The organism is Geodermatophilus sp. URMC 64 (assembly GCF_053502555.1).
Genome location: NZ_CP199955.1, coordinates 111,404 through 341,176 on the forward strand (window position 1 = coordinate 111,404; position 229,773 = coordinate 341,176).

The 229,773-nt window shown below is 74.0% G+C and carries 208 protein-coding genes, 3 tRNA genes and 2 pseudogenes (2 of these 213 only partly in view); 103 read left to right on the top strand and 110 right to left on the bottom strand.

Going from position 1 to position 229,773, the window contains the following annotated elements; all coding sequences use genetic code 11:
• Both ACWIYF_RS00545 and ACWIYF_RS00550 read left to right on the top strand, forming a co-directional pair.
• Positions 1-1,108: the 3' portion of a putative bifunctional diguanylate cyclase/phosphodiesterase gene (locus ACWIYF_RS00545; protein ID WP_448626164.1), read on the top strand. The gene continues 761 nt to the left of window position 1, outside the view; only the last 1,108 of its 1,869 coding nucleotides appear in the window; the start codon falls outside the window, past its left edge; the stop codon is at positions 1,106-1,108.
• 26 nt (positions 1,109-1,134) lie between these two features.
• Positions 1,135-1,581, top strand: a complete 447-nt coding sequence (locus ACWIYF_RS00550; RefSeq protein ID WP_448626165.1) for a YdeI/OmpD-associated family protein — start codon at positions 1,135-1,137, stop codon at positions 1,579-1,581.
• Positions 1,582-1,606: 25 nt separating this feature from the next.
• Here the strand turns inward: ACWIYF_RS00550 and ACWIYF_RS00555 are convergent, their stop codons facing one another.
• Positions 1,607-1,843: a hypothetical protein gene (locus ACWIYF_RS00555; RefSeq protein ID WP_448626166.1), complete on the bottom strand. Its 237-nt coding sequence runs from the start codon at positions 1,841-1,843 to the stop codon at positions 1,607-1,609.
• Between the two features lie 126 nt (positions 1,844-1,969).
• Between ACWIYF_RS00555 and ACWIYF_RS00560 the strand changes: the two genes are divergently transcribed.
• Positions 1,970-3,238 carry a diguanylate cyclase gene (locus ACWIYF_RS00560; protein WP_448626167.1) on the top strand — a complete coding sequence of 423 codons (1,269 nt, stop codon included), beginning with the start codon at positions 1,970-1,972 and terminating at the stop codon, positions 3,236-3,238.
• 10 nt (positions 3,239-3,248) lie between these two features.
• Here ACWIYF_RS00560 and ACWIYF_RS00565 read toward each other — a convergent pair whose 3' ends face one another.
• The 6 genes from ACWIYF_RS00565 to ACWIYF_RS00590 all read right to left on the bottom strand — a co-directional run bounded on the left by ACWIYF_RS00565 (position 3,249) and on the right by ACWIYF_RS00590 (position 12,849).
• Complete coding sequence (locus tag ACWIYF_RS00565; RefSeq protein ID WP_448626168.1) at positions 3,249-4,055, bottom strand: NYN domain-containing protein; 807 nt, start codon at positions 4,053-4,055, stop codon at positions 3,249-3,251.
• Complete coding sequence (locus ACWIYF_RS00570; RefSeq protein WP_448626169.1) at positions 4,052-6,145, bottom strand: putative bifunctional diguanylate cyclase/phosphodiesterase; 2,094 nt, start codon at positions 6,143-6,145, stop codon at positions 4,052-4,054. The genes ACWIYF_RS00565 and ACWIYF_RS00570 overlap by 4 nt, the downstream gene beginning before the upstream one ends.
• A 137-nt stretch (positions 6,146-6,282) precedes the next feature.
• Positions 6,283-7,902 (bottom strand): acyl-CoA dehydrogenase family protein, encoded by a 1,620-nt coding sequence (locus ACWIYF_RS00575; protein WP_448626170.1) that lies wholly within the window; start codon positions 7,900-7,902, stop codon positions 6,283-6,285.
• 387 nt (positions 7,903-8,289) lie between these two features.
• Entirely contained in the window at positions 8,290-9,606 is a 1,317-nt protein-coding gene (locus ACWIYF_RS00580; protein WP_448626171.1) for a hypothetical protein, read from the bottom strand.
• Positions 9,607-10,275: 669 nt separating this feature from the next.
• Positions 10,276-11,490 carry a DUF222 domain-containing protein gene (locus tag ACWIYF_RS00585; RefSeq protein WP_448626172.1) on the bottom strand — a complete coding sequence of 405 codons (1,215 nt, stop codon included), beginning with the start codon at positions 11,488-11,490 and terminating at the stop codon, positions 10,276-10,278.
• A gap of 81 nt (positions 11,491-11,571) precedes the next feature.
• On the bottom strand, positions 11,572-12,849 hold the full coding sequence (locus ACWIYF_RS00590; RefSeq protein ID WP_448628718.1) for a competence/damage-inducible protein A: 1,278 nt from the start codon (positions 12,847-12,849) through the stop codon (positions 11,572-11,574).
• 168 nt (positions 12,850-13,017) lie between these two features.
• Between ACWIYF_RS00590 and ACWIYF_RS00595 the strand changes: the two genes are divergently transcribed.
• Positions 13,018-13,545 (top strand): hypothetical protein, encoded by a 528-nt coding sequence (locus ACWIYF_RS00595; RefSeq protein ID WP_448626173.1) that lies wholly within the window; start codon positions 13,018-13,020, stop codon positions 13,543-13,545.
• 20 nt (positions 13,546-13,565) lie between these two features.
• Here the strand turns inward: ACWIYF_RS00595 and ACWIYF_RS00600 are convergent, their stop codons facing one another.
• From ACWIYF_RS00600 to efeU, 5 genes are all read right to left on the bottom strand, one after another.
• Entirely contained in the window at positions 13,566-15,035 is a 1,470-nt protein-coding gene (locus ACWIYF_RS00600; RefSeq protein WP_448626174.1) for a serine/threonine protein kinase, read from the bottom strand.
• An 89-nt stretch (positions 15,036-15,124) separates the two neighbouring features.
• Positions 15,125-16,747 (bottom strand): protein kinase domain-containing protein, encoded by a 1,623-nt coding sequence (locus ACWIYF_RS00605; protein WP_448626175.1) that lies wholly within the window; start codon positions 16,745-16,747, stop codon positions 15,125-15,127.
• Positions 16,748-16,941: 194 nt separating this feature from the next.
• Entirely contained in the window at positions 16,942-18,231 is a 1,290-nt protein-coding gene (gene efeB / locus ACWIYF_RS00610) for an iron uptake transporter deferrochelatase/peroxidase subunit (protein WP_448626176.1), read from the bottom strand.
• The gene (efeO, locus tag ACWIYF_RS00615; protein ID WP_448626177.1) at positions 18,228-19,370 is read right to left on the bottom strand and encodes an iron uptake system protein EfeO; all 1,143 of its coding nucleotides are present in this window, start codon (positions 19,368-19,370) and stop codon (positions 18,228-18,230) included. Before efeO ends, efeB begins: the two co-directional genes overlap by 4 nt.
• A complete protein-coding gene (gene efeU, locus ACWIYF_RS00620) occupies positions 19,357-20,250 on the bottom strand; it encodes an iron uptake transporter permease EfeU (protein ID WP_448626178.1) in 894 nt (297 codons plus the stop codon). Before efeU ends, efeO begins: the two co-directional genes overlap by 14 nt.
• Positions 20,251-20,446: 196 nt before the next feature.
• Between efeU and ACWIYF_RS00625 the strand changes: the two genes are divergently transcribed.
• From ACWIYF_RS00625 to ACWIYF_RS00635, 3 genes are all read left to right on the top strand, one after another.
• Positions 20,447-21,412: a cyclase family protein gene (locus tag ACWIYF_RS00625; protein ID WP_448626179.1), complete on the top strand. Its 966-nt coding sequence runs from the start codon at positions 20,447-20,449 to the stop codon at positions 21,410-21,412.
• A 111-nt stretch (positions 21,413-21,523) separates the two neighbouring features.
• Positions 21,524-22,300, top strand: a complete 777-nt coding sequence (locus ACWIYF_RS00630; protein WP_448626180.1) for an enoyl-CoA hydratase-related protein — start codon at positions 21,524-21,526, stop codon at positions 22,298-22,300.
• Between the two features lie 134 nt (positions 22,301-22,434).
• Positions 22,435-23,034, top strand: a complete 600-nt coding sequence (locus ACWIYF_RS00635; RefSeq protein ID WP_448626181.1) for a hypothetical protein — start codon at positions 22,435-22,437, stop codon at positions 23,032-23,034.
• On the opposite strand, the gene ACWIYF_RS00640 is transcribed toward ACWIYF_RS00635, so the two are convergent.
• From ACWIYF_RS00640 to ACWIYF_RS00650, 3 genes are all read right to left on the bottom strand, one after another.
• Complete coding sequence (locus tag ACWIYF_RS00640) at positions 23,008-24,510, bottom strand: dynamin family protein (RefSeq protein WP_448626182.1); 1,503 nt, start codon at positions 24,508-24,510, stop codon at positions 23,008-23,010. The genes ACWIYF_RS00635 and ACWIYF_RS00640 overlap by 27 nt on opposite strands.
• Positions 24,507-26,357 (bottom strand): dynamin family protein, encoded by a 1,851-nt coding sequence (locus ACWIYF_RS00645; protein ID WP_448626183.1) that lies wholly within the window; start codon positions 26,355-26,357, stop codon positions 24,507-24,509. The genes ACWIYF_RS00640 and ACWIYF_RS00645 overlap by 4 nt, the downstream gene beginning before the upstream one ends.
• Before the next feature lie 131 nt (positions 26,358-26,488).
• Positions 26,489-27,730: an IniB N-terminal domain-containing protein gene (locus ACWIYF_RS00650; protein ID WP_448626184.1), complete on the bottom strand. Its 1,242-nt coding sequence runs from the start codon at positions 27,728-27,730 to the stop codon at positions 26,489-26,491.
• 294 nt (positions 27,731-28,024) lie between these two features.
• Between ACWIYF_RS00650 and ACWIYF_RS00655 the strand changes: the two genes are divergently transcribed.
• Together ACWIYF_RS00655 and ACWIYF_RS00660 are read left to right on the top strand one after the other, a co-directional pair.
• Positions 28,025-29,836, top strand: a complete 1,812-nt coding sequence (locus ACWIYF_RS00655) for an Hsp70 family protein (RefSeq protein WP_448626185.1) — start codon at positions 28,025-28,027, stop codon at positions 29,834-29,836.
• Positions 29,833-32,421, top strand: a complete 2,589-nt coding sequence (locus ACWIYF_RS00660) for a LuxR C-terminal-related transcriptional regulator (RefSeq protein WP_448626186.1) — start codon at positions 29,833-29,835, stop codon at positions 32,419-32,421. The genes ACWIYF_RS00655 and ACWIYF_RS00660 overlap by 4 nt, the downstream gene beginning before the upstream one ends.
• A 129-nt stretch (positions 32,422-32,550) precedes the next feature.
• On the opposite strand, the gene ACWIYF_RS00665 is transcribed toward ACWIYF_RS00660, so the two are convergent.
• Positions 32,551-32,793: a hypothetical protein gene (locus ACWIYF_RS00665; protein ID WP_448626187.1), complete on the bottom strand. Its 243-nt coding sequence runs from the start codon at positions 32,791-32,793 to the stop codon at positions 32,551-32,553.
• Between the two features lie 117 nt (positions 32,794-32,910).
• Between ACWIYF_RS00665 and ACWIYF_RS00670 the strand changes: the two genes are divergently transcribed.
• Positions 32,911-33,549 carry an MBL fold metallo-hydrolase gene (locus ACWIYF_RS00670; RefSeq protein ID WP_448626188.1) on the top strand — a complete coding sequence of 213 codons (639 nt, stop codon included), beginning with the start codon at positions 32,911-32,913 and terminating at the stop codon, positions 33,547-33,549.
• Positions 33,550-33,571: 22 nt separating this feature from the next.
• On the opposite strand, the gene ACWIYF_RS00675 is transcribed toward ACWIYF_RS00670, so the two are convergent.
• From ACWIYF_RS00675 to ACWIYF_RS00690, 4 genes are all read right to left on the bottom strand, one after another.
• Positions 33,572-33,850: a GlsB/YeaQ/YmgE family stress response membrane protein gene (locus ACWIYF_RS00675; protein WP_448626189.1), complete on the bottom strand. Its 279-nt coding sequence runs from the start codon at positions 33,848-33,850 to the stop codon at positions 33,572-33,574.
• Between the two features lie 307 nt (positions 33,851-34,157).
• The gene (locus ACWIYF_RS00680) at positions 34,158-34,430 is read right to left on the bottom strand and encodes a GlsB/YeaQ/YmgE family stress response membrane protein (RefSeq protein ID WP_448626190.1); all 273 of its coding nucleotides are present in this window, start codon (positions 34,428-34,430) and stop codon (positions 34,158-34,160) included.
• A 120-nt stretch (positions 34,431-34,550) separates the two neighbouring features.
• The gene (locus ACWIYF_RS00685) at positions 34,551-35,018 is read right to left on the bottom strand and encodes an SRPBCC family protein (protein ID WP_448626191.1); all 468 of its coding nucleotides are present in this window, start codon (positions 35,016-35,018) and stop codon (positions 34,551-34,553) included.
• Positions 35,015-35,755: a GntR family transcriptional regulator gene (locus tag ACWIYF_RS00690; RefSeq protein ID WP_448626192.1), complete on the bottom strand. Its 741-nt coding sequence runs from the start codon at positions 35,753-35,755 to the stop codon at positions 35,015-35,017. The genes ACWIYF_RS00685 and ACWIYF_RS00690 overlap by 4 nt, the downstream gene beginning before the upstream one ends.
• A 161-nt stretch (positions 35,756-35,916) precedes the next feature.
• On the opposite strand from ACWIYF_RS00690, the gene ACWIYF_RS00695 reads away from it, so the two are divergent.
• Together ACWIYF_RS00695 and ACWIYF_RS00700 are read left to right on the top strand one after the other, a co-directional pair.
• The gene (locus tag ACWIYF_RS00695) at positions 35,917-36,945 is read left to right on the top strand and encodes an ATP-dependent 6-phosphofructokinase (protein ID WP_448626193.1); all 1,029 of its coding nucleotides are present in this window, start codon (positions 35,917-35,919) and stop codon (positions 36,943-36,945) included.
• A gap of 185 nt (positions 36,946-37,130) precedes the next feature.
• Complete coding sequence (locus tag ACWIYF_RS00700) at positions 37,131-37,712, top strand: TetR/AcrR family transcriptional regulator (RefSeq protein WP_448626194.1); 582 nt, start codon at positions 37,131-37,133, stop codon at positions 37,710-37,712.
• On the opposite strand, the gene ACWIYF_RS00705 is transcribed toward ACWIYF_RS00700, so the two are convergent.
• Positions 37,709-38,803 (bottom strand): metallophosphoesterase, encoded by a 1,095-nt coding sequence (locus ACWIYF_RS00705; protein ID WP_448626195.1) that lies wholly within the window; start codon positions 38,801-38,803, stop codon positions 37,709-37,711. The genes ACWIYF_RS00700 and ACWIYF_RS00705 overlap by 4 nt on opposite strands.
• Before the next feature lie 118 nt (positions 38,804-38,921).
• Complete coding sequence (locus ACWIYF_RS00710; protein WP_448626196.1) at positions 38,922-40,460, bottom strand: CYTH and CHAD domain-containing protein; 1,539 nt, start codon at positions 40,458-40,460, stop codon at positions 38,922-38,924.
• A gap of 154 nt (positions 40,461-40,614) precedes the next feature.
• Between ACWIYF_RS00710 and ACWIYF_RS00715 the strand changes: the two genes are divergently transcribed.
• Positions 40,615-41,475, top strand: a complete 861-nt coding sequence (locus tag ACWIYF_RS00715) for a DUF2382 domain-containing protein (protein ID WP_448626197.1) — start codon at positions 40,615-40,617, stop codon at positions 41,473-41,475.
• Positions 41,476-41,541: 66 nt separating this feature from the next.
• Complete coding sequence (locus ACWIYF_RS00720; RefSeq protein WP_448626198.1) at positions 41,542-42,759, top strand: acyl-CoA dehydrogenase family protein; 1,218 nt, start codon at positions 41,542-41,544, stop codon at positions 42,757-42,759.
• A 48-nt stretch (positions 42,760-42,807) separates the two neighbouring features.
• Here the strand turns inward: ACWIYF_RS00720 and ACWIYF_RS00725 are convergent, their stop codons facing one another.
• On the bottom strand, positions 42,808-43,527 hold the full coding sequence (locus ACWIYF_RS00725) for a M23 family metallopeptidase (RefSeq protein ID WP_448626199.1): 720 nt from the start codon (positions 43,525-43,527) through the stop codon (positions 42,808-42,810).
• 412 nt (positions 43,528-43,939) lie between these two features.
• Here ACWIYF_RS00725 and ACWIYF_RS00730 point away from each other — a divergent pair, with 412 nt between their 5' ends.
• Positions 43,940-44,305, top strand: a complete 366-nt coding sequence (locus ACWIYF_RS00730) for a peroxiredoxin (protein WP_448626200.1) — start codon at positions 43,940-43,942, stop codon at positions 44,303-44,305.
• A 67-nt stretch (positions 44,306-44,372) separates the two neighbouring features.
• On the opposite strand, the gene ACWIYF_RS00735 is transcribed toward ACWIYF_RS00730, so the two are convergent.
• The 13 genes from ACWIYF_RS00735 to ACWIYF_RS00795 form a co-directional block, all read right to left on the bottom strand.
• Positions 44,373-45,131, bottom strand: coding sequence for a carbon-nitrogen family hydrolase (locus ACWIYF_RS00735; protein ID WP_448626201.1), 759 nt, complete (start codon positions 45,129-45,131; stop codon positions 44,373-44,375).
• The gene (locus ACWIYF_RS00740; protein ID WP_448626202.1) at positions 45,128-46,315 is read right to left on the bottom strand and encodes a pyridoxal phosphate-dependent aminotransferase; all 1,188 of its coding nucleotides are present in this window, start codon (positions 46,313-46,315) and stop codon (positions 45,128-45,130) included. Before ACWIYF_RS00740 ends, ACWIYF_RS00735 begins: the two co-directional genes overlap by 4 nt.
• On the bottom strand, positions 46,312-47,757 hold the full coding sequence (locus ACWIYF_RS00745; protein WP_448626203.1) for an RNB domain-containing ribonuclease: 1,446 nt from the start codon (positions 47,755-47,757) through the stop codon (positions 46,312-46,314). Before ACWIYF_RS00745 ends, ACWIYF_RS00740 begins: the two co-directional genes overlap by 4 nt.
• 119 nt (positions 47,758-47,876) lie before the next feature.
• Positions 47,877-49,541, bottom strand: a complete 1,665-nt coding sequence (locus tag ACWIYF_RS00750) for a class I adenylate-forming enzyme family protein (protein WP_448626204.1) — start codon at positions 49,539-49,541, stop codon at positions 47,877-47,879.
• Positions 49,542-49,614: 73 nt separating this feature from the next.
• Positions 49,615-49,830: an RNA-binding S4 domain-containing protein gene (locus ACWIYF_RS00755; protein ID WP_448626205.1), complete on the bottom strand. Its 216-nt coding sequence runs from the start codon at positions 49,828-49,830 to the stop codon at positions 49,615-49,617.
• Between the two features lie 5 nt (positions 49,831-49,835).
• Positions 49,836-50,528 carry an MOSC domain-containing protein gene (locus ACWIYF_RS00760; RefSeq protein WP_448626206.1) on the bottom strand — a complete coding sequence of 231 codons (693 nt, stop codon included), beginning with the start codon at positions 50,526-50,528 and terminating at the stop codon, positions 49,836-49,838.
• A 7-nt stretch (positions 50,529-50,535) separates the two neighbouring features.
• On the bottom strand, positions 50,536-51,474 hold the full coding sequence (locus tag ACWIYF_RS00765) for an aldose 1-epimerase family protein (protein WP_448626207.1): 939 nt from the start codon (positions 51,472-51,474) through the stop codon (positions 50,536-50,538).
• Between the two features lie 22 nt (positions 51,475-51,496).
• Positions 51,497-51,892: a DUF3224 domain-containing protein gene (locus ACWIYF_RS00770; RefSeq protein ID WP_448626208.1), complete on the bottom strand. Its 396-nt coding sequence runs from the start codon at positions 51,890-51,892 to the stop codon at positions 51,497-51,499.
• A 54-nt stretch (positions 51,893-51,946) separates the two neighbouring features.
• Positions 51,947-52,528 (bottom strand): TMEM175 family protein, encoded by a 582-nt coding sequence (locus ACWIYF_RS00775; protein ID WP_448626209.1) that lies wholly within the window; start codon positions 52,526-52,528, stop codon positions 51,947-51,949.
• Between the two features lie 65 nt (positions 52,529-52,593).
• Positions 52,594-52,887 carry a hypothetical protein gene (locus ACWIYF_RS00780; RefSeq protein WP_448626210.1) on the bottom strand — a complete coding sequence of 98 codons (294 nt, stop codon included), beginning with the start codon at positions 52,885-52,887 and terminating at the stop codon, positions 52,594-52,596.
• Positions 52,884-53,297 (bottom strand): RNA polymerase sigma factor, encoded by a 414-nt coding sequence (locus ACWIYF_RS00785; protein ID WP_448626211.1) that lies wholly within the window; start codon positions 53,295-53,297, stop codon positions 52,884-52,886. Before ACWIYF_RS00785 ends, ACWIYF_RS00780 begins: the two co-directional genes overlap by 4 nt.
• Before the next feature lie 85 nt (positions 53,298-53,382).
• Positions 53,383-53,847, bottom strand: a complete 465-nt coding sequence (locus tag ACWIYF_RS00790; protein ID WP_448626212.1) for a GNAT family N-acetyltransferase — start codon at positions 53,845-53,847, stop codon at positions 53,383-53,385.
• Positions 53,844-54,440 carry a TetR/AcrR family transcriptional regulator gene (locus ACWIYF_RS00795; protein WP_448626213.1) on the bottom strand — a complete coding sequence of 199 codons (597 nt, stop codon included), beginning with the start codon at positions 54,438-54,440 and terminating at the stop codon, positions 53,844-53,846. The genes ACWIYF_RS00790 and ACWIYF_RS00795 overlap by 4 nt, the downstream gene beginning before the upstream one ends.
• 92 nt (positions 54,441-54,532) lie before the next feature.
• Between ACWIYF_RS00795 and ACWIYF_RS00800 the strand changes: the two genes are divergently transcribed.
• From ACWIYF_RS00800 to ACWIYF_RS00810, 3 genes and pseudogenes are all read left to right on the top strand, one after another.
• On the top strand, positions 54,533-55,696 hold the full coding sequence (locus ACWIYF_RS00800) for an acyl-CoA dehydrogenase family protein (RefSeq protein WP_448626214.1): 1,164 nt from the start codon (positions 54,533-54,535) through the stop codon (positions 55,694-55,696).
• A 112-nt stretch (positions 55,697-55,808) separates the two neighbouring features.
• A pseudogene (locus ACWIYF_RS00805) lies at positions 55,809-56,891 on the top strand (DUF222 domain-containing protein); the annotation flags it as partial.
• 277 nt (positions 56,892-57,168) lie between these two features.
• The gene (locus ACWIYF_RS00810; RefSeq protein ID WP_448626215.1) at positions 57,169-57,675 is read left to right on the top strand and encodes a DUF1707 SHOCT-like domain-containing protein; all 507 of its coding nucleotides are present in this window, start codon (positions 57,169-57,171) and stop codon (positions 57,673-57,675) included.
• Between the two features lie 58 nt (positions 57,676-57,733).
• Here ACWIYF_RS00810 and ACWIYF_RS00815 read toward each other — a convergent pair whose 3' ends face one another.
• Positions 57,734-58,048, bottom strand: coding sequence for a hypothetical protein (locus tag ACWIYF_RS00815; protein WP_448626216.1), 315 nt, complete (start codon positions 58,046-58,048; stop codon positions 57,734-57,736).
• 209 nt (positions 58,049-58,257) lie between these two features.
• Between ACWIYF_RS00815 and ACWIYF_RS00820 the strand changes: the two genes are divergently transcribed.
• Entirely contained in the window at positions 58,258-59,412 is a 1,155-nt protein-coding gene (locus ACWIYF_RS00820; RefSeq protein WP_448626217.1) for an IS481 family transposase, read from the top strand.
• 48 nt (positions 59,413-59,460) lie between these two features.
• Here the strand turns inward: ACWIYF_RS00820 and ACWIYF_RS00825 are convergent.
• Positions 59,461-59,543: transfer RNA gene (locus ACWIYF_RS00825), tRNA-Leu, on the bottom strand.
• A 167-nt stretch (positions 59,544-59,710) separates the two neighbouring features.
• On the opposite strand from ACWIYF_RS00825, the gene ACWIYF_RS00830 reads away from it, so the two are divergent.
• The 7 genes from ACWIYF_RS00830 (at position 59,711) to pknB (ending at position 68,963) form a co-directional block, all read left to right on the top strand.
• Entirely contained in the window at positions 59,711-60,532 is an 822-nt protein-coding gene (locus ACWIYF_RS00830) for an FhaA domain-containing protein (RefSeq protein WP_448626218.1), read from the top strand.
• A gap of 46 nt (positions 60,533-60,578) precedes the next feature.
• On the top strand, positions 60,579-61,040 hold the full coding sequence (locus tag ACWIYF_RS00835) for an FHA domain-containing protein FhaB/FipA (RefSeq protein ID WP_448626219.1): 462 nt from the start codon (positions 60,579-60,581) through the stop codon (positions 61,038-61,040).
• Entirely contained in the window at positions 61,037-62,362 is a 1,326-nt protein-coding gene (locus ACWIYF_RS00840; protein WP_448626220.1) for a PP2C family protein-serine/threonine phosphatase, read from the top strand. The genes ACWIYF_RS00835 and ACWIYF_RS00840 overlap by 4 nt, the downstream gene beginning before the upstream one ends.
• Complete coding sequence (locus ACWIYF_RS00845; protein ID WP_448626221.1) at positions 62,362-63,765, top strand: FtsW/RodA/SpoVE family cell cycle protein; 1,404 nt, start codon at positions 62,362-62,364, stop codon at positions 63,763-63,765. The genes ACWIYF_RS00840 and ACWIYF_RS00845 overlap by 1 nt, the downstream gene beginning before the upstream one ends.
• Entirely contained in the window at positions 63,762-65,222 is a 1,461-nt protein-coding gene (locus ACWIYF_RS00850) for a peptidoglycan D,D-transpeptidase FtsI family protein (protein WP_448626222.1), read from the top strand. The genes ACWIYF_RS00845 and ACWIYF_RS00850 overlap by 4 nt, the downstream gene beginning before the upstream one ends.
• The gene (locus ACWIYF_RS00855) at positions 65,222-66,922 is read left to right on the top strand and encodes a serine/threonine protein kinase (protein ID WP_448626223.1); all 1,701 of its coding nucleotides are present in this window, start codon (positions 65,222-65,224) and stop codon (positions 66,920-66,922) included. The genes ACWIYF_RS00850 and ACWIYF_RS00855 overlap by 1 nt, the downstream gene beginning before the upstream one ends.
• Positions 66,923-67,043: 121 nt before the next feature.
• On the top strand, positions 67,044-68,963 hold the full coding sequence (gene pknB, locus ACWIYF_RS00860; protein ID WP_448626224.1) for a Stk1 family PASTA domain-containing Ser/Thr kinase: 1,920 nt from the start codon (positions 67,044-67,046) through the stop codon (positions 68,961-68,963).
• 67 nt (positions 68,964-69,030) lie between these two features.
• Here the strand turns inward: pknB and ACWIYF_RS00865 are convergent, their stop codons facing one another.
• Positions 69,031-69,687 (bottom strand): aminodeoxychorismate/anthranilate synthase component II, encoded by a 657-nt coding sequence (locus tag ACWIYF_RS00865; RefSeq protein ID WP_448626225.1) that lies wholly within the window; start codon positions 69,685-69,687, stop codon positions 69,031-69,033.
• A 17-nt stretch (positions 69,688-69,704) separates the two neighbouring features.
• Positions 69,705-70,475, bottom strand: coding sequence for a DUF881 domain-containing protein (locus ACWIYF_RS00870; RefSeq protein ID WP_448626226.1), 771 nt, complete (start codon positions 70,473-70,475; stop codon positions 69,705-69,707).
• Between the two features lie 141 nt (positions 70,476-70,616).
• On the opposite strand from ACWIYF_RS00870, the gene crgA reads away from it, so the two are divergent.
• Positions 70,617-70,889, top strand: coding sequence for a cell division protein CrgA (gene crgA / locus ACWIYF_RS00875; protein WP_448626227.1), 273 nt, complete (start codon positions 70,617-70,619; stop codon positions 70,887-70,889).
• 388 nt (positions 70,890-71,277) lie between these two features.
• Positions 71,278-71,682, top strand: a complete 405-nt coding sequence (locus ACWIYF_RS00880) for a PH domain-containing protein (protein WP_448626228.1) — start codon at positions 71,278-71,280, stop codon at positions 71,680-71,682.
• Here ACWIYF_RS00880 and ACWIYF_RS00885 read toward each other — a convergent pair.
• The 5 genes and pseudogenes from ACWIYF_RS00885 to ACWIYF_RS00905 form a co-directional block, all read right to left on the bottom strand.
• Complete coding sequence (locus tag ACWIYF_RS00885) at positions 71,679-72,317, bottom strand: rhomboid family intramembrane serine protease (protein ID WP_448626229.1); 639 nt, start codon at positions 72,315-72,317, stop codon at positions 71,679-71,681. The two genes, ACWIYF_RS00880 and ACWIYF_RS00885, sit on opposite strands and share 4 nt — an antisense overlap.
• A gap of 218 nt (positions 72,318-72,535) precedes the next feature.
• Positions 72,536-73,072, bottom strand: coding sequence for a peptidylprolyl isomerase (locus ACWIYF_RS00890; RefSeq protein WP_448626230.1), 537 nt, complete (start codon positions 73,070-73,072; stop codon positions 72,536-72,538).
• Positions 73,069-73,791 (bottom strand): phosphatase PAP2 family protein, encoded by a 723-nt coding sequence (locus tag ACWIYF_RS00895; RefSeq protein WP_448626231.1) that lies wholly within the window; start codon positions 73,789-73,791, stop codon positions 73,069-73,071. Before ACWIYF_RS00895 ends, ACWIYF_RS00890 begins: the two co-directional genes overlap by 4 nt.
• Positions 73,792-74,022: 231 nt before the next feature.
• The gene (locus tag ACWIYF_RS00900; protein WP_448626232.1) at positions 74,023-74,535 is read right to left on the bottom strand and encodes a zinc-binding dehydrogenase; all 513 of its coding nucleotides are present in this window, start codon (positions 74,533-74,535) and stop codon (positions 74,023-74,025) included.
• Between the two features lie 173 nt (positions 74,536-74,708).
• Positions 74,709-75,323, bottom strand: a pseudogene (locus tag ACWIYF_RS00905) (alcohol dehydrogenase catalytic domain-containing protein); the annotation flags it as partial.
• Positions 75,324-75,470: 147 nt separating this feature from the next.
• Between ACWIYF_RS00905 and ACWIYF_RS00910 the strand changes: the two are divergent.
• Positions 75,471-76,523: a class I SAM-dependent methyltransferase gene (locus ACWIYF_RS00910; RefSeq protein WP_448626233.1), complete on the top strand. Its 1,053-nt coding sequence runs from the start codon at positions 75,471-75,473 to the stop codon at positions 76,521-76,523.
• Between the two features lie 932 nt (positions 76,524-77,455).
• Here ACWIYF_RS00910 and ACWIYF_RS00915 read toward each other — a convergent pair.
• The gene (locus ACWIYF_RS00915) at positions 77,456-78,100 is read right to left on the bottom strand and encodes a Crp/Fnr family transcriptional regulator (RefSeq protein WP_448626234.1); all 645 of its coding nucleotides are present in this window, start codon (positions 78,098-78,100) and stop codon (positions 77,456-77,458) included.
• 400 nt (positions 78,101-78,500) lie between these two features.
• Here ACWIYF_RS00915 and ACWIYF_RS00920 point away from each other — a divergent pair, with 400 nt between their 5' ends.
• Genes ACWIYF_RS00920 through ACWIYF_RS00930 form a run of 3 tightly spaced genes read left to right on the top strand, consistent with a single transcriptional unit; the run spans position 78,501 to position 80,430 of the window.
• The gene (locus tag ACWIYF_RS00920) at positions 78,501-79,259 is read left to right on the top strand and encodes an ANTAR domain-containing protein (RefSeq protein WP_448626235.1); all 759 of its coding nucleotides are present in this window, start codon (positions 78,501-78,503) and stop codon (positions 79,257-79,259) included.
• Positions 79,260-79,286: 27 nt separating this feature from the next.
• Complete coding sequence (locus ACWIYF_RS00925) at positions 79,287-80,063, top strand: GAF domain-containing protein (protein WP_448626236.1); 777 nt, start codon at positions 79,287-79,289, stop codon at positions 80,061-80,063.
• A 13-nt stretch (positions 80,064-80,076) separates the two neighbouring features.
• The gene (locus ACWIYF_RS00930; protein WP_448626237.1) at positions 80,077-80,430 is read left to right on the top strand and encodes a hypothetical protein; all 354 of its coding nucleotides are present in this window, start codon (positions 80,077-80,079) and stop codon (positions 80,428-80,430) included.
• Between the two features lie 225 nt (positions 80,431-80,655).
• On the opposite strand, the gene ACWIYF_RS00935 is transcribed toward ACWIYF_RS00930, so the two are convergent.
• From ACWIYF_RS00935 to ACWIYF_RS00965, 7 genes are all read right to left on the bottom strand, one after another.
• Positions 80,656-80,728, bottom strand: a tRNA-Ala gene (locus ACWIYF_RS00935).
• Positions 80,729-80,744: 16 nt separating this feature from the next.
• Complete coding sequence (locus tag ACWIYF_RS00940) at positions 80,745-80,888, bottom strand: DLW-39 family protein (RefSeq protein WP_448626238.1); 144 nt, start codon at positions 80,886-80,888, stop codon at positions 80,745-80,747.
• 80 nt (positions 80,889-80,968) lie between these two features.
• Positions 80,969-81,042 (bottom strand) — tRNA-Ile (locus ACWIYF_RS00945).
• Positions 81,043-81,121: 79 nt separating this feature from the next.
• Positions 81,122-81,769 (bottom strand): DUF3566 domain-containing protein, encoded by a 648-nt coding sequence (locus tag ACWIYF_RS00950; protein WP_448626239.1) that lies wholly within the window; start codon positions 81,767-81,769, stop codon positions 81,122-81,124.
• A 168-nt stretch (positions 81,770-81,937) separates the two neighbouring features.
• Positions 81,938-84,406 (bottom strand): DNA gyrase subunit A, encoded by a 2,469-nt coding sequence (gene gyrA / locus ACWIYF_RS00955; RefSeq protein ID WP_448626240.1) that lies wholly within the window; start codon positions 84,404-84,406, stop codon positions 81,938-81,940.
• Between the two features lie 109 nt (positions 84,407-84,515).
• A complete protein-coding gene (gene gyrB / locus ACWIYF_RS00960; protein WP_448626241.1) occupies positions 84,516-86,552 on the bottom strand; it encodes a DNA topoisomerase (ATP-hydrolyzing) subunit B in 2,037 nt (678 codons plus the stop codon).
• Positions 86,553-86,793: 241 nt separating this feature from the next.
• Positions 86,794-88,209 carry an APC family permease gene (locus tag ACWIYF_RS00965; protein WP_448626242.1) on the bottom strand — a complete coding sequence of 472 codons (1,416 nt, stop codon included), beginning with the start codon at positions 88,207-88,209 and terminating at the stop codon, positions 86,794-86,796.
• 99 nt (positions 88,210-88,308) lie between these two features.
• On the opposite strand from ACWIYF_RS00965, the gene ACWIYF_RS00970 reads away from it, so the two are divergent.
• Positions 88,309-89,799 carry an SDR family oxidoreductase gene (locus ACWIYF_RS00970; RefSeq protein WP_448626243.1) on the top strand — a complete coding sequence of 497 codons (1,491 nt, stop codon included), beginning with the start codon at positions 88,309-88,311 and terminating at the stop codon, positions 89,797-89,799.
• 91 nt (positions 89,800-89,890) lie between these two features.
• Here ACWIYF_RS00970 and ACWIYF_RS00975 read toward each other — a convergent pair whose 3' ends face one another.
• The 7 genes from ACWIYF_RS00975 to dnaA form a co-directional block, all read right to left on the bottom strand.
• Entirely contained in the window at positions 89,891-91,669 is a 1,779-nt protein-coding gene (locus ACWIYF_RS00975; RefSeq protein WP_448626244.1) for an ABC transporter ATP-binding protein, read from the bottom strand.
• Between the two features lie 17 nt (positions 91,670-91,686).
• Positions 91,687-92,526 (bottom strand): hypothetical protein, encoded by an 840-nt coding sequence (locus ACWIYF_RS00980; RefSeq protein ID WP_448626245.1) that lies wholly within the window; start codon positions 92,524-92,526, stop codon positions 91,687-91,689.
• Positions 92,527-92,571: 45 nt separating this feature from the next.
• Positions 92,572-93,072, bottom strand: coding sequence for a DciA family protein (locus ACWIYF_RS00985; protein ID WP_448626246.1), 501 nt, complete (start codon positions 93,070-93,072; stop codon positions 92,572-92,574).
• Positions 93,062-94,246, bottom strand: a complete 1,185-nt coding sequence (gene recF / locus ACWIYF_RS00990) for a DNA replication/repair protein RecF (RefSeq protein WP_448626247.1) — start codon at positions 94,244-94,246, stop codon at positions 93,062-93,064. The genes ACWIYF_RS00985 and recF overlap by 11 nt, the downstream gene beginning before the upstream one ends.
• Positions 94,247-94,335: 89 nt before the next feature.
• The gene (gnd, locus tag ACWIYF_RS00995; protein ID WP_448628719.1) at positions 94,336-95,352 is read right to left on the bottom strand and encodes a phosphogluconate dehydrogenase (NAD(+)-dependent, decarboxylating); all 1,017 of its coding nucleotides are present in this window, start codon (positions 95,350-95,352) and stop codon (positions 94,336-94,338) included.
• Complete coding sequence (dnaN, locus tag ACWIYF_RS01000; protein WP_448626248.1) at positions 95,349-96,527, bottom strand: DNA polymerase III subunit beta; 1,179 nt, start codon at positions 96,525-96,527, stop codon at positions 95,349-95,351. The genes gnd and dnaN overlap by 4 nt, the downstream gene beginning before the upstream one ends.
• Positions 96,528-97,331: 804 nt before the next feature.
• The gene (gene dnaA / locus ACWIYF_RS01005) at positions 97,332-99,116 is read right to left on the bottom strand and encodes a chromosomal replication initiator protein DnaA (protein WP_448626249.1); all 1,785 of its coding nucleotides are present in this window, start codon (positions 99,114-99,116) and stop codon (positions 97,332-97,334) included.
• A 697-nt stretch (positions 99,117-99,813) separates the two neighbouring features.
• Between dnaA and rpmH the strand changes: the two genes are divergently transcribed.
• From rpmH to ACWIYF_RS01045, 8 genes are all read left to right on the top strand, one after another.
• Positions 99,814-99,951, top strand: a complete 138-nt coding sequence (rpmH, locus tag ACWIYF_RS01010; RefSeq protein ID WP_089305879.1) for a 50S ribosomal protein L34 — start codon at positions 99,814-99,816, stop codon at positions 99,949-99,951.
• Between the two features lies 1 nt (position 99,952).
• On the top strand, positions 99,953-100,321 hold the full coding sequence (gene rnpA, locus ACWIYF_RS01015; protein WP_448626250.1) for a ribonuclease P protein component: 369 nt from the start codon (positions 99,953-99,955) through the stop codon (positions 100,319-100,321).
• A complete protein-coding gene (gene yidD, locus ACWIYF_RS01020; protein WP_448626251.1) occupies positions 100,318-100,659 on the top strand; it encodes a membrane protein insertion efficiency factor YidD in 342 nt (113 codons plus the stop codon). Before rnpA ends, yidD begins: the two co-directional genes overlap by 4 nt.
• On the top strand, positions 100,652-101,731 hold the full coding sequence (yidC, locus tag ACWIYF_RS01025; protein WP_448626252.1) for a membrane protein insertase YidC: 1,080 nt from the start codon (positions 100,652-100,654) through the stop codon (positions 101,729-101,731). The genes yidD and yidC overlap by 8 nt, the downstream gene beginning before the upstream one ends.
• Before the next feature lie 80 nt (positions 101,732-101,811).
• Positions 101,812-102,483, top strand: coding sequence for a Jag family protein (locus tag ACWIYF_RS01030; RefSeq protein WP_448626253.1), 672 nt, complete (start codon positions 101,812-101,814; stop codon positions 102,481-102,483).
• Complete coding sequence (gene rsmG / locus ACWIYF_RS01035) at positions 102,480-103,133, top strand: 16S rRNA (guanine(527)-N(7))-methyltransferase RsmG (protein WP_448626254.1); 654 nt, start codon at positions 102,480-102,482, stop codon at positions 103,131-103,133. Before ACWIYF_RS01030 ends, rsmG begins: the two co-directional genes overlap by 4 nt.
• 112 nt (positions 103,134-103,245) lie before the next feature.
• Entirely contained in the window at positions 103,246-104,274 is a 1,029-nt protein-coding gene (locus ACWIYF_RS01040) for a ParA family protein (protein ID WP_448626255.1), read from the top strand.
• Positions 104,271-105,311 (top strand): ParB/RepB/Spo0J family partition protein, encoded by a 1,041-nt coding sequence (locus ACWIYF_RS01045; protein WP_448626256.1) that lies wholly within the window; start codon positions 104,271-104,273, stop codon positions 105,309-105,311. Before ACWIYF_RS01040 ends, ACWIYF_RS01045 begins: the two co-directional genes overlap by 4 nt.
• 80 nt (positions 105,312-105,391) lie before the next feature.
• Here ACWIYF_RS01045 and ACWIYF_RS01050 read toward each other — a convergent pair whose 3' ends face one another.
• From ACWIYF_RS01050 to ACWIYF_RS01090, 9 genes are all read right to left on the bottom strand, one after another.
• Complete coding sequence (locus ACWIYF_RS01050) at positions 105,392-106,390, bottom strand: D-alanine--D-alanine ligase family protein (RefSeq protein ID WP_448626257.1); 999 nt, start codon at positions 106,388-106,390, stop codon at positions 105,392-105,394.
• Positions 106,387-107,787, bottom strand: coding sequence for an aminotransferase-like domain-containing protein (locus ACWIYF_RS01055; protein ID WP_448626258.1), 1,401 nt, complete (start codon positions 107,785-107,787; stop codon positions 106,387-106,389). Before ACWIYF_RS01055 ends, ACWIYF_RS01050 begins: the two co-directional genes overlap by 4 nt.
• 92 nt (positions 107,788-107,879) lie before the next feature.
• Complete coding sequence (locus tag ACWIYF_RS01060) at positions 107,880-109,037, bottom strand: N-acetylmuramoyl-L-alanine amidase (RefSeq protein WP_448626259.1); 1,158 nt, start codon at positions 109,035-109,037, stop codon at positions 107,880-107,882.
• 123 nt (positions 109,038-109,160) lie between these two features.
• Positions 109,161-109,490, bottom strand: a complete 330-nt coding sequence (gene trxA, locus ACWIYF_RS01065) for a thioredoxin (RefSeq protein WP_448626260.1) — start codon at positions 109,488-109,490, stop codon at positions 109,161-109,163.
• Positions 109,491-109,624: 134 nt separating this feature from the next.
• Positions 109,625-110,638, bottom strand: a complete 1,014-nt coding sequence (trxB, locus tag ACWIYF_RS01070) for a thioredoxin-disulfide reductase (protein WP_448626261.1) — start codon at positions 110,636-110,638, stop codon at positions 109,625-109,627.
• A gap of 56 nt (positions 110,639-110,694) precedes the next feature.
• Entirely contained in the window at positions 110,695-112,446 is a 1,752-nt protein-coding gene (locus ACWIYF_RS01075) for a protein kinase family protein (protein WP_448626262.1), read from the bottom strand.
• 74 nt (positions 112,447-112,520) lie between these two features.
• Positions 112,521-114,635 (bottom strand): murein biosynthesis integral membrane protein MurJ, encoded by a 2,115-nt coding sequence (gene murJ / locus ACWIYF_RS01080; RefSeq protein WP_448626263.1) that lies wholly within the window; start codon positions 114,633-114,635, stop codon positions 112,521-112,523.
• Positions 114,632-116,902 carry a DUF6049 family protein gene (locus tag ACWIYF_RS01085; RefSeq protein ID WP_448626264.1) on the bottom strand — a complete coding sequence of 757 codons (2,271 nt, stop codon included), beginning with the start codon at positions 116,900-116,902 and terminating at the stop codon, positions 114,632-114,634. The genes murJ and ACWIYF_RS01085 overlap by 4 nt, the downstream gene beginning before the upstream one ends.
• Positions 116,903-116,967: 65 nt before the next feature.
• Entirely contained in the window at positions 116,968-117,444 is a 477-nt protein-coding gene (locus ACWIYF_RS01090; RefSeq protein ID WP_448626265.1) for an NUDIX hydrolase, read from the bottom strand.
• A 42-nt stretch (positions 117,445-117,486) separates the two neighbouring features.
• On the opposite strand from ACWIYF_RS01090, the gene ACWIYF_RS01095 reads away from it, so the two are divergent.
• Entirely contained in the window at positions 117,487-118,998 is a 1,512-nt protein-coding gene (locus tag ACWIYF_RS01095) for a CCA tRNA nucleotidyltransferase (RefSeq protein WP_448626266.1), read from the top strand.
• A 79-nt stretch (positions 118,999-119,077) separates the two neighbouring features.
• Positions 119,078-120,013 (top strand): DUF559 domain-containing protein, encoded by a 936-nt coding sequence (locus ACWIYF_RS01100; RefSeq protein ID WP_448626267.1) that lies wholly within the window; start codon positions 119,078-119,080, stop codon positions 120,011-120,013.
• Positions 120,014-120,060: 47 nt separating this feature from the next.
• Here the strand turns inward: ACWIYF_RS01100 and ACWIYF_RS01105 are convergent, their stop codons facing one another.
• Complete coding sequence (locus tag ACWIYF_RS01105; RefSeq protein ID WP_448626268.1) at positions 120,061-121,338, bottom strand: MFS transporter; 1,278 nt, start codon at positions 121,336-121,338, stop codon at positions 120,061-120,063.
• Between the two features lie 156 nt (positions 121,339-121,494).
• Between ACWIYF_RS01105 and ACWIYF_RS01110 the strand changes: the two genes are divergently transcribed.
• Positions 121,495-122,163, top strand: coding sequence for a YqgE/AlgH family protein (locus ACWIYF_RS01110; protein ID WP_448626269.1), 669 nt, complete (start codon positions 121,495-121,497; stop codon positions 122,161-122,163).
• Positions 122,164-122,278: 115 nt separating this feature from the next.
• Here ACWIYF_RS01110 and ACWIYF_RS01115 read toward each other — a convergent pair whose 3' ends face one another.
• The 3 genes from ACWIYF_RS01115 to ACWIYF_RS01125 all read right to left on the bottom strand — a co-directional run bounded on the left by ACWIYF_RS01115 (position 122,279) and on the right by ACWIYF_RS01125 (position 124,989).
• On the bottom strand, positions 122,279-123,049 hold the full coding sequence (locus ACWIYF_RS01115; RefSeq protein WP_448626270.1) for a hypothetical protein: 771 nt from the start codon (positions 123,047-123,049) through the stop codon (positions 122,279-122,281).
• A 153-nt stretch (positions 123,050-123,202) separates the two neighbouring features.
• On the bottom strand, positions 123,203-124,282 hold the full coding sequence (locus ACWIYF_RS01120) for an inositol-3-phosphate synthase (RefSeq protein WP_448626271.1): 1,080 nt from the start codon (positions 124,280-124,282) through the stop codon (positions 123,203-123,205).
• Positions 124,283-124,362: 80 nt separating this feature from the next.
• A complete protein-coding gene (locus ACWIYF_RS01125) occupies positions 124,363-124,989 on the bottom strand; it encodes a PadR family transcriptional regulator (protein WP_448626272.1) in 627 nt (208 codons plus the stop codon).
• A gap of 143 nt (positions 124,990-125,132) precedes the next feature.
• Between ACWIYF_RS01125 and ACWIYF_RS01130 the strand changes: the two genes are divergently transcribed.
• The 3 genes from ACWIYF_RS01130 (at position 125,133) to ACWIYF_RS01140 (ending at position 129,736) form a co-directional block, all read left to right on the top strand.
• Positions 125,133-125,543 (top strand): DUF5318 family protein, encoded by a 411-nt coding sequence (locus ACWIYF_RS01130; RefSeq protein ID WP_448626273.1) that lies wholly within the window; start codon positions 125,133-125,135, stop codon positions 125,541-125,543.
• A gap of 171 nt (positions 125,544-125,714) precedes the next feature.
• Positions 125,715-128,174 (top strand): transglycosylase domain-containing protein, encoded by a 2,460-nt coding sequence (locus ACWIYF_RS01135; protein WP_448626274.1) that lies wholly within the window; start codon positions 125,715-125,717, stop codon positions 128,172-128,174.
• A 23-nt stretch (positions 128,175-128,197) separates the two neighbouring features.
• Positions 128,198-129,736, top strand: coding sequence for a glycosyltransferase family 87 protein (locus ACWIYF_RS01140; protein WP_448626275.1), 1,539 nt, complete (start codon positions 128,198-128,200; stop codon positions 129,734-129,736).
• 49 nt (positions 129,737-129,785) lie between these two features.
• On the opposite strand, the gene ACWIYF_RS01145 is transcribed toward ACWIYF_RS01140, so the two are convergent.
• The gene (locus ACWIYF_RS01145; RefSeq protein ID WP_448626276.1) at positions 129,786-130,598 is read right to left on the bottom strand and encodes a deoxyribonuclease IV; all 813 of its coding nucleotides are present in this window, start codon (positions 130,596-130,598) and stop codon (positions 129,786-129,788) included.
• 123 nt (positions 130,599-130,721) lie between these two features.
• Between ACWIYF_RS01145 and ACWIYF_RS01150 the strand changes: the two genes are divergently transcribed.
• The 5 genes from ACWIYF_RS01150 to rplI all read left to right on the top strand — a co-directional run bounded on the left by ACWIYF_RS01150 (position 130,722) and on the right by rplI (position 133,445).
• Positions 130,722-131,777 carry a hypothetical protein gene (locus ACWIYF_RS01150; RefSeq protein ID WP_448626277.1) on the top strand — a complete coding sequence of 352 codons (1,056 nt, stop codon included), beginning with the start codon at positions 130,722-130,724 and terminating at the stop codon, positions 131,775-131,777.
• A gap of 161 nt (positions 131,778-131,938) precedes the next feature.
• Positions 131,939-132,229, top strand: coding sequence for a 30S ribosomal protein S6 (gene rpsF / locus ACWIYF_RS01155; RefSeq protein WP_448626278.1), 291 nt, complete (start codon positions 131,939-131,941; stop codon positions 132,227-132,229).
• Positions 132,230-132,231: 2 nt separating this feature from the next.
• The gene (locus ACWIYF_RS01160; RefSeq protein ID WP_448626279.1) at positions 132,232-132,714 is read left to right on the top strand and encodes a single-stranded DNA-binding protein; all 483 of its coding nucleotides are present in this window, start codon (positions 132,232-132,234) and stop codon (positions 132,712-132,714) included.
• Positions 132,715-132,750: 36 nt separating this feature from the next.
• A complete protein-coding gene (gene rpsR, locus ACWIYF_RS01165) occupies positions 132,751-132,987 on the top strand; it encodes a 30S ribosomal protein S18 (protein ID WP_073422051.1) in 237 nt (78 codons plus the stop codon).
• A gap of 11 nt (positions 132,988-132,998) precedes the next feature.
• The gene (rplI, locus tag ACWIYF_RS01170) at positions 132,999-133,445 is read left to right on the top strand and encodes a 50S ribosomal protein L9 (protein WP_448626280.1); all 447 of its coding nucleotides are present in this window, start codon (positions 132,999-133,001) and stop codon (positions 133,443-133,445) included.
• Between the two features lie 80 nt (positions 133,446-133,525).
• Here rplI and ACWIYF_RS01175 read toward each other — a convergent pair whose 3' ends face one another.
• Positions 133,526-133,927, bottom strand: coding sequence for a RidA family protein (locus tag ACWIYF_RS01175; protein ID WP_448626281.1), 402 nt, complete (start codon positions 133,925-133,927; stop codon positions 133,526-133,528).
• A 579-nt stretch (positions 133,928-134,506) separates the two neighbouring features.
• Here ACWIYF_RS01175 and dnaB point away from each other — a divergent pair.
• The gene (dnaB, locus tag ACWIYF_RS01180; protein ID WP_448626282.1) at positions 134,507-137,137 is read left to right on the top strand and encodes a replicative DNA helicase; all 2,631 of its coding nucleotides are present in this window, start codon (positions 134,507-134,509) and stop codon (positions 137,135-137,137) included.
• Between the two features lie 55 nt (positions 137,138-137,192).
• Here dnaB and ACWIYF_RS01185 read toward each other — a convergent pair whose 3' ends face one another.
• Complete coding sequence (locus ACWIYF_RS01185) at positions 137,193-137,729, bottom strand: hypothetical protein (RefSeq protein WP_448626283.1); 537 nt, start codon at positions 137,727-137,729, stop codon at positions 137,193-137,195.
• Between the two features lie 121 nt (positions 137,730-137,850).
• On the opposite strand from ACWIYF_RS01185, the gene ACWIYF_RS01190 reads away from it, so the two are divergent.
• Together ACWIYF_RS01190 and ACWIYF_RS01195 are read left to right on the top strand one after the other, a co-directional pair.
• Entirely contained in the window at positions 137,851-138,246 is a 396-nt protein-coding gene (locus tag ACWIYF_RS01190; RefSeq protein WP_448626284.1) for a DUF7715 family protein, read from the top strand.
• A gap of 109 nt (positions 138,247-138,355) precedes the next feature.
• A complete protein-coding gene (locus ACWIYF_RS01195; protein WP_448626285.1) occupies positions 138,356-138,499 on the top strand; it encodes a hypothetical protein in 144 nt (47 codons plus the stop codon).
• 76 nt (positions 138,500-138,575) lie between these two features.
• Here ACWIYF_RS01195 and ACWIYF_RS01200 read toward each other — a convergent pair whose 3' ends face one another.
• Together ACWIYF_RS01200 and ACWIYF_RS01205 are read right to left on the bottom strand one after the other, a co-directional pair.
• Entirely contained in the window at positions 138,576-139,181 is a 606-nt protein-coding gene (locus tag ACWIYF_RS01200; RefSeq protein ID WP_448626286.1) for a class I SAM-dependent methyltransferase, read from the bottom strand.
• On the bottom strand, positions 139,178-140,539 hold the full coding sequence (locus ACWIYF_RS01205; protein ID WP_448626287.1) for a DNA polymerase IV: 1,362 nt from the start codon (positions 140,537-140,539) through the stop codon (positions 139,178-139,180). The genes ACWIYF_RS01200 and ACWIYF_RS01205 overlap by 4 nt, the downstream gene beginning before the upstream one ends.
• Before the next feature lie 119 nt (positions 140,540-140,658).
• On the opposite strand from ACWIYF_RS01205, the gene ACWIYF_RS01210 reads away from it, so the two are divergent.
• Together ACWIYF_RS01210 and ACWIYF_RS01215 are read left to right on the top strand one after the other, a co-directional pair.
• Positions 140,659-141,264, top strand: coding sequence for a hypothetical protein (locus ACWIYF_RS01210; protein ID WP_448626288.1), 606 nt, complete (start codon positions 140,659-140,661; stop codon positions 141,262-141,264).
• A complete protein-coding gene (locus ACWIYF_RS01215; protein WP_448626289.1) occupies positions 141,261-143,327 on the top strand; it encodes a LamG-like jellyroll fold domain-containing protein in 2,067 nt (688 codons plus the stop codon). The genes ACWIYF_RS01210 and ACWIYF_RS01215 overlap by 4 nt, the downstream gene beginning before the upstream one ends.
• Positions 143,328-143,336: 9 nt before the next feature.
• On the opposite strand, the gene ACWIYF_RS01220 is transcribed toward ACWIYF_RS01215, so the two are convergent.
• Positions 143,337-145,079: a helicase gene (locus ACWIYF_RS01220; protein ID WP_448626290.1), complete on the bottom strand. Its 1,743-nt coding sequence runs from the start codon at positions 145,077-145,079 to the stop codon at positions 143,337-143,339.
• 141 nt (positions 145,080-145,220) lie between these two features.
• On the opposite strand from ACWIYF_RS01220, the gene ACWIYF_RS01225 reads away from it, so the two are divergent.
• From ACWIYF_RS01225 to ACWIYF_RS01250, 6 genes are all read left to right on the top strand, one after another.
• Positions 145,221-145,445, top strand: a complete 225-nt coding sequence (locus tag ACWIYF_RS01225) for a FitA-like ribbon-helix-helix domain-containing protein (protein ID WP_448628720.1) — start codon at positions 145,221-145,223, stop codon at positions 145,443-145,445.
• Positions 145,442-145,834 (top strand): type II toxin-antitoxin system VapC family toxin, encoded by a 393-nt coding sequence (locus ACWIYF_RS01230; RefSeq protein WP_448626291.1) that lies wholly within the window; start codon positions 145,442-145,444, stop codon positions 145,832-145,834. Before ACWIYF_RS01225 ends, ACWIYF_RS01230 begins: the two co-directional genes overlap by 4 nt.
• A 41-nt stretch (positions 145,835-145,875) precedes the next feature.
• Positions 145,876-146,730, top strand: coding sequence for an alpha/beta fold hydrolase (locus ACWIYF_RS01235; protein WP_448626292.1), 855 nt, complete (start codon positions 145,876-145,878; stop codon positions 146,728-146,730).
• Positions 146,731-147,030: 300 nt separating this feature from the next.
• Positions 147,031-148,665, top strand: coding sequence for a phosphoglucomutase (alpha-D-glucose-1,6-bisphosphate-dependent) (gene pgm / locus ACWIYF_RS01240; protein WP_448626293.1), 1,635 nt, complete (start codon positions 147,031-147,033; stop codon positions 148,663-148,665).
• Complete coding sequence (locus ACWIYF_RS01245) at positions 148,662-149,750, top strand: M20 family metallopeptidase (RefSeq protein WP_448626294.1); 1,089 nt, start codon at positions 148,662-148,664, stop codon at positions 149,748-149,750. The genes pgm and ACWIYF_RS01245 overlap by 4 nt, the downstream gene beginning before the upstream one ends.
• Positions 149,751-149,841: 91 nt before the next feature.
• A complete protein-coding gene (locus ACWIYF_RS01250) occupies positions 149,842-150,741 on the top strand; it encodes a hypothetical protein (protein WP_448626295.1) in 900 nt (299 codons plus the stop codon).
• Position 150,742: 1 nt separating this feature from the next.
• On the opposite strand, the gene ACWIYF_RS01255 is transcribed toward ACWIYF_RS01250, so the two are convergent.
• A complete protein-coding gene (locus ACWIYF_RS01255) occupies positions 150,743-151,633 on the bottom strand; it encodes a diguanylate cyclase domain-containing protein (protein ID WP_448626296.1) in 891 nt (296 codons plus the stop codon).
• Between the two features lie 139 nt (positions 151,634-151,772).
• Here ACWIYF_RS01255 and ACWIYF_RS01260 point away from each other — a divergent pair, with 139 nt between their 5' ends.
• Together ACWIYF_RS01260 and ACWIYF_RS01265 are read left to right on the top strand one after the other, a co-directional pair.
• The gene (locus ACWIYF_RS01260) at positions 151,773-152,708 is read left to right on the top strand and encodes a hydroxymethylglutaryl-CoA lyase (RefSeq protein ID WP_448626297.1); all 936 of its coding nucleotides are present in this window, start codon (positions 151,773-151,775) and stop codon (positions 152,706-152,708) included.
• A 21-nt stretch (positions 152,709-152,729) separates the two neighbouring features.
• Entirely contained in the window at positions 152,730-153,245 is a 516-nt protein-coding gene (locus ACWIYF_RS01265; RefSeq protein WP_448626298.1) for a flavin reductase family protein, read from the top strand.
• 971 nt (positions 153,246-154,216) lie between these two features.
• Here ACWIYF_RS01265 and ACWIYF_RS01270 read toward each other — a convergent pair.
• The gene (locus ACWIYF_RS01270) at positions 154,217-156,514 is read right to left on the bottom strand and encodes a SpoIIE family protein phosphatase (RefSeq protein ID WP_448626299.1); all 2,298 of its coding nucleotides are present in this window, start codon (positions 156,512-156,514) and stop codon (positions 154,217-154,219) included.
• Positions 156,515-156,689: 175 nt separating this feature from the next.
• Between ACWIYF_RS01270 and ACWIYF_RS01275 the strand changes: the two genes are divergently transcribed.
• A complete protein-coding gene (locus ACWIYF_RS01275; RefSeq protein ID WP_448626300.1) occupies positions 156,690-157,370 on the top strand; it encodes a hypothetical protein in 681 nt (226 codons plus the stop codon).
• On the opposite strand, the gene ACWIYF_RS01280 is transcribed toward ACWIYF_RS01275, so the two are convergent.
• The 3 genes from ACWIYF_RS01280 to ACWIYF_RS01290 form a co-directional block, all read right to left on the bottom strand.
• On the bottom strand, positions 157,319-157,801 hold the full coding sequence (locus ACWIYF_RS01280) for a hypothetical protein (RefSeq protein WP_448626301.1): 483 nt from the start codon (positions 157,799-157,801) through the stop codon (positions 157,319-157,321). The genes ACWIYF_RS01275 and ACWIYF_RS01280 overlap by 52 nt on opposite strands.
• The gene (locus ACWIYF_RS01285; protein WP_448626302.1) at positions 157,794-158,159 is read right to left on the bottom strand and encodes a hypothetical protein; all 366 of its coding nucleotides are present in this window, start codon (positions 158,157-158,159) and stop codon (positions 157,794-157,796) included. The genes ACWIYF_RS01280 and ACWIYF_RS01285 overlap by 8 nt, the downstream gene beginning before the upstream one ends.
• Positions 158,160-158,225: 66 nt before the next feature.
• Complete coding sequence (locus ACWIYF_RS01290) at positions 158,226-159,218, bottom strand: aldo/keto reductase (protein ID WP_448626303.1); 993 nt, start codon at positions 159,216-159,218, stop codon at positions 158,226-158,228.
• A gap of 111 nt (positions 159,219-159,329) precedes the next feature.
• Between ACWIYF_RS01290 and ACWIYF_RS01295 the strand changes: the two genes are divergently transcribed.
• The 19 genes from ACWIYF_RS01295 (at position 159,330) to ACWIYF_RS01385 (ending at position 181,595) form a co-directional block, all read left to right on the top strand.
• Complete coding sequence (locus tag ACWIYF_RS01295; protein ID WP_448626304.1) at positions 159,330-160,805, top strand: S8 family serine peptidase; 1,476 nt, start codon at positions 159,330-159,332, stop codon at positions 160,803-160,805.
• Positions 160,806-160,939: 134 nt separating this feature from the next.
• Positions 160,940-162,724, top strand: a complete 1,785-nt coding sequence (locus ACWIYF_RS01300; protein WP_448626305.1) for an N-acetylglutaminylglutamine amidotransferase — start codon at positions 160,940-160,942, stop codon at positions 162,722-162,724.
• A gap of 4 nt (positions 162,725-162,728) precedes the next feature.
• Positions 162,729-164,474: an N-acetylglutaminylglutamine synthetase gene (ngg, locus tag ACWIYF_RS01305; protein ID WP_448626306.1), complete on the top strand. Its 1,746-nt coding sequence runs from the start codon at positions 162,729-162,731 to the stop codon at positions 164,472-164,474.
• A gap of 11 nt (positions 164,475-164,485) precedes the next feature.
• Positions 164,486-164,929 (top strand): fluoride efflux transporter FluC, encoded by a 444-nt coding sequence (locus ACWIYF_RS01310; RefSeq protein ID WP_448626307.1) that lies wholly within the window; start codon positions 164,486-164,488, stop codon positions 164,927-164,929.
• Positions 164,926-165,291, top strand: coding sequence for a fluoride efflux transporter CrcB (crcB, locus tag ACWIYF_RS01315; protein ID WP_448626308.1), 366 nt, complete (start codon positions 164,926-164,928; stop codon positions 165,289-165,291). Before ACWIYF_RS01310 ends, crcB begins: the two co-directional genes overlap by 4 nt.
• 68 nt (positions 165,292-165,359) lie before the next feature.
• Entirely contained in the window at positions 165,360-166,793 is a 1,434-nt protein-coding gene (locus tag ACWIYF_RS01320) for an alpha,alpha-trehalose-phosphate synthase (UDP-forming) (RefSeq protein WP_448626309.1), read from the top strand.
• On the top strand, positions 166,790-167,533 hold the full coding sequence (otsB, locus tag ACWIYF_RS01325) for a trehalose-phosphatase (RefSeq protein WP_448626310.1): 744 nt from the start codon (positions 166,790-166,792) through the stop codon (positions 167,531-167,533). Before ACWIYF_RS01320 ends, otsB begins: the two co-directional genes overlap by 4 nt.
• Positions 167,534-167,858: 325 nt before the next feature.
• On the top strand, positions 167,859-169,466 hold the full coding sequence (locus ACWIYF_RS01330) for a methyl-accepting chemotaxis protein (RefSeq protein WP_448626311.1): 1,608 nt from the start codon (positions 167,859-167,861) through the stop codon (positions 169,464-169,466).
• A 234-nt stretch (positions 169,467-169,700) separates the two neighbouring features.
• Positions 169,701-171,308 (top strand): methyl-accepting chemotaxis protein, encoded by a 1,608-nt coding sequence (locus tag ACWIYF_RS01335; protein WP_448626312.1) that lies wholly within the window; start codon positions 169,701-169,703, stop codon positions 171,306-171,308.
• Between the two features lie 380 nt (positions 171,309-171,688).
• Positions 171,689-173,335 carry a methyl-accepting chemotaxis protein gene (locus ACWIYF_RS01340; protein ID WP_448626313.1) on the top strand — a complete coding sequence of 549 codons (1,647 nt, stop codon included), beginning with the start codon at positions 171,689-171,691 and terminating at the stop codon, positions 173,333-173,335.
• A 147-nt stretch (positions 173,336-173,482) separates the two neighbouring features.
• Positions 173,483-175,945 carry a chemotaxis protein CheW gene (locus ACWIYF_RS01345; protein ID WP_448626314.1) on the top strand — a complete coding sequence of 821 codons (2,463 nt, stop codon included), beginning with the start codon at positions 173,483-173,485 and terminating at the stop codon, positions 175,943-175,945.
• Positions 175,946-175,948: 3 nt separating this feature from the next.
• Positions 175,949-176,401, top strand: a complete 453-nt coding sequence (locus ACWIYF_RS01350; RefSeq protein WP_448626315.1) for a chemotaxis protein CheW — start codon at positions 175,949-175,951, stop codon at positions 176,399-176,401.
• A gap of 155 nt (positions 176,402-176,556) precedes the next feature.
• Positions 176,557-177,450: a hypothetical protein gene (locus ACWIYF_RS01355; RefSeq protein ID WP_448626316.1), complete on the top strand. Its 894-nt coding sequence runs from the start codon at positions 176,557-176,559 to the stop codon at positions 177,448-177,450.
• Between the two features lie 349 nt (positions 177,451-177,799).
• Positions 177,800-178,921: a protein-glutamate methylesterase/protein-glutamine glutaminase gene (locus tag ACWIYF_RS01360; protein ID WP_448626317.1), complete on the top strand. Its 1,122-nt coding sequence runs from the start codon at positions 177,800-177,802 to the stop codon at positions 178,919-178,921.
• Entirely contained in the window at positions 178,918-179,742 is an 825-nt protein-coding gene (locus tag ACWIYF_RS01365) for a CheR family methyltransferase (protein WP_448626318.1), read from the top strand. Before ACWIYF_RS01360 ends, ACWIYF_RS01365 begins: the two co-directional genes overlap by 4 nt.
• 2 nt (positions 179,743-179,744) lie before the next feature.
• Positions 179,745-180,128: a response regulator gene (locus ACWIYF_RS01370; protein WP_448626319.1), complete on the top strand. Its 384-nt coding sequence runs from the start codon at positions 179,745-179,747 to the stop codon at positions 180,126-180,128.
• Entirely contained in the window at positions 180,125-180,643 is a 519-nt protein-coding gene (locus ACWIYF_RS01375) for a chemotaxis protein CheX (RefSeq protein ID WP_448626320.1), read from the top strand. Before ACWIYF_RS01370 ends, ACWIYF_RS01375 begins: the two co-directional genes overlap by 4 nt.
• A 27-nt stretch (positions 180,644-180,670) precedes the next feature.
• Positions 180,671-181,033: a response regulator gene (locus tag ACWIYF_RS01380; RefSeq protein WP_448626321.1), complete on the top strand. Its 363-nt coding sequence runs from the start codon at positions 180,671-180,673 to the stop codon at positions 181,031-181,033.
• 79 nt (positions 181,034-181,112) lie between these two features.
• The gene (locus tag ACWIYF_RS01385; RefSeq protein ID WP_448626322.1) at positions 181,113-181,595 is read left to right on the top strand and encodes a hypothetical protein; all 483 of its coding nucleotides are present in this window, start codon (positions 181,113-181,115) and stop codon (positions 181,593-181,595) included.
• A 124-nt stretch (positions 181,596-181,719) separates the two neighbouring features.
• Here ACWIYF_RS01385 and ACWIYF_RS01390 read toward each other — a convergent pair whose 3' ends face one another.
• The 5 genes from ACWIYF_RS01390 to ACWIYF_RS01410 form a co-directional block, all read right to left on the bottom strand.
• Complete coding sequence (locus tag ACWIYF_RS01390) at positions 181,720-182,178, bottom strand: ATP-binding protein (RefSeq protein ID WP_448626323.1); 459 nt, start codon at positions 182,176-182,178, stop codon at positions 181,720-181,722.
• Positions 182,179-182,278: 100 nt separating this feature from the next.
• On the bottom strand, positions 182,279-183,979 hold the full coding sequence (locus ACWIYF_RS01395) for a SpoIIE family protein phosphatase (protein WP_448626324.1): 1,701 nt from the start codon (positions 183,977-183,979) through the stop codon (positions 182,279-182,281).
• A gap of 180 nt (positions 183,980-184,159) precedes the next feature.
• Positions 184,160-185,053 (bottom strand): alpha/beta fold hydrolase, encoded by an 894-nt coding sequence (locus ACWIYF_RS01400; protein WP_448626325.1) that lies wholly within the window; start codon positions 185,051-185,053, stop codon positions 184,160-184,162.
• Positions 185,054-185,063: 10 nt separating this feature from the next.
• On the bottom strand, positions 185,064-185,828 hold the full coding sequence (locus tag ACWIYF_RS01405) for a ZIP family metal transporter (RefSeq protein WP_448626326.1): 765 nt from the start codon (positions 185,826-185,828) through the stop codon (positions 185,064-185,066).
• A 110-nt stretch (positions 185,829-185,938) separates the two neighbouring features.
• A complete protein-coding gene (locus ACWIYF_RS01410; RefSeq protein ID WP_448626327.1) occupies positions 185,939-187,135 on the bottom strand; it encodes an AAA family ATPase in 1,197 nt (398 codons plus the stop codon).
• A 164-nt stretch (positions 187,136-187,299) separates the two neighbouring features.
• Here ACWIYF_RS01410 and ACWIYF_RS01415 point away from each other — a divergent pair, with 164 nt between their 5' ends.
• The 4 genes from ACWIYF_RS01415 to ACWIYF_RS01430 all read left to right on the top strand — a co-directional run bounded on the left by ACWIYF_RS01415 (position 187,300) and on the right by ACWIYF_RS01430 (position 194,424).
• Positions 187,300-187,668: a phage holin family protein gene (locus ACWIYF_RS01415; RefSeq protein WP_448626328.1), complete on the top strand. Its 369-nt coding sequence runs from the start codon at positions 187,300-187,302 to the stop codon at positions 187,666-187,668.
• A gap of 65 nt (positions 187,669-187,733) precedes the next feature.
• Entirely contained in the window at positions 187,734-192,674 is a 4,941-nt protein-coding gene (locus ACWIYF_RS01420; RefSeq protein WP_448626329.1) for an NAD-glutamate dehydrogenase, read from the top strand.
• 81 nt (positions 192,675-192,755) lie between these two features.
• Positions 192,756-193,862, top strand: a complete 1,107-nt coding sequence (locus ACWIYF_RS01425; RefSeq protein WP_448626330.1) for an MFS transporter — start codon at positions 192,756-192,758, stop codon at positions 193,860-193,862.
• 301 nt (positions 193,863-194,163) lie between these two features.
• Positions 194,164-194,424 (top strand): hypothetical protein, encoded by a 261-nt coding sequence (locus ACWIYF_RS01430; RefSeq protein WP_448626331.1) that lies wholly within the window; start codon positions 194,164-194,166, stop codon positions 194,422-194,424.
• Between the two features lie 213 nt (positions 194,425-194,637).
• Here the strand turns inward: ACWIYF_RS01430 and ACWIYF_RS01435 are convergent, their stop codons facing one another.
• Complete coding sequence (locus tag ACWIYF_RS01435) at positions 194,638-196,062, bottom strand: amidase (RefSeq protein ID WP_448626332.1); 1,425 nt, start codon at positions 196,060-196,062, stop codon at positions 194,638-194,640.
• Complete coding sequence (gene yaaA, locus ACWIYF_RS01440) at positions 196,059-196,847, bottom strand: peroxide stress protein YaaA (RefSeq protein ID WP_448626333.1); 789 nt, start codon at positions 196,845-196,847, stop codon at positions 196,059-196,061. The genes ACWIYF_RS01435 and yaaA overlap by 4 nt, the downstream gene beginning before the upstream one ends.
• Before the next feature lie 189 nt (positions 196,848-197,036).
• Between yaaA and ACWIYF_RS01445 the strand changes: the two genes are divergently transcribed.
• The gene (locus ACWIYF_RS01445) at positions 197,037-197,351 is read left to right on the top strand and encodes a hypothetical protein (protein ID WP_448626334.1); all 315 of its coding nucleotides are present in this window, start codon (positions 197,037-197,039) and stop codon (positions 197,349-197,351) included.
• A gap of 19 nt (positions 197,352-197,370) precedes the next feature.
• Here ACWIYF_RS01445 and ACWIYF_RS01450 read toward each other — a convergent pair whose 3' ends face one another.
• Positions 197,371-198,162 carry an exodeoxyribonuclease III gene (locus ACWIYF_RS01450; RefSeq protein ID WP_448626335.1) on the bottom strand — a complete coding sequence of 264 codons (792 nt, stop codon included), beginning with the start codon at positions 198,160-198,162 and terminating at the stop codon, positions 197,371-197,373.
• A 55-nt stretch (positions 198,163-198,217) separates the two neighbouring features.
• On the opposite strand from ACWIYF_RS01450, the gene ACWIYF_RS01455 reads away from it, so the two are divergent.
• Positions 198,218-198,679 (top strand): RidA family protein, encoded by a 462-nt coding sequence (locus ACWIYF_RS01455; protein WP_448626336.1) that lies wholly within the window; start codon positions 198,218-198,220, stop codon positions 198,677-198,679.
• A gap of 9 nt (positions 198,680-198,688) precedes the next feature.
• Here the strand turns inward: ACWIYF_RS01455 and ACWIYF_RS01460 are convergent, their stop codons facing one another.
• Complete coding sequence (locus tag ACWIYF_RS01460; RefSeq protein WP_448626337.1) at positions 198,689-199,621, bottom strand: acyl-ACP desaturase; 933 nt, start codon at positions 199,619-199,621, stop codon at positions 198,689-198,691.
• A 198-nt stretch (positions 199,622-199,819) separates the two neighbouring features.
• On the opposite strand from ACWIYF_RS01460, the gene ACWIYF_RS01465 reads away from it, so the two are divergent.
• Positions 199,820-201,373 carry an LCP family glycopolymer transferase gene (locus ACWIYF_RS01465; RefSeq protein ID WP_448626338.1) on the top strand — a complete coding sequence of 518 codons (1,554 nt, stop codon included), beginning with the start codon at positions 199,820-199,822 and terminating at the stop codon, positions 201,371-201,373.
• A gap of 269 nt (positions 201,374-201,642) precedes the next feature.
• Here ACWIYF_RS01465 and ACWIYF_RS01470 read toward each other — a convergent pair whose 3' ends face one another.
• From ACWIYF_RS01470 to ACWIYF_RS01485, 4 genes are read right to left on the bottom strand one after another with little or no spacing between them, the layout of a single operon-like run.
• Entirely contained in the window at positions 201,643-202,269 is a 627-nt protein-coding gene (locus ACWIYF_RS01470) for a LutC/YkgG family protein (RefSeq protein ID WP_448626339.1), read from the bottom strand.
• Complete coding sequence (locus ACWIYF_RS01475; RefSeq protein WP_448626340.1) at positions 202,266-203,762, bottom strand: LutB/LldF family L-lactate oxidation iron-sulfur protein; 1,497 nt, start codon at positions 203,760-203,762, stop codon at positions 202,266-202,268. Before ACWIYF_RS01475 ends, ACWIYF_RS01470 begins: the two co-directional genes overlap by 4 nt.
• On the bottom strand, positions 203,759-204,532 hold the full coding sequence (locus ACWIYF_RS01480) for a (Fe-S)-binding protein (RefSeq protein ID WP_448626341.1): 774 nt from the start codon (positions 204,530-204,532) through the stop codon (positions 203,759-203,761). Before ACWIYF_RS01480 ends, ACWIYF_RS01475 begins: the two co-directional genes overlap by 4 nt.
• On the bottom strand, positions 204,529-205,554 hold the full coding sequence (locus ACWIYF_RS01485; protein WP_448626342.1) for a LacI family DNA-binding transcriptional regulator: 1,026 nt from the start codon (positions 205,552-205,554) through the stop codon (positions 204,529-204,531). Before ACWIYF_RS01485 ends, ACWIYF_RS01480 begins: the two co-directional genes overlap by 4 nt.
• 203 nt (positions 205,555-205,757) lie before the next feature.
• Between ACWIYF_RS01485 and ACWIYF_RS01490 the strand changes: the two genes are divergently transcribed.
• The 9 genes from ACWIYF_RS01490 to ACWIYF_RS01530 all read left to right on the top strand — a co-directional run bounded on the left by ACWIYF_RS01490 (position 205,758) and on the right by ACWIYF_RS01530 (position 216,885).
• Positions 205,758-207,296 carry a sugar ABC transporter ATP-binding protein gene (locus tag ACWIYF_RS01490; RefSeq protein ID WP_448626343.1) on the top strand — a complete coding sequence of 513 codons (1,539 nt, stop codon included), beginning with the start codon at positions 205,758-205,760 and terminating at the stop codon, positions 207,294-207,296.
• On the top strand, positions 207,293-208,360 hold the full coding sequence (locus tag ACWIYF_RS01495; RefSeq protein ID WP_448626344.1) for an ABC transporter permease: 1,068 nt from the start codon (positions 207,293-207,295) through the stop codon (positions 208,358-208,360). The genes ACWIYF_RS01490 and ACWIYF_RS01495 overlap by 4 nt, the downstream gene beginning before the upstream one ends.
• Positions 208,350-209,387 (top strand): ABC transporter permease, encoded by a 1,038-nt coding sequence (locus tag ACWIYF_RS01500; RefSeq protein WP_448626345.1) that lies wholly within the window; start codon positions 208,350-208,352, stop codon positions 209,385-209,387. The genes ACWIYF_RS01495 and ACWIYF_RS01500 overlap by 11 nt, the downstream gene beginning before the upstream one ends.
• Before the next feature lie 88 nt (positions 209,388-209,475).
• The gene (gene rhaS, locus ACWIYF_RS01505; protein WP_448626346.1) at positions 209,476-210,561 is read left to right on the top strand and encodes a rhamnose ABC transporter substrate-binding protein; all 1,086 of its coding nucleotides are present in this window, start codon (positions 209,476-209,478) and stop codon (positions 210,559-210,561) included.
• A gap of 76 nt (positions 210,562-210,637) precedes the next feature.
• Positions 210,638-211,015: an L-rhamnose mutarotase gene (locus ACWIYF_RS01510; RefSeq protein ID WP_448626347.1), complete on the top strand. Its 378-nt coding sequence runs from the start codon at positions 210,638-210,640 to the stop codon at positions 211,013-211,015.
• Positions 211,012-212,181 (top strand): L-rhamnose isomerase, encoded by a 1,170-nt coding sequence (gene rhaI / locus ACWIYF_RS01515; RefSeq protein WP_448626348.1) that lies wholly within the window; start codon positions 211,012-211,014, stop codon positions 212,179-212,181. The genes ACWIYF_RS01510 and rhaI overlap by 4 nt, the downstream gene beginning before the upstream one ends.
• A gap of 95 nt (positions 212,182-212,276) precedes the next feature.
• Entirely contained in the window at positions 212,277-214,313 is a 2,037-nt protein-coding gene (locus ACWIYF_RS01520; RefSeq protein WP_448626349.1) for a bifunctional aldolase/short-chain dehydrogenase, read from the top strand.
• Between the two features lie 42 nt (positions 214,314-214,355).
• Positions 214,356-215,852: a rhamnulokinase gene (locus ACWIYF_RS01525; protein ID WP_448626350.1), complete on the top strand. Its 1,497-nt coding sequence runs from the start codon at positions 214,356-214,358 to the stop codon at positions 215,850-215,852.
• A gap of 175 nt (positions 215,853-216,027) precedes the next feature.
• On the top strand, positions 216,028-216,885 hold the full coding sequence (locus ACWIYF_RS01530) for an aldo/keto reductase (protein ID WP_448626351.1): 858 nt from the start codon (positions 216,028-216,030) through the stop codon (positions 216,883-216,885).
• Between the two features lie 3 nt (positions 216,886-216,888).
• Here the strand turns inward: ACWIYF_RS01530 and ACWIYF_RS01535 are convergent, their stop codons facing one another.
• The 4 genes from ACWIYF_RS01535 to ACWIYF_RS01550 form a co-directional block, all read right to left on the bottom strand.
• A complete protein-coding gene (locus ACWIYF_RS01535; RefSeq protein WP_448626352.1) occupies positions 216,889-218,139 on the bottom strand; it encodes a multidrug effflux MFS transporter in 1,251 nt (416 codons plus the stop codon).
• 97 nt (positions 218,140-218,236) lie between these two features.
• Positions 218,237-218,620, bottom strand: a complete 384-nt coding sequence (locus tag ACWIYF_RS01540) for a VOC family protein (RefSeq protein WP_448626353.1) — start codon at positions 218,618-218,620, stop codon at positions 218,237-218,239.
• 12 nt (positions 218,621-218,632) lie between these two features.
• The gene (locus tag ACWIYF_RS01545; RefSeq protein WP_448626354.1) at positions 218,633-218,902 is read right to left on the bottom strand and encodes an ArsR/SmtB family transcription factor; all 270 of its coding nucleotides are present in this window, start codon (positions 218,900-218,902) and stop codon (positions 218,633-218,635) included.
• 21 nt (positions 218,903-218,923) lie between these two features.
• The gene (locus ACWIYF_RS01550) at positions 218,924-219,517 is read right to left on the bottom strand and encodes a hypothetical protein (RefSeq protein ID WP_448626355.1); all 594 of its coding nucleotides are present in this window, start codon (positions 219,515-219,517) and stop codon (positions 218,924-218,926) included.
• Between the two features lie 101 nt (positions 219,518-219,618).
• On the opposite strand from ACWIYF_RS01550, the gene ACWIYF_RS01555 reads away from it, so the two are divergent.
• A complete protein-coding gene (locus tag ACWIYF_RS01555) occupies positions 219,619-220,194 on the top strand; it encodes a hypothetical protein (protein ID WP_448626356.1) in 576 nt (191 codons plus the stop codon).
• Between the two features lie 106 nt (positions 220,195-220,300).
• On the opposite strand, the gene ACWIYF_RS01560 is transcribed toward ACWIYF_RS01555, so the two are convergent.
• On the bottom strand, positions 220,301-221,542 hold the full coding sequence (locus tag ACWIYF_RS01560; protein WP_448626357.1) for a hypothetical protein: 1,242 nt from the start codon (positions 221,540-221,542) through the stop codon (positions 220,301-220,303).
• A 195-nt stretch (positions 221,543-221,737) separates the two neighbouring features.
• Between ACWIYF_RS01560 and ACWIYF_RS01565 the strand changes: the two genes are divergently transcribed.
• Positions 221,738-221,938, top strand: coding sequence for a hypothetical protein (locus ACWIYF_RS01565; protein ID WP_448626358.1), 201 nt, complete (start codon positions 221,738-221,740; stop codon positions 221,936-221,938).
• A gap of 407 nt (positions 221,939-222,345) precedes the next feature.
• Here the strand turns inward: ACWIYF_RS01565 and ACWIYF_RS01570 are convergent, their stop codons facing one another.
• The 8 genes from ACWIYF_RS01570 to ACWIYF_RS01605 all read right to left on the bottom strand — a co-directional run.
• On the bottom strand, positions 222,346-223,557 hold the full coding sequence (locus ACWIYF_RS01570; RefSeq protein WP_448626359.1) for an acyl-CoA dehydrogenase family protein: 1,212 nt from the start codon (positions 223,555-223,557) through the stop codon (positions 222,346-222,348).
• Positions 223,558-223,612: 55 nt separating this feature from the next.
• Positions 223,613-224,038: a hypothetical protein gene (locus ACWIYF_RS01575; RefSeq protein ID WP_448626360.1), complete on the bottom strand. Its 426-nt coding sequence runs from the start codon at positions 224,036-224,038 to the stop codon at positions 223,613-223,615.
• A gap of 45 nt (positions 224,039-224,083) precedes the next feature.
• On the bottom strand, positions 224,084-224,527 hold the full coding sequence (locus ACWIYF_RS01580; protein ID WP_448626361.1) for a DUF4383 domain-containing protein: 444 nt from the start codon (positions 224,525-224,527) through the stop codon (positions 224,084-224,086).
• A 174-nt stretch (positions 224,528-224,701) separates the two neighbouring features.
• The gene (locus ACWIYF_RS01585; protein ID WP_448626362.1) at positions 224,702-225,145 is read right to left on the bottom strand and encodes a DUF4383 domain-containing protein; all 444 of its coding nucleotides are present in this window, start codon (positions 225,143-225,145) and stop codon (positions 224,702-224,704) included.
• Between the two features lie 211 nt (positions 225,146-225,356).
• The gene (locus ACWIYF_RS01590) at positions 225,357-227,000 is read right to left on the bottom strand and encodes a carbamoyltransferase family protein (RefSeq protein WP_448626363.1); all 1,644 of its coding nucleotides are present in this window, start codon (positions 226,998-227,000) and stop codon (positions 225,357-225,359) included.
• A 100-nt stretch (positions 227,001-227,100) separates the two neighbouring features.
• Entirely contained in the window at positions 227,101-228,816 is a 1,716-nt protein-coding gene (locus tag ACWIYF_RS01595; RefSeq protein WP_448626364.1) for a RecQ family ATP-dependent DNA helicase, read from the bottom strand.
• 76 nt (positions 228,817-228,892) lie between these two features.
• The gene (locus tag ACWIYF_RS01600; RefSeq protein WP_448626365.1) at positions 228,893-229,333 is read right to left on the bottom strand and encodes a flavodoxin family protein; all 441 of its coding nucleotides are present in this window, start codon (positions 229,331-229,333) and stop codon (positions 228,893-228,895) included.
• 54 nt (positions 229,334-229,387) lie between these two features.
• Positions 229,388-229,773, bottom strand: the 3' portion of a protein-coding gene (locus ACWIYF_RS01605; RefSeq protein WP_448626366.1) for a DUF2786 domain-containing protein. The gene runs 832 nt beyond the window's last position; the window shows 386 of its 1,218 coding nt (coding positions 833-1,218); its start codon lies beyond the right edge, outside the window; the stop codon is at positions 229,388-229,390.

Consider the following 229,773-nt stretch of genomic DNA (forward strand, 5'->3'; position numbering starts at 1 on the left):
GGAGGACCTGGTCGCCCGCCTCGGCGGCGACGAGTTCGCCGTCGTCATGGGCGCCGGGCCGCAGACCGCCCGCGCCGTCGCCGCCCGGATCCTGGCCGCCTTCGGCGACCCGGTGTCCCTCGACGGGCGCACCGTCGTCGTGCACGTGAGCATCGGTGTCGCCGACACCACCACCCCCGGCGAGCGCAGCGCCGAGGCGCTGCTGCGCAACGCCGACCTGGCGATGTACCTGGCGAAGGCGCAGGGCAAGCACCGCGTCGTCGTCTACGCCGACGGCATGGCGCAGGAGGCGCGGGGCAAGGCCGAGCTGGTCGAGAGCCTCGCGCGGGCGCTGCCCGAGGGCCAGCTCGCGGTGCACTACCAGCCGGTGGTCGGCCTTCCCGCCGGCGAGGTGACCAGCTACGAGGCGCTGGTGCGCTGGCAGCACCCGGAGCGCGGCCTGGTCTCCCCCGCGGACTTCATCCCGCTGGCCGAGGACACCGGCCTGATCGTGCCCATCGGCGCCTGGGTGCTCACCGAGGCCGCCCGCCAGGCCGTCACGTGGTCGCGCGAGGCCGGCCGGCCGATCGGGATGGCGGTGAACCTCTCGCCCCGCCAGCTCGCCGACGACGACGTCGTCGCGACCGTCGCGGCCGCGCTGGAGGAGACCGGCCTGCCCGCCGTCCAGCTGACGCTGGAGGTCACCGAGAGCGTGCTGGTGCAGGACATCGAGCGCGTGGTCGACCGGCTGCGGGCCCTGCGCACCCTCGGCGTCCGCATCGCGATCGACGACTTCGGCACCGGCTACTCGAGCCTGTCCTACCTCCGGCGGCTGCCGGCGGACACCATCAAGATCGACCGGAGTTTCGTCACCGACCTGGCCCAGGACGGCGCCTCGCGGACCCTCGTCTCGTCGATCATCGAGCTGGCCCGCAGCCTGCACCTCGACGTCGTCGCCGAGGGCGTGGAGGACGTCGCCCAGCGCAGCGTGCTGCAGTCGTTGCAGTGCTCGCACGCGCAGGGCTTCCTCTTCGCCCGGCCGCGGCCGGCCGCCCAGCAGCGGCCGGGACTGCTCGACGGCGCGATCCCCGCGCCTCGGGCCGCCGTGGACGCGCCCCTTCCGGCCTGACGCCACCGGCGGCACACTCCCCCGCCATGAGATTCCGGACGACGGTGGAGCTCGGCGGCCGCACGGCGACGGGCATGCGGGTGCCGCCCGAGGTCGTCGAGGCCCTCGGCGCGGGGAAGAAGCCGCCCGTCCGCGTGACCATCGGCGGGCACACCTACCGCAGCACCGTGGCCACGCGCGGCGGCGTGTACCTGCTGCCGATCAGCGCGGAGAACCGCGCCGGCGCCGGCGTCGCCGCCGGTGACGAGGTCGAGGTCGACGTCGAGCTGGACGACGCACCGCGCGAGGTGACCGTGCCGCCGGATCTGGCGGACGCACTGGCCGGCGACGCGGCGGCGCGGGCGGCCTTCGAGGCGCTGCCCTACAGCCACCGGCAGCGGCACGTGCTCGCGATCGACGGCGCCAAGGCGCCCGAGACCCGCGCCCGCCGCATCGACAAGGCGCTCGCCATGCTGCGCGAGGGCCGCCGCTGACCCTTCCGGCCGCTCAGGCCGCTGCTCAGGCTCGGTCGGCCACCCCGGCGCCGGCGTGCTCGTGCCGGGCGCAGTGGGCGCAGCAGTAGAACTGCCCGTCCACGACGACGCCGTGGCCGATCACCTTGCACCCGCAGTGCTCGCAGACCGGCGCCATCCGGTGGATCGCGCACTCGAAGCTGTCGAACGTGTGCCGCTCCCCGGCGGCGACCACCTCGAAGCTCATGTCGTAGTCGTTGCCGCAGACCTCGCAGACCGCCATCGCCCCTCCTCGCCGCTGTGGCCCGGTCCTTCCCCGCCACCGGTCCCGGGACACCCGGCAAGGGGGCCTCACCCGCGAGGGGTGGGCGGCGCTCAGGCTCGCGGGCCGGCCTGCCGATGGGGAGGTGTGCTTCCCTCCGTCGTCCACCGCGGCTCCGCGGTGCTGCGCCGGGGCGTCGCCGTCCACGCGGACCCGGCCGACGTCCCGGCGTCCGACGTGCCCGCGACGGGCCGGCGGGCCGACGAGGAGCTCTCCGAGCGCGCCTCCCTCCGGGAGCTCATCGCGGCCGCGCCCGAGCTGCGTGCGGAGCTGCACCAGCGCGGCCGCGCGTCGGCGCTGCTCATCGTCACCTTCGCCGCCCTCGTGCTGCCCGCCTGGACCGGCTTCGACGTCCTGCTCGAGCCGGAGCTCGTGGGCCCGTTCGCGCTGGTCCGCCTCCTCTGCGCCGCGCCGATGCTGGTCGCGCTGTGGCTGCTCTGGCGGCACCCGGTCGGCCGGCGGCACCCGCAGCGCATCACGGTGGCGGTCCTGACGCTGGTCCAGCTCGACATCGTCTGGATGGCCACCCAGGTGACGCACGCAGAGGCCTACGCCATGGGCCTCTCGCTGGCGCTGTACGGCAGCGGGTGCATCCTCTCCGGCCGGCCGCGCTGGACCGGCGCGCTGGTCGCCGTGACCGCCCTCGCCTTCGCCGGGGCGGCGCTGCTGGGGCCCGAGCCGATGTCGCCGCAGACCCTGGGGATCGTCGGCTACTACCTGGCGACGGCGTCCCTGATCTCCGTGGTGGCGCACGTGCTGCGGCAGCGGATCGCGGTGCGGGAACTGCGCGCCCGCGTCCGGCTGGAGCGGGAGCAGGAGCGCACCCGGGGCCTGCTGGCCCGGCTGGACCGGCTCAGCCACGAGGACCCGCTCACCGGGCTGGCCAACCGCCGCCGGTGGGACGCCGAGCTGTCCACCGGGTGCGCCGAGGCGCGCGAGCGCGGCACCGGGCTGGCCGTCGTCCTCCTGGACATCGACCACTTCAAGGACGTCAACGACCGCCACGGGCACGCCGGCGGGGACGAGGCGCTCCGGCAGGTCGCGGCGCTGCTGCGCCGGTCGGTGCGCGGCACCGACCTGGTGGCGCGGCTCGGCGGCGACGAGCTCGCCGTCCTCATGCCGGGCGCCGACCTGGCCCGCGCCGCCGAGCTGGCGGAGGCGGTGCGCGCCGCGGCCGCCGAGCTGCAGCCGACCGGCTTCGCGCCGGGCGAGGTGAGCCTGTCCCTGGGCGTCGGCGTGGCCGCCGGGTCGCGCGCCTACCCGCTGGAGCTGATGGCGTCCGCGGATGCCCAGCTGTACCGGGCCAAGATCACCCGCAACAGCGTCGGCGCGCCGACGGCCGAGCCCGCCCGCTGACCCGCCGCGCTCAGCCGTTGCGGCGGGCGGTGAAGCCGCTGACGAACTCGCGCAAACCTCGCGTCGGCCGCAGCCACGCGCCGTCCGGCGGCAGCGCGTCCAGCCGCACGCGGTCCAGCGGGGCGGCGAACGCGCCGGGCACGTCCTCGATGTCGATGAACTCGAGCAGGTCGGAGCTGATCGCGTAGCCGGCGACCTCGCTGAAGGCGACGACGACGACCTGGGTGCCCTCCCGCGCCAGCTCCTCCAGCGGCTCGGCGAAGTTGCGCCCGTCGCCGGAGAAGACCACCAGCCGGCGCAGCCGGTGGCTGTGCGACCGGACGGTGATGTGGTCGAGCATGTCCTGGTCGATGTCGTCGTCCGGCTGCAGCTTCGGCCGCGCGAAGACGGCGAAGCCGAAGCTCCGCAGCGCCTCCACCCACCGCTGCAGGCTGCCCACGACCGGCGGGATGTTGGCGAACACGCACGCCTCGACCTCGGACGCGTCCGGCCCGTCCGGATCCCCGGCGCCCTCCACGAACCAGGCGGCGATCGCGTCGAACCGCGGGCGGGTCTCCGCCGTGGGGCGCGCCCCGATCACCGTCGACAGGGTCATGTCGATGTTCGGGGCGTCCCAGATGAGCAGGTCCAGCGGCGGGCGGGGCCGGCCGTCGCCGGGCGCGGATGCCGGCCGGGCGGCCAGGTCGGGGCTGTCGAGCACCTCCGCAGTGTGCCCGCCGCCGGTCAGCACGGTGGCGGGCAGGTCGATCGCCGTCCGTGGGGGCCCGGCCGGCGCGCTGGCCCGGCGGACGCGGCGGCGTGCGGGCCGGTCGATCACCTGGCCGCGCCCTCCACGAGCGCGCACCGGTCGCCGCCGGCGGCCTGGACGGCGCGCACCCAGCCCGGGATCTCCGCCGCCGGCATGGGCTGTCCCAGCAGCCAGCCCTGCGCCAGGTCGCAGCCGGCCGCGCGCACCAGCCGCAGGTGCTCCGGGGTCTCCACCCCCTCGGCCACCGAGCGGATGCCCAGGGTGCGGGTGAGGGCCACGATCGCGGCGAGGACGTCGCCGGCGGCCGGGGTGGACACCCGCTGGGCCGCGGTGAGCAGCGACCGGTCGATCTTCAGCGTGCCGATGGGCAGCGCCAGCAGCTGCGCGAGGGACGACCAGCCGGTCCCGAAGTCGTCGATGGCCACCCGGACACCGAAGGAGCGCAGCACGGAGAGCTGGTCCTCCGCGCGGGCGGGGTCCTCGGCCAGGCTGGTCTCGGTCAGCTCGAGGGTCAGCTGCTCCGGGGGCAGCCCGGATTCCCGCAGCGCCGACCGCACGTCGCGGACCAGGGTCTCGGTGGCGAAGTGGCGGGCGCTGATGTTGACCGCGATGCGCAGCGGCAGGCCGTCGGCGGCCCACTGCGCGGCGTTGCGGCTGGTCTCCTGCAGCAGCCAGCGGGTCATCGGGATCAGCTGGCCGGTCTCCTCGGCCACCGAGAGGAAGGCGTCCGGCGGGAGCAGGCCGCGCTCGGGGTGCTGCCAGCGCACGAGGGCCTCGACGCCCTCGATCGCCCCGGAGTCCAGCCGCACCACCGGCTGGTAGTGGACGACGAGCTGGCTGATGGCGCCGTCGCGCAGCCGGGTGGCCACCTCCAGCCGCCAGCGCGCGGCCTCCCGCAGCCCGGGCGAGAACAGGTGCACCCGGTCGCGGCCGGAGGCCTTGGCGGCGTACATGGCCGAGTCGGCGTCGCCCAGCAGGCCGTGGGCGTCGGCGCCCCGCTCGGCCACCGCCACCCCGATGCTGGCCGACAGCGGCACGGCCAGCCCCTCGGCCGGGAAGGGCGCCGCAAAGGAGTTCTGCAGCCGGAACGCCAGGGCGGCCGCCTCGGAGCTGTCCACCGCGCGGGCCAGCACGAGGAACTGGTCGCCGGCCAGCCGGCCGACGGCGTCCCCGGGGCGCACCTGCTCGACGAGCCGGTAGGCGACCTGGCGCAGCAGCGCGTCGCCGACCTGGTGGCCGAGGGAGTCGTTGATCGTCTTGAACCCGTCGAGGTCCAAGTGCAGCAGCGCCGTCGTCCCGCCCTCGCGGTCCTCCAGCGCCTCGGCGATCAGCTGGAGCATCCGGGAGCGGTTCGGCAGACCGGTCAGCTCGTCGTGGTCGGCCTGCCAGGCCAGGGCCTGCTCGGTGCACACCTGCTCGGTGACATCGATGTGGCTGACCACCACGCGGCGGGAGGAGTCGACCCGTGCGGCCTGCAGGCGGTACCAGCTGAGCGTGGCACCCATCCGGTGCGAGTACTCGTGGTCGAAGGTCGGCGGGTCGTCGCGGTCGTCGGCCATGAGCCGACGCAGCCCGGCGGTGATCGCCGCGTGGTCCGCCGGCTCCAGGCCCCGGGCCATCACCTCGAGGTAGTCGTCCCCGACGCCGCCGGGAATGACACCGTTCTGCTTCAGCACCTCGCCGTCCGCGGTCCAGGCCCGGTTGACGGTGAGGATGCGACCGTCCTCGCCGACGAGGACGGTCGCCGCGGGCAGGGACTCGAGGATCGCGGTGAGCTGGCCCATCTCGGCCGTGCGCGCCTGGTCGACCCGGCGTCGCTCGTCGATGTCGCGGACGAACACCGTGACGCCGTCGGCATCGGTGTTGGCGCGGACCTCGTACCACCGCTGCGATGCCTCGTGCAGGTACTCGAAGGCCCGCGGCCGGCCGTCCTGGGCCACCGTGACCAGCTGGTCGGCCAGCAGCGTGCCGCGGATCTCCGGTCGGCAGCTCGCGATGGTGCTACCGACCAGCTCGTCGGCGGGGGTCCGGAGGAGTCGCTCACCGGCCGGGTTCACGTAGGTGAAGCGCCACCGGCGGTCCAGCCGGAACACCGCATCGGGGATGGACTGCAGGGGGTCATGACGGACCGGTGGCCGGTCGACGTCCCGAGACTCCACGCTGCCCGCTCTCTCGTTCCCCCTGCGGCGCGTCGGAACCTGCGCCGCGGAGAGCGCGGCACGCCCGACCTGAACGGCGCCGGCGACAGTCGAGTGCGACCGACGCACCCCCGAGAGTAATGCGACCCCACGCTGTCTCACACGGGTGTGATCCGCGCCCGCTCGACGATCGCCCGCGTCCCGGTCCCGGCCGGGAGGGTGCCGAGGACGGCGCCCCAGTCGCCGCCCAGGCGGGTGGCGCAGAACGCGTCGGCGACGGCGGACGGCGCGAACCGCAGCAGCAGCGAGCCCTGCAGGCACAGGGCCAGCAGGCCGGCGACTCGACGGGCACGCAGCGGCAGCTGGTCCGGTTCGCCCAGCTCGGCGGCGAGGCGCTTGACCGCCTCGTCGAAGCGGGGGTCGGCGCCGCGGGCGAGCTCGATCTCGGCGGTGACGGCGGCCAGCGAGTCCGCGTGCCGGCCCATGGCCCGCAGGACGTCGAGGGCGATGACGTTGCCCGAGCCCTCCCAGATGGAGTTCAGCGGCGCCTGCCGGTAGAGCCGCGGCAGCCCGGACTCCTCGACGTAGCCGTTGCCGCCGAGCACCTCGAGCGCCTCGGCCACGACGGCGGGCGTCCGCTTGCAGACCCAGAACTTCGCCGCGGCGCCGGCCAGGCGCAGGAAGTCGGCCTCGCCGCCGTCCAGGGCGGCGGCCAGCCGGATCGCCAGCGCCGTGGCCGCCTCGCTCTCGACGGCGAGGTCGGCGAGGACGTTCTGCATGAGGGGCTGGTCGGCGAGCAGGGCGCCGAACGCGCGGCGGTGGTCGGCGTGGTGGATCGCCTGGGTGAGCGCGGCCCGCACGGTGGCGGCCGAGCCGAGCACGCAGTCCAGCCGGGTGACGTTGACCATCTCGATGATCGTGGGGACGCCGCGTCCCGGGTCGCCGACCAGCCAGCCCGTCGTCCCCTCGAACTCGACCTCGCTGGAGGCGTTCGAGCGGTCGCCCAGCTTGTCCTTGAGACGTTGCACGTGGAACACGTTGCGGCTGCCGTCGGGCAGCACCCGGGGCACGAGGAAGCAGGAGACGCCCTCGTCGAGCTGGGCGAGGACCAGGAACAGGTCGCTCATCGGCGCCGAGGTGAACCACTTGTGCCCTGTCAGGGCGTAGGTGCCGTCGGGCTGCGGGACGGCGTGGGTGGTGTTGGCCCGGACGTCGGAGCCGCCCTGCTTCTCGGTCATGCCCATGCCGGCGACCAGTCCGGGCTTGCTCGTGGGCTCGGCCAGCCCGAAGGCGTACTTCTGCGCCGTCAGCCCCGGCTCGTAGCGGGCGGCCAGCTCGGGGGCGCGGCGCAGCGCCGGGACGGCGGCGTAGGTCATGGTGACCGGGCAGCCGTGGCCCATCTCGACCTGCGTCCAGCCGAGATAGCCGACGGCGCGCCGGACGTGGGCGTGCTGCTCCTCACTCGCCCAGGGCGCGCCGGCCAGGCCGTGCTCGATCGCCGTTCGCATGAGCTCGTGCCAGGCCGGGTGGAACTCGACCTCGTCGATCCGGTGACCGTAGCGGTCGTGGGTGCGCAGCTTCGGCGGGTTCTCGTTGGCCAGCCGGCCCCACTCCTGCGCCTGCTCGCCGCCGGCCAGCCGGCCGAGCGCGGCCAGCGACTCCAGGGCCGGCGCGTCGGCGTGCCGCAGGCAGGCCTCGGCGAGGGCGGCGTCACCGGCGATGGGGTCGTGGCCCACCAGGGGCGGGACCTGGTTGGTGACCTCGTGGGTGGCGCTCATGTGGCGCACGTTACCGGCCGGTAGGCGGGCCGGGTACCGCTCGCCGAGGCTGCTGCGAACCGGGCCGCTCGCTGCCGCCCGGCCCCGTGAAACCCGGGCGGATGCGAGTGGCGGGCGGGTCCGCTCGTGCCCGTCCGGCCCCGTGAAACCCGGGCGGACACGGTGCGGGCCGCTCCGGGGTGGCTGCTCGAGCTGCCCCGTGACAGTTCGGGCAGCCACCGCCGGTTTCCCGGGAGGAGGGGCGCGGCGACGAGCAGGCTCAGGTCAGCGTGCGGAGTCCCTCCCCCCGGGCCGTCCGTGCGCGAGCGCGAGCGGACGGCCGTGCGGGGATGCGGCCGGCCGCTGCGCGCGTGGGATCACGCGGGCAGGGACCGGCCCGAGGGACGGTCAGTCAGGCGAGAAGGACGGCTCGGGATCCGAGCCGCAGACGAGCGCGCGCACCGGTCCGGGAGAGACCTGGTGGCCGAGCTCAGGAGGCCGCGTCGCCGAGAACAGGGCCGCCAGCAGGGCCGGGGCGCTCCAGCCGGCCCCAGACGCAGACGGCGCCTGGGTCGACGACGGGACGCCGTCGGGCACGGTGGGTGCGACCGGGGTCGGGACGGCGGGTGCGCTCTGGCGGCTGCCGTCGTCCGGCGTGGCGGTCTTCGCAGCACTGTCGCGTGGGGTCGTCGGCACGACGGTGGCCGGCGCGAACAGGGTGGTCGAGAAGGCCGCGGCGCTGATCACGGCGGCTGGTGTCGTCACGACGGAGACCGGAGGAGTGACCGCCTCGACGGCCGGCACCGCGGCCTCGACGACCGGGGGCAGAGCATCGGCGACGGCCTCGAGAACCGGGGTGGCAGCCGGGGCGACGGGGGCGATCACCGCGACCAACGGCGGAACCATGAGGCTGAGGACCTCGCCGACAACCGGGACGACCGGGTCCAGCACCGGAGGCAGAGTCTCGAGCACCGGTGGCACGACACCGACCACCGGCGGGAGCGTCTCCAGCACCGGAGGCACCGTCTCCAACACCGGCGGCACCACACCCACGACCGGCGGGACGGTCTCCAACACCGGCGGCAGCGTCTCCAGCACCGGAGGCAGCGTCTCCAGCACCGGAGGGGCGGTGTCCAGCACCGGAGGCAGCGTCTCCAGCACCGGAGGGGCGGTGTCCAGCACCGGAGGCAGCGTCTCCAGCACCGGAGGGGCGGTGTCCAGCACCGGAGGCAGCGTCTCCAGCACCGGAGGGGCGGTGTCCAGCACCGGAGGGGCGGTGTCCAGGACCGGCGGCACCACACCCACCACCGGCGGGACGGTCTCCAACACCGGAGGCAGGCCCTCGAGCACAGGTGGCACGGCACCGACCACCGGCGGCACCCTCTCCAAGACCGGCGGGACGGTCTCCAACACCGGAGGCAGGCCCTCGAGCACAGGTGGCACGGCACCGACCACCGGCGGCACCCTCTCCAAGACCGGCGGCACCCTCTCCAAGACCGGCGGCACCCTCTCCAAGACCGGAGGGACGGTGCCCAGCACCGGCGGCACCACGCCGACTACCGGCGGGATGACCTCCGCGCCGGGCGGCACAACCGGGTCCCCCACATCGATGACCGGCTCGGCGGTCTCGATCACCGGCGCAACTGCGTTGACCACCGGATCGATGGCCTCATCGAGCGTTGGGCCAGCTGTCTCCACCACCGGCGTCACGACGGGCTCGACCACCGGGGCCACCCGGTCGATCACCGGAGGGACGCCCTCGTCAGGCTGAGCAGACGGCGTCTCCGCTGGCGGTGTCACCGTCTCAGCCGGAGGTGTCACGACCGCGTCGGCCACCGGCTCGAGCACGTCAGCCGCCGCTGGCGCCGCCGGCTCGGCGACCGGCGCCACGGCCTCATCGACGGCCGGCGGGACGGCGTCTGTGACCTGCCCGAAGGTGTCGGTCACAGCCGGGTCCGGCTCGGCAGGCGGAGGCGGCGCCTCCACCGGTGGCGCAGACGTGGCCTCCGACACCGAGTCCGTGACCGTCCGGGTCACCTCGGACGCGGGTGCTGGGGCGTCCGCAGCCTCGGCGGCTGCGGCGGCCGCCTCAGCTGGCGCGGGCGCGGGCTCAGGAGGTGGCGGGGCGGGGTCGGCGGAGGGTGCTGCGTCTGTCACGACGTCGACCGCGCCGGACACCCCGGGGAGTGGGTCGTCGGCAGCGCGGGCGGTACGGCCCGTCGCGAGCAGGAGCAGCAAACCGCCGGCCGAGAAGAACACGAGCAGAAGCACGCGTCGGGCCCAGGGCCAGCGGGACAGAGCCCGCCAGTCGCAGACGCCCGACGGCTTGGGCATGCCCCTTCAGTACTCAGGTCGGTGCGCGGGGAAACCCGCGAGGGCAGGTTCTTCGGCGTATCACCCGGCGCGCGAGAGCCCTGGGTCGTCGGCCGGTCGCCGGAGGGTGAGGATCTCGGTGCCGTCGGGGCGGTAGGTGTGCCACCGGCCGGCGGTATCTCGCTCGATCCGGAAGCCGTGGTGCACCTGGGTGTGGTGCCGCTCGCACAGCAGCCCGGAGTTCTCCAGGTCGGTCTCGCCGCCGAAGAGCCAATGAATGACGTGATGAACCTCGCACCAGTGGTGCGGGGCCCCGCAGCCGGCGAATACGCAGGTCTCGTCGCGGAGTTCGACGGCCCTGCGCAGGCCCGGGGTGACCAGCCGCTGAGCCCGGCCCAGGTCGAGCAGCTCACCCTCGGCGGTGCGCAGGTAGCGGCGCAGCTCGGCGTCGCAGGCCACCTGCCGGGCGCGGGCGGCGGAGACCACCCCGCCGAACATCGCCTCCGCGGCGCCCCGGCCCACGGCGGGATCGGCCAGGTCGGCGGAACCGATCTTGACCGCGACCTGCGGTTTGACGGTGCGCAGCAGCGGCAGGGTGCCGCAGCCGAGGTGGATGTCGGCCAGCTGCACCAGCGCGTCGGCGTTCCGCTGCGGCTGGGTCCGCGCATCCCCGGCGGGCCGGTGGGCCTGCAGCAGCGACTCGATCGCCGCCTGCAGCTTCTCCATGCCGAGGGCGTCGAGGTGGAAGCGGCCGGTGCCCGAGCCGTCGGCGTGCTTGGCAAAGGACAGGAACCGCTCCTCGGTCGGATCGGGCTCCGGGCCGTCCTCGTCGAGCCGCTCGAGCAGGGTGTGCACCAGCCGCACCAGCTCCTCGTGCTTGTGCCCGGCGGCGAAGCGGGCGAGCACGCCGGCGATGCCGGCCAGGTCGCCGTCCCGTTGCGCGATCAGCGCGGCCGCCCGCGGCCCGGTGATCCTGGCGATCACCGCCACCTGATCGGCGGTGAGCTCCCCGGCCGCGTGCGCCGCGGCCACCGCGGGCAGCTGCTCCAGCGCCCGCCCGTTGCGCACCACCTGCGACGCGGCGGCACCCGAGAGCCGGCAGTGCCCGCGCAGCCACGACTGCGCCGTGGCCATCCCGTCCCCGGCGAAGGCCTGCCGGTTGTCCGCGACGCGGACCGTGCGCGCCAGCTCGGCGTCGATCCGGTTCCGCTCGGCGACCAGTGCCCGTGTGCGGTCGAGCAGCTCCGGCGCGGTCAACCCGTGCAGGTCGCCGTCCTGCAAGTGACTCGAACACATGTGCGAAGAATATCGACGAAAGGGAACGCCCGCGCCGAATCCCCAGGTCAGACCGCTGCCACAGTTGTGGCGGAGGCCTTGTCAGGCGGGTGGTCCACCCAGTAGGAGGACCCGCAGCAGGTGCATCGCCATCACCACGGAACGGGCGCGGACCGCGGAGCGTGACCCGGGCAGCCGGAGCGACTTCACCTGCCGGCCGTCGGGGCCGACGGCGCACAGGTGCACCGTGCCGACCGGCTTGTCCGGCGTCCCCCCGCCGGGGCCGGCGATCCCCGTGATGCCGACGCCGATGTCCGCGCCGAAACGGGCACGGGCGCCCTCGGCCAGCGCGGCGGCGACCTCGGGGCTGACCGCCCCGTGCTCGGCGAGCAGGTCGGCCGGGACGTCGGCCAGCCGCTCCTTCGCCGAGTTGGCGTACGTGGTGAGGCCGCCGAGAACCCAGGCCGACGAGCCAGGCCGCTCGGTCAGCCGCGCGGCGAGCAGGCCCCCGGTGCACGACTCGGCGGTGGCGACGGTCAGCCCACGCTCGGCGAACCCCTGGGCGACCAGGTCGTCGAGCGACGGCCCGCGGGAGAACAGGGTGTCGCCGAAGTCCTCCTCGACCGCGGCGATCAGCCGCTCGTACGCCGCCTCCGCCTCCGGGGCGTAGCGCGTGACGATCTCCAGCTCGCCGTCCCGCAGGCATGTGGTGATCTCCAGGCCGCCGAGCTCGGCGTCGTGCGCCCGCAGGGTCGCGGCCAGCTGTGACTCCAGCGTCCCCCACAGCCGCAGCGTCTCCTGACGCAGCTCCTCGCGGCCGGCCAGCGCCCGCTGGGTCGGCTCGGCGGCCACCGCCGCCGCCCACATGCCCTGGAGCTCGGCCGGCGGACCCGGGAGCACGAGCACCGTCGGCCCGCTGCGCCCCTCGGCGGGCGGGACGACGAGGCCGGGCGCCGTCCCGACCGGCTCGAGCACGGTCGCACCCGCGGGCACCAGCGCCTGCTTGCGGACGCCGGCCGCCGTCGCCTCCGGATCGGCTCGCCACCCCCGGCGGGCCATCAGCCGCTCGACGATCCCGCCGATCCGCTGTTCGAGCGCCGGGTCGACCGCTGACGGCCGGCCCTGGTAGTCCCCGACCACCTGGGCGGTCAGGTCGTCCGCGGTCGGGCCGAGCCCGCCGGAGGTGATCACCAGCCCGACGCCGGTGCCGGCGAGGAACTCCAGGGCGGAGCGGACGTCGTCCGGCCTGTCCCCCACGACGATGACGTGACCGACGTCGACGCCGAGCTCGCGCAACCGCTCGGCCAGCCACGGCCCGTTCCGGTCGGTCACCCGCCCGGTCAGCACCTCGGTCCCGGTGACGACGACTCCGGCGCGCATGCCCACGCGGCGACCCTAACGGGGACGGTCGGTCCGTATGCGGACAGGAGCGACGCACCCGACGCGCGGCGGACGTTCCCCGGGACGACGACCGTGCCGTGGCTAGCGTCCGCACACGCAGCGGCCCCGAGGACGGGCCCGTCCAGCAAGAAGGCCAGGAGGACCCGCGTGTCCCTTTCCCCACCTCCCCCGCGCACGACGGCCCACCGCACGGTGCGGCTGACCCACAACAGCGTCCGGGACGACGCTCCGCCCCGCACGCCCGCCGACGTGCAGCCCACCGGCCCCGTCGACGGCCTGCCGCGCCCGCCCCGGCCGGCGCCCGGGGGCTTGCGGGTCCGGCCGCGGCGGGGCACCGCCACCGTCCGCGTCCTCGTCCTCACGTCGGCCGTGCTGCTGGAAATCGGGTTGCTGATGGGCGCCGGCCGGGAGGCGCGGCTCTGGACGGCGGCACCGCTCTGGGCCGCCTTCGCGACCGTCGCCGTCCTGCTGGGGGCGCTGGCCGCGGCCCGCTCGCGTCAGTTGCGCAACGACCGGGCGTGGAAGACCGCCGCCGCGGGGCTGACCGGTCTCGCCGTCTTCTGGGTGGTGGTGGTCCTCCCGGAGGTCACCGCGAACCGCGGCTTCCTGCTGACCGCGGCGCTGGCCTGCCTCGGCGTCGCGCTCTGGATCGCCCCGGGGGACCGCCAGGCCTGAGCGCGGCGCGGGTTCGGGCGTCAGCGGTTCCCGCGCCCGTTCCCGTTCCCCTTGCCGTTCCCTCCGGCGTTCCCCTTCCCGTTCCCGTTCCCGTTGCCGTTGCCGTTCCCGTTGCCGCGGACGGGTCGGTCGTCGCCGCGCGGGGCCGGCGGGGGCGCCGGCGCGGGGGCCGCCGCCTCCACGGGGGCAGCCTCCACCGGGGCAGCCTCCACCGGCGCGGCCGGATCCGACGCCGGCGGGACGGTGCTCGACGGCGCCGGAGCGGCAGGCGCGACGGCGTAGGAGACGGTGACCAGGTCACCGGGCTGCAGCGCCCCGACCGGGTCCAGCGCGAGGACCGTCCCCGCCGGCGCCGACGACGTCTCCACCGGCGCCCGGGCGACCCGGAGGCCGAGGGCGGCCAGGTCGGCCTCGACGTCGTCCACCGGCCGGCCGACGTGGTCCGCCGAGCGCAGCACGACCCCGGTCGCCGGCGCGGCCTCGGCGACCGCCGGGCCGACCGGCTGGGGTGCCGACTGCAGCGCGCCCACACCGATCCCCGCGCCCGCGAGCAGGGCGCCGGCGAGCAGCGCGCCCACGGGCGCCAGCACGCGCCGCCGGCGCCTGCCGCCGGGGCGCCCCCCGGTCGCGAACCGCCGGGTCGGCGGAGGCACCGGCCGCCCGGCCAGCACGTCGTCGACCGCGTCGCGGAACGCCGCGCCGTCGGGGAACCGCCCGGCCGGGTCCTTGCACAGCGCCCGGGCGACGAGCGCGCGCACCGGGCCGGGCACCTCGACCGGCAGCGGCGGGGGCTCCTCCCGGATCTGCCGCAGCGCGATCTGCACCGGCGTCCCGCCGTCGAAGGCACGGTGCCCGGACAGGCACTCGTAGCCGATCAGACCGAGCGCGTAGACGTCGCTGGCCGGACCGCCACGACCCCCCTCGGCCTGCTCCGGCGAGAGGTACTGCGCGGTGCCGACCACCTGCCCGGTCTGCGTCAGCGGCACGTCGGAGGCGGACCAGGCGACGCCGAAGTCGGTGATCCGCACGACGCCGTCCGTGCCGACCAGCAGGTTGCCCGGCTTGACGTCGCGGTGCACGACCCCCGCGGCGTGCGCCGCGGCCAGCCCCGCGGCGGTCTGCCGGAGGACGTCGAGCGTGCGCGGGACGTCGAGGCGACCCTCCCGCGCCAGGACGGCGGCCAGCGACTCGCCGTCCACCAGTTCCATGACCAGGTAGGCCAGGTGCTCACCGGTCGCCGCCGGGGCCTCGCCGTAGTCGAAGACCGCGGCGATGTTGCGGTGCGCCAGCAGCGCCGCGTGCTGGGCCTCGGCGCGGAAACGGGCCAGGAACGTCGGGTCGCCGGTGTACTCGCTGCGCAGCACCTTCACCGCGACCGGCCGGCCGAGCACGAGGTCGCAGCCACGCCAGACCTGACCCATGCCGCCGGTGGCCAGCAGCCCCAGCAGCTCGTAGCGGCCACCGAGCGGCGGCCCGCCCGGTGCGACCACGCACGCCTCCCCTCGAGCGACCGGCTCCCAGCCTGCCCGCGGGCGCCGCTGCCCACACCTGGGCCCCACGGACGGGGGACATGGCAGGTTCAGTCGTCGGCGCCGTCGGGCCCGCTCGTGCTCGGTGTCGAACTGCTGGCCGGCGGCGTGGAGGAACCGCTGCCCGACCCCGTCCCGGAGCCCGACCCGGACGACGACGACGACGCGGTCGGGGACGGGTCGTCGGTCGGGGTCGTCGGGTCGCCCTCGAGGGACGGCGGCGCCGTGGTCGTCGTGGTCGCCGGCGTCGTGGGGGTGGTGGGGTCGACGGCCTCGGAGCTCACGCTGTCGGACGTCGTCCCGTCCGCCGGGGCCGGTGCCTGGTCGCCGAGCACCGCTGTCTCGTCCTGCGGCACGCGGGTGCTCGTGTCCTCGCCGGGCGCGCGGGCGTAGGAGACGACGACCGGGTCACCGGCCGACAGCTCCTGACCCACGGGGCTCACGTCCGTGACGTTTCCCGGCTGGGCGGCGGGATCCACCACCGGCTTGAGCTGCACCTCGAGGCCGCGCCGGGTCAGCTCCGTGACGACGTCGTCGACCGGCCGGCCCACGTAGTCGGCCGCGGTGAGGACGATCCCCGGGCTCTCCAACTTCTTGGTGGCGGCGGCGGGTGCCGAGCCGCCGTCGTCGGACGCGCGCTGCAGGAACAGGAAGCCGATCGTCGCGCCCGCCACCAGGACGAGGACGGCCGCCAGCACGAGGGCCATCGACCGGCGCCGGCGCACCGGCGGGCGGATGGTGTGCGCCGCGGGGGTGAGCTGCGTGGGCGCGTGGTCGGCCCCCGGGGGCGGCACCGCCGCGGCCGGCCGGTCGACCGCGACGGTCGGCGGCTCGCGGCCGGCGATGGTCTCCTCGATCGCGTCGACGAAGGCCGCGCCGTCGGGGTAGCGGGCGTCCGGATCCTTGTTCAGCGCCTGGCCGATGAGCGTGCGGACACCGCGCGGGAGGTCCTCGGGCAGGGGGTCGGGGTTCTGCCGCACCTGCTTGAGCGCGATGGTCACCGGGTTGTCGCCCTCGAACGCGGCGTGGCCGACCAGGCACTCGTAGCCGACCAGGCCGAGGGCGTAGACGTCGCTGGCCGGGGTGGCGTGCTTGCCCTCGGCCTGCTCCGGCGAGAGGTACTGCGCGGTGCCGATCACCTGGCCCGTGCGGGTGAGCGGCACGCTGCCGGCCGACCAGGCGATGCCGAAGTCGGTGATCTTCACGCTGCCGTCGGGCCGGACCAGGATGTTCCCCGGCTTGACGTCGCGGTGCACCATGCCGACCCGGTGGGCCTCGGCGAGGGCGAACGCGGTCTGGCGCAGCACCGAGAGGGTCGCCGGGATGTCCAGCGGGGCCTCTCTGCGCAGCACCGCCGACAGCGGCTCGCCCTCCACCAGCTCCATGACCAGGTAGGCGAGGGTCTCGCCGCTGCCGTCCTCGGCGACCACCTCGCCGTAGTCGAAGACGGCGGCGATGTTGGGGTGCGAGAGCGAGGCGGCGTGCTGGGCCTCGGCGCGGAACCGGGCCAGGAACGTGGGGTCGCCGGTGTACTCGCTGCGGAGCACCTTCACCGCGACCGACCGGCCGAGCAGCTCGTCGTAGCCGCGCCACACCTGGCCCATGCCGCCGGCCGCGATCAGCTGCTGCAGCTCATAGCGGTCGCCCAGGCACCGACGTCCTGGTTCGACCACCGTGGGTCACTCCTCGCTGTCCGGCCCGACCGTCTGCGGGCCGCCCCCACTGCCGCCCAAGGGCAGACGCTGACTGCGCCACCCGTGTCACTCGGTGCCCGGACGGCGCAGCACTCACACATGCCCCACCAGACGATATGTCAACACCGGGGCGGACGGACCGGTCCGCTATCGGACCGTGACGCACATCGCGCTCAGCCGTCGAACAGCGCCCGGCCCCACCAGTCGTCGTCCCCGCGGACGCCGGGCGGGCAGGCGAAGACCGCCGACGACGTGTGCTGGATGTACTCGTTCATCGCGTCGTGCCGCAGGTTCCTCTGCACCTGGACGAAGCCGGTCTCGGGATCGCGCTGGTAGGCGATGAAGAACAGCCCGGCATCGAGCCGGCCCAGGCCGTCGGAGCCGTCGACGAAGCTGTAGCCGCGACGCAGGATCGCCGTCCCGGCGTTGCTGGGGTGCGCGAGGAAGACGTGCGAGGTCTCGGGGACGGCGGGCTGCCCGTCGACGGTCTCCGAGAAGTCGACCGGGTCGAACTCTCGCCGCTGGCCGAGCGGGGCGCCGCTGCCCTTGGCGCGGCCGATCGTCTGCTCCTGGTCCTGCAGCGTCGAGGTGTCCCAGGTCTCGATGTGCATGCGGATCCGCCGGGTCACCAGGTACGACCCGCCGGCCAGCCAGCCGGCGTCGTCGTCCCCCACCCACACGAAGCGGTCCAGCGCCGCGTCGTTCTCCGCCTTGAGGTTGTCGGTGCCGTCCTTGAACCCGAACAGGTTGCGCGGGGTGGCCTGCCCCGAGCTGGTGGACGACGTCCGGCCGAAGCCCAGCTGCGACCAGCGGACGCCGACCACGCCCGCGCCCAACCGCACCAGGTTGCGCACGGCGTGCACCGCGACCTGCGGGTCGTTCGCGCAGGCCTGGATGCACAGGTCGCCGCCGCTGATGGCCGGGTCGATCGCGTCGCCCGGGAACGACGGCAGCGGCACCAGGGGCGCCGGCCGGCGGTCGGCCAGGCCGAAGCGGTCGGCGCCGTCCTCGGCGCTGAACAGGGTCGGGCCGAACCCGATGGTCAGCGTCAGCCCGGACGGCGGCAGCCCCAGCGCCTCGCCGGTGTCCTCCGGCGGCGCGTACGGCGAGCCGCCGACCGCGCCGATCTCGCCGGCGTCCTTCCCGGCGGTCATCCGCCGGGCGGCGACGGTCCACGCCTTCAGCATCTCGACCAGCTCGTCGCGGCTGTCGGTGATGACGTCGAAGGCGACGAAGTGCAGCCGGTCCTGCGCCGGGGTGACGATGCCGGCCTGGTGGGCGCCGTGGAACGCGACGGCGTCGGTGGCGTCGGTGGCGTCGGTGCCGGGCCGCGGCTCGTCGGCGGTGGCCCGCCCGATGGCGCCGCCGGCCGCCCCGGCCGCCAGCACGCCGGCGGTGCCGGCCCCGAACCAGCCCAGCAGCCGCCGGCGGGACAGCCCAGCGGCCGGCTGCGGCTCGCTCATCGGCCCGCGACGACCGCCGCGACCTGGCTGACCGACGCGGTCAGGGCCGTGATGCGGTCGGAGAGTCCGCGCAGCTGCTCCTGGGTGAGCTGCGCATAGGAGCGCCAGCCGTCGCCCTCGCGGTACTGCTCGAGCTCGGCCTCCGCGTCGGCGAAGCGCGCGTCGATCTCGGCCACCAGGTCGGCGTCCTGCTCCTCCAGGTAGGGGCGCAGCGCCTGGACGGCCGCCTCCGAGCCCTCGAGATTGGCGGCGAAGTCCCACAGGTCGGTGTGCGAGTAGCGGTCCTCCTCGCCGGTGATCTTGCCCGTGGCGATCTCGTCGAGGAGCTCCTTGGCGCCGTTGGCCAGCTGCAGCGGGTCCAGGGTCACCTGGTCGGCGCGGTCGACGACCTCCTGGACGTTGGTCAGCAGCTCGTCGGCGTACGGGCCCATCGCGGAGACGTCGCCGGTCTCCCACAGCGCCTGCTCGACGCGGTGGAAACCGGTGAAGTCCTGACCCTCCTCCTGGTCGCCCTCGCGGCCGTCGATGAGCGGGTCGAGGTCGCCGAAGCTCTCCGCGACCGGCTCGATCCGCTCCCAGTAGGTGCGGGCGATCGGGAACAGCCGCTTGGCCTCCTCGACGTCCCCGGCCTTGACCGCGGTGACGAAGGCGGTGGTCTGCTCCAGCAGCGCGCCAATCTGGCTCTGCACGTAGCGCTGGTAGTCGGCGCCGGCCTGCGCGAGGTTCTCGTCGTCCGACAGGCGGGTGGACTCGCCGGTGACCGTCAGCGCGGAGCGGATCCCGTCGCCGACCATGCCCGGCTTGCAGGCGGTCTCGTACGAGCCGGCGGTCAGCTCGACGCGCAGCTCGCGGGCGACCCCGGGGGCGATGTTCTCCACCTCGCCGACGACCCGGTCGCCCTCGCCGAACACGTAGAACTCGGTGATCTTCGAGCCGGTGTTGGTCACCGTGAAGGTGTGCGTGCCGGCCGGCAGCTCGTCGGCGGCGACGTCGCAGGTGTCGTCGCCGGCGGTCACGGCCACGGCGGCGGCGTCGGCGGGGGCGTCGTCCCCGTCCGACGAACCGCACGCGGCGGTGGTGAGCGCGGCGACGATCCCCGTCGTCAGCAGGGCGAGGCGGCGGCGGTCACGCACGGACATGCGAGGTCTTCTCCACGGGAGCAGGGGCGGCCGGCGGGACGTCGGCGACACGGTTGGGGGCGGCCGTACGGCCGCGGGACCGCCAGAGGAAGGCGACGAGCACCGGCACCAGGTAGGCCACCCAGGCGACCGTCTCGAGCACCGACGGCTGCGGCGTGATGTTGAACAGCCCGGCGATCACGGCGCCGTACCAGCTGCTCGGGTCGAGGACGCCGGAGATGTCGAAGGCGTAGGTGGTCAGGCCCGGCAGGACGCCGGCCTCCTGGAAGTCGTGGACGCCGTACTTGAGGATGCCGGCGGCCACGAAGATCAGCAGGACGCCGCTGACCGTGAAGAACGTGGTCAGGTTGATCCGGACGGCGCCGGCGTAGAGCAGCACCCCGAGGACGACGGCGGTGAGCAGGCCGGCGCCGATGCCCAGCAGCGGGGCGGCCGTCGTGGCGCCCTGCGCGGAGGCGAAGAACAGCAGCGTCGTCTCCAGGCCCTCGCGGGCGATGGCGAGGAACGCGATCCCGACGACCGCCCCGACGCCCATGCCGATGGCGCCGTCCAGCCGGCCGCGCAGCTCGCCGGACAGGCGGCGCGCGGTGCGCCGCATCCAGAAGATCATCCAGGTGACGAGGCCGACCGCGACCACGGAGGTGATCGCGTCGAAGAACTCGTGCTGGGGGCCGTACAGGACCGTCGACGAGAGGTAGGTCAGCAGCCAGCCGAAGCCCAGGCTCAGCGCCACGGCCGCGCCCACCCCGGCCCAGACGGGCAGCAGGTGCCGGCGGCGGCCGGTCTTGACCAGGTAGGCCACGAGGACGCTGACCACGAGGACCATCTCCAGCCCCTCGCGCAGGCCGATCAGGTAGCTGGCGAGGAACGCCTGACCCATCGCACGACCGCTCTCTGCCCGACTCCGCCCCGACCGGATAGCCTGAGGCAAGGCTTACCTTACTTCCGGTTGTCCGCGGCAACGATATGGCCGCTCCCGACCTTGCGACAGGGACGGCCACCTGTGACGGTGGGCACACCGGTGCCCGACGACGCCGCACCGGACTCTCACTGCCGAGACGAACGGGAGATCCACCATGGCCAGCCCCCAGACGACCGCCCCTGACATGACCGAACTGCTGGCCGACGCCCCCACCAACTGGGGCAAGTGGGGGGACGACGACGAGGTCGGCTGCCTGAACTACCTCACGGCCGAGGAGGTGCTGCGCGGGGTGCGGCACGTGCAGAAGGGCGAGGTCTTCACGCTGCAGCGGCTCATCGGCGACCCGAAGGGCGACCCGGTGTGGCCGGGCCGCTCCCCGGCCACGCGGACGATGCTGCTCGACGAGTCCACCTGGGACGCCGAGGGGGCGCCGCAGTTCCCCGGCGGGCTGCACTACGCGGACGACCGGATCGAGGCCTTCCTCCAGGGGTCGACGCAGTACGACGCTCTCGGCCACGTCTGGTACGGCGGCAAGATCTGGAACGGCTACGACGCCCGGACGACGGTCGGCGGGCTGGAGAAGGCCAGCGTCGAACCGATCGCCCAGCGCGGCGTCGTCGGCCGGGGAATCCTGCTGGACATGGCCCGCTTCCGGGGGAAGGACACCCTCGACAAGGGCGAGACGTTCACCCACGAGGACCTGCAGGAGTGCGCGCGGGCGCAGGGCATCGAGATCGAGAAGCACGACATCCTGGTCATCCGGACCAACTTCCTGCAGCAGTTCTTCGACCAGGGCGACGCGTTCTACGAGGGGTTCAACGAGCCGGGGCTGACCTACAGCCGCGAGCTGGTGCAGTGGTTCCAGGACATGGAGATCCCGAACCTGGTCACCGACACGATCGCCAACGAGGTGACCACCGACCCCGTCAGCGGTGTGGCGCTGCCGCTGCACTGCGCGCTCATGCGCAACCTCGGGATCACGCTGACCGAGATCGCCGACCTCGAGAAGCTGGCCGCGAGCTGCGCAGAGGACCGGCAGTACACGTTCCTCTACGCCGCCGCCCCGCTGAAGGTGCACGAGGCGAGCGGCTCCCCGGTCAACCCGCTCGCGATCAAGTGAGCTGACCGCGGCCCGGGGCCGCACAGGCATAGGAACCTATGCGTGCGTTTCGCCGCGGATCCGCATGTATAGGTTCCTATGCCTGACATCGAGGAAGGCGGGACGACGACGATGTCCGACACCGTGACCCGGGAGGACGCCGACGGCGTCGCGACGATCACCCTGCAGCGGCCGGGCCTCTCGCACGCCCTGCGCGCCGACCTGCTCGGCGTGGTCCAGGACGTCGCCGCCGACCCGTCGGTGCGGGCAGTCCTGCTCACCGGCAGCGGGCGCGCCTTCTGCGTGGGCCAGGACCTCGCCGAGCACGTGGAGTCCCTCCGCGGTGACGCGGCGAGCTCCCTGGGCGTCGTCGAGCAGGAGTACAACCCGCTGATCCTGGCGCTGGCCGGGCTTCGCGTCCCGGTCGTGGTCGGCATCAACGGCGCGGCCGCCGGCGCCGGGCTCGGCATCGCCCTGGCCGGCGATCTGCGGGTGGCGGCGGCCGGCGCGAAGTTCACGACGGCGTTCACCGGCATCGGCCTGTCCAGCGACTCCGGGCTGGCCGCGCGGCTGGTGCACACCGTCGGCCTGTCCCGGGCCACCGAGCTGCTGCTGCTGCCCGAGCCGTTCCTCGCCGAGACGGCGGCGCAGTGGGGGCTGGTGCACCGGGTCGTCGAGGCCGAGCGCGTGCTGCCCGAGGCCCAGACGCTCGCCGCGCGGCTGGCGACCGGCCCGACGGCGGCGTACGCGGCCGTGAAGACGGTGCTCGCGACGGCGGCGACGGATCCGCTCGCCGAGACGCTGGCGCTGGAGGCCCGGCTGCAGACCGAGCTCGGCGGCACCGCCGACCACCGCGAGGCCGTCGAGGCCTTCCTGGAGAAGCGGCCCGCCCGGTTCACCGGCCGCTGAGTCACGCAGCGCACCGCCGTCGCAGCGCGCGGTACCGACGGGCGGAGTACCGCGAGGTACCGGCGGACCCGTCCGCCGGTCGCGGCCCCCCGGCGGGCCGGGGTGCGAGTCTGCGCGGCACGAAGGAGGCGTTCGTGACCCTTGCCCAGGACCGCCCCGTGACACCGGCCGCCGAGCCCGGCCGCCCGACGCAGCCGCCCCTCCGGCCGGCCGGGCCGCCGCCGCGCCCGCGCGTCACCAGCGACCTGCCGCTGCCCGGCACGGTGGTCACCCGGGCCCGGGCACCGTGGCCGGTGCGGGCCGGCGGAGCGCTCTGGGCGCTCGCGCTGCTCGCCAGCGTGGTCGGGGTCGTCGTCGCCGCCATCGACTCGACCGGTCTGCGCAGCGACCTGCTCGACTCGGCGCGCGCCGCGGACCCGGACCGTGCGCTCTCGGTCCTCCAGGACGGCGCCGACCTCGTCCTCGCCGGCGCGATCGCGCTCACCGGGCTGGCGCTGCTGGCCCTGCTCGCCGGCGTGCTGCTGCTGCGCGGTCGCCGTCCGGCCGCGCGCTGGGCGCTGCCGGTGGCGGGCCTGCTCGCGCTGGCCGCTGCCGGCATCGACCAGGGCCTGGCGGAAGGCGGGGCGACGTGGCTGGACCGCGCGTCCTTCCTCGTCTCGGGAGGCCTCGTCGTCCTGGCGCTCGGGCTGGTGCCGCTCGCCCGGTCCTCACGCGCCTGGCTGCGCCGCCGCTGATCCCGCCAGGGCGCCGTCGAGCCCGGCGAGCACGCCCTCCACGGTGCGGACCACGACCCGGCACGCGTCCGCGGCGGCGCGCGAGGTCCCCGGGTCGGCCGCCCGCTCGCGCCACCGCCGCAGCTCCTCCAGGGCGGCGGCCCGCAGGGTCTCCTCGGGGACGTCGGGCGCCAGCCCCAGCCGCTCCGCGGGCCCCGTGCCGCCGGCCCCGAGCAGCCGCTCGGCCGGCCCCCGGAGGGCCGGAGGCAGCGGGGGGTCCGCGGCGGCCAGCCGGCCCATCAGCTCCAGCTCCGCGACGTCGTGGCGCGCGAGGCGGACCCGCTCCAGGTGCGCCCACAGCGTGCCGTCCCCGGGCACGGGCGAGGTGCGCAGCACCTGCTCCACGGTCCGCAACGCCGTGCCGGCCTTGACCGAGTCCGCGCGCTGCACGAAGCGGACGGCGAGCAGCCGCTGCAGCTCGGCCAGGCCGCTGCGCCGGATCAGCTCGTCGGCGAGCGCGTCGGCGTGCTGCGCGCCGCCGCGGATCAGCGCGACCGACAGCCGGATGCCGAAGAGGCCCAGCCGCTCGGCCAGCGACGCCCGGATCTCGGCCGCCACGGGGATCGGCGCCTCCGGCCGGCAGAACCGGTCGACGCTGAGCAGCATGCGCTCGGCGTCCGCCCGGTCGGCGTCGGCCAGGCTCTTGAGCGCGACGAAGTCCCGGTGCCGCAGCGTGCGCCCGGCCAGCCCGATCAGCCCCGACACGGGCAGCACCCCGGCGCCCAGCGCGCGGACGGCGGGGTCCTCGGCGGTGCGCCGGGCCAGGTCGTCGGCGGCGATGAGCGCGTCGAGCCGCCCGGACGCGGCCTCGTCGGCCCGCGACAGGACCAGCAGCGTCGTGGTGGCCAGCCCGGCGCCGCCCGTGGCCGACCGGAAGGCGGAGAGGACGGCGAGATCCTCCGGCTGCACCTGCCGGGTGAGGTAGACCAGCGCGTCCGGTGCCGGCACCTCGTCGGTGGCGACGAAGGCGCGGGTCCGCTCGCCCGCCCCGGCGGTCACGGAGGCGACCCCGGGGGTGTCCACGAGGGTCATGGGGACCAGCGCGGTCGTGGGCCAGTCGACCGCCAGGCGGTTCACCTCGGCGACCGGCGTGCCGCCGAGGTCGAGCCGCAACGCCCCCTCCGCCCGGTGCACCGGCAGCACCCGCGGCGGGCCGGTGACCGGGTGCAGCACCACCCGGGGGATCGGCCCGTTGCGGTACCAGGTGACGACGCGGGTGCACTCTCCGGCGTCGGTGGGCGCCAGCCGCTCCCCCACCAGCGCGTTGAGCAGCGTCGACTTGCCCGCCTTCACCCGGCCGACGATCCCCACCCGCAGCGGCTCGTCCAGCCGGTCGCGCTGCGCCCGCAACCGGGCCGCGGCGGCCGGCACGTCGGCGTAGCGGTCGAGCGCGGCGTCGAGGAGGTCGCGGATGTCGCCGCCGTCCGGGCCGGTCATCGGACCGCCGCCGTCCCGGGCAGCCGGCGCACCTCGGCGGTGAGCCGGTCGAGCTGCTCGAGCCGCCGGCGAAGCTCGCGCAGCCGCGCCTCGCGTTCGACCGCCGCCGTGCGGGTGGCCTGCTGGGCTGCGCGCTGCGCCTCGGCCAGGGTGCGGGACAGTTCCGTCACGGTCTCGGCGATGAGGTCGCGCAGCGTGCGCTGGACCGCGCGCAGCCGGTCCTTGAGGTGCTTGCCGGCCTGGAAGACGACCTCGTCGAGATGCCGGCGGACGATGCTGTTGGCCTCGTTCTGGCGGCGCTGCCGGCGGGCGGCGGCGTCGTCCTTGTAGGCCTTGCGGCCGAGCACCAGGCCGGCGACCACCGAGACCGGGTTGAGCAGCGGCATCCCGGCCAGGCTGGTGACCAGGCCGGTCATGAGGACGCCGCTGTACGAGCCGCGCATCCCCACGAGCAGCCGCTCGCGGACCGTCGTCGCCCCGCTGTCCAGCGCGGCGAGCTCCACCAGCGAGTCCAGCACCTGCCCGGCCTCGCCGATCGCCAGCTCCGGGACGACGGCCGCGCGGTCCGCGGCGAACTGCTCGACGACCCGCGCGGCCAGCCACTCCGAGCGCTGGGTGGCCCAGACGAAGCTGTCGGTGACCGCACCGGCCACCCGCTCCTCCAGCCAGTTGGCGATCTCGTCCCACATCGGCCCCGGGTCGTTGGCCTCGATCGTCTCCTCGGCCTCGCGGCCGATCACCCGCGACCGGTCCCGCAGGTCGAAGTCGATGTCGGCCATCAGGTCGGTGACCCCGTCGGAGAGCATCTGCTGCCAGCGCGCCGAGCGGCGGTTCAGGTCCTCGAGCCGGCCGCGGACGGCCTCCAGCTCGCGCGCGGTCTCGGCCAGGCTCGCCGGGTCCTGCAGCGCGGCCAGCTCGGCGCGGGTGGCCAGCGCCAGCTGCTCGGCGACCGAGGCGACGTCGCGGGCCACCGAGCTGCGCGCCCGCGCCGCCGCGGCGTCGCCCACCTCGCCGCGCAGGTGTTCCCGGAGGACGCCGACGCCGGACTCCTCGCGCAGCTCGGCGTCCCGCTGCGCCACCGCCATGATCTCCAGGACGGCGGAGACGGGGAGCACCGGCGCCTCGATCCCGGCCCGCGCGAGGTGGCCGCGGTCGAGGTCGGCCACCTGGCGCCAGTGCGGGTGCAGGTCGGTCTTGGTCAGGGCGACGACGACGTGCTCGCACAACGCGGCCGCCTGGCCGATGAACGCCAGCTCGGGCGCGGTGAACTCCTGCGAGGCGTCGCTGACCACGACCACGGCGTGCGCGCCCGGCAGCAGGCCCACGGTCCGCATCGTGAGCGCCGCGTTCACGCTGCCTACCCCGGGGGTGTCGACGATCTCGAGGCCGCCGGAGAGCCACTGCCGCGGCAGCTGCGCCTCGGCCTGCACCAGCCGGCCGCCGGCGCTCTCCGCCGCGCGGGCCACCTGCGCGACGAGGGTCTCGACCGGTACCGCGGTCCGCTCCAGGGCCGCGTCGTCGAGGAGGTCGGCGCCGTCGCCGTCCGGCCGGCCGAGGACGAGCGCCGCCGCGGGGGCCGGGCCGCCGCGGACCGCCGTCGGCACGGTCGTGGTGACCCCGGACCGGCCGATGGGCACCCCTTCCCCCGCCACGCCGCACACCGGGGCGCCCACCAGCGCGTTGACCAGGGTGCTCTTGCCCTGCCCCGCCTCGCCGGCGACCAGCACCCGGACCCCCGGGCGGGCGAGCCGCTGCCGGACCTGGGCGAGCCGGTGCTCGAGGTCCGGGCGGCCGCAGGCGGCGGCCAGCTCCTGCGCCCGGTCCAGCAGACCCGTGGGTGCGCTCACCCTTTCCCTCCCGACGACGGTGACGGCGGACGTGAGTCCGCCCGCATCCCATCAGCTCCGGATGCGGGCGGACAGCAGCCCGGCCCCGATCCCCCCCGAGATCGAGGCCGGGCCGAGCCGGTGCTGCTCTGCTACTGGTCGATGTCGTCGCCGGCGACCTGGACGTCCTCGACCTCGTTGTCCGAGAAGTTGTCGGAGAAGTTGTCCGAGAAGTTGTCCGACAGCGTGTCGTCGATGTCGTCGTTGGCCTGGACGACGCCGACGCTCTCGTTGGCCGTGTTCGTGTCCTCGGTGCCGGCGTTGGCGACGTCCCCGGCGATGGCCACGTTCACGTCGTCGACCTCGATGTCGGTGTTCGCCTCCGTGTTGAACGAGTCCTCGGTGTTGAAGGAGTCCTCGGCACCCGCGATGGAGCCGTCGCCGAGGGCCACGTTGACGTCGTCGACCTCGATGTCGGTCTCGGTGTTGAACGAGTCCTCGGTGTTGAACGAGTCCTCGGTGTTGAAGGAGTCGTTGGCGACGTTGCCGACGTCGGTCTGCGTGACGTTGGCGTCGCCGTCCCCGACCAGCACGTTGCCGCCGCCGCCGAACTCGTTGCCGTTGTTGTTGAACGCGTCGTCGATGTCGACGGAGTTGTCGGCGAAGGCCCCCGAGCCGGTCGCGTTGCCGTCGCCCTCGATGTCGTTGAAGGCGCCGTCGTTGATCGCGGCGTTGCCGATGCCGACCGCGGCACCGTCGCCGCTGTTGCTGATGTCGTTGAACGAGTTCGTGTTGGTGATCGGGGAGTCCTCGACGTCGTCGCCGGCCGCGATCCCGCCGTCGCCGGCGATCGCCACGGTCGAGTCCTCGGCGAAGATGTTGAACTGGTCGCCCCAGACGCTGTGCGAGAAGTCCACCGTGGTGGTCGCGTTGTACGTGTAGTTCTGCGACACGTACTTGATGTGCTCGATGGCCAGGACGCCGCTGTCGTGCTCGTGGCCGTTGTGGTGATCGGGCCGGGACCCGTGGTCCGGCCGGTACCCGTGGTCGTCGTCGTCGTGGTCGCGGTAGTGCTCACGCTCGTCGTCTTCGTCGTCGTCGCGGGCGTGCCCGTACCCGCCGTGCCCGCCGGAGCCGCCGTGAGCGGCCGAGACACCGTGACCTCCGTAGCCGCCGTGGCCGCCCGAGCCACCGTGGTCGGCGAAGGACCGCACGCCTGACGGGGCGTAGTCGGCCAGCATCGGCGCGATCGCCTCGACGTCAGCAGCGCACACGTCACCGAGCCCGGCGTCGTCGAGCTCGCCCTGAGGGTCCGCCGAGAACCGCGCCGCGGCCTCGGGGTCCTTCAGCAGCGAGATGATGAAGTCGAGCAGGGTGCTCGTGAGAGTGGACATGATCACCTGATCCCTGGTCCGCGCCGTCCGCCGTCGTCCGGCTGCTGGCGGTGAGTTTTCGGTCGGGGCGCCGGCCGGGCATCGGGCGCCGGCCCGCGACCGGACGACCCCGTACTAGGGGGTCTCCCCTGACACAGCGTTAGGGGATTCGGGGTGTCGCCCCCCACTTGGGCACCAGGGACGCCCATTGCGCGCACAGGCCCCACAAAGCGACTGCGCCTCGTTAGCGTCCGGAACCCGGACGCCCCTCAGCCCATCGGGTCGTCCTAGGTCGAAGAAGACCAGGGGGACTGGATGCGTTGGGACAGCTACGGGCTGGGGCTGGACGTCGGCGACTCGACCGTCACGGTGGCCGTGTGCCACTCCGGCGAGGAGCGGATCCCGGCCGAACCCCGGCGGCTGCGCCTATCCCTCCCGGGGGAGGACGACGCACCGGCCGGGCAGGCCATGGCACGGATCGGCGACCCGGTCCCGCTCTACGTCGGCGGGCGCGCGATGCCGGCCGCCGAGGCCGTCGCCGATGTCGTGACCGCGCTCGTCGACCGGATCGCCGAGGAGCAGGGCCGGCGCCCCGGCCGGACGGTCCTCACCGTGCCGCCCTCCTGGGGCGAGCACCGCCGCCGGCTGCTCGAGGACGCCCTCGCCGGCCGGGACGGCGAGGCCGACGGCCCGGCTGTGGTCCTGGTGTCCGGCGCCGTGGCCGTCACCCGGCACACCCGGGCGACCGGGGCGCTGCCGGCCGAGGCCACCGTCGCCGTGTACGACCTGGGCGCGAGCACCCTCGACACGGCCGTCGTGCGCAGCAGTGAGGACGGCGGCATCGAGCACGTCGCCCCGCCACCGGCACCGGTGCCCTGGGGCGGCCGGGACGTCGACGACGCCGTCGTCGCCCACGTCAGCGCCTTCCTGCCCCCGCCCGTCCGCCGGCGCGGCCTCCCGCCGCTGCCGGCCGTCGCGCCGACGGCCCTGCGCGGCGCCTGTGTCGCGGCCAAGGAGGCGCTCTGCACCGAGACCGACGTCCGGGTGGAGGTGGCGGAGGGGACGCGGCCGATCCGGCTGGTCCGCGAGGACCTCGACGAGCTGGTCGGCGAGGCCGTCGCCGCGTCGGTGGAGACCGTCCGCGCCGGGGTCACCCAGGCCGGCCTCGAGCCGGCGGAGCTGGACGGGATCGTCCTGGCCGGCGGCGGCGCCCGGCTGCCCGTGGTGGCCGAGGCGCTCTCGGCCGCGCTCGGCCGCCCGGTCCTCGTCACCGCGGAGCCGGAGCTCGCGGCCGCCCGCGGCGCCGCCGAGCTCGCCGTCGACCTGATCACCGCGCCGGTGCCGGCCGAGGCGGGGGACGACGAGCCGGATCCCGCGGGGCAGCACGACCGGCCGGTCGACGAGCTGTCCCGGGCCCGGGTACGCCACGCGGCCCGTCGCGAGGGCGGGCGCGGTTTCGGCACCGCGGCCCGCCGCGCCGGCCGGGTGGGGATCGTCGCCGCGTTCTTCATCGCCCTGCTCGTGGTGCCGGTGGTGCTGCTCGCCGCCCTGGACGACGACGTCCTGACCCCGCAGAGCAGCACCGCCGCCGCCGCGGCCGACGAGCCGGTCCCGCCGCCGCCCGCTCCGGCGCCCTCACCGGCGGCCGCGGTGGCGCCCGCGCCGGCGCAGGCGGCGCACGACGACGCGGTCGAGCCGGCCGCGCAGACCTCGGTCCGGACCAGCGCGAACTCTCCGGTCGGCGGCCCCCGCTCGACCCGGCGCCCGGCGACGACCGGCGGCGGGACGGCGCAGGCCCCGCCGTCCACCCAGGCAGCGGGGCCCGCCCCCGCCGGGACGCCGCCGGCCCCCCAGGAGACCGGCAGCCCCGCGGGCCCGGGCACCGGCATGCAGCCGCCGACCGACACCGGCAGCGGCACCGGCACGCCGACTCCCCCGGGCACCGGCACCCCGACCCCGCCGGACACCAGCACCCCCACTCCGCCGGACACCGGCACGCCGACCCCGCCGGACACCGGCACGGGGACCCCCACCCCTCCGACGACGCAGGACCCCCCGCCGGACGGCACGACCACACCCGAGACCGGCGACGCGACGGCTCCGGCCTCGCTGGAGGCGACGGCATGACGCTCCTCGACGGCTGGTCCCTCGACGCCGCGCCGACCGAGGGCGGCACCGATCTGCCGGCGACCGCGGAGCGGCTGCTCGGCGACCTCGGCGGCCCGAACGCCGGCGGCACGGTCGTGGCCGTCCGCGGGGCCGGCGGCACCGGCAAGAGCGCGCTGCTCGCGGAGCTGGGCGCGCTGTACGCGGCGGCCGGCCTGCCGGTGCTCGACCTGCGCCGGGCTCCCGCCGAGCTCCCCGGTGACGCGTCGCGCAGGGGCATCGCCGTCCTGGTCGACGACGCGCACCGGCTCGCCGGCCCGCAGCTGGCCAAGGTGCGGCGGCTGGCCGGCGACCCCGGCGTCCGCATCGCGCTGGCCTACCGGCCGTGGCCCTGCCCCCCGGAGCTGAGCGAGGTCGTGTGCGCGGGTGACTCCGGCGCGGCCGTGCTCGGCTACCTGACCCGGCCGGCGCTGCAGCGCTGGGCCACCCGGGAGCTCGGCACCGCCGTCGCCCCGTCGCTGGTGGACGCCGTCCTGCAGCAGACCGCCGGCCTGCCGGCGCTCGCGCTGCCGCTGCTGCGCTGGCTGGCGCGGACGGCGCCGAGCGCCGGCCCGGCGCGCGGCGCACCGGCCCACCCGGCGCGGATGGAGGTGCCGCCGGAGGTCACCGGCCGGATCCGGGGCGACCTCGCGGCCATGGACGACGGCGGGCGGGGCGTCCTCTGCGCCCTGGCCGTCGGCGCCCCGCTGGACACCGACCTCCTCGGCGACGCGCTCGAGGTGCCGTCCCGCCAGGCCGCGGAGCTGGTCAGCTGCGCGCGGGCCAGCGGCTACCTGCTGCCGTCGGGCCAGGTCATCCCGCTGGTCCGCCGTGTGCTGCTGGCCGGGGCACCGCGGGAGACCGTCCGCGGGCTGCGCCGGCGGCTGCTCGGCCTGCTGCTCGACCGCGGGGACCAGCCGGTGGAGCTGGCCCGCGCGCTGGCCGCCGAGGGCGACCGCGACGCGCGCGCCGGGCAGCTGCTCGAGGAGCTCGGCAGCGCGGCGCTGACCTCGGACCCGGGGCTGGCCGGGGAGCTGCTCGCCGACGCCGCCGCGGTGGGCCGCCCGGCCGGCGCGCTGGCCGCCCGGCGGGCGCAGGCCGCGGCCCTGCTCGGCGACTTCGACCCGGCCCTGCAGTGGGCCGACACCGCGCTGCAGGACGACGCGGTGCCCGACCGGCCGCGGGCCGCCGGCGTGGCCGCCGCCGTCCTCGCCCAGCGGGGGCTGCTCGCCCGCAGCGCGGACCTGCTCCGGCTGGCGGGGCCCGACGCCGCCGGCGCGCGGGCGCTGGTGCTGCTCGCCGGCGGCGCCCGGGACGAGGCCGAGGCGGCGCTCCGGGACGACGGCTCGTCGGCCGCGGGCCTGCTGGCCGCCGGGCAGACCCTCACCGCGCAGGGCGTACTGGCCTCGCTGGGCACGGCGGGCTCGGACGACGTGGCGGTCACCCTGTCGCTGCTCGCCCGCGCGACGGCGCTGCTCGAGCCGATCGGCCGCGGGGTGCTGCTCACCGACACCCCCGCCGCGCTCGCCGCCCTGGTCGCCCTGCACAACGGGGAGCCGGCCATCGCCGAGTCGGTGCTGCGCCGGGCGCTGACCACCGACCTCGGCGGCCGTCCCGCGCGCTCGCGGCACCTGCTGCTGCTGGCGTGGGCGGCGATGCTGCGCGGCCGGCTGCACGCGGCCCGCGGCCACATGACCGAGGCGGCGGGCGACCGCGACGGCCGGCTCGAGCCGCGCGACGAGCTCTTCCTGCGGGCGCTGGAGGTGGGCCTCGCCCGCCGGACCAGTGACCTGCCGGCCCTCACCCAGGCCTGGGAGCGGGCCCGCGAGGCGCTGCTGCGCCAGCCGGTCGACCTGTTCGCGCTGCTGCCGCTGGGCGAGCTGGTCGTGGCCGGGTCCCGGCTCGGCGCCGCGGAGGTGCTGGCGCCGCACCGCGCGGCCGCGGCGGAGCTGCTCGCCCGGCTCGGGGGGGCGCCGCTGTGGGCGACGGCGCTGCACTGGAGCGGCGTACAGGCCGCGATCCTGACCGGTGACCCCGCCGCCCTGGGGCCGCACGCGACGGCGCTGGTCAGCGCCGCGCGCACGAACCGGTTCGCGGCCGCGCTGGTGCCGGCCGGCCGGTCGTGGCTTCGGGTGCTGACCGACGACGTGGACGCCGCCGCGGTGGTCGCGGCGGCGGAGGGCCTCGGCGGGGTGGGGCTGGCGTGGGACGGCTCCCGGCTGGCCGGGCAGGCCGCGGCCCGGGCCGCCGATCCCCGCGACCGGACGGCGCTGCTGCAGTGCGCGCGGGCGCTGGCCGAGGACGACGGGACGGAGCCCGCGGCCCGGCCGGGCGCGGCGCCCCCGGAGGCGGGACCGGAGGCCGGGCGGGGCTGCCAGCTCAGCTCACGCGAGCGGGAGGTGGCCGAGCTGCTGGTCGCCGGGCAGACCTACCGCGAGGTCGGCGGCCGGCTGTTCATCTCGGCGAAGACCGTCGAGCACCACGTCGCCCGGATCCGGCAGCGGCTGGGCGCCAGCAACCGGTCGGACCTGCTGGCCCGTCTACGGGCCGAGCTCGCGCTCGACTGAGAAAGGACCCGGGGCGGGGCCCTGGAAGGGGCCGTTCCAGCACGTCACCAGGCCGGCGCCGGTCGCCGGGGCTCCCCCACCCCACCCGGCGACCGGGCGTCCGGGCGCCCTCGCGCGGGCGTCAGCGCGTCAGCGGGCGAGCGTGACGCAGGCGGGGCAGACGTCGCGGGCGGCGATGGGCCAGGAGACGTCGGTCATGATCCGGGCGAGTGAACCGCAGAGGGTGAGCTCGCAGGCGCCGTCGAACTCGACGGCCGGGCGGTGCACCTCGACGGCGTGCCACAGGGCGGTGGTCGGGCCGTGCGCGCGGCTTCGGGCCGCGGCGTAGACGGTGGTGAAGGGAAGGGCCGGGGCGACGGTCGAGGTGGTCATGCCCCGATCGGTCGGCAGGTCGCCGTCCTGCGGTTACGGCCCCGGCCGGTCCCCTCCCCCCGAAGGGTGAGACGGCACGGCTGCGCGCGGTCCCGGGGCGGGGTGCAGGATGCGCTCATGGAGCTCACCAAGCACGGTCACGCGTGCGTCGCCCTCAGCCAGGACGACCGCCGGCTCGTCATCGATCCGGGGGCCTTCACCGACCCGTCGGCCCTGCAGGGCGTGAGCGCCGTCCTGGTGACCCATGAGCACCCGGACCACTTCGAGCCCGAGCGGCTGCGCTCGGCTCTGGACGCCGACCCGGGGCTGGAGGTCTGGACCAACGGCTCGGTCGCGAAGCAGCTCGAGGGCATCGGCAACCGCGTGCACGTGGTCGGGGACGGCGATGCGGTGACGGTGGCGGGCTTCGACGTGCACGTGCACGGCGAGCTGCACGCCGTGATCCACCCGGAGCTGCCGCGGATCCCCAACATCGGGTTCCTGGTCGACGGCCAGGTGTTCCACCCCGGCGACGCGCTCACCGTGCCCGGCGAGCCGGTGCCCACGCTCCTCCTGCCGCTGCACGCGCCGTGGTCCAAGGCCGGGGAGCTCATCGACTACGTGCGGGCGGTCGACGCCGACCAGGCGTACGCCGTGCACGACGGCCTGCTCAACGACGTCGGCCTCGGCCTCATGACCGGCCTGCTCGGCGAGCGGGGGCCGGGCACCCCCACCCCGTTCAGCCGACTGGCCCCCGGGGACTCGGTCGATCTCTGAGCCGAGCCCCCGGGGCCCGGCGTCAGCGGACGGCGCGCCGGCGGCCGCCGGAGAGGCCCTCGGCGACGCCGACCAGCAGGACGGCGGCGATCACCGCGATGATGAAGCCGAGGATGTTCAGCTCGAAGATGTTCGTGCTGTCGTTGATCAGGCCGCCGATGACACCGCCGATGATCGCGCCCACGACGCCGAGCAGCAGGGTCGCGAGCACGCTCATGTGCTGCTTGCCCGGCTTGATGAGCCGTGCGAGCGCACCGATGATCAGGCCGACGACGATCAGGCCGAGGATCTGGAAGATCACGGTTCTCCTCCTGGTTTGAGGACCGGCGCTCGTCCCCCGCCCGGCGGGTTGCCAGGTGCACGGCACCGGTGCGTGCGGCGCACATACCCCTGACGACCGGCGACGATGCGCGGTTCCCCCTAACGGGGACGCACGTCACCCCAGGGTGACCTGGGGTGACGTGCGCCTGCAGCGTGTCGAGCGCGGCGTCCACGGTGCGCCGGACCGGGCCCGCGAGGGCGCGGCGCGGCACCCGCTGCACGACCCGGTCACCGCCCTCCGCCTCGTGCGGGAGCGTGACCGTGGCCCGCGCGGCGCGGGCCGCGGGTCAGCGGACGGCGCGCCTGTTGCGTCCGGTGAGCGTGGATGCCGCCACCACGAGGATCGCCGCCAGGATGATCGAGATGATCCACCTGATCCAGTCGATGCCGGGAGTCTCCTTGACCCCCAGCGCGCCGCTCACGTAGTACCCGATGAGCACCCCGCCGATGCCGCACAGCAGCGTCAGCCAGAGAGGCGTGTTGTCTCGCGCGCCAGGGGCTACGAACTTCCCCAGCAGGCCGATGATGAGCCCCGCGACGATCAGTCCGATGATCTCCATAGCCCACTCCTTCACTCGACCGGCATGTCCTGGCACTCGCCGGTTGGGCACGCCTGTGCACCACGAGCTCTCGTACCCGTTTGACGATCATCGATGCACGGATCCCCCGAAGAGCAGGTGTCAGGCCTTGCGCACCGCCTGCTCCACGTGCGCGGGCAGCTTGTCGAGCTCGGCATCCACCGTGCGCTGGACCAGGCCCTTCAGGGAACGGCGCTGCACCCGCTGCACGATGCGGTTGCCGCCCTTGGCCTCGTGCGTGAGCGTGATGGTGACCCGCGTGGCGCCGGCTCCGGCGTCGGCCAGCTCGATCCGGGTCGTCCAGGTCTCCGGGGTCAGGTCCAGCCGGGTGGCGACCACCGTCCGCGGCGCCCACTCGACGATCTCGCCGCGGGGCGCGTTCTCCGCGGGCGGGCGGCCGTCGAGCCGGCCGGGCACGCACACGAACGTCGTCCCCGTGCCGCCGGTCGCCGACCCGTCGACGACGTACGAGACGTCGCACACCGCGCAGTAGGGCTCGAGGACGGCGAGGGCCTGCCACACCCGCGCGCGCGGGAAGGGGACCTCCCGGCTGCCGCTGGCCGTGGTCATCGGCCGCTGACCGAGACCTCGAACTCGACCTGGCTGACGTCGGGCCGCAGGCGGGAGAAGCTGTGCACCAGCGGGTGGCCGCCGCTGTCGTGCACCGTCGTCCGCACCACCAGCAGCGGCGAGCCGGCGACGACGTCGAGCAGCTCGGCCTCGTCCGGGGCGGCCATGCCGACGTCGACGACGATCCGGGCGTGCGCCAGGTCGGCGGCGTACTCGCGGCGCAGGTACTCGTAGAGCGAGCCCTGGCTCAGGTCGGCCTCGGCGGCCTTCGGGTAGAGCGCGGCGGGCAGGAAGCTGTGCGCCACGTGGTTGGGCGCGCCGTCGACGCTGCGCAGCCGCACCAGCTCCACGACGTCGTCGGCCACCTCGAGCGCGAGCTCCCCGGCCACGGACGACGGCGCCGGCACGATCCGCTGGGTCAGCACCGTCGTGCCCACGTGCGCGCCCTGCTCGGTCATCACCGAGGTGAAGCCCGCGATGCGGTGCACGAAGCTCTCGCGGTACTCGTGCCTGATCGCCGGCCGGGTGACGAACGTGCCGCGCCCCTGCTCGCGCACCAGGTGGCCGTCGGCGACGAGTCCGTCGACGGCCCGGCGCAGCGTGATCCGGCTGACCCCGTACTCGGCGCACAGCTGCGGCTCCGGGGGGAGCAGCGTGTGCTCGGGCAGGGCCGCGACGCGGCGCCGCAGGTGCTCGCGGACCGACAGGTACTTCGGTCCCGCCGGCGTGGTCGTCACGGGGTCAAAGGTACTGGACCGAAAGACGTCTGGTCGTCATGTCGTTTGGGACGTCCGTCTCCCGGCCGATTTCCGCCGGACGCGCCGCGGTGAACCGACTCGTCGAGACGTCATGACGTACTGTCCTCCTCGACCCGGCCCCGACTCGAGGAGAGCTGCCGGTGCGCATCGGCATCCTGACCGGCGGGGGCGACTGCCCCGGCCTCAACGCCGTCATCCGCTCGGTCGTCCGCTCGGCGACGATCCACTACGACAGCGAGGTGCTCGGCTTCCGCGACGGGTGGCGGGGCCTGCTCGAGGACCGGACGACGCCCCTGGACATCGGCGACGTCGACGGGCTGCTGACCCGCGGGGGGACGACGCTCGGCTCGGCCCGCGTCGCCCCGGAGAAGCTGCACGCGGGCGTCGCGCAGATGAAGGGCGTGCTGGCCGCGCACGGCATCGACGTCCTCGTCCCGATCGGCGGCGAGGGGACGCTCACCGCGGCGAACCTGCTCTCGGAGGCCGGCGTCCCGGTGGTCGGCATCCCCAAGACCATCGACAACGACATCGACGGCACCGACCTGACCTTCGGCTTCGACACCGCGGTCAGCATCGCCACCGAGATGATCGACCGGCTGCACACCACGGCCGAGTCGCACCAGCGGGTGCTGCTGGTCGAGGTGATGGGCCGCCACGCCGGCTGGATCGCCCTGCACGCGGGGCTCGCAGCGGGCGCCCACGTCACCCTCGTGCCCGAGGAGCCGTTCGACGTGGCCGAGGTCGCCAAGATCGTGGAGGCACGGTTCGACCGCGGCGACTCGCACGTCATCGGCGTCGTCGCGGAGGGTGCGCAGCCGCTGCCGGGCACGATGCCGCTGCGCGACGGCGGGGTCGACGAGTACGGCCACCGCCGGTTCACCGGGGTGGCCCAGCAGCTCGGCGAGGAGCTGGAGCGGCGCACCGGCAAGGAGGTGCGCACCACCGTCCTCGGGCACGTGCAGCGCGGCGGCACACCGACGTCGTTCGACCGGGTGCTGGCAACCCGGTTCGGGCTGCACGCGACCATCGCGGCGCACGAGGGCCGGACCGGGTGCATGGTGGCGCTGCGCGGCACCGAGATCGAGCTGGTCCCGCTGGCCCGGGCGGTCGCGCGCCTGAAGACCGTCACGCCGTCGCGGCTGGCCGAGACCGGCGCCTTCACCGGCTGAGCAGCTCCGCGTCCTTCCTACCCGCACGCACCGGGTCGGAGTGAGGCGCGGCGCGGATGGGTAGACGTGCCCCGTGCGCGCAGGTGTCCACCCCCCCGAGCGCGAGCCGGCAACGCCCGCCCACTGGCAGCGAGCTCCGGAGAGGCGCCTGGCCAGACCTGTGTGCGGCAGAGCACGATCTGACCGTGACCGTGACGTCTGACTGGCGCGCCCGCAAGCGCGACGAGACCCACCAGCGCCTCTACGAGACGGGCATGCGCCTGTTCCGCGAGCGCGGCTACGACCGGGTGAGCGTCGGCGACATCGCGTCGGCGGCGAAGGTCTCGGTACCGACGTTCTACGCGCACTTCCAGAGCAAAGAGCACATCGTGATGCCGATGCCCACCCAGGAAGAGGTGGACCGGGTCCTCGCCGCGCAGCCGGCCGACCTGCCCCTGGCCGAGCGGGTCCGCAGCGGCATCCTCGCCTGGCTGGCGCACTACGACCCCGAGGAGCGCGCCCGGCTGCTCGAGCGGTGGCGGATCGTGGTCGCGACGCCGGGGCTGCGCAACCGCGCCGCGGAGTTCGAGCGGGCGACCGCCGGGCTGGTGTCCGACACGCTCAAGGCCGACGCGAAGCCCGACAGCTCACCGGTCGCGATGGAGGTCGTGGTGAACGCGAGCCTGTCCGCGTACACCCAGATCCTGCTGCGGTGGGCCGAGGCCGACGGGCGGCAGCCGCTCGAGCAGGTCGCGGAGGACGTGCTGGAGGCGCTGCGCGGACTCTAAAGAGCCCGGAGTTCGATGACGGTCACCTCGGGGCGGGCGCCGATCCGCATGGGCGGGCCCCAGAAGCCGACCCCCGAGGTGACGTAGAGCTGGGTGTCGCCGTGCCGGGAGAGTCCTTCCACGGCCGGCTGGTCGGTGCGGATGGCGTAGTCGAAGGGCCACAGCTGCCCGCCGTGGGTGTGTCCCGACAGCTGCAGGTCGATCCCGGCTTCCTGGGCCTGCGGCAGCATGAACGGCTGGTGGGCCAGCAGCACCACCGGCCGGCTGTCGTCCCGGCCGTCGAGCGCGGCGTCGAGGTCCGCGCCCTGTCCCGGGACCCCGGACGACGCCGCCGTCCGGTCGTCGATGCCGGCCAGGTCGAACGCCGCCGTCCCCCGGCTGATCTGCACGCGCTCGTTGCGCAGGACGTCGATGCCGAGGGTCGGGAGATGCCGGAGCCACGGGAGCGTGTCGACGAAGTACTCGTGGTTGCCGGTCACGAAGTAGACGCCCTGCTCGCTGACCAGGTCGGCCAGCGGGGCCACCGCGCCGCGCAGCTCGTCGACGTCGCCGTCCACCAGGTCGCCGACGATCGCGACCACGTCCGGGCGCTGCTCGTTGACCAGCTCCACCACCCGCTCGAAGCGCCGTCCGCCGTAGGTGGCCGACAGGTGGATGTCGGAGAAGGTGACGATCCGCAGTCCGTCGAGCGCCGGGTCCAGCCGGGGCAGGGTCACCGGCACCCGCCGCACGCCCGGCGCGGTGTTCGCCAGCCACGCGCCGGTCCCCGCCGTGCCGACGGCGACCACCCCGGCGGTGAGCGCGAGCCCGCGGCCCAGCAGCAACCGGCGGGACGGATCGGCGACGGTCTGCTCGGCGACCGCCGCACCCGGCGCGTCCCGGCGCGGCCGGCGGGTCCACCGGCGCAGCGCCAGCCGGACCGGCTCCAAGGCCACAAGCGCGAGGAAGGCGTAGAAGGCCAGGCCGAGCCAGCTGTAGGCGACCCAGTCCAGCGGCGCGGCGGCCGTGAGGGGGAGGCTGCGGCGGGTGAGCACCGCCACCGGCACCAGCACGGCGAGGACGACGGTGAGCAGCGTCAGCCACCGGCGCAACCGACCCGGGGACGTGGTGCCGCGGACCAGCCGAAACCACAGGTAGGCGTGCAGGAGGACGACGGCGAGCGCGATGACCGTGCCGAAGCCCAGCAGGCGGATGACGGACAGGGGGACCTCAGCTCTTCGTCGCCGCGCGGATCGCCCGCCGCAGCCCCGGTTCGAGGCGCCAGAACTCGGCCTCGGTGGTCGCCGCCCGCGCCTCCTCCAGCGCGTGCAGCCGGCCGTAGCTCCACGCATTCTCCCCGGCCGCGGCGGCGGCCAACCCGAGCCGCCGGCACTGCTCGCGGGTGACGACGGTGTCCTGCCGCTCGCCCAGCACGTCCTGGACCGTCTTCATGCAGTCCACCAGCGCCGCGGCGTCGTCCCCGAGCACCGGGGCGGCGACCTCGGCGGTGTAGCGCACGCGCTTGGCCGCCTTGCGCGTCTCGTGCAGGGAGCCGCCGGCCGCACCGTCGCGCGCCGCGGAGATCCGGCGGCGCAGCCGCCTGCCGGCGCGGTGCACGGCGTCGGCGAGCACCGGGCCGGCCGGGGTGTCCGCGGCCCCGGTCAGCGGCGGGTCGTCGAGCAGGGCGTGCAGGTCGTCGAGCAGGCGGAGGTAGCGGGCATCGGCCAGCGTCCGCGCAGCCCGCTTGCGGCCCTCCTCGGCGTCCTTGATGGCGGCCTGCTGCAGGCGCGCGGCGACCGGCCCGAGGAGCAGCTCGTCCGGCTGGGCGGCCGCGAGGTCGCGCAGCCGGCCGAGCGCGACCTGGCCGTCGCGGGCGGCGGACAGCTCGGCGCCCACCCAGCGCAGCTCGTCGCGGAGCGGCTCGGTGCGCGCGCGGTCGAGGACCGGCCGGTAGGCGGCGAGGATGCTGCGCAGCCGCCGGCAGGCCACCCGCAGGTCGTGCACGCCGTCGGGCTGGTCGGTGCGCACGAGCAGGTCGGCGTCCTGCAGGGCGCTCACCTGCGCCGCCAGCGCGGCCAGCACGACCTGCCCCGCGGTCACCTTCTTCCGCTTCTTCTTGCCCGTCGGCAGCGCCGGGGCGCCGTCCAGGGCCGCGAGCCGCTCGCCGAGGACCCGCGCCAGCTTGGACGGCGACGGCGACGGGCCGGCCCCGGCCGCGACGAGCCGCTCGGCGACGGCGGCCAGCAGCGGCTCGGCGCCGTCCACCAGCTCGACCTCGAGCTCGCGCCAGACGTGCACGGCGGCCGGCTGCTCCGGATCCGCGGCCAGCGCCGTCCCGGTGACGGTGTCGTCGGCGACCTCGGCCAGCACCCGGCCGTCCTCGCCGCGCAGCAGGGTGACCAGCCGCCGGGTGCGCAGCGTGGCGACAGGCCCGAGGCGCGCGTCGCGGACGATGCCGCGCACGGGCGCCGCCACCGCCTTCGGGGGGACCCGCCCGGCCCGTCCGAGCGGGGAGTGCAGCTCCCGGCGCGCCCCGGCCGTGGCAGGCAGCTTGACGTGCCAGCCGGCGTCGGGTCCGCCGGTCCGCCGGCGCATCGTCACGCGGGCGCGGGCCAGCCGCAGGTCGGCGGTGTCGTGGTAGACCGCCTCGAGCTGCCGCTCCTCCGGCGCGTCCACGGCGGCCACCCCGTCGACGTCGTCCAGCCGGGGCAGCACGAACTCCGGGGGGACGTCGAACTTCTGCTCGATCTCCACGTGGCCTGCGGACATCTCGGGCTCCTCGCTGCTGGGCCTTCCCGGACGATCCCACCACCTGGCCTGTCCGTGCGCCCGTGATGTTCACCGGTCCCGTGCGCTGGGCACCGTCCCCGCACGTCGTCCCGGCGTGGTGCTCGCCGGGCATCCGCCAGAGGGGAGCCCACCCATGTTGAGCGATCGCGAGGTGTCCGCCGCCGTCGGCACCACCGCCTACGACGCCGAGGGCGGCAAGCTGGGCACGGTCGAGCACTTCTTCGTCGACGACCGCACCGGCACACCGACGTGGGTGGCGTTGATGACCGGCCTGTTCGGCACCCGCACCTCGATCGTGCCGGTGCAGAGCGCCACGCTCACCGACGGGCGCCTGGTCCTGCCGGTCACCCGGGACGCGGTGCGGTCGGCCCCGCACTTCGGCGGCAGCGAGCACCTCAGCCCGGACGACGAGGCCCAGCTGCGCCGGCACTACGGCATGGACGCGACCGGCACCGGGGAGCCGGCGTGGAGCGGGGACGGCACCGGTCCGGCGCCGGCCGGCGCGGCCGGGGACGACACGCGTCCGATCGCGGAGACGGCGCCGCAGCAGGCGCAGCCGTCCACCGCGCGGCCGCCGGCCCCGGACGGCGACGCGTCGATGGTGCGCAGCGAGGAGCGGCTGCGGGTGGAGACCGAGCAGGCCCCCGCCCGGCGCGTGCGGCTGGTGAAGTACGTCGTCACCGAGGAGGTGCAGATCACCGTCCCGGTGCGCCGGGAGGAGATCCGCGTGGAGGAGGTGCCGCTGGACGCCCCGGACGCCGGTCCCGGCGAGTCGCTGGTGCCGGACGCGGGCGGCGACCGGCCGGCCGGCGGCGGGCTGCCCGACGAGATCGTGCTGCACGCCGAGCGGCCCGTGGTCTCCGTCGAGGTCGTGCCGACCGAGCGGGTGCGGCTGCGGACCGAGGTCGTCGAGGGCCAGGAGCAGGTCAGCGGCCAGGTGCAGCGCGAGCAGATCGTCGTCGACCAGGACGGCGGCGGGGGCCGCGACCGGTAGCGGGCGCCGGTCGGCGATAGCGTCGGGGGACGGACACCGCCGTCCCGAGCCCCCGAGGAGCGCACCGTGGACTTCGCCCCCGACCCCCGCACCACCGAGCTGGCCGAGAAGCTGCAGGCCTTCCTGGACGAGCGGGTCATCCCGGCCGAGGCGGAGTTCGAGAAGCAGGTGCAGGACTCCGGCTGGGCGCGGCCTCCGGTGATCGAGGAGCTGAAGGCCGAGGCGCGCTCGCGCGGCCTGTGGAACCTGTTCCTGCCGAAGGAGCACCACGACCGGCACGGCTACGGCGCCGGGCTGACCAACCTGCAGTACGCACCGCTGGCCGAGCTCACCGGCCGCAGCCCGGCGCTGGCCCCGGAGGCGGTGAACTCCGCGGCGCCGGACACCGGCAACATGGAGCTGCTCTCGCTGTTCGGCACCGAGCAGCAGCGCACCGAGTGGCTGGAGCCGCTGCTCGCCGGGGAGATCCGGTCGGTGTTCTCGATGACCGAACCGGCCGTGGCGTCGTCCGACGCCACCAACATCCGCACGGAGATCCGCCGGGACGGCGACGACTACGTCATCCAGGGCCGCAAGTGGTGGTCCTCCGGCGCGATGAACCCGAACTGCCGGATCGCCATCGTCATGGGGGTCACCGACCCGGACGCCGACCCGCACCGCCGCCAGTCGATGATCCTCGTGCCGACGGACACCCCCGGCGTCAGGGTCGAGCGCTCGACCAGCGTGTTCGGCTACTCCGACGCCGCGCACGGCGGGCACGCGGTCATCCACTACGACGACGTCCGCGTGCCGGCGAGCAACCTGCTCGGCGAGCCGGGGTCCGGGTTCGCGCTGGCGCAGGCCCGCCTCGGCCCCGGCCGGATCCACCACTGCATGCGGCTCCTGGGCATGGCCGAGCGGGCGCTGGAGCTGATGATCGACCGCGCGAAGCAGCGGGTGGCGTTCGGCAAGCCGGTCGCCGAGCAGGGCGTCGTCCAGCACTGGATCGCCCAGTCACGGATCCGGATCGAGCAGGCGCGGCTGCTGGTGCTCAAGACCGCCTGGCTGATCGACACCGTCGGCAACCAGGGGGCACGCACCGAGATCGCGGCGATCAAGGTCGCCGTCCCGGAGGTGACGAAGTACGTCGTCGACCGGGCGATCCAGGCGCACGGCGGGATGGGCGTCAGCCAGGACACCCCGCTGGCCGGGCTCTACGCCCAGGCGCGGCTGCTGCAGATCGCCGACGGTCCGGACGAGGTGCACGAGATGGTCATCGCCCGCCGCGAGCTGCGCGCCCGCTGAGGGCTGCGGAGGAGATCCGTGCGCGTCACGCGCACGGATCTCCTCCGCTCACACCGTGACGCCGTGCTCGGCCAGCCAGGGCACGGGGTCGACCTTCTCGCCGTCGATGCCGCCGAGGTGCACCTCGAGGTGCAGGTGCGGGCCGGTGGAGCGGCCCTCCGACCCGAGCTCGGCGATGACCTGGCCGGCGTGCACGCGCTCCCCCGTGCCGACCAGGATCCGGCGCATGTGGCCGTACACGGTCACGTCGCCGTCGTCGTGCTGGATGTAGACCGCCTGGCCGTAGCCGCTGGCCGCGCCGGCCTTGACGACGGTGCCGTCCATGATGGCCTTCTCGGGCGTGCCCAGCGGGGCGGCGAAGTCGATGCCCGCGTGCAGGCGGCCCCAGCGCGGACCGAACCCGCTGCTCAGCCGATACTCGTCGACCGGACGCACGGCGGCGGGGGCGGGCGGGGGAGCAGGAGCCGGCTCGGGCGCGGGCTCCGGAACGGGGGCCGGGCTGGGTGCAGGGGCCGGAGCCGGCGCGGGCGCCTCGGCGGTCGCTCGCGCTGCGGCGAGGCTGACCGGTGCGCCGTGCGCGGTGGAGTCGGTCACCGGCGCCGCGCCGGGCTCGTCGCCGTCCGCGGGGATCAGGGCGAAGCCGGCGACGCCCGCGGCGACGGCGGTCGCGGCGAGGGCGGTGACCGGACGCCGGAAGGCCCGGACGAGCCCGGACGTGAACTCCGTCCGGAGCGAGGGCGTGGAGGGATCGAGGTGACGCGGAGCCATGTACCTGTTCCTGGTGGGGCGGCTGGTGCGTCTCCATGGAACAGAAAGTCACGAATGGGTCACGGACGATCGCGGCGCACAGGCATGAGCTGCATCACGGCGGACCCGACAATTCTGCACGCAGCGCGACGTCCACCCGCCACGGACGCCGCACGGGTCGACGCTCCGTGAGCGGCTGCCCGAGACCGACGTCACTGTGATGCCCGCCGCCCCGGCGCCGGAATACGGCGTGTCGGCTGGACGGGTGCAGTTCCGGTTCACTCGCCGCACGTGCCCGGGGCCGGACGGTGAGCGGCGCGCTCCGCGGCCGCCGTGGGGTCCCGGCCACCGGTGCGGAGAGGACGCCACCGTTCGTACCTTCCGCGGCCATCGAGCGCGAATCGTCGTGCCGTCCGACCGAAGGGACCCCGTCATGGCCAACAAGGCGGTCATCAGCCTGACCACCGGACTCGAGGACCCGGAGAAGGTGACGGTCGCGTTCCTCGTGTCGGTGGGTGCCGCGGAGCAGGGGCGCGAGACGCTGATGTTCCTGACGAAGGAGGCGGTGCGCCTGGCCATCGACGGGGTCGCCGTGGGGACGGCGTGCGAGGGCTGCCCGCCGCTGCCCTCGCTGATGGACCGGTACACGCAGGCGGGCGGCCGCTATCTGGTCTGCCCCATCTGCTTCGACGCGAAGCGGCTGGACAAGGGCATGCTCATCGCCGGCGCCGAGCTCGGCGGCACCCTCCCGATGTGGCAGTGGATCGGTGACGACAACGCCGTGACGTTCAGCTATTGAAAGGACCCCGCTGCCCCCCACCGCTCGCACGCTCGCGGCGGGACCCTGCAGCGGGGCCGAAGGACGGCTACCTCCGGTCGGGGAGGAAGGCGAACCGCTCGCGCGTGGCGGCCACCTCCGCGGCGTCGAGATCGGCCAGCAGGATCGTCTCGATGCCCGCGGCGGTGGCCAGCAGCTCCCCCATCGGGCTGACGATCCGGCTGTCGCCGACGTGCTCCAGGCCGTTCCCGTCCGCGCCGACCCGGTTGACGCCGACGACGTAGGCCTGGTTCTCGATGGCGCGGGCCTGCAGCAGCGTCTGCCAGTGGTGCCGGCGCGGGCTCGGCCAGTTCGCCGGCACCAGGTAGACGTCGGTGGCGAGCGCGGCGTCCCAGAACACGTTCGCGAAGCGCAGGTCGTAGCAGATGAACGGCGTGATGCGCAGGCCGCCGATCTCCACCGTCGTCGGCTTCTCCCCCGCCCGGAAGCGCTCGTGCTCGCCGGCGTGGGTGAACGGGTGCAGCTTGCGGTAGCGGTGCGCCGTCCCGTCGGGTCCGGCCAGGACGAACGAGTTGTAGGGCAGCTCGCCGTCCGCGGCGATCTCCGGACACGTGCCGCCCACCCAGACGCCGTGCTCGGCGGCCTGCGCCTGCAGGAACCCGGACGACGGGCCGCCCTCGGGCTCACCGATCCCCGGCGTCATGGAGAAACCGGTCGAGAAGGTCTCGGTGAGCAGCACGAGCTCCGCGCCCGCGCCGACCGCGCGTGCCACCTGGGGTGCCAGCCGCGCGAAGTTGGCGTCGCGGTCCTCCCACACGATGTCGTGCTGCACCGCCGCGATCCTCATGACATCTCCCGCAATCTCTTCACCGCTTCGCCGAGCACCTCGTCGCGCTTGCAGAACGCGAACCGGACCAGGTGCCGGCCCAGGTGCGCATGCGCCGGGTCGTAGAAGACCACCGTGGGGACGGCGACCACACCCGCCCGCCCCGGCAGCGACCGGCAGAACGCCAGCCCGTCGCCGTCCGGCTGGACGGGGCGGACGTCGACCGTGGCGAAGTACGTCGCCTCCGGGCTGATCACCGGCAGACCGGCCTCCCGCAGGCCCTGCACCAGCACGTCGCGGCGGTACTCGAGGTCGCGCGCGACGCCGGTGAAGTACTCGTCGGGCATCGCCAGCCCGGCCGCGACCGCCGGCTGGAAGGGCCCGCCGTTGACGTAGGTGAGGAACTGCTTCGCCGTCCGGACGGCGGTGACCAGCGGCGCCGGCCCGCAGACCCAGCCGATCTTCCAGCCGGTGGTGTTGAACGTCTTGCCGGCGCTGCTCACCACCAGCGTGCGCTCGCGCATGCCGGGCAGCGTGGCGATCGACCGGTGCTGCGCTCCCGAGAAGACCAGGTGCTCGTACACCTCGTCGGTGAGCACGAGCAGCTCGGCCTCCATCGCCAGGGCGGCGAGCAGGCCCAGCTCCTCGGCCGTGAAGACCTTGCCGGTCGGGTTGTGCGGGGTGTTGAGCAGCAGCAGCCGGGCGCGCGGGGTGATCGCGGCGCGCAGCTCGGCGGGGTCGAAGGTCCACGCGCCCTCGCCGGAGGCCGGCGGCCGCAGCGGCACCGGGCGGAGCACGCCGCCGGCCATGGCGACCGCAGCGGCGTAGCTGTCGTACATCGGCTCGAACAGGACGACCTCGTCACCGGGCTCGAGCAGGGCGATCAGCGCCGCGGTCAGCGCCTCGGTGGCCCCCGCGGTCACCAGCACCTCGTCGGCCGGGTCGTAGACGTGGCCGCGGAACCGCGCGACGTGCTCGGCGATCGCCGCCCGCAGCTCCGGGATCCCCGGGCCCGGCGGGTACTGGTCGTGACCGGTGCCGATCGCGGCCCGGGCGGCGTCGAGGACCTCCGGCGGGCCGGGGTAGTCGGGGAAGCCCTGACCGAGGTTCACCGCACCGGTGGCCACGGCCAGCGCGCTCATCTCCGCGAAGATCGTCGTCCCGAAGCCCTGCAGCCGGGCCGACAGGTAGGGCACGCGCGTCATGGGTCCACCTTCTCGAACCGCACCCGGCGCGCGGCGACGTCGGCCTCCGCGAGGCGGACCTCGACCCGGGTGCCGGGCCGCAGGCCCGTCCCGGTGCAGCGGGCGCGCACCGCCAGCCGGTCGAGGACGACGGTGCCCGACTCCCCGTTCGCGTCCAGGACGACGGCGGGGAAGACGGTCCCCTCGCGGCCGTGCATCAGCCACGCCTCGGTGGCGTCGACGACGGCCCGCTCCACCTCGCGGGTGCGGCGGTCGGAGGCGGCCATGAGGTCGGGGACCGCGGCCAGCGCCGCGCGCAGCTCGTCGTCCGGGGTGCGCCCGGCGGCGAGCGCGAGGCAGACCTCGGTGGCGAACCGGTCCACCAGCCGGCGCAGCGGGGCGGTGACGTGCGCGTACGACGCGCCGACCCCGCAGTGCAGCGGCTGCTCGGGCGGCGGCCCGTCGAAGGCGGTGTAGCCCGAGCCGCGCAGCAGCGTGGCGGCCTCCTCGAGGAAGGCGGCGTGCCGGGGATCGCCGGCGTCCAGGCCGCTGATCACCGCACCCGGGCCGGCCCCGGCCGGCCAGTCGACGCCGAGCGCGGGCGCGAGCAGCCGCAGCCGCTCGACGTCCTGCGGGCGGGCGGGCGGCAGCGTGCGCAGGACGCCGACGCCACCCTCGAGCATCAGCCCGGCGGCGCAGCGCCCGGTGAGCAGCGAGAGCTGCGCGTTCCACGTCTCGACGGCCAGGTCGCCGCGGAAGGCGAGGGTCCACCCGCCGTCGGGACCTGGCCGCACCTCCTGCTCGGGCGTGCCCAGCTCGATCGCGCCGCGGTCGGCGGCGCGGTCGAGCAGCAGCCGGCCGATCCGCGGCAGGAGCGCCAGGGGTTCCGGCAGCGCACCGGCGTCGGCCTGCCGCTGCACCGACGGGTAGTCGAGCTGCGCGCGGCTGCGCACGCGCGCCCGGCGGACGTCGGAGGAGCGCAGCTCGCCGTCGGCGTCCAGGTCCAGGGTCCAGACGACGGCCGGGGTGACCTGCCCCGGCAGCAGGCTGGCCGCACCCTCGCTGAGCACCGGCGGGTGCAGCGGCGTGCGCCGGTCCGGGCAGTAGACCGTCTGCCCGCGCCGGCGGGTCTCCGCGTCCAGCGCGCTGCCCAGCAGGACGAACGCGCCGACGTCGGCAATCACGTACGTGACCCGGTAGCCGTCGCCGGCCGCGGCCAGGTGCACCGCCTGGTCGAGGTCGCGGCTGCCCGGCGGGTCGACGGTGACCAGTTCGACGTCGGTGGCGTCCAGCTCGGGCAGCGGCGGGCGCGCGGCGGCTCGCTCGGCCTCGGCCAGCGCCGCGGGGTCGAACTGCTCCGGGACGCCGAGCTCGGCGCGGATCGCGGCGAAGTCCGGGGGCGCGGGCGACGGGACGGCCGGCCAGCGGGGGACGCGCAGGGGATGCCGGGCCGGCCGCTGCATCCCACCTCCCGATCGTCGTCCTGGCTCACCGCAGCGGGTCCTGGCTCACGTCCCAGGGTGAGCCAGGACCCGCTGGGATCAGGTCACCTGATCATGGCCGCGGTTCCACGTGGAACCGGTCAGCCGCCCTGCACCGGTTCGCGCAGCTCGCGGCGGAGGATCTTGCCGGTCACCGTCTTCGGCAGCTCGCCGACCAGCTCGACCGTGCGCGGGTACTTGTAGGCGGCCATCCGCTCCTTGCAGAACGCGATGAGCTCCTCGGGGGTCGCCTCGGTGCCGGGCTTGAGCGAGACGAACGCCTTCACCGTCTCGCCGCGGTACGGGTCCGCGACGCCGACGACGGCGGCCTCGCGCACCGCCGGGTGCCCGTAGAGGACGTCCTCGACCTCCCGTGGCCACACCTTGTAGCCCGAGGCGTTGATCATGTCCTTCTTGCGGTCGACGATGAAGATCCAGCCCTCGGGGGTCATGAAGCCCACGTCGCCGGAGTGCAGCTCGCGGCCGGGCAGCGACTCCTCGGTCTCCTTCTCCTTGCCCCAGTAGCCCAGCACGACCTGCGGGCCCTTCGCGCAGATCTCGCCCACCTCGCCGATCGGGACCGGCTGCCCCTCCTCGTCGAGGATCCGGACGATCGTGTTGTTGACCGGGCACCCGACGGAGAAGGCCCCGGACGTCGGGTCGACCGGCGACGCGACGCCGCGCGGGGTGGCCGTCATCGGCGAGGTGGTCTCGGTCAGACCGTAGGCGTTGTGGATCGGCAGGCCGGTCGCCTTCTCGAACGCCTCGGCCGTGGACGGCGCGATCGCGGCGCCCCCGGAGTAGATGTACTCGAAGGAGGAGAAGTCGTCCCGGTCGAAGCCGGGGGCGTTCATCAGCGCGATGAACACGGTGATCGCGCCGATGGTGAACGTCGGGCGGTGCTCGCGGATCGTGTCCAGGACGACCTGCGGCTCGAACCGGTAGGCCAGCACCAGCGCCGAGCCCGACAGCAGGCAGACGCCGATGTGCCCGATCAGGCCGGTGATGTGGAACAGCGGGGCGACCCCGAGCACGGAGCCCTTGGTGCCGACGCCGATGTAGTCGCGGTAGACCTGGCTGGTGAAGCAGACGTTGCCGTGGGTGTTCATCGCACCCTTGGGCACGCCCGTCGTCCCGGAGGTGTAGGTCAGGAACGCGACGTCGTCCACGCCGTAGGAGACGTCGGGCACCGACTCGCCCCGGTGCTGCTCGACGAGCTCGGCGAGGTCCGTGGTGCCCTCGTGCCGCGCGCGGCTGACCTTCTCGAACAGCCGGGCGTCGTTCCGGCTCTGGTAGTCGAGCTCGGAGGTGGTCAGCACGAGCGAGACGTCGCTGTCGGGGACGACCTTGCGGGCCACCGAGTCGTAGAGCGACTCGAGGCAGAGCAGCACCTTCGCGCCGGAGTCCTTGAGCTGGTAGTCCAGCTCCCGCTCCCGGTTCATCGGGTTGATCGAGACCATGATCCCGCCGGCCTTCCACGTGGCCACCATCGCGAGGACGAACTGCGGGACGTTCTGCAGGTAGACGGCGAGCCGGTCGCCGCGCTGGAATCCGTTCGCCAGGAGACCGGCCGCCAGGGCGGTGGACTGCTCGTCGAGCTCGCGCCAGGTGAGCGTGCCGTCGAAGTACTTGACGGCGGGGTCGTCCGGCCGGGCGGCGATGGTCGCGCGGACCATGGCGAGCGCGTCGTCGAACTCCACGGCGACGTCCGGGGACTGGTCAGGGGTGTAGTTGGCGAGCCAGGGGCGGTCGTCGTATGTGGTCATGAGGCGCTCCTCGCGACGGTTGCGGGATGCACCCCATACAAGCCGAGACCTGGGTCACAGTCCACCTGGACCGCTAGCCGATCCGGACCTCTTCCAGCCCCTCGATCGAGACGACGTCGCCCCTGCGCAGTTGGCGGCCGCGGCGCTCCTCGGGCTCGCCGTTGACCCGGACCGCGCCGGCCAGCAGCACGTCCTTGACCTGGGCTCCGGTGGGGACGGCGTCGACCAGCTTGAGCAGCTGGCCGAGCCGGATGCTGTCGTCGCCGGGGCGGAGGGAGACGGTGCGCACGCCGCTCAGCTCCCCGCCGGCCGCAGCTCGTCGCCGACCGCGACCGTGCCCGGCTCGAGCACGCCGGCGCCGACCGCGAGCAGGCCGCCGCGCTCGCGGTGCACGGTCTTCAGGACGCCGTTGTCCCGGCCGATGCCGCCGGGCTGCGGGCGGGTGACCATGACGCAGCGGGACACCGGCTCGACCAGCCGCAGCACCGCGCCGCCCAGCCGCTGCCGGGTGCCGACCAGGCGGTCCTCCCCCTCGCCGTCGAGGACGACGTTGGCCCGGAACCGCCGCCGGTCCCACGAGCCCAGCGTGCCCGTGGACACCAGCGTGACCCGGAAGTCGGGGTTGTCGTGGAACGCCTCGGCAGCGCCCTCCCACGGGCGCCAGGTCTCGTCGTCGTCCGTGCCCTCGTACCGGGGCGCGCTGGACGACGCCGGACGCAGCGCCACCGGGCGCCCGGCCCAGTCGGAGAGGACGGCGTCGTCGGCCGTCGCCGTGCCGTCGGGCAGCACGACCTCGACCGCGCCGTCGCGGATGCGACCACTCGCGAACAGCAGGTCGGGGACCCGCCGGGCGGTCAGCCCGAACCCGGTGCCGAGGTCGAACAGCGCCCACTGCCGGTCGCCGGCGAGGCCGAGCGGTCCCACCTCCGCCGTCCGCAGCCGCTCGCCCTGCAGCGACTTGACCGGGAAGCGCCAGAGCTCGGCCACCCGCACGTCAGCCCGCCGGGGTCCAGGACAGCGACCAGCTGCCCTGCCACTGCCGGCCCGGCTCCAGGACGACGAGGTCGACCTTGTCGGCCAGCGCATTGGGCGGGCAGGTCATCGGCTCGACCGCGAGGCTGCGCCGGCGCTCCCCTGAGGGCAGCGTGTCCCCGCTGTAGACCTGCAGCCACGGCCAGGTCTCGTCGACGGCGAGCTCGAGGGCGCCGGCCGGTCCGGCCAGCCGCACCCGCGCCCAGCCGTCGTCGTCCCGGGCGAGGTCGGTGAGCGGGTCGTCGAAGGAGCGGTCGCCGATCCGGCCGACGGCGCCGTCGAACGGCCGTGTCTCCCCGGTCGGCAGCCCGTCGGCCTCGACCACCACGAGGGTGCGGGCCGGGAGGCTGAGCTCGGCCTGGCCAAGGCCGCCGTCCTCCGCGGCCCCCACGCCCAGGTACGGGTGCATGCCGGCGCCGAACGGCGCCGGAGTGTGCCCGGCGTTGCCGACCCGCAGCGTGACGTCGAGCCGGTCGGCCGACAGTGCGTAGTCGATCGCGGCGGCCAGCCGGAACGGGTAACCGGACCGCGGTTCGACGATCGTGCCGACCGACAGCAGGCCCTCACCGCGGTCGAGGACCGACCACGGCTGCCAGGAGACCAGCCCGTGGATGGCGACCGGCCGCTCGGGCGAGGAGATCTCCAGCTGGTGCTGCTCCCCCTCCCACTCCCAGCGCCCGTCGCGCAGCCGGTTCGGCCAGGGCAGGAGGACGTGCCCCCGCCGGCCGTTCGGCACCGCGCCACGCGGGTAGCCGTCGACGACGTCCCAGCCGTCGACGACGAGCCGGCGCAGGCCACCGCCGCGCAGGTCGACGTCCAGCCGTGCGTCGCCGGACAGCACCCGGGCCTCGGCCGGCTCGGTGGCGGGCCACTCGGGGGAGGTCCGCGGGTGGATCGACACGGCGTTCAGCTCACCACACGGGTCACGGCAGCTCGTAATCGAGGGTGAGGACGGCGCCGGACTCCTCGTGCGTGATGGTGAGCGTGCCGCGCAGGCCCTCGAGCGCGCCGGTACCGGTGCCGGGCAGGACGACGCCGTTCGAGGCCGACCACTCGCCGTCGACGACGCCGGTGTGCTGCAGCACGAACGACCCCTCCCGCCCCTCCAGCGACCCGGTGACCAGCTCGAGCGCGGTGTAACCGACCGGGGCCTCACCCACGGCCGCGCTGGTCATCGCGACCTCGCTGGTGCCGATCAGCGCCCCGGAGAACGTCTTGCGCAGCGTCACCCGGCCGAAGGTGACGGGGCCCGGTTCCCCCAGCTCCAGCGGCTCCGGCTCCCAGCCGGTGACCTCGAACGGGACCTTGACCTGCGGCATGCGAGGACCTCCTCGTGGACGGGACGGCGAGTCTGCCCGTGGGCACCGACAACGTCAGTCCTGGTGCTGCACCGTCCGCTCGAGCCGGCGGTCGGGGACCAGCCAGGCCAGCGCGACGGCAGCGTAGATCGCGACCGAGAGCCAGGGCGCCACGAAGGACAGTGCGATGCCGACCGCGTAGACCAGCGGCGAGAGCTTGCCCTTCAGGTCGCGGCCCACCGCCCGTGCCACGACGGAGGCGGGGCCCTGATCCCGGATGATCACCGTCTGCAGCAGGTAGTACGCCAGCGCGGCGGCCAGCAGCACGATGCCGTAGGAGGCCGCGGGAGCCGGGGCGAGGCCGTTGCCGCCGAGCCAGGCGGTGGTGAACGGGATCAGCGACAGCCAGAACAGCAGGTGCAGGTTGGCCCACAGCATCCGCCCGTTCACCCGCTGGGTGGCCTGGAGCATGTGGTGGTGGTTGTTCCAGTAGATGCCCAGGTAGACGAAGCTGAGGACGTAGCCGAGCAGCACCGGCAGGTCGGCGTGCAGCGCCGACCAGCTCGTCCCCTCCGGCTCGGGCAGCTCCAGGACCATCACGGTGATGGCGATGGCGATGACGGCGTCGCTGAAGGCTTCCACCCGGCCGGTCGACATGCGCCGGGACGCTAGCGGCCCCGGGCCGGGAGGACGGCGGTCCGTCCTCCCGGCCCGGGCGCCGATCACGGGTTGTGCGTCACCTGCTCGGCGAACTGCACCACCTGGTCCTCGGCGAACGCCTCCGGGGCCTGGACGACGAAGGTCGTCCCGTCGGCGAACTGCGCCTGGAGGTACCAGCCCTTGTCGAATCCGCCCGCGTCGATGCGGACCAGGTACGCGGGCCGGCCCTGGACGGACACGGTCATCAGCGGACCGACCGGTCCCATCAGCCGGCTGCGCAACTGGTCGGGCGGCGACACGTCCTCGGGCAGGGGCAGGTGCACGGTGAGGGTCTGCTGCTCGTACGCGTCGTTCACCAGCGTGAGGACGCGGCCCATCGTGAAGCCCTGCACCGACCAGCCGGTGGGCGCCAGGCCGATCTGCAGCGTCGTCCTCCGGCTCGGCCCGCGGCGGCGAGCCGGACGGCCCTCGATCTCGCCAGGAGGGCGGCGCGGGCGGCATCGCGGGCGGCGGGGCGCAGCGGCGGCGCCTCGGGGCCGGCCGCGCGGTAGGACGCCCGGCGGCGGAAGGCGACGAGGAAGGTCTCGCTGAGCAGGTCGTCGGCGAGCTCGCCCACCCGCCGGCCGAGGTACCGGTGCACGGCGGTCGCGTGCCGGTCGAACAGGACGGCGAAGCAGTCCGGCTCGTCGACCGAGCGGACCATCAACTCCCCGTCCGGCGGGCCGGCGGGGCGCGACGGGAGCCAGGTCCCCGGCGGCCTGTCCATGGCGGCGTGATGCACGGGGAGTGAGTCCCTCGCTGCGGTGGGTGAAGTGGTCACACCATTCCATGTCCGGTTCCCCGGATCGGGTTCACGCGCGGTCGAGCAGCCGCTCGAAGAAGAGGGAGTCCGCGGCGTCCGGGTGCCCGCGGTAGGCGCCGAACGCCCCGATCGCCCGGTAGCAGGCGCCGGTGTAGAGGCCGACCGCCTCGGGCTGGCGCGGGCCGGTCTCCAGCCGCAGCGTCGTCCAGCCGCGCTCGCGGGCCACCGCCTCGAGCCCGCGCAGCACCGCCTTGGACACGCCGCGCCCGCGCGCCTCCGGGACGACGTACATGCGCTTGACCTCCGCGACGCCGTCCCCGAGGTCGCGGAGGGCGCCGCAGCCCAGCGCCGTCCCGTCGTCGTCCCGGACGAGCAGGACGACGCTGACGTCGGCTGCGGACGGCGGGCTGCCCGGCTCACCCCTGCCGTCGTAGCGGGCGCGGATCTCCACCTGCTGGGCGGCGGTGAGCCGCTGGACGTCCGGGTGGTCCCAGGGCACGGGCTCCGGCGTCACAGGCTGATCCCGTGCAGCAGCAGCGCGGCCAGCTCGCGGTAGGCGGTGGCGTCGTCCAGGCCGGTGGCCCGGGCGGTGTCGCCGCGGCCGATCCGGAACATCAATGTGGTGACCGTGTCGGCGACCAGGGCCGGGTGCACCTCGCGGAACCGGCCCTGGCTCACGCCCTCGTCGATCAGCCGCCGCACCCGCTCGGCGGCCGCGGCGGTGTTCTGCTCGTAGACGGCGCGGCCCGGGGGGAAGGAGTCCAGGTCGCGGTGGAAGGCGGGCGTGGCCGGGGCGAGCGCGCGGGCGACGGCGTTCAGGTACGCGGTGACCCGCAGCGCGGGGTCGGCCTCGGTCACGGTCTGCGCCTCGACCGACTCGGTGGCCTTGCGGAAGAAGTGCCGCACCACCCGGAGCGCCAGCTGCTCCTTGCTCCCGGCCAGCGTGTAGAGCGTGCTCTTGGAGCAGTGCAGGCGGACGGCGAGGTCCTCGAGGGTGAACCGCGCGAACCCCTCGGCGAGGAAGAGCGCCTCGAGCTCGTCGAGCAGCTGGGCCTGGCGGCGGGTCATCCGGCCCTCGTCGGGTACGGACACAGCGGGCGTCGTCATGGCACCTCCTCTGCACCCAGGATGACGTCTGGACTCGAGACAGTACTGCGGTACGGTTGCCGGTACTGTTTCTGTGGGCGGGAGAGGGCACGGTGCTGGTCGACCGAGAACTACCGACCGACGAGGCGCGCGACCTGCTGGCGCTGACCCGCGAGATCGCCGACGCCGAGCTCGCGCCGCGCGCGGCGCAGTACGAGCGCGATGAACGCTTTCCCCGCGAGGTCTTCCGCACCCTGGGCGAGGCGGGCCTGCTGGGCCTGCCCTTCCCGGAGGAGGCCGGCGGCGGGGCGCAGCCGTACGAGGTCTACCTGCAGGTGCTCGAGGAGCTCTCCGCCCGCTGGGCCAGCGTGGCCCTGGGCATCAGCGTGCACACGCTGGCCTGCTCGCCGATCGCGTGGTTCGGCACCGAGGCGCAGCGACGGGACCTGCTCCCCGACATGGTCGGCGGCTCACTGCTCGGCGCCTACTGCCTCTCGGAGGCGCACGCCGGCTCCGATCCCGCCGCCATGCGGGCCTCGGCGACCGCCACCGAGGACGGCTGGACCGCCCGCGGCGAGAAGGCCTGGGTCACCCACGGCGGGCACGCCGACTTCTACTCGACGTTCCTGCGCACCCCGGACGACGGTCCGCGCGCGATCTCGTGCTTCCACCTGACGCCCGACCTGCCCGGCTTCAGTCCCGCCAAGCCCGAGGAGAAGATGGGGCTGACGGGCTCCACCACGGCGGCGATCCGACTGGACGACGTCCCGATCCCGGCCGACCGGCTGGTCGGCGAGCCCGGGCGCGGGCTGGCGATCGCCCTCTCCGCCCTCGACTCCGGCCGGCTCGGGGTCTCGGCGGTGGCCGTCGGGCTCGCGCAGGCGGCGCTGAACGTCGCCGTCGGCTACGCCGTGGAGCGGGAGGCCTTCGGCCGGCCCATCGCCGAGCACCAGGGCGTGCAGTTCCTGCTGGCCGACATGGCCGCCGCGGTGGAGTCGGCCCGCGCCATGTACCTGGTGGCGGCGCGCCGCCGGGACGCCGGCAAGCCGTACTCGCGGCAGGCGTCCATCGCGAAGCTGGTCGCGACCGACGCGGCGATGAAGGTCACCACGGACGCCGTCCAGGTCCTCGGCGGCGCCGGCTACACGCGCGACCACCCCGCCGAGCGGTACATGCGCGAGGCCAAGGTGTTCCAGATCTTCGAGGGGACCAACCAGATCCAGCGCATGGTGATCGGCCGGCACCTGGCCAAGGAGGCCGTGCCCGCCACCGCCTGAAGGCGCGGCGCTGGCTGACACCGTTCGTCAAGGGCGCGGGCCGGCCTGTGGACAGCTCCTTGACCTGGGGATCCAGGGCGCAGCGGTGGCGTTGTACCGATAGTCTCCGTACATGCGTTCGAGAGCTTCCGCGGACGGCGACCTCCACGGGCTGACCGCGCGGGAGCTGTTCGACCGCACCCGGGGACTGGTCGCCGAGCGCAACCGGATCGACGCCGAACTCACGCGCACCGTCCGCGTCGCGGAGAACGCGCAGGCCTTCGCGCACGACGGGACCACGTCGCCGCAGTCGTGGCTGCGCGGGCACTGCCGGCTGTCCAACGCCGCGCCCTCGCAGGTGGTGCGCAACGGGCGTGCCCTGGAGCAGCTGCCCGCGGTAGCCGCCGCGCACGCTTCAGGCGCGCTGACCGCCGATCAGGTGACGGTGATCGGGCGGATCACCGCACCGCGCTACCTCCATCTCCTCGCGGAGCAGGGCGGCGACCTCGCCGGCATCGACGAGGTGCTGGCCGGCTTCGCCGCTGTCCGCTCGCACGACGAGCTGGCCACACTCGTCCACCAGGTGATCGCGCGCATCGACCAGGACGGGCCCGAGCCCGACCCCACCGAGCAGCGGTTCCTCAGCTTCGCCAAGCACGCCGACGGCAGCCTCACCGGCAGGTTCCACCTCGACGCGGTCGGCGGGGAGAAGGTGCAGGCTGCGCTGGAGTCGCTCCGGCAGGCCGACCGGCCCGCCGGCGACCAGCGCTCGCACGCCCAGCAGCAGGCCGACGCCCTGGTGCAGCTCGCCGACCTCCATCTCGGCTGCGGCACCCTGCCGCTGCTGCGCACCGTCAAGCCGCACATCGCGGTCCAGGTGGACCTGGAGGACCTGCTCGACCCCTCCACCGGACCGGCCAGCGGGCAGCTCGGCTTCGGCGGGATCCTGTCCGCCGCCCGGGCCCGCTGGGCGGCCTGCGACGCCGAGCTCACCCGCATCGTCCTCGGCCCCGAGGGACAGCCCCTCGACCTCGGCCGCGGCCCCGCTGCAGGGGCCCGCGCCGAGCATGCGAGGCGTGGGGGCAGCGGGGTCCTTTCATTCGCCGGCTGTGACGCCCCGCACTACTGGTGCGAGGTTCACCACGTCATTCACTGGCTCTTCGGCGGCGAGACCGACCCGGAGAACTCCGGGCTGCTCTGCGAACGGCACCACACCCAGGTCCACCACGGCTTCCGGATCGAACGAGATACCGCCGGCCGCTGGCACACCTACCGCCCCGGCGGCAGCGAGATCCTGGTGATCCGGCCACCCGCCGACGCCCCAGGGCTCTCGCGCGCCGGTGACCTGGCGGGGTGGTGTGCGCCGTCGCCCCCGCGGCTTCGCCGGCCCTGCCGTCGTGCGCAGTTCCACGTGGAACTGATGACGTTCGTCAGTGGTCGAACGCGCTGGTGGACACGAAGACTGGTGCTCCCCGACCAGGAGAGCAGCCGTCATGCCCCAGCCCCAGATGCGTGCCGCCGACGTAGACCGGGAGGCCGTCGCCCGCCGCCTCGGCGAGCACATGGCCGCCGGCCGGCTGACCCCGCCCGAGTACGAGGACCGGGTCGCCCGCGCCTATGCCGCCAAGACGTACGGCGAGCTGGACGAGCTGACCGCCGACCTGCCCGCCACCCGGCCCTCGACGCCGGTCCCCCAACCCCGCCCGGCGTACAGCGGTCCAGGCGGCCCGGCCTGGGGTGCGGTGTCGTGGAGCCGCGGTGCCCGCCGGGCAGCCTGGGGCAGCTGGTTCACCACCGCGCTCATCGTCGTGACCATCTGGGCGATCACTTCCATCGCCAGCGGCGGCCTCGTCTACTTCTGGCCGGTCTGGGTGATCGGCCCCTGGGGTGCCGTCCTGCTGGCCCAGACGCTCACCGGGCCGCGCCCCCACCGCGACCCGGAGCAGCGCCGGCTCGACCGCGACCAGCGCCACCGCGAGCGGCGTCAGCAGCAAGGCTGACCGCACGGCGCGGCACCGTTCGCCGCCCGTGCAGCGGGGAAACCCTGCGGGAGCGTGGTCAGGCGGCGAGGCGGTGGTGGTGGCAACGGCCACCGGCGGCCGACCGCGCGCCGCACGGCGCGCCGGCCTTGGTCCGACCGCCGGCGTCCCCGCAGCGCGCCGGCGCGGCGGGCCGCTCCGCGACCGGAGCCGGAACGGGACGGGTGAACGGCAGGATGACGGCGTCCGGACCGCTGGCCGGCGCCGCGGGCACCGGGGTCTCGACGACCACGGGCGCGGCGGCCCGGCGGCTGCGGAGCCGGCGAAGGGCTGCCGAGACAGTCAGTCCGGCAGCGGTGACGACGAGAGCGGTGAGGACCCGGCGAGAGCGCATGCCCTTCTCATCGGCTGGTCCGGGGCCCATCGGCACCGCGGCCCTCACCGTCGCCGGCTGATCACCCCACAACGCGCAGGCAGCCGGTCCCGCGGGGGACCGGCTCGCTGCGCCGAGTGCCTGGTGGGCAAGGGGGTGTCTGAGTTCAGGACATCGTGCACACCTGTCTCGGGACATCGTTCACACCCTGACCCGAAGGGGTGTGTGCGATGGGGATGCCGGAGCTGGTGGTCGCCGCGGTCGTGGTGGAGGGACGCAAGAAGGCTGAGGTTGCCCGGGACTACGGGGTCTGCCGACGCTGGGTGATCACCCTCGTCCAGCGCTACCTCGCCGAGGGCGAGGCCGGGCTGCAACCCCGCTCCCGGCGGCCGCGCACCAGCCCCCACCGAACCGCCCCCGAGCTCGAGGACGAGATCGTCGCCATCCGCAAAGATCTCGATCGGTACGGCCACGAGGCCGGCGCGGCCACCATCGCCGCCCACCTGCAACGCCGGCACGGATCGGCTCCGGCGGTCTCCACCATCTGGCGGATCCTCACCGCCCGCGGGTTCGTCACCCCGCAGCCGCACAAGCGACCCCACAGCTCCTACGTGCGCTTCGAGGCGGTCCAACCCAACGAACGCTGGCAGGCCGACATCACCCACTGGCCGCTGGCCGACGGCACCGACGTCGAGATCTGCAACTGGCTCGACGACCATTCCCGCTTCTGCCTGGCCAGCACCGCCGCCCCGGTGTTCACCGCCGGCGCCATCGACCGGCTGTTCCGCCGCCTCGCCGCCACCCACGGCGACCCGTCCGGCGTGCTCACCGACAACGGCGCGGTGTTCACCGGCCGCTACCGCGGGCACGGCCGCGTCGCCCTGGAGGTCACCCTGCACGGCCGCGGCGTGGTGTTCGCCCACTCTCGCCCGTATCACCCGCAGACCTGCGGCAAGGTCGAACGCTTCCACCAGACACTGAAGAAGTGGCTGGCCACCCAGCCCGCCGCCGCCTCCCTCGCCCGACTGCAGGCCCAGCTCGACGAGTTCACCGGCTACTACAACACCGTCCGGCCCCACCGCGCCCTGCACCGGCGCACCCCCGCCGAGGCCTACACCGCCCGACCCAAGGCCAGCGCCACCGGCATCCCGTTCGTCGACGGCCACTACCGGGTCCGCCACGACAAGATCGACTCCAACGGCAAGCTGACCCTGCGGCACAACAGCCGCCTGCACCACATCGGCCTGGGCCGTCGCCACGCCGGCAGCCCCGTGCTCGTCCTGGTCCACGACCGGCACGTGCGCGTGCTCACGACCAGCGGAGAACTGCTGCGCGACCTGACCCTCGACCCGACCCGGGACTACCAGCCACAGGCCCAAACGTGAACGATGTCGCGGGACACCTGTGAACGGTGTCCCGCGACATCGCACGGGTGGGCAAGGGGGGAGTTGAACCCCCACGTCCTTCCGGACACACGGACCTGAACCGTGCGCGTCTGCCATTCCGCCACTTGCCCTGGCGAGGCAGAACAGTATCAGGAGGCCCGCGGCAGCCGGGACGGACCCGTCGAGAGCACTCCGGGACGACGTCCTCCGGGGCGTCGCGGGTTGCTGGCCGGTCCGTCGCGGTACGCACGGCTACGATCACGTGTCAGACGTCCGACGCGAGCGCAAGGGAGCGACTGTGGGTGTGCTGCAGCGCTTCGAGCGACGACTCGAGGGCATGGTGGGTCTCGCTTTCGCCCGCATCTTCAAGGGCAAGGTGCATCCCGCCGAGATCGCCAAGGCGCTGCAGCGCGAGGCCGACGAGCAGCGCAGCGTGATGGGCGAGGGCCGGGTGCTGGCCCCGAACATGTACGTCGTCCGGCTGGGCGAGGTGGACTACGCCAACCTGGCCGAGTGGTCCGACCAGCTGGCCGGCGAGCTGGCCGACATGGTCACCGAGCACATCAACGACGAGGGCTACCAGATCTTCGAGGCCGTGCAGGTCACCCTCGAGCGCGACGACGACCTGCCGACCGGCGTGTTCGAGGTCAGCTCGCACGTCGCCGACCCGGCGCGGCCGCCGTCCCAGGAGTCCTCGCTCGCCCCGCCGCCTGCGAACGGCTTCCCGAGCGCGGCGCACCCCTCGCTGCCGCCCCTCCCGCCGCTGCGCGGCCGGGTCGCGACCGACACCGGCCGGCAGTCGCCGTCGGTGGTCGGCCGGGCCGGCTCGCGGATCCAGCACGTGCTCGTCGTCGACGGCCCGGGGACGCGGCACACGCTGTCCACCGGGCGCAACGTCATCGGCCGCGGCACCGAGGCCGACATCCGGCTGCCCGACACCGGGGTGAGCCGCAAGCACGTCGACGTCGTCCTCGAGAACGGGACCGCGGTCGCCGAGGACCTCGGGTCGACCAACGGCACGCTGGTCAACGGCCGCCGGATCAGTCGTCAGCCGCTGTCGGACGGCGACGTCATCCGCATCGGCCACTCCGTGCTGGTCTACCGGCAGGACGGCGCGTGACGCCGGTTCGGCGCTCGGATGCGGTCGCCACCGGCGGGGTGGTCGCATGACCGCCGAGATCGTGCTGCAGATCTTCCGCTTCGGCTTCCTGCTGCTGCTCTGGCTGTTCATCTTCGCGGCGTTCCGCGTGGTCCGGGCCGACCTCTTCGGCGGCCGCGCCGGCCGGGTGGCCTCGGTGCCGCCGCGGGCGGCCGCGAACAAGAAGAAGGGCCAGCGCGGGCCGCGCACCCTCGTGGTCACCGCCGGCCCGCTGACCGGCACCAAGATCACCCTCGGTGACCAGCCGATCCTCATCGGCCGGGCCGACGACTCCACCCTCGTCCTCACCGACGACTTCGCCAGCTCGCGGCACGCGCGGCTGACCAACCGCGGCGGCCAGTGGTACGTCGAGGACCTCGGCTCCACCAACGGCACCTACCTGGACCAGCAGCGCGTCCAGGGTCCGCTGCTGGTCGCCCCGGGCCAGCCCATCCGGATCGGCCAGACCGCGCTGGAGCTGCGGTCATGAGCCTCGTGCTGCGCTACGCCGCCCGCTCCGACCGCGGCCTGATCCGCGGCAACAACCAGGACTCCGTCTACGCCGGCCCCCGCCTGCTCGCCGTCGCCGACGGCATGGGCGGGCACGCCGCCGGCGACGTCGCCAGCAAGGTGGTCATCGCCGCGCTGGAGCACCTCGACGACGACACCCCCTCCGGCGACATGCTGCAGTCGCTGCGCGCGGCGGTCTTCGAGGGCAGCGAGCACCTGCGCGAGGTGATCCGCGAGGCGCCGCAGCTCGAGGGCATGGGGACGACGCTGACCGCCGTCCTGTTCGCCGGCGGCCGGCTGGCGCTCTGCCACGTCGGCGACTCCCGGGCCTACCTGCTGCGCGACGGCGTCCTGTCGCAGATCACGCACGACGACACGTTCGTCCAGACGCTGATCGACGACGGCCGGATCACGCCCGAGGAGGCCAACCACCACCCGCAGCGCTCGCTGCTGCTGCGTGCGCTCAACGGGCAGGAGGTCGAGCCCGACCTCTCCATGCGCGAGGCCCGCGCCGGTGACCGCTACCTGCTCTGCTCCGACGGCCTCTCCGGCGTGGTCAGCGAGGAGACCCTCGCCGAGGCGCTCAAGGACCCCGACCCGCAGTCGACCGCCGACCGGCTGATCGAGCTCGCGCTGCGCAGCGGAGGCCCCGACAACATCACCGTGATCGTCGCCGACGTCGTCGAGGACAGCGGCCAGCCCGCGCTCATCGACCCCGTCGTCGACGGCGCCGCCGGCGACAACATCGGCCAGCGCCAGGTCGACCCCCGCTCGGCCGCCGGCCGGGCCGCGCTCGCCGATCCCACCCCGCCCGCTCCGCCGCCCAGCGTCCAGGCCAGCGCCTCCCCGCCGCCCCGCCGGCGGCCGCTGCGGCTGGCCCTGCTCGCCGTCGGCCTCGTCGTCGTCCTCGTGGCGGCCGGGATCGGCACGTACGCGTGGGCGCTGCAGCACTGGTTCGTCGGCGTCGACGGCACCGGGGACGACGCCCACGTCGCCGTCTTCCGCGGGCTGCACACCTCGCCGTTCGGCGTGGACCTCTACCGCCTCGACGAGGCCACCGAGCTCCTGGTCACCGACCTGACCCCCGCCGCGCGCAGCCGGGTGCGCGACGGCATCGAGGCCGACGACGCCAGCGACGCCGACCGCATCCTCTCCGCGCTGCGCGAGCAGCGGCTGCCGGTCTGCCGCACGAGCACCGGCAAGAGCAGCACGCCCACCCCGTCCCGGCCCGCCACCTCCCCGACAGCGACCCGGACGACGTCGTCCGCCGAGCCGGGAGTGGACTGCCGGGAGGAGAAGTGATGTCCGGCCCGTCCACCGACCCGCGCGCCGTCGCCGCCAACGCGCCCAAGCGGCGCGGCACCGAGCTGGCGCTGCTGGGCTTCGCACTCCTCCTCACCCTCGCGGCGCAGTGCATCGTCGACCTCACCATGACCGGGTCGCTGCGGCCGGAGCTCGCCACGTTCGGCGCGTGGATCACCGCGCTGTGGGTCGTGGCCCACCTGGTGGTCCGCAAGTGGGCGCCCTACGCCGACCCGCTGCTGCTTCCCGCGGTCGCCCTGCTGGTCGGGCTCGGCCTGTCGGTCATCCACCGGCTCGACCTCGCCGACGCCCAGGACGGCGGCGGCAGCGAGAGCGCCCCGACGCAGCTGCTGTGGGCGACCATCGGCGTCGCGCTGTTCGTCGCCGTCCTCGTGGTGATCCGCGACCACCGGGTGCTCTCCCGGTACGCCTACACGCTCATGCTGGTCGGGCTGGTCCTGCTCGCGCTCCCGGCGCTGCTGCCGTCGGCGATCTCCGAGGTGAACGGCGCCAAGATCTGGATCCGCGTCGCCGGCTTCTCCATCCAGCCCGGCGAGTTCGCCAAGATCTGCCTGGTCGTGTTCTTCGCCGCCTACCTGGTCGACAAGCGCGACGTCCTCGCGCTGGCCAGCCGCAAGGTCATGGGCCTGGAGCTGCCGCGCGGCCGCGACCTCGGCCCGGTGCTCGTCGCCTGGCTGCTCTCGATCCTCGTGCTGGTCTTCGAGCGCGACCTCGGCAGCTCGCTGCTGCTGTTCGGCATCTTCGTGGTGATGCTCTACGTCGCCACGGAGCGGGCGAGCTGGCTGCTCATCGGCCTGTCCCTGTTCGCCGGCGGCGCGTTCCTCGCCTACCAGATCTTCGGCCACGTCCAGGCCCGCGTGGACGTCTGGCTGGACCCGTTCGCCTACCGGGACGACGCCGGCTACCAGCTGGTCCAGTCGCTGTTCGGCCTGGGCACGGGCGGGCTCTTCGGCGCCGGCCTCGGCGGCGGGCGGCCGGACCAGGTGCCGGTGGCCAAGAGCGACTTCATCGCCGCCGCGATCGGCGAGGAGCTGGGCCTGTTCGGCCTGGTCGCGGTGATCATCGTCTACCTGATCCTGGTCGAGCGCGGCCTGCGCACGTCGCTGATCGTCCGCGACGCCTTCGGCAAGCTGCTCGCCGCCGGCCTGGCCTTCGCCATCGCCTGGCAGGTGTTCGTCGTCCTCGGCGGCGTCACCGGGCTGCTGCCGCTGACCGGCCTGACCACGCCGTTCCTGGCCTACGGCGGGTCGTCGCTGGTGGCCAACTTCGGCCTGGTCGCCCTGCTGGTCCGCATCAGCGACGCCGCGCGCCGCCCGGCCACCCCGCCGGCCCCGCAGCCGCCGCGGCTGGGCGATGCGCCGACCGAGGTGGTGCAGTCGTGAACGCGCCCCTGCGCCGGGTGGCGATCAGCGTGCTGGTGCTGTTCACGCTGCTCATCATCAACGTCAACTACATCCAGGTGGTCCGCGCCGACAAGCTGCGCGAGGACCCCGCCAACACCCGCGTGCTGGCCGAGGAGTACGAGCGCGAGCGCGGCTCGATCGTCGTCGAGGGCACCGAGATCGCGCTGTCCACCCGGACCGACGACCGGCTGACCTACCTGCGCCAGTACCCCCAGGGCCCGCTGTACGCGCCGGTGACCGGCTACTACTCGCTCATCTACAACACCGCCGGGCTCGAGCGCGCCGAGAACGACGTCCTGGCCGGCAACGACCCGCGGCTGTTCGCCCGGCGGCTGGCCGACCTGTTCACCGGCCGCGACCCCTCCGGCGGCGACGTCGTCCTCACCCTGGACCCCACCGTGCAGCAGACCGCCATGGAGGCGCTCGACGGGGTCACCGGGGCGGTCGTGGCGCTGAACCCGCAGACCGGCGCCATCCTCGGGCTGGCCAGCACGCCGACCTACGACCCGAACCTGCTCTCCAGCCATGACCCGGCCGGGATCCGCGACTACGCCGCACAGCTCGACGGGGCCAGCCCGGACCCGAGGATCAATCAGGCCACCCGCGAGCGCTACTCCCCCGGCTCGGTGTTCAAGGTGATCGTGTCGGCGGCGGCCCTCGAGGACGGCTACACGACGGAGACGACCATCCCCGCGCCGGACCTGCTGACCCTGCCCGGCACCAACACGACGCTGGAGAACTTCAACGGCGAGAGCTGCAACGGCGGGGCCGACCAGTCCCTGATCGACGCGCTCACCATCTCCTGCAACACCGCCTTCGCGCAGCTCGGCATCGACCTCGGCGAGGACAAGGTCCGGTCGATGGCGGAGGCGTTCGGCCTGGACGGCGAGGGCTTCGAGATGCCGCTGCCCGTCGTGGGCAGCACCATCGGCGAGATCGAGAACGACGCGCAGCTCGGAATCAGCTCGATCGGCCAGCAGGACGTGCAGATGACCCCCATGCAGGCCGCGATGGTCGCCGCCGCGGTGGCCAACGGCGGCTCCCTCATGCGGCCCTTCCTGGTCGACCAGGTGCGCGCGCCCGATCTCACCGTCATCGACCAGACCGACGCCGAGGAACTCAGCCAGCCGATCTCCGAGGAGGTCGCCGGCCAGCTGCGCGACATGATGGTGAGCGTCGTCGAGAACGGGACCGGCCGGCGGGCGCAGATCGAGGGCGTCACCGTGGGCGGCAAGACCGGGACCGCCGAGGTCGGCGACGGCGTCAACCCGCACACCTGGTTCATCGGCTTCGCCGGCCAGGGTGACCGGCAGATCGCGCTGGCGGTGTTCGTCCGCAACGGCGGCCAGAGCGGCACGGAGGGAACCGGCGGCGACATCTCCGCGCCGATCGCCCGTCAGGTGATGGAGGCCTATCTCGGGGAACAGGGGGGCTGATGGCACTCTCCCTGGGCACCCTGCTCGCCGGGCGGTACGAGATCACCGCCCCTGTCGCCGTGGGCGGCATGGGCGAGGTGTGGCGCGCCCGCGACCGGGTCCTCGACCGCACGGTCGCGGCGAAGGTGCTGCGCAGCGAGTTCACCGGCGACCCGAACTTCCTCGCCCGGTTCCGGAACGAGGCCCGCCACACCGCGGCGCTCTCGCACCCGAACATCGCCTCGGTCTACGACTACGGCGAGACCGTCGACGACCGCACCGGCCAGAACCTCGCCTTTCTCGTCATGGAGTTCGTCGAGGGGCAGCCGCTCGTGTCGATCCTGCACGACGAGGGCCGGCTCCCCGTCGACTGGACGCTGCACGTGCTGGGCCAGGCCGCCGAGGGCCTCTCGGCGGCGCACCGCGCCGGGGTCGTGCACCGCGACATCAAGCCGGGCAACCTGATGGTCCGGCCGGACGGCGTGGTCAAGCTGACCGACTTCGGCATCGCCCAGGCCCGCGACGCGGCGCCGCTGACCCGCACCGGCATGGTGGTCGGCACCGCCCAGTACCTCTCCCCCGAGCAGGCGCAGGGGTTCGAGGTCACCGCCGCCTCGGACGTCTACTCGCTCGGCGTGGTGGCCTATGAGTGCCTCACCGGCGTGCGCCCGTTCGACGGCGCCTCGCAGGTCGCCATCGCCCTGGCGCACATCAACCGGCCCCCGCCGCCGCTGCCCGAGGACATCCCGCCGCCGGTCCGGGCGCTGGTCGAGCGGGCGCTGACCAAGGACGCGGCGCAGCGGTTCCCGGACGGCGGGGCCTTCGCCGAGGCGATCCGCGAGGTCGCGGCCGGCGGCTCGGCGCCCGCGACGGGGGCGGCGACCGACGTCCTCGCCGTCCCGGAGGGGGCCACCCAGGTCTTCGGCGCCGCCACCAGCGCCGCCGTCGCCGCGGCCGCCGGTGCGCCGACGACGTCGCCGCGGCCGATGCCGCCGCTGCAGGGACCGCCGGCCGACGAGGACGGCGCGGTCGGGGAGCCCTGGGACGAGGAGCCGCGGCGCCGCGGCCGCCGCTGGGCGTGGATCGCCGCGGTCGCGCTCGTGCTGCTCGCACTCGGGATCGGCGGCTGGCTGCTGCTCGGCAGCGGCGGCGACGACCCCGGCAACGGCAGCCAGGCCTCCGCGTCCACGACCAGCAGCGCCCCCACCTCGGCGGGGACGGTCGCCATCGACACGGACAGCTTCATCGGCCGCGACTTCGACGACGTCCGGGCGCAGCTGGAGGGGCAGGGGCTGACCGTCACCCGCGCCGAGGCCTCCGGCGCGCTGCTGGCCGACCTCGGCCGGGAGCTCGACGCGGACGCGGTCGCCGGCTCCGACCCCGCGAACACGACCGTGCCGGTGGGCTCCGGCGTCACCCTCTTCGTCACCTCCGACGGCTTCACCCCCGACACCGGCGAGGACGGCGACACCACCCAGCAGCCGCAGCAGACGACGACGTCCGCGGCGCCGACGACGGCGCAGCCGACGACGGATGAGCCCACGACGGAACAGCCGACGACCGACGAGCCGACGACGGAGCAGCCGACGGATCAGTTGCCGGCCGAGCCCGCGGACCCCGGTGACGGTGACGGTGACACGCCTGCGGACGGCGATCCGCCGGCCGAGGAGCCGACGACGCCGCAGGCGGGTGCGGCGGTTGTGGAGGATGGGGCGGCGTGATCGCCTTTCCCTGCGCATCCCGGGTTCCGGCATCCGCTGCGGTTAGGCTGCCCGACGGCCCCCTCCGGCTCTGCCGGGGCGTCCCCCGGGGCGCGCACGGCACCACCCGAGAGGACCTCCGATGACCACCCCGCAAGTGCTCGGTGAGCGCTACGAGATCGGCGGGGTCCTCGGCCGCGGCGGCATGGCCGAGGTCCACCGGGGCCGCGACCTGCGGCTCGGCCGCGAGGTCGCCGTCAAGGTCCTGCGCCAGGACCTCGCCCGCGACCCCTCCTTCCAGGTCCGCTTCCGCCGCGAGGCGCAGGCCGCCGCGTCGCTGAACCACCCCGCGATCGTCGCCGTCTACGACACCGGCGAGGACCGCACCGCCAGCGGCGCCACCCCGTACATCGTCATGGAGTACGTCGAGGGCGAGACGCTGCGCGACGTCCTCCGCCGCGAGGGCGTGCTCACCCCCGAGCAGGCCATGAAGTTCGCCGCCGACATCTGCGGCGCCCTCGACTTCAGCCACCGCAACGGCATCGTGCACCGCGACGTGAAGCCCGGGAACGTGATGATCACGCCCTCGGGATCGGTCAAGGTGATGGACTTCGGCATCGCGCGGGCGGTCTCGGACTCCGCGGCCACGATGACCTCGACCGCCGCGGTGATCGGCACCGCGCAGTACCTCTCGCCGGAGCAGGCGCGCGGCGAGGGCGTCGACGCCCGCTCCGACGTCTACTCCGTCGGCTGCCTGCTCTACGAGCTCGTCACCGGGGCACCGCCGTTCACCGGCGACTCCCCCGTCGCCGTGGCCTACCAGCACGTGCGCGAGGACCCGCGGCTGCCGTCGTCCATCAATCCGGACGTGCCGCCGGAGCTGGACGCGATCCTGCTCAAGGCGATGAGCAAGAACCCGGCCAACCGCTACCAGTCGGCCGCGGAGATGCGCAACGACCTGCTGCGGGCCCTGGCCGGACAGCGGGTCGAGGCCACGCCGGTCATGAACGACGCCGAGAAGACCACGATCCTGGCCGCCGCGCCGGGCGGGTACGGCGGTTACGGGCACGACGACGAGGACTGGGGCGAGCAGGACGAGGCCGCGCGCCGCAAGCGCCGGAATCGCATCATCGCGATCGTCAGTGTCGTCGGGGTGCTGCTCGTGGGCGGCGTGATCGCGCTGGCCGTCCTGCTCGGCGGGGGGGACGACGACACCCCGCCGGCCACGCAGCAGGTGACCGTGCCGAACGTCGTCAACGCGACCGAGGCCGACGCCCGCTCCCAGATCGAGGCGGCCGGCCTGGCCGTCGGCACGGTGACCCCGCAGCCCAGCACGGCGGAGCAGAAGGGCCTGGTGCTCTCCACCAACCCGGCCGGCGGCGCCCGGGCCGACGAGGGCGCGAAGGTCGACATGGCCGTCGGCGCGGGGCCGAACACCCTGGCCATCCCCGCGGTCATCAACCTCGACGTCGACGAGGCTCGGGACAACCTCCGGGCCGCCGGATTCACGGGAAACATCAACACCGACCAGGTGGACAGCCTCGAGCCCGAGGGCACCGTGGTCGACGTCGACCCGGCGCAGGGCTCGCAGGCCGCCCTCGACGCCGAGATCACCCTGTCGGTGTCCGACGGCGACGCGGCCATCCCGACGGTCGTCGGCCAGCAGCAGGACGCCGCACAGGCCGCCCTCCGCGACGCCGGGTTCACCAACGTCACGGTGGAGCAGGCCGAGGACGCCACGCAGCCCGCGGGCACCGTCGTCGACGTCAGCCCGGGCCAGGGCCAGCAGGCCAGCTCCGACACCGCGATCACGCTGACCGTTGCGCAGGCGCCCACCCAGATCGCGGTGCCCGACGTCCGGGGCCAGTCGGAGGCTCAGGCCCGCCAGACCCTGCAACAGGCCGGGTTCACCAACATCACGACGGTGCAGACCGAGGCCCCGAACGACGAGGACGAGGGGACCGTCGTCGGCACCGATCCCCAGGCCGGTTCCCAGGCCGACAAGGACCAGGAGATCACCTTGCTCGTCGTCGGCCCGGCCACCGACGGCGGCGACAACTGACACCTGCCGCCAGCACGCACGAGGGCCCCCTCCCGATCCGGGAGGGGGCCCTCGTGCGTTCCAGGGCTCAGGCGGGCGTGCCGACCAGCCGGCGGGCGCTCGCGGAGGCGGCCTCCACCGTGGCCTCGTCCGGCGCCAAGCCGCAGGCGGCCAGCCAGTTGGCGAGCATCCGGTGGCCGCCCTCGGTGAGCACCGACTCGGGGTGGAACTGCACGCCCTCGATCGGCAGCTCGCGGTGGCGCAGCGCCATGACGACGCCCGACGGCGTGGACCCCGTGACCTCCAGCTCGGCGGGCACGGTCGCGGGGTCGACGGCCAGGGAGTGGTACCGCGTCGCGGTGAACGGCGACGGCAGCCCGGCGAGGACACCGGCACCGGTGTGCAGCACCTGGCTGGTCTTGCCGTGCAGCAGCTCCGGCGCCCGCACGACCTCCGCGCCGAACGCCTCGGCGATGCCCTGGTGGCCCAGGCACACGCCGAACACCGGCGTGCCGGCCTCGGCGGCCGCCCGGACCATCGGCACGGTCACGCCCGCGTCGGCCGGTGTGCCGGGCCCGGGGGAGAGCAGGACCCCGGCCACGTCGAGGTCGGGCAGCTCGTCGACGGTGACGGCGTCGTTGCGGCGGACGATGCAGCGCACGCCGAGCTGGCCCAGGTACTGGACGAGGTTGTAGACGAAGCTGTCGAAGTTGTCGACGACGAGGACGGGCCGGTTCTCGGGCACCCCCCAGGTGTACACGCTCAGCGCGCGGAGGCGTACTGGAGGTCCAGCGAACCGGTGTACTCCGGGAGCACGACCTGCGCCCGCTCGCGCACGGTGAAGCTGAGCCCGAACGCCTGCACGGCCTGCTGCAGCACCGCCACCTGCGGCGAGGCGGCCAGCTGCGCCCGGACGGCGTCCGTGTCGCCGATCGCGGTGATGACGAACGGCGGGGAGTAGGTGCGCCCCTGCAGCAGGAGCACGTTGCCCACGCAGCGGACGGCGCTGGTCGCGATCAGCCGCAGGTCCATGATGGCGACGCCGTCGGCCCCCGCCGCCCACAACGCGTTCACGACCGCCTGCACGTCGGACTGGTGGATGACCAGGTCGTCGGGGCGGGCGTTGGTCGGCAGCGTGCCGTCGGCGCGGGGCGGCGCGTCGTCCAGGGTGATCTCCACACCCGGGCCGGACAGCGGCACCAGGCCCGCCGACAGCGCCCCCGCGTCGGCCGTGTCGCGGGCCGCGGCGACGTCCCCGTCGCGCGAGGCCGCCTGGTCGGTGAGCCGCTGCACCTGCTCCTGAAGGTCCTCGAGGACCTCCTGCTGGCGGTCGTTGGCGCGACTGCGCTGGGCGATCAGGCTGGAGAGCTCGGTGACGTCGCCGGCCCGCAGATCGGTGCCCTGGGCGGTGCGCCCCGAGGTGGCGAACAGCAGCCCGGCGGCGAGCGCGACGACCGGCACCAGCGCCGTCCACGCCGAGGGCCGCGAGAACCGCGGCAGGCGGACGGGCAGGAGGGAGCCGGAGCGGGCCACGGCACCTCCTCCAGCGGCCCCGGGGGGCACGATCGGCGGCGACGACATGGCGGAACGCGACGGTCGCCCCCTGGCAGCTTAGGCTGGGAGGCAGTGGCGGCCGGGGACGACGGACCGGCGCCCGCGGAGGGAGTTCGCACGGTGCCCAAGTCCAAGGTGCGCAAGAAGTCGGTCTACACGCCGCCGGAGGGCGCGCTGCAATCCCGCGGGTCGCGTGCGCGGGCCGTGCAGCCCAGCCCCCGCTGGTACGCCGCCCTCATGGTGGGCCTCATGCTGCTGGGCCTGGTGTGGATCGTCGTGTACTACGTCGCCGGCGACCAGATCCCGCTGATGGTGTCCCTCGGCGCGTGGAACTTCGCAATCGGCTTCGGCGCCATGGTGGCCGGTCTGGTCATGTCGATGCGCTGGCGCTGAGCGCACCCCGCACGGCACGAAGGCCCTCGTCCCTCCTGGGGACGGGGGCCTTCGTCGTACCCGGCCTGGGGATGCTGTGCACAGACCGGCGCTTCGTCCACAGGTCGACATGGCGCTCCACCCCCAGGGTTGTCCACCGAGTGTGGAGAGAGGGAACCGGCCGTCACACAGTTGACCTGCGCAAACGCACCGGCTGAGACATGTGTGACGAGTCCGCCGCGGTCGTAACTACACCGGTGTGAGTCTTTCCCCAGCTGTGCACACAGCTGTGGAGAAGTCGATATGTACTCCTGAAGATGGCGGTGACCTGCGCGTTTCGGCTCCCCGCCGCCCCCGTCCACACCCGCCCGGCGATGGTCGGCGGCCGGTCCCCTGGCAGCCTGGGTCCGTGCAGTGGTCACCCCGGCCGGCCGAGACCGCGGCCCTCACCGCCATCGGGCTCGGCCTGGCCCTCGCCGTCCCGCTGGTCGACCCGCTGGGCCGGGTCCTCGTCGGCGCCGCGGCGCTGCTGGTGCTGGCGCTGGCGGCGCGCGACGCGCTGCTGCGCCCGCGGCTGTCGACCGGCCCGGACGGCGTCGACGTGCGGACGCTGACCGGCCGTCGGCACCTGCCCTGGCCGGCGCTGCGGGTGCGGGTGCGGGCCACGCAGCGCTGGGGGCTGCGCAGCCGGACGCTCGAGCTCGACACCGCGGCCGGGCCGGACGACGAGGGCGTCCTGCTGCTGCTCGGCCGCCGCGACCTCGGCGCCGATCCCGAGGAGGTCGCCCGCGCCCTGCACGGGCTGGCGCCCTAGAAGCCGAAGGCCGGCACCGCCAGGGCGAGGACGAGCAGGACGACGCCGAGCCCCGCCGTCGCGGCGATCTGGACGGCGAGACTCCGGCGACCCAGCACGAGCACCGCCGTGGCGAGAGCCCCGGCGACCAGCCCGCCGATGTGCCCGAGCAGGGAGATGCCCGGGACGACCACGCTGATGACCACGTTGAGCGCGACCAGCGTCGCGATGCCCCGCAGGTCCTCCCGCCGGGCGACGGCCAGGACGCCGAACGCGCCCATGAGCCCCCAGATACCGGTGGACGCCCCTGCCGCGAAGATCCCGGGCGACGCGAAGAGCTGGATCGCCGCCGCACCGCCGAGCACCGACAGCAGGTACACGGCGCCGAAGCGCAGCCGGCCGAGCTGGAACTCCAGCTGGCTGCCGAAGACCAGCAGCGCGAGCATGTTGAGCGCCAGGTGGACCAGGCCGAAGTGCAGGAACGCGGCCGTGACCAGCCGCCACCACTGCCCCGCGTCGACGAGCGCAGGCACCTGCGCCAGCTCGGCGAAGATCCGCGAGTTGTAGTTGTCGAGGGGGTTCTGACCCCCGAGCCCGGCGGAGATCGCGGTGAGGACGAACATCGCGACGTTGACCGCGATGAGCGTGAGGGTCACCGGCCCCCACCGCCGCCCCGCCGACCGCAGACCACCGCGCTTCGGTGCCCGTGCGCCGGCCTGACCGGCGCGGACGCACTCCGGGCACTGGAACCCGACCGAGGCCGGGATCATGCACTCAGGGCAGATCGGCCGCCCGCAGCGCGTGCAGGAGATGCCGGTGGGCCGGTCCGGGTGCCGGTAGCAGGTGGTGGTCGGCGGGGCCGGCTGGGGCTCGGTCAGCTGCGCTCCACCTCGACGGACTGGAGCACGACGTCCTCGACCGGACGGTCGTTGCGGCCGGTGCTCACCTTGGCGATGCGGTCGACGACGTCCCGGCTGGCCTGGTCCGCGACCTCGCCGAAGATGGTGTGCCGGCGGTTGAGGTGCGGCGTCTGGGCCACGGTGATGAAGAACTGCGAGCCGTTGGTGCCGGGGCCGGCGTTCGCCATGGCCAGCAGGTACGGCCGGTCGAAGTGCAGCTCGGGGTGGAACTCGTCGCCGAACTGGTAGCCGGGGCCGCCGTAGCCCTGCCCCAGCGGGTCACCGCCCTGGATCATGAAGCCGTCGATGATCCGGTGGAAGACCGTGCCGTCGTAGAGCCGGTCGGTGGTCTTCTGCCGCGTCTCCGGGTGCGTCCACTCGCGGCGCCCCTCCGCCAGGTCGGCGAAGTTGGCCACCGTCTTGGGCGCGTGATCGGGGAACAGGTTCACGCGGATGTCGCCGTGGTTCGTGTGCAGGACGGCGCTGCGCGCCGGAGCAGTCGATTCGGTCACGTCCTCCACTCTTCCACCCCGGCACCGCGCCGGGGCGGGAGGGGAAGGGCCCGCAGCACCATGAACAGCCACGGGACGGCGAAGAGCGCGCTGGCGAGGACGTCGGTCGGGTAGTGCGCGCCGCGGTAGAGCCGGGCGGCGGCCACCACGAGAACCACGAGCACGGCCAGGACCGGGACCCAGCGCCGCCACCCTCCGCGCGCCGCGGCCACGACCAGGGCGGCGACGGCGCCGTACAGGCAGATCGCCGCCGCGGTGTGCCCCGACGGGAAGCTGGACGTGGGCGGCAGCTGCGCGTCCAGGTGCGGCACGGGGGGCCGCGGCCGGTCGATCAGCGACACCGTCGTCAGGAAGATGGCCAGCTCCCCGCAGAGGGCGACGGCCAGGACGACGACCGGCCGCCAGGAGCGGAAGGCGAACCAGGCGGCGATCGCCGCGACCACGCCGACGCCGACGACCACCCAGGTGTTGCCGAGCTCGGCGGCGGGGCCGGAGGCGGCGTCGAGGAAGCCGGTGCGGTGCGCGGCGAACCACTGCACCAGGGCGCCGTCCCGCTGCTCGAACGCGTCGCCCTCCTTGGCGCGGGTGAGCAGCCAGCCGATGCCGAGGGTGAGGCCGAACAGGACGACGAGCGTGATGCCGAGGCGGACCGCGACCGGCCCCGCCTGGACCGGCGGCGCCGCGGACTGCCTGCTGGGTGCAGAGCTGCGAGCGGTCATGCCCGAAGGGTCCCGCTGGGAGGGCGGTCGCGCCGCTCGGACCGGGCGGTACCGGACGACGGAGAGCCGGTGGGACCGTTCCACGTGGAACGGCGACGTCGTCCGGTCGGGGGCCGACCCGCTCGGTCAGTCGGTGGAGACGAGGGGAATCGACCGGCTGTTGCTGAGAACCCGTCCGCCGGAAGTGGGGTGAACGGGGTCGGGCCGGCGTGCCGGCCCGACCCCGCTGGATCACCGTCGGTTCGCGCCCGGGAGCAGCACCTTCCCCGCATCGCCGGTGAGCAGTTCGACCGCGGCCTCTGCCTCGTCGAGGGGCAGGCGGTGGGTGATCAGCAAGTCGAGGCCGATGCGACCCGACTGCAGCAGGAGAAGCAACTGCTCCCAGGTGTCCCAGAGCCGGCGGCCGAAGATGCCGCGAAGGGTGATGCCCTTCTTGTTCACGTACGCCGCGATGTCGATCGCGGCAGGCTCGCTGGGGTGTCCGACCGTCACGAGCGTGGCCTCGCGCCGCAGCGCCTCCAGGAGCGGCGGCAGCGCCCCGCGCACGCCGGAGACCTCGAACGCGACGTCGAAGCCGCCGCGCCGGCCGGCCAGGTCGCGGCACACGCCGACGACGTCGTCCGACGGGTCGAGCACCTGAGCGCCGATCGACTCGGCCTGCTTCCGGCGGAACGGATTGGGTTCCACCGCGACGACGGCCGCGGCTCCCAGGGCGAGGGCGATCTGTGCGATGACCAGACCCACGGGCCCGCAGCCGTTGACACGTACTGCCCGGCCACGGCGTATCCGGACCGCTGGACGGCGTGCATGGCCACTCCGGCCGACTCCAGCAGGGCGCCCGTCTCGAGCGACACCGACTCGGGCAGCGGCACGCAGATACCCGCGGGGACGGCGACGCGCTCGGCGAAGACGCCGTCGATGTGCATGCCGAGGATGCCGGTCCGCTCGCAGGTGTGCGCGTTGCCGGTCCGGCACGGGTAGCACCGGCCACAGATGGGGTGGCTCTCCAGCGCGACCCGGTCGCCGGGGGTGACGTGGTCGACGCCCGCGCCCACGGCGAGCACCGTCCCGGAGCCCTCGTGGCCGAGGACCACCGGCGGGGTGAGGTTGAACGCTGCGCCGAGGGCGTCCACTCGTAGAGCTCCCGGTCGGTGCCGCACAGCGAGGCGGCGGCCACCTCGAGCAGCACCTGCCCCGGGCCGGCGACGGGCTCGGCCCAGTCCTCGCGGACCTGGGTGCAGCGGCAGGGTGCCATTCTCATCAGCCCCCAGGGCGATGAACTTCTCCCCCTGGCGGACGAGGTCGCCGGTGCGCCGGGAGGTGGTGCCAGGCCCCTCGCGACGGCACGCTGTCGCCCAAGCGGGTGGAGGGAGGTGACCCGTGACCGTGGCGGCGGGGTCGGCGCACCTGGCAGCCGACGGGGCTGCAGCCACTGCTTGACGTCGGCGCCCCTGCTCGCGGCGGCTGCGCACGGTGCAACGACCTGATGCCGTCCTCAACCCGGAGACGGGGAGGGTGAGGGGCGGCTGCACCGGGATGAGCGGGCGGCGGCGCGCTGCCTGTCGTGCTCATCGACGTCCTCGGGGGAAGCAGTACACCGCGCATCAGGCCGTCCCCGACCTGTTCGCGGAGCATGTCCTCGCGGATCGGGTGGACCGATGTGAAAGAAGGCGAGGCTCGTGTCAGCTGACCAGGTGTCGAAAGACGCTCAGTTTCAGAAGCTCGTGGGCTACGTGGTGGGCAACCAGGCGGCCTGGTTCATCGATATCGGGCTGAAGACGAGGTTGTTCCGTGCCGTCGCTGACGCGGGGGAGTCAGGCATCCGCGAGAACGCCTTGTCCGAGCAGTTGGGCTACACGCTGCGTTACGTGCAGGTGTGGTGTCGCGGCGCCTACGCCTTCGAACTCCTCGACTGGGATGAATCCTCGGGCTACCGGCTCGCACCCCACATGGAGTCCCTGGTGCTGGACGGGTCGGACCCGCGGTTCATGGGCGGGCGCTTCCAGTTCTACACCGCGCTGTACGAGGATTATCGAGCCTTTCCCGAGTACCTCCGGACGGGCGGCATCTGGCCGCGCAGCGCGCACGATGCGTTCTTGCTCGAGGCGCTGGCGAACACGACGAAGCCCGACTGCGTCATGATCACTGAGCAGGTGTTGCCGCAGGCGCCCACCACGCTCGCGCGACTCGAAGTGGGTGCTCAGATCCTCGATATCGGCGCCGGCGGAGGACATCACGTGATCCACTACGCGCGCCGATTCCCGCACGCTCGAGTCGTCGGCCTCGAGAGCGACCTTCCCAGCATCGAGCTGGCACGGCGAGCCCTTGACGAGGCGGGCATCGCCGATCGGGTGCAGATCCGCGCGGGCGATGCGAACGATCTCGAGGACGAAGACGTCTTCGATCTGGTGACGCTGAACATCACGCTGCACGAAACCGGTGACCACGCTCACTACGTGAATGTGCTCGACCGGGTGCGACGCGCGCTGAAGCCGAGTGGCACCGTCGTCGTCTCGGAACTGCCCTACCCGGACTCGCCGCAGGAGTATCGCGAACATCCGGTCTACAAGATGTTGGCCGGAGTCCAGTTGCACGAGGCTCTCGTCGGCTGCGGCATGATCACGCAGGGTGAACTGGCCAACTTGTTGAAGGGCGCTCAGTTTGCCGGTGTGCGGGTGGCCCAGCAGTCCGCGCCGACGCGCTTCGTCATGCTGGGCGAGAAGCCGAGCTAGCCTCGCCTCCTGTCGATCGGCCCTTTCGGTCGATGTGGTTCCTCGCCGCGTGATGCGGTGACGTGCTGCGGTGGCCGGACTCGACGGTCAGCGGGCAGGCGACCACGAAGACTGCGTCCCGTCTCCCCCAGAAGCGGCTTGATCGGTGCCGAGCGGTGTGGGCTGTTCTCGGGCGTAGTGCGGACCATCTGCTGACTGAGTGCAGACTGGCTTCACGGCGAGATGGCGAGCCGGACCTGCACCTGGGTGCCCGGCAGGCAAAGCGGGCGGTACCACGTGCAGGCTGACCGCCCCCCGAGCCCCTGCTGGATCTTGTCCGCCTGTGCCGGCCGCGGGAAGGGCACTCCGCGTCCCTCCGGGATGGGCCTGCGGCCCACCCTTCCCCCGGCACGGCGCAGCCGGAGATGTGCGGGTCATCGGGAAGGCGGAGTGGGTCCAGTCAACCGATCGCATACTCACCGCCGGCCCGACAGGGGGCAGTCGACGGAACCTCCGGACAGTCCGCGGCACGCGCGCCGTCCCACGTTCGTACAGGACCGGTTGGCGATAGGCGACCGGCTCCAGGACGACATGCGGATTCCGGCGCGGCGTCACCTGGCAGACGGCAGTAGTCCTCCCGTCATGTGCGGACACCTGGCCGGGCGGTTGCCGTCAGGCAACCCCAGAAGGACTGCAGGAGCGCGGCGGCTCCGGCCGGTAAGCCGCTGTTGAGCGAGGCTCGATCGCCAGACCGGAGGAACCGGAGATGCGCCGGCAGCCCGGCGGCGTCGGACGTGGTGACCGCCACCGTCCTCGCTCCATGTCGTACACCCTCGGATCGGCTGGGATGACCCGGTGGTGCGTGTACGCCATGGACCAGCAGCCAGCCGCACCACCGCTCAGCATCAACAAGCGCCCGGGGAACGCGGGCCCAGTACAGCCCTGCGGTGGTGCTACCGCGCCGCCAGCGCGGCGTCGGTGGCCCGGCGGACCGCCTCGTAGCAGCTGCAGGCGTGGGACTGCAGGCGCGGCCGGTCGGTGATGGTGATGCGGCCGCGGGTGTAGGTGAGGCAGCCGTCCTCGGCCAGGGACTGGGCGACCTCGCTGACCGAGGTGCGGCGTACGGCGAGCATCTGGGCGAGGAAGTGCTGGGTGAGCTCGAAGCTGGGGCTGTCCATCCGGTCGGCGGTCGTGAGCAGCCAGCGGGCGGCGCGTTGGCGGACGGTGTGGACGCGGTTGCAGGCGGCGTTGCGCGAGACTTGGGTGAACAGCGCCTGCGCCGAGCGGCGCAACATGGCGGTGAGCGGGCCGTCGACGTCGGCGATGTGCTCGCGCAGGTCCTCGGCGCTCATGGTCAGCGCCCGGCCGGGCACCTGCACCAGGGAGCGTTCGGTCGGGACGCCGGCGCCGAGGTAGACGGAGATGCCGACCATGCCCTCCCGACCGATGGTGGCGGTCTCCACCTCCTGGGCATCGCCGACGTCGACGAGGACGGAGACCACGCCGACCACCGGGAAGTACACGTCGCTGATCTCGCGCGCCGGCTCGTGCAGCATCTGCCCGGCGGGCAGCGGCGTCTCCGTCAGGTCGGGCAGCAAGGTGGCTAGGGGGCCCTCGTCCAGACCGCCCAAGACTGTGTTGCAGCGTGCCAGGTCGGGATCGGGGGCCACGATGAAGTCCTCCGGTGCCGTTCGAGCGGTGCGGGATGACCAGTCGGTGGGATGGTGATCCCTCGTCCGCGGTCGACGTGCTCGGGCGGAGGCTGCCCCCAGAGCGGCAGGGCCATGGCCATCGTGGCGTAGCCGGGCACCGGTCGCCAGGGGAGACCCCCCGCTCCTGCCAATGTCGAGTACCGTACACATCGCCGACCGGGCGTGTGCGCAAGCGGACCGGCCGGCGGCACGTCGGCGGCGTGACACTCCCGCAGCGGGTGCCTTCTCCGCCGATTCCCGGCCCTGCGGTTCCTGGGCGGCCGGGACGAGCGAGAGGACCAGGCACGTGACCGGTCCCGCGGACCCCTCGAGCCCGCCGCGCACGCGCGCGGCGTTGGATGAGCTCGGCCGGCTGCTGCTGACCGAGCACACCACGTCATCGATGCTGCAGCGGATCGTCGACCTGGTGGCCCAGGCGATGCCGGCGGGTGCAGAGGCGTCGATCACGCTGGTGCGTGGCGACAACCCGACCACCGCGGCCTTCACCGGACAGTTGGCCGACGACCTCGACGAGACGCAGTACGAGCGGGGCTACGGCCCCTGCCTGGAGGCCGCGGTCGGCGGCCAGTACACCGAGATCGTCGACGCCCGCACCGAGGACCGGTGGCCGGAGTACGTGCCGACCTGTCTTGCGCGCGGTGCGTTGAGCTCGCTCGCCGCGCCGGTGCCCGCGGCGCACCTGAGCGCGGGGCTGAACGTCTACGCGCGCACAGCACGGGCCTTCAGCGACGAGGACCGGTCGGCCGTGACGTCGTTCGCCGCCTACGCCGGTGCTGCACTGACCAACATGGACGCCCTGCAGGACGCGCGAGACCTCGCGGAGAACCTGCAGAAGGCGATGGAGTTCCGCGCGGTCATCGAGCAGGCCAAAGGCGTCCTGATCGAGCGGCACAGGCTGACCGCCGAGCAAGCCTTCCGGCTGCTGGCCGAGTCCTCGATGCACACCAACCGCAAGCTGCGCGACGTCGCCGAGCACCTGGTGCTCAGCGGCGAGCTGACCCTTGCACCCCCGACCGGCCGGGCCACCGCCGACCGCCGCAGCTGAGCGGAACCCCGCTGGAGGTGACCACGGATGACCGACCCCGCCACCGAGAACCCGACGCCGGGCGGGACCGACCCCCTGGGCCTGAGCCCGGCCGTGGATCTGGGCACGGCACTCAACCAGATGGCCGGGCTGGTTCTCTCCCGAGAGACCGTCGACACCGCCCTCGAGCTGGTCACCACGCTGGCAGCGACCACCACCGCGGGCACGCTGGGCGCCGCGGTCACCGTCGTCGACGAGCACGGCAAGCGCTCCCGCGCCGCATCCAACGCCGCCGTCGAGCAGGCCGACGCCCTGCAGTACGATCTCGACGAAGGACCCTGCCTGACCGCCTGGCAGACCCGGGAGCTGGTGCGGATCGACGACACCACCACCGACGGGCGCTGGCCGCGGTGGAACGAGGCGGTCAGCCCGCTGGGCGTCCGCTCGGTGGTCAGCGCGCCGCTGCTGGTCGGCGAGGAGTCGATCGGCGCGATGAAGGTCTACTGCGAGCGCCCGATGAACTACGGCCCGCACGACGAGCACGTCATGCGCCTGCTCGCCAGGCAGGCGGCGATCCTGCTGGCCAACACCCAGAGCATGCAGGAGGCCCGCCGGCTCAGCCGGCAGCTGACCGAGGCACTGGCCAGCCGCGACTCGATTGCCCGCGCCAGCGGCGTGCTGCTCGCCCAGGGCGCCACCGGGGAACAGGAGGCGTTCGCCACCCTGGCCGCCGCTGCCCGTCAGGCCGACCGCCCCGTGCAGGACGTGGCCCGCGCCCTGGTCGCGGCCGTGACCGCCCGCAACAGCCGTCGTGTCAGCGCCTGACCGATCGGCGACCATGACCAGCGACGAGCGCCACCGGCGCATGAACGCCGCCCGGGCCCGCGCGGAGCTGACCGTGCAGGACCTGTGGCTGCGTTACGTGTCCCTCGGTGGCACCGGCGACGCCTTCGACCTCGACGGCTATCTGCAGGGCCTGGTGCCGCTGGAAACCCTCCAGCAAGACGTCCTCGCCCAAGCCCTCAACGAGGCGCTCGAGGACAGCTACCGCGCCTACCGCATCCCGCTGTCCACGCCCCCGTCCGACCACGCCGGCGACGAGCGGCTCAACCGACTCATCAACGATCTCCTCGACGACCGGCCGACAGCTCCTCCGGCCGATTCGGGGCCGCCCGGCGCCGGCTCCGCCTGAGCGCGGCGGCGCTCGACGAACAGGCGGTCCGGCGGCCGCGCTTTGACCACCGGACCTGGGCCGTCGGCACCTGCGGTGACGACAGCCGTGCCCTCAGAGTTACCCAGCTCGGGGTACCAGGCAACCGCAGTGCTCCGATCGGACCGAGGGCACCGCGCGCCGCGAGCGCCGCGCCGCAGATCTGCGTCAGGCCGAAATCGCAGGCCAAGCGGCCTGTCGAGGGAGTGGAGACGAGGGGAATCGAACCCCTAACCCCCGCCTTGCAAAGGCGGTGCTCTGCCAATTGAGCTACGTCCCCGGGGGTGGCGGCCCGGTCAGCGGGTGGTGGGAGTGCTGACCGCGTCGGGACCGCTGGTGGCCTCGTGCCACAGGTCCGCCTCGGTCCTGCCTGCGGAGCGCTTGCGGATCGCGGTGATCGCGCCGGCGACCACCGCCGCGAACGCCAGCTTCTTCAGCACGCGGAGTACCTCCTCGGGCACGCGGTGCCCGCGACGCGGGTCCTGCGTGCGTCACGGCACCGGCGGCACCGGCACACGGGTGGGCCTGGGAGGACTTGAACCTCCGGCCTCATCCTTATCAGGGATGCGCTCTAACCGCCTGAGCTACAGGCCCGTGAACCTCGGCAAGCGTACCTTGCCGCGAACGGCGGTCCGGCGCCGGGGTGATCACCCGGCGCCGGACCAGCCCTTGCCTAGTCCCGCTCGGAGAGGGTCAGCTCGAGGCCGCCCACCAGGTCCGAGCAGAGGTTGTAGATGAACGTGCCGACGGTGCACAGCGCGGTCATCAGGATGACGTTGATCGCGCCGATCACCGCGGCACCGCCGAAGACGATGCCCGGCGTGATGACCTCGCTGCCGCCCTCCGACCCGGACGCGCTGCCCAGCTGCCCGAACAGGTCGTTGAGGGTGTCGAAGACGCCCAGGCCGGAGAGGACGCCGTAGAGGATCCCGACCGCGACCATCCAGATGAAGAACAGCGCGATCGACAGCACCAGCGAGATCTTGAACGCCGACCAGATGTCGATGTGCCGCAGCTGCAGCCGGGCCCGCCGCGGACCGCGACCGGCGGCCTTCTTCGCGGGCCGGGTGGCCCGCCCCTGCGCCTTCTTGGCCGGCACCGCGGCCGTGGCACCGGTCGCAGGCGTGGCACCGGTCGCAGGCGCCGCGCCGGTGGCGGGTGCCGCGGGCGAGCTGCCGGTCGCCGGTGCATCGCCGGCCGGCGCGGCACCGCTCTGGGCCCGCTGTGCGCCGGTGGTCGGGATGGCCTGCGTCGTCGAGACCGACGCCGGCGCCGGGTCGCCGGCGTCCTGCGTGCGCACCGAGCCCTGCCGGTCGCTCATGCCAGTCTCCCGTTCCCCGGCGGCTCGCGCCGCACGCTCGCGACCGGGATACCCGGGGAGTGCGGCGCAGCACCCGGGGACCGGTCAGATCCGTGACTCGACAGGACGCGGTTCGTACGTGGCAGGTTACGACGCACGCCCGAACCTCCGCCTGTCCTGACGGTCACCCTAGGCTGCAGGCTCGTCATTGTCGGTCGTCCGCGCGATGGCCACGATGCTCACGTCCTCCGGCAAGTTCATGAGCTTGACGCCCATCGTCGCGCGGTCCTTGTTGTGCCGGACGCCGTTGACCGGGGTGCGGATGACACCGCCGCCCGAGGTGATCGCGTACAGCTCGTCGCCGAGAGTCACCGCCAGCGCGCCGACCAGGTTGCCCTTGCGGGCCTTCGGGTCGGCGGTGAGCACGCCCTTGCCGCCGCGGCCCTGGGCCGGGTAGTTCTCGATCCCGGTCCGCTTCGCGAAGCCGCGCTCGGTCGCCACGAGGACGTCGACGCCCTCCTCGACGACGATCATCGACAGCAGCTGGTCGTCCGGCCCGAGCGAGATGCCGCGGACGCCCTCGGTGGCGCGGCCCATCGGGCGCAGCGTGGCGTCGTCGGCCTTGAACCGGATCGACATCGCGTTCCTGGTGACCAGCAGCAGGTCCTGGTCCGGGTCGATCAGCGCCGCCCCGACCAGCTCGTCGCCCTCGCGCAGGTTGATCGCGATGACGCCGCCGCTGCGCGGGGAGTCGAAGTCGGTGAGCCGGGTCTTCTTCACCTGGCCGTTGGCGGTGGCCAGGACCAGGTACGGCGCGACCGTGTAGTCCTTGATCTGCATGACCTGGGCGATCCGCTCGTCCGGCTGGAACGCCAGGATGTTGGCCACGTGCGCGCCGCGGGCGGTGCGGTTGGCCTCGGGCAGCTCGTAGGCCTTGGCGCGGTAGACCCGGCCCTTGTTCGTGAAGAACAGGATCCAGTCGTGGGTGGAGCCCACGAAGAAGTGGTCGACGATGTCGTCCTGCTTGAGCTGGGCCCCCATCACGCCCTTGCCGCCGCGGCGCTGCGACCGGTAGAGGTCGCTCTTGGTCCGCTTGGCGTATCCGGTGCGGGTGATGGTGACGACGACCTCCTCCTCCGCGATGAGGTCCTCCATGGACACGTCGCCCTCGTGCGCGACGAACTTGGTGCGGCGCTCGTCGCCGTACTTGTCGACGATCTCCTTGAGCTCGTCGCGGACGATCTGCCGCTGCCGCTCAGGGGAGTCGAGGATCGCCTGCAGGTCGGCGATCCGGGCCTCGAGCTCGGCCAGCTCGTCGAAGATCCGCTGCCGCTCGAGGGCGGCGAGGCGGCGCAGCTGCATGTCCAGGATCGCGGTCGCCTGGATCTCGTCGATCTCGAGCAGCTCCATCAGGCCGGCCCGCGAGGCCTCGGCCGACTCGCTGCGCCGGATGAGGGCGATGACCTCGTCGAGCATGTCGAGGGCCTTGGCCAGACCGCGCAGGATGTGCGCGCGCTCCTCGGCCTTGCGCAGCCGGTAGCGCGTCCGCCGCTGGATGACCTCGATCTGGTGGAGGACCCAGTTGCGGACCAGCTCGTCGAGCCGCAGCGTCCGCGGGACGCCGTCGACGATCGAGAGCATGTTGCAGCCGAAGGTCGTCTGCAGCTGGGTGTGCTTGTACAGGTTGTTCAGCACGACCTTGGCCACGGCGTCGCGGCGCAGGGTGATGACCAGCCGGCGGCCGACGCGGTCGCTGGACTCGTCGGCGATCTCGCTGATGCCCTGCAGCCGGCCGTCGCGGACGGCGTCGGCGATCGCCTCGGCCAGGTTGTCCGGGTTGACCTGGTAGGGCAGCTCGGTGACGACGAGCTGGACCCGGCCGCGGGCGTCCTCCTCGACGGTGACGACGGCGCGCATGCGGACCGAGCCGCGGCCGGTCCGGTAGGCGTCCTCGATGCCCTCGCGGCCGACGATCAGGCCGTGGGTCGGGAAGTCGGGGCCCTTGATCCGCTCCATGCAGGCGGTCAGGGCCTCTTCGTGCTCGGCCGTCGGGTGGTCGAGCATCCAGTACACGGCCTCGGCGACCTCGCGGAGGTTGTGCGGCGGCATGTTGGTGGCCATGCCGACGGCGATGCCGGCCGAGCCGTTGATCAGCAGGTTCGGGATGCGCGCCGGCAGGACCAGGGGCTCCTGGTTCTTGCCGTCGTAGTTCGGCTGGAAGTCGACGGTCTCCTCGTCGATCCCGGCCATCATCTCCATGGCCAGCGGGGTCAGCCGGGCCTCGGTGTAGCGCATGGCCGCGGCCGGGTCGTTGCCCGGGGAGCCGAAGTTGCCCTGGCCGTCGATCAGCGGGTAGCGCATCGACCACGGCTGGGCCAGCCGCACGAGGGCGTCGTAGATCGCCGAGTCGCCGTGCGGGTGGTAGTTACCCATGACCTCACCGACGACGCGGGCGCACTTGACGTAGCCGCGGTCGGGGCGGAAGCCCTGGTCGTACATCGCGAACAGCACCCGGCGGTGCACCGGCTTCAGGCCGTCGCGGACCTCCGGCAGCGCGCGGCCGACGATGACCGACATCGCGTAGTCGATGTAGCTGCGCTGCATCTCCTGCTGGAGGTCGACCGGCTCGATGCGGTCGCGGAAGGGGGTCTCCGTCACGGTTCAGATCTCCACGTGTTGATGCACAGAAGTGGACAAAGTCGCTGGTCAGGCTCCCTGCAGGGTCCCGCCGCGAGCGTGCGGGCGGTGGGTGGCAGGGGGTCCTTCCTCACACGTCGAGGAAGCGGACGTCCTTGGCGTTGCGGGTGATGAAGCTGCGGCGGGCCTCGACGTCCTCGCCCATGAGCACGCTGAACAGCTCGTCGGCGGTGGCCGCGTCCTCCAGCGTCACCTGCAGCAGGATCCGGGTCTCCGGGTTCATCGTCGTCTCCCAGAGCTCGGTCGCGTTCATCTCGCCGAGGCCCTTGAACCGCTGGATCGCGTCGTCCTTGGGCAGCTTGCGGCCGGCCTCGGCGCCGGCCTTGAGGACGGCGTCGCGCTCCTTGTCGGTGTAGACGTACTCGTCACCGATCTTGCCGCCCCACTTGATCTTGTACAGCGGCGGCTGGGCCAGGTAGACGTGCCCGGCCTCGACCAGCGGCCGCATGAAGCGGAACAGCAGGGTGAGCAGCAGCGTGCGGATGTGCTGGCCGTCGACGTCGGCGTCGGCCATCAGCACGATCTTGTGGTAGCGCAGCTTCGACAGGTCGAACTCGTCGTGGATGCCGGTACCGAAGGCCGTGATCATCGACTGGACCTCGGTGTTCTTGAGGACCCGGTCGATCCGCGCCTTCTCGACGTTGATGATCTTGCCGCGGATCGGCAGGATCGCCTGGAACATCGAGTCGCGGCCGGACTTCGCCGAACCGCCGGCCGAGTCGCCCTCGACGATGTAGATCTCGGAGTTGCGCGGGTCGGTCGAGCGGCAGTCGGCCAGCTTGCCCGGCAGCGAGTTGTTGTTGAGCACGTTCTTGCGGGCCAGCTTGCGGGCGTCCTGCGCCGCGCGCCGGGCGCGGGCCGCCGAGCTCGCCTTGGTGATGATCATCTTGGCCTCGGACGGGTTCGCCTCGAACCAGTGCCCGATCTGCTCGTTGCAGACGCGCTGCACGAAGCCCTTGACCTCGGTGTTGCCGAGCTTGGTCTTCGTCTGGCCCTCGAACTGCGGGTCGCCGATCTTCACCGAGACGATCGCGGCCAGGCCCTCGCGGATGTCCTCGCCGGTGAGCTTCTCGTCCTTCTCCTTGAGCAGCTTCTTGTCGACCGCGTACTTGTTCACGATCGAGGTCAGCGCCGCGCGGAAACCCTCCTCGTGGGTGCCGCCCTCGTGGGTGTTGATGACGTTGGCGAAGGTGTACACCGACTCGGAGTACGCCTCGGACCACTGCATCGCGACGTCGACCGACATGCGCATGTCGTTCTTGCCGGTGCCCTCGGCGGAGAAGCTGATCACCGACTTGTGGATCGGGTTCTTCTTCGCGTTGATGTGGCCGACGTAGTCGATGAGCCCACCCTCGTAGTGGTAGGTCACCTCGGTGGCCTCGAAGGCCTGGGCCTCGGCGGTGGGGGCGGGCGCCTCCTCGGCGACCGACACCTCGTCGGAGAGGCCGGTCTCGGCCTTGCTCTGCCCGGGGCGCTCGTCACGCAGGATGATCTTCAGGCCCTTGTTGAGGAAGGCCATCTCCTGCAGCCGGCGGCTGATGGTGTCGAACGAGTAGTGCGTCGTCTCGAAGATGCCGTCGTCGGCCCAGAAGGTGATCGCGGTCCCGCGCTTCTTGGTCGGACCGACCTCCTCCAGCGGACCCGGCTTGGCCTCGGTGTAGGTCTGGTGCCACTCCTTGCCGTGTGTCCAGACCCGGACGTCGAGCCGCGTGGACAGCGCGTTGACGACCGTCACGCCGACGCCGTGCAGACCGCCGGAGACCCCGTAGCTCTTGCCGTCGAACTTCCCGCCCGCGTGCAGGACGGTCATGATCACCTCGACGGTCGGGCGCTTCTCGACCGGGTGCATGTCCACCGGGATGCCGCGGCCGTTGTCCTCGACCCGGACCCCGCCGTCGGCCAGCAGGGTCACCTTGACGGTGTCGCAGAAGCCGGCGAGCGCCTCGTCGACGGCGTTGTCGACGACCTCCCACACCATGTGGTGCAGGCCGCGCTCACCGGTGGAGCCGATGTACATGCCGGGGCGCTTGCGCACCGCCTCGAGGCCCTCGAGGACGGTGATGGAGCTGCCGGAGTACGAGTTGTCGGTCTTGGGTCGAGCGACCACGTGGGGCCTTCCTCTCGCGCAACCGGCGCACCACGACCCCGGCGACGGGGGAGGGACGAAGGCGCAGAACGGCGCTGAGCCGGTTGCTGGCGGTTTCTGCTGTCGAGTCTACCCGGGGCTACGACAGGAATGCCGCCGTCCACGCCCTGAGCGCGGATCTGCGCCACAAACGACCCGCCAGCTACCACCTGTCTTGGCTCGGGGGCCGACACGCCGTCCCCGGGCCGCTGGGCCGGTCCGCTCAGCCGGCCGCGTCGTCCCCGGACAGGCGGGCCGGGTCGAGGTGCCCGGCGTCCCGGCCGCGCGACCGGTTGACCAGCACGGTGACCACCCACAGGACGACGCCGATCCCGAGCAGGATCCCGGCGATCCGGTACTGCTCCGCGGGCCGCCCGGACAGCGGCGTGGCGAGGAACCCGCAGGCCAGGGCGCCGACGACCGGCAGGACGGTCGGCGTGCGGAAGTGCTCCTCCGCGACGCGGTCGCGCCGCAGCACCAGGACGGCGACGTTGACGACGGTGAACACGCACAGCAGCAGCAGCGCCGTGGTACCGCCGAGCGCGGGGACGGCGCCGACGAACGTGATCAGCCCGAAGGCGAGCGCGGTGGTGAACAGGATCGCCGGCACCGGGGTCCGGCGGCCGCGGTGCACCCGGCCCAGCAGCGGCGGCAGCACGCCCTCGCGGGAGAGGCCGTAGACCAGCCGGCTGGCCATGAGCATGTTGATGAGCGCGGTGTTGGCGACGGCGAACATCGTGATGACGCCGAACAGGCCCAGCGGGAAGGCGGGCGCGCCGGCCTCGACCACCTGCAGCAGCGGGGTGTCGCCCTCGCTGAGCCGGTCGGCCGGCACGAGCGCGATCGCCGAGATCGAGACCAGCACGTAGATCAGACCGGTGGTGATCAGTCCGGCGAGCAGCACCTTGGGGAAGATCCGGCGCGGGTCCTTGCACTCCTCGGCCATGTTGACCGAGTCCTCGAAGCCGACCATCGCGAAGAACGCGAGGCCGGTGGCCGCGACGACGCCGGCGAAGACCGACCTGTCGCCGGTGTCGAACTCAGTCACGCGGGAGAAGTCGCCCCCGCCGAAGCCGAGCGCCCACAGGCCGACGCCGATGACGATCAGCAGGCCGGAGAGCTCGACGCAGGTGAGCACGACGTTGGTCTTCACGCTCTCGCCGACGCCGCGGAGGTTCACCAGCGCGACGAGGGTCATGAAGCCCAGGCCGAGCAGCGTGATGCCGATGCCCTCGCTGACGCCGAGGTCGAACACCTCGGCGAAGTTGGCGCTGAACGCCCGCGCCGCGGTGGACGCCGAGGTGATGCCCGAGCTCATCACGGCGAAGGCCACGAGGAACGTCACGAAGTGCACGCCGAAGGCCTTGTGCGTGTAGAGCGCGGCGCCGGCGGCCTGCGGGTACTTCGTGACCAGCTCCAGATAGCTGAACGCGGTGATCAGCGCGACCAGGAAGGCGATGAGGAAGGGCAGCCACACGACCCCGCCGACCTCGGCGGCGACCGTCCCGGTCAGCGCGTAGATGCCGGTGCCGAGCACGTCGCCGATGACGAACAGCAGCAGCAGGCCGGGGCCCATCACCCGGCGCAGGCTCGGCTGCTGGCCCGGCGGGAGCGCCTCGGTCTCCTGGGTGTGGGCCATCTGCGCCTCCTGCTCGACTCCGGTTCCGGTCCTCGGGACGTCGATCGTGGACGGTCCGCGCCCGAGCGGCGACTCGGAAGACGGCCGACACTCGGACGGGTGGCCAGTCCCGCCGTCCCCCCGTCGCTGACCTGCCTGGTGACCGGCGCGACCGGCTACATCGGCGGCCGGCTGGTTCCCGAGCTCCTCGCCGCCGGGCACCGGGTCCGCGTGATGAGCCGCTCGCCGGAGCGGCTGCGGGACCACCCGTGGGCGGGCCGGGTCGAGGTCGTGCGGGCCGACGCGGGGGATGCCGACGCGGTCGCCGCGGCGTGCGCCGGCGTGGACGTCGTCTACTACCTGATCCACGCGCTCGGGACCGGATCGGAGTTCGAGGAGACCGACCGGCGCACCGCCCGCGTCATGGCGCGGGCCGCCGCGGCCGCCGGCGTCGGCCGGCTGGTCTACCTCGGCGGGCTCGAGCCGCGCGGCGAGGACCTCTCGCCGCACCTGCGCTCGCGGGCGGAGGTGGCCGAGATCCTGCTCGGCTCCGGGGTGCCGACCGTCGTGCTGCGGGCGGCGATCGTCCTGGGCTCGGGGTCGGCGTCGTTCGAGATGCTGCGCTACCTCACCGAGCGGCTGCCGGTGATGGTCACCCCGCGCTGGGTGCAGAGCCGGATCCAGCCGATCGCCGTCCGGGACGTGCTGCGCTACCTGGTCGGCTGCGCGACGCTGCCGGCCGGCGTGCACCGGTCCTTCGACGTCGGCGGACCCGACGTCATGACCTACGCCGAGATGATGCAGCGCTACGCCCAGGTGGCCGGGCTCCCGCGGCGGCGCATCGTGCCCGTGCCCGTGCTGAGCCCCTCGCTGTCGAGCCACTGGGTCGGGCTGGTCACCCCGGTGCCGGCATCGATCGCGCGGCCGCTGGTCGAGTCCCTCCGCAACACGGTCGTCTGCGGCGAGCACGACATCGCCCGGTTCATCCCGGACCCGCCGCAGGGGCTGCTCGGCTTCGACGCCGCGGTGCGGCTGGCCCTGCAGCGGGTGCGGGAGGCCGCCGTCGCCACCCGGTGGTCGTCGGCGTCGGTGCCCGGTGCGCCGTCCGACCCGCTGCCGACCGACCCGGACTGGGCCGGCGGCAGCCTCTACGTCGACGAGCGGGTGCGCGCGACCCCGGCCGAGCCGAGTGCGCTGTGGCGGGTCGTCGAGGGGATCGGCGGGGAGGCCGGCTGGTACTCGTTCCCCCTGGCGTGGGAGGTCCGCGGCGCGCTGGACCGGCTGGTCGGCGGCGTGGGGTTGCGGCGCGGCCGGCGGCACCCGCGCGACCTCTACGTCGGGGACGCGCTGGACTTCTGGCGGGTCGAGGAGGTCGAGGACGGCCGGCTGCTGCGGCTGCGCGCGGAGATGCGGCTCCCCGGGCTCGCCTGGCTCGAGTTCCACGTGGAACACGAGGGCGGGACGACCCGGCTGCGGCAGAGGGCGACGTTCCACCCGCGGGGGCTGCTCGGGCACCTGTACTGGTGGGCCGTCGCACCGTTCCACGGGATCGTGTTCGGCGGCATGGTCCGCAACGTGGCGAAGGCCGCCGAGGACGCGGCGACGTCCTAGCTCACCGCGACGCGTCCTGGCTCGCCTCCGGCCCTGATCCAGGACGCGCTGGGATCACCTCAGCTGATCGTGGCCGCGCCGGCGCCGAGGCTCACACCAGCAGCTGAGCGGCGGCGAGCTCCCGGTAGAGGGGGCTGGCGTCGACCAGCTCGGCGTGCGTGCCGCGGGCCACGGCCCGGCCGCCGTCGAGGACGACGATCTGGTCGCTGTCGAGCACCGTGGACAGCCGGTGCGCGACGACGAGCAGCGACCGGTCGGCGGCGGCCGCGGCCAGCGTCTGCCGCAGCAGGCTCTCGTTGCGCGCGTCGAGGCTGGCGGTCGGCTCGTCGAGCAGCAGCAGGGCGGGGCGGGCCAGCAGCGAGCGGGCGATCGCCAGCCGCTGGCGCTCGCCGCCGGAGAGCAGGACGCCGTCGTCGCCGACCGGCACGTCCAGGCCGCGCGGGGAGCGCTGCACGATGCCGGTCAGGCCGACGTCGGCCAGCACCGCCCACAGCTCGTCGTCCCCGGCCTGCGGCGCGGCCAGCAGCAGGTTCTCCCGCACCGTCCCGGCCAGCACGGGCGCCTCCTGCTCGACGTAGCCGAGCCGGGCCCGCAGCGCCGCGCGCGGCAGGTCGCGCACGTCGGTGCCCGCCCAGCGGATCGCCCCGCCGGTCAGCGGGTAGAAGCCCTCGATCAGCGCGAGCACCGTGGACTTGCCGGCGCCCGACGGGCCGACCAGGGCGACCCGGCTGCCCGCGGGCACCGTCAGCGACAACCCGTGCAGCACCGCGGTGCCGTCGGGATAGGTGAACGAGACGTCGTCCAGCTCGAGCAGCGGGACCGGCGCTCCCGGCGCCGGCGTACGGGGCAGGGCGGTCGCGCCGCCGCGCTCGGGCCGGTCGTCGCGCTCCGGCGAGAGGGCGAGCACCTCACCGATCCGGCCGAGCGCGCCCAGCCCGGTCTGGATCTGCGTCCACGCCCCGATCGTCTGACCCAGCGGGATGACCAGCAGGAACAGGTAGAGGATGAAGGCCACCAGGTCGGCGACCGCGATCGAGCCGGTGGCGACGCGGTACCCGCCCACCCCGAGGACGGCGAGGAACGCCCCTTGGACGGCGATCGAGCCGGCCGGCGAGATCATCGCCTGCAGCCGCGCCAGCCGGATACCGGCCGTGTAGGCGCGGGTGGCGCTGGCGCCGACGACCGCGACCTCCCGCTCGGTGGCGCCACTGGCCCGGATCGTGCGGACGGCGGAGAGCGCACGCTCCACGGCCGCGCTCATCGCGCCCACCTCCTCCTGCGCCTGCCGCGAGAGCCGACGCGCGCCGCGGGCCACCGTGATCGCCACCGCGGCGCCGAGGGAGACCGCCAGCACGGTGACCAGCAGCAGCCACCCGTCGACCACGGCCATCGCGATCAGCGCCCCGGCACCGACCACCGCCGAGCCCGCGATCTGCACCACGCCGGAGGTGACCGTGGCCCGCAGCAGCGTGGTGTCGGCGCCGACCCGCGACATCAGGTCGCCGGTGCGGCGGCGGTCGTACTCGGCCACCGGCAGCCGCAGCAGCCGGTCGGTCAGCGTCCGCCGGGTCGTGAGGACGACGCCCTCCGCCGTCCGCTGCAGCACGTACTGCTCGACCGCGCCGAGGACGGCCGCCGCGACCAGGACGAGGACCAGTCCGCTGACCGCGGGGAGCAGCGCGCCGCCGCGGCCGACCGCCTCGATCACCCGGGAGACGAGCAGCGGCTGGGCCAGCGCGGCGGCCGCCCCCGCCAGGCTGAGCGCGGCCGCGACGCCGAGGGCGCGGCGGTGCGGGCGCAGCAGCGGGAGCAGGTCCCGCGGCCGGGCAGACGGGGCCGGGCCCTCCTGCTCCTCGCCGGCGGCGCTCACGGGCGTCGCACGGACGCTCAGACCCCGGCCAGCGCGCCGACGACGGCGCCGAGCAGGCGGGCGTGGTGCTCGATCAGCGACGGCCGGTGCCCGTCGGGCCGGATCGCGGCCACGTGCCCCGCGGCGGTCCAGAACTCGTCGCCGTCGTCACTGCCGAGCAGCAGGCCCCGGACGGTCGGGTCCTGCACCAGGCGGCGCAGGTCGGGGCTGTCCTCGGCGGAGAGCAGCACCCAGCGGGCGTCGAACTCCTCGTCCCCGCTGGGGATCTGCAGCAGGCCGCCGGTGCGGTGCTTCCAGAAGCGGGCGGGGGTCAGCCGCATCCGCGGCAGGGGCAGCAGCACCGGGGCGGCGGTGACCGCGTACTCGGGCACCCGGTAGCGGCCGGAGGCGTAGAGGACGTCGAAGGCGACCAGCTCGAGCGTGCCGGCCCGGCCGCGCATCACGCCCGCCGGGCGGTGGTCCTTGCCGAGGCGGACCGGCGCGGCCGCGATCAGCTCCGCGAGGACGGCGTCCTCCGGGCCGGTCCCCTCGCTGATCGTCCAGCCGTGCTGCAGGGCCCACGCCTGTGCCCCGACGAGGTCGCCCTGGTAGCGGAAGACCGCCTGCCCCTCGGTCAGCCGCCGCCGCGGCGGGCCGAAGAAGCCCCCGGCCGGCGCAGGCCCCTGCTCGGGGAGCGCGCCGGGGACGTCGCGCTGCGGCTCGGCCGGCGGCAGCGACCAGCCGGGCGGCTCCCAGTCGGCGCGCGACGGGCCGCCCTCGTCGGCCGGCTGCCGGCCGCCCTGGCCCAGGTGGGCCGGCTCCTGCCAGCCGCTGCCCTCGTCACGGCGGTCGTCGAAGCCGTCCCGGTCGCTCGTCATCGCTGCATCGTCCTCCCGGGAGCCGGCCGGTCCGCCGCCGTCCCCCTATCCGTACGTGTCGCGGGGCCCGCGGCCGCGCACGGAGCGCGGCCCCTTCTTCCAGCTGGGCGCCGTCGGTCCGACAACGCGCAACTTCGTCACGACGTCCCCGCCGACCGAGGCGCGCAGCTTGCCGAGGATCGTCGGCGCGAGCAGCCGCAGCTGGGTGGCCCAGGCGGTGGACTCCGCGACGACGAGCAGCTCGCCCTCGGTGAGCGTCTCCGGCCGGCAGTGCGCCGCGATGTCCTCGCCGACGATCGCCGACCACCGGCCGAACACCGACCCGACCTTGGTCCGCGCGGACCAGTCCTGCTGGGTCACCAGGGAGTCGACCAGCCGGCCGAGCGGCTGCGGGTCGTCGTCGCCGGGGCGGGGGCCGGTCCACGTGCGGCGGGGCCCGGCGATCCGCCGCCGGGTTGGCTGCGGGCGGGCGACCGAGGCGGCGCGAGCGGCCTCGAGCGCCGCGCGGGCGATGTCGCTGGGCCGGGCGGGGCGCTCATCGCTCACCGGGCACCCCCAGCAACTCCGGCGCCGGGTCGCCCAGCGGGGTCGCCGTCCCCCCGGCCACCAGCACCACCGCACCCCGCAGCTCCACCGGCACGTCCTCCAGCACGGCGGCGGTGATCAGCGTCTGCTCGGCCGAGCGGGCCACCGCCGCCAGCGCGGCCCGGCGATCGGCGTCGAGGGTGGCGAAGACGTCGTCCAGCACGAGGATCGGCTCCTCGCCGTCGGCCCGGAAGAGGGCGAAGGTGGCCAGCTTCAGCGCGAGCGCCAGCGACCAGGACTCGCCGTGGCTGGCGAACCCCTTGGCCGGGACCGGGCCGAGGTGGATGACCAGGTCGTCGCGGTGCGGACCGACCAGCGTCATCCCGCGGTCCACCTCGTCGCGGCGGCGTTCCTCGACCCGCGCGCGCAGGGCCTCGGCGAGCTCGGCCACCGTGGGCAGCGCCGTCCCCTCGGCGACCGGCGACCCGTCCCCGGCGAGCGGCACCGTGCTCGCGTGGCCGAGACCGGCCGGCGCGGCCCCCGGTCCAGCGACACCGGCGTAGGCGCGGGCCACGTGCGGGGCGAGGTCGGCGACCAGCCGCAGCCGGGCGGCGAGCAGCTGGCTGCCGAGGTCCACCAGGTGGCCGTCCCAGACGTCGAGGGTGGCCAGTGCGTCCCCGCGGGCCAGCCGGGCGGTCTTGAGCAGCGCGTTGCGCTGCTTGAGCACCCGGTCGTAGTCGCTGCGCACCCCGGCCAGCCGCGGCGTGCGGCTGACCAGCAGCTCGTCGAGGAACCGCCGCCGCTCCGTCGGGTCGCCGCGGACGAGGGCGAGGTCCTCCGGGGCGAACAGCACGCTCTTCACGACGCCGATCAGCTCGCGCGGCCGCGGCAGCGGCGCCCGGTTGACCCGCACCCGGTTGGCCCGGCCGGGGTTGACCTCGATCTCGACGAGCAGCTCGCGGTCGCCGCGGCGCAGCGCCGCCCGGACCACCGCCTGGGGATCGCCGTGGCGCACCAGCGGCGCGTCGGTCGCCACCCGGTGGCTGCTCAGCGTCGCCAGGTAGCCGACCGCCTCGACCAGGTTGGTCTTGCCCTCGCCGTTGCGGCCGACGAACACCGTCGGCCCGGGGCGCAGCGCCAGGTCGACCCGCTCCCAGTTGCGGAAGGAGCCCAGCTGGAGGTGCCGGACGTACACCCGTCACCCTCCCCGTGAGGTGCTGGAACGGCCTCGTTGCAGGGGCCCGCGCCGAGCCTGCGAGGCGTGGGGGGCAACGAGGTCCTTTCTCACGCGGGGCGCTCGGCCTCCTGCGCCGCGACGGCGCGCACGGCGTGCCCGCCGAACTGATTGCGCAGCGCCGCGACCGCCTTCATGGTCGGGGACTCCTCCTGGCGCGAGGCGAACCGGGCGAACAGCGCGCCGGCGATCGCCGGCATCGGGACGGCGTGCTCGATCGCCTGCTCCACCGTCCAGCGGCCCTCGCCGGAGTCCTCCGCGTAGCCCTTGATCCGCTCCAGCTTCGGGTCCTCGTGCAGCGCGCGGACCAGCAGGTCGAGCAGCCACGACCGGATCACCGTGCCCTGCGTCCACGAGGCGATCACCCCGGGGACGTCGTCGACGAGGTCGACGGCCTCGAGCAGCTCGTAGCCCTCGCCGTAGGCCTGCATCATCGCGTATTCGATGCCGTTGTGGACCATCTTCGAGAAGTGCCCGGCGCCGACCCGGCCCGCGTGCACGTAGCCCACACCGGGCAGCTCCTGGCCCGACCCGTCGGTCGGCGCGGGCGGCCGGAGCGCGTCGAAGATCGGCTGGACCTTGGCCACGTCCGCCGCGTCGCCGCCGACCATCAGCGCGTAGCCGTTCTCGAGGCCCCACACGCCGCCGGAGACACCGCAGTCGAGGTAGCCGATGCCCTTGGCGCCGAGCAGCTCGGCGTGCACCGGGTCGTCGGTGTACCGGGAGTTGCCGCCCTCGACGACGACGTCCCCCGGCTCGAGCACCTCGGCGAGCTCGCGGACCGTCGACCGGGTGGCCTCGCCCGAGGGCACCATCACCCACACGACGCGGGGTGCGTCCAGCGCCGCGACCAGGGCTTCCAGGCTGTCGACGTCGCGCTTCCCGGAGAACTTGTCGTAGCCCACGACCTCGTGGCCGGCGCGGCGCACCCGCTCGGCCATGTTGCCGCCCATCTTGCCCAGACCGATCAGCCCCAGCTGCACGGCGAAGTCCTCTCTCGAACGATGTGCGAAGTCCGTTGCGCGGTGCCCGTGGTCGCTGTCCCTGACACCTGCGCCGGCGCTCAGCCCGGCAGCCGCACCGGCATGATCAGGTAGCGGTAGCTGCCGCCGCGCTCGGCGGGGCGGGCCGGCGTGCTGCCCGAACCGCTGCCCTCGTCGTCGGTCGCCGGCTCGTCGACCCCCGAGAGGACGGCGGGCTTGAGCGGACTGGTGAAGTCCATGCGCGCCCGCGGGGAGTGCACCGAGGCCAGCCCGTCGAGCAGGAACGTCGGGTTGAAACCGATGGTCAGCGGCTCGCCGTCGAACTCGACGTCGCAGCGCTCCTCTGCCTGCCCCTCGTCGTCGGTGCCCCCGGCCCGCAGCGTGACCTGACCCGGCGTGAACTCGCAGCGCAGCGGGGTGCCGCGCTCGGCGACCAGCGCGACGCGCTTGGCCGCGTCGGTGAACAGGCCGACCGGCAGGATCGCGTTCGCGTTCGACTCGCTCGGCATGATCGCCCGGTACTTGACGAACTCGGCGTCCAGCAGCCGGGTGGTGGTCTGCCGGTCCTTGCCGGACAGGCCGAGGATGCCCTCGCCGGAGCCGCCGGAGGACAGCGAGACGACGATCTCCGGGCCGCTGGTCAGGGTCTTGGCCGCGTCGGCCAGCGTGCGGGCCGGCACCAGGACCGCGGCCGAGGTGCCCGGGGTCTCCGGCCGCCAGGCGAACTCGCGCACCGCCAGCCGGTACCGGTCGGTCGCGGCCAGGGTGATCAGGTCGTCCTCGATCTCCAGCCGGACGCCGGTCAGCATCGGCAGGGTGTCGTCGCGGCCCGCGGCCACCGCCACCTGGCCGACGGCCTCGGCGAAGACGTCGCTGTCGACGACCCCGGCCGACGACGGCATGGCCGGCAGCGACGGGTAGTCCTCCACCGGCAGGGTCGGCAGGCTGAACCGGGCGTTGCTGCAGGCGATGGCCAGCCGCGGACCCTCGGCGGTGATCTCCACCGGGTGCGGCGGCAGGGCGCGGGTGATCTCGGCCAGCAGCCGGCCGGGGACCAGCGCGCGGCCGGCCTCGGTGGCGTGCACGTCGACCTCGGCCCGGGCCGACACCTCGTAGTCGAAGCCGGAGACGGACAGCTGGTTGCCGTCCACCTCCAGCAGGATCCCGGCAAGGACGGGCACCGACGGCCGCGGCGGAAGGCTGCGCGCCGTCCACGCGACCGCGTCGGCGAGCACCTCACGTGCCACCCGGAACTTCATGACTCGACCCACTTCAGCTCTGCCCGGGCGGGACAACGACTGGCGTCGTCCTCCCCGTCCGCGGGATCTCCCGTGCTCTGTGCGGTGCTCATCGTGCCTGGTGCGGTCGGCCCGGGGGCAACCCCGGCTCCTCGATGCCCTTCTGCAGCCCCTCTGGCACCACGCTCGGGCCGGCTTCCCCACCCAGAGTGTGGTTCGAGAAAACCTCGAGATATCTCCTTCATCCTCGTCATCACTGGTGTGGAAGCTGGGGACGACGGCCCTTCGCGCAGGTCAGCGCCCACGTCGACATGTTGGCTCGCTGTGGGCGCGCGACCGGTTCCCTGTGTCGACACGTGGACATCTCGACGGCCGTGCACACGGGCCCGTCGTCGTCCACGCACTGTCCCCTGTGCACCCCCGGCCGGATCCCCAGGTCATCCGCAGGCCCATGACCCCGGGACGCACGCGGTCGGGGCTCACCGGGCAGCTGAGGGCGAAAGTGCAGGTCACACCGGTGGAATTACATCGGCGGTCGAGCAGTGTCCGGCTGCGGGGCGCAAGGGTCACCCGCCCCCGGCGGGCGCGTCCCTGACCGGATGTGAGCCGGCGCACACGAGATCTCCCCAACCTGTGCACATTCCTGGGGACAACTTCTCGACGAGTCGACGACGGCGACGCCGACGACCGCCGCGGATCCGCCCCGGACGTGGGGTTACGCCATGCACACAGTTCCCCACAGGTGGGGATAAGTCGACCGGCCGAAGAGAAAGGACCCCCTCCTCCCCACCCCTCGCAAGCTCGGGGCGGGACCCGGGAGGGGGCCTATTGCCGGGCGCGGCTCTTGATGCGGGCGGTCAGCTCGGTGACCTGCGTGTACGTCGCGCGGCGCTCGCTCATCAGGTTGGTGATCTTCTTGACCGCGTGCATGACGGTGGTGTGGTCCTTGCCGCCGAACGAGGCGCCGATCCGGGGCAGGGAGAGCTCGGTCAGCTCGCGGCAGAGATACATCGCGATCTGCCGGGCGTTGACCAGCGTGCGGCTGCGGTTGGTGCCCTGCAGCTCCTCCATCGTCACGGAGAAGTACTCCGCGGTGGCCGCCATGATGATCGCGGCGGTGATCTGCGGACCCTGCTCGTCGCTGATCAGGTCCTTGAGCACGAGCTCGGCCAGCGGCAGGTCGACCTGCTGCTTGTTCAGGCTGGCGAACGCGGTGACCCGGATCAGCGCGCCCTCGAGCTCGCGGATGTTGGTCTGCACCTTGCTGGCGATGAACTCGAGCACGGCGTCGGGCACCTGCAGCCGCTCGCCCCACGCCTTCTTGCGCAGGATCGCGATGCGGGTCTCGAGGTCCGGCGCCTGGACGTCGGTGATCAGCCCCCACTCGAACCGCGTCCGCAGCCGGTCCTCGAGCGTGGTCAGCTTCTTCGGCGGCCGGTCGGAGGTGATGACGATCTGCTTGCTGGCGTTGTGCAGCGTGTTGAACGTGTGGAAGAACTCCTCCTGCGTCCGCTCGGCGCGCTCCAGGAACTGGATGTCGTCGATGAGCAGGAAGTCGATGTCCCGGTAGCGGCGGCGGAAGTCCTCGGCCCGCCCGGAGTGCACCAGGTTGATGAACTCGTTGGTGAACTCCTCGGTGCTCACGTAGCGGACGCGCACGTTGGGGAACATGCGCGCGGCGTAGTGGCCGATGGCGTGCAGCAGGTGGGTCTTGCCCAGCCCGGACTCGCCGTAGATGAACAGCGGGTTGTAGGCGCGGGCCGGCGCCTCGGCGACCGCGACCGCCGCGGCGTGGGCGAACCGGTTGCTGTTGCCGATGACGAAACTGTCGAAGACGTACTTCGGGTTCAGCCCCGGGTCGGCCGCGGCGGCCGGCCGCCGGTCGCTGAACGAGGTGACCTCGCCGCCGCGGGCCGCGCCGGACCGGGCCGCCTCGGGACGACGGGTGCGCCCGGCGCCGTTGGCCCGGCCGCTCTCCCCCGGGACGTCGAGATCGAAGGGCAGGACGTCGGCGGTGTGCTCCTCCGCGGCGAGCGGTGCGGGCTCCTCGGCCGGGCCGGTGGTCCAGCCCGGCGTGCTCCAGTCCTCGGGGGCGCCGCGGTCGGCGGCCGGCCGGCCCGGAGGCTCGGCGACGGTCTCGGGGCGGTCGGCCGGCGCCGGCTCGGCCCAGCTCTCGGCCGGCTCGCGCTCCCACACTGGGCTGCGGCCGGCGTCGGCCCGCACGCCGAAGGCGCTGCGCCCGTCGTCGGCGCGGTCGCGCGTCTCCTGGTCCTCCTCGGCCCGGCGCGCCTCGACCGACGCCCACGGCCGGCGGGTCGGCGGCTCCTCGGCGGGGGCGGTCGGCTCGGGCGGCGCGTCCTCGAGCTGGACGGCGACCCGGATGTCACGGCCGAAGCACTCCGACAGCGCCTCGGAGAGCACCCGCCGCATGCGGGACTCGAGGACGGTCTGGGTGAACTCGTTCGGCGCGGCCAGGACGGCGGTGTCCTCGACCAGCCCGAGGGGGCGGGTCAGGTTGAGCATCGCGTTCTGCTGCGGGGACAGGCTCGTGGCCAACCGCTCGCGGATCTGGTCCCAGACCGTCGCCAGGTCCAGCGTGGCATCGGTCATGCCCGTCGTCCTCCCCTTGCCTTCTGATCCCGGGCCGGTGCCCGGTTCCCCCGTGGCGCCGGCCCCGTGTCGGCGCGCCGCACCCGTCCGGCGTGCCCGGCACGCGGCACCATCTTCGCCGCGTCCTGTGGATACCCGAACACACGGGTTCCACATCGCTGTCCACAGGGTGTGCATGACCGGGCACGGCGTCCCCCGGAGACCGCGGGCGGCGGTCTCGGCCGGGGAGTATGTGCTGGTCATAGCCCTGTCGGGCCAGGCGGACGGGGGAACGGCGGGTCGGTGCGACCGACGGGTCGGCCCTGCGCCGGAGCCCGTCGGCGCGACGCGGAGCGACGGCGACGCTAACAGCCGTGTCCACAGCCCGGCAACGATCAGCGGCCGTTCCCGGGCGCGTCGGACTCCGTTTCCGTGGACGTCCTCACGGCGTGCCTCGGGGACGGTCCGGCGCGGCTGGTGCAGCCTGGGCGGTCGCCGTCCGGCCGGCCGCCGGGGGACGGCGATCCTCGGTTATGCTGGTCGGAGTCTGCAGAGCGCCCCGGCTCCCGCGCAGGAGGAACCTGCCTGCCGGTCGTCTCCGCGGAACCAGCTTCCGGGGCTTCCCGGGTGCGGCTCGCGCCGTGTCCGCGTAGTACCCCGAGCGTGCCCGTCGGCCGGCGGGCACGCGACCGCCGATGCCGTGTAGTAGGAGTACCTCGTGAGCAAGCGCACGTTCCAGCCGAACAACCGTCGTCGGTCCAAGACCCACGGCTTCCGGCTGCGGATGCGCACCCGCGCGGGCCGGGCGATCATCGCCGGCCGTCGGCGCAAGGGTCGCGAGAAGCTCTCCGCCTGAGGTGTTGCCCGCGCAGGCACGCCTGCGCCGGCGTCCGGAGTTCACCGCGGTCGTCCGGTCGGGGCGGCGCGTCGGGCGGCCGACCATGGTGCTCCACTACCTCCCGCAGCGCCCCGAGCTCCCCGCCGGGGCCGCCGGACCGCGCGCGGGTTTCGTCGTGGGCAAGGCGGTCGGCAACTCGGTGGTCCGCCACCGCGTGACCCGGCGGCTGCGCGCGGTCGTCCGCGAGGAGCTGCACCGCCTGCCTCCCACCGCCGACCTGGTGGTCCGCGCCCGTCCCGAGGCCGCCGAGGCGTCTTCCGACCGGCTGCGCCGCGATCTGTCGGCGGGGCTCGACCGCGTCCTGCCCGAGCGGATCCGGCCCTCGTGACCGGCGCCCTCCTGGCCGCCGTCCGCTTCTACCAGCGGGCGATCAGCCCGGCGCTGCCACCGCGCTGCCGCTTCTACCCCTCGTGCAGCGCCTACGCGCTCGAGGCGATCGAGCGCCACGGCGCGGCTCGCGGCACCTGGCTGGCGCTGCGCCGGCTGGTCAAGTGCGCGCCGTGGCATCCCGGCGGGGTGGACCTGGTGCCCGAGCCCCGGTCCCGCCGCCGTCCCGGAACCACCGACCCGGGCCGCTCGTCGTCCACAGCGGCGCCCGTGCAGGTGCCCGACCTCGTCACCCCGCCGGCCCACGGGGCCCCGCAGGAGGAGTCCTCCGTTGCTTGATCCCATCTACATCGCGATCTCGTGGGTGATGGCGCGGTGGCACGCGCTCTTCTCCACGTTCCTCGACCCGGCCGGTGGCCTGTCGTGGGCGCTGTCGATCATCTTCCTGGTCGTCACGATCCGGATCCTGCTGTTCCGGCTGTTCATCCGGCAGGTGAAGTCGCAGCGGGCGATGCAGGAGATCCAGCCGGAGATCCAGGCGCTGCGCAAGCAGTTCGGCAGTGACCGGCAGGGCTTCAGCCAGGCCGTGATGGCGCTGCAGAAGGAGCGCGGGGTCAACCCGCTGGCCGGCTGCCTGCCGATCCTGCCGCAGATTCCCGTCTTCATCGGCCTGTTCCACGTCCTGCGCCGGATCCAGCCCGGGGCCGACGGGCTCTACACCTGGAGCGACGAGCTCACGCAGCAGGCCGCGGTCGCCAAGCTGTTCGGGGCGCCGATCTCCGCGTCGTTCAAGATGCAAGAGCCCAAGGAGAGCGCCATCCTCGCGCTCACCGACGGCAGCTACACCAACATCCGCGTGGTCGCGATGGCGCTCATCGTGATCATGTGCGCCACCACGTTCTTCACGCAGAAGCAGATCATGAAGCGCTCGGGGCCGGTCGAGGGCCAGGCCGCGATGGTGCAGAAGTTCATGCTCTACGGGATGCCGCTGAGCCTGTTCGTCTCCGGCTTCTTCTTCCCGATCGGCGTCCTGCTGTACTGGTTCGCCAACAACCTGTGGACCCTGGGCCAGCAGTTCTACATCCTCAAGAAGCTGCCCCCGCCCCCCGGATCGCCGGCCGCCAAGGCCGCCGCGGAGGCGGAGCGGGCCGCTCGCGCCCCCCAGTCGCTCGCCCCCCGGCCGGGCGCCAAGCCGGTCCGCGGCAAGGGCGGCCGCCCCGTGACTCCCCCGGCCGCGCCGGCCGGCGACGGTGCGCCGACCGCCGGGTCGGACGGCGGCGCCGCGCCCGCCACGCCCACCGCGGGCGGCGACGGCGCCACGGGTGACGGCACGCCGCCGAACGGCGGCCGCAAGCCCGGCGGCTCGGGTCCCTCCGGCCCGTCCGGCAAGGCCAAACGAAAGCGCCGCTGACCGGCGCCCCCGCGTCCTCCCCGGACGCCCGCCGGCGCGCGCCGGCCCCAGACCACCCGGACCGACGAGGAGGAACCTCCGTGAGTGCTCCGCAGCAGCCCGCGACCGACACCGCCGCCACGGCCGAGGCGACGTCGGGCGCCGTCCTGAGCCCCGCGCCGACCGGCGGACCGGTCGACCCCGACGGCCGGCCCGGCCTGCCGGACGCCGACCCCGTCAGCGACGACGCGCTCGTCGACGACGTCGACGACGTCGAGGACGAGGACGACGAGGACGACCCGGCGGACGACGACGACCTGCTCGTGCGCGAGGGGGACGTGGCCGGCGACTACCTGGAGCGGCTGCTCGACATCCTCGACGTGGACGGCGACATCGACCTCGACGTCGAGGGCGACCGGGCCTCCGTCGCCATCGTCGGCGGCAAGTTGGACAACCTGATCGGCCCCGACGGCCAGGTGCTCGAGGCGCTGCAGGAGCTCACCCGCCTCGCCGTCGCCCAGTCCACCGGCGTCCGCAGCCGGCTGATGCTCGACGTCGGCGGGTTCCGGGCCAAGCGGCGCTCCGACCTGTCCGGGCTCGCCGCCGAGGCGGCCCGGCGTGTGGCGCAGAGCCGGCAGCCCGAGCGGCTGACCCCGATGAACCCGTTCGAGCGCAAGGTCGTGCACGACGTCATCGCCTCGGTCGCCGGCGTCCGCAGCGAGTCCGAGGGCGAGGAGCCGAACCGGCGCGTCGTGATCCTCCCGGACGCGTGAGCAATACGGACGGATCTGTTCCACCTGCCCCGGAGGCGGCGCGCGCCGTCTTCGGGGATGCCCTCTCCGCCGCCGAGCGCTACGTCGCCCGGCTGGCCTCGGACGGCGTCACCCGCGGCCTGATCGGGCCGCGCGAGGTTCCCCGACTGTGGGAGCGGCACGTCCTCAACAGCGCCGCCGTCGCCGAGGCCGTCCCGGCGGACGCCCGCGTGGTCGACGTCGGCAGCGGGGCGGGCCTGCCCGGGATACCGCTCGGCCTCGCCCGCCCCGACCTCACACTGACCCTGGTCGAGCCGATGGCCCGGCGCGTGGAGTTCCTGGAAGAGGCGGTGGCCGAGCTGGGCGCGCCGTGGCGGGTTGTGCGCGGCCGCGCGGAGGACCGGTCGGTCGCCGCCGCCGTGGGCGCGGTGGACGTGGTCACCGCGCGGGCGGTGGCCGCCCTCCCCCGGCTGGTGGCGTGGTGCCGCGGGCTGCTCAGGCCCGGCGCCCAGCTGGTCGCGCTCGTGGGATCGCGGGCGGTCGAGGAGCTGCCCGGGCTCGTCCCCGAGCTGGAGGCCGCCGGCATGCGGAACGTGCACGCGCGGGCTGTCGGTGCCGACTTGGGAGACGCTGCCACTACCGTGGTCGTCATGACGCGCGGGCCACGATGACCGGGGCGTCGCAGACGATGACCCCACCGCTGTTCCACGTGGAACCCGAACGCTTGCCCGCGGCCGTTCCACGTGAAACGGACAGCGGGACGAACGGCAGGAAGGACCGGCGATGACCGACCCGGGTGAGCGGTTGCGGAGCAGTCTCACCGCGGATCAGCCCGCTCCGGGGACGGAGTTCGACAGCCCCATCGCGATGGAGGCGCTGCGGGCCACCCGCGTCCTGCACGCGGCGGACCAGGAGCCCTTCCCGGCGCCCGGCCGCCTGCGGGTCATCACGATCGCCAACCAGAAGGGCGGCGTCGGCAAGACGACGTCCGCGGTGAACCTCGGCGTCGCGCTCGCGCTCTACGGGCTGCGGACGCTGGTCATCGACCTCGATCCGCAGGGGAACACCAGCACGGCCCTCGGCGTGGAGCACACGGTGGGGACGCCGTCGGTCTACGACACCCTCATCGGCGACAGCCCGCTGTCGGCGGTCACCCACCCCACCACCGCGAGCCCGCTGCTCTCCTGCGTCCCGGCGACCATCGACCTGGCCGGCGCCGAGATCGAGCTGGTGTCCGTGGTCGCCCGCGAGTACCGGCTGCGCCGCGCCATCGAGGCGTACGTGCACTCGCTGCCGGAGGACAAGCGGCCGCAGTACGTGCTCATCGACTGCCCGCCGTCGCTGGGGCTGCTCACCCTCAACGCCCTGGTGGCCGGCGACGAGGTGCTCATCCCGATCCAGTGCGAGTACTACGCGCTGGAGGGGCTCGGCCAGCTGCTCAACAACATCGACCTGGTCCGCGCGCACCTGAACCCGGGCATCGCCGTCCGCACCATCCTGCTGACCATGTACGACGGGCGGACCAAGCTCGCCGACCAGGTGGCCGAGGAGGTCCGCAACCACTTCGGGGACCTGGTGCTCACCGCGGTCATCCCCCGCAACGTGCGGGTGTCGGAGGCGCCGGGCTACGGGCAGTCGGTGCTCACCTACGACCCCGGGTCGCGCGGCTCGACCAGCTACGTGGAGGCGGCCCGGGAGCTCGCCGAGCGCGGCGTGGGACTGCCGCCCCTCGAGCGGGCGCCGGCGGGGGTCGCTCCCCACTCGTACGCAGACCCGGTCATCCCCACTGACCCCTCGACGGAGAACCGATGACGAAGCGTGGCGGGCTCGGCCGCGGCCTGGCGGCCCTGATCCCCACCGCTCCTCCCCCGCCGGCCGGTCCGGCGGCCGAACGGCCGTCCGTCGTCGCGGCGCCGGCTCCCGCGGCGGTTCCGCCGTCGGGTGACGAGCCGGCCGAGGAACCTGCCGCGCCCGTCCGGCCGGCGGCCGCGCCGGTGCCGGCCGAGGAGACCGTCGGCGTCCCCGGGGCGCAGCTGCGGGAGGTCGCTGTCGACGACGTCGTCCCCAACCCCAAGCAGCCGCGGCAGGTCTTCGACGACGAGGCGCTGGAGGAGCTCACCCACTCCGTGCGGGAGTTCGGCCTGCTGCAGCCGATCGTCGTCCGGGAGAAGCGCCGGGACGACGGTGGGGCGGCGTACGAGCTCATCATGGGTGAGCGGCGGCTGCGGGCCGCCAAGGCCGCCGAGCTCGCGACCGTGCCGGCGATCGTCCGCGACACCACGGACGACGCCCTGCTGCGCGATGCGCTGCTGGAGAACATCCACCGGGTGCAGCTCAACCCGCTCGAGGAGGCCGCGGCCTACCAGCAGCTGCTCGAGGAGTTCGGCGCCACCCACGAGGAGCTGGCCAGCCGGATCGGCCGCAGCCGGTCGCAGGTCACCAACACCATCCGGCTGATGAAGCTGCCGGTGAAGGTGCAGACCCGCGTCGCCGCCGGCGTCATCTCCGCCGGGCACGCGCGCGCGCTGCTCGGCCTGGCCGACGCGGAGGCCATGGACGCCCTCGCGACCCGCATCGTGGCCGAGGGACTCTCGGTGCGGGCCACCGAGGAGGCCGTGGCGATGGCGGCGGCCGAGCAGCCGACCGCCAAGCGCCGGCCGCGGAAGATCAGCGCGCCGGGGGTCGAGGACCTCGGGGCACGGCTCTCCGACGTCTTCGAGACCAAGGTGAAGGTTCAGATCGGCCGGGCGAAGGGGCGCATCGTCGTCGAGTTCGGTTCGGTCGACGACCTGCAGCGCATCGTGGGTCTGATGGCACCCGACATCACCGGACGCAGATCCGAGTCCTGACCGACAGTAACGGATGAGGTCCCCTTTACGTCACAGACGTAAAGGGGACCTCATCGTCGGGTCGGTCGGCACCCCCGGGTTCAGCGGGGGGTGCCGGCGCGTCGGGCGAGGAGCCGGCCGAGGACGTCGCCGAGGTCGTGCCCGGCCGCCTCGACGGCCATCGGGAACATCGACGTCTCGGTGAGGCCCGGGGAGACGTTCACCTCGAGGAAGTGCACCTGTCCGTCCGGCGAGACGATCGCGTCGGTGCGGGAGAGGTCGGCGAGGCCGAGCACCTCGTGCACCCGCACGGCGAGGGCGGCGGCGCGCTCGGCGACGTCGTCGGTCACCCGGGCCGGGGTGTGGTACTCGGTGAGCCCGGGGGTGTACCGGGCGGTGTAGTCGAAGACGCCGGACTCCGGGGCGATCTCCACGGCGGGCAGCGCCACGGGCCCGTCGCCCAGGTCGATCACGGACAGCGCCAGCTCCACGCCCTCGACGTAGCGCTCCACCATGACCGTGTCGCCGTAGGCGAAGCAGCTGACCATGGCGGCCGGCAGGTCCTCCACCCGCCCGACCTTCTGCACGCCCAGCGACGAGCCGCCCGACGCCGGCTTGACCATCAGCGGCAGGCCGAGGCGGGCGACGATCAGGTCGAGCACCGCGCCGGCGCCCAGCTCGCGGAAGGTGCTGTGTGGCAGTGCCACCCAGTCCGGCGTCGCGATCCCGGCGGAGCTGACGACCGACTTCGCGGCCGGCTTGTCCCACGCCAGCCGGCAGGCGGCGGCGGGCGAGCCCACGTACGGCACGCCGGCGAGGTCGAGGACCGCGCGCAGCGACCCGTCCTCGCCCGTGGCGCCGTGCAGGGCGATGAAGACGGCGTCCGCGGGCGCGGCGGCCAGGCCGGGCAGCAGCTCGGAGTCGGCGTCCCGGAGCTCGGCCTCCACGCCGTGCCGGGTGAGCTCCTCGACCACCTGGGTGCCGGAGGAGAGGCTGACCTCCCGCTCGAAGGTCAGCCCCCCGGCCAGGACGACGGCGCGCAGGGGGTGCGGTGCCCCCTCGGTCGCCTCGGTCGGGACTGCTGCGGGCTCGGTGGTCACCGGCGGTCCTCGTATCGGTCGCTGTTGGCGGGCCCCACGAACGGTTCGACGTCCGGCACCGTCGGCGGGCGGTTGCCCGGGACGGCCCGGAACGTACCGGTGTCGATCTTGTCGAACGTGGAGTGCAGGTCCAGCTCGGCCTCGATGACCCTCGCCAGCCGGCGCACGCCCTCCCGGATCTGGGCCGGCTCCGGGTAGCAGTACGACAGCCGCATGTACTCCCGGCCCGAGCCGTCGGCGTAGAAGCCGATGCCGGGCACGTAGGCGACGTGGGCGTTGACCGCCCGCGGCTGCATGAGCTTGGCGTCCAGGCCGTGCGGCAGCTTCAGCCACACGTAGAAGCCGCCGTCCGGCTCCGTCCACGTCGTTCCGGCCGGCATGAGCGCGCCCAGCGACTCGAGCGTGGCGTCCCGGCGCTCGCGGTAGAGCTCGGCGAACAGCTTGATCTGCTGCTGCCACGGCTGGGTGTCCAGGTAGCGCGCGACGGCGTACTGGGTCAGCGACGGCGGGCAGAGCACCTGCGCCTCGGCGGCGAGGACGAGCTTCTCGCGGACGGCGAGCGGGGCGAGCACCCAGCCCACCCGCAGGCCCGGCGAGAACGTCTTGGAGAACGAGCCGAGGTAGATCACCCGCTGGGAGTTGCGCGCCCGCAGCGCCTGCATCGGCTCGTGGTCGAAGCCGAGCAGGCCGTACGGGTTGTCCTCGATGACCAGCAGGTCGTAGCGGTCGGCGAGGTCGATGATCGCCCGGCGGCGCGGCTCGGACAGCGTGACGCCGGCCGGGTTGTGGTAGTTCGGCACGGTGTAGAGGAACTTCACCCGGTCGCCGTTGGCGCGGCACTCCAGCAGTGCCTGCTCCAGCGCCTCGGGGATCAGGCCGTCGTCGTCCATGGCGACGTGCCGCACCCGCGCCTGCGCGGCCTCGAAGACGCCCAGCGCGCCGACGTAGGACGGCCCCTCGGCGAGGATGACGTCGCCCGGGTCGCAGAACACGCGGGTGACCAGGTCCAGGCCCTGCTGGGAGCCGACGGTGACGACGACCTCGCTGGGCGAGGCGTCCCGGATGCCCTCGAGCGCCATGACGTCGCAGATCCGCTCGCGCAGCCGCGGATCGCCCTGGCCGGAGCCGTACTGCAGCGTCTGCGCGCCCATCCCGGAGACGAGCTCGCCGATCATCGAGCCGACGGCGTCCAGCGGGAGGGCGGTGACGGCGGGCATGCCGCCGGCGAGGGAGACCACCTCGGGCCGGCTGACCACCGAGAACAGCGCGCGGATCTCGGAGGTCTTCATGCCGTGCGTCCGTGCTGCGTACCGGTCCGCCAGCGGGTCGAGCCGCGGATGCCGCGGCGTCACGTGCGAGTGCGGATGCGCACCGGGACCGGACGGGGTGGAAGCCACCCTCAGGAGTGTAGGGAGCGCGCGCCAGCCGTTTCCGGCGACACGGCGGACGGACGGACCGGTCCGGTCGTCCGCCCCTTCCGTCACCCGGCTCAGCCGGTGGAGGCGGGCAGGACGAACGTGCCCGTGGGCGGGTCGGCCTCCGGGGCGAGGTAGAGCCGCTGGACGGCGGCGAGGACGGCGTGGGCGACGGTGCTGCGCAGCCGGGCGTCGAGCAGCAGCAGCCGGTCGACCGGGTGGGAGAGGTAGCCGCAGTCGATGCGGACCGCGGGCATCCGGGACATCCGCAGCAGGTCCCAGGTCTTCGGGTGCGAGCCGAGGTCGAGCATCCCGGTGCGGGCGATGACCTCGCGGCGCACCAGGTTGGCGAACTGCTCCCCGACGGTGGAGGAGGCCCCCGAGCCGGTGCCGTAGTAGTAGCTGGCCACCCCGCGGGCGTGCTCGGAGGTGTGCGCGTCGAGGTGCAGCGAGAGGAACAGGTCGGCGCGGGCCTGGTTGGCGAAGGCGGTGCGCTCGGCCGGTGTCGGGTTCTGGCGCCGCCCGCGGGTCAGGTAGACGGTCGCGCCGGCGGCGGCCAGTCGGCCCTCGATGCGCGAGGCGAGGTCGAAGACGAGGTCGGCCTCGGTCGTCTCGCCCGCGGTGTAGCCGGTGTCCGGGCCGCCGTGCCCGGGGTCGATGACGATCCGTCGGCCGATGAGGTGCGGCCCGCTCTCCACGAACGAGGCGCTCTGCCGCAGCAGCTGGGGCCGCCCTCCGACCACCTTGCGGCCGAGCTGGCGCAGCGCCCGCAGGGTGGCGGGCCCGCAGGTGCCGTCGGAGGTGAGCCCGTAGTCGCGCTGGAAGGCCCGCAGGCCCGACTCGGTCTCCGGGCCGAAGACGCCGTCCACCGGTCCGGCGTCGTAGCCGAGCTCGTGCACCCGCTCCTGCAGGCTGGTGACGTCGTCGCCGCGCATCGGCCGCTCGGGGTCGTACCGCAGCAGCCGGTCGCCGAGCGACCAGCGTGCCTCCGACAGGGCGCGGTAGGTCTCCTCGCCCACCCGCCCGTCGACGGACAGGCCGCGCACCTGCTGGAAGTGCCGAACTGCCAGCTCGGTGGCCGCGTCGTAGACGGCCGCGTCGGTGGGCACCGCGTCGGCGGGGCCGTCGGGGGCGGGGGGAAGCAGGCCCAGGGTGCGCAGCGCGGCGTGCACGTCGGCCACGGCCGGACCGCGGTCCCCGGCGCGGAGGGGCTGCATGCGGCTGTCGCTCATCGTGGGCCGATTGTCGCCCGCCGTGGCCGGCGCGGCCCAGCGGGGTCCACCCGGACGTGTCAGGGCCCGTCCGACCGGGTGGTCGGACGGGCCCTGGGGTCACGCTCTGTACCGGGTCCTTCGTCAGCCGATGTAGTCGGCCAGGTCGGAGAGGATCGCGCCCTTCGGCTTGGCGCCGATGATGCTCTTCACCGGCTTTCCGCCCTGGAAGACGGTCATCGTCGGGATCGACATGACCTGGTAGTCGCGGGCGATCTGCGGGTTCTCGTCGATGTTCAGCTTCGCGATGGTGAGCTTGTCGCCGTGCTCGGCGGCGATCTCCTCCAGCACGGGGGCGACCATCTTGCACGGCCCGCACCACTCGGCCCAGAAGTCGACGAGGACGGGCTTGTCGCTGCCCAGCACCTCGTTGGCGAAGCTGGCGTCGGTGACCGTCACGGTGTTGCCTGCCATGGTCGTACTCCCTGTTCGGTTGCTCGAAGTCGCTGGTGGAAGAACCAGCGGGGTGGTGCTTCTATGCCCGGCTCACGGCCCCTCTGCAGGGTCCCGCCGCGAGCGTGCGAGCGGTGGGGGGCAGAGGGGTCCTTTCAGCGCTCGTCGAAGGTCTCGGCGAGCCAGCGCTCGGCGTCGATGGCCGCCGCAGCACCCGTGCCGGCCGCGGTGATCGCCTGCCGGTAGATGTGGTCGACCACGTCGCCGCAGGCGAAGACACCGTCGATGTTGGTGCGGGTCGTCGGGTGCTCCACCTGCACGTACCCGGCGTCGTCCAGCTTCAGCTGGCCGGCGAACAGCTCGCTGCGCGGGTCGTGCCCGATCGCCACGAACATCCCGGTGACCGTCATCTCCTCGGTGCCGCCGCTCTCGACGTCGGTGAGCTGGACCCCGCGGACGGTGTCCTCACCGAGGACGTCGGTCACCTGCTTGCCCAGCGCCCAGCGGATCTTCTGGTTGTCCTGCGCGCGCTTCTGCATGATCTTCGAGGCCCGCAGCTCGTTGCGCCGGTGGACGACGGTGACGCTCTTGGCGAAGCGGGTGAGGAAGGTGGCCTCCTCCATCGCGGAGTCACCGCCGCCGACCACGACGATGTCCTGGTCGCGGAAGAAGAAGCCGTCGCAGGTGGCGCAGGCCGAGACCCCGCGGCCGAGCAGCCGCTGCTCGTTGTCCAGGCCGAGGTACCGGTACTTCGAGCCGGTCGCCACGATCACCGCGTGGGCCAGGTGCGTCTCGTCGCCGACCTTGACCACCTTGGGGTTGGCGGTGAGGTCGACCTCGGTGACGTCGCGGGGCTGCAGCTCCGCGCCGAAGCGCTCGGCCTGCGTGCGCAGGTCGTCCATGAGCTGCGGGCCCTGGATCCCCTCCGGGAAGCCGGGGAAGTTCTCGACCTCGGTCGTGGTCATCAGCGCGCCGCCGAACTGCGAGCCCTCGAACACGAGGGGGTGCAGGTTGGCCCGGGCGGCGTAGATCGCCGCGGTGTAGCCGGCCGGACCGGACCCGATGATGATCAGGTCGCGGATGCCGTCGTGCTCGGCCGGGGGGATGGCGGGATGCGCCGGGTCGGTGCCGACCGCCGGTCCTGGCGTCGGCTGGGGGTTCGTCGTCACGGGCCGCACAACCCCGATGGTAGGGGCGGCATTCCCCCGCGGCCGTCCCGGCCGCGTCAGCCGGCGGTGCGGACGACGACCTCGGCCAGCTCCCCGCTGAACCCGTCACCGGTCTCGACCAGGCCGGTGACCCACACCAGCACGAAGCGGGCCGTGGTCGGCTGGGCGAAGGTCAGGTCGGTCGTGCCGTCGACGGTGCCGGACGCGGCGACCGCGTAGCTGTCCAGCGCGCCGTCCGGGCTGCCGCCGGTGCGCACCTCGACGGTGATGCCCGGCGTGCTCGTGGTGAGGGTGACGGCGGCCAGGTTCTGGTCGCTGCCCAGGTCGTAGAGGATGCCGACGCCGGGCTTGAGGTTGCCGAAGGCCGGCGAGCCGCGGTAGGTCAGCGTCGACCAGGCGGTCGACGGGTCGTTGTCGTAGCTGTTCGGGACCTCGTCGTCGTTCTCCGGCTGGCCGTCGCCCTCGGGGTCGAAGACCTCCGCGCTGACGATCGCGGCGGGGGCACCGGCCGCGGGCGCGGCGCTGCTGGACCCGGCGTCGGCCGACGAACTGGGCTGCGGCGTGGAGCCGCCGACCTCGTCGACGGAGCCGGCGACCGAGAGCACGTTGCTGCCGAACCACCAGGCCAGGGCGATCACCACGGCCAGGGCGGCCACGGAGATGCCGACGACGGCGAACCGGCGGCGGACGCCGGGCTCCTCGGTCTCGCCGATGTCGGTGCTGCCGGTGTCGGGGTAGTCCTCGTCGGCGTAGTCCTCGTCGCCGTACCCCTCGTGGGCGTAGCCGCGGCCCGGCAGGACCGCGTCGAGGTGGTCGGAGGTGCGGGTCCACGGCTCGTCGACGGGGTACGAGCCCGTCGGCGGCAGCGGCCGGGGCGGGGGCACCGGCGGCAGGGTCTGCGGGTCCAGCCGGACGGGGGAGTCGACGCTGATCGTGGGGGCCGGCGGCTCGTCGGCGGCCGGCGGCGGGGGGACGTCGGCCGCGTCGTCGTCGGTGTGGCCGGCTCGCGGAACCGCCTCCTCCCGACGGCGCAGGTTGCGCAGCCAGCCGCTGTCGGAGTCGGTGCGGTCGGCGGGAACGGCGCCGCCGGTGCGCGGCCGCTCGTTGAGCAGCGAGACCATGGCGGCCACGCTCGAGAGGCCCTGGCCGGGCTCGGTGGAGCGGGCGCGGCGGACGAGCGCGGCGAGGTCGGGCGGGACGCCGGGCCCGGTGCCGCGGCGCGTGCCCCGGCCGGCCGCCTCGACCGCCTGGGGACCGCCCAGGCAGGCCTCGAGCAGAGCGCCCAGGGCGGTGATGTCCCCCTGCACGGTGCCGCTGGCCGCGGGCACGGCCCGCAGCCCCACGAGCCCGTTCGGGCGGAGGACGACGTGCTCCGGGGTGAGGCCGCCGACGGCCAGCCCCACCCGGTGCGCCTCGGCGACGCCCTCGGCCAGGCGGCGGATGATCGTGCGCGCCTCCCGCTGGGGCAGCGGCCCGCGCTTCAGCCGGTCGGCGAGGCTCTCGCCGTCGATCCACTCGTTGACGACGTACGCGGCGCTGTTGGGCGCCTGGGCGTCGTCGGTTCCCTCCGCCGCGTCGTAGACCATCGCGAGCGCCGGTGTGGCCAGCCCGCCGGCGGTGAGCGCGCGGGCGATCCAGGCGTGCGCGGCCGGACCGCCGGGGGTGTGCACGCGGATCGCGACGTCGCGGTTGAGCACGCGGTCCTTGGCCCGCCACGAGCGGATGACGCCGGTGGGGGTGCGCTCGTCGGCGCCGACCTGGTCGAGGGGGCGGTAGCGGTCGGGAAGACCGGTGGTCGTGGACGTCATCGACGCGGACGACCCCCTCTTCCTGTCATTCCCGGCGGCGCCGCGCCCCGGGGACGGCGTGCCTTCCGAGGAGGTCATGCCCGACCACGCCCCAGCCGGGCCCGGACCGCCTCCAGCGGCTCCCGGACCTCGGGGACGCGGGCGAGGACGAGACCTCCGGCGACCGCGACGCCGATGACCACGGTACCGACCAGGAGAGTCACGAGCGAGCCTGCCACCGATGTGCCCAAAACGTGATCGAGCAGCGCGACCGCCCCCCAGCCCACGAGCCCCGCCGCGGCGGAGACGAGGGCAATCCGCAGGACAGGGGCGAGGGACTCGCGGGTCGGCAACGCGCCCAGGGTCCGCCGCAGTGCGACGTCCCCCAGGATCCAGCCGGCCACGTAGGTGAGCGACGTCACGAGCATCAGGCCGGCGACGACGTGCTCCGGATCGGCGACGACCGGGACGAGCAGCAGCAGAGGCACGCGCACCGCGACCATCCCGAGCTGGATCAGCGTCGGCGTGCGGGCGTCCTTCATCGCGTAGAAGACGCGCAGCTGCAGCAGCGTGATCGCCATCGGCAGCAGCCCGAACGCGCCGAGCGCCAGCGCGGTGCCGATGCCCCGCGCCTCGGCCACCGAGGTGTTGCCGCGCGCGAAGACGACGGTGGCCACGGCCGGCCCGAGCGCGATGAGCGCGGCGGTGACCGGGAGCAGGCCCAGGGCGGACAGCCGGGTGCCCAGGGCGAGATCCTTGACCACGCCCGGGACGTCGCGCCGGGCGGCCGCCCGGCTCATCCGCGGCAGCAGCGCGGTCAGCAGGGCGACGCCGATGATCCCGTAGGGCATCTGGAACAGCAGGCTGGCCGTGGCGTAGGCGGCCGAGCCGAGGGCGCCCTCGCGGCCGGCGCTGTTGGCCACGTTGGTGGCCACGACGACGCCCACCTGGCTGACCGCGACGTAGCCGATCACCCAGAGCCCGAGCGTGCCGGCCTCGCGCAGGCCGGTGTTCTGCAGCCCCCACCGCGGGCGCAGCGGCACGCCCGCCTTGGGCAGCAGCGGCAGCAGGACCACCGCCTGGACGGCGATGCCGAGCGTGGTGCCGATGCCGAGCAGCCACACTTGGCCGGCGGTGATCGTGGCCGGTGTGAGGTCGCCCGGGCCGCTGGCGGCGATGAACAGCACGCCGGTGGCGATCACCACGACGTTGTTGAGCACCGGCGCCCAGGCCGGGGGGCCGAAGACGTCGCGGGAGTTCAGGATCGCCGTCGCCAGGGCGCCGATGCCGTAGAAGACGATCTCGACCAGCAGCAGGCGGGCCAGCCAGTTGGCCAGCGCCACCTGCTCGGCGTCCCCGCGGATGCCGTAGAGCCAGGTGAGCGCGGGCGCGGCGATGACCGCGAGCACCGTGACCCCGGCGAGCCCGGTGACCGCCAGCGTGGCCAGCCGCTGCGCGTAGGCGGCGCCGCGGTCGGCGTCCCGCTCCTGCGCGTGGACGAGCAGCGGGACGACGACCGAGGTGAGCACGCCGCCGAGCAGGAGCTCGTAGACGATGTTGGGCAGCGTGTTCGACGTGTTGTAGGCGTCGTTGACCAGCCCGACGCCGAGCGCGGCCACCAGCACCATCGTCCGCAGCAGCCCGGTGATCCGGGAGACCAGCGTGGCGACGGCCATGGTGCCCGCGGCCCGGAGGATGCCGCGGCTCGCGCCGGGGGCGCCCTCCCGCTGCTCGAGCTCCTCCTCGGTCTCGTCGGTGGGCCGCGGGACCGGCGGCAGCACCGGGATGACCTGGGTGAACTCCTCCTCCGGATGCGGCACGAAGCGTCGCCGCGGCGACGGCGGCACCGGCGGCAGCGGCATCCGGCGGGGGCCCGGCTCGGGTGCGGCCGGGTACGGCGGTGGTGGCAGCAACTGGGGGCCCTCGCCCGAGGAAGGACCCCGCTGCCCCCCGCCACTCGCAGGCTCGCGGCGGGACCCTGCAGCGGGGCCGTTCGAGGCCGCGATGTTGCCGGTCAGGGCGTCGGCCGAGGGGGCCGACGCCGGCGGGGCCTCGCGGTAGGGCGGCGGCGGAAGGGGCGCTGCACGGGGGGCCCGGGTTCGGGGAGCGGCCGGCGGCACCGGCGGCAGGGGCCGCGCGGCGCCGTCCCCCTGCAGCTCGTCGCGGACCGGCGGGTCCTGCTCGTGCACCGGCTGCTCGCCCGGGGTCACACCGGGCTCCGGGTGGGCGGCAGCGGGACGGCGGCACCCTCGGGACCGGGCGCGCCCGCGATCTCCTCGGCCGGCGCACCGCCGCGGCGGCGGTTGAGGAGGAAGCGCACCAGCCGGCGCAGGAAGAGCAGCCCGAGCAGCGCCGCCGCCCCGATCGTGATGATCAGGGAGATCGACCCGTAGGCGGTGCTCTTCACCTGGATCTGCACGGCGTCCCCGAGCTGCCCGCCGCTGGGCGTGGTGAGGGCGGCGGTGACCGCGAACCGGCCGGACTGCCGCACCGAGGTGGGGACCTGCAGCGTCGTCCGCTCGCCGGGGGCCAGCTCCTGGACGCCGATGTCCTCGATCTGCAGGCCCACGTTGCCGCGGGTGCGCAGCTGCAGCAGCACGCGGACGGCGAAGGGCAGGTCGTTGCGCACGGTGAGGACGAGGGGGGCGTCGCTGGAGGCGAGGCTGTAGGTGCCGTCGGCGGGGGCGAGCAGGGTCACCCGGTCGCGGAGCCGGTCGACGGCGCCGTGCAGCTGCTCGGCCGCGGCCACGAAGCCGGCCGGGTCGCCCCGCCAGGCCACCGAGGTGGTGCGGGCGATCGCGGCGTCGTCGGGCGCCAGCGCGGCGTCGGGGGAGCCGACGACGGCGCCGGCCAGGTCGTCGCGCACCGCGGCTGCCGCGGCGACCTCCGCCAGGCCGGCGCCGTCCAGCGCGGGGCCGGCGGGCGGCGCCAGTGAACCGGCGTCGGCCGACGGCCCCGCGGCGACGTCCTGGACCGTGGCCGCGCGCAGCCACGGCAGTTCGGCGGTGTCGGCCATCATCGCCCGCACCCCGTCGGCGTCCGCGCCGACCGTCCGGGGCGGGGCCACGAGCACGGTCGGGGCCTGGGCGGGATCGGCCGGCGCGTGCAGGCTGATCAGGGCGAGGTCGGCCAGGTAGCGCTGCTCCGCGATGCGCACGCCGCCCGCGACCGCCCCGGTCGAGGCCGCGACGTCCCCCAGTGCGGGGTCGGTGACCAGCGCTTCGACCGAGCCGTCCGCCAGCGGGACCGTCGTCCGCGCGGCGGCGGTGCCGGCACCCAGCCCGAGCGCCCGGTCGCCGTCGGTGAGGGCGGCGGCGTCCACGACGACCCGCTCGGCGCCCCCGGCCCGGAGCGCGGCCAGGGTGTCGGCGGAGACCGTGCCGGCGGCCACCCACGCCAGGTCGGTGCGCGGCTCGACACCCAGGGCGTCGGCCAGGATCCGCGCGCCGGCGCCCTCGTCGTCGGCCGGCGCGGAGGCCTCCGTCGTCGCCGGGGCCGTGCCGTCGGCGGGCGGGTCTTCGGCCGTGCCCGCGGCGGTGCCGGGCAGGCTGCGGGTGAGGACGTCGGTCAGGCCGGTGCTCACCAGCGCCTCGGCGTCGACGTCCCCGTAGGGGAGGGCGACGACGGGATGGACGGCGGCGACCGCCCGCAGCCGGTCGAGGAAGGCGTCGGCGGCGCCGGTCCCGCGGCCGGCGTTCTCCTCGCCCGCGACCGCGTAGGGCCCGGCGGCCATGATCTCCAGCTCCTCGACCAGCGCCGGGTCGATCGCCAGGGTCACCGGCACCGCCGGCACCGGGTCGCCGCCGCCCGCGGGGGCGGTGCGGGGCAGGTCCTCGACGACCGACAGCGCCCGGTCCAGCCGGCCGCCGGAGCGCACGGCCGCGGTCAGGTCGTCGTCGGCGAAGCCGCCGGAGGCGGTGCGGTGGCTGCGCTCGACCAGGGGCCACAGCCAGGCGACCGTCGTCCGCCCGGCGGGGATCGCCGGCTGCTGCACGAGGTAGGTGGACAGCTCGCCGACCCGCCGCCGCTCGCCGCCGTCGACGGTGCCGTTGACGTTGAGCAGGGCCGGGTAGACGCCGTCCCGGGTGAGTTCCAGCTGGTCGGCGGGGACGGTGTAGCTGAAGTCCAGGGAGTCGCCGGGCTCCAGGCGGCCGGGGAGGTCCTGGAAGCCGGGCTCGACGGTCGTCGCCGGGTCGGGGTCGCCGTCGGCGGCGGCGAGCTCCGCCCGCGTCGTCACGACCGCGCCGCGCTGCAGCCGCACGCCGAGGTCGCTGACCGTCTGGTCCCCGGTGTTGGTCAGCGTGCCGGTGACGGTGACGATCGAGCCGGGGACGACGCTGCGCGGCTCGAACCGGCTGACGTCGATGGCCACCGGCCGCTCGGGGTCGGTGGTGTCGTCGGGCGCGGGGGCGGCGGCGGCCGGTCGCGGCGCCAGCAGGACGACGCCGCTGAGCACGGCCAGGCAGAGGAGCAGCACCGCTGCACTCCGGGATTGCGGCCGGTGTCGGCCGTCGGCGGGAGCGCGGCCGGCAGCCGACTCACTCACGCGCTGTCGGCCAGCAGGGCGGGCGCCCGCTCGACCAGGGCCCGCTCGTCGGCATAGGCCAGGCGCTCGGAGAGTTCCGACAGCGGCACCCAGGCGACCTCGGTCACCTCGACGTCGGCGTCGGACAGCGCTCCCCCGATCGCGCGGAGCAGGAAGTGGTGCACCGTCTTGTGCACCCGGCGGCCGTCGGCGACGAACCAGAAGTCGATGATCCCGAGCGGGGCGACGACCTCGCCGATGATCCCGGTCTCCTCGGCGACCTCGCGGACGGCGGTGTCCTCGGGGGTCTCACCCTCCTCGATGTGCCCCTTCGGGAGGGACCAGAGCAGGCGCCCACGGCGGTCCGTCCGCCCGATGAGGGCGGCACGCGGTTCCGACTCGCCGTCGTCGGCCACCACCAGGCCCCCGGCGGAGGTCTCGTCGACCCGGCGCAACCGGCGGCCGGGGCGTCCGCGCCCGCCCGTCCCAGCCATGCCAGGAGGGTAGCGCGCGTCGCGGCACTACCCTGGCTCGTCGTGTCCGCTGTGCCCCCGAGTCGCCCTGATCCCGAGCCGGTGCCGCCGGCCGTCCAGGAGACCGTGCGCGCGCTCGTCGACGTCTCCCCTGTGCTGGGCGAGCTCGGCGAACGCTTCGCGGCGGCGGGTTTCCAGGCGCACCTGGTGGGCGGCTCGGTGCGCGACGCGCTGCTGGCGGGCGGCTCCGGCGCGTCGCGCGTCCCGGGCGACCTCGACGTCACGACCGACGCCCGGCCGGAGCAGACCTTCGAGGTCCTGCGCGGGTGGGCCGGTTCCACGTGGAACACCGGCATCCAGTTCGGCACGGTCGGCGCGGAGGTGCGCGGCGTCCGGCTGGAGATCACCACCTTCCGGGCCGACCGGTACGACCGGGAGTCGCGCAACCCCGAGGTGGCGTGGGGCACCTCGCTGGTCGACGACCTGGCGCGGCGGGACTTCACGGTCAACGCGATGGCGGTGTCCCTCGGCCCGGACCGCACGGTGACCGACCCCTTCGGCGGGCTCGGCGACCTGCTCAAGCGGCGGCTGCGCACGCCCGGTGCCGCCGTCGACTCCTTCCTCGACGACCCGCTGCGGATGCTGCGCGCCGTCCGCTTCGTCGCCCAGCTGGGCGTGACGCCGGACGACGAGGTCGTGGCGGCGATGACCTCGCTGGCGCCCGAGCTGAAGCGGATCACCCGTGAGCGGGTGCAGCAGGAGCTCTCCAAGACCCTGCTGCAGGACTCCCCCCGCGCCGCCCTGGAGCTGTTCGTGTCGACCGGCCTGGCCGACGCAGGTGACGTCCTGCCGGAGCTCGCGGCGCTGCGGATGGAGATCGACGAGCACCACCAGCACAAGGACGTCTACGCGCACTCGCTGACCGTGCTGGACCAGGCGATCGCGCTGGAGAAGGCCGACCCGTTGCACGAGTCCCCCGACCTCGTGCTGCGGCTGGCCGCGCTGCTGCACGACATCGGCAAGCCGGCCACCCGCCGGCACGAGCCGCGCGGGCGGGTCTCCTTCCACCACCACGAGGTGGTCGGGGCGAAGCTGGTGCGCAAGCGGCTGACCGCGCTGCGCTACTCCAAGGAGATCACCGAGGCGGTGGCCCGGCTGACCTTCCTGCACCTGCGCTTCCACGGTTACGGCGGCGGTCAATGGACCGACTCGGCGGTGCGCCGCTACGTCACCGACGCCGGCGACCTGCTCCCCCGGCTGCACAAGCTCGTGCGCTCGGACTCCACGACCCGCAACAAGCGGCGCGCCGCGGCGCTGGCGGTGACCTACGACTCGCTGGAGAAGCGGATCGCCGAGATCGCCGAGGCCGAGGACCTGGCGCGGGTCCGGCCCGATCTCGACGGCAACGCGATCATGGAGATCCTGGGCCTGCCGCCGGGCCGGGAGGTCGGTGAGGCGTGGCGGTTCCTCAAGGACCTGCGGCTCGAGCGGGGGCCGCTGCCGCCGGACGAGGCCGAGGCCGAGCTGCGCGCGTGGTGGGCCGCCCGCTCGAGCGGAGGAGATCCGTGCGGGTAACGCGCACTGATCTCCTCCGCAACGGCGTCGCTGTGGACAGCGGCGGCGGCGTGGCCGCGGTCCCGGTCACCATCCCCCGGTGCCCTCCGCGTCCGTCTTTCCGCGCGATCTCCCGGTCGCCCGCCGGAACGTCCTGAGGGCGCGCGGCCTCAGCGATCACCGCATCCGCACCGCCGTGCGCACAGGAAGGTGGCAAGAACCCGTCCGTGGTGTCGTGGTGCCGCATTCGGGAGCGCTCACTCAGCGGGAGCGGTGGCTGGTTGCGCTGGCGTACGCGGGGTCGGATGCCTGCCTGTCCCATCACAGCGCCCTTCGCCTGTGGGGGGCGAAGGCGGACGAGCTCGCGGCCGCTCCCCGGGTCGCGGGCGTGCTCGGCGACTACCGAGCGCCGGCCGAAGGGGGCATGGTCGAGGTCTCCCGTCCGCACGGCCGGGGGCACATGTCCTCGCACGGTTTCGTGGTCGTCCACCAGAGCAGGCGGCCGCTCGAGAGCGTGGAGCTGTCGGGACTGCCCACCACGGGGGCGGCCCGGGCGGCGATCGACGTCTCATTGACCGCCCGCCGTCGCGCCGATGTCGATCACGCCATCTCCGACGTCCTCCAGCGCGGTCTGACGACCGTCGATGAGCTGGCCGAGGAGACGCGGAAGGCGGGTCGTGCGGCGACGGCGTGGCTCCGAGCGGCTGTCATCGATGCCGGGCGCGGCATGAGATCGGTGGGGGAGAGCGAGTTGCGGCGCGTCGTGCGAGCCGCTGGTCTGCCCGAGCCGGAGTGGAGTGCCCCGGTCGACACCCCGGCGGGTAGGTACTTCGTCGATGCGCTGTGGCGAGAGCGACGAGTCGTGGCGGAGGCAGATGGCATGGCCTACCACCTCAGTGCGCGCGAGTGGGGTGCCGACCTCAAGAGACAGAACGCGCTGCACGGGGCCGGCCTCGTGCTCCTCCGGTTCCCGGTACGGCGGCTGCGCGAGGAGACGCAGGCCTGCAGCGAAGAGCTGAGGCGCCTGGTCGCGTGAGCGGAGGAGATCCGTGCGCGTAACCCGCACGGATCTCCTCCGCAACGTCAGTGTTCGTGGGTGATGCGGGCGTAGGCGACGGCGGTCAGGAGGTAGCCGGCGCCGACCGCGACGAGCATCGGGTAGGAGATCCCGGACGGCGGCAGCACGAACGCGCCCACCAGCAGCGCCGCGACGAAGGTGACGTTGAACAAGGTGTCGTAGACGGAGAACACGCGGCCGCGGAAGTCGTCGTCCACGGCCTCCTGCAGCGTGGTGTCGACGCAGATCTTGACCGCCTGCCCCACGAAGCCGAGCACCAGCCCGGCCCCCACGATCGTCGGCGCCACGAACGGCAGCCCGAGCGCGAGCTGGGCCAGACCGCCGCCGACGAGCAGGAGGGTGATCCACCGCGGCTTGCCGATGTGCCGCACCACCCACGGGGTCACCGCCGCGGCCAGCAGCGTGCCCAGGGCCCCGGCGCCGAGCACCTCGGCCAGCCCGACCAGCCCGCCGGGGAACAGGCTGTCGGTGTCGGTGAAGGTGTTCCGGTACAGCAGCAGCGTCATGAGCGTGAGGACGCCGTAGAACAGCCGGTGCAGGCTGATCGCGGTCAGCGCCGCGGCCGCCGGCGGGTGCGCCCACGCGTGCCGGGCGCCGGCGACCATCCCGACCGCGACCTCCCGCGCCGACATCCGCGCCGAGCGGGCCATGTGGTCCGGTCCCAGATAGGGGCGGGTGAACCCGGCGACGACGGCGGCCGCGCCGAGGTAGGGCAGCGCCGCCGCGGCCGCCAGCGCCGCGTAGCCGGCGTCGCTCGTCCCGGTCAGCTGCAGCAGCCCGAGCGCCGCGCCGCCGCCGCCGACGGTCGCCACCGCCCCCGACGTCGTCGACAGCGCGTTCGCCGACACCAGGGACGGCTCGTCCACCGTGTGCGGCAGCCCGGCCGACAGCGCTGCCAGCACGAACCGGTTGACCGAGAAGACGGCCAGCCCGGCCACGTAGAACGGCGTGCCGTCGACCCCGCCCAGCACCAGCGCCGCGACGACGGCGACCAGCACCGCGCGCACGAGGTTGGCGCGCAGCAGGACCTGCCGCCGGCTCCAGCGGTCCAGCCACACCCCGGCGAACGGCCCCACCAGCGAGTAGGGCAGCAGCAGGATCGCGAAACCCGCGGCGACGTCGACGGGATCGGCTGCGCGCTGCGGGTTGAACAGCACGGTCCCGGCCAGCGCGGCCTGGAAGACGCCGTCCCCGAACTGCGACAGCAGACGGGTCGCCAGCAGCCGCCGGAAGTCCCCCCGCAGGAGCAGATGGCGCACGGTCGTGGCCGCCTGCTGCTGCATCCGGTCACCCTACGGGTCGGGAAACCTCCGTCCTCGTCACCGACGGGCCGAGTCCAGCGTGCGTCCAGGCATTATTCAGCCGCACAGCGGCCGTCGTGCTCTTGACGGCGCAGCCTCGACCTCCCCCGGAGGCGGCGGTGGGGCACACTGGACGAGATGACTCCGGTGCCTTCGTCGCCCGACCCCGAGTCCGGTCCGCCCACGCGGCCCGCGACCGGTCGCCGCCGCGCCGACGCCGTCCCCCCGCTGTCGATCGGCGGCATGGAGGACGTACGCCCCGGCGCGCTCCTCGTCGCGATGCCGGCGCTGTCCGACCCCACGTTCGCCGGCACCGTCGTCTACGTCCTCGACCACACCGACAGCGGCACGCTCGGCGTCGTCCTCGGGCGGCCCAGCCAGGTCGAGATCCGCGACGTGCTGCCCGGCTGGTGCGACCTCGCCGTCGACCCGGGGGTGTTCCACGTGGGCGGCCCGTGCGAGACCGACACCGCCCTCTGCCTGGCCACCTCCCCCGCCGCGGTCGCCGACGAGGACAGCGGGCTGCGCCGCGTCGCCGGTGACGTCTACCTCGTCGACCTGGACGGCGATCCGGCGGAGCTGGCCGGGCAGCTGGCCGGGCTGCGCGTCTTCGCCGGTTACGCCGGATGGTCGCCGGGCCAGCTCGCCCTCGAGATCGCCGAGGGCTCGTGGGCGGTCGTGCCGGGGATGCCGGCCGACGTGCTGAGCCGGATGGCCGGCCCGCAGCTCTGGCGCGCGGTGATGGGCCGGCAGCGGGGGCGGCTGGCCGTGCTGTCCACCGCACCGGCGGACCCGTCGGCCAACTGATCCGCCGCCAGGGGAGGCGCGCGGCGCCGACTTCTGGTAGGAAAGGCCTCGGGAAGGGGCGGTCTGGGGAAGAGGCCGCCCCTTCCTGCTGTCCGGGTCCGGGTAGGGGTCCTTCTCAGACGCCCACTTGAGCCGCGACCTCCGGCTGGTCGGCCGCGTTCAGCGTCTCGTCGCCGGCCGGCAGGTCGATCTCCCGCTCCCCGTGGTCGGAGAGCGTGATCGTGACCTCGAAGTCCTGGTCCGGCAGCGGCGTCACGTACTGCACGAGCAGCTCGTCCGACGAGGACACCGCGACCGTCTTGCCGCCGCTGAGCGAGAAGACCGACGCCAGCTGCCCGTCGATCGAGCGCTGCCCCTGCCAGGTGTAGCCGCCGTCGAGGAACGCCCGTGGGTCGTCACCGGCCCGCGCGGAGAGGTTGAGCACCAGCTGCGCCAGGACGTCGACCAGCGACGCCGTCCCCTCGGCGGACGTGGCCATCGGACGGCGGACGTAGGCCGCGTCCGGCAGACCCCGGGAGGAGAGGGCCTCGGCGAGCCCGGGGACGTCGCCGAACCAGAGCTCGTCGGGCGTGAAGAACAGCGTGCGCGTCTCGTCGGGGCGGCCGTCCTCGAACGTGGTCACCGCCTGGGCCCGGCCGATCGAGCGGACGAAGTCCACCTCGCCGGTGAGCGTGAGCACGGCGCCCTCGCCGTAGGGCGCGGACTCGACGAAGTCCGCGCCGCCGTGCTCGAAGTTCCGGTGCAGCAGCTCGGCGAGCACGTCGGCCTCGTCCCGGGTGATCTCGTCCCCGGGGTTGCGGTCGACGGCGGAGCTGTCCGAGCAACCGGCCAGCAGGGCGAGCACCAGTCCCAGGGCGAGCAGGAACGGACGACGGCGGGACGGCATGCCCGCCAGCGTAGGCAGCCGACCTGTCAGCCCCCCGGAACGCCTCCGGGCCCGCCCCCACGAGAGGGGCGGGCCCGGCAGCAACAGGCTGGAACGGCCCCGTCCAGGGACCCGCGCCGAGCGGAGCGAGGCGTGGGGAGGACGGGGGTCCTTCTAGCGCTCGACGTCACCCCGGATGAACGCCTCGACGGCGTCGCGGGCCTCGCTGTCGCTGTACTGCACCGGCGGGCTCTTCATGAAGTAGGACGACGCCGACAGCAGCGGGCCGCCGATCCCGCGGTCCTTGGCGATCTTCGCCGCCCGGATCGCGTCGATGATGATCCCGGCCGAGTTGGGCGAGTCCCAGACCTCGAGCTTGTACTCCAGGTTCAGCGGGACGTCGCCGAACGCGCGGCCCTCGAGGCGGACGTAGGCCCACTTGCGGTCCGACAGCCACGGCACGTGGTCCGACGGGCCGATGTGCACGTTGCCGACGCCCATGTCACGGTCGACCTGGCTGGTGACCGACTGGGTCTTGGAGATCTTCTTGGACTCCAGCCGCTCGCGCTCGAGCATGTTCTTGAAGTCCATGTTGCCGCCGACGTTGAGCTGCATCGTGCGGTCGAGCCGCACGCCGCGGTCCTCGAACAGCTTGGCGAGCACGCGGTGCGTGATCGTCGCGCCGACCTGGCTCTTGATGTCGTCACCGACGATCGGGAGGCCGGCGGCGGTGAACTTGTCCGCCCACTCCTTGGTGCCGGCGATGAACACGGGAAGCGCGTTGACGAACGCGACGCCGGCGTCCAGGGCGCACTGCGCGTAGAACTCGGTGGCCGCCTGCGAGCCCACCGGCAGGTAGCAGACCAGGACGTCGGCGCCGGACTCGCGGATCGCGGCGGTGACGTCGACCGGCTGCTCGTCGGACTCCTCGATCGTCTCCCGGTAGTACTTGCCCAGGCCGTCGAAGGTGTGGCCCCGCTGGACGGTCACGCCGAGGGGCGGGACGTCGCAGATCGCGATGGTGTTGTTCTCGCTCGCCACGATCGCCGCCGAGAGGTCCTGGCCGACCTTCTTGGCGTCGACGTCGAACGCCGCGACGAACTCCACGTCGGAGACGTGGTAGTCGCCGAAGCGCACGTGCATCAGGCCGGGCACGGACGTCGTCTCGTCGGCGTCCCGGTAGTAGTGGACGCCCTGCACGAGCGACGCGGCGCAGTTGCCGACGCCGACGATGGCGACCTTGACGCTTCCCATGGAGTGCTCCTCTTTTCTCGGACCGCGACGGTCCGGTGACAGGGACCGGTGGCGGTCCTGCGACGTGCGTACGGGGGGGTTCAGGTGGTGCTGGGGGGATCGGACGGCGGGTCCGCGGGCGGTTTCACGGACGGATCGGGCGGGCGGTCCTGCCTCGCGGTGCGGCGCTCGGCGTCGATGAGCTCGGAGAGCCAGCGGACCTCGCGGTCGACGGAGTCCAGGCCGTGCTGCTGGAGCTCGAGGGTGTAGCGGTCGAGCCGTTCGCGGGTGCGGGCCAGCGAGGAGCGCAGTCCCTCGCGCTGCTGCTCGACGGTGCGCCGCCGTCCCTCCAGGATCCGCAGCCGGGCATCGGCGGCCGTGTGGCGGAAGAACGCCAGGCGGACGCCGAACAGGCCGCTGTCGTCGTACGCCTCCGGGCCGGACTCGCTGGCCAGCTCGTGGAAGCGCTCCTTGCCCTCGGCGGTGATCGTGTAGACCACCTTGCCGCGCCGGCCGGTCAGCGGCGGGGCGTCGGCCGGCAGGAGCGCCTTGCGGTCGGGCTCCGCGGTCGTGATGTAGCCCGCGGCGTGCAGCCGCTTGAGCGCGGGGTAGAGCGAGCCGAACGAGATGCTCCGCAGCCCGCCGAGCAGTTGCGCGAGCTCCTTGCGCAGCTCGTAGCCGTGCATCGGCGACTGCTGGAGCAGGCCGAGGATGGCGAACTCGAGCATCGTCGCCTCCCCTCCTGCCCCGGACCGATGTATCGGGACGATACATCGGGAGGTGAACAGCAGCACAACGGCCACCGAACGGGTGAACGTCCACGAGGTGCGCCGAGGCGCCGCGTCAGGGCGCCGGTGCGTACATTGACGCCGTGCCCGGACGCCGATCCGTCGTGGATTACTCGCTGCAGCGGCGAGCCGTCCTCGCGGACGTGTACGCCGGGCGGACGGGCCTGTTCGAGGTCTGCGACGCCAGCCCGTACCTCTCCCGCGCGGCGAAGTACCACGGCGAGGCCACCGACACGGCCTGCCCGGTCTGCCGCAAGGAGCGGCTGACCCTGGTGAGCTACGTCTACGGTGAGCACCTCGGCCCCACGGCCGGCCAGGCCAAGACCGAGGCCGAGCTCGCCCGCATGGACGCCATGCAGGACGAGTTCTCCGTCTACACCGTCGAGGTGTGCCGGGGCTGCGGCTGGAACCACCTGGCCTGTTCGTACGTCCTCGGCGCCGAGCCGGAACCGGGACGCCAGCCGCGCAAGCGGCGCCGCGCAGCCACGGAGTAGTTGCTCACATCGGGGAATTCCCCGGTCACGCCGGACCCTTCCGTCACACGTGTCCCGTGACGCGCGCCGTTCTCGCGCGTTGTCCCCGTGATCCACAGCTGAAGACGACACCCTTGCGACCGGGGCCTCCCCCGGTCCCCGATACACGACTGTCCGAGAGGGGCCCACTGCGTGCCTTCCCACGACGAGACCTCCCCCGTCGCGCCGCGCGCCGGCTCGGTCCGCCGGCCGCCGCCCGCCCGTAGCTCCAGCGCGGGTGGTGGTGGCGCCGGGGGCACTCGCCGACCGGCCGCCGGCGGCGGTCGCGGACGGACGACGGCCTCGCGGTCCGCGCCGGCCGGCGGCACCCGCCCGCCCGGCACCCGCCCTCCGGGCGCCCGGCCGACCGGGCGCAAGGGCAAGCCGCCGCGCTCGAAGAAGCAGCGCCGCAGCCGCAGGCTGAAGATCGCCCTGGCGACCATGCTGGGGCTCTTCGTCCTCTTCGGTGTCTTCATCGGCGTCGTCTACGCGAGCACCGAGGTCCCGGACATCAACTCCGTCCAGAACGCGCAGACGACGGTCGTCTACTACGCCGACGGCACCACGGAGATGGCCCGCCTCGGCAGTGAGAACGAGAACCGGACCAACGTCTCGCTCGAGCAGGTCTCCGAGCCGGCGCGCAACGCGATCCTGGCCGCGGAGAACCGCAGCTTCTACACCGACCCGGGCATCTCCTTCACCGGCATCGTCCGTGCCGCGTGGAACAACGTGACCGGCGGCTCGACGCAGGGCGGCTCGACGATCACGCAGCAGTACGTGAAGAACGCCTTCCTGACCCAGGACCAGACGTTCAGCCGCAAGTTCCAGGAGCTGTTCCTGGCGATCAAGCTGGACAACAACTACTCGAAGGACCAGATCCTCGAGAACTACCTGAACACCATCTACTTCGGCCGCAGCGCCTACGGCATCGAGGCGGCGGCGAACACCTACTTCGGTGTCCCGGCCTCGCAGCTGACCGCCCAGCAGGGCGCCGTCCTCGCCGTCATGGTCCGCAACCCCTCCCGGTACGACCCGGCGAACGACCCGGAGGCCGCGCAGGACCGCTGGGGCAAGGTGCTCGACGCGATGGTCGAGGAGGACTGGCTGTCGCAGGCCGACCGCGACGCCTCGGTGTACCCGCCGGTCCAGCCGAAGACCGGCTCCGGGCTCGGCCTGCCGGAGGACCCGTCGGGCCTGATCGTCCAGCAGGCCGTGACCGAGCTGGAGAGCAAGGGCTACAGCGAGCAGCAGATCCGGGCCGGCGGCCTGCGGATCACCACGACGGTCGACCCGCGCCTGCAGGACGCGGCCGAGACCGCCGTCGCCGACGTGATGGACGGCGAGCCGAACGACGTGCTCCGGGAGGCGCTCGTCGCCGTCGACCCGCACACCGGCGCGGTCAAGGCCTACTACGGCGGCCCGTCCGGCGTCGGCAACGACTACGCGCAGGCGCAGCGGCAGCCCGGGTCGTCGATGAAGCCCTATGTGCTGGCGACCGGCCTCGAGCAGGGCATCGGCGTCAACGCCCGGCGCGACGGCAGCAACCGCCAGACGTTCCCCGACCGCGATGCGCCGGTGAACAACGCCGGCGGCGCGTCCTGCGCCGCCTGCACGCTCAAGGAGGCGATCACCCGGTCGCTGAACACGACGTTCTACGGGCTGGCGTACGAGGTCGGCCCGGAGAACGTCCGGGACGTCGCGCTCCGGGCGACCGGCCTGCCGGAGCAGTGGTCCGGCGGCGTCCTCGAGGGCAACACGACCCTCGCCGCCCCGAGCGGCGCGACCGGGTCGTCGATCGGCATCGGCGAGTACGAGATGCGCACGATCGACCAGGCCGTCGGCTTCGCGACCTTCGCCAACGGCGGCATCCACCACGCGCCGTTCTTCGTGTCCCGGGTGACCGACAACGCGGGCACCGTGATGCTGGAGAACGCCGGCGACGCCGGTGAGCAGGCGGTGCCGGCGGACGTCGCCAACGACGTCAGCTACGCCCTCGAGGGGGTCGCGGACTACTCCCACCGCTCGCTCGACGGCGGTCGCCCGGTGGCGAGCAAGACCGGCACGCAGGGCAAGAGCGGCAGCACGGTCGACAACACCGACGCCTGGATGGTCGGCTACACGCCGTCCCTGTCGACGGCGGTCTGGATGGGCAGCGACGGGCAGGCCGCGATCCAGAACGCGCAGCAGGGGCCCATCTACGGCTCGGGGCTGCCGGGTGCGATCTGGCAGCAGTTCATGAACACCGCGCTGGAGGGCACCCCGGAGGAGCCCCTGCCCAGCAAGGCGCTCATCGACGGCGACACGGGCGAGGGCGTGCCGGCCCCGACGACCGAGGCCGCGCCGACGACGCAGGCCCCGCCGCCCACCACCACGCCGCCGGCGCCGGTCGAGGAGACCACCGAGGACACGACCGAGGAGGAGCCCGTCCCCGGCGACACGGACGGCGACGGCGTCCAGGACGACTTCGACGGTGACGGCGTCCCCGACCCCGTGGGCGATGAGCAGGACACCGGCGAGGAGCAGACCAACCCGGACGGCAGCGTCCCCGACTCCGACGCCGGCGTCCCCGCGCCCGGCGAGCAGCGCTCGGGCCGGGATCAAGCCGGCGGCTGACCCCGGCGCGGCAGACTGAGGCCGTGAGCCAGCCGCGCACCGACGACACCCCCACGGACCCCTCCGGCTTCCGAGCCGAGGGGTCCGTGGCGTCTGCGGCGCCGGGTGGCGGACCGGCGTGGCCGGACCGGGTGGTGCCGAGCTGGGCCGACCCGGTCGTGGCGCAGGCGAGCGAGGCGGTGGGGGGCCCCTGGGGCCGGCACGCGGTCACCGGGCGGGCGCTGTTCTGGACGCCGCTGCGGGTCTGCCTGCTGTTCACCACGCTGGTCCTCGCGCTGGCGTGGCTCAAGCAGGCGCCCTGCGCCAGCGGCAACTGGGCGGGCTTCGTCCAGTACACGCACTTCTGCTACTCGGACACCATCCCGCTCTACGGGCTGCGCGGGCTGGACACCGGCCAGGTGCCCTACCTGGACTCCGCCGTCGAGTACCCGGTGCTCACCGGCGGCTTCATGGCGCTGGCGGCGGGCCTCGCCGGCGGCTACGACGGGCTGGCCCGCTCGTTCGGGCTGCTGCCGCAGGTGCCCGCGGTGGAGAGCTACTACGTCGCCACGTGCCTGCTGCTCTCGGCCTGCGCGCTGCTCACCACCCGGGCCGTCCTGGGGGCTGCGGGCCGCCGGCCGTGGGACGCCGCGATGGTCGGGCTCTCGCCGGTGCTGTTCGTGCACGCGTTCACCAACTGGGACCTGTTCGCGATCGCGCTGTCCACCCTGGGGCTCTGGGCCTGGGCGCGGTCCCGGCCCGCGCTCGCCGGCGTCCTGATCGGGCTGGGCGTGGCCGCCAAGCTGTACCCGGTGCTGCTGCTCGGTGGGCTGTTCCTGCTGTGCCTGCGGGCCGGGCGGCTGCGGGTGTGGCTGCGCGCGGCGGTCGGCGCCGGTTGTGCCTGGCTGGTCGTGAACGTGCCCATCGCGGTGCTGGCCCCGGAGAACTGGGGGCGGTTCTTCGCCCTCAACGGCAGCCGGCCGGCCGACCCGGACACGGTCTGGAACCTGCTCCTGGCCGCGACCGACCACCGGATCTTCGACGGTCCCCTCGCCGAGGGCCAGACGCCGACGGTGCTCAACACGGTGGTCGCCGGCTCGCTGGTCCTCTTCCTCGCGGGCATCGGCTGGCTCACGCTGGCCGCCCCGGTGCGGCCGCGGGTGGGTCAGCTGGCCTTCCTGCTGGTGGCCGGCTTCCTGCTGCTGAACAAGGTGTGGAGTCCGCAGTACTCGCTGTGGCTGCTGCCGCTGGCGGTGCTCGCCCGGCCGAGCTGGCGCGCGCTGCTGCTGTGGCAGGCCACCGAGGCGCTGCTCTGGGTGCCGCGGCTGCTCTGGTACCTCGGCACCGACAACAAGGGCGTCGAGGCCGAGTGGTTCTTCCTCGCCGTCGGGATCCGCGACGTCGCCGTCGTCGTCCTCATGGGCCTGGTCGTGCGGGACGTCCTGCGGCCCGACGAGGACGTCGTCCGCCGGTCGTGGCCGGGCACCGACGATCCGGCCGGCGGCGTCCTGGACGGGGCTGACGACCGGGTGGTCCTGCGCCGCTCCGCGTCGCACCGCGGCCAGGTGCCGTCCCCCGGCTGAGCCGGGCCGCTGCCGTCGTTCCTCGGGAGACCCTCCGGGCCTCCGCCCGTCACGACAAGGCCGCTCGCAGAGCCTGGATCTCCCCGGCATGCGCCGGCGCGTCGCCGGGGGTCTCCAGGATCACCGGGCACCCGGCCGCCCGGACGACCTCGACGAGCAGCTCGGTCGGGATCTCGCCGTCGGCGAGCGGCGCGTGCCGGTCGCGGCTGGAGCCCTGCGGGTCGCGGCTGTTGTTCAGGTGCACGAGGTCGATCCGGCCGGTGATGGCACGGACGTCGTCGACGGCGGTGGCGAGGTCCCAGCCGGCGGCCCACGCGTGGCAGGTGTCGAGCACGAAGCCGGCGCCGAACTCCCCGACGGCCTCCCAGAGGCGGGCGATCGCGTCGAGGTCGCGGGTCATCGCGTTGCCGCCGCCGGCGGTGTTCTCGAGCAGGATCGGCAGCGGGAAGCCGCCGTCGTCGGCCTGGCGGGAGAACGTCTTGCGCCAGTTGTCGACGCCGACGGCCGGGTCGTCCTTGGCGAGGACGTGGCCGCCGTGCACGACCATGCCCGCGGCGCCGATCGCGGCGGAGGCCCGCGCGTGCGCGGCGAGGAGCTTGCGGCTCGGGATGCGGATCCGGTTGTTCGTCGTCGCCACGTTGAGCATGTACGGCGCGTGGACGACGACCATGACGTCGGCGGCCTGCAGCGCCTCGGCGTCCGGGCGCGGCTTCGGGGTGGCGTAGCTCTGCGGGTCGGTCAGGAAGATCTGCACGCCGTCGGCGTCCATCTCGGCCGCCCGGGCGAGCGGGCCGCCGTCCACGAGCTCGTTGTCGTCGGTGAGGCCGGGGCCGATGTGTACGCCGATCGGGTGATTCGCCACGGGGCCCGACCCTAGTTCCGACGCAGGTCCACGTTTAGCCGTAACCCGGCTCACACATAGTCGTTCCTGCAGCGTGACGGGGGTTACTCGCTGGTAGCGGCGCAGCTGGAGGTTACGGAGCAGATGGCAACCGGTCGGATCCGGCGGACGGCGCGCCGCGGCATCGTCGCCCTGGTGCTCGGCTGGCTGGCCGTGCTCGTCGCGACGGTGGCCGCCGCGCCCGGCGCGAGCGCGGCGCCGACCGCCACGGTCGACATCAGGACGCTCACGCCCCCCGTCGTGAGCGTGGACGCCGGCGGGACGGTCACCTTCGTCAACCACGTCGCGACCTACGACTCGGCGGTCACGCTGCCCCTGGTCGGCGGCGTGAAGGCCACGGTCCACACCGACGTGTCGGTGACCTTCTTCGGGCAGAAGCGCGATCTGCAGTTCGGCCAGTCGACGCAGTGGGCCTTCCCGTCGACGACGGCCGGCACGATCACCTACACGTACCGCATCGTCCCGCAGGCCGGGCTCGCGGCGAACCTGGTCAACCAGGTGGTGAACGGCGTCGCGGCGACCCTGCCGCCGCTGCCGGCGCCCGTCCCGTACGTCGTCGAGACCCTGGTGCCGCTGCCCACGCTGCCGAGCACGAACCTGCCGGACCTGCCCGAGGTGAACGTGCAGGTGCCGGGTGTGCCGAACGCTCCGGCGCCCGGGCCGGACGGGACCCCGCAGCCGCCGACGGGCGGGGTGATCGACGTGCCGCAAGGCGGCACGACCGGTGGGACCCCGCAGAGCATCCCGGGGACGCAGTACACCTACGACACCGGCAGCGGCGCGCCGCAGATGGCGCCGGTCGACACCGCGGCCGCGGCGGCGTTCGACCCCGCGCGCTTCTACGTGCCCGGCCGGAGCACCGGCTCGCCGGACCGCTTCGCCGGCTCGGGGATGGGTGCCGGCGGCGTCACCGGCAACTACGACGGCGCCACCGTCCCGGTGTTCGGCCAACTGGCCGGCCTGGACGGCTCGGACCTGGAGGAGGCCGACAGCGCGGTCGCCGCGCCGGGCGCCGCCTCGGGCGCCGGCCTGCCCGTGCCGGCACTCGCCGCCGTCGTCGCGCTGGCGGCGGTGACCGCGGCGCTGGTCCGCACCCAGCAGGCGCACCGCGCGGCCCGGTCGGTGCACCGCTCCCGCTGACCGACGTCCGTCCCGGCCGACCGGCTGTTGCCGCGACGCTGGTAGCCTCGTACCGGCGCGTTCCGCCGGTCCCGGTGACCGGCCGGGGCGCGCGACGCGTGTACGACCCTCCTGCTGCAGACCGACTGCAGCCGCCCAGACCAGAGGAGGTGGGGTTCTCCGTGCGTCATTACGAACTGATGGTCATCCTCGACCCCGAGCTCGAGGAGCGGACGATCGCTCCGTCGCTCGACCGGTTCCTGACCGTCGTGACCAAGTCCGGCGGAACGGTCGGCAAGGTCGACATCTGGGGCCGTCGCCGGCTCGCCTACGAGATCAAGAAGCAGATCGAGGGCATCTACGCGGTCATCGACATCGATGCCGAGCCCGCGGCCGTGGCCGAGCTCGACCGGCAGCTCAACCTGAACGAGTCGGTGCTGCGCACGAAGCTGATGCGGCCCGAGGTCCACTGACCATGGCCGGGGAGACCGTCATCACCGTGATCGGCAACCTGACCGCCGATCCGGAGCTGCGCTTCACGCCCTCGGGTGCCGCCGTCGCGAACTTCACGGTGGCCTCGACGCCGCGGACCTTCGACCGGCAGTCGCAGGAGTGGAAGGACGGCGAGGCGCTGTTCCTCCGCTGCAACGTCTGGCGGCAGGCGGCCGAGAACGTCGCGGAGTCGCTGACCCGCGGCTCCCGGGTCATCGTGAGCGGCCGGCTCAAGCAGCGCTCGTTCGAGACGAAGGAAGGCGAGAAGCGCACCGTCGTCGAGCTGGAGGTCGACGAGATCGGCCCCTCGCTGCGCTACGCCACGGCCAAGGTCACCCGCGCCTCGCGCGGTGAGGGTGGCGGCGGCTTCGGTGGCGGCGGCGGCTTCGGTGGCGGCGGCGGTGGCGGCGGTGCCGGCGACCCGTGGTCGACGCCCGCCGGGCCGACCGACGAGCCGCCCTTCTGATCCTTTCGACCCTCATACCTTTCCTGGAGAACCCCGGTGCCCAAGCCACCTGTTCGCAAGCCCAAGAAGAAGGTCTGCCAGTTCTGCAAGGACAAGGCGACCTACATCGACTACAAGGACACGACACTGCTGCGGAAGTTCATCTCCGACCGCGGCAAGATCCGTGCCCGCCGCGTGAGCGGCAACTGCAGCCAGCACCAGCGGGACGTCGCCACGGCCGTGAAGAACAGCCGTGAGATGGCCCTGCTGCCCTACACCTCGACGGCGCGCTGACCATGAGCACGATGAAGCTGATCCTGACGCAGGAGGTCACCGGTCTCGGGACCTCCGGCGACACCGTCGAGGTCAAGGGCGGCTACGGCCGCAACTACCTCCTGCCGCGCGGGCTGGCCATCAAGGCCACCCGGGGCGCCGAGAAGCAGGTCGAGTCCCTCCGCCGGGCGCGCGCCACCCGTGAGGTGCGCTCGCAGGAGGAGGCGCAGACCGTGGCCGGGCAGCTGGCGAACCTGACCGTTCGCGTGCCCGCCCGGGCCGGTGCCGAGGGCCGCCTGTTCGGCCGCGTCACCACCGCCGACGTCGCCGCCGCCGTCTCGGCCGCCGGCGGCCCGGAGCTCGACCGCCGCCGGATCGAGCTGCCCAGCAGCATCAAGACCACGGGCCAGCACACCGTCACCGTGCGGGTGCACCCGGAGGTCACCACGCAGCTGGTCATCGAGGTCGTCCCTTCCTGACGACCCGATAGCTGCACCTGCCCGAGGGGCGTCGGACTCCGGTCCGGCGCCCCTCGCGGCGTCTCCGGGGCCGGAGCGGGCTACGCGACGGCGGTCGCCTCGATCTCGACCATCAGCTCCGGGAACGCGAGCCGGGTGACGCCGACCAGCGTGCTGGTCGGGGTGACGCCGGCGGCCGCGAACCGCTTCGCCAGGTCCTCCCAGGCGCCCATCATCGCGTCCACGTCGGTCGTGAAGACGTTGATGCGGACGACGTCGGCCAGCGTCATCCCGCCGTCCCTCAGCACGGTCTCGATGTTGTCCAGGGAGAGGGAGACCTGGGCGGGGAGGTCGCCGGGGTGCTGCGGGACGCCGTCCGCCGACATGGCGGCCTGTCCGGAGAGCACCAGCACCCGGCTCGCGCCCTCGACCAGCTCGGCCTGGTTGAAGCCGATGGCCAGCGACCACGGCCACGGGTTCACGGGGGTACGGGTGACGGTCATCGCGGCTCCCTCCGCTTCCGGTCGGCCGGACGGTGCCGGCGCGGATGCCCATGGTGGGCCGGTGGCGGAGGGCGCGCGGTGCTCGTGGTGCCGCCGTTCCCGACACGGCGTCGGAACCCACGCTCCGCGGTCCCGCGGGTCGGCGCCGGTGAGCGGCCGGGGCCTGTGGACAGTGGGACGGATGGGCCCCGACGGGCGGCGTCCGCGACACGCCGGGAGAGGACGCGCGGAGTTTTTCCGACTTTCTCCCGTCCACAGCCCGTGCGTGGCATACGCGCAGGTGACGGGCGGGGGTACGGGCGCTGACGGGGATGTGTCCCCGCGGCGATCCACATGTCGACAAGCGTCCGTCCACCGACTTGTCCACAAGTTGTGCAGAACGACGTCCCCATCGGTGTTGGACGGGTCCGTCCGCTCTTCCTAACGTCCTCCTCGCTCCGCCGGACGCGCGAACTGTCGCTGCCCGGCGGTAGAACCGACCCGAACACACGTTCGAGTCACGCGTATCGCGTCCTGGTGCTTCCCCCACCAGACCCCGGCCGGCGGCCGGGGTCTGTTCGCGGGTGCGCAGGTGAGTGGATGGAGGGGTTCGGCGTGGCAGTCGCCGACGAGTTCAGCAGGCCCGCGCCGACGGCGCCCGAGTACGACCGGCAGCCGCCGCAGGACGTCGCGGCCGAGCAGTCGGTGCTCGGTGGCATGCTGCTGAGCAAGGACGCGATCGCCGACGTCGTCGAGGTCCTGCACGGCAACGACTTCTACCGGCCGGCGCACCAGGTCATCTTCGACTGCATCCTCGACCTGTACGGCCGCGGTGAGCCGGCCGACGCCATCACCGTGGCCGCCGAGCTCAACCGCACCGACCAGCTGTCCAAGATGGGCGGCGCGGTCTACTTGCACACGCTGATCCAGTCGACGCCGACCGCGGCCAACGCCGGCTACTACGCGGCGATCGTCGCCGAGCAGGCGGTGCTGCGGCGCCTGGTCGAGGCCGGCACCCGCGTGGTGCAGCTCGGCTACGGCGCGGCCGGCGGGCGGGGCGACGTCGACGACATCGTCGACCGCGCGCAGCAGGAGATCTACGACGTCACCGAGAAGCGGATGTCCGAGGACTACTCGCGCCTCGAGGACATCCTGCAGCCGACGATGGACGAGCTCGACGCCATCGCCTCGCGCGGCGGCGTCAGCCGCGGCGTCCCCACCGGCATCCGCGACCTCGACGAGCTCACCAACGGCCTGCAGGCCGGCCAGATGATCGTCATCGCGGCTCGTCCGGGTGTGGGCAAGGCGCTGGCCCTCGACACCCCGATCGCGACGCCGTCCGGCTGGACGACCATGGGCGAGATCCGGGTGGGCGACCGGGTGATGGGCTCCGACGGCCGCCCGACCACCGTCGTCGCCGCCACCGACGTGATGACCGACCGGCCCTGCTACGAGGTGCACTTCTCCGACGGCTCGGTCATCGTCGCCGACGCCCAGCACCAGTGGCTGACCGAGACCCGCGCCAGCCGAAAATCCGCTCGGGCCGCGGCCACGCGCTACAACCGCCACCGGAATCAGCGGACCTTCGCCGAGGTCCGCACCACCGAGGAGATCGCCCGCACGGTCCGGTGCGCGACCAAGGACGCACGGCTGAATCACTCGGTGACGAACGCCGCCCCGCTCGACTTGCCGCAGGCCCACCTGCCGATTCCGCCCTACGCCCTGGGCGTCTGGCTCGGCGACGGGACGTCGGCTGCGGCCCAGTACACCAGCGCCGACCCGGAGATCGCCGCCTACATCGAGGCCGAGGGGCTTGTCGTCGTCCCCACGAATGTGGACCGGCGCTACGCCATCCGGCTGCCGGAGCGGGATGCTCTGCCCGAGCGGCTCTGCCCGATGTGCGGAGGGTTCTTCGTCCCGAAGACCTCGCAGGTGCAGACGTGCGGCAAGACCTGCGGCGGCGCCCTCCGCTCGAGCGGCGGCGTGGGGCGCCAGGCTGCCTGTCCCGACTGCGGTGGCCCGTCTGCCGGACTGGCGCAGTGCCAGTCCTGCGGAGGAGACCACGGGACGGTCAAGGCCCTGCTCCGGAAGCTGGGCGTCCTCAACAACAAGCACATCCCGATGCAGTACTTGCGCGCTTCGGTCGCTCAGCGACGGGCCCTACTGGCCGGCCTGCTCGACACCGACGGCACGGTGACCCCGAGCGGTGTCGTGCAGTTCTCGGTCACCAGCCGGCGGCTGGCCGAGGACGCCCGCGAGTTGATCGCCGGCCTCGGCCACCGCGTGCGCATGAGCACCAAGCGGGTGCGCGGCCGTACCGAGGCCTCGTCGACCGCCTACACGCTGACCTTCAGCACGGACGACGAGGTCTTCAAGCTCGAGCGGAAGAAGATCCTTCACAAGGAGCGCGGCGCGCGGACCTTCACGGCGCGGGGCGCTCGTTTCATCACCGACGTGAAGCCGATCGCCGGCGTGCCGGTGCGGTGCATCCAGGTCGACGCCGAGGATCACCTGTTCCTCGCAGGCCGCAGCTTCATCCCGACGCACAACTCGACGCTGGGCCTCGACATCGCCCGCTCGGCGGCGATCAAGAACCACCAGGCGACCTGCATATTCTCGCTGGAGATGAGCAAGCACGAGATCACCATGCGTCTGCTCTCGGCGGAGGCGAAGGTGCCGCTGCACCACATGCGCGCCGGCACGCTGTCCGACGAGGACTGGTCCAAGCTGGCCCGGCGCATGGGTGAGGTGGCCGATGCGCCGCTCTACATCGACGACTCGCCGAACATGACGATGATGGAGATCCGCGCGAAGGCACGGCGGCTCAAGCAGCGCAACGACCTCAAGCTCGTGGTCATCGACTATCTGCAGCTGATGACGTCCGGGAAAAGGGTTGAAAGCCGGCAGCAGGAAGTGTCAGAATTCTCCCGAGCGCTCAAGCTCCTGGCGAAGGAACTCGAGGTTCCGGTCATCGCTATGAGCCAGCTCAACCGCGGCTCTGAGCAGCGGCAAGACAAAAAGCCGATGCTTTCCGACCTTCGCGAATCAGGCAGTATCGAACAGGACGCGGATATGGTCATGATGATTCACCGCGAGGACATGTACGAAAAGGAATCGCCCCGTGCCGGCGAGGCGGACATCATGCTGGTCAAGCACCGGAATGGTCCGACGGCGAACGTGACCGTCGCTTTCCAAGGTCACTACAGCCGGTTCGTGGACATGGCGAACTGACCTCTCGCCCACGCCTGCGACGGCGCCTCCGCTCCGGTGGAGGCGCCGTTCGCGTTCACGGGCGCTCGTCGTCCGTCTCGTCGTCCCAGTACTCGAAGGCCACGGAGCGGCTGGGCGTGGCCACGAACCGCCTCAGCGGCCCACCGGGGGACGCGTCGACGATCACCGGCCGGTGAAGGGGGCGGGCGATCTCCTCGACGACGACGTCCGCCAGCGCCTCCACGGTCTCCCCGGACGTTGCGCCCTCGACCCGGTACTCCCGGCCGTCGACGGTCACCGCCGCCACCCTGTCCGCGTCCGTGAACGTCGCCTCGAGGCGCAGCGGCGGGCCGACCGGCGTCTGCTCGATCCGCAGGTCCTGCGCCACGGCCTCCCGCCGGCGCCGCGTGAGCAGCCGGAATTGCACGTCGAGCACCGCCTGCGCCAGCGTGGGGCTCAGGCCGAACCCCGCGCCCAGCACCCGGACGGCGTCCCCCTCGTCCTCGGCGGCGGAGAGCACGTCGACCAGCCGGTGCGGGTCGTCGAGCGCCGTGGTCAGCGCCTCCAGCACCTCCCGGCGGGACGGCGTCCGGTCCGGCGGTGCCGACGTCATGGCGCACTCCTCCCGCGCCGGCTCCCGGCCCGGCGCGCAGGCCAGCATCGAACGGTCAGGACCGGCTCGCAAGCGTCGGTGACCTGCGGTTTCCGTCAGACCCCTCTGTCACGGTGCAGGCATGAAGCTGCTGACCGCGACACGTGAGAGCCAGGGCGAGCGGGAAGGCGACTTCTGCTACGCCACCGAGGGCGAGCTCGTCCTGCTCGGTCTCGTCTGCGCGACCGACCAGGCCGATCCCGACGGCGGCTGCGGCTGCGGCCGGGCCTTCTCCGGCATGAGTTCGCTCAAGGCCACGACGACCGCGCTGGTCCGCGACCTCGGCCTGTCCGTCGACGACGTCCGCCTGGCCGTGGAGAGCCACTACACGTCGGCCGGGCTGAGCGCCGACGTGATCGGCACCGAGCAGTTCGCCGAGCTGGTGTCCGCGACCGTCGACGAGATGGTCGTCGGCGGTGGGTGGTGGCCCGAGGGGACGGTCGGGGGACGGCGCCTGGACCACCTGGTCCGCCGCTGATCGGCGACTTCACGGCTGGACGTCGCCTGCCGTTCAGCCACTGCACAACTCTGGCGACGAACGTCGCCGGTGAACGGTCCCCAGTGGACCCGAGACCGAGGAGGTGCCCATGGACGACGAGCTGCAGCAGACCGTGTGGCGGGAGCGCGTCGGCACGCACGCGTGGGTGCGCTCGCCCGCGCCGGTCGACCTGCGCACCGACCTGGTCGCGGCCGCGGTCGCCCGCCGGCGCGCCCGGCGCCGCCGTCCCTGACCGGGCGGCGCGGGCGCCCGGTTCCGGACCGCCGGGCGTCCGCGCCTCCCCTGTGCCACGTGAAACGTCGACCGGCTCAGACCGGCCGCAGGATCGCCACCAGGAAGCGGGAGTCGGCGGTGAACGGGCGCAGGTCCCAGGTGGACAGCAGCAGATCCGGAGCCCAGCCCGCAGCCTCGGCGTCGGCCAGGAACTCCCCGAAGTCGTAGCCGCGTCCGTCGCCGAAGCCGATCGCCGCCCGTCCGGACGGCGCCACGTGGGCGCGCAGCCGCGCCAGCACCGTGTGCCGCGTCGTGGGCGCCAGGAAGGTCATCACGTTGCCCGCGCACACGACGGCGTCGAAGTCCGCCGGGATTCCCCGCGCCGGCAGGTCGAGCTCGGCCAGGTCCGCCACCAGCCAGGTGGGCCCCGGGTGGTCCTGCTCGGCCGCGGCGATGAGCACCGGGTCGACGTCCACCCCGACCACCTCGTGCCCGGCCGCGTGCAGGAACGACCCCACCCGGCCGGGGCCGCACCCCGCGTCGAGGATCCGTGCCGCCCGCGGCACGAGGGCGTCCACCAGCCGGGCCTCTCCCGCGAGATCCGCACCGGCGGCCGCCATGTCGCGGAAGCGCTGCACGTACGCCGTCGAGTGGCCCGGGTCCTCCTGCGTGATGCGCACCCAGGTGCTGATGTCCGTCACCGATCTCCTTCCTCTGTCGGTCCCCGCCAGTCCGGCGGGTCACCGGGATGCAGCGCGGGGTCGTCGGCGGCCAGCGTCCGCACCGGGCCCGGCGCGGTCAGCGGCCCCTCGAACCGCACCGTCACCCGCCCCAGCCCGCGGCCCCACACCCAGCCCGGCCCCAGTTCGTCGTGGCAGACGTCCTGCCCCGGCCACCACCGCGCCTCGGCGGACGGCGGCGCCTCCTCGGCGGCGGCCACGGCGTCCGCCTCCTCCGCCGGCGGCTCGTCGGTCGCGTCGTGCTCCGCCGCGAACAGGTCCCCCTGCGCGTACACCGACAGCCCCGAGACGCCGACCCCGAGCAGCCGCAGGCCCCCGCCCGTCCCGGCCTCGGCGAGCAGCCGCCGCGCGATGGTCGCGACCGTCCGGGTGTCGTCGGTCGGCTGCGGCAGGGTCAGCGACCGGGTCAGCGTCGTGAAGTCGTACCGGCGCAGCTTGAGCGTCACCGTCCGCCCGGACACCCCGGAGGACCGCAGCCGCTCCCCGACCCGCGCGGCCATCGCGTCGATCTCCCGGCCGAGCACGGTCAGGTCGGTGAGGTCGCGCTCGAAGGTCTCCTCCTGCGACACCGACTTCGCCTCGCGGTCGGCCACCACCGCCCGGTCGTCCTCGGCGCGCGCCAGCGCGTACAGCCCCGCCCCGTGCGCCTTGCCGACCAGCGCCACCAGGTCCGGCAGCGACTTGGCCGCGAGGTCGGCCACCGTCCGCACGCCCACCGAGTGCAGCCGCTCGGCCGTCGCCGGCCCCACCCCGCCGAGACGCGTCACGGGCAGCGGGTGCAGCACCTCCAGCTCGGTCCCGGGCCGGACGACGACCAGCCCGTCCGGCTTCTCCATGTCCGAGCCGAGCTTCGCCATCAGCTTCGACGTCCCGATGCCCACCGAGCCGGTCACCCCGCCGGTGGCCGCCGCGATGCGCTCCTTGAGCCGCCGCGCCAGCGCCGTCACGCCGTCCACGGACAGGTCGTGCCCCGGCCCGGCCGCCAGGTCCACGTACGCCTCGTCCAGGGACACCGGCTCGACCAGCGGGGAGAGCTCGCGGAGCAGCTCCATCACCACCTCCGACGTCCGCCGGTAGGCGCCGAACCGGCCGCCGAGGAACGCCGTCCCGGGTGGGCAGCGCCGCCGGGCCTCGGCAGTCGACATCGCCGAGCGTGCCCCGTAGGCCCGCGCCTCGTACGACGCGGTGGCGACGACCCCGCGGCCGCCGACGCCGCCCACCACGACCGGCCGGCCGCGCAGCGACGGCTTGTCCCGCTGCTCGACGGCGGCGAAGAAGGCGTCGAGGTCCAGGTGCAGGACACTCGCCTCCCGCCGCACGCCCGCACCTCCCGACACCGCAGAACCCGCTCCCATGATCCATGGGAGCGGCCCTCAAGGTCCGGACGGCGCATGTCGATGCAGGGAGGGTCAGCGCCCGACCTCCCCCGGAGACCCCGATGCCCCGGCTCCTCCCCCGCACGTCCCGGCCCGGCCGGCGCGCGCGCCGGCTGGCGCTGGCCGCCTCCGGGGTGGGCGCCCTCGCCGTCGCGGCGACGCTGGTCTGGCAGGCCGCCTACGCCGCCTTCACCGAGAGCACGCCCACCTACACGACCACGTGGAGCACCGGCAGCGTCGCGCTCGCCGACGACGACGCCGGCGCCGTGATGTTCTCGGCCGCCGGGCTGCGGCCGGGGGCGAGCCAGACCCGCTGCATCACGGTGACCTCCACCGGCAGCGCGCCGTCCGTCGTCCGGCTCTACGGCACCGGGAAGGGCCGCACCCGCTCGCTGGACAGCTACCTCACCGTCGCCGTCCAGGCCGGCACCGGCGGCTCGGCCGCCGGCTGCGCCGGCTTCGTCCCGGCCGCCACCGTCTACCGCGGCACGCTCGCCGCCTTCCCCACCACCTACGCCGCAGGGGTGGGCTCCTGGACGACGGCCGGCAACACCGCCGGCGAGCGCACGACCTACGCGATCACCTACAGCCTCTCCCCGACGGCGCCGGTCAGCGCCCAGGGCGGCACCGCCACGATCGCCTTCACCTGGGAGGCGCAGAACGCATGACCGAGCCCGCCTCGTGGCGCACCGGCTGGCCCGCCCTCGTCGCCAGCACCGCCGCCCGCGTCGTCCTGGGTGCCCTCGCCCTGCTGGTCGCCGTCTCCGTGCTCCTCCCCTTGGTCGCCGGCTGGCAGTCCAGCGTGGTCATGTCCGGGTCGATGGCGCCCACGCTCGTGCCCGGGGACGTCGTCGTTGTCCGGCCGGTCGACACCGCGGACCTCGCCGCCGGGGACGTCGTCCTCGTCGACGACCCCGACGTCCCCGGTGAGCTGCGCCTGCACCGCATCGCCGACGTCGAGCCCGACGGCCTGCGGCTGCGCGGCGACGCCAGCGCGACCCCCGACTCATCCCTGGTCGACCCCGCGGCGGTGCACGGCGTCGGGACGCTGCGGCTGCCGGCGCTCGGCTCCCCCGCGCTGTGGATCGCGGAGGGCCGGACCGCGCCGCTCGTCCTCACCGGCCTCGCCCTGGCCGGCCTCGTCGCCCTCGCGTTGCTGCACCGCGGCCCCGCCGAGGAGCCCCGTCGGCGGATGCCCGCCCGGCCCATCGCGCTGGCCGCGGCCGCGGTCGCCCTCCTCGCGCTGCCCGGCGCCGCGGACGCCCGCGCCGTCTTCAGCGCCAGCACGGGCACGCCGGGCAACAGCTTCACCGCCGGATCGCACTGGAGCTGCGCCGGGGCGGCGTCCACCTCGGGCGCCAGCCAGTACTACGGCCTGCAGGAGACGGCCGGCCCCACGGCCACCAACACCGGCTCCGCCGGCACCGCGGCCAACGGCACCTACAGCAGCACCGGCGTCACCTACGGCGTCGCCGGGCCCCGTTGCGGCACCGGCGAGCCCAACGCGGTGCAGTTGGACGGCTCGACCGGCCAGATGTGGACCACCCGCGCCGTGACCAACCCGACCACGTTCTCCCTGCAGATCTGGTTCGCGACCACCACGACCCGCGGCGGCAAGCTCATCGGCTTCGGCGACGGCGCCAACGGCGCGACCTCCGGCAGCTACGACCGGCACCTGTACATGTCCAACTCCGGGCAGCTCGTCTTCGGCGTCTGGGACGGCACGGCCCGGATCCTCACCAGCCCGGCGGCCTACAACGACGGGCGCTGGCACCTGGCCACCGCCACCTTCTCCGGAACCAGCGGTACGACGCTCTACGTCGACGGCGTGCAGGTGGGGCGAGATGTCACGGCCACCGTCGCCTGGAACTACACCGCCTACTGGCGGGTGGGGTACGACAACCTGAACGGCTGGCCCAACGCCCCGGCCAGTTTCTGGTTCGCCGGCTCCCTGGCTCACGCCGCGGTCTTCCCGGCCGTGCTGAGCGCGACCGAGGTGGCGAACCAGTACGGCGCGGGCCCGTGGACCTGCGCGACGGCCGCCGGTGCGAGCGGCGCCGCCGCGCTGCAGTACTACGGCCTGCAGGAGACGACCGGCCCGACGGCCACGAACGCCGGCTCCGCCGGCGCCGGGGGCGACGGCACCTACTCGGCCGGCGGCGTCACGTACGGCGTGGCCGGGCCCGACTGTGGTCCGGGCGGCAGCTCCGCGGTGCGCCTGGACGGCGCCTCCGGCTACCTGTGGACGACGAAGGCGTACACCGCGCCGCAGACCTTCTCGGTGCAGATCTGGTTCGCCACGATGACCACCACCGGCGGCAAGCTCATCGGCTTCGGTGCCGGCGTCAACGGTGCGCTGTCGTACAACTACGACCGGCACATATACATGACGAACACGGGGCAGCTGGTCTTCGGCGTCTACGACGGGGCGACCCGCGTCATCACCACCCCGTCGGCCTACAACGACGGCAGGTGGCACTTCGCCACCGCGACGTACTCGCCGCCGACCGGGATGGCCTTCTACGTCGACGGCGCACTCATCGGCACGAACACCTCGCCGATCTCCGCCGAGAACTTCACCGGCTACTGGCGCGTCGGCTACGACAACCTCAACGCGTGGCCCAGTCCTCCGACCAGCAACTACTTCGCGGGCTCGGTGGCGCACGCGGCCGTGTTCGACCGGGTGCTGCCCGCCGACGAGGTCACCGGGCAGTACACCGCCGGCCGCTGAGCCCGCCGATCAGGCGTCGGTGAGCGCGGCGGCGGGCAGCCAGTCGGCGTCGAGCAGCTCGGCGATCTCCTGCAGCGAGGACGTGTCGGCGCCGGCCGTCGAGCCGCTGACCGCCAGGCGCTCCACCATCACCCGGGCCACCTGCTCCTCGACGGTGTCCTCCGCGTAGGCCACCCGCCACGGCGAGGTCTTCCCGTCCCGGTGCGTGCGGCCGGTGACCTGCCGGGCCTGGATGCCGGAGAACCGGGGCTGGTGGAAGAGCCCCACCCGCGGGGTGTCCGAGGCGGTCGTCCCGTGGGGCAGCAGCTCGCCGGCGTGCAGGCTGATGGACGCGGTCACGGTGAACACGCACACCGGTGCCTTGCCGCTCTGGAAGCGCAGCCGTTCGCTCTCGACGTCGAACCGGTCGCGGCCGTAGATGCCGGCCACGGCGATGCCGGCGTCCAGCAGCGCCTCGCGGATCGGGTCGGCCGCCGTCTCGACGAACTCGACCGACACCGCGACCTGCCGCTCGGCCTCGACCTGCGCCTTGATCCAGTCCACCGTCGCCTGGACCCGGATCAGCCCGGCCTTCTGCCGGAACCGCAGCAGCGCCGCGCGCCCGCGGGCGGTCTGCCGGCCCTTGCGGGCCAGTTGCATCTCGGCGCGGAACTCCTGCCACTCCGACTCGTAGGAGGCCCGCTCGGCCGGCGTGAGGGCGACCGGCGTGCCGGTGACCGAGACGGGGCCCCACGGGGCCGGGCGGTGCAGCGTGGCCGGCGGGTGGGCGTCGGCGAGCCAGCCCTGCAGGCGGGCGAGGTCCGCGCGGCGGGCGTCCGGGTCCTCGGTCCACTGCCAGCCGTAGCGGCCGCGTTCCACGTGGAACCCGTGCGCGGCCAGCCGCGCCGGCAGGTCCGACCAGGCGCGCAGCGGCTCGCCGTGGTGCTGGGCGAGCTGCGGCGCGAGGTAGGGCAGCTCCAGCGGCGTGTGCGCCGGGGTCGCGGTGGCGGCCAGCACGAACGGCGCGTCCTTGGCCCGGCCGGCGCCCGACACCGCCTTCCAGTGCTTCCAGCGCTGGGTGGTCGTGTGCCGGACCATGTGCGCCTCGTCGGCGATCACCACGTCGAACGTCAGCTTCGCGACCTTGGCCAGCCGGTCCCACGTGGTCACACACCAGCGCAGCCCGCCGTCCCCGAAGCCGGCGATCGAGCGCGTCCAGTGCGGGATGGTGATCGCGGCCGGACGGTCGGCGACGACGAGCACCCGGTTTCCGCCGCGCCGCTCCGCGATCTCGCGCGCGGCCAGGATCGCGGTACCGGTCTTGCCGACGCCGGGATCGTCACCGAGCAGGAACACCCGCCCGCCGGCGGCGGCGTGCGCGACCACCGCGTCGGCTCCCGCCCACTGCTCCTCCCGCGGCGTCAGCGGCCGCGGCGCGGGCAGCGGCCGCGGGGTGTCGTTGAGCTCGTCCTCGAGGAAGCGCTCGAAGGTGTACGTGGGCGGGTCGTAGGGCGCCAGCTCTGGCGGCAGCTCCCGGCCGACCCAGACGTGCGCCTGCAGCCCCGGGTGCCACTGCGCGCCGGGCGCCGGCGCGCGGAACGGCACGGCGAGCACCCACACCCGCTCCCCGGGCCCCGCGGTCGGCAGCTCGGCGGCGGGCTTCGCCGCAGCTGAGCGCTTCGAGGGCGTGCGCGCGGACGTCGTCCGGGACGAGGCGGACGACGTCGAACGCCGGCGGGTGGTCGAGCTGCTGCGGCGGCGCCGTCCGGGCATGGGGAGTGCGGTCCTTTCCGAGGGCGGAGTCCGCAGTGTGCGTGCCGGGACCGACGGTCCCGAGCTGCCCCGCCGCATCCATGACGATGCGCAGCGCATGCAGGCGCATGTGTTGCGCATGTACGCTGCCTTGTGTCCAAGATGCTGCAGGTCCGGGACGTGCCAGACGACGTCCACGCCGCTCTTCGGGCACGGGCTGCCGCGAGCGGGATGAGCCTGTCGCAGTTCGTCCTCCGGGAACTCGAGGCGATCGCCGCCCGGCCGAGCAAGGCCGAGGTACTGGCCCGGGCGGCTCGTCGGGGAGGGCACCTCTCGTTCGACGAGGCGGTCGAGGCGGTCGCTGCCGGACGCCGCGGTGACGCGTGATCGTCGCCGACGCATCCGCCCTCGTTCTCGCGCTCGTGGACGAGGGGGCGGCCGGAGCGCTCGCGCGGGAGCGATTGCTCGCATCGGACGTCGCCGTACCCGAGCTCGCCGACGTCGAGGTGCTGTCCGCCGTGCGCCGCCGGGTTCTGGTCGGACGCCTCGATCCAGAGCGTGGCGAGGCGGCGCTGCGTGACTACACCGACCTGGACCCGGAGCGCTGGTCGCACCGACCGCTGATCGCACGGGCCTGGGACCTGCGGGACTCCGTCAGCGCCTACGACGCACAGTACGTCGCCCTCGCCGAGCTCCTGGTTGCGCCGCTGATCACAGCGGACCCGCGGCTCGCGCGTGCGCCGGGACTGCGCTGCCCCGTCGACCTGCTGCACTGACTCGTGCCTCGGCAACGTGCATCTCTGGTGGAATCGACGTCGTGACGGAGGACCTGAGCCAGGACGAACGGCTGGCCTCGCGCACGGTCGGCACCGAGGGCCCGCGGGTCGTCTTCGTCCACGGGCTGTTCGGCCAGGGCAAGAACTGGACGACGATCGCGAAGGCGCTGGCCGACCGGCACCGCGTCACGCTGCTCGACCTGCCCAACCACGGGCACTCGCCGTGGACCGACACCGTCGACTACGTGGACATGGCTGAGATGGTCGCGGCGGAGCTGGAGTCGTACGGCGAGCCGGTGACCCTGGTCGGGCACTCCATGGGCGGCAAGGTCGCGCTGCAGGTCGCCCTGCGCCGGCCGGAGTTGCTGCGCGCCCTGGTCGTCGTCGACATCGCGCCGGTGGAGTACCCGGTCTCCGGCGCCCGCACCGAGGACCCCGACGAGGAGCTGTCCCCGTTCGCCGACTACATCGCGGCGATGAAGGCCCTGGACCTGGAGCGGCTGCAGCGTCGGGAGGAGGCCGACGAGGCGCTGCGGGCCGCCGTCCCGAGCCGGATGGTGCGCAGCTTCCTGTTGCAGAGCCTGGTCCGGGAGGGCGTCGGCGCCGACGGCACCTGGCGCTGGCGGCTCAACCTGGACCTGCTCGGGCGCGACCTGGAACGGCTGCGCGGCTTCCCGGATCCGCCACCCGGCGCCCGCTACGACGGCCCGGTGCTGTGGATCGCCGGCGCGAACTCGCACTACGTGCTGCCCGAGGACCGGGAACGGATGGACGAGCTCTGCCCGTCGACCCGGCTGATCCGCATCAAGAACGCCGGGCACTGGGTGCACTCGGAGCAGCCGGAGATCTTCACCGAGACCCTGCGCCGCTTCCTGGACCGCGTCGAACACGACTGACACGCGTTCGAGCCTCAATGCCTGCGGGATCCGGTACGGCCCCCCGGCCGGGATTGGGGACAGCGGCGTCCGCTGTGGACGGCGAGGCACGAGGCCGCGCCCTCCGCTGGTCTGATCTCGGCCGGCGGAAGGAGCCCCGAGATGACCTGGTTGCCCGACGGACATCCTGCTCGCCGAGGAGCCGGGAGGAGTGCGCCGAACGGCTGCGCGGGGCGAAGGCATGGCACTTCTGGTGGGACTGAGCCACCGATGAGGCCCCTGATCGCGCAGCCCCGGCCGGACCGGGCCAGGATCGGCGGCATGAGCGACAGCCGCGCCGGACAGACCGCCTCCCCTGCCGACCTCGTCGACGTCGCCGCGCTGGTCACCGCCTACTACGCGCTGGAGCCCGACCCCGCCGACCCCGGTCAGCAGGTCGTCTTCGGCACCAGCGGGCACCGCGGCTCCAGCTTCGACGCCGCGTTCAACGAGGGGCACATCGTCGCCACCACGCAGGCAATCTGCGAGTACCGGGCCGCGCAGGGCTACGACGGGCCGCTGTTCCTCGGCCGCGACACCCACGCGCTCTCCGAGCCGGCCTGGACCAGCGCGCTGGAGGTCCTGGTCGCCAACGACGTGACCGTGCTGGTCGACGCCGCCGACCGGTACACGCCCACGCCCGGCGTCAGTCACGCCATCCTCCGGGCGAACAAGGGGAGGACCAGCGGCCTCGCGGATGGCATCGTCGTCACCCCCTCGCACAACCCGCCGCGGGACGGCGGGTTCAAGTACAACCCGCCGAACGGAGGCCCGGCCGACACCGACGCCACGAAGGTGATCGCCAACCGCGCCAACGAGCTGCTCCGCGGCGGGCTCAAGGAGGTCCGCCGGGTCCCGTTCGCCCGGGCCCGGGCCGCCGCGCAGCCGCACGACTTCCTCGGCGACTACGTCGCCGACCTGCCCGACGTCCTGGACGTCGACGCCATCCGGGACGCCGGCGTGCACATCGGGGCCGACCCGCTGGGCGGCGCGAGCGTGGACTACTGGGCCGCGATCGCCGAACGGCACCGCCTCGACCTCACGGTGGTCAACCCGCTCGTCGACCCCACGTGGCGGTTCATGACCCTGGACTGGGACGGCAAGATCCGCATGGACTGCTCGTCGCCGTCGGCCATGGCCTCGCTGATCGACAAGCGGGAGCAGTTCCAGATCGCCACCGGCAACGACGCCGACGCCGACCGGCACGGCATCGTCACCCCCGACGCCGGCCTGATGAACCCGAACCACTTCCTCGCCGTCGCCATCTCCTACCTGTTCTCCCACCGCCCGGGCTGGGGAGAGGGCACCGCCGTCGGCAAGACCCTGGTCTCCAGCTCGCTGATCGACCGGGTGGTCGGGGGCTTGGGCCGGCGGCTGGTCGAGGTGCCGGTCGGCTTCAAGTGGTTCGTGCCGGGGCTGCTCGACGGCTCCGTGGGGTTCGGCGGCGAGGAGTCGGCGGGCGCCTCCTTCCTGCGCCGCGACGGCAGCGTCTGGACGACGGACAAGGACGGCATCCTGCTCGCGCTGCTGGCCAGCGAGATCCAGGCCGTGACCGGCCGGTCCCCCTCGCAGCTGCACGCCGAGCTCACCGAGCGGTACGGGGAGTCGGCCTACGCCCGCATCGACGCGCCGGCGACCCGCGAGCAGAAGGCGGCGCTGGGCAAGCTCTCCCCCGAGGCCGTCACCGCCACCGAGCTGGCCGGCGAGCCGATTACCGCCAAGCTCACCCGTGCGCCGGGCAACGACGCCGCCATCGGCGGGCTGAAGGTCGTCACGGAGAACGCCTGGTTCGCCGCGCGACCCTCCGGCACCGAGGACGTCTACAAGGTCTACGCCGAGTCCTTCCGCGGGCCGGAGCACCTCGCGCGGGTGCAGGAGGAGGCGAAGGCGGTCGTCAGCGCGGCTCTGGGCGCATGACCGCCGCCGCTCTGGACGTCGTCGGACTCCTCCGGGAACTGGTCCGCCGGCGCACGATCTCCGGCGACGCCGGTGCCCAGCGCGACGCCATCGGGACGGTGACCGAGGTGCTCCGGGAACGGGCGCCCCACCTGGAGGTGGTCTCCGGAGACGACCCGGAGCATCCGTGGGCGCTGCTGCGGACCCCGGCCGATCCGGGCGTACCGCAGCTGCTGCTGGCCTGCCACGTCGACACGGTGCCGGTGCCCGACCCGGGCGCCTGGCAGCGGGACCCGTTCGGGGCCGACCTCGAGCAGGGACGGGTGTGGGGCCGCGGCGGCAGCGACATGAAGGCGGGGGTGGTCGCCGCGGCGGCGGCCCTGGCGGCCGCGGAGCCCACGCGGCCCGTCGCGCTGCTGCTCACCAGCGACGAGGAGATCGGCTCGCACGGCGCCGCCGCCGCGGCCGCCGCGGTGGCCGACCAGCGCATCGGGGCGGTCATCGTCCCCGAGGCGACCGGCAACGAGGTCGTGCTCGGCCACCGGGGCGCACTGTGGCTGGCCGTGCGCACCGCCGGCAAGGCTGCGCACGGCAGCACGCCCGAGCGCGGGCACAACGCCGTCCTCGACCTGGCCGCACTCCTCGGCCGCGCGGGCAGCGTGCTGCCGCTGCGGACCGACCCGTTCCTGGGCACCGAGACGTGGAACCCCGGCGTGGTCTCCGGCGGCACCGTGCCCAACGTCGTGCCCGACCGGGCCGAGGCCGTCATCGACATGCGCACCGTCGCCGACGGCGAACCGCTGCTTCGCTGGTGGCGGGACCAGCCGGAGGTCGCCGACGTCGAGGTGCGGGTCGACCTGCCGCCCGTCGGGACGCCGGCGGACGACCCGTGGGTCGGCACGCTCCCGGCCCCGGTGCGGCCCACGCCCGCGACCTATTTCACCGATGCCTCCGTCCTCACCGGTGCCGTCGGCGGTGCGCCGATCGTCGTGTGGGGCCCGGGCACCCCCGCGGTGATGCACGCCGTCGACGAGTACGTCGAGCTGGCCGAGCTGGAGCAGGCGGCGGAGGCGTTCGGCGCGGTGGCGAACCGCTGGCCCGCGTGATCGGCGCCGGTCCCCCGCGCGGACACCCACACGGGGGATCGGCGGCCCGGCCTCCTGGGCAACCGACCCGGCGGGCCGCACACTCGCGGGCATGACCGGCGCCGTACGCGAGCCGCTACCCCGCGTGGTGGCGCCGTGGCCGTACGGGTCCGGCCGGCCGGGGGTGGCGACGGCGGCCGCGTGGACGGCGTTCGTGCTCGCCGGGGGAGCCGGCCTGGTCGGGCTCCTGGCCGCGACCGGCTGGGCAGCGGAGCCCGATCCGCTGCTCGGCGTGGCGGCGCTGGCGCTGCCCTGGGGGGTCGGTCTCGCGGCCGGGGGCGTGCTCCTGCTGCGCCGCCGCGGGCGCCGGCTGCTGCTGGTGTCGGCGCTCGGCCTGTTCGCCGTCGTCGCGGCCGCCTGTGCGGTGGATCCCGAGCTGCGGTCGGACGGCGTCGCCGGGGTCGCCGCGGCCCTGATCCTCTACGGCGCCGCTCCCGGAGCCCTCGTCCTGCTCGCGGCCCAGCCCCGCGTGGGTTCCTGGTTGACCGGGGTCCCGCCCGCCGGACCGCTCCCGTACGCACCGCCGCCCTTCGGCTGGCCGCCGTACGCCTGGCCGTACGGCAGCCCGCGCCCGTGGGGCGCGACCGCCGCCGCGGCGCTGGCCTTCGTCGGCGCCGCGCTGGTCACCGCGGTGGTCACGTTCGACCTGGGGCTCAACCTCGCCGACCGCTTCCTGGTCGAGTTCAGCCTCGTGCAGGTGCTCGCCCTGCCCTGCGCCGCCGGGCTGGTCGTGGGCGGCGTGCGGCTCCTGCGCCGCCGGGGACGAGGCACACTGGTCCTCTCGGCGCTGGGCGTGGTCGCCGTGTCGCTCGCCGCAGAGGTCGTCGCCGTGGCGACCGGCTACGGCGTCGGCCCGACCCTGCCGGACGCCGCCGTCGGGCTCCCCCTGCCCGTCCTCGCCTCGATCTGCGCCCGCCAGCCCGTGGTCGGGACGTGGCTCGACCGGGCGTGAGTCAGCGGCGGCGGGCGGCCTTGTCCGCGTACATCGCGTCGTCGGCCTCGCGGACCACCCGCTCGTAGACCTCGTCGGGATCGGAGCCGCCCGGCGCCGAGCCGATCCCGATGCTCATGCCGACCGTCATCGTGAGGTCGCCGATGACCAGGGGATCGGTGACCGTCGTCCGCACCCGGTCGGCGAGCACCTGGGCCTCCGGCCGCTCGGTGTTCTCGCAGACGATCGCGAACTCGTCGCCGCCCAGCCGGGCGGCGGTGTCGCTGGCCCGCAGCACGGAGGTCAGCCGGCCGGCGAAGGACACCAGGACGGCGTCGCCCATGGGATGGCCGTGCTCGTCGTTGATCGCCTTGAAGCCGTCGAGGTCGATGATCAGCACGCAGGTCGGGGTGCGCTCGCGGTGCCCGCGCTCCAGCGCGTGCCGCAGCCGGTCGTGGAACAGGATCCGGTTGGGCAGCCCGGTCAGCGGATCGTGCAGCGAGCGGTGGACCAGCGCCGCCTCGAGCGCCTTCCGGTCGGTGATGTCGTCGATGATCATCACCAGGTGGGCGGGGTCGCCCTCCTCCGACTCCGCGACCCAGGACGTCGCCAGCTGGACCGGGACGGCGGTGCCGTCGGCCCGCAGCATGCGGCACTCGTAGCGCATGGGCCGGTTCGGATCGCGGAGCAGGTGCCCGCGCGCCTCCCGTGCGCCGGCGACGTCCTCGGCGTGGATCAGGTCCAGCAGCGACCGGCCGCGCAGTTCGGGTGGCGTGTGGCCCAGCAGGCGACCGAGGGCCGGGTTCGCGTCGGTGATGACGCCGTCGGTCGTGCAGAGCGCGACCCCCATGGGGGCGTTGGCGAAGGCGCTTCGCCGGTCCGCGGGCGGCGCCGCGTCCACGAGGTCCGTCACGTCGCCCCCTCCCCGCCGGTCCGACCTGCTCCTTACCCACGAATCGCAGACTGCGAGTGTCTCCCCTCCCGACGATCTTTCACCGCAATTGGGGTGGAGGATGCACAAAGGGAGACCCGAGTCGGCCAGGGAGGCTGCCGTGAACGAGTTCGATCTGGTGCTGCCCGCCGAGGTGGACATCCGCGAGGTCGGCATGCGCGACGGGCTGCAGCTCGAGGCGCCGGTCCCGCTGGAGGCCAAGCTGGCCATGCTGGAGGCCCTCGTGGCCACCGGCGTCCGGCGGATCGAGGCGACCTCGTTCGTCTCCCCGCGCGCCGTGCCGGCCCTCGCCGACGCCGACCAGGTCGCCGCCGAGCTGTCCCGGTGGGGCGACGTGCACTGGTCGGCGCTGGTCGCCAACGCCCGCGGCGCGACCCGCGCCGTCGACGCGGGCGTGGCGAACCTCGAGTACGTGGTGTCCGCCTCCGACGGGCACAGCCGGGCCAACGCCGGGCGCGGCACGGCCGAGGCGGTCGGCGCGGTGGGCGAGATCGCCGGTCTGGCGCACGGCGCGGGCGGCTCGCTCGAGGTCATCATCGCCACCGCCTGGGACTGCCCGTTCGACGGCCGGACGCCGATCGCACGCACCGTGGACGTGGCGCGCGCGGCGGTGACCGCGGGCGCCGACCAGCTCTGCCTCGGCGACACCATCGGGACGACGACGCCGCTGCGCGTGGTCACCCTGCTCGACGCGGTCCGCCGCGCCTGCCCCGGGATCGCCGTCGGTGTGCACTTCCACGACACCCGGGGCACCGGGCAGGCCAATGCGCTGGCCGCCGTGCAGGCCGGCGTCACGCAGCTGGACTCCTCCGTCGGCGGCCTCGGCGGCTGCCCGTTCGCGCCGGGCGCGAGCGGCAACATCGCCACCGAGGAGCTGGTCTACATGCTCGAGGAGTCCGGCGTGCGCACCGGGCTGGATCTCGACGCGGTGCTGGCGGCCGCCGCCGTGACCGAGCAGGCGGTGGGGCACGACCTGCCCAGCTCGCTCTACCGGGCCGGCGGGCGGTCGGTCCCCCGGGAAGCGGCCACTCGCTGAACCGCGTGGTTGGCTGACGGCGTGACTGCGTCGCCGGAGGTCCCGGACCCGGTCGACCCGCGGGTGATGCGCGACGTCCTCGGCCACTTCGCGTCCGGGGTCACCGTGGTCACCGCCGACACGGCGACCGGGCCGATCGGCTTCACCTGCCAGTCGTTCAGCTCGCTGTCCCTCGATCCGCCGCTGGTCGTGTTCGCGCCGGGCCGCGCGTCGCGCACCTGGCCGCAGCTGCGCGAGATCGGCCGGTTCTGCATCAACGTGCTCGCCGAGGACCAGACCGGGCTCTCGCAGACCTTCGCCCGGTCCGGGATCGACAAGTTCGCCGGCGTCCCGTGGACCCGCAGCCGGCACGGCTCCCCGGTGCTGGAGGACGTCGTCGCGTGGATCGACGGCGAGCTGTGGGCCGAGTACGACGGCGGCGACCACACGGTCGTCCTGGCTCGGGTGCTCGACCTCGGCGCCGACCCCTCCCGTCGTCCGCTGCTGTTCCACCGCGGCACGTACGGCCTGCTCGACGTGCCCCGCGCCGACGGCTGACCTGCAGGCCCGCCCGCTGTGGGACGGCTGGGACGGGTGGGAAGCCGCAGGTCACGAGCCGGTCACCGGCGAGCGCGTCCGTTCCGGCACCACGCCGTCCCACTGCTTTCCTGTGCCCCGGATCACGCGGGTCCGCGGCGCCGCCGCGGGGGCCGGCCGGGTCCACGGGTCCGGAGGAGGCACGGGGTGGCGGGCGGCGAGGGGGCCGGACGGCGGACGTCCGAGTGGGCGTGCGGGGAGGACCTGGAACGGGCCGCCCGGTACGTGCACGCGGTCCGGACGGCGCCCACCCGGGCGGTGCAGGTGCGCGCCGCCGCCTCCCGTGAGGGGCTGGCCGCGGTGCGGTCGCTGCTGCGGGACCTGCCGGTGCACCTCGTCGCGCTGTCGGACGCCCCGGCCGGGGCCGAGATGCGGGCCTGGTTCCGGCCCGACCGCCGGCTGCCGTTCAACCGTGCCCCCATCGCCGTCCTGCCCCTGCCCACCACGTCGGCCGAGTACCTCCGCGGTCGCGCGCGGCAGGCCCTGCGCACGAACCTGACCCGCGCGGCCGCCGCCGGCCTGGTGTGCGCGTCGGTGGGCTCCGCGCGGGACCTGCGCCGGATCTCGGCCGCCGTCGCGGCCCGCCGCGGCACCACCGGCGAGGAGATGGTCCGGGCCGAGCTCGTCCCGGGCCCACAGCGCCGGTTCTCCGTCGCCTACGACGCCGTGGGGGACCCGGTCGCGCTCAGCCACGCGATCGTCGACGGGGACCGGGCCGGGCTCATCCTCATGGTCACCGCGGTCGGCCACGCGCAGGCCACCCTGGTGCGCTACGCCCTGCACGCCGACCTCGTGGGCGGGCTCATCGGGCAGGGCGTGACCAGCCTGACCGTCGGCGGCTCGATGCTGCTGACCAGCGAGGGCACCCGCTACTTCCAGCGCCGCACCGGATTCGTGCCGGTGCGGGTCCGGATGGAGGAGCCGGGGGCCGGCTACTCGAAGCGGACGGCGATCACCGCGACGTCGTCCCGGCCGTCGAGGGTGCCGGCGACGGCGGCGTCGCAGAGCTCCCGCGGGCCGGCGTCCACGGGGGCCGCGGACAGCCGGGCGCACAGCTCGGCGATCCCGCTGTCGAGGTCCGAGCCCGGGCGCTCGATGAGCCCGTCGGTGTAGGCGATCAGGGTGGCGCCGGCCGGCACGTCGGCGGAGACCGTCGCCCGCCGGCTGCTCGGGTCCACGCCGACCAGCAGGCCCGTGGCGCCGTCGAGCAGCCGCACCGCGCCGTCCGGCGTGCGCAGGACCAGCGGCGGGTGGCCGGCGTTGGCCACGTGCACCCGCCACGGCGCACCGGCGTCCGTGGGCGGCACCGCGCGGACGTAGACCATGGTCGCCATCGGGGCCACGTGCAGCCCCTGCACCAGCCGGTCGACCCGGGTCAGCACCGTCCCCGGATCGGGGTCCTCGGCGTCCCAGACGCAGGCGCGGATCAGCCCGCGCAGGTGGCCCATCGCGGCGGCGGCGGCGACGTCGTGGCCGACGACGTCGCCGACCACCATGCCGATCGAGCCGTCGGGCAGGCGGAGCAGGTCGTAGAAGTCGCCGCCGACGTCGGCGGCGGCCGAGGCGCTGACGTAGTGCGCCGCCGCGCGGATACCCGGGATCTCCGGCAGCTCCGGCAGGAGCGAGCGCTGCAGCGTGTCGGCCACCGTGTGCTCCTGCTGGTAGAGGCGCACGTTGTCCATGGCCAGGCCGGCCCGCCGGGCGAGGTCCTGGACCAGCTCGATGTCCTCCTGCGTGAAGGCGCGCTCCTCCGAGGTCATGACCAGGGCCATCGCCCCGAGCGTGCGCCGCCGCGCCACCAGCGGCACGGTGAGGACCGACGTCCCGCCGAGCCGGCCGAAGAGCTCGCGGGCGGCCGGGGAGACGATGATCTCCGCGACCCGCTCGGGCGTCAGGCGGTCGATCAGCACCGGCTGGGACGTCGTCAGGCTGCGCCGGCTCGGGGAGCTCTGGGGCAGGTGCATGGCGTGCGCCGCGCCGAACGCGCGCAGCTCGGCCTCGAGACCCTCCCGGTGCCGGGCCGCGGTGTCCCGGACCTGCCCGGAGGCGTCGACCAGCGTGAGGAAGACCCAGTCGGCCAGCAGCGGGACGCAGACGCCGGCCAGCCGGTCGAGCAGTCCGGGCATGTCCAGCGTGGCCATGAGCATGCTGGTCGCCTCGGCCATGAGGGCCAGCCGGGTCTGGGCCTTCTCGGCGACCGCCCGGGCGAGCTCGGCCTCCTGGCGCGCGGCCTGCTCGGCGGCGAAGGCCGCCGCCCGCTCGTCCTCGGCCCGCACCCGCTCGGTGACGTCGGTCTGCACGCCCACGAAGCTGACCAGCTCGCCGTCGCCGTCGAAGACCGGGCTGATGGACAGCTGGTTCCAGAAGGCGGTGCCGTCCTTGCGGTAGTTGAGCAGGGTGGTGGTGAGCGTCCGCCGCTCGGCGAGGGCCGCCCGGATCTGCGCCACGGCCTGCGGATCGGTGGCCGGGCCCTGCAGGAACCGGCAGTTGCGGCCGATCGCCTCGTCGTACTCGTAGCCGGTGACGCGGGTGAACGACGGGTTGACCCAGACCAGCGGGTTGTCCGGCTGCCGGGGGTCGGTGATGGTGAAGGTGATGTCGGTGGCGATGACCGCGCGGTCGCGCAGCGCCTGCAGGTGGGCGTCGGGGTTGTCCGCCACGTCGAGCTGCAGGAACACGACCAGCGCCAGCTGCTGCTCGCTGCCCACCTGGGACAGCGGGAACCCGGTGACCCAGAGCAGCTGGTCGGAGAGGCCGTCGTCCTCCCGGGCGCGCTGGGGCTCGGAGCTCGTGCCCGGCCGCAGGCGCACCGCCTCGCCGGTGACGGGCTGGCCCTGCGCCACCAGCGAGAGGGGACCGCTCGTGCGGGCCAGCGGCTCCCCGCCGAGGTCGGTCAGCCCGGCCGAGGCCCCCCACGTGTCGATGTCGACGGGCAGGGACACGTTGCCGGCCAGCTCGACGGCGGCGGCGTTGGCGTAGACGACCGCGCCGGCCTTCTGGTCGATCACCAGCACGGCGACCGGGACGTCGGCGAGGACGCCCGGCAGTGCGGCGTGCGCACCGGCCTCCGTCTCGTGCTCGGAGACGACGGCGCTGGCGGCGGTGACGATGCCGGCCTGCCGGTCCAGGTCGGCTCCGGCCTCCTCGGGGACGGCGCCGGCGCCGGCCACCGCCGCTGCGGCCTCGGGGGGGACGGCGGAGCCGGGACCCGGGTCGCGATTCAGCGGCACACAACCAATCTAGCGGGGCCCCCGCGGCCGCCACCACCGGCGTGATCACGGCCTGGCCAGCGCGTCCGTCCTCCGCCGACCGTGCGTGAACGGGCAGCCGTTCCGGGTAGGTCCCCGGAACGGCTGCGCCGCGCCACCCGTTGCCCGCGCGGGAGACCCACAGGGAGGCACCACGATGGGACTGCTCGACCGGCTCTTCGGCCGCCGGAACCGATACGACGACCGGTACGACCCCGGATACACCCAGTACGAGGACGCGCCCCGTCGCCGTGCCCCGACGACGGACCAGCAGGCGATCGAGCGCTACCGCTACCTGCTGCGCACCGCGCCGCCGGACCAGATCGAGCAGGCGCACGCCGAGGCCTTCGCCCAGCTCACCCCCGAGCAGCGGCGCCAGGTGCTCGACCAGCTCGCGGCCGCGGGGGAGCGCGCGCCGGCCGACGACCCGCGCAGCCTCGCGCGGGCGGCCACGCGGGCCGAGCTGCGGCAGCCCGGCATCCTCGAGCGGGCCTTCGGCGGCGGCTACGGCCCCGGTTACGGCCGGGGGTACGGGCCGGCCTACGGCGGGGGCTTCGGCGGCGGCTTCGGCGGCCCGAGCTTCGGCAGCATGGTCGGCGGCAGCCTGCTGGGCACGATCGGCGGCCTGGTCATCGGCACTGCGGTGGCCGATGCGCTGTTCGACACCGGGCTGGGGGACGGCGGCCTGTTCGGCGGCGGCGACGAGGAGGCCTACGCCGCCGGCTACGAGGAGGGCGCCCAGGACTTCGGTGGCGGCGACGGGGGCGGGGACTACGGCGGCGGGGACTACGGCGGCGACTTCGGAGGCGGGGACTTCGGGGGCGGCGGCGACTTCTGACCCCCCGCAGGCTCGGCCGGATTCTCGGCTGCCGCGACCTCGGCCTGGTGGCGCAGCCACAGCAGACCCAGCACGGGCAGCACCAGCGGAACGAACCCGTAGCCCCGGCCGTACACCGACCACACGGTTGCGTCGGGGAAGGCGGCGCGGTCGACCAGGGACAGCGTCCCCACGACGAGCACCCCGGCCAGCTCCACCGAGCAGGCGACCAGCGCCGTCCGCCGTCCGCTCCGGCCACCGCGGACCAGCCCGATCGTGGCCACCAGGTAGATCACCGCCGCCAGCGCGGAGAGCAGGTAGGCCAGCGGCGCCTCGTCGAACCGGGTGGCCAGCTGGACGGCGGCCCGGGCGCCCGCCGCGAGGGTGAACAGCGCGTAGATGGCCACCAGGACGCGCCCCGGGCCCGTGGCGGTACCGGCGGGCTCAGGCACCGGTCGCGTTCCACAGCTGGACGAGCCGCCACACCATGACGGCGACGACGAGCGCGGCCACCGCCAGCACGGTGCCGGCCCACCGGGTCGGCTCGGTGCGGGCCCAGAGGACGCCGGCGACCGGCACGAGCACCACGCCGACGAGGTAGCCGAGGAACGCGGCGGTCTCCGGCGGCCGGTGCCCGCCGGCCAGCCCGACGACCGCGACGACGACCTGGACGAGCAGCACGGCCTCGAGCAGCGCCGCCCCCGCCAGGTGCACCGACCCGATCCGCCGCCGGGCGGTGGTGGAGGCCAGTCCGAGGACGGCGAGCAGCACCGCGACGACCGTGGCGGCGACGGCGAGGAGGGTAGTCACCGGCGCGGCGACGGGGGAACGGCGGACGGCACCCCCTCATCCTCCCTGGCGGGTCCCGCCGGCCGGTCAGCGGTGGATCGGCGACATGTCCGGATAGCGGTCACCGCGGGCCGCGCCCAGGGGGGCGGCCTCGTCCAGCCGGCGCAGGTCGTCGTCGGTCAGGACGACGTCGGCCGCCGCCGCGTTCTCCTCCAGGTAGCGCACCCGCTTGGTCCCGGGGATCGGGACGACGGCCGGGTTGCCGTCGCGGTCGCTCTGCGCCATCACCCAGGCCAGCGCCAGCTGGGTCGCGGTGACCCCCTTCTGCCCGGCGATCTCGCGCACCCGGTCGACCAGCTCGAGGTTCCTGACGAAGTTCTCGCCCTGGAAGCGCGGGTTGTGGCGGCGGAAGTCGTTCTCCTCCAGGTCGTCGAGGCTGCGGATCTGCCCGGACAGGAAGCCGCGGCCGATCGGCGAGTACGCGACGAAGCCGATCCCCAGCTCGGCGCAGGTCGCCAGGACGCCGTCGTCCTCGGGGTCGCGGGTCCACAGCGAGTACTCGGTCTGCACCGCGGCGACCGGCTGCACCGCGTGCGCCCGGCGGATGGTCTCCGGCGCGGCCTCGGAGATGCCCGCGTAGCGGATCTTCCCGGCCTCGACGAGCTCGCGCAGCGCGCCCCAGGTGTCCTCGATCGGCACCGAGGTGTCCACCCGGTGCTGGTAGTAGAGGTCGATCACGTCGACGCCCAGCCGCTGCAGGGAGGCGTCGCAGGCCCGGTGGACGTACTCGGGCCGGCCGTTGATGCCGAGCCGCCGGCCGTCCGCGGCGCGCTCGTTGCCGAACTTGGTCGCCAGGACGACGTCGTCCCGGCGGCCGGCGATCGCGCGGCCGACCAGCTGCTCGTTGGTGAACGGCCCGTACATGTCCGCGGTGTCGAGGAACGTCACGCCGAGGTCGAGGGCCCGCTGGATGGTGCGCTCGGCCTCGGCCTGGTCACCCGTGCCGTAGAACTCGCTCATCCCCATGCAGCCCAGCCCCTGGGCCGGGACCGTCAGGCCGCCGAGTGTCCGTGTCTGCATGCCGCCGACCCTACCCGGAGGCGCCTCCGGTAACCGGCGGGTAACCGGAGGGCGGCCGGCTCGTTCAGGCAGACCGCACAGCGTCGTGTTCCGCCTGACCCGAGGAGTGCCATGAGCCGGTCCCGTCGAGTCGTGGGGGTGGGGAGCCTGGCGGCGCTGGTCGCCGGCGTCCTCGCCGCGTCCCCCGCCCAGGCCACTCCCCCGTCCCCCGCGCTCGCACCCGTCCAGGACTTCCTGGCCGACCAGCTCGCCACGCTGGCCGGCGGCGTCCCGACCACCGTCCTGGTGCACGGCACGGACATCCGCGCCGCCCGCGCGGCCGTGGCCGCGACGGGCATGCGGCCGATCACCGAGTTCGAGAAGATCGGCGTCGCCGTCGCCTCCGGCACCGCGGCGCAGGTCGAGGCGGCCCGCGGCGAGCCGGACGTCACCTATCTCGAGGGCAACAGCCCCATCGAGTTCTTCGACCAGACCTCCAACACCGCGACCCGCGGCGCCGAGGCGGTCAGCACGCTCACCGGCGCGAACGGGCAGCCGCTCGACGGCAGCGGTGTCTCGGTGGCGGTCATCGACTCCGGCGTCGACCCCACGCACCCGTTCCTGGAGAACCCCGACGGCAGCAGCGTCGTCGTCGCCAGCCTCAAGAGCGTCTGCCTCGACGAGTCGGCCACAAGCACCGACTGCGTCCTGCCGGTGCCGGCCACCGTCGACACCGACACGATCTCCGGTGGCGGGCACGGCACGCACGTGAACGGCATCGTCGCCGGCCGCCCGACCACGCTCTCCGACGGCACGCGGCTGCAGGGCGCGGCGCCCGGCGCGAGCCTGGTGTCGATCTCCACCGGCGCCGTCCTGCTCATCGTCGGCGCCGACTCGGCGCTGAACTGGGTGCTGGAGAACCACGAGGCGCCCTGCGGGGCAGGTGTCCCGGCGAGCACGTGCCCGCCGATCAAGGTCACCAACAACTCCTACGGCCCCACGGGCGGCGGGGCGTTCGACCCCGACTCGGCGACGGTGAAGCTGCAGCGGGCGCTGGCCGCCGAGGGCGTCGTCACCGTCTGGGCCGCCGGCAACGACGGCGGCGACGGGTCGTCGTCCCTGACCAACCCGCCGGGCCAGGACCCGACCGGCGGCATCCTGTCCGTCGCGTCCTACTTCGACCAGGACACCGGCACCCGGGACGGCGTGGTCAGCGACTACTCCTCGCGCGGGGCCGCGGCCGACCCGTCGACCTGGCCGGACCTCTCCGCCCCCGGCGAGAACATCACCAGCTCCTGCCGGCTGTACCTGCCGATCTGCATGACCGGCCTGGCGCCGCAGAACGGCCCCGGCGCCCTGGACGTCGGCACCTTCAACACGATCAGCGGCACCTCGATGGCCGCGCCGCACGTCGCCGGGATCGTCGCCCAGCTCTTCCAGGCCGACCCGACCGCGACGCCGGCCGAGATCGAGGCCGCCCTGAAGGGCACCGCGTACCCGTACACGAACGGCGCCGCGTACACGCCGGTGGACGGCTACGCGACGTCCTTCGACAAGGGCACCGGCCTGGTCGACGTCGTCGCGGCCGTGCAGCGCCTCACCACCTGACCCGCGGAGGGGCCGAAGTGGCCACTTCGGCCCCTCCACCGCTCCCGGTTCCACGTGGAACCAGGGGTGTGACGAACATGTGACTTCCGCCGTGCGCGCGCATGCCCCCAGGGGAGCGGGTTAGATCAGAGTGCATGTGCGGCCTCTCCGGCGAGATCACCTTCGACGGCTCCCTGGCCGACACGGGCGCGGTGGACCGCATGGTCTGCGCGCTCGTCCCCCGCGGACCGGACGGCCAGGGCACGTGGAGCGCGGGCCGGGTGGCGTTCGGCCACCGCCGCCTCTCGGTCATCGACCTCTCGCCCCACGGGGCCCAGCCGATGGTGGACAACGAACTCGGGCTGACCGCCGTCTTCAACGGCTGCATCTACGACTACCGGGAGCTGCGCGCCGAGCTGGAGGGGCACGGCTACCGCTTCTTCTCCACCAGCGACACCGAGGTCCTGATCAAGGGCTACCACCACTGGGGCCTGGACTTCGTCGACCACCTGCACGGCATGTTCGCCGTGGTCATCCACGAGCGGGACACCGGCCGGGTGGTCATGGCCCGCGACCGGCTGGGCATCAAGCCGCTCTATCTCGCCGAGACGCCGGGTCGCCGGCTGCGGTTCGCCTCGTCGCTGCCGGCCCTGCTCGAGGCCGGGGACGTCGACACCTCCGTCGACCCGGTCGCGCTGCACCACTACCTGACCTGGCACGCCGTGGTGCCGGCGCCGCGGACGATCCTGGGCGGTGTCCGGAAGCTGCCGCCGGCGACGATCCGGGTGGTCGAGGCCGACGGCACCAGCCGCGAGCGCCGCTACTGGCAGCCGCGCTACGAACGCCGCCCCGAGCACGCGTCCTGGACGGCGCGCGACTGGGAGGACGCCGTCGAGGAGGCGCTGCGGGTCGCCGTCCGGCGGCGCCTGGTGGCCGACATCCCCGTCGGCGTGCTGCTCTCCGGCGGCCTGGACTCCAGCCTGATCGTCGGCCTGCTCGCCGAGGAGGGGCAGACCGGCCTGGCGACCTACAGCATCGGGTTCGAGGCGGTGGCCGGCCAGGAGGGCGACGAGTTCCGCTACTCCGACGTCATCGCCGAGCACTTTGCGACCGACCACCACCGCATCCGGGTGGGCTCCGACGAGCTGGCCGGCGCGCTCGACCACGCGGTCGGGGCGATGAGCGAGCCGATGGTCAGCCACGACGTCGTCGCCTTCGACCTGCTCTCGGAGCGGGTGAGCCAGTCGATCCGGGTCGTCCAGTCCGGCCAGGGCGCCGACGAGGTGTTCGCCGGCTACCACTGGTACCCGCCTCTGGACGGCGTGCCGCTCGAGCGGGCCCCCGAGCGCTACGCCGCCGCGTTCTTCGACCGCGGCCCCGCCGACATGCGCCGGCTGGTCGCGGACCGGTACGCCGTGGACGGCGACCCGTCGATGGCCTTCGTCCGGGCGCACATGGGCGCTCCCGGCGCCGCGACGGCGGTGGACGCGGCCCTGCGCCTCGACAGCGAGATCATGCTGGTCGACGACCCGGTCAAGCGGGTCGACAACATGTCCATGGCGTGGGGCCTCGAGGCCCGGGTGCCGTTCCTCGACCACGACCTGGTCGAGCTCGCCGCCGCCTGCCCGCCCGAGCTCAAGCTCGCCGACGGCGGCAAGGGCGTGCTCAAGGCGATCGGCCGGCGGATCATCCCGCCCGAGGTCATCGACCGGCCCAAGGGCTACTTCCCGGTCCCGGCCATCACGCACCTCGAGGGCAAGGTGCTCGCCCTGGTGCGCGACGCGCTGAGCAGCGCGGCGGCCCGCGAGCGCGGGCTGTTCCGCGACGGGTACGTCGACGCGCTGCTGTCCGACCCCAACGGCGAGCTGACGCCGCTGAAGGGCAACAAGCTCTGGCAACTCGGCCTGCTGGAGCTGTGGCTGCAGACCCACGGGGTGTGAGCCGGTGACCCGGATCGCGGGCGCCCGCCGCCGCCCCGGCGCCCGCGGCTTCACCGACCGCTCCACCCGGCGCCCGTCGGCGCACGAGCGCCGCGGCATGCGCTCCGACGTCGTCCTCGACATGGGGTGGGGCCGGCTGGTCTTCGGGCACACGTTCGGCGACCTGCGCGGCGTGCTCGACGCGCTGCGCGCCGAGGAGTCCGGACGGCGGGACATCTGCGTCTACCCCCGCGACCCGCAGGTGCTCATCGGGCTGGCGCCGGACGAGCTGTTCCTCGACCCGTCGCTGACCTTCCGGCTGGACCTGCACCGCTACCGGCCGCGCGGGGAGCTGATCCGCGGCGTCTTCGTCCGCACGGTGACCTCGGCGCCGGAGATGGCGGCGATCAACGACATCTACGCCCGCAACGGCATGGTCACCGGGGACGGGATCACCATGTGGGCCAACCACCGCACCCGTGCGTTCACCTACCTGGTGGCCGAGGACCGGCGGACCGGCCGGATCGTCGGCACGGTCACCGGGGTGGACCACGAGCTGGCCTTCGGCGACCCCGAGGGCGGCACCAGCCTGTGGTGCCTCGCCGTCGACGCCCAGGACGCGCCGGCGGGGACCGGGGAGGCGCTGGTCCGGGTGCTGGCCGAGCGGTACGCCGCGCGGGGCCGCGCCTACCTGGACCTGTCGGTGATGCACGACAACGTCCCGGCGATCGCGCTGTACCGCAAGCTCGGCTTCACCCGGGTGCCGGCGGTCTGCGTGAAGCGGAAGAACCCGATCAACTCGCCGCTGTTCGCCGCCCGCCCGCCGGAGCTCGACGAGGTCAACCCGTACGCGCGGATCATCGCCGACGAGGCGCTGCGGCGCGGGATCCGCGTCGAGGTGACCGACGCCGACATCGGGGAGCTGCGGCTGTCCCTGGGCGGGCGCAGCGTGCTCACCGTCGAGTCGCTGTCGGAGTTCACCTCCGCGGTCGCGCTCAGCCGCTGCGACGACAAGCGGGTGACCCGCCGGATCATGCAGCGCGCCGGCGTGCGGGTGCCGCGCGGTGCCGTGGCCCGGGAAGGGGACCTGGACGACGCCGCCGCGCTGCTCGACGAGCTCGGCGCGGTGGTCGTCAAGCCGGCCCGCGGCGAGCAGGGCAAGGGCATCACCGTCGGCGTTCGCGACCGCGAGGGGCTCGAGCGGGCGGTCGCCGTCGCGGTGCCGTACTGCCCGGACGTGCTGGTCGAGGAGCTGGTCGCGGGCGAGGACCTCCGGGTGGTGGTCATCGACCACCGCGTCGTCGCCGCCGCCGTCCGCCGTCCCGCCGAGGTGATCGGCGACGGCCGGTCGACCGTCGCCGACCTGGTCGAGAGGACCAGCCGCCGCCGCGAGCGGGCGACCGGCGGCGAGTCGCGCATCCCGCTCGACGACGTCACCGCCGAGGTGGTGGCCGACGCCGGGTTCGCGCTGGACGACGTCCCGCCCAACGGCGCGCGGATCCGCGTGCGCCGGACGGCGAACCTGCACACCGGCGGCACGATCGAGGACGTCACCGACCGGCTGCACCCGGAGATCGCCGAGGCGGCGGTCCGCGCCAGCCGCGCGATCGGCATCCCGGTGACCGGCCTGGACTTCCTCGTCCCGGACGTCGACGGCCCCGAGCACGTGTTCATCGAGGCGAACGAGCGGCCCGGCCTGGCCAACCACGAGCCGCGGCCCACCGCCGCCCGCTTCGTGGACCTGCTCTTCCCCGAGACCCGCCGCGGATAGGTTCTCCGAACGTGGCGGTGGACCCGGACGTCGGCCCGCGCGAGCGACGCCTCGATCCGGCCGTGCTCGCCGCGATCGCCGTCGGCGGCGTGCTCGGGTCCGAGGGGCGCTTCGCCCTCGAGCGGTGGGTGCACTCCCCCGCCGACACCTGGCCGTGGGCGACGTGGTGGATCAACCTCTCCGGGTCGTTCCTGCTCGGCGTCCTGATGGTCGTCATCACCGAGCGGATCGCCGCCCACCGGCTGCTCCGCCCGCTGCTCGGCGTCGGGGTGCTCGGCGGGTTCACCACGTTCTCGACGGCCATGGTCGAGGTGCACGGACTGGGCCGGGCCGGCCGGCCCGGCCTCGCCGTCCTCTACCTGGCCGGGACGGCGGTCGCGGCCCTGTGCGCCGCCGCGCTCGGCGCCACGCTCACGCGCCGGCTCCCCGGCCGGCGGCGGGACGGCCGGTCGTGAGCTGGCTCTGGGTCGCGCTGGGCGCGGCCGTCGGCGCACCGGCGCGCTACCTCACCGACCGCTGGGTGCAGTCCCACCACGGCAGCCGCTTCCCGTGGGGGACGCTCACGGTCAACGTCGTCGCGTCGTTCGTCCTGGGCGTGCTCACCGGCGCCGCCGCGGGCGTCTCCCCCGGCGCCGGGCTGGCGCTGGGCACCGGGCTGTGCGGCGCGATGTCCACGTACAGCACCTTCAGCTACGAGACCCTGCGCCTGCTCGAGACGCGCGCCCCGGTCTCCGCCGTCGCCAACGTCGTCGTCTCCCTGGTCGCGGGGCTGGGGGCGGCGGTCCTCGGCTGGGTGCTCGGTTCGGCACTGACCTGAACCCCGCGTGCCGGTCGGGCGCGGGGTCTATAGGGTCGGTGCGGATGGCGGACGCAGGGGGAGGACACGTGCGGGCGGACAGCCCGGTCGTCGTCGTCGCCAACCGGCTCCCGGTCGACCAGGTGACCGACCCGGACGGGACGACGCGCTGGCAGCGCAGCCCCGGGGGGCTGGTGACGGCCCTCGAGCCGTTCGTGGCCGGCCGCGGCGGGGCCTGGGTCGGCTGGTCGGGCTCGGCCGGCGAGGCCCCGGAGCCCTTCGAGTCCGGCGGGATGTCGCTGGTGCCCGTGCAGCTCTCCGAGGAAGAGGTGGACCGCTACTACGAGGGCATGTCCAACGCCTCGCTGTGGCCGCTGTACCACGACGTCGTCGAGAAGCCGGAGTACCACCGGGCCTGGTGGGACACCTACGTCCAGGTCAACCGGCGCTTCGCCGAGCGGGCCGCCGAGGTCGCGGCCGAGGACGCCATCGTCTGGGTGCACGACTACCAGCTGCAGCTGGTCCCCGCGCTGCTGCGCCAGCGCCGGCCGGACCTGACGATCGGCTTCTTCCTGCACATCCCGTTCCCGCCGTACGAGCTGTTCACCCAGCTGCCGTGGCGGCAGGCGATCGTCGAGGGGCTGCTCGGGGCCGACCTGGTGGGCTTCCAGCGCCCGGCGGCGGCGAGCAACTTCGTCCAGCTGGCCCGCCGGCTGCACGACCTCCCGACCCGCGGCAGCGTCATCGAGTACGACGGCCGGACCGTGATGGCCAAGGCCTTCCCGATCTCCATCGACGTCGCCTCGTTCGACCGGCTGGCCGCCTCCGAGGAGGTCATCGCCCGCGCCAAGGAGATCCGCGCCGAGCTGGGCAACCCGGAGAAGATCGTCCTGGGCGTGGACCGGCTGGACTACACCAAGGGCATCAGCGTCCGGCTCAACGCCTTCCAGGAGTTGCTGGAGGACGGCGTCGTCGCGGCACCCGAGACGGTGCTCGTGCAGGTGGCCACCCCGAGCCGCGAGCGGGTGGAGCACTACGTGCACATGCGGGAGACCATCGAGCAGCAGGTCGGGCACATCAACGGCGTGTTCGGCTCGATCGCCGGGCCGGCCGTGCACTACTTCAACCAGTCGATGCCGCGCGAGGAGCTGGCCGCGCTCTACCGCGCCGCCGACGTCATGCTCGTCACCCCGTACCGGGACGGCATGAACCTGGTGGCCAAGGAGTACGTGGCCGCGCGCGGAGACCTCGGCGGCGCGCTGGTCCTCTCCGAGTTCGCCGGCGCGGCCGCCGAGCTCAAGCAGGCCTACCTGGTCAACCCGCACGACATCGCCGGGGTCAAGAACCAACTGGTGCGCGCACTGCGGCAGGACCCGGCCGAGGGCGCCAAGCGGATGCGCGCGATGCGCCGGCACCTGTTCCGCCACGACCTCGAGCACTGGGCGAGCTCGTTCTTCGACGCGCTGCGGGCCCAGGCCGACGGTCCCGACCCGGCCACGGGGCGGGTGGGGACGCGGGCATGACCCCCGTGCCGCCGGAGCTGCACGCCGCGTTCGCCGACGTCGCCGCGCGCCGGCCGCTGCTCGTGGCCAGCGACTACGACGGGGTGCTGGCCCGGCTGATGGGGGACCCGTCGGCCGCCGTCCCCGAGGCCGGGGTCGCCGAGGTGCTCGGCCGGCTGGCCGCCGTCGACGGCGTCGTCGTCGCCCTGGTCAGCGGTCGCGGGGTGGCCGACCTGCAGCGCACCAGCGGCCTGGCCGGACCGTACCGGTGGGTGGGCAGCCACGGCGCGGAGTTCGACGGTCCCCTGACCGGAGAGCTCGCCGAGCGGCGGGACGCGCTGGCCGAGCAGCTGGCCCCGGTGGTCGGCGAGGTGGCCGGTGCCCGGCTGGAGGTGAAGCCCGCCAGCGTGGCGGTGCACGTGCGGCAGGTCGCTGATGCCGCCGCGGGCGACGCGCTGCTGGCCCGGGTGAGTGCGCTGGCCGATCCGTCACTGACGAAGAAGCCGGGCAAGGCGGTCCTCGAGCTCGCGGTCACCGACGCCGACAAGGGCAGCGCGCTGCGCCGCCTGCGCGCCGACCTCGGGGCCGAGGGCGCGGTGTACTTCGGCGACGACGTCACCGACGAGGACGGCTTCCGGGCGCTGGAGCCCGACGGCGTCACGGTGAAGGTGGGCGAGGGGGAGACCGCCGCCCGCTACCGGGTGGCCGATCCCGCGGCCGCCGTCGCGGCCCTCGAGGACCTCGCGGGCCTGCTCCGCTGATCTCGGGCGCGCCGCACCCGGGCCCGCGGTGACCGCGGCGGCGCCGTGGACGTTGTCGTCCTGCCGTGTCGACATCACCGGGTGCGGGCGCGCCGGACCGGGCGGCCGGCGGCGCCGCCATCTGCGCATTCTGCTGTGGCGACTCGTTCCACCGGGAATTCGGAAGCCATTCCGGGTTGTCGACATGTTCCTCCACCCGGGACGCCGACGCGCATTCCCGGTCACGATTCAGCAGACTTGATGGAATAAACCCGACGCGCGCCGCTGGTGTGGCAACAATCTGCGTGCGCATCAGTCGGCACGACCGCAATTCAGGGAGACCCGCATGAGCACCACCACCATTCCTTCGCGGACCGGCCGGCCGCCGGGCTGGTTCGCCAATCGGCCGCTCGCGCAGAAGTTCGGTGCCCTCGTAGGGGTCGTGGTGCTCGCGCTCGCCGGCCTGCTGACCGCCGTCCTCATCGGCAACGCCCACGTGCGCGAGGCCAGCACCGACGTGGCCAATCTCGGGCAGGCCCAGGCGCTGGTGCTCCAGCTGGACACCCGCGCCAGCGAGCTCAAGGTCGACGGCTACAAGGCGCTGGTCCGCCCCGACCCGGCCGGGGAGCTGGAGGAGCTGGCCGGTGACGGCGAGACCGCGCAGGGCCTGATCGAGGAGCTGAACGCGATCCCCCTGACCGGGGACAGCGCCACCGCGGTGGCCGCGCTGGAGGACAGCTTCACGCAGTACACCGACGCCATCGCCGTCTTCGTGAACAAGGCGGTGACCGACCAGGTCGGCACCCGGCTGATCTGGGAGGACATCCAGAAGGCCAACGACGTCACCGACAGCGCGGTGAGCGCGGCCAAGGACACCCTGGCGGCGGAGACGCAGGCCGCCTCGGAGGCGCTGGAGACGGCGATCAGCGCGGCCCAGCTGGCCGCGCTGCTCGCCGCCACGGCGGGGCTGCTGCTGATCGTGGTCATCAGCGTGTTCACCCTGCGGTCGATCACCCGGCCGGTCCGGCTGGTGAAGGCCTCGCTCGAGGCGCTGGCCACCGGCGATCTCACCCTCGACACCCACGTGCGCAGCACCGACGAGATCGGCCAGATGGCCACGGCGCTGGACGCCGCCCAGGCCAGCCTGCGCGACGTCATGGCCCTGGTGTCGGGCTCGGCCGGTGCCGTCGCCGGCAGCGCCGAGGAGCTGTCCGCCTCGGCCACCCAGATCGCCGCGTCCGCCGAGGAGACCAGCGCGCAGTCCGGCGTCGTCTCCGCCGCGGCGGAGGAGGTGTCCCGCAGCGTCGAGACCGTCGCCGCGGGCGCCGAGCAGATGGGCGCCTCCATCCGGGAGATCGCCACCAACGCGGCCGAGGCCAGCCAGGTCGCCAACAAGGCCGTGACGGCGGCCGCCGCGACCACGGCGACGGTGGCCAAGCTGGGCGAGTCCTCCACGGAGATCGGCAACGTGGTGAAGGTGATCACCTCGATCGCCGAGCAGACGAACCTGCTGGCGCTGAACGCGACCATCGAGGCCGCGCGGGCCGGTGAGGCGGGCAAGGGCTTCGCGGTGGTGGCCAACGAGGTCAAGGAGCTGGCCCAGGAGACGGCCAAAGCGACCGAGGACATCGCCCGGCGGGTCGAGGCCATCCAGGGCGACACCTCGGCGGCGGTGACCGCGATCGAGGAGATCTCCGAGATCGTGGCCCAGATCAGCGACCGCCAGGCCACCATCGCCTCCGCGGTGGAGGAGCAGACCGCCACCACGCAGGAGATGTCCCGCTCGGTGACCGAGGCCGCCAGCGGCTCCGGTCAGATCGCCGAGAACATCGTCAGCGTCTCGACGGCCGCCGGCGACACCACCCAGGCGCTGAGCCAGACCCGGGTGGCGGTGGACGAGCTGTCCCGGATGTCCTCGGAGCTGCGGACCACGGTCGGGCGCTTCACGTACTGATCTCAGCGGCACCGCGGCGGGGCCGTGCGGACGACGTCCGCACGGCCCCGTTTCCGTTTCGTCGGGCAATCCATCATGTCGATATTGTCGACAAATGGCCGGTCAGGAATCGGTGGCCCCCGTCACGGATAACAATTTGCTCGATCTCCTCGTGGAATCCCTCGAATGGTGCGGATGTGACTCAGGATTCATCCCGAGCAGCCAGCTCCCGCCGAGACCCACGGAGACCACTCAATGTCCGACCACACGACCTCCCGCCGCAGCGGCGGCTGGTTCGCCGACCGCTCCGTCGGAGCCAAGATCGGCGCAGCCGTCGTGCTGCTCGCTGTCGTCGTCCTGGCCACGAACGCGCTCGCCGTCATCCGGATCCAGGGACTGCGCGACGGTCAGGAGCAGATCTACACCGAGAACCTGCAGCCGCTCAACGCGCTGTCCGCCGTCCAGCGGGCGACCGCGGCGCACCGGGCCCGCGTGCTCGAGTACGCCGTCTCCGACCCCGCCCGCCGCGAGGAGCTGCGCGGCGAGATGGAGGAGAAGAACGCCGACATCGAGTCGGCCCTCGCGGAGTACCGGCCCTACGTCGTCGACCAGGACGCGATGGACGCGTACCTGGATGCCCGGGCGGAGTTCCTCAGCACGAACGAGGTCCAGCTCTTCCCCGCCGCCGACCGCGGCGACCTGGCCGCCTACGCGCAGATCTACCGTGACGTCTCGAGCCCGCTGCTCACCGCCATCGCCGACGGCCTCGAGGCGGAGGGCGTCGCCCAGTCCGCGGAGGCCGCGGCACGCAACGCCGACGCGGCCGATGCGGCGGACACCGCGGTCGTCCTGCTGGTCATCACGGCTCTGGGCTCGGTCGTCGTGGCCGGCGTGGCGACGACGCTGATCGTCCGCCGGATCACCCGGACGGTCCGCTCCGTCCAGCTGACGGCCGAGGCCATGGCCGCCGGTGATCTCACCCGGGCCACCGGGGTGGAGTCCCGGGACGAGCTGGGCCGGATGGCCGCGGCCCTGGACCAGGCCCAGGGCAGCCTGCGTGAGGTGATGGCGTCGGTCGTGGCGTCGGCCGATGCGGTCGCGGCGTCGTCGGAGCAGCTGTCGGCCTCGTCGGCGCAGATCTCGGCGTCGGCGCAGGAGACCTCGGCGCAGTCCGGTGTGGTCGCCGGGGCGGCGGAGGAGGTCAGCCGCAACGTGCAGACCGTGGCCGCGGGCGCCGAGCAGATGGGTGCCTCCATCCGCGAGATCGCGACGAACGCGGCCGAGGCCAGCGAGGTCGCGGCGCGTGCGGTGACCGCGGCGGAGACGACCACGGCGACAGTGGCCAAGCTGGGCGACTCCTCCGCCGAGATCGGCAACGTGGTGAAGGTGATCACGAGCATCGCCGAGCAGACCAACCTGCTGGCGCTGAACGCGACCATCGAGGCCGCTCGCGCCGGTGAGGCCGGGAAGGGCTTCGCGGTGGTGGCCAACGAGGTCAAGGAGCTGGCCCAGGAGACGGCGAAGGCGACGGAGGACATCGCCCGCCGGGTGCAGACGATCCAGGGCGACACCGGGGCCGCGGTCGAGGCGATCGCCGAGATCAGCGCGATCGTCGCGCAGATCTCCGACCGGCAGACCACCATCGCCAGCGCGGTGGAGGAGCAGACGGCCACCACCAACGAGATGTCGCGGTCGGTGCAGGAGGCGGCCGGGGGAACCGGTCAGATCGCCGAGAACATCACCGGCGTCTCGGCGGCGGCGGGCTCGACCACCCAGGCGCTGGGCCAGACCCGCACCGCGGTCGACGAGCTCTCCCGCATGGCCGCCGACCTGCGCGGCACGGTGGGGCGCTTCACCTACTGAAAACACCCCGTCCTGCCCACCCCTCGCACGCTCGGGGCGGGACCCGGGACGGGGCCCGGCGGGACCCTGCAGGAGGGCCTCCCCGGCGGGGCCGTGCGGACGACGACGTCCGCACGGCCCCGTCTGCTTTCCCGGACGGTCAGCGGCCGAGGAAATGCACTTGTCGACAAAACGGCAGAATGAAGTGTGGTCAGCAAGCAAATTGTCCGGACCTGAGCGACGCGCCGAAAAGAATGGCGCGTGGTCGCACGGCCGCACCCTTACCGTTCTTCCATCGATGCAGCCGGAAAGGCCATCGGGACTCGCAAGGAACCAAAGACGGTCACCACCGCGAGCACAACGTCCCCTACCGCCGCGGCGGCCGTCCGAGGAGCCCTCCCATGTCCGAATCCCTGACCGACGATCTGACTGCCGCGTCCCGGCCGCCGGCCCGCTCCACGGCCTGGTGGGCCGACCGGGGCGTCAGCACCAAGATCCTCACCGCCGTCGGCGCCGCCGGTGTGGTCGCCGCCACCGTCGGGGTGATGGGCATCTCGGCGCTCGGCTCCTCGGCGGCCGCCACGCAGGAGCTCTACGACGGCAACCTCGCCGGGATCAGCGCCCTCGACGACATGATCGTGACGGTCGGGGAGACCCGGAAGCAGCTCCGTGACGCGGTCATCGTCCCCGACCCGGCCGAGGCCCAGCGGCTGCTCGACGGCCTGACCGACCTGCAGGCGCGGTTCGAGCAGCAGCACGAGGCCTACGACGCGACCCAGCCCGACGCCGACCAGGCGCAGCGGCTCGACGAGGCCAAGGCCGGCTTCGACCAGTACGTGACCACCGCGCGGTCGGTGCTCACGCCGTTCGTCCTCGCGGGCGACGACGCCGGCTTCTACGAGGCGAACAAGGCGCAGGTCTCGCCGTTCGCCCAGGAGGCCGAGGACAGCCTCAACGCGCTCGCGGACTCCGAGGACGCGGACGCCAAGGAGGCGGCAGCGGCAGCCCAGGAGCAGTACGAGAGCCAGCGGACGATCGCCGTCGTCGTCCTCCTCGTCGGCCTGGCCGTCGCCCTCGGGATCGGGCTGCTCGTCGCCCGCGGCATCGCGCGCGGCGTCGGCAGGGTGCAGCGCGTCGCCGAGGGGCTGGCTGCCGGTGACCTGACCGGGACGACGGAGCTGCGGACCCGCGACGAGCTCGGCCGGATGGGCACCGCCCTGGACGTCGCGGTCGGCAACCTGCGCGGACTGATGGGCTCGGTGGCCGCGTCGGCCGACGCGGTGGCCGCCTCCTCGGAGGAGCTGTCCGCGTCCTCCGCGCAGATCTCGGCGTCTGCGGAGGAGACCTCCGCGCAGTCCGGCGTCGTCTCCTCGGCCGCCGAGGAGGTCAGCCGCAACGTGCAGACCGTCGCCGCGGGCGCGGAGCAGATGGGCGCGTCCATCCGGGAGATCGCGACCAATGCCGCCGAGGCCTCCGAGGTGGCCGGCCGGGCGGTGCAGGCCGCGGCCACGACGACGGCCACCGTGGCGAAGCTGGGCGACTCCTCGGCCGAGATCGGCAACGTGGTGAAGGTGATCACGAGCATCGCCGAGCAGACCAACCTGCTGGCACTGAACGCGACCATCGAGGCCGCGCGGGCCGGCGAGGCGGGCAAGGGCTTCGCCGTCGTGGCCAACGAGGTCAAGGAGCTGGCCCAGGAGACCGCCAAGGCGACCGAGGACATCGCCCGCCGGGTCGAGGCCATCCAGCTCGACACGGGGGCCGCGGTGACCGCCATCGAGGAGATCAGCCAGATCGTCGCGCAGATCTCCGACCGGCAGACGACCATCGCGTCGGCGGTGGAGGAGCAGACGGCGACCACCAACGAGATGTCGCGCTCGGTGCAGGAGGCGGCCGGTGGCACCACCGAGATCGCCAACAACATCACCGGCGTCTCCACCGCGGCCGACTCGACCACGCAGGCCCTGACCCAGACGCGCACCGCGGTCGACGAGCTCTCCCGCATGGCCGCCGACCTGCGCACGACGGTCGGCACCTTCACCTACTGAGCGGCCGTTCCCGGCCGGGCACCCGCCCGGCCGGGGACGCCGCCGCGGCGCACCGCCCGCGGGTTCACCTCCACATCGGGTGCGAAGCCGCCGATAAGTGACCCGGAGCCCACTGCGCTCCGGTCGAGAACGAGAGAAGAGAGAACTGTGGACGGTCTGGACGACATCGTCGAGGAGTTCCTGGTCGAGAGTCACGAGAACCTCGATCAGCTGGACACGGACCTCGTCGCCCTGGAGCAGGAGCCGAACTCCCGGGAGCGGCTGTCCAGCATCTTCCGCACCATCCACACGATCAAGGGCACCTCGGGCTTCCTGGCGTTCAACCGCCTGGAGGAGGTCACCCACGTCGGCGAGAACATGCTCTCCCGCCTCCGGGACGGCGAGCTCGAGCTCACCCCGCACCGCACCAGCGTGCTGCTGCGCATGGTGGACACCGTCCGGTCGCTGCTGACCTCCATCGAGGCCAGCGGCGGCGAGGGCTCGGTCGACGTCGCCGGCGTCGTGGCCGAGATCAGCGCCGCCATGGAGGACGGCGCCCCGGCCGAGGAGCCGGCGGCCGCCGCGCCCGCCGCGAAGCCGGCCGCGACCCGCACGCGCAAGGCCGCGGCCAAGGCTGCCCCGAGGACGCCGGCCGCCAAGGCCGCCCCCAGGACCGCCGCCGCCAAGGCGCCGGCCACCAAGGCCCCCGCCCGCAAGGCCGCGGCCAAGAAGGCCCCGGCGGAGATCGCCGACCTCGCGCCGGCCGAGGACGTCGTCCCGGAGGTCCCCGTGACCCCGCAGGTGGACGCCCCCGTCGCCGAGGTGCCCGTGCCGCAGCCCCGGCCGGCCGCCGACGACGCCGCCGAGCACACCGACGGCGAGGGCGCGCCCTCGGCCGAGGGCGGTGCGGGCCAGGCCGGTCGCCGCGGCGTCGCCGACAGCACGATCCGCGTCGACGTCGACCTGCTCGACGAGCTGATGCTGCTGGTCGGCGAGCTGGTGCTCACCCGCAACCAGATCGTCCAGTACGTCGGGCGCTCCAACGACACCGACCTGGTGCGGGCCTCCCAGCGGCTCAACCTCATCGCCAGCGAGCTGCAGGAGGGCGTCATGAAGACGCGCATGCAGCCGATCGACCACATCTGGTCCAAGCTGCCGCGCGTCGTGCGCGACCTCGGCCTGCAGCTGAAGAAGACCATCCGCCTGGAGATGGAGGGCCGGGACACCGAGCTCGACAAGACCCTCCTCGAGGCGGTCAAGGACCCGCTGACCCACCTGGTCCGCAACTCCGTCGACCACGGCATCGAGGCCGCCGACGTCCGCAGGGCCAAGGGCAAGCCCGCCGAGGGCGTGCTCACCCTGCGCGCCCGGCACGAGAGCGGACAGGTCGTCGTGGAGGTCGCCGACGACGGCGCCGGCATCGACCCCGCCAGGATCGGCGCCAAGGCCGTCGAGCGGGGCTTGATCAGCCCCGACGCGCTGAACCGGATGGGCGCGCAGGACCTCCTGCAGCTGATCTTCCTGCCGGGCTTCTCCACCGCGGCCGCGGTCACCAACGTCTCCGGCCGCGGGGTCGGCATGGACGTCGTCAAGACCAACATCGAGTCGATCGGCGGCACCATCGAGGTCGAGTCGCAGCCCGGCGAGGGCACCTGCATGCGGCTGCGCATCCCGCTGACGCTGGCCATCGTCCCGGCGCTGACCGTCGAGTGCGCCGGCGACCGCTACGCCATCCCGCAGATCAGCCTGCAGGAGCTCGTGGCGCTCGACGCCGAGAAGGCGGCCACCGCGGTCGAGGAGGTCGGCGGCGCGCCGGTCTACCGGCTGCGCGGCGAGCTGCTCCCGCTGGTCCGGCTCACCGACGTCCTCGACCTCCCCAGCGACCGGCACGACGGCCACGTGGTCATCGCCGTGCTGCGCTCCGAGGGTCGGCGCTTCGGGCTGGTCGTCGACCGCGTCCTCAACACCGAGGAGATCGTGGTCAAGGCGCTCGGCGGGCAGCTGAAGTCGATCGGGCTGTTCTCCGGCGCCACCGTCCTCGGTGACGGCACCATCGCGCTGATCCTCGACGTGCAGGCCCTCTCCCGCCGGGCGCTGCGCACCGAGACCGCGGAGCGGCACGAGGCCCGCGCGGCCCTCGCCGCCGCCGCGGCCGGCGAGTCCGACCGCCAGCGGATGCTGCTGGCCGCTATCGGCGGTGGCCGGCGCGTGGCGATCCCGCTCGACACGGTCACCCGCCTCGAGCAGGTCCGCAGCGAGACCGTCGAGAAGGTCGGCAACCGCGAGGTCGTCCAGTACCGCGGCGCGATCCTGCCGATGGTCCGCCTCGACCGGCACCTGGGCGCCTACGGCGAGACCGACCGCGAGGTGCTCGAGGTGATCGTCTACTCCGACCACGGCCGCAGCGTGGCCATCGTGGTCGAGGAGATCCTCGACATCGTCGACGGCGAGGCCGCCATCCGGAGCGACATCGACGACATGGGCCTGCTCGGCTCCGCCGTCCTCGGCGACAAGGTCACCGAGCTGCTCGACGTCCGTGCCGCGATCCTCGCCGCCGACCCGGCGTTCTACACCGCTCCCCCGTCCCTGCCGGCGACCGACGGCGTCGCGGCTCCGCTGCTGGAGGTCTGACCCGTGTCCGCTCCGACCGAGTTCAAGGCGCCTGCCACGGGCGGCCAGCTGGCCACCTTCTGGCTGGACGGCGACCTGTACGGCGTCGAGGTCGAGCACGTGCAGGAGGTCCTGAAGAGCCAGGGCCTGACCCGCGTGCCGCTCGCGCCGAAGGCGGTGGCCGGCCTGATCAACCTGCGCGGCCAGGTGGTGACCGCCATCGAGCTGCGGGAGCGGCTCGGCCGCCCGCCGCGGCCCGAGGGCACCGACGCCGTCGTCATCGTCGTCCGGCTGCACGGGGAGGCGGTCAGCCTGCTCGTCGACGCGATCGCCGACGTCGTGGACGTCGTCGCCGCCGACTTCGAGGCCCCGCCGGACACCCTCGACGGCCAGGCCCGCGAGCTGATCCGCGGCGCCTACAAGCTGGACGGCCAGCTGCTGCTGGCCCTGGACGTCCAGAAGGCCGTCTCGGCCTGATCACTCAGAGCGACCGGCTGCACACGAGATGCAGCCGGACACGCGGCCGTCACCCACCGGTTCTCCGGCTATCGGGTGACGGCCGCGTGGCGTTCCGGGGCGATGACCGTCAGCATGGGCTGGCCCACTTCCCGGGAACCTCTGGAGGCGCTGCCGTGCCCTACTCGCTGGTCAGTGCCGCCACGCTGGGATTCGACCTGGTGCGCCTGCCGTCCGGTCGCCACGTGGCCGAGGTGCTGCTCACCGGGCTGAACGCGGACGCCGCCACGCTCGAGCGCCTCGCCGCCGCGCACCCGGGCCGGGAGGCCTCCGCCGAGCACCGGGGAGTCCTGGCCGTCCGCACGCGTCGCGCCCGGGAGCTGGCCTCCGGCGTGCCGCACGTCAGCGGCGTGGCCGGACGCGCCGCCGCGGCCGAGGACCGCACCGCCGTCCTCGTCGACCAGCTGGAGCGCGGCACCATCGGCAACGCCCCCACCCTCGAGCGGCTGCTCCGCGAGGACGTGCTGGGGCCCGAGCACGCTGCCGGCGCCTCCGTGGCCGAGCAGATCCGCGCCGAGGCGGCCGACGTCCTCGCCGACGCGGCGGTCGGCTTCTGGGCCGCCGAGGTCCTGCCGCCGCTGGTGCACCGCGAGCTCACCGCCGCCTACCACCGCGCCGCGGTCGGCTGGGGCGGCCTGCCGGACCTGGGTCCGGCCACCGACGAGCTGACCGAGCTGCTCGCCGCCATCGCCGGGCTGGACGGCGCCGGCCGCGGTCGCTGGCGCGCCGCCGTCGACGAGGGCCGTGCCGAGCACCGGCCGTGGGCCTCGGCGATGCACGACGCCTGCTGGGCCGCGCACGTCTCCGACCGCACCCGCACGCTCGCGACCGCACAGCTGCACGCCGTCCGCGCCTTCGTCGACGGCGGCTTCGACGGCCGGGACGGCGCGCACGGCGTCTGGAACGCCGTCGCCGGCTGCGTCCAGGGTGTGGCCATGGCCGACCTGCTCGACGAGGGCTCGCTCGCCGTGCTGCGCGCCCCGTGGCTGAGGGTCACCACCGCCCGCTGACCAGCGGGGCCCCGCCCCTGCCGCCTTTCCCCGTCTCCGTCCCCGGCTGCGGCGAAAGCGGCGACCGAGCAATTCCGGTGGACCTGTCGACATCCCGGTCACGGGCTTTCCGTGTCGACATTCCGACAATTGCAAGCCGATTGCTGGGCGGAGAAAAAAATGGTCCGCGCGTCGGCGTTTCACTCGTGGTCCCGCATTCCCATCCGTCACTCTCGTCCCTGCACACGACAGCCGCCCCGGGACGAGAACGGATTCCTCCCCATTCCGCGCTCAACCCGGGCGTCGCTGGTGCCGATAAAGCATCGACAGCCTGCTGGGCTGGCGCCCGGCAGAAAGCAGGAGGAAGCGCGTGGACCCGATCCGGGTGATGGTCGTCGACGACTCGGTCGTCGTACGCAAGATCGTGACCGACGTGCTGTCCGAGGACCCCTCCATCGAGGTCGTGGGCACCGCCGTGAACGGCAAGGTGGCCCTCGCCAAGCTCGACCAGCTCAAGCCCGACCTGCTCACCATGGACATCGAGATGCCGGAGATGAACGGCATCGAGGCGGTCCGGGCCATCCGGGCGGGTTCCGGGGGATCCGGGCGCAGCCGCGTGCCGATCATCATGTTCAGCACGCTGACCGAGCGCGGGGCGTCGGCGACGCTCGACGCGCTGTCCGCCGGGGCCAACGACTACGTCACCAAGCCCGCCAACGTGGGCAGCGTCGCCCAGTCGATGGAGAGCGTGCGCGAGCAGCTCATCCCGAAGATCAAGGCGTTGCTCGGCCGTCCGGTGGGCCCCGGCCCGCGGACCGCCGCTCCCCCGCCCCCGACGCCGCGGCCACCGGCCCCGCGCACGGGACCGGCCCGCAAGCCCGCCGTCCTGGTCATCGGCTCCTCCACCGGCGGCCCCGAGGCGCTGGCCCGCGTGCTGCCGGCCCTGCCGGCCACGCTGCCGGTTCCGGTGCTGCTCGTGCAGCACATGCCCCCGGTGTTCACCCGCCAGTTCGCCCAGCGGCTGGACCGGCTCTCCGCCCTCCGGGTCGTGGAAGCGGTCGACGGGACGCCGCTGCAGCCGGGCACCGTCCACCTCGCGCCCGGGGACCGGCACCTCGTCGTCCGGCCGTCCGGCCGCGGCCCCCACACCGCGCTGACCCAGGACCCGCCGGAGAACTTCTGCCGCCCCGCCGTGGACCCGCTCTTCCGCTCCGCGGTGTCGGTCTACGACGGCGCCGTCCTCGGCGTCGTGCTCACCGGCATGGGCCACGACGGCCGGGCCGGCGCGGGCGCGATCCGCGAGGCCGGCGGCACCGTGCTGGTCCAGGACCAGGCCACGTCCGTCGTCTGGGGCATGCCCGGCGCGGTCACCCAGGCCGGCTACGCCGACGAGATCCTGCCGCTCGACCGCGTCGCCGAGGCCATCAACCGGCACCTGTCCGGTCTGCCCAGCGGGTCCCCCGCTCCCGCAACGGTCGGAGGCCGGCGATGACACTGCCCACCACGAGCTTCGACTGGGTGCGCCAGCTGGTGCACCGGGAGAGCGCGATCGTCCTCCAGCCCGGCAAGGAGTACCTGGTCGAGGCCCGGCTGCTGCCGGTCGCCCGGTCCATGGGGCTGCCCGACGTCGGCAAGCTGGTCGACACGGTGCGCAGCCGGCCCAGCCCCGACGCCACCCGGAAGATCGTCGAGGCCCTGACCACGAACGAGACGTCGTGGTTCCGGGACGGCGACCCGTTCACCGCGCTGACCTCGACCGTGCTGCCGGCGCTGATGGCCGCCCGCGGGCCGGCCGAGCCGCTGAAGATCTGGTCGGCGGCCTGCTCGAGCGGCCAGGAGCCGTACACGATCGCAATGCTGCTCGAGGACGCGCTGCCCAACGCGGCGTCGCGGGTCTCGATCACCGCCACGGACATCTCCCGCGAGATGGTCGAGCGCACCCGCGCCGGCCGGTTCAGCCAGCTGGAGGTCAACCGCGGCCTGCCCGCCCCCATGCTGGTCCGGCACTTCGCCCGGGTCGGCACCGAGTGGGAGGTGGCCCCGGCGCTGCGGCGCATGGTGACCGCCTCGGAGTGCAACCTCGCCGCTCCGCTGCCGCGGATGGGCCCGTTCGACGTGGTCTACCTCCGCAACGTCCTCATCTACTTCGACCTGAGCACCAAGCAGGCGATCCTCCGGCGGGTGCGCGAGCTCATGCGCCCCGACGGGTGGCTGTTCCTGGGCGCCGCAGAGACGACTCTCGGCGTCGACGACTCCTGGGAGCGGGTCGTGATCGGCCGCAGCTCCGCCTACCGCCCGCTGAAGGGGGCCTGAACGTGCGTGCTCTGGTGATCGACGACTCCCGCGCCATGCGCCGGATCGTCACGGGAATCCTCGAGGGCCTCGGCTTCGAGGTACGCGACGCCGGCCACGGCCGGGAGGGGCTCGACGTCCTCGACGAGGGCTGGATCCCCGACCTCGCCTGCGTGGACTGGAACATGCCGGTGATGGACGGCCTGCAGTTCGTCTCGGCCGTCCGCGCCAATCCGGCCTGGCGGAACGTGACGATCATGATGGTCACGTCCGAGAGCGAGCACACGCAGATCGTGCGCGCCCTGGCCGCCGGCGCCCACGAGTACGTGATCAAGCCGTTCACCGCCGACGCGATCCGCGACAAGCTCGCGCTGCTCGGCCTGCTCCCGCAGGAGGTCGTCCTGTGACCACCTTCGACACCGGCGAGCGCCGTCGCAGCAGCGACGTCCGCCCGGTCATCCCCGACCTGATCGACGAGACCACCGTGCTCTCGATCGCCGAGGAGGCGTGGATCGCGCTCGTCGGCGAGGACGAGGTGCTCGTCCCGGTGCCCGAGCCGCTCCCGGCCGAGGTGCTGTCCAGCTGGGTCGACGTCGTCGGCCCGTGGACCGGCAGCGTCGTCCTCACCACCGGCCGGCAGACCGCCGCCGAGCTGACCCGGGCGCTGCTCGGGGAGTTCGCACCCGAGTTGCTCGAGCACGAGGACGTCGCCGACGCCTTCGGCGAGATCGCCAACGTCGTGGGCGGCAACGTCAAGGCCGCCCTGCCGGGCCCCTCCGGGCTCGGCCTCCCCGAGGTCGGCGACGCGCCGGCCGTCCGGAACCCCGCCGACGTCGTCCGCATCGACGTCCTGTGGCGGGGCCAGCCGGTCGCCATCTCCGCGCAGGGCGCGCTGCCGCCGCTGCCGGTGTCCCACCCCTGAATCCGCGTCACGAGAGTAGGTGTCCCTGTGAAGATCCTCGTCGCCGACGACAGCCGCGTGATGCGGCAGATCGTCATCCGCACGCTGCGCCAGGCCGGTTACGACGACCACGACATCGTCGAGGCCGAGGACGGCGCCGACGCGCTGGCCAAGGTCGGTTCGGAGAAGCCGGACCTGGTCCTGTCCGACTGGAACATGCCCAACATGACCGGCATCGAGTGCCTGCAGGCGCTGCGCTCGTCCGGCTCCGACGTCCCGTTCGGGTTCGTCACCTCGGAGGGCTCGCCGGAGATGCGGGACCGCGCCGCCAACGCCGGTGCCCTGTTCCTCATCGCCAAGCCGTTCAACGAGGAGACGTTCAAGGACGCCCTCGACGGGGTGATCGTATGAGGCGCGAGCGTGCGAGCGCCTCGATGATCACAGCCACCCAGGTGCTCGTCGCGACGACGAGCGCGAGCGAGGAGGAGAGATGAGCACCGTCGTGCTGCCGGCCGCCAAGGACGTCCGCGACATGCTCGCGGGCCTGCTCGGCAAGCCGGTCACCGTCAACCCGGGCCCGCCGGTCACCCCGACGGAGAAGAACCCGGTGTCGGTGGCGGTCTACGTCGACCCGCAGATGGCGATCAACGCCCTCTGCGTGATGGACCTCGCCGCCTCCGCCTACACCGGCGGCGCGCTGGCCCTGCTGCCCCCCGGCGGCTGCCAGGACGCGGTCGAGGAGGACGGCGAGCTCACCGGCCTGATGGCCGAGGCGCTGCACGAGGTCGTGAACGTGCTCTCCGCGATGTTCAACGTCCCCGGTGCCCCGCACTCCAAGCTGCACAAGCTCTACGCGCCCGGCGAGGACCTGCCGGGTGACGTGGCCGGCATGCTGGCCAACTTCAACCGGATCGACCTCGCCGTCGAGGTGCCCGGCTACGGCAAGGGCGGCCTCTCGCTGGTCCTGCCGTAGAGCCAGGCGCCGCTACAGGCACAGGAGGCTTCACCCGCGTATCCGCCGTGGACGCAGGTGAGGCCTCCTGTGCCTATGCGCGCAGGCGGGTGTGATGGGTGGTGCACGTGGAACGCACCGGTCCTCAGACCAGCGCGGCCTCGCGCTCCTCGATGGTGCTGGGCAGGCACGCCCACACGTGCTTGCAGGAGCCGTCGACGTACCAGCCGTGGGCGACCGACAGCCGCGCCACCAGGTGCAGGCCGAGCCCGCCCTCGGAGGGGTCCCGGTCGACCGCCGGCGCGGGCATGGCGTCCGCGGCCCGGTCGCTGACGTCGAGCAGCCAGCCGCCGCTGCCCGCGATGACGGTGGCCACCACCGGGCGCTCCCCGTGCCGCAGCCCGTTCGAGGCCAGTTCGTCGAAGGCGAGGATGAGGCGCTCCGCCGCGGGGTCGTCCTCGTCGCGCGGGAAGCCCACGTCGTCGAGTCGGCTGCGCAGCACCGAGCGCGCGGCCGGGAGTTCCGCGATCCCACCGAGCTGCCAGCGCCAGACCTCCCCGCGGCCATCCGGCAAGGGCCGTAATGGCCAGGTCATACGAGCCATGCCTCCTCCGTCGCCGTCCGCTTTCTCGGACGCCTCCTGAAGTGCCCAGGAACCCGCCCGTCCAACCCCCGAACGCGGCTCGGCACCCCGTGCGGGTGGGTCAGCGAGGCCGGGCGGCGGGGTGGAGGTGGACGGCGACCAGGGCGACGTCGTCCTGCGGGGTGCCCTGCAGCAGGCGGTCGAGCAGCTCGTCGCACAGCTCGTCCAGCGGACGGTCGGCCAGCTCCTCAAGGCAGGCGCGCAGGTGGGCCAGGCCCTCGTCGATGGTGCTGCCGCGGCGCTCGATCAGGCCGTCGGTGTAGAGCAGCACGGTGCTGCCGGGCGCGATGTCGGCGACCGACTCCGCGCGCACCGCGTCGGCGTCCACGCCGAGCATCAGGTCGCCGATCCGGCCGCCGAGCACGGTGACCGTCCGGTCGGGGGAGAGCACCAACGGGGGCGGGTGGCCGGCGTTGGCCCAGCGCAGCCGCAGGCCCTCTCCCGTCCCGTCCAGCCCCTCCAGGAGGGCGACCGCCGCGGTCGCCAGCGTGCCGGTGTGCATGGACTCGATCGCCTCGTCCAGCCCGCGCAGCACCTCCGCCGGTCCGGCGCCGCTGTGGTGCGCGATGCCGCGCAGCAGCGCACGCAGCTGGCCCATGGCCGCCGCGGCGGCGGTGTCGTGGCCGACGACGTCGCCGATCACGAGCACCGGCGTCCCGTCCCGGTGCAGGAACACGTCGTACCAGTCGCCGCCCACCCGGGCCGCCTCGGCGGCCGGGACGTACCGGACGACGACCGTGGTCCCCGGGATCGCCGGCGGCTCGGTGAGCAGGCTGCGCTGCAGGGCCTCGGCGAGCTGCGCCTGCTGGCTCTGCCGGTGCACGCGCTCGATCGCCCGGCCGGCCTGGGCGGCGACCTCGCGCGCGGTCTCGATGTCCTCCTCGGCGGCCACCCGCCCCGGGTCGTCGTACATGGTGAGGACGCCGACCGTGCGGCCCGGGGCCGGCAGCGGCAGCACGACGGCCCGCTCCGGCCCCAGCTGCTCGAGCAGGTCACGGGCCGGGCCCGGCCGCATGAGCGCGAGGACGTCGGCGACCGACTCCGTGACGGAGGTGCCCGCGGTCAGTGCCAGGGCGACCGGCGAGGTGGGCGGCAGCGTCTCCAGCCGCACCGCCGCGTAGCGCCGCAGCAGGTCCCGGCGGTGCGGGTCGGCGTGCCACGAGCCGACGTCCCGCGCCCGCCCGTCCCGGTCGACCACCGTGACGATGCAGGCGTCGGTCAGCGTCGGGACGACGAGCCGCGCCAGCCGCCCGAGCGCGGAGACGCCGTCGAGCGCCCCCGCGAGCTCGGCGTTCACCCGCGCCAGCAGCCCGAGCCGGGCCGTCGAGCGCCGCGCGGCCTCCTGGGCGACGTGCCGGGAGGTGACGTCGAGGAAGTAGACGGCCAGCCCGTCGGGGCGCGGCCAGGCGCGCACCTCGTACCACCCGGAGCGCTGCCCGCGGTACGGGGCCTCGAAGGCGACCGCGTGCCCGGTCGCGACGGCCTCCCGGTAGGCGGTCTCGAACCGGCTGCCGACCATCCGGGGATAGACCTCCCACATGGAGCGGCCGAGGATGTCCTCCCGCGCCTCCGGCATCATCCGGTCCATCTCGGCGTTGATGTACCGGAACCGCCACTGCCGGTCGAGCAGGAAGAAGGCGGCGGGCATCCCCTCGAGGACGTCGGCGAGGGCGTCGTGGTCGATCCGCCCGCCGGCGCCGACCACCACGCGGAGCGCGGGACCGCAGCCGGGAGCGGACACCGGGACCTGTTGTTCCGTCACCTCAGCCCTCCAGCAGTCGGGCCCGTCGCGGCCCCGCTGTTGGAGCGCGCCCTGCCGCACGCCGCGCGGGCAGGACGGACACCGCAGATTGTGGCCGTGGTCACGACCGCTGCCAAGGATCTCGGGTGTGCGTCCGGAAACGATGCGGTCACGGCGGGTGCGGACGCGGCGTGCCGATGACTAGCGCGCCGCCGTCCGCAGGGCGTCGGCGATCGCGGCCACGCCCTGCGGCGCCCAGACGATCGAGTCGTGGTTGGTGTCGGGGACGGGGACGGCGGTGACGCCGGCCCGGTCGGCGCCCAGGCGGGCCAGCCGCTGCTCGTCGTAGAGCCCCTGCGGCTGGTCGGCCATGCCCCGCGGTGCCCACAGCAGCGTGACCGGCACCGGCAGGTCCGCGGTGGCCTGCAGCACGCGCTCGTTCAGCAGCATGTCCGCGCCGTCCGCCCGCACCGCCTCCGGGACGACGGAGCTGCGCAGCCGCGGCGGCGCGCCGGCGACGTCCCGCGCGAGGAACGCGGCCACCGACGGGACGTCGACCCAGGGGCCCACCGTCGGGTGCCGCGCCCAGAACGCCCGCACCGCGGCGAGGTCGGGGAACGTCGTCCCCAGCCGGTCGAGGGTGCTGCCGAGCATGGCGGCGAGCATCGCGTCGGCGTCGTCCCCCGGTGGCCGGGGGAACGGCAGGCCACCGTCGACGAGAACCAGGCCGCGAACGCGGTAGCGGGCGACGTCCGCGGCGGCGAGGGCGGCGACGAAGCCGCCCATCGAGTGCCCGCCGAGCACCGCGTCGCCGAAGCGGTCGAGCACGGCGGTGAGATCGGCGGCGTGCACGGCCAGGCCGTAGGGGCCCGGCAGTCCGGCCGAGCCGGCCCGCCCGCGCAGGTCGGGCGCCACCACCTCGACCTCCCCGGCGAGCTCGTGCGCGACCCGCGCCCAGACCATCGCGTTGGAGGTGATGCCGTGCAGCAGGACGACGACGGGCGCGCCGGCGGAAGCGGCCGCCCAGTGCAGCACCGAGAGCTCACCGCCGGCGACGGGCACGCGCAGCTGCTCGGGGTCCCGGAGATCGGTCACCGGTCCAGTCTCACCCGGCGAGGTCGATGGCGAAGGCGACGAGGAACCCCACGGCGGCGATCACCCCGGTCCACGTGCGGGTGCGCTCGAACGCCTCGGGGATCATCGTGTCGGCGATCATGGTGAGGATCGCGCCCGCCGCGACCGCCGTGATGACCGCGACCAGCTCGGGCGGCGCCCCGCCGAGCGCGACGTAGCCGAGCAGCGCGGACAGCCCGCTGATCACCGCGATGCCGGTCCAGACGCCGAACACGTACCGGGCCGGGCGGCCCGCCGCCTTCATGCCGGCCGCGCTGGAGAGGCCCTCGGGCACGTTGGAGATGAAGACGGCGGCCAGCACCGACAGGCTCACCCCGCCGCCGCTGAGCAGCCCGATCCCGAGGACGACGGACTCCGGCACGCCGTCCAGCAGCGCCCCGACCGCGATCGCCATGCCGCTGCCCGCCTGCTCGTCCTCCGAGGGCTGCGCCTCGTCCGGATTGCTGCCGGAGCGCTTGCGGTGCTGCGCCCCGTGCCGCGTGAGCAGCCAGTTCGCCGCGACGTAGGCCACCGAGCCGGCGAGGAAGCCGAACCCGGCGGCGGCCAGCCCACCCTCGTCGGCCGCCTCCTCCATCAGGTCGAAGGCGACCGCCGAGATCAGCACGCCGGAGCCGAACGCCATGACCGAGGCGATGGCGTCCCGCGGCACCTGCGTGAACCAGGCGACCAGCGCGCCCAGCACCAGCGCGCCGCCGCCGAGCAGTCCCCACAGCCCGGCCTCCAGCCACGTCGGCACGCGCACCCCTGTCGTCGGTCACCCGGGCGACGGTTGCCCTCGGCCAACGATCTCTAACCACGCGGGCTTTATCGGGATAGAGCACCGTGCTTTATCCCGATAAGGCACGGTTAGTCCGGGTGGCGGAGGAGGTAGCGGCCGAAGTGCGGGACGGTGAAGGCGATCTGGCCGCGCTCGGCCGAGTAGACCAGGCCCTTCTTGATCAGCGAGTCGCGGGCCGGCGACAGCGACGCCGGCTTGCGGCCCAGCGAGACGGCGACCTCCGACGTCGCCACCGCGCTGCCCTGCGAGCCGCCGAGCTCGGCCATCGCGTGCATGTACTCCCGCTCGGCGGGGGTGGCGCGGTCGTAGCGGGAGCCGAAGAAGCCCACCGCCAGCTCCGCCTCAGCGACCGGGGCGGCCATCGCCACGTCGTCCGCGGTGATCGGCGAGGCGGCCGCGACGTCCCAGGTGACCTTGCCGTAGGCCTGCACGAAGTACGGGTAGCCGTCCGCGGCGGCGTAGAGGGCGTCGAGCGCGGCCGGCTCGAAGGTGACCTCCTCCCGCTCGGCCGGGGCGAGCAGCGCCCGATCGGCGGCGGCGCGGTCGAGGCGGTCGATGCGCAGGTAGCGGAACAGCCGCTCGGAGTAGCTCTTCGACGCCGACAGCACCGCCGGCAGGTGCGGCAGGCCGGCGCCGACCACGATCAGCGGCGCGCCCTGCTGGGAGAGCTCGTGGCAGGCCGCGCAGATCGCCGAGACGTCGTCGGGCTGCACGTCCTGCATCTCGTCGATGAACAGCGCGATGCCCTTGCCCACGTCGGCCGCGAGCCCGGCCGCGTCGCTTAGCAGCTCGACCAGGTCGATCTCCATGTCGCCGGAGTCGGCCCGGCCCAGCGCCGTCGGCACGTCGATGCCGGGCTGCCAGCGGTCGCGCACCTTCGCGGCCGCGCCTTCCCCGCCCACCCCGCGCAGCGCGAAGGCCTTGAGCACCCCGAGGACGGCGTCCATCGACTCCTGGTCGGGGTGCCGCAGCTCGCGCAGCGCCATGTGCAGCGCCGAGGACACCGGCCGCCGCAGCGACTGCTCGGGCCGCGCCTCGATCTTGCCGGTCCCCCACCCGCGCCCGATCGCCGCCGACCGCAGCTGGTTGAGCAGCACGGTCTTGCCCACGCCGCGCAGCCCGGTCAGGACCAGCGAGCGCTCGGGGCGGCCGTGGGCGATCCGCTCCAGGACGACGTCGAAGGCCGTCAGCTCCGCGTCGCGGCCGGCCAGCTCGGGCGGGCGCTGCCCGGCGCCGGGCGCGTAGGGATTCCGCACGGGGTCCACGGCGAGCACCGTATGGCCCTCTCTAGGGATCGCCGTAGACATCCGTAGAACGGCGTAGCGCGTGTCGTCGATGCCCTCGTCTGCGGCCGTCTAGCGACGACGCTAGACGACGGTAGAGCGTCGAAGATGCCGTCGTGCCAGCTCGGCGGCGCTAGCGTGATCGCGTGATCAAGCTTCTGATCAAGGTCGTCCTCATGGCGGTCGTCTTCTACTTCGTGGCGAAGTACGTGCCGGGGATCCAGGTGGACGAGAACCCCAACGCCGTGCTGGGACTGTCGATCACCTTCGTCTGGCTGGCCCTGCTCTTCGCGGTCGTCAACGCGATCCTCGGCCCGGTGATCAAGCTGCTGTCGCTGCCGTTCCTCATCCTCACGCTCGGGCTGTTCTACCTGGTCATCAACGCGGCCCTGCTCGGTCTCACCGCGCTGCTGTCGACCAAGCTGGACGTCGACGGCTTCGGCGCGGCGATCATCGGGGGGCTGATCCTCGCCGTCGCGAGCTGGCTCTTCGACCTCCTCCTGCGGCGGGACTGACCGTCCCCGCGCGACCCGCCGCGTCGCCGTGACGCCCGCCACGGTCGGGGTTAGCGTGGGCCTCCATGGCGACCACCACCGGCGTCGTCCCGGAGACCCCGGGGCGCGCGCGGGAGGACGACGTCCCCCCGGCCGACGAGCCGGCGGCTCCCACCGAGCTCGCCGCCCTCGAGGCCGAGCGGGACGAGAAGCGACGGCTGCTCGACCGCGCCGCCGAGACCGCGGTCGAGGGCGGCGCACGGCCTCCCCTGCCGGCCGGCTGCGCCCCCGCTGACGTCCCCGCGCTGCTGCAGCGCTACTACTGGAGCGAGCCGGCCGCCGAGGTGCTCGGCCACGACCCGGCCGACCTGGCGGCCCTCGCACTGGGCCACCTGAGGCTGGCCGAGGTCCGCCCGCAGGGGGCGGCGACCGTCGACGTGCAGCGGCTCGACGACGGGCGGGCGATCGTCCGGATCGTCACCGACGACATGCCCTACCTCGTCGACTCGGTCACCGCGGAGGTGGTGCGGCAGGGCGTGGGCCTGCAGCACGTCGTCCACCCGGTGGTCGTCGTCCGCCGGGACGTCACCGGCCGGATCCGGGCCTTCTGCGACAGCTCCTCCCCCGAGGGCTGCGGCGCCGACGCGCTGCCCGAGTCGTGGATGGCCGTCGTCCTCGACGGGCCGGTGGACGACGAGGCGGCGGCCGACCTGGTCGTCGGCCTGCGCACGGTCCTCGCGGACGTGCGCGCGGTGCACGAGGACGCCGACCGCATGCACGCGCGGGCGCTGCAACTGGCCGACCGCCTCGAGCAGCTCGCCGCGAACGGGTCCGGCGGCGATCCCTCCGACGACCCGGCCGAGGCCGCCGCGCTGCTGCGCTGGCTCGCCGACGGCAACTTCGTCTTCCTCGGCGCCCGCGACGTCGAGCCGGCGCCGTCGCGTGGCAAGAGCGCCGTGCGCGCCCTCCCGGGCACCGGCCTCGGGGTGCTGCGCAGCGACACCGACATGAGCGCCGCCGTCCTCACGGCGCCGGAGGCCCGGCGCTCCACCGGGCAGCGCCTGGTCACGGTGACCAAGGCCGACGCGCGCTCGCCGGTGCACCGGCGGGCGTGGATGGACCTCGTCGTGGTCACCCTCCCGGACGGCGACGGCAACCCGCGCCAGCACCGGCTGGCCGGCCTGTTCCCCACCGCCGCGTACACCACCAGCGTCCTGGACGTGCCGCTCGTGCGCCGCCGGGTGGCCGAGGTGATCGCGCGCTCGGGCGTGCCGGCCGACAGCCACACCGGCAAGGCGCTGCTCGACGTCCTGGAGACCTATCCCCGCGACGAGCTGATGCAGGTCGGCACCGACGAGCTGCTGCCCGTCGCGATGGCCGTGCTCTACCTGCAGGAGCGCCGGCAGCTGCGGCTGTTCCTCCGCCTGGACCCCGCCCGCCGCTTCTGGTCGGCGCTGGTCTACCTGCCGCGCGACCGGTACACGACCGAGGTCCGCACCCGCATGCAGCAGGTGCTGCTGGAGCGGCTGGGCGGCACGGCGATCGAGTACACCGCGTGGTCGACGGAGTCGGTGCTGACCCGGCTGCACTTCGTCGTCCGGGTGCCGCAGGGCCGCCGGGGCACGCCGCGGCCGCCGGACGTCGACGTCGAGGCGCTGCAGGCCGAGCTGGCCGCCGTCGCCCGCAGCTGGACCGACGAGCTGGCCGAGGCGCTGCACGCCCGCCACCCCGCCGCCGAGGCCGAGCGGATCCTGGCCCGCGTCGCCGACGCCTTCCCCGCCGCCTACCAGGAGGACTTCCCCGCCGCGCGCGCCGTCGCGGACCTCGAGCAGCTCGACGGGCTGGACGCCGGCGGCATGGCGCTGCGGCTGTGGACCCCGCCGGACGCCGCCGCGTCCGAGCGCCGGCTCACGATCTACCGCGTCGGCCAGCGGCTGCTGCTCTCCGACGTCCTGCCGGTGCTGCAGCACATGGGCGTCGACGTCGTCGACGAGCGGCCGTACGAGATCGACCGGATCGGCGCGCCGCTGGCCTGGATCTACGACTTCGGGCTGACCACGTCAGTCGAGGACCTGCCCCTGCTGCGCTCGCTGCCGGAGCGGTTCACCGAGGCGATCAGCGCCGTCTGGCGCGGGGACGCCGAGGACGACGGCCTCGGCGCGCTGGTGCTGCTGGCCGGGCTGAACTGGCGCCAGGTGACGGTGGTGCGCGCCTACGTGCAGTGGCTGCGCCAGACCGGGCTGCCGTTCGGGCAGGACTACGTCGAGGCGACGCTGGCCGCCCACCCGCAGATCGTCGCCCGGCTGGTCGCGCTGTTCGAGACCCGCTTCTCCCCCGGCCGGGACGCCGGTCGCGAGGCGCGCCAGCAGGACCTGGTCGCGTCGCTGCGCGCGGCGATCGGCGAGGTCGCGTCGCTGGACGCCGACCGCGTCCTCACCGCGCTGCTCGCCGCGGTCACCGCCACCCAGCGGACGACGTACTACGCCGGCGGCCCGCTCGCGCTCAAGCTGCACCCGGCCGACGTCCCCGACCTGCCCGAGCCCCGGCCGCAGCGGGAGGTCTGGGTCAGCTCACCGCGGGTGTCGGGCATCCACCTGCGGTTCGGCGCGGTGGCCCGCGGCGGGCTGCGCTGGTCCGACCGGCCGGAGGACCTGCGCACCGAGGTGCTCGGCCTGGTCAAGGCGCAGATGGTGAAGAACACCGTCATCGTGCCGACCGGGGCCAAGGGCGGCTTCGTGGTCAAGCAGCCCCCGCCGGACGGCGCCTCCCGGGACGCCGTCCTCGCCGAGGGCCAGGCCTGCTACCGGCTGTTCATCGGCGCGCTGCTGACGCTGACCGACAACCTGGTCGACGGCCGCGTCGTGCCGCCGGAGCGCGTGGTCCGGCACGACGGCGACGACTCCTACCTGGTCGTGGCCGCCGACAAGGGCACCGCCACCTTCTCCGACCTGGCCAACGAGGTCGCGCTCGAGCGCGGGTTCTGGCTCGGCGACGCATTCGCCTCCGGCGGGTCGGTCGGCTACGACCACAAGGCGATGGGCATCACCGCCCGCGGCGCGTGGGAGTCGGTCACCCGGCACTTCCGCGAGCTCGGCGTCGACGTGCAGAAGGAGGACTTCACCGTCGTCGGCATCGGCGACATGTCCGGCGACGTGTTCGGCAACGGGATGCTGCTGTCGGAGCACATCCGGCTGATCGGGGCGTTCGACCACCGGCACGTGTTCGTCGACCCCACCCCCGACGCGGCGACGTCCTTCGCCGAGCGCCGGCGGCTGTTCGACCTCCCCCGCTCCTCGTGGGCCGACTACGACGCCGCGCTGATCAGCCCGGGCGGCGGCGTCTGGCCGCGGACGGCGAAGTCGGTGCCGGTCTCGCCGCAGATGCGCACCGCGCTGGGCCTGGCCGACGACGTGGAGTCGCTCTCCCCCGTCGAGTTGATCCGCGCGATCCTGCTCGCGCCGGCCGGCCTGCTGTTCAACGGCGGCATCGGCACCTACGTGAAGGCGCGCGAGGAGAGCGACCTCGACGTCGGGGACAAGGCCAACGACGCCGTCCGGGTGGACGGCGAGCAGTTGCGGGTCCGGGTGGTCGGCGAGGGCGGCAACCTCGGGCTCACCCAGCGCGGCCGGGTGGAGTTCGCGCTGGCCGGCGGCAAGGTCAACACCGACGCGATCGACAACTCCGCCGGCGTGGACACCTCCGACCACGAGGTGAACATCAAGATCGCGTTGAACGGCGTCGACGGGCTGTCCCCCGACGGCCGGGCGGCCCTGCTCGGCGAGATGACCGACGAGGTCGCTTCCGCCGTCCTCACCGACAACCACGCGCAGAACGCGACGCTGGCCGTGGAGGTGAGCTCCGCCCGGTCGCTGCTCGACGCGCACGAGCGGTTCATCCGCTCGCTGGAGCGTTCGGGCCGGCTGGTGCGCAGCGTCGAGGCGCTGCCCGACGAGCGCGTCCTGGTCCAGCGCCGGCGCGACGGGCAGGCCCTGACCGGTCCGGAGCTGTCGGTGCTGCTCGCCTACGCCAAGCTCGAGACCGGGGACGCCGTCCTGTCCTCGGCGCTGCCGGACGACCCGGCGCTGGAGGACCTGCTCGTCCAGTACTTCCCGACGCCGCTGCGGACCCGGTTCCCTGCCGCGATCATCGACCACCCCCTGCGGCGGGAGATCATCTCCACCGCGGTGACCAACCGGGCGGTCAACATCGCCGGCGTCACGGGGCTGTTCCGGCTGCGCGAAGAGACCGGGGTCCCGCTGGCCGCGGTGGTCCGGGCGCACGCGATCGCCCTCGCCGTCTTCGGCGTCGACCGGATGTGGGACGCCGTCCGGCCGCTGGACAACCAGGTGCAGGCGGCCGTGCAGATCGAGCTGCGGACCGAGGCGACGCGGCTGGCGGAGCGGGCGGCCCGCTGGCTGCTGCGCCTGCCCGCGGTGACCGGTGAGCACCCGGCTCCGCTGGCCGAGGTGACGGAACGGTTCGCGGCACCCGTGGCCGAGGTGCGCGCGGGGTTGCCGCACTGGCTGCTCGGCGCCGAGGCGAGGGCCTACGCCGAACGGGCGGCGCGGCTGCAGGAGGCCGGCGTGCCCGCGGACCTGGCCGCCGCGGCCGCGGCCGCCCACCTGCTCCCCTCGGCCCTCGACCTCGCCGTCGTGGCCGAGCAGACCTCCGCGCCGATCGCGCTGGCGGCGCAGGTCCAGCAACGACTGGCCGAGCGGCTCGGTGTGGTCCCGCTGCGGGAGCGGATCATCGCGCTCCCCCGCGACCGCCGCTGGAACTCGATGGCCCGGGCGACGCTGCGCGACGACCTCGCCTCCGAGCAGGCCCGCTTGATCGTCGAGGTGCTGCGGAATCGGTCGGCGGACGACGAGCCGGCCTCGGCGCTGGTGGAGGCATGGGTGTCGTCCTGGGACCCCGCCCAGCGCCGTGCTGCCGCGCAGCTGACCGACATCGCCAGGGGGGACCGCCAGGAGCTCGCCGAGCTGCTGGTCGCCGTCCGGACCCTCCGCGGCCTGCGCCACCGCTGAGGCGGCCGCCCGAGATCGGCTCGGCAGGACGCACGGCCGCGTCGAGTTGTGGACGGGACACGGGCGTCGCACACTCGATCTGTGTATCGATACACAGAGGCGCAGCGGCAGCCGGAGCCCGGCCGGCCCGACTCGTTCGTGCGGGACGCACCCACCGTGCTCTCCTACGCCCTGCTGGGCTGCTACACCTTCTGGCTGTACGCCTTCGGGCCGGCGGTCACCCTGCTGCGTGCGGAGCTGGGGTTCTCCTACACGCTGCTCGGCCTCTATTCCGTCCTGTGGTCGGCAGGCGCGGCGCTGGCCGGGGCCGGCTTCGCGTGGGCGTCCCGCCGCCTGGCGAGGGGCGCGCTGTTGTGGTGCTCGGCCGTGGCCACCGTGCTGGGTGCCGGCCTGTTCACCCTCGGCGCGGGCGTGCCGGTCACGCTGCTCGGAGCCGGGGTGTTCGGTCTGGCCGGGACGACGCTGCTCGCCGTCGTCCAGGCGGTCCTGTCCGACCGGCACGGCAGCCGGCGGGACCGTGCGCTGACCGAGGCGAACATCGGCGCCGGTGCGTCCGCGGTGGTCGCCCCGCTGGCCCTCGGCGTGCTGGCGGCGAGCGCGGTGGGCTGGCGCGCCACGTTCGCGGTGCCGGCCGTCGTCCTGGCCGTGCTCTACCTGCGCTACCGCCGCGAGTCGCTGCCGGCGGCGCCTCGGCACCACGCCGCGGAGGGAGCCGGCGGTCTGCCGATGGCCTGCTGGCTGTTCGCGGTGTTGACCGCGGTCAGCTCGGCGATCGAGTTCTGCCTGGTGTACTTCGGCCCCCAGCGGCTCCTCGACACCGGCCTGTCCGCGGCCGCCGCCAGCACCGCGCTGAGCAGCAACTTCCTCGGCATCCTGGTCGGGCGTCTGCTCGGCGCGGGGCTCACCCGCCGTCCGGGCCGGAGCGTCGTCCTCCTGTACTCCTCGCTGGCCGTCACCGGCGCGAGCTTCGTCCTGTTCTGGCTGACCGACCGGCCGGCGCTCGCCGTCCTGGGGCTGTTCGCATGCGGCGTGGGCATCGCGAACCTCTATCCGCTCGCGCTCGCGCTGACCCTCGACGCGGCGCGCGGACGTGAGGACCGGGCCAACGCCCGCTCGCAGCTGATCCTCGGCGTGGTCGCCGCCGTCTCCCCTACCTGCTCGGCTGTCTGGCGGACCGGTACGGGCTGACCGCCGCCTTCGCGCTGGAGCCGGCGCTGATCGGCATCGGCCTTCTCCTGCTGTGGGGCGGGCTCCGCGCTCGACGCCCAGGTGCGTCCCGGCCGTCTAGCTCGACCGCTAGAGAGCCGTAGACCGCGGCAGAGGGCGGGCCGCAGCCGGGATCAGCTGGGCTGATCGGACGGGCTTCTGGCTCACGGTGGGGCGTGAGGGAGGACCCGTTGCGGTGAGGTAGGACGACGACCGGCGCGTCACCCGCGCCGCGTGGGCGCCATCCTCGCGTTGTGCCGCGCGGGTGAGCGAGGATGGCCGGGTGGCGTCCCTGTGGTTCCCCGGGGAGGGGCGCAACGAGGACGACGAGGCGTTTCTCGCCGAACTGCGCGCCTGCGCCGACGCCCGGGGTCTCGTCGACGCGACGCCGGCGGACTCCACACTGTTCACGTGGGAGTACGTACTCGTCCTCCTCGTCGAGGTGCCCGGGCTCCAGGGCATCCCCGCGAAGCCGACCCTCGAGGTGGTCGTGGATGTCCAGCGCCACCTCTTCGAGGTCGGCTGGAGACCCGCGGCTACCTGACCGAGGCAGCTGAGGCCCTGGACCTGGCCGGTGTGGAGACTGGTTCGACCGGCAGCTGCGGCGACCGGTGGAGCGGGCCACCTGGATGATCTGGCGTGGGGAGTGCTCGGCCTTGCGGCTCGCGGACACCGGGGAGGTCAACGACGCCCAGGACTTCTGGGCTAAGTCCGTCTCGGGTCGTCTAGCGACACCGCTAGAGAACCGTAGAAGAGCTCAGAGGTCCGGACGGCGGTCGGCGAAGCGGGTCGCCTGCTCGAAGGCGTGCCCCACCTCGAGCACCCGCCGGTCGGCGCGCGGGGCCGCGACGATCTGCAGGCCCACGGGCAGCCCGTCGGGGGTGAACCCGCCGGGCACCGACAGCGCCGGGCAGCCGGTGGGGGAGAGGATCGTGCACGAGCGCATCCACTCCAGGTAGTTCTCCTGCGGCACCCCTCCGATCTCCGTCGGGTACTCCAGCTCCACCGGGAACGGCAGCACCTGCGTCGTCGGCGCCAGCAGCACGTCGTAGCGCTCGAAGAACTCCACCACGCGCTCGTACAGCTGCGTGTGCGCCACCTCGGCCCGCGCGACGTCGGCGCCGGTGAGCTTCGCACCCATCTCGGCGTTCCACCGGATGCTCTCCTTGACCAGCTCCGGCGTCCGCCGCGACTTCTCCAGGTGCGCCTGCTCGAACAGCCAGGCCCGCAGGGTGGAGAACACCTCGTCGGCGCCGGAGAGGTCGGGGCAGTCCTCCTCGACGGTCGCCCCGAGGTCGGCGAACACCCCCAGGGACGACGACAGCACCGAGGTGATCGCCGGATCGACGGTCACCCGGCCGCCGAGGTCCGGCGTCCACGCCACGCGCAGCCCGCGCAGGTCGGCGTCCAGCGGGCCCGCGAAGGCCGACCCCGGTGACTCCAGCGAGATGGGCACCCGCGGGTCCGGGCCGGCGATCGCGGAGAGCTGCAGCGCGACGTCGCCCACCGTCCGGCCCATCGGCCCCTGCACCGACAGCGTCGACCAGCCGAGCGGCGAGGGCCACATCGGCACCCTGCCCGGGGTGGGCCGCAGGCCGACGACGTTGCAGAACGCCGCCGGGTTGCGCAGCGAGCCGCCCATGTCCGACCCCTCGGCCACCGGCACCAGCCCGGCGGCCAGTGCCGCGGCCGCTCCCCCGCTGGACCCGCCGACCGACAGCCCGTGCCGGTACGGGTTGTGGGTGGCTCCGAAGACCGGGTTGAAGGTGTGCGACCCGGCGGCGAACTCCGGCACGTTCGTCTTGCCGACCCGCACGGCCCCGGCCGCACGAAGCCGCGCGACGATCAGCTCGTCGCGCGCGGGCACGGTGGTGGCGAACAGGGGCGAGCCCCACGTCGTCCGCATGCCGCCGGTCGCGTGGGTGTCCTTGTGCGCGACGGGCAGCCCGTGCAGCGGGCCGATGTCCTCCCCGGCCGCCAGCGCCGCGTCGGCGGCGTCGGCCGCCGCCCGCGCGCCCTCGGCGTCAAGGGTCACGATCGCGTTCACCGCCGGGTTCACCCGCTCGATGCGCTCGAGGTGGGCGTCGAGCAGCTCGCGCGCCGAGATCTCGCGCGTGCGGACCAGCGCGGCCAGCTCCGTCGCCGGCCGGAAGCAGAGGTCTGCGTCTGGGTGGAGGCTCACCCGGCGAGGTTCCCACGCTGGGCGCGGGTTGTGACCACCTGGTCGGCCGGGACGACGAGGGTCAGCGCGCAACCGCCGTCGTGCTCGACGGTCCAGCCGTTGCGCCGCAGCAGCGCCCGCAGCCGGACGACGTCCGCGGGCTCCGCCGTCGTCGTCGCCAGGAACCGCGCCAGCCGGCCCTTGTGCGCCTTGTTGAAGTGGCTGACCACCGCCCGTGCGCCGTCCGGCCGCTCGCTGAGCACGGTGACGGACACCGCACCCGGCGCTGGCGCGAGCGCGGCGTACGAGCCGCTGCGCAGGTCGACCACCAGGTCCTCGACGCCGGCCAGGACCGGCCCCAGCGCCGGCTTCCACAGCGCCCGCAGCGTCGGCAGTCCCGGCAGCTGCGAGCCGGCGGAGAGCCGGTAGGCCGGGATGCGGTCGCCGTCGCGGACCAGCCCGAACAGCGCCGAGCCGACCGCCAGCCGCGCCGCGGCCCGAGCCCGCTGGGCCTGCGTCATCGACCGGACGTCGAGCGCGTCGTAGAGGACGCCGGTGTAGCGCTCCAGCGCCGGCATGGTGGGGGAGGAGAACAGCGCCGCGTTGCGGGTGATCTCGCCGTCCTGCTGCGCCGAGAGGCCGAGCGCCGCCCGGGCGGCGGGGACGTCGTCGGCGAGCGCGGCCAGCGCCTCGGCCAGCCGCGCGCGCACCGGCGTCAGCGCGGGTGAGGAGAGGGATTTCAGGTCGAGCGGGGCGCCGGACCCGCCGGGGGACTTGGTCTCGGACGGGGGGAGCAGGACGAGCACGAGGGGCCAGGTTACGTGCGGGAGCGGACGGCGAGCCGGAGGCCGGCGGGCGGGTCGGCGGAGCCCTGCCCGCGAGCGCGCTGAGAACTTCCTGAGAGGACGGGCGAGAGCCTGGCGTACCGCGGCCGGGCGGCGCAGCATCGGCAGTGCGGCACCACGCCGCGCAGCCCTCCGAAGGGAGAGGACGCCATGACGACGCCACGTGGGACCTCACCGGAGCGGCCCGGCAATGCCTCGCCGGCCGAGATGTCGCTGGCCGAGAAGCTCGCGTGCGAGCGCGAGGCACGGCACGACGTCGCGGCCCGCGGACGCATCGCCGACGTCGCCCCCGTGCAGCACTACCTCACCCACACCCGGTGCGAGGACAGCCGCCACCCGTCGGCCGGTGGCGAGCACCGGATGACGCACCACCACGCACGTCCCGCTCCGACGGGGTTGTCGGGCTGGCTGCGCTGGGGCGAGGACGGGCCGGCGAGCGAGAGCCCGCACTTCCCGCCCGTCTGAGCCGGCCGGCTCGGCGACCTCAGTCCGTCAGCCGGACGGCGACGGGCGCGTGGTCGCTCGCTCCCTTGCCCTTGCGCTCCTCGCGGTCGATGAGGGCTGCGTCCACCCGCGCGGCGAACGCCGGGGAACCGAGGACGAAGTCGATCCGCATGCCCTCGCGCCGCGGGAAGCGCAGCTGCGTGTAGTCCCAGTAGGTGTAGACCCCGGGGCCGGGCGCGTACGGGCGGACGACGTCGGCGTACCCAGCGTCCACGATCGCCCGGAACGCCGCCCGCTCCGGCGGTGAGACGTGGGTGGCGTGCGCGAACACGGCCATGTCCCACACGTCGTCGTTCTCCGGCGCGATGTTCCAGTCCCCGACGAGTGCGATCGGCGCGTCCGGGTCCTTCTCCACCCACCCCGCCGCGGTCTCCCGCAGGGCGGCCAGCCACTCCAGCTTGTACGTGTAGTGCGGGTCGGCGAGCGTCCGCCCGTTGGGCACGTAGAGGCTCCACACCCGGACGCCGCCGCAGGTCGCGCCGAGCGCCCGCGCCTCGGTGTCCGGATCGTCTCCCCAGCACGGCTGGCCCGGGAAGCCGATCTCGACGTCCTCCAGCCCGACGCGGGACAGGATGGCCACCCCGTTCCACTGGGAGAACCCCACGTGCGCGACCTGGTAGCCCAGCTCGGTGAAGCGCTCGTCGGGGAACTGGTCGTCACGGCACTTGGTCTCCTGCAGCGCCAGCACGTCGACGTCCCGGCGCTGCAACCAGGCGGCCACCCGGTCGGCCCGGCTGCGGATGGAGTTCACGTTCCAGGTGGCGATCCGCACGCGGCCAACCCTAGGTCGCTTCCCCGACAGTCCTGCGGCGGCCAGGGTGACCCCCATGGACGTCGACGCACGACTGCGCGAACTCGGGATCGAGCTCCCCACGCCCCGCGCCCCGGGAGGCAACTACGCCCCGGCGGTGACGGCCGGCGACCTCGTGTACCTCTCCGGCGCCGGGCCCGCGCGCCCCGACGGCAGCATGGTCACCGGCAAGGTGGGGGACGGCGGGCTGAGCGTCGACGAGGCGCGCGAGGCGGCCCGGCTCACCGGTCTGCAGCTGCTCGCGGTGCTCAAGGACGAGATCGGCGACCTCGGGCGGGTGCGTCAGGTCGTCAAGCTGCTCGGCATGGTCAACTGCCGGCCCGGCTTCAACCAGACACCGGCCGTGATCAACGGATGCTCCGACCTGCTCGTCGAGGTCCTCGGCGATCGCGGCCGCGGCGCCCGCTCGGCGGTGGGCATGGCCGAACTGCCCTTCGACATCAGCGTCGAGGTCGAGGCGATCGTGCTGATCGACTGAGGCCGGCGCTCAGGCCTTGGCGGCGGCGCGGGCGCGGGCGCGCTCGCGGCTCTCGACGAAGCGGGTGGCCTGCGCGTCCAGGCCCTCGAGGAAGGTGGCCAGCTCCTCGCGGGCCTTCTCGCCGGCGGGGCCGAGGTCGGTGCGCTCGAAGACCTTCCAGGCCCGCAGCACCGGGCTGACCACCTCGTCGTGGTGCAGCCGCAGGTCGTAGATCCCGGCCTTGGCGATCAGCATCGAGTTGCGCCGGAAGTTGGCCATGGTGGCGCCGGGCATCTCGAAGCCGACGACCTCCTTGGTGACCGCCTGCATGGCGAGGTCGGGGTCGACGTCGAAGGCCGCGGCCATGAGGTTGCGGTAGAAGACCATGTGCAGGTTCTCGTCGGTCGCGATGCGGGCGAGCAGCTTGTCGGCGATCGGGTCGCCGGTGGCGCGGCCGGTGTTGCGGTGCGAGACGCGGGTGGCCAGCTCCTGGAAGGAGACGTAGGCGATCGCCTCGAGCGGGGTCTTGTCGCCGGAGTCGTAGCCGGTGGTCATGTAGTCCATCCGGGCCCGCTCCAGCTCCACGGGGTCGACGCCCCGGGTGACCACGAGGTAGTCGCGCAGCGCGATGCCGTGCCGGTTCTCCTCCGCCGTCCACCGGCCGACCCACTGGCCCCACGCGCCGTCCGTGCCGAACCGGGTGGCGATCTCGCGGTGGTAGCTCGGCAGGTTGTCCTCCGTCAGGAGGTTCGTGATCATCGCCGCCTTGGCGGTCTCGTCGAGCCGCGACTGCTCCGGCGACCAGTCGTCCCCGCCGAGGAAGGCGAAGTTCCGCCCCTCCGACCACGGGATGTAGTCGTGCGGGTGCCACTCCTTGGCCAGGGAGAGGTGCCGGTCGAGGTTCTGCGCGACCACCTGCTCCAGCTCGATGAGGACGGCGCTCTGTGGGGACGTGCTCGTCATGGGACCCTCCGGCTCGCCTACGATTCCGTAACCTACGCTTCCGTAACCAACGGGTGGTCTCAAGGGGTAGTGCCCGGATGGGACCCAGCTCACCCCCGAGCGGGTGCACTGCTGCACAGCCAGGATGCGCGGCCGGGCTCCTGACAGCTTTCGGTGGGAGCATGGCCGGATGAGCTGGGGTTCCCGCGAGGCAGACGCGTGACGGCGAACCTCGACGCACCCCCGTCCGCGGGCGCCGGGGACCACGGCCGCCGCTCCCGGCGCCGCCGGACCGCCCGCAGCTTCGCGGCCGCACTCGGCCTCACCGTGGTCGGCGCGATCCTCCCCGGGACGGCGTTCCTCGCGGCCGGGCGCCGCAAGCTCGGCGCGCTGACGCTGCTGGTGTTCCTCGCGCTGGTCGGCGGCGGAATCTACCTGGCCACGGCCGGGCGCCGGACGGCCGTGCAGCTCGCCGTCGACTCGAGCTCGTTGCTCTGGGTGATCGGCGGGGTGGCGCTGGTCGGGCTGCTGTGGATCGTCGTGATCGCCGCCGGCTACCGGATGCTGGTGCCGGCGGGCACCCGCCCGGCCAAGCACGTGCTCGGCGTCCTGCTCGTCCTGCTGCTCGCCGCCGGTGTCGCGCTGCCCGCGTACTGGGGGACCCGCCTGGCCGGTGCCCAGCGCGGCCTGCTCGACGGCGTGTTCGCCGACGACCGCGAGTCGGCCACCGTCGTCGACACCCCCAACCCGTTCGGCGACAAGGCCCGGGTCAACGTGCTGCTCCTGGGCGGTGACTCCGGTCCGGGACGCGAGGGGCTGCGCACCGACACCGTGATCGTGGCCAGCATCGACACCGACACCGGCAACACGGTCCTGTTCAGCCTGCCCCGCAACCTCGAGGACCTGCCGTTCCCCGAGGACAGCCCGCTGGCCGAGGTCTACCCAGACGGCTTCGACGCCGGCAGCGAGAGCGAGAGCCTGCTCAACGCCGTGTACGGCAACGGGCCGCGGGACCACCCCGACATCCTCGGCCCGACCGACGACCCGGGCGCCGACTTCCTCAAGCTCGGCGTCGGCGAGGCCCTGGGCCTGCACATCGACTACTTCGTGCTGGTCAACCTCGAGGGGTTCAGCCGGCTGGTCGACGCGCTGGGCGGCATCACCGTCAACATCAACTACTGGGTGCCCATCAACGGCGACCCCGGCACCGGGGAACTGCCCGACGACTACTTCGCGCCGGGCCCGGACCAGCACCTCGACGGCAACGGTGCGCTGCAGTTCGCCCGCGGCCGGTACGGCCTCACCGACTACGACCGGATGGCCCGCCAGCGCTGCACGATCGACGCGATCATCGAGGCCGCCGACCCGGTCACCCTGCTGCGCCAGTACCAGCAGATCGCCGACACCACGCAGGACATCGTCAGCACCGACATCCCGCGGTCGGCCCTGGACGACTTCGTCGACCTCGCGTTCCTGGTCAAGGACGCCGAGGTGCGCAGCGTCGTCTTCGACACCAGCCTGATCGACCCGGCCTACCCGGACTACGACGCCATGCGGCAGATCGTGCGGGACGCGATCGACCCGCCGGCGACGACGACCCCGCCGACCAGCAGCGCCCCGGCCGACGGGACGACGCCGGCGTCGCCGACCGCGGGGGAGACCCCGCCGCCGGCGCAGTCCCCGGTCGCCGAGGTGGGCGACGCCTGCGCCTACGACCCGCAGCAGGCCGCGGAGGCCCGGGCCGAGGGCAAGCCGCCGTCCAAGGCGGACTAATGCCGCGTCAGGCAACCCTTGCCCTGGCGGGGGGACGGGCCGGCCGCGATACCGCCGAGTGTCGCCTGACGGCGGTATCCCGAGCTCGGTGAACCACCACGATGCGCCTCTCGGTGGGTATCCGATCCACTCCGCCTACGGGAGCGACGGCGAGCCGACGTCGCGGCACATCAGGAATGCGCCGTGTCCGCACATCGCTTGCCCGCCGAGAACCGCGACAGCAGCGGGACTGATCTGCCGCACCAGGGCAAAGGTTCGCAGCCGCGGCACTAGCTCGCGAGGACGACGACCAGCGTCCGGGGGCCGTGCACGCCCTCGACCCGCGAGAGCTCGATGTCGCTGGTCGCCGAGGGGCCGCTGATCATGGTCAGCGGCGCGACCGGGTCGAGCCGCGCCAGGCCCTCCGGGACGCCGCCGACGACCTGGTCGGCGGTGACGACGCAGACCAGGCAGTCGGGCAGCAGCGAGACCGCCCGGCGCCCGGTGGCCGGCGTCCCGTCGAGGACCAGCGTGCCGGTCTCCGCGACGGCGACGGCGACGCCGGTGACCGCCGCGGCGAACCCGGCGAGCTCCACCGCGGGCCGGCCGTCGTCCTCGGTCACGCCGTCCGGCCGCCACGCGGCGGGCAGACCGGGGGCGACGACGACGTCCGCGGGCCGCCAGCCGGTGCCGAGCCCCGCGTCCAGCGCGGCGGCGACCGTCGCGGAGATCGCGTCCGGCGCGCAGCGCAGGACCTGGGCCTTGTAGTCCTCGAGCCGGTCGACCAGGACGTCGCGCAGCACCTCGGGGGAGCGGTCGTCGGCGGTCCGGTAGCCGCGGGCGATCTCCGGTGGCCGCGCGCGGTCGGCACCCAGCGCCGTCCGGATCCGGCCCAGGACCTCTTCGCGGGCGCTCATCGGCCGTGCTCCTCGGCCCACTGCTGCGTGAACGTCTTCGCCGGCGGCGCCGGCAGGTCCCGGCTGCGGGTCCACTTCGACGCCGGCGGGGGCAGCGCCGCGGGCAGCACCGGCTTCCCGCGGGCGAGGAACCGGCCCAGCCCGGCGGCCCGCTGCGCCGCGTGCCACAGCCGCGGGTTGCTCATGGCCTTCGCCAGCCACCGGAACCCGAGCGCCTCGGCCCGCGGAAAGGAGGAGGCCCGCTCCTGCGCCTCGACGTGCTCGGCGCGCAGGTGCACGAGGATCGACGGGATGTCGATCGCCACCGGGCAGACGTCGTAGCAGGCGCCGCAGAGCGAGGACGCGTAGGGCAGCGAGGCGTTGTCCTCCACCCCGGTGAGCTGGGGGGAGAGGACGGCGCCGATCGGGCCGGGGTAGACCGAGCCGTAGGCGTGCCCGCCGGTGCGCTCGTAGACCGGGCAGACGTTGAGGCAGGCCGAGCAGCGGATGCAGTGCAGCGCCTCACGGCCGACCTCGTCGGCGAGCGTCGCCGTCCGGCCGTTGTCCAGCAGGACGAGGTGGAACTCCTGCGGCCCGTCGCCGGGGGTGACCCCGGCCCACAGGGAGGTGTAGGGGTTCATCCGCTCGCCGGTGGAGGAGCGGGGGAGCAGCTGCAGGAACACCTCGAGGTCGCGCCAGGTCGGCACCAGCTTCTCGATGCCCATGACGGTGATCAGCGTCTGGGGGAGGGTCAGGCACATCCGGCCGTTGCCCTCGCTCTCGACGACGGCGAGGGTGCCGGTCTCGGCGACGGCGAAGTTGGCCCCGCTGATCGCGACCCGGGCGCGCAGGAACCGCTCGCGCAGGTGGGCGCGGGCGGCCATGGCCAGCCGCCGCGGCTCGTCGGTGAGCGACGGGTCGACGCCGGGCATGGTGCGCAGGAAGATCTCGCGGATCTCGGCCCGGTTCTTGTGGATCGCCGGCACCAGGATGTGCGAGGGCTTGTCCTCGCCCAGCTGCACGATCAGCTCGGCCAGGTCGGTCTCGTGGGCGGCGATGCCCGCGGCCTCCAGGGCCTCGTTGAGGCCGATCTCCTGGGTGGCCATCGACTTGACCTTGACCACCTCGGCGGCGCCGGTGGCGCGCACCAGGTCGAGGACGATCGCGTTGGCCTCGTTCGCGTCGCGGGCCCAGTGCACGGTGCCGCCGCGGGCGGTCACCTGCTTCTCCAGCTCGAGCAGGTGCTCGTCGAGCCGGGCCATGGTCGCGGCCTTGATCGCGCGGCCGGCCTCGCGCAGCTGCGCCCAGTCCGGCACCTCGCCGACCACCGCGGCGCGCTTGCGGCGGATCGTGGACGTCGCGTGCCCCAGGTTGGCGCGCAGCTGCCCGTCCCGCAGCTTCTCGCGGGCGGCGTCGGGGAAGGACCGGTCGCCCCGCAGGTGGCCCACGCCGCGGGGGGCGGTGGGGAGGGTGGGCCGTTGCGCGGTGGGCAGGCCGAGGAACGTCGTGGTCATGCGGGGACCGCCGGCTTCGTCGTCTGGTGCGGGCTGACCGCCTCCTCGGTGGAGGCGAGGATCTCGGCCAGGTGCACCGTGCGGGTGCCCGAGCGCAGCCGGGAGAGCCCGCCGCCGATGTGCATCAGGCAGCTCGCGTCCCCGGCGGTGCAGACCTCGGCGTGCGTCGAGAGCACGTTGGCCATCTTGTCGGTGAGCATCGCCGTCGAGGTGTCGGCGTTCTTGACCGCGAACGTGCCGCCGAAGCCGCAGCACTGCTCGGCGCCGGGCAGCTCGACCAGCTCCAGCCCGCGCACGGCGCGCAGCAGCCGCAGCGGCCGGTCGCCGACCCGCAGCATCCGCAGCGAGTGGCAGGTCGGGTGGTAGGTGACCCGGTGCGGGTAGTACGCGCCGACGTCGGTGACGCCGAGGACGTCGACCAGGAACTGCGAGAGCTCGTAGGTCCGCTCCGCCAGTGCGGCGGCCTCGTCGGCCAGCGCCGTCTCCCCGGCCCGGCGCAGCACCATCGCCTGCTGGTGGTGGATCGACGCCACGCAGGATCCGGACGGCGCCACGACCGCCTCCGCGCCGGTGAAGGCGCGCACGTGGTTGGCGACGATCGGCACCGCCTCGCGCCGGTACCCGGTGTTGACGTGCATCTGCCCGCAGCAGGCCTGCCCCGGGGGGACGACGACCTCGTGGCCCAGCCGCTCCAGCAGCACGGCCGTCGCGCGCGCGACCTGCGGCGCGACGGTGTCCACCAGGCAGGTGGCGAACAGCGCGACCCTCATGCGGTTCCTCTCCGGGCGGCCGCGTGGGGACGGCGCACCATGCTCGACTCGCGGACGACCAGCGTCGGCTCGAAGACCAGCTGCTGGTGCAGGTGGGTCTCTCGCTCGTTGGCCTCCTCGATCAGCAGCTCCGCGGCGCGCCGGCCGAGCTCCTGACGCGGCTTGCGGACCGAGGTCAGCGGCACCGCCGCGGCCCCGGCGTAGTCGATGTCGTCGTAGCCCACGATGGCGAAGTCGTCGGGCACGCGCACGCCGTGCCGCACCATCTCCTGCAGCAGGCCCAGCGCGATCAGGTCGTTCGCGCACACGGCCGCGGTCGGCCGCCGGGCCTCCGGCATCCCGACGATCTGGGCGCCGGCCTCCCGGCCGCCGGCGACGGTCAGGGTGTCGGGGGAGAAGACGGTCAGCGCGTCGTCCGTGCCGAGGCGGTCCACGACCGCGCGGGTCACGCCCGCGTGCCGCTCCTGCACCTGCGGCAGGCCGGAGGACCCGCCGATGAAGGCGATCCGCTCGTGCCCGCGCTCCAGCAGGTGCTCGGCGGCGAGCTGGCCGCCCACGGCGTCGTCCACGGCGACCGAGCACTGGTCCGGGCCGGTCGCCCGCCGGTCGACCAGGACGACGGGGACGCCGCGCGCCCGCAGCGCCTCCAGCTCGGGGGAGAGCACCGCGGTCGGCGTGATCAGCACCCCCTGCACCCGCTGCTCGGCGAGGACGGCGAGGTAAGCCGCCTCCTTCTCGGGGCGGTCGTCGGCGTTGCAGAGGATCAGCGCCATCCCCTGCGCGTTGACGACGTCCTCGACCCCGCGCGCGACGTCGGTGAAGAAGGGGTTGGCGATGTCGAGCACCACCAGGCCCACCGTGCGGCTGGAGCCGGCGCGCAGGTGGCGGGCCGACTCGTTGCGGACGAACCCGAGCTCGGCGATGGCGGCCTGGACCCGCTCGCGGGTGGGCGGGCTGACCACCTCGGGCCGGTTCAGGACGTTGCTGACCGTGCCGACCGAGACGCCGGCCCTGGTCGCCACGTCCCGGATGCTCGCGGTCAGCTCTCCTCCTCGTCCGGCGTGAGGGCCGAATACTTCGCCACGTCCTGAACCGTGTCAATCACGCTCGGTCCGACCGCAGCCCGGTGTAGGACGCATCCCGAGCTACCGGTTGACACCTTCCTATCAGCCCTTCTATGGTCTGCGCCACATACGTTCATGAAACGTTTCACGCGGAGGTGGCCGTGGCGCACGACGACGCGTCAGCGACGCCCGGACCGGTCGTCCTCGCCCTCGAGGAGGTCAGCAAGTCCTTCGGTGCGGTGGCCGCGCTGCGCGGCGCCCGGCTGGAGCTGCGGGCGGGGGAGGCGCACGCGCTGGTCGGGGAGAACGGCGCGGGCAAGTCGACGCTGGTCAAGATCCTCGCGGGCGTGCACGCCCCGGACACCGGCCGCGTGCTGCTCGACGGCGAGCCGGCCCACCTCGACAGCCCGGCCGCCGCGCGGGCGGCGGGCATCGCCGTCATCTACCAGGAGCCGACGCTGTTCCCGGACCTGTCGGTCGCGGAGAACATCTTCATGGGCCGCCAGCCGCTCGTCAGCGGCCGGCGGATCGACCGCAAGCAGCTCACCGCCCGCTGCCGGGCGCTGTTCGAGCGCCTCGGCGTCCACCTCGACCCCGATCGGCCGGCCCGCGGCCTGTCCATCGCCGACCAGCAGATGGTGGAGATCGCCAAGGCGCTGTCGTTCGACGCCCGCGTGCTGGTCATGGACGAGCCCACCGCGGCGCTCTCCGGCGTCGAGGTCGAGCGGCTGTTCACCGTCGCCCGTGCCCTGCGGGACAAGGGGGCGGCGGTGCTGTTCATCTCCCACCGCTTCGACGAGGTCTTCGACCTCTGCGACCGCATCACCGTCATGCGCGACGGGCAGTGGGTCTCCACCGACCCCACCGCGGAGCTCACCGTCGACCAGGTGGTGCGCCGGATGGTCGGCCGGGAGGTCTCCTCCCTGTTCCCGAAGCAGGACGTCGAGCCCGGCGAGGTGGTCCTCGAGGTCCGCGGCCTGACCCGGCACGGCGTCTTCAGCGACGTCTCCTTCGACGTCCGCGCGGGGGAGATCGTCGCCCTCGCCGGGCTGGTCGGCGCCGGTCGCAGCGAGGTCGTGCGCGCCGTCTTCGGCGTCGACGGCTACGACGCGGGCTCGGTCCGGGTCGACGGCAGAGAACTGCGCAAGGGCAGTCCCGCCGCGGCCATGGCGGCGGGCATCGCGCTCGTCCCGGAGGACCGCCGTCAGCAGGGGCTGGTCATGGAGCTCTCCGTGGAGCGCAACGCGACCCTCACCCGGCGGTGGAAGCTCGCCCGGCTGGGCTGGCTGTCCCGCCGCCGCGAGCGCGCCACGGCGAGCGAGTGGTCCGGGCGGTTGCAGGTCAAGGCGGGGCGCCTGTCCGATCCCGTCTCGACGCTGTCCGGCGGCAACCAGCAGAAGGTCGTCCTCGCCAAGTGGCTGTCCACCGAGCCGCGGGTGCTGATCGTCGACGAGCCGACCCGCGGCATCGACGTCGGCACCAAGGCCGAGGTGCACCGGCTGCTCTCCCAGCTCGCCGCCCAGGGGCTGGCGGTGGTCATGGTCTCCAGCGAGCTCCCGGAGGTGCTCGGCATGGCCGATCGCGTGCTGGTGATGCACGAGGGCCGCCTCGTCGACGACATCCCGCGGGCCCGCGCGGACGAGGACACCGTCATGCTGGCCGCCACCGGCCAGGGCGGCGCGACGGCGGTGGCCTCGTGAGCGCGGCCCCGACGCAGCAGCTCGACGCCGAGCTCGCGCCGCCGGAGCGGACCGGCCGGCGCGGCGCGGCCCTCGTCCAGCGCCTGGTCGTCGTCCGGGAGCTGGGGATCGTCGCGGCCCTGCTGCTGCTGGTCCTGATCACGGTCATCGCCAACCCGCGCTTCCTGTCCGCGCAGAACGTCCGCGACCTGCTGCTCTCCGCCTCGATCCTCACGGTGCTGGCCGCCGGTCAGACGATCGTGATCATCACGCGGAACGTGGACCTGTCGGTCGGCTCGGTGCTCGGCCTGTCGGCCTACGCCTCGGGGACGCTGCTGGTCGAGTTCCCCGGCATCCCCGTCGTCCTGGTCCTGGTGGCCGGCATGGCGGTCGGCGCGGTGTGCGGCCTGGTCAACGGGGCGATCGTCGCCGTCGCGAAGGTGCCCTCGCTGGTCGTCACCCTGGGCACCCTGTACGCCTTCCGCGGCCTGGTCTCGCTGTGGGCCAGCAGCAGCGACCGGCTGCAGATCAACGCCGCCGACATGCCCGCCGGCTTCAAGTCGCTGGGCACCGCCCGGCTGCTCGGCATCCCGGTGCTGGCGCTCATCGCGCTGGTCGTGGTGCTGATCATCGGTTTCTACCTGCGCTCCTACCGCAGCGGCCGCGAGCTCTACGGGATCGGCTCGGACCCGGTGGCCGCGCGGCTGTCCGGGATCCCGGTGGGCCGCCGCGTGCTGACCGCGTTCGTCGTGAACGGGGCGCTCGCCGGCCTCGCCGGCGTCCTCTACGCCGCCCGTTTCCAGACGCTGGACGCGACCGCCGGCACCGGCCAGGAGCTGTTCGTCGTCGCGGCCGCCGTCGTCGGCGGGGTCGCGATCTTCGGCGGCAGCGGCTCGGTCTACGGCGCGGCGCTGGGCGCGCTGCTGCTCACCACCATCGGGACGGCGCTGCCCCAGCTGGGGCTCAACCCGTTCTGGCGGGACGCCGCCGTCGGCGCGCTGATCCTCGCCGCGATCATCCTGGACCGGACGCTCTCCCTGCGCCTGGCCCGCCGCCTGCGAGGGAGGAACGTCCGTGGCAGTTGACACCGCCCCGGCCGCCGGCGGCGCGACCGCCCGGCCCGCCGCGCCGGCCTCCCGCCTGCGGGTGCTCGGCAGCGGGGACGCCGTCATCACGTTCGTGCTGATCGCGTTCCTGCTGGTGGCCTCGTTCACCGTCGAGGGCTTCGCGTCCGCGCGCAACACCGGCTTCCTGCTGCTGGACGTCGTCATCATCGTGCTGATCGCGCTGCCGCTGACGCTGGTGATCGTCACCGGGGAGATCGACCTGTCCGTGGCCAGCACCGTCGGGCTGTCCAGCGCGGTGATGGGCAAGCTCTGGTTCGCCGGCCTGCCGCTGGAGCTGATCCTCCCGCTGTGCCTCGCGCTCGGGGCCGTGCTCGGCGCGGTCAACGGCTTCCTCGTCACCCGGCTCGGGCTGCCCTCCCTCGCCGTCACCATCGGGACCCTGGCGCTGTACCGGGGCCTCGCGTTCGTCGTCCTGGGCGACCAGGCCGTCGCCGACTTCCCCCGGTCCTGGACGTCGTGGGCGATCAGCAGCATCGGCGAGACCGGGATCCCGGTGGTCGTCGTCCCGCTGCTGGTCCTGGTGGTGATCACCGGGTTCGTCCTGCACGCCACGCCGATCGGCCGCTCGCTCTACGCGATGGGCAACAGCGAGGACGCCGCCCGCTTCAGCGGCATCGGCGTCGGGCGGACCAAGTTCTGGCTGTTCGTCGTGACCGGCGTGGTGGCCGCGCTCGGCGGCATCTACTGGACGCTGCGCTACGGCAGCGCGCGCGCCGACAACGCCCAGGGCCTCGAGCTGCAGGTGATCGCGGCGATCCTGCTCGGCGGCGTGTCCATCTTCGGCGGCCGCGGCGGGCTGCTCGGCGTCCTCGCGGGGGCGCTGCTGCTGGCGTCGCTGCGCAACGCGCTGCAGCTGGCCAACGTGCCCGCCGACGTCCTCAACATCGTGACCGGCGCGCTGCTGATCGTCGCCGTCGTCGCACCCCAGGTGACGGCCTGGGTCCGGGCCAGGGTCCGGCCCCGGGGCCGGCCGGTCACCCCATGAGCGCACCACCCCCGCGTCCAGGGACGGACGCGGACCCGTTTCCCCACCCCGGCCCCCCGAGGCGCCGGCGCACAGAGAGAGGAACCCGATGACGAGCTTCCTGACCCGCCGGCGCCTGCGCGGCGGCCTGACCGGGATCGCGGTCGCGGCCCTGGTCCTGACCACCGCCGCGTGCGGCGGCACCACCCGCGGCGAGGACGAGGGCGGTGACGCCGGCGGCCAGGCCAGCGCCAGCGCCAACCCCGAGGCCGAGATCCCCTCGGGCCTGAAGGTCACCTTCCTGCCGAAGCAGGTGAACAACCCCTACTTCGACGTCGCCGCCAAGGGCGGGGAAACCGCCGTGGGGCAGTTCGACGGCGAGTTCGCCCAGACCGGGCCGTCGGAGGCCAGCGCCTCCTCGCAGGTCAGCTACATCAACACGCTGACCCAGCAGGGGGTCGACGCCATCGTCGTGTCGGCCAACGACCCGAACGCGATCTGCAGCGCGCTGGACCAGGCCCGCTCGGCCGGCGCGAAGGTCGTGACCTTCGACTCCGACACCGACCCCGAGTGCCGGGACGTGTTCGTCAACCAGGCGACCGCCGAGGGCATCGCCCAGACGCAGGTCGACCTCATCGCCGACCAGGTCGGCGGCTCGGGGCAGGTGGCGATCCTCTCGGCGACGGCCAACGCCACGAACCAGAACGCCTGGATCGAGGTCATGAAGAGCTACGCCGCCCAGAAGTACCCGGACCTCGAGATCGTCACGACCGTCTACGGCGACGACGAGGACGAGAAGTCCTTCCAGGAGACCCAGGGCCTGCTCCAGACCTACCCGGACCTGAAGGGCATCATCTCGCCGACCACAGTGGGCATCGCCGCCGCGGCGCGCTACCTCTCCGGCTCGGAGTTCAAGGGCAAGGTCGCGCTGACCGGCCTGGGCACCCCGAACCAGATGCGGGAGTTCGTGAAGGACGGGACCGTCACGGCCTTCGCGCTGTGGAACCCGGAGGATCTGGGGTACCTGGCCGCGTATGCGGGCGCCGCCCTGGCCGCCGGCCAGATCACGGGTGCGGAGGGCGAGACGTTCACCGCCGGTGACCTGGGCGAGTACACGATCGGCGCGGACGGCGTCGTCGTCCTCGGCGACCCGACCGTGTTCAACGCCGACAACATCGACGACTTCGACTTCTGACGTCGTCCCCCCTGCCGCCGCCGGCCCGGCCGGCCGGCGGCGGCAGGAACCGTCACACCCCGAAAGGACTTCCACCGTGCCCCGCGTCTGCTTCACCCTCCAGGTCCGGCCGGACCGGCTGGAGGAGTACCGCGCCCGGCACGCCGCCGTCTGGCCGGAGATGCTGCGCGCGCTCCGGGACGCCGGATGGCGCGACTACCAGCTGTTCCTGCGCGAGGACGGCCTGCTCGTCGGCACCGTGGTGACCGACGACCTCGCCGCCGCGCAGGCCGCGATGGACGCCACCGAGGTGAGCGCCCGCTGGGAGGCCGAGATGGCCCCCTTCTTCGACCTGCCCGCCGGCCAGGACGGCCGCGGGAAGTCCCAGCTCGACCTGGTCTTCGACCTCGACGCCCAGCTCGCGGCGCTCGAGGACCCCACGACCACCGCCGCACCGATCGGAGAGACCCTGTGACAGACATCCGCGCCCGCGCGCTCGACGCGCTCGCGGCCCAGACCATCGAGCTGCCGTCGTGGGCGTTCGGCAACTCCGGCACGCGCTTCAAGGTGTTCGGGCAGCCCGGCGTCGCGCGCGACCCGTACGAGAAGCTCGAGGACGCCGCCCAGGTGCACAAGTACACGGGCGTGGCGCCGCGGGTGTCGCTGCACATCCCGTGGGACCTCGTCGACGACTACGGCAAGCTGGCCGCGCACGCGGCCGATCTCGGCGTGCAGATCGGGGCGATCAACTCCAACCTCTTCCAGGACGACGACTACCGCCTGGGCTCGCTGACCCACGCCGACAAGCGGGTCCGGGACAAGGCGATCGCGCACCACGCCCAGTGCGTCGACGTCATGCGGCAGACCGGCTCGACGGACCTCAAGCTCTGGCTGCCCGACGGCACCAACTACGCCGGTCAGGACGACCTGCGCGCCCGGCAGGACCGGCTGGCCGACTCGTTGCAGCAGATCTACGCGCTGCTCGACCCGGGCCACCGCCTGCTGCTCGAGTACAAGTTCTACGAGCCGTACTTCTACGCGATGGACATCCCGGACTGGGGCACCTCGCTGCTGCACTGCATGGCCCTGGGCGACCAGGCGACCGTCGTCCTGGACACCGGGCACCACGCGCCGGGCACCAACATCGAGTTCATCGTCATGCAGCTGCTGCGCGTGGGCCGGCTCGGCGCGTTCGACTTCAACTCCCGCTACTACGGCGACGACGACCTGATCGTGGGCTCGGCCGACCCGTTCCAGCTCTTCCGGATCATGAACGAGATCGTCGAGGCCGACGCGCTGGCCCCTGCGTCGAAGGTCAACTTCATGCTCGACCAGTGCCACAACATCGAGCCGAAGATCCCCGGCCAGATCCGCTCGGTGATGAACGTGCAGGAGGCCACGGCCAAGGCGCTGCTGGTGGACCGCGAGGCGCTGCGGGAGGCCCAGCTCTCCGGTGACGTGCTGGCCGCCCACGGCGCGCTGACCGACGCCTACAGCACCGACGTCCGCCCCCTCCTGGCCGAGTTGCGCGAGTCGAAGGGCCTGGACGCCGACCCGTACGCCGCCTACGCCCGCTCCGGCTACCAGGAGCGCATCGCCCGCGAGCGCGTCGGCGGACAGCAGGCCGGCTGGGGCGCGTAAGCCGATCTCGACCCGGGCTTTCCGTACCGAAAGCCCCCAGGACCCTCCGGGCTCTCTGTACCGAAAGCCCCCGGAACATCGAAGGACTTCCTGCTGTGAGCAACCCCGTGGTCAGTGACCTCATCGCCCGGTCCAACCGGCTCGGCGCGGACCCGCGCAACACCAACTACGCCGGCGGCAACACCTCCGCCAAGGGCAGCGAGACCGACCCCGTCACCGGTCAGCCGGTCGACCTGGTCTGGGTCAAGGGCTCCGGCGGCGACCTGGGCACGCTGAAGGAGAGCGGCCTCGCCGTCCTGCGGCTGGACCGGCTCCGCTCGCTGGTCGACGTCTACCCGGGGGTCGAGCGCGAGGACGAGATGGTCGCCGCGTTCGACTTCTGTCTTCACGGCCGCGGCGGCGCCGCGCCGTCCATCGACACCGCGATGCACGGCCTGGTGACGGCGCCGCACGTCGACCACCTGCACCCCGACTCGGGCATCGCGCTGGCCACCGCCGCCGACGGCGAGGCGCTGACCCGGGAGTGCTTCGGCGACCGCGTGGTCTGGGTGCCGTGGCGGCGGCCCGGTTTCCAGCTCGGCCTGGACATCGCCGCGATCGCCGAGAAGAACCCGCAGGCGATCGGCTGCATCCTCGGCGGCCACGGGATCACCGCGTGGGGCGAGACCAGCGAGCAGTGCGAGGCCAACAGCCTCGAGATCATCCGGACGGCGGAGCGGTTCCTGGCCGAGCGCGGCAAGCCGAACCCGTTCGGGGAGCCCCTGCCCGGCTACGAGGCCCTGCCGGAAGCCGAGCGCCGGATGCGGGCCGCCGCCCTCGCGCCCGTCATCCGCGGCCTCGCGAGCACCGACAAGCCGCAGGTCGGCCACTTCACCGACAGCGACGTCGTCCTCGACTTCCTGGCCGCCGCCGAGCACCCGCGGCTCGCTGCGCTCGGCACCTCGTGCCCCGACCACTTCCTGCGCACCAAGGTCCGCCCGCTGGTCGTCGACCTGCCGGCCACGGCCCCGGTCGAGGACGTCGTCGCGCGGCTGAAGGAGCTGCACGAGGGGTACCGCGCCGAGTACGCCGCCTACTACTCCCGGCACGCCACCCCCGACTCGCCCGCCATGCGCGGCGCCGACCCGGCGATCGTGCTCGTGCCCGGCGTCGGCATGTTCAGCTTCGGGGCGAACAAGCAGACCGCCCGCGTGGCCGGCGAGTTCTACGTCAACGCGATCAACGTGATGCGCGGCGCCGAGGCGGTCTCCACCTACGCGCCGATCGACGAGAGCGAGAAGTTCCGCATCGAGTACTGGGCGCTGGAGGAGGCCAAGCTCCAGCGGATGCCGAAGCCCAAGCCACTGGCCACCCGCGTCGCGCTGGTCACCGGCGCGGCCAGCGGCATCGGCAAGGCGATCGCGCAGCGGCTCGCGGCCGAGGGCGCCTGCGTCGTCGTCGCCGACCTGGACGAGGCCAAGGCCCGGGCGGCAGCGGAGGAGATCGGCAGCGCCGACGTCGCCGTGGGCGTGGCGGCGGACGTGTCGGACGCCGAGGCGGTGACGGCGGCGTTCCGCGAGGCCGTGCTGGCCTTCGGCGGCGTCGACCTCGTCGTCAACAACGCCGGCCTGTCCATCTCCAAGCCGCTGCTGGAGACCACCGAGCGCGACTGGGACCTGCAGCACGACGTCATGGCCAAGGGCAGCTTCCTCGTCTCCCGCGAGGCGGCCCGGATCATGATCGAGCAGGAGATGGGCGGCGACATCGTCTACATCTCCAGCAAGAACTCCGTCTTCGCCGGCCCGAGCAACATCGCGTACTCCTCGACCAAGGCCGACCAGGCGCACCAGGTCCGGCTGCTGGCCGCGGAGCTGGGCGAGCACCAGATCCGGGTCAACGGCATCAACCCGGACGGCGTCGTCCGGGGGTCGGGGATCTTCGCCGGCGGCTGGGGTGCCAAGCGGGCCGCGGTCTACGGCGTCCCCGAGGAGGAGCTGGGCAAGTACTACGCCCAGCGGACCTTGCTCAAGCGGGAGGTCCTCCCCGAGCACGTCGCCGACGCGGTCTTCGCCCTCACCGGCGGCGAGCTGACCCGGACGACCGGCCTGCACATCCCGGTCGACTCCGGCGTCGCCGCCGCCTTCCTCCGCTGAGATGGGGGCCAAAGTGGCCACTTTGGCCCTTCGGAGCCGGTCGTGACGCGGGAGCTGACCCTCGCCGCCGTCGACCTGGGCGCGTCGAGCGGCCGGGTGATGGCCGCGCGGGTCGGCACGGAGCGGCTCGACCTGCACGAGGTGCACCGCTTCCCGAACCGCCCGGTGCGGGTCGGGGGGCGGCTGCACTGGGACGTCCTGGCCCTCTACGGCGGCATCCTGGACGGGCTGCGCGCGGCCGGCCGGGACGCCGGGCGGCTGGACGGCGGTGGGCTCGACGGGGTGGGCATCGACAGCTGGGCCGTCGACTACGGCCTACTCGACGCCGACGGCGCGCTGCTGGGCAACCCGGTGCACTACCGGGACGCCCGCCACGAGACCGCGGTGCCGGCCGTGCACGGTGTCGTCCCGGCCGACGAGCTGTACCGGATCAACGGGCTGCAGCACCTGCCGTTCAACACGGTGTTCCAGCTCGCCGCGGCCCGCGGCACGGTGCAGCTGGACGCCGCCCGGCAGCTGCTGCTGATCCCGGACCTGCTCGCCCACTGGCTCACCGGGGAGGTGGGCGCCGAGGTCACCAACGCCTCGACGACCGGCCTCCTCGACGCCACGAGCCGGGAGTGGGCCTGGGAGCTGGTGGACCGGCTGGACCTGCCCCGCCGGCTCTTCCCGCCGCTGCGGCAGCCGGGGGAGCGGATCGGGGAGCTGACCGCCGAGGTGCTCGAGGAGACCGGGCTGGCCGGCCCGGTGCCGGTGACCGCGGTCGGTTCGCACGACACCGCGGCGGCGGTCGTCGGCGTGCCCGCGTCCACCGAGCGGTTCGCCTACATCTCCTGCGGCACCTGGTCGCTCGTCGGCGTCGAGCTGGACAAGCCGGTCCTGTCCGCGGAGAGCCGCGCCGCCGGGTTCACCAACGAGCTCGGCGTGGACGGAACGGTCCGCTACCTGCACAACGTCATGGGCCTGTGGCTGCTGCAGGAGTCGCAGCGCACCTGGGCGGCCTCCGGGCTGATCGCCGACCTGCCCGACCTGCTCGCCGCCGCCGCGCAGGTGCCGGCCTTCACCGCGCTGGTCGACGCCGACGACCCGCGCTTCCTGCCGCCGGGGGACATGCCGGCCCGCATCGCGCAGGCCTGCACGCGGACCGGGCAGACCCCGCCGCAGAGCCAGGCCGAGACGGTGCGCTGCATCCTCGACAGCCTCGCGCTGGCCTATCGGCGCGCGGTCCGCGCGGCCGCCGAGCTCTCCGGCCGGGACGTCGAGGTGGTGCACCTGGTCGGCGGGGGAGCGCGCAACACCCTGCTGTGCCAGCTGACCGCCGACGCCTGCGGGCTGCCCGTGCTCGCCGGCCCGGTCGAGGCCGCCGCGCTGGGCAACGCCCTCGTGCAGGCGCGCGCCGGCGGGGTGGTCTCCGGTGGGCTGGCCGAGCTGCGCGCGCTGCTGCGGCACACGCAGGACGTGCGGCTGCACCTGCCCACGCCGGGCGCCGAGGCCTCCTGGGCGGCCGCCGAGGAGCGGGTGCGGGGCTTCCGGTCCTAGGGCGTGTCTGACGGATCTCCAGCCTCGGGGGCACCGCCCAGGTGGCGCCCCCCTGCGTTCGAGGGGGTGCTGGATACAAACCCGGTATCCAGCACCCCCTCGGCCTTGCGGTCCATCCACCTGGACGGCGCCCCCGTCGGCATGGATCCGTCAGACACGCCCTAGCCTGACGGTCATGATCGGACGCGCGCCGTTCGGCGCGACCGGGCACGAGTCCAGCCGGGTCGTCTTCGGCGCCGCGGCGCTGGCCCGGGTCGCCAAGGCGGACGCCGACCGGGCGCTGGACGTGCTGCTCGAGCACGGCGTGAACCACATCGACGTCGCCGCCAGCTACGGCGACGCCGAGCTGCGGGTGGCGAGCTGGCTCAAGCGCCACCCGGGCACGTTCTTCGTCGCCACGAAGACCGGGGAGCGCACCTACCGGAAGGCCCGCGACGAGATCCACCGGTCGCTGGACCGGCTGGGCGTCGACCGGGTCGACTCGATCCAGCTGCACAACCTGGTCGACGTCATCGAGTGGGAGACGGCGCTCGGGGCCGGCGGCGCGCTGGAGGCGGCGGTCGAGGCGCGGGAGGAGGGCCTGGTGCGCTTCATCGGCGTCACCGGGCACGGCCTCTCGGTTCCCGAGATGCACCGGCGCAGCCTCGAGCGCTTCCCCTTCGACTCGGTGCTCGCCCCGTACAACTGGGTGCAGATGCAGGACGAGCGCTACGCCGACCGGTTCGAGGCGCTGGCCGCCGTGTGCACCGAGCGGAGCGTGGCGCTGCAGACGATCAAGAGCCTGGCCCGGCGGCGCTGGGACGGGCGGTCCGCCTCGGCGGCCACCTGGTACGAGCCGCTGCGCGAGCAGGCCGACATCGACCTGGCCGTGCACTGGGTCCTCGGCCGGCCGGAGGCGTTCCTGCTGACCACGGGGGACGTCGAGCTCCTGCCCCGGCTGCTCGACGCCGCGGAGCGCTTCGAGCGGCGGCCGTCCGACGAGCAGATGGCCGAGCTCGCCGCCCGCCAGGAGGCGACCCCGCTGTTCGTCTAGCCGTCAGTGCGCGAACGCCGGGGCGGGCGCGCCCTCCTGCGGCTCGGACAGCTGCCAGGGCCGGACGACGGCGACGAGGACGGCGACCGCGAGGGCCAGCACCGCCAGGATCACCCCGCCCATCGCCACCGCGTCGTTGCCCAGCAGGCCGACGGCGGGGGAGATGGCCGCGCCGACGCCGAACTGGACCGCGCCCAGCATCGCGGCGGCCGAGCCGGCGGCGTCCCCGTAGCCCGACAGGGCGAGCGCCGGCGCGTTCGGCAGCGCGATACCGGCGAAGAAGAGCACCACCCACAGCGGGATCACGACAGAGAACAGCCCACCGCCGCCGATGGCCGACAGGGCCAGCAGCACGCCGCCCGCGACCGCGCCGCCGATCGTGCCGGTCATGAGGATCGTGGCCGGCGACCAGCGGCGCAGCAGCAGCGGGTTGAGCTGGGTGGCCGCGATCAGCCAGACCGCGCCGGCGCCGAAGAGCAGCCCGAACTGCTGCTCGTCCAGGCCGAACTGCCGCTGGTAGACGAAGGAGGCGCCGGCGACGTAGGTGAACAGGGCCGCCATCGACAGGCCGGCCACGACGACCAGCCCGACGTACGCGCGGTCGCGGGTCAGCATCCGGTAGGTGCGGACCGTCGCGCGGATGCCCCCGCTGCGCCGGCGCCCCGGCGGGAGCGTCTCGCGGAGGGCGAAGCGGCCGAGCACGAGCAGCACCAGCCCGTAGGCGGCCAGGACGGCGAAGACGCCGCGCCAGGAGGTGAAGCGGAGGACCTCGCCACCGATGGTCGGGGCGATCACCGGCGCGACACCCATCACGAGGAACAGCCGGGACAGCATGGTGGCCGACGCGCGCCCGTCGAACAGGTCGCGCACGATCGCGAGGGCGACCACGCTGGTGGCCGCCGTCCCCACCCCCTGCAGCACCCGGAGCACGCCGAGGATGGCGAGGTTCGGCGCCACCAGCACCAGCAGGGACGCGAGCACGTGCAGCGCCGTCCCGGCCAGCAGCGGCCTGCGGCGGCCCAGCGCGTCCGACCACGGGCCGATGACCAGCTGCCCGAGGGCCAGGCCGGCCAGCGTCCCGGTCAGGGTCAGCTGGACGGCGGTCGACGTCGTCCCCAGGTCCGCGCGCAGGGCGGGCAGCGCGGGCAGGTACATGTCGATGGTCAGCGGCCCGATGGCGACGAAGGCGCCGAGGATCAGGGCCAGGCGGGCCATGCCGGGGGCCGGGGCGGGGGGCTGCGGTGCGGCGGTCAAGCGGTTCCTTCGTGCAGTGGCGAGAAGCGAGCCTCCGTCGGCCCTACGACGAAAGGCCAAGGTGCCGCCGCGGCGATTCATTCCGGACGGCGGCGCCTCACATGGCCGCGATCTGGATCAGGTTGCCGCAGGTGTCGTCGAACACGGCGGTGGTCACCGGCCCCATCTGGACCGGCTCCTGCGTGAACCGCACGCCCAGGCCCTTGAGCCGGTCGAACTCGGCGTGCACGTCGTCCACCGCGAACTGCGTGAACGGGATGCCGTCGGCCACCAGCGCCTCCTTGAACGGGGCGGCCGCGGGGTGCTCGGACGGCTCCAGCAGCAGCTCGACGCCGTCCGGGTCCTCGGGGGAGACGACGGTGAGCCACCGGTGCTCGCCCACCGGGACGTCGTTCTTCTTCACGAACCCGAGGACGTCGGTGTAGAAGGCCAGCGCCTTGGCCTGGTCGTCCACGAACACGCTGGTCAGCTTGATCCGCACGGGGAGTTCCTCTCACTCGATGTGCCACCGCTCGACGATGACCTTCAGCGGCGAGGTGTCCAGGTCGTGGAACTTGTAGCGGCCCTCGCGGCGCGACCGGACCAGGCCCGCCGCCTCGAGGACCTCCAGGTGCTGGGAGACCGCCTGCCGGGTCGAGCCGAGGCCGTGCCTGGAGATCAGCCGGCCGATCAGCTCGAACAGCGTCTGGCCGCCGCGTTCCTGCAGCTCATCGAGGATGGCGCGTCGGGTCGGGTCGGCGAGCGCCTTGAACACGTCGCCCACGGCGGAACAATAGGCAAGCAGCTACTTGCCTGACAAGCCCCTCGGGCGCCCTCCGGCGTGGTGGTGCCCGCTCTCGGCCGGCGGCGGGATCAGCCCGTCCTCCACCGCGCGCACGTAGAGGTCCCGCCGCGTCGGCGCCGGCCGCCCCACCTCGGCGTACTTGACCCGGATGCGGCGCAGGTGGGTCTTGAGCGTCTCCCGGTCCATGCCCAGCTCGCGGGCGACGGTGGGGAGGAGGTCACTGCCGGCGACGTAGGCCATGAGCACCTCCCGCTGGCGCGGCGCCAGCCGCGGCCGGCGCAGACCCGGGACGCCGGCCGGGCGGTCCTCCAGCGCCGCTCGCAGCGCGTCGGCGGGGTCGGTCCCGGCGCGGGCGACGACGACCGTGGCGCCGCGCTCGCGCAGCCCGGCCGCCTCTTCCCGGCCCGGCGGGGCCGCGCAGACGCAGACGTCCATCCGGGTGCCCAGGACGAACAGGTGCCCGACCTCCTCCGACCAGGCCACGACCTGCGCCTCCGGGACCGCGGTGAGCGCGGCGAGGAAGGCCTCGCGGGTCGCGGGATCGGCGGCGACGACGGCGACGCGGTGCGGTTCGCGTCGCTCGTCCGGCTTCATCGTGCCCCTTCCCTCGGCCCCGGGTACGGTCTCACCGGTTCCGGATCCGCGCAGGTCGGTTCGGCGTTTCGGCACCGGTGGCGTCGACGGGGAGGCAGTGGGTGACGGGGGCAGCGCCGGCGCACCGGACGGTGTCGCTGCACGAGTGGCACACCGTCGGACCCGACGGCCTGCCGGCCCGCCACCGCACCCTGCACGTGCTGCGGGCGCTGCGCCCGGGCCTGACCGGCTACACCTACCGCTTCGACAGCCGGGAGGCGCGGGTCCGCGGCCTCCGGGGCTGCCGCGCCGCCGAACCCCGGATCGACGCCGACGGGCTCATGGCCGTCGACCTGGTGCTGCCCCGCCCGCTGGCCGCCGGGGAAACGGCCTCCCTGGAGTACGAGACGGTCTTCGAGTGGCGCTCGGTGCCGCCGCCGCAGCTGCGCCGGGCGATGCGCCAGCGGGTCGAGCGGCTCGACATGCGGGTGGAGTTCTCCCCGCTGCGCCTGCCGGAGCGGCTGGAGTGGGCGGTGTGGGACGGCTTCGGCCCCGAGGCGCGCGTGCGGGCGGCCGAGCGGGTGACCCTGGACGACGAGCACGCGGCGCACCGCTTCGTCGACGCCGCCGAGGGCGTGACGGTGGGGTTCACCTGGCGCTGGGCACCGGGTCAGGAGCCGGTTCCTCCGGTCGGGTGACCAGGCTCACGTGGAAGACGTCTGAGACGACTGGCACAGTGGCGTCAGTCCTCGGGTGCGCCATCGTCGTCGCACCCGAGGCCTTCGGCACCGAGCGGCCGACCGGTCATCCGGCCAGGCGCGCGACCCGGCCACCGGCCAGGATCTTCCCCGCGCCGTCGCGGACCCCGACGTAGACGGTGCCCTGGGGCACCGGGGCGATCCCCGCCCCCGCGACCAGCGGAAGACTGCTCAGCACCCGCTGGCCCGCGTTGTACGTCTCGGCCGTCACGCCGTCGCGCGGTCCGCTGACCACCAGCCAGCCGGGCGGCACGTCCGCCGGGGGGAGCGGGATCCGGGAGGTCGCCCACCCGGCCGGGACGGCGACCACCCGCTCCAGCAGCGGCGTGCCCGCCGGCTCCGGCGTGGTGGCCACCGTGCGCGCCAGGGGGCTGCCGGGGCCGGTGCCCGCGACGCTCAGCCACGCGACGGTGGCGCCGGAGGGCAGGGTGGCGCCGACCAGGAGCGCGGCGTCCCCGGCCTCCCCCACCCGGCCCGCCACGAGCAGCACGGGGGAGACCTGGTCGGCGGTGAGGCCGTAGGTGCCGATCATCTCGTGCAGCAGCGCCTGGAGCTGGTCCTCGTCGGCCTGCCCCCGCAGGCCGCGCGGGTCGGCCGGCTCGACCGGCGCCTCGGCCACCGCCTGCGCGCGGGCGCTCAGCACCGGGCTCACCACGCTCGTGCCCGCAGCCCGGGTGGCGACGACCCAGCCCTCGCTGCGGCCGCCGCCCACCGAGGCGACGGGCGGGCCCACCGGGGTCAGCACGACGCCGTCCCGGGCCGTCAGCCGGACGTGGACCTCGGACTCCTCGCCGGAGGTGTCCACGAACCGGCCCGAGACGAACGCCAGCTCGTCGTCGGGCCCGGCGACCACGACGAGCAGACCGCCCGTCCACGCCGGCTCCGGGACGTCCCAGAGGACCAGCGGCTCGGCCGGGTCCACCGGATACGGCGCCACGGCCGGGGTCATCTCCTCGGGTCCTGCGTCGGCCGGGCCGGTCAGCCAGGCCGCGACCGCCTGCCCGTCCGCGCGGGCGAGCACCAGCGCGATCCGCTCCTCGGGCACGTCGCCGGCGAAGGCGACGTGCCGCTGCGCCGGCAGCGCGGCCAGGGAGTCCAGTGACGCCACGTCGGCGAGCCAGCCCTCGTCGCCGGCGAGCGACCCCCGGGTGTCCAGGTCGAAGGCGTCGGTGCCGCGGTCGGTCACGACCGGCGTCGGGTCGGCGTCGATGCGGCCCGGGGGAGGAGCCGGCGAGCTGGTCAGCCGGACGGCGGCGAAGACCAGCACCAGGGCCAGCGCGGCACCCACCGCCCCGCCGGCTCCGCGGCCTCTGCGCGTGCGCGCGCCGTCCATCGGCTCAGGGGCGCACCGCGCGGCGCACGGACATGCCCTCGATGGTCCCGCACGTCCCGCCGTTGCGGTGCCTCAGTTTCGCCGGCGGCGCGCGGGGAAGCACAGGCGCCGACGGCGCCGAGGCGGATGCGCCGGAAACGGAGGAGCGGCGTGAAGATCGCCAAGCAGGAACTCGTGCGGGTGCTGCGGACCGAGGGTGACAACGACACCGCGGACAAGGTCGAGAGCCAGCTGTCCGACGAGATCGACACCGACGCGGACGCCGACGCCCTCAAGGCGGCCGGCCTGGACCGGACGCAGCTGCAGGCCAAGCTCGCCGGCGGCTCGCTCGGCGGCACGGTGGCCCCCTGACGGCCCCGCTGCCGGGGCCCGCCGCGAGCCTGCGAGCGGTGGGGGGCAGCGGGGCCCTCATCTCGTCGGCGTCGACGTCCGCTGGCGCGCGGCACTCCAGATAGCGGACGGTGCGCCCCTCGCCGCGCAACCGGTGCTCTGGGTCGGGCAGCTGCGCCCCGCGTTCGAACACGAGGCGCACGCGGTCGGCGAGCGGGAACAGCCCGCACACGTAGCCGTCCGGGGGTGCGCGTAGTTGAGGCTGTGCCAGCCGGTCCGCACCCGTTCGACCAGGGCCGGGTGACCGTCGAGCAGCACCTGCCGGAGTCGCAGCGTCGTCCCGGCGACGACGTCGCCGTGTTCGTCCAGCAGTGCGGCGACCTCGTCCGGAACAGGCGCGCGGTCAGGATCGCAGCGTGCCCTGACACTCAGGCGCTGTAGGGCCGCTCCCGCGCCAGCTCCTCGCGGGCCACCGACCGGATGTGGACGGCGTCCGGCCCGTCGACGATGCGCAGCGTGCGGGCGCTGGCCCACATCCGCGCCAGCCGGGTGTCGTCGCTGACGCCGGCCCCGCCGTGGACCTCGATGGCCCGGTCGATGACGGCGAGGCAGACTCGCGGCGCCGACACCTTGATCGCGGAGATCTCGGTGCGCGCGCCCTTCGCGCCGTACTTGTCGATCAGGTCGGCGGTCTTGAGCACCAGCAGGCGGACCTGGTCGATCTCGATGCGCGAGAGGGCGATCAGCTCGCGGACCGTGCCCTGCTCGGCCAGCGGCCGGCCGAACGCGACCCGGGACTTGGCGCGCTCGACCATGAGCGCGAGCGCGCGCTCGGCCATGCCGATGGCGCGCATGCAGTGGTGGATGCGGCCGGGACCGAGGCGGGCCTGGGCGATCATGAACCCGTCGCCCTCGCCGGACAGGATGTTCGACACCGGCACCCGGACGTCGGTGAAGCGCAGCTCGGAGTGGCCGTGCTGGTCCTGGTAGCCGAAGACCGGCAGGTGCCGGACGATCTCCAGCCCCGGGGTGTCGCGGGGGACCAGCACCATCGACTGCTGCCGGTGCGGCGGGCCGTCGGGGTCGGTCTTGCCCATGACGATGAAGATCTGGCAGCGCTCGTCGGCGGCGCCCGTCGTCCACCACTTGCGGCCGTTGATGACGTACTCGTCGCCGTCGCGGACGATCGACGTCTGGATGTTGCGCGCGTCCGACGAGGCGACGTCGGGCTCGGTCATCGCGAAGCCGGAGCGGATCTCGCCCTCCAGCAGCGGGTTCAGCCACCGCTCCTTCTGCTCGGGCGTGCCGAACAGCATGAGGGTCTCCATGTTGCCGGTGTCCGGCGCCCCGCAGTTGGTGACCTCGGGGGCGATGACCGGCGACCAGCCCATGATCTCGGCGACCGAGGCGTACTCGAGGTTGGACAGGCCGCCGAGCTCGTGGTGGAAGAGGTTCCACAGGCCGCGCTTGCGGGCCTCGGCCTTGAGGTCCTCGAGGACCGGGGGGTGGTCGTGGTTGTCGTGGCCGCGGGCGGCCCGCCACTCGTCGTACACCGGCTCGGCCGGGAAGACGCTCTCGCGCATGAAGTCCCACATGCGGCCGCAGACGTCCTCGGCACGCGCGGACAGGGCGAAGTCCATGTCCGCAACGTAGAGGGCGGCGGCGGCCCTGTCGCGGCGGGGGTGGTGGGCCAGCTCAGCCCTCCGGCGGGCGCAGCTCGTCGGCGGAGGAGTACCACCAGCAGGCCAGCACGGGAGAGGCCAGCAGCACGACCCCGCCGACGGCGGCGAACGTGGCGAGACCGAGCGGGATCGTGACGAGCAGCAGGAAGGCGACGGCGAGGCCACTCACGAGCACCCGCACCCAGCGGGGCCGGCGGCGGGCGCCCGCCGCCGGCCGGACCTCGGACCCGGCGCCCGCCTCGGCCTCGGGTGCGGCCTCCGGGGCGGCCGTCACCGGCTCGGCGGGCACGGTGTCGGCGGGCACGGTGTCGGGGGGCACGGTGTCGGCGGGCGGCCGCGGAACGACGGCCGTGGGCCCCACCTGCAGCAGCGCCGCCAGGCGTGGGTCGTCGCGCTCGAGCGCGGCGCCCAGCGCGCGCAGGACGGGATCGTCGTCCATGGCGACCGCTCTCCTCGTCCGAGCGGTTTCGGGGAAGGGAGCCGGCTAGGCCCGGATCCGGCGGTCGCCCACGTCGGCGCGCACCGGGCCGAGGGCGATCGCGGCGCCGAGCAGCGCCGTCACCAGGTGCAGGATGTTGTCCGCCCAGTTGAGGGCCAGGAAGTCCCAGTCCTCGCCGACGGCGAACAGGCCGTAGACGAAGGCGGCGCCGTAGCCGGCGGCGAGCAGCCAGCCGTAGGTGCGCGCCCCGGCGAGCGAGCGCGCGAGCAGCAGGCCGGCGATGCCGATGACCAGGTGCACGACGTTGTGCAGCGGGTTGATCATGAACCCGAGCAGGGACTCCCCGGTGTGGGCGGCGAAGTCGTCGAAGCCGGTGACGAAGAACCCGATGATGCCGATCAGCGTGTAGATCGCGCCGACGGCGAGCGCCGCCATCTGCGGCCAGGGCATCCCCCGGCCGGCGGTGCTTCGATCAGGGGCAGCGGACATGGCGTCCTCCGAGGTGGCGAGGGTGGTGCACCTCGGATCAGACGCTGGACTCCGCCCCCGGGACAGGGCACCAGGGCCCTGTCCCTACGGCCGTCCGACCCCGTTCCGGAAGTGCCCGGAACGCGCCGAGGCCGGGCTCCACGCGGGAGCCCGGCCTCGGTGTGCCGCGGGCGATCAGACGGTGCGCGAGGTCCCGCCGACGGCGGTGCGCACCGGGGCGAGCGCGATGACCAGACCCACCACGGCCGTGGCGAGGTGCAGGATGTTGTCCGCCCAGTTGAGGTTGAGGAAGTCCCAGTCCTCGCCGACGGCGAACAGGCCGTAGACGAAGGCCGCGGCGTAGCCCACCGCGAGCAGCCAGCCGTAGGTGCGCGCGCCGGCGAGCGTGCGCGCCAGGAGCAGGCCGGCGACGCCGATCACGATGTGCACGATGTTGTGCAGCGGATTGATCATGAAGAACAGGAGCATCTCGTCCTGTCCATGACCGGCGAAGTTGTCGAAGCCGGTGATGAAGAAGCCGACGATCCCGACGAGCAGGTACACCGCGCCGAAGACGAGCGCGAGCAGCTGCGGCCAGGGGCGCGAGCCGGTGCTGGTGTTGCCGGCCGAAGCGGCCATGGCTGTCCTCCTGAAGTTCTGTTCTCCGCGAGGTCTCGACGGAACGGTTTCGGACTACCCGGGTCGGAGGTGCGAAAACTCGTGTCCCCCGGCCGGGTGGCGCGCAACCGATCCACGGCGGTGGGGGCCGCCGACGGAACGGCCGGCCGTCCCGCGACAGGAGTTCGTCGCCGGACGGCCGGCCGGTTCACTCGGGCCGGGGGCGGAGCGCTCAGCGGGGCGTCGGCCGGGGACGGCGGACGACGAAGGGGCCGATCGCGAGCAGGTCGACCGGCGCCGAGCCGAAGCACTCCAGGGCATCGCGCGGGTCGTCGACCATCGGCCGGCCCGCGGTGTTCAGGCTGGTGTTGACCACGACCGGCAGCCCGGTGCGCCGCTCGAACGCCGAGATCATCCGGTGCACCAGCGGCTCGGTCTCCGGGTCGATGGTCTGGATCCGCGCCGTCCCGTCGACGTGGGTGACCGTGGGGATGCGGTCCTTCCACTCCGGCGCCACGTCGTGCACGAACAGCATGTACGGCGAGGGGATCGGGCCCCGGCTGAAGATCTCCGGCGCCCGCTCCAGCAACACCATCGGCGCCACCGGGCGGAACTGCTCGCGGCCCTTGACGTCGTTCATCCGCTCGAGGTTGGCCTCGAAGCCGGGGTGGGCGAGCAGCGACCGGTGGCCCAGCGCGCGGGGGCCGTACTCGCTGCGGCCCTGGAACCAGGCGACGATGCCGTTGTCGGCGAGCACCTCCGCCACGGCCTCGGCGACGTCGTCCGGCCGCTCGTAGTCGATCGCCGCCGTCTGCAGCCACTTCTCGATCTGCTCGTCGCTCCAGCCCCGGCCCAGTGCGGCTCCGGGCATCGGCTCGGTGCGCTCGCCGAGCTCGTGGGCGACGTGCAGGGCGCCCCCCAGGGCCGTGCCGGCGTCGCCCGCCGCCGGCTGGACCCAGACCTCCTCGAACGGGGTCTCGGCGAGGATGCGGGTGTTGGCCACGCAGTTGAGGGCCGTGCCGCCGGCCATGGTGAGGACCTTGTCGCCGGTCTGCTCGTGCACCCAGCGGGCCAGGTCGACCAGCACCTCCTCGAGGCGCTGCTGGACGCTGGCGGCGAGGTCGGCGTGGTCCTCGGTCCACTGCTCGTCCTTGCCGAGGCGGGGCGCGAACTCGGAGAAGTCGATCTTCTCGGTGACGAAGCCGCCGTCGCCGGTCGCGCGGATGAGCTCGCACAGCTCACCGAGGAACCGTGGCTTGCCGTAGGAGGCCATCGCCATGACCTTGAACTCGTCGGAGCTGCGCAGGAAGCCGAGGTGGTCGGTGAGCTCCTCGTACATCAGGCCGAGGGAGTGGGGGAGCGCCTGGCCGGCGAGGATCTCCAGTTGGCCGTCGACGTAGCGGCCGGCCAGGTGGCTGTGCGCCTCGCCGCGGCCGTCGAGGACGAGGACGGCGTTGTCGCGCTGCGGGGCGGCCAGCCCGGCCGACGCGGCGTGGGCGACGTGGTGCTTGACGAAGCGGACCTTGGCCGGGTCCAGGCCGGGCAGTGCGTGGGCGAGGAAGTCGGGGGCCATCTCGGCGTACTTCTTGCGCATGGTGTCGCCGTCGTCGAACAGCCCGGTCTCTTCCGGCGTGACCATCAGCCCGGGGTCGAAGGAGTAGGCGACCGCGTCGAGCTCCTCCGGCCGGATGCCGGCCTCCTTCAGGCACCACGCCGCCGACAGCTCGGGGAGCTCCCAGGCGCTCCACGGCAGCGGGCGCTTGCCGTGCTTGCGCCGGCTGAAGCGCTCCTCCTCGGCCGCGGCCACGACCTTCCCGTCGACGACCAGTGCGGCCGCGGGGTCGTGGTAGATGGCGTTGATGCCGAGGACCTTCACGCGGGGACTCCCTTCGCCCGGGCGCCGCGCCCGGCTTCCGTGCTGATGATCAAGCCTGCGCGATCACTCCGCAGGGTGAGTGCCCGAACGGGTGACGGGCTCAGGCGGTGCGGGCCTTGAGCAGGCCGTGCTCGGTGACGGCGGCCAGCGCCAGCGTCTTGTAGCCGACCTCGTCGAAGAGGACGACGAGCCGGTCGTCCTCGACCCGCATGACCACGCCCGGGCCCCATTCGGCGTGCTCGACCGGCGTCTCGACCGGGAAGGGGGTCTCGTCGTCCTCGGGCTGCTGCTGGGACAGGCCGGCCGAGCAGTTGTCGCAGTTGCCGCAGGGTTCCTCGAGCTGCTCGCCGAAGTAGCCGAGGAGGAACTGCCGGCGGCAGTCGGTGGTCTCGGCGTAGCCGCGCATCATCTCGACGCGGCTCTGGTCGACCCGCTCGTGGTGCTCGGCGAGCTCGCGGGCGGCCGCGGCGGCGTCGGCCGGCTTGGGCGCTCCCTCGGCGGGGTGGGCGGCGCCGTCGTCGTCCAGGACGACGGCCGACACCTGCTCGAGCAGATTGAGGTCGCGGGCCAGCGGGGTGGCGCCGCGGCCGGTCTCCTCGCGGAGATCCTTCACGTCGACGCCGTCGTCGATGCCGGCGGCGTCGGCGGCCGCGACCAGGCCGGCGACCTGCTGCAGCTCCTCCTCGGCGGGGACGCCGGCCGCGAAGAAGCGGCGCAGGCCGAGGTCCTCCTGCCGGTAGACGAGGACGGCCAGCGCCGGCTGCCCGTCCCGCCCGGCGCGGCCGATCTCCTGGTAGTAGCTGTCGACCGAGTCGGCCGGCTCGGCGTGGACGACGAAGCGGACGTCGGGCTTGTCGATGCCCATGCCGAACGCCGTGGTGGCGACGACGACGTCGAGCTCGTCGTCCATGAAGGCCTGCTGGGTCTCCTCGCGCTCCGCGTTGCGCAGGCCGGCGTGGTAGGCGCGGGCGCGCAGGCCGCGCTCGCTGAGCGCGTCGGCGAGCTCCTCGGTGCCCTTGCGAGTGGCGCTGTAGAGGATGCCCGGCAGCTGCCCGTCGCCGATCAGCTGCAGCACCCGGTCGAGGACGGCGTCCTGCTTGCCGCGGGCGTCGGCGTGCTGGTCGACCTCGAGCCGGATCTCCGGCCGGTCGAAGCCGGCGACCACGATCTCGGCGTCGCGCATCTCGAGCCGCTCGACGATCTCGGCGCGCACGGGGGGAGCCGCGGTCGCGGTGAGCGCGAGGACGGTCGGGTGGCCCAGCTGCTCGATCACGCCGCCGAGGCGCAGGTAGTCAGGGCGGAAGTCGTGGCCCCAGGCGCTCACGCAGTGCGCCTCGTCGACGACGAACAGGGCGGGCCCGGCGTCGCGGATGGCGTCGACCACCTCGGGCTTGGTCAGCTGCTCCGGGGCGAGGAGCACGTAGCGGACCGTTCCGTCCTGCAGGCCCTCCAGCACCTCGCGCTGCTCGCCCGCGGGCAGGCTGGAGTTCAGCTGGCGGGCGACGCCGACGTCCGGCCCGAGCTCCTCGAGCCGGTCGACCTGGTCGCGCTGGAGGGCGATCAGCGGCGAGACGACGACCACCGGGCCGTCGAGCAACGGGCCGGCGACCTGGTAGATCGCGGACTTCCCGGCGCCCGACGGCAGGACGGCGAGGGTGTCGCGGCCGGCGGCGACGGACTGCATCGCCCGCTCCTGGCCGGGCCGGAACTCGTCGAACCCGAGGACGTCGCGCGTGATCTCCCGGATCCGGCGGGTGCGCACCGACGCGGAGTTGCCGGCGGGGTTGTCGTCGTCGGGCTCGCGGCGTGGTGGCACCGGGTCAGGCTGCCCGGTGCCCCGGACCGGCAAACGGTGCCGCTCGCCACGGTGCCGCGTTCCCCGCGGGAACGCGTCAGAGGCTCACCGCCACGGTGGCCGCGAGCTCGCGGACCGACTCCAGGTCCTCCTTGCCCGGCGCGCCGACGAGGCTGAGCGGCGCGGCGACCTGCTTCCACCGCAGCGCCCCGGTGATGCGGCCGATGGCGGTCAGGGCGCCGGCGGTGTCGTCGTTGCCGTGCACGTAGACCCCGTAGGGCAGGCCGACCGTGGCGTCCAGGCACGGGTAGTAGACGGTGTCGAAGAAGTGCTTCATCGCGCCGGACATGTAGCCGATGTTGGCGGGCGTGCCGAGCAGGATCCCGTCGGCCTCGAGCACGTCGGCCGCGCCGGCCGACAGCGCGGGCCGCAGGGTCAGCTCGGCCTCCTCCACCATCGCGACGCCTTCCTTGACCGCCTCCAGCACCGCCTGCAGGGCGGGGGAGGGCGTGTGGTGGACGACGAGCAGGCGCGGCACCCGCGCATCATCGCCCGCGGCGGCCCGCCGTGTTCCCGCGGGAACGCGTCGGCCTCAGCGCAGGGAGGACCGCCGGGTGCCCACGTCGGCGCGCTCGGCGGCGGCGCGGCCGGCGTACCAGCCGCCTGCGTCGACGGAGCCTCGGCTCCGCGCGGTGCGCACCCGCGGGAAGAGCTCGGCGACCCGTTCCTCGACCGCCGCCTGGCGGGAACGCAGCACCGGGAGCAGATCGACGCCGTGCGCGGCCGACGCCTCGGCGGTGGCCTGCTGCCGCGCGGCGGTCAGCCGCTGGCCGACGCGGTGCGCGTAGCCCAGGAGGAACGCCCGGCGGAAGGACCGCGACGCCGAGCGCCGCCCGGTGGCCCGCTCGGCCGCCACGAGGGCCTGCGCCACCTGGAGCAACAGCGACGTGAACAGCAGCTCGACCGCGTCCAGGTCGG

What these genes read in the sequence shown, in the direction of transcription:
- ACWIYF_RS00550 (WP_448626165.1), top strand. Translation starts at nt 1,135, where the DNA reads ATGAGATTCCGGACGACGGTGGAGCTCGGCGGCCGCACGGCGACGGGC.
- ACWIYF_RS00555 (WP_448626166.1), bottom strand. Translation starts at nt 1,843, where the DNA reads ATGGCGGTCTGCGAGGTCTGCGGCAACGACTACGACATGAGCTTCGAG.
- ACWIYF_RS00575 (WP_448626170.1), bottom strand. Translation starts at nt 7,902, where the DNA reads ATGAGCGCCACCCACGAGGTCACCAACCAGGTCCCGCCCCTGGTGGGC.
- ACWIYF_RS00585 (WP_448626172.1), bottom strand. Translation starts at nt 11,490, where the DNA reads ATGTGTTCGAGTCACTTGCAGGACGGCGACCTGCACGGGTTGACCGCG.
- ACWIYF_RS00590 (WP_448628718.1), bottom strand. Translation starts at nt 12,849, where the DNA reads ATGCGCGCCGGAGTCGTCGTCACCGGGACCGAGGTGCTGACCGGGCGG.
- efeB (WP_448626176.1), bottom strand. Translation starts at nt 18,231, where the DNA reads ATGAGCGAGCCGCAGCCGGCCGCTGGGCTGTCCCGCCGGCGGCTGCTG.
- efeO (WP_448626177.1), bottom strand. Translation starts at nt 19,370, where the DNA reads ATGTCCGTGCGTGACCGCCGCCGCCTCGCCCTGCTGACGACGGGGATC.
- efeU (WP_448626178.1), bottom strand. Translation starts at nt 20,250, where the DNA reads ATGGGTCAGGCGTTCCTCGCCAGCTACCTGATCGGCCTGCGCGAGGGG.
- ACWIYF_RS00625 (WP_448626179.1), top strand. Translation starts at nt 20,447, where the DNA reads ATGGCCAGCCCCCAGACGACCGCCCCTGACATGACCGAACTGCTGGCC.
- ACWIYF_RS00630 (WP_448626180.1), top strand. Translation starts at nt 21,524, where the DNA reads ATGTCCGACACCGTGACCCGGGAGGACGCCGACGGCGTCGCGACGATC.
- ACWIYF_RS00640 (WP_448626182.1), bottom strand. Translation starts at nt 24,510, where the DNA reads ATGACCGGCCCGGACGGCGGCGACATCCGCGACCTCCTCGACGCCGCG.
- ACWIYF_RS00650 (WP_448626184.1), bottom strand. Translation starts at nt 27,730, where the DNA reads ATGTCCACTCTCACGAGCACCCTGCTCGACTTCATCATCTCGCTGCTG.
- ACWIYF_RS00655 (WP_448626185.1), top strand. Translation starts at nt 28,025, where the DNA reads ATGCGTTGGGACAGCTACGGGCTGGGGCTGGACGTCGGCGACTCGACC.
- ACWIYF_RS00660 (WP_448626186.1), top strand. Translation starts at nt 29,833, where the DNA reads ATGACGCTCCTCGACGGCTGGTCCCTCGACGCCGCGCCGACCGAGGGC.
- ACWIYF_RS00665 (WP_448626187.1), bottom strand. Translation starts at nt 32,793, where the DNA reads ATGACCACCTCGACCGTCGCCCCGGCCCTTCCCTTCACCACCGTCTAC.
- ACWIYF_RS00670 (WP_448626188.1), top strand. Translation starts at nt 32,911, where the DNA reads ATGGAGCTCACCAAGCACGGTCACGCGTGCGTCGCCCTCAGCCAGGAC.
- ACWIYF_RS00680 (WP_448626190.1), bottom strand. Translation starts at nt 34,430, where the DNA reads ATGGAGATCATCGGACTGATCGTCGCGGGGCTCATCATCGGCCTGCTG.
- ACWIYF_RS00685 (WP_448626191.1), bottom strand. Translation starts at nt 35,018, where the DNA reads ATGACCACGGCCAGCGGCAGCCGGGAGGTCCCCTTCCCGCGCGCGCGG.
- ACWIYF_RS00710 (WP_448626196.1), bottom strand. Translation starts at nt 40,460, where the DNA reads ATGTCCGCAGGCCACGTGGAGATCGAGCAGAAGTTCGACGTCCCCCCG.
- ACWIYF_RS00715 (WP_448626197.1), top strand. Translation starts at nt 40,615, where the DNA reads ATGTTGAGCGATCGCGAGGTGTCCGCCGCCGTCGGCACCACCGCCTAC.
- ACWIYF_RS00725 (WP_448626199.1), bottom strand. Translation starts at nt 43,527, where the DNA reads ATGGCTCCGCGTCACCTCGATCCCTCCACGCCCTCGCTCCGGACGGAG.
- ACWIYF_RS00730 (WP_448626200.1), top strand. Translation starts at nt 43,940, where the DNA reads ATGGCCAACAAGGCGGTCATCAGCCTGACCACCGGACTCGAGGACCCG.
- ACWIYF_RS00735 (WP_448626201.1), bottom strand. Translation starts at nt 45,131, where the DNA reads ATGAGGATCGCGGCGGTGCAGCACGACATCGTGTGGGAGGACCGCGAC.
- ACWIYF_RS00740 (WP_448626202.1), bottom strand. Translation starts at nt 46,315, where the DNA reads ATGACGCGCGTGCCCTACCTGTCGGCCCGGCTGCAGGGCTTCGGGACG.
- ACWIYF_RS00745 (WP_448626203.1), bottom strand. Translation starts at nt 47,757, where the DNA reads ATGCAGCGGCCGGCCCGGCATCCCCTGCGCGTCCCCCGCTGGCCGGCC.
- ACWIYF_RS00750 (WP_448626204.1), bottom strand. Translation starts at nt 49,541, where the DNA reads ATGACCACATACGACGACCGCCCCTGGCTCGCCAACTACACCCCTGAC.
- ACWIYF_RS00770 (WP_448626208.1), bottom strand. Translation starts at nt 51,892, where the DNA reads ATGCCGCAGGTCAAGGTCCCGTTCGAGGTCACCGGCTGGGAGCCGGAG.
- ACWIYF_RS00775 (WP_448626209.1), bottom strand. Translation starts at nt 52,528, where the DNA reads ATGTCGACCGGCCGGGTGGAAGCCTTCAGCGACGCCGTCATCGCCATC.
- ACWIYF_RS00785 (WP_448626211.1), bottom strand. Translation starts at nt 53,297, where the DNA reads ATGGACAGGCCGCCGGGGACCTGGCTCCCGTCGCGCCCCGCCGGCCCG.
- ACWIYF_RS00795 (WP_448626213.1), bottom strand. Translation starts at nt 54,440, where the DNA reads ATGACGACGCCCGCTGTGTCCGTACCCGACGAGGGCCGGATGACCCGC.
- ACWIYF_RS00810 (WP_448626215.1), top strand. Translation starts at nt 57,169, where the DNA reads ATGCCCCAGCCCCAGATGCGTGCCGCCGACGTAGACCGGGAGGCCGTC.
- ACWIYF_RS00815 (WP_448626216.1), bottom strand. Translation starts at nt 58,048, where the DNA reads ATGCGCTCTCGCCGGGTCCTCACCGCTCTCGTCGTCACCGCTGCCGGA.
- ACWIYF_RS00820 (WP_448626217.1), top strand. Translation starts at nt 58,258, where the DNA reads ATGGGGATGCCGGAGCTGGTGGTCGCCGCGGTCGTGGTGGAGGGACGC.
- ACWIYF_RS00835 (WP_448626219.1), top strand. Translation starts at nt 60,579, where the DNA reads ATGACCGCCGAGATCGTGCTGCAGATCTTCCGCTTCGGCTTCCTGCTG.
- ACWIYF_RS00840 (WP_448626220.1), top strand. Translation starts at nt 61,037, where the DNA reads ATGAGCCTCGTGCTGCGCTACGCCGCCCGCTCCGACCGCGGCCTGATC.
- ACWIYF_RS00845 (WP_448626221.1), top strand. Translation starts at nt 62,362, where the DNA reads ATGTCCGGCCCGTCCACCGACCCGCGCGCCGTCGCCGCCAACGCGCCC.
- ACWIYF_RS00855 (WP_448626223.1), top strand. Translation starts at nt 65,222, where the DNA reads ATGGCACTCTCCCTGGGCACCCTGCTCGCCGGGCGGTACGAGATCACC.
- pknB (WP_448626224.1), top strand. Translation starts at nt 67,044, where the DNA reads ATGACCACCCCGCAAGTGCTCGGTGAGCGCTACGAGATCGGCGGGGTC.
- ACWIYF_RS00895 (WP_448626231.1), bottom strand. Translation starts at nt 73,791, where the DNA reads ATGACCGCTCGCAGCTCTGCACCCAGCAGGCAGTCCGCGGCGCCGCCG.
- ACWIYF_RS00925 (WP_448626236.1), top strand. Translation starts at nt 79,287, where the DNA reads ATGACCGACCCCGCCACCGAGAACCCGACGCCGGGCGGGACCGACCCC.
- ACWIYF_RS00930 (WP_448626237.1), top strand. Translation starts at nt 80,077, where the DNA reads ATGACCAGCGACGAGCGCCACCGGCGCATGAACGCCGCCCGGGCCCGC.
- ACWIYF_RS00950 (WP_448626239.1), bottom strand. Translation starts at nt 81,769, where the DNA reads ATGAGCGACCGGCAGGGCTCGGTGCGCACGCAGGACGCCGGCGACCCG.
- ACWIYF_RS00965 (WP_448626242.1), bottom strand. Translation starts at nt 88,209, where the DNA reads ATGGCCCACACCCAGGAGACCGAGGCGCTCCCGCCGGGCCAGCAGCCG.
- ACWIYF_RS00980 (WP_448626245.1), bottom strand. Translation starts at nt 92,526, where the DNA reads ATGACGAGCGACCGGGACGGCTTCGACGACCGCCGTGACGAGGGCAGC.
- dnaN (WP_448626248.1), bottom strand. Translation starts at nt 96,527, where the DNA reads ATGAAGTTCCGGGTGGCACGTGAGGTGCTCGCCGACGCGGTCGCGTGG.
- dnaA (WP_448626249.1), bottom strand. Translation starts at nt 99,116, where the DNA reads ATGACCGATGCCACGCTGGACCTGGCGACGGTCTGGGACCAGATCCGC.
- ACWIYF_RS01040 (WP_448626255.1), top strand. Translation starts at nt 103,246, where the DNA reads ATGACCGACCCGGGTGAGCGGTTGCGGAGCAGTCTCACCGCGGATCAG.
- ACWIYF_RS01045 (WP_448626256.1), top strand. Translation starts at nt 104,271, where the DNA reads ATGACGAAGCGTGGCGGGCTCGGCCGCGGCCTGGCGGCCCTGATCCCC.
- ACWIYF_RS01060 (WP_448626259.1), bottom strand. Translation starts at nt 109,037, where the DNA reads ATGAGCGACAGCCGCATGCAGCCCCTCCGCGCCGGGGACCGCGGTCCG.
- trxA (WP_448626260.1), bottom strand. Translation starts at nt 109,490, where the DNA reads ATGGCAGGCAACACCGTGACGGTCACCGACGCCAGCTTCGCCAACGAG.
- ACWIYF_RS01075 (WP_448626262.1), bottom strand. Translation starts at nt 112,446, where the DNA reads ATGACGTCCACGACCACCGGTCTTCCCGACCGCTACCGCCCCCTCGAC.
- ACWIYF_RS01090 (WP_448626265.1), bottom strand. Translation starts at nt 117,444, where the DNA reads ATGGCTGGGACGGGCGGGCGCGGACGCCCCGGCCGCCGGTTGCGCCGG.
- ACWIYF_RS01105 (WP_448626268.1), bottom strand. Translation starts at nt 121,338, where the DNA reads ATGCAGCAGCAGGCGGCCACGACCGTGCGCCATCTGCTCCTGCGGGGG.
- ACWIYF_RS01110 (WP_448626269.1), top strand. Translation starts at nt 121,495, where the DNA reads ATGACTCCGGTGCCTTCGTCGCCCGACCCCGAGTCCGGTCCGCCCACG.
- ACWIYF_RS01115 (WP_448626270.1), bottom strand. Translation starts at nt 123,049, where the DNA reads ATGCCGTCCCGCCGTCGTCCGTTCCTGCTCGCCCTGGGACTGGTGCTC.
- ACWIYF_RS01120 (WP_448626271.1), bottom strand. Translation starts at nt 124,282, where the DNA reads ATGGGAAGCGTCAAGGTCGCCATCGTCGGCGTCGGCAACTGCGCCGCG.
- ACWIYF_RS01125 (WP_448626272.1), bottom strand. Translation starts at nt 124,989, where the DNA reads ATGCTCGAGTTCGCCATCCTCGGCCTGCTCCAGCAGTCGCCGATGCAC.
- ACWIYF_RS01150 (WP_448626277.1), top strand. Translation starts at nt 130,722, where the DNA reads ATGGCAACCGGTCGGATCCGGCGGACGGCGCGCCGCGGCATCGTCGCC.
- ACWIYF_RS01160 (WP_448626279.1), top strand. Translation starts at nt 132,232, where the DNA reads ATGGCCGGGGAGACCGTCATCACCGTGATCGGCAACCTGACCGCCGAT.
- rplI (WP_448626280.1), top strand. Translation starts at nt 132,999, where the DNA reads ATGAAGCTGATCCTGACGCAGGAGGTCACCGGTCTCGGGACCTCCGGC.
- ACWIYF_RS01175 (WP_448626281.1), bottom strand. Translation starts at nt 133,927, where the DNA reads ATGACCGTCACCCGTACCCCCGTGAACCCGTGGCCGTGGTCGCTGGCC.
- dnaB (WP_448626282.1), top strand. Translation starts at nt 134,507, where the DNA reads ATGGAGGGGTTCGGCGTGGCAGTCGCCGACGAGTTCAGCAGGCCCGCG.
- ACWIYF_RS01185 (WP_448626283.1), bottom strand. Translation starts at nt 137,729, where the DNA reads ATGACGTCGGCACCGCCGGACCGGACGCCGTCCCGCCGGGAGGTGCTG.
- ACWIYF_RS01190 (WP_448626284.1), top strand. Translation starts at nt 137,851, where the DNA reads ATGAAGCTGCTGACCGCGACACGTGAGAGCCAGGGCGAGCGGGAAGGC.
- ACWIYF_RS01195 (WP_448626285.1), top strand. Translation starts at nt 138,356, where the DNA reads ATGGACGACGAGCTGCAGCAGACCGTGTGGCGGGAGCGCGTCGGCACG.
- ACWIYF_RS01210 (WP_448626288.1), top strand. Translation starts at nt 140,659, where the DNA reads ATGCCCCGGCTCCTCCCCCGCACGTCCCGGCCCGGCCGGCGCGCGCGC.
- ACWIYF_RS01215 (WP_448626289.1), top strand. Translation starts at nt 141,261, where the DNA reads ATGACCGAGCCCGCCTCGTGGCGCACCGGCTGGCCCGCCCTCGTCGCC.
- ACWIYF_RS01220 (WP_448626290.1), bottom strand. Translation starts at nt 145,079, where the DNA reads ATGCCCGGACGGCGCCGCCGCAGCAGCTCGACCACCCGCCGGCGTTCG.
- ACWIYF_RS01225 (WP_448628720.1), top strand. Translation starts at nt 145,221, where the DNA reads ATGCTGCAGGTCCGGGACGTGCCAGACGACGTCCACGCCGCTCTTCGG.
- pgm (WP_448626293.1), top strand. Translation starts at nt 147,031, where the DNA reads ATGAGCGACAGCCGCGCCGGACAGACCGCCTCCCCTGCCGACCTCGTC.
- ACWIYF_RS01245 (WP_448626294.1), top strand. Translation starts at nt 148,662, where the DNA reads ATGACCGCCGCCGCTCTGGACGTCGTCGGACTCCTCCGGGAACTGGTC.
- ACWIYF_RS01250 (WP_448626295.1), top strand. Translation starts at nt 149,842, where the DNA reads ATGACCGGCGCCGTACGCGAGCCGCTACCCCGCGTGGTGGCGCCGTGG.
- ACWIYF_RS01275 (WP_448626300.1), top strand. Translation starts at nt 156,690, where the DNA reads ATGGGACTGCTCGACCGGCTCTTCGGCCGCCGGAACCGATACGACGAC.
- ACWIYF_RS01290 (WP_448626303.1), bottom strand. Translation starts at nt 159,218, where the DNA reads ATGCAGACACGGACACTCGGCGGCCTGACGGTCCCGGCCCAGGGGCTG.
- ACWIYF_RS01295 (WP_448626304.1), top strand. Translation starts at nt 159,330, where the DNA reads ATGAGCCGGTCCCGTCGAGTCGTGGGGGTGGGGAGCCTGGCGGCGCTG.
- ACWIYF_RS01300 (WP_448626305.1), top strand. Translation starts at nt 160,940, where the DNA reads ATGTGCGGCCTCTCCGGCGAGATCACCTTCGACGGCTCCCTGGCCGAC.
- otsB (WP_448626310.1), top strand. Translation starts at nt 166,790, where the DNA reads ATGACCCCCGTGCCGCCGGAGCTGCACGCCGCGTTCGCCGACGTCGCC.
- ACWIYF_RS01330 (WP_448626311.1), top strand. Translation starts at nt 167,859, where the DNA reads ATGAGCACCACCACCATTCCTTCGCGGACCGGCCGGCCGCCGGGCTGG.
- ACWIYF_RS01335 (WP_448626312.1), top strand. Translation starts at nt 169,701, where the DNA reads ATGTCCGACCACACGACCTCCCGCCGCAGCGGCGGCTGGTTCGCCGAC.
- ACWIYF_RS01340 (WP_448626313.1), top strand. Translation starts at nt 171,689, where the DNA reads ATGTCCGAATCCCTGACCGACGATCTGACTGCCGCGTCCCGGCCGCCG.
- ACWIYF_RS01365 (WP_448626318.1), top strand. Translation starts at nt 178,918, where the DNA reads ATGACACTGCCCACCACGAGCTTCGACTGGGTGCGCCAGCTGGTGCAC.
- ACWIYF_RS01385 (WP_448626322.1), top strand. Translation starts at nt 181,113, where the DNA reads ATGAGCACCGTCGTGCTGCCGGCCGCCAAGGACGTCCGCGACATGCTC.
- ACWIYF_RS01390 (WP_448626323.1), bottom strand. Translation starts at nt 182,178, where the DNA reads ATGGCTCGTATGACCTGGCCATTACGGCCCTTGCCGGATGGCCGCGGG.
- ACWIYF_RS01420 (WP_448626329.1), top strand. Translation starts at nt 187,734, where the DNA reads ATGGCGACCACCACCGGCGTCGTCCCGGAGACCCCGGGGCGCGCGCGG.
- ACWIYF_RS01445 (WP_448626334.1), top strand. Translation starts at nt 197,037, where the DNA reads ATGACGACGCCACGTGGGACCTCACCGGAGCGGCCCGGCAATGCCTCG.
- ACWIYF_RS01455 (WP_448626336.1), top strand. Translation starts at nt 198,218, where the DNA reads ATGGACGTCGACGCACGACTGCGCGAACTCGGGATCGAGCTCCCCACG.
- ACWIYF_RS01460 (WP_448626337.1), bottom strand. Translation starts at nt 199,621, where the DNA reads ATGACGAGCACGTCCCCACAGAGCGCCGTCCTCATCGAGCTGGAGCAG.
- ACWIYF_RS01470 (WP_448626339.1), bottom strand. Translation starts at nt 202,269, where the DNA reads ATGAGCGCCCGCGAAGAGGTCCTGGGCCGGATCCGGACGGCGCTGGGT.
- ACWIYF_RS01475 (WP_448626340.1), bottom strand. Translation starts at nt 203,762, where the DNA reads ATGACCACGACGTTCCTCGGCCTGCCCACCGCGCAACGGCCCACCCTC.
- ACWIYF_RS01480 (WP_448626341.1), bottom strand. Translation starts at nt 204,532, where the DNA reads ATGAGGGTCGCGCTGTTCGCCACCTGCCTGGTGGACACCGTCGCGCCG.
- rhaS (WP_448626346.1), top strand. Translation starts at nt 209,476, where the DNA reads ATGACGAGCTTCCTGACCCGCCGGCGCCTGCGCGGCGGCCTGACCGGG.
- ACWIYF_RS01530 (WP_448626351.1), top strand. Translation starts at nt 216,028, where the DNA reads ATGATCGGACGCGCGCCGTTCGGCGCGACCGGGCACGAGTCCAGCCGG.
- ACWIYF_RS01550 (WP_448626355.1), bottom strand. Translation starts at nt 219,517, where the DNA reads ATGAAGCCGGACGAGCGACGCGAACCGCACCGCGTCGCCGTCGTCGCC.
- ACWIYF_RS01570 (WP_448626359.1), bottom strand. Translation starts at nt 223,557, where the DNA reads ATGGACTTCGCCCTGTCCGCGCGTGCCGAGGACGTCTGCGGCCGCATG.
- ACWIYF_RS01575 (WP_448626360.1), bottom strand. Translation starts at nt 224,038, where the DNA reads ATGGACGACGATCCCGTCCTGCGCGCGCTGGGCGCCGCGCTCGAGCGC.
- ACWIYF_RS01580 (WP_448626361.1), bottom strand. Translation starts at nt 224,527, where the DNA reads ATGTCCGCTGCCCCTGATCGAAGCACCGCCGGCCGGGGGATGCCCTGG.
- ACWIYF_RS01585 (WP_448626362.1), bottom strand. Translation starts at nt 225,145, where the DNA reads ATGGCCGCTTCGGCCGGCAACACCAGCACCGGCTCGCGCCCCTGGCCG.